Source organism: Kitasatospora sp. NPDC001664 (genome assembly GCF_053596675.1).
Genome location: NZ_JBSFGS010000010.1, coordinates 57,672 through 264,866, shown reverse-complemented (window position 1 = coordinate 264,866; position 207,195 = coordinate 57,672). Strand labels below are relative to the sequence as shown.

Genomic DNA, 207,195 nt, shown 5'->3' with positions numbered 1-207,195 from the left:
TCGTTGTCGCAGAAGAACCGGCGGACCCGCAGGTGCAGCACCAGCTCCTGCCCGCAGACCGCGGTGTCGCCGATCCGCCGCTCGTAACCGCTGTGAACCCGCTCGGACCAGGCCCCGCAGCCCGGGCAGCTCGCGCCGGCCGTCCGGCCCCGGGCGTGAACACGGACCGACCGGCCAGCCGATCCGACGAACTCGACGTGCAACAACGCGAACTGAGGGAACAGGACGGCCAGAAGATCAGCAACAGACACCCGTCATGATCGCTAACTGGCAGCATCCCCGGGTGGCTTTCACGGAACGTGCGCCCCGGCCGTTTACAGGAGTCGCCTCCCAGGACGGTCCGCGCCCTGTGCGGGCTGGGTGGTGGTCCGGGATGGCGGGGTGCGAAAATTCGTGCAGGTCACCGCTCATATGCCGGGTTCCGAGCGGTTCCGGCCGAGGCCGACGGTGAGCGGACGGAAGGACAGAAGAGCGTGGGAACGTACGGAACCGGGCTGTACTCGGACGACACCGCGTGCGGTGTCCGTGATGCGTACCGCGAGGCTCTGGAAGCGGGAGCGGATGCGGAGGAAGCCCGGGCACGGGTGCTGAATGCCTTCGCCGAGGAACTCTCCGATCCGGACGAGTACGTCGTGGTGCGGCTGACACTGGCGGACACCCAGTTCAGGCTCGGTCGGCTGAGCGAGCCCGCCCGGCAGGAAGCCCTCACCATGCTGGACGCCGACGGCGACCTGGAACGCTGGGAGGAAGCCGGGGCCGCGGAGGTACGCCGACGTGCTGCCGTCCTGCAACGGCTCCGAGCCCGCCTGGAGAGCCCGCAACCCGAACCACGCCCGGTCCGTGTCCGCCTCCCGAAACCGGCGCGGACCGTCCCCGGCCGGGTGTACGCGTACCGGGCAAGGAGCGGGCAACCGTACCTGATCCGGGTGGTCGGCACTGCGGACGTGGGCTGCTCAACGGGCCCGGTCGTCCGGTTCCTCGACCATCCAGGGCCCGGCCTGCCGGACGCGGCCCACTTGGCGGAGATCCCCGAGCGGCGCTACCACCCAAGCTGGAAGCGGACCGAGGTGATCATCGCGGACGACGGCGTAGCCGCACGCGAGCACGCCGGGCTGATCCTGGTCGGCGAGCATGCCCACACGCCACCGCCCCCATCCCCCAACGGCCGGACGGTCTCCACCTGGACGCAACTCTGTGCGTACGTGGAGACCCGCGACAACCTGGCCCCGACCGGCAACTGACTCGGTGTAGCTCGCCGTGACTGCCAACTGGCAACACCTGTAGGCGACTTTCACGGAATCCGCGCCAGAGTCATCTCGGCGTGTCCGCTGACACCTACGCGACAATCCTCGTCGACATGACCACCCGTCACCCTGTCGACATCCTGGCAGACCGCGCCACCAGCACCTTCGCCACCTGGCTGCGAGACCATCCGGAGGTCCGGGTCGTCTGCCGCGACCGTGCCGGCTCGTTCCGCGAGTGGGCCCAGGCTGGAGCCCCGCGGGCCGTGCAGGTGGCGGATGCCTGGCATCTGCTGAACAACCTGGCCCAAGCGGTCGAGCGTGTCATCGGACGACACCGCGTCGACCTGCGAGAACCCCTCACCTCACACGGCGAAGGCCCGCACCGTCACGGACGGGCGATGTGGTGGGCGCGCCCCGATCCGCCGGAATCTATGACGGGGCAGTCCTTGGATTCCGCCAGCCGGGATGGGGCAGGGAGATCACTACCGGACTCCCCAACCATCCCTGCCCAGTAGGGCTCAGACGGGCTTGGGCGAAGGGAGCACGCTGTTGTTGATGTTGATGTAGCCGAGCTCCGCCGGAGAACCGGCCCGGCCGTCGGCCACTCCCAGCTGGACGGTGACGCCGACGGCGAGCGCGGTGAGCAGGGCAGCTGCGAGCAGGCGTGAGATGCGCATTGGTTCCCCCGTGTGGCTACGGCTCCGCCTGGTCGGCGGTGCTGCAGTCGCGATGCTCGCAAGCACAAGACCCGCACCGCAAGCACCAATTGGGCACGATCTCCGGGCCGACCGATCCCGTAGGACTCACCGGCCCGCTCGGCCGGCCGGCCGGCCGGGCGAAAGGCTCGTGGGGCGGACGCGGGGGCCTCACGCCGAGCTTGCCACCTGTACCCAGGTACAGGTTTACCGTCGTAGACGTCCCCGGCGCGCACCGCGTACGGGGAGACACGAGGAGCGGGGCCGATGACGGAGCTGAACTGGGTGCCGACCTCGTGCACCCTGCCGACGGTGGAGCAGCCGCTGCGGGTGGCCGAGTGGGACGCGCTGTTCGCCGACCGCCTGACCACAGTTTCCCGACCGGACCGGCTCCGGCTGAACCTGTTGCCCGCCGGGGGCGAAGGCGTCGAGGAGCAGGTGCGGGAGTTGGCGGGACGGGAGAGCGGGTGCTGCTCGTTCTTCACCTTCACCGTGACCCTGGTCGACGGCGAGGTGCAGCTCGGCGTCGCGGTCGACCGATCCCACGAGGCCGTGCTGACCGCCCTGCATGACCGGATCCGCACCGACGGCGGCCGGCCGTGAGCGCCGAAGGGCTGCGCAAAACGGCTCGGCTTCATCCTGGAGGAGATCGCCGAACGGCTGGAGACCGGCCGCCATCGCCACGGACTCCAGGAACGGGCCCGCGCCAAGCTCGCCGAGGATCGGCGGCCAGGCCAGGTGCAGGTCACGGACGCGACGAAGCTCCCCTTCGCCGACCGGGGTCGGTGAAGGGGAGCTTCGTGGTCTGCCGGTTCTGACCGTGGGTCAGATGCTGAGGACCTGGCCGGGCAGGATCATGTCGATGTCGCCGCCGATGACCTGGGCGTTGTTGCCGTACAGGGTGGTGAGGTCGACGCCGTGGGCGGCGGCGATGGCGCCGAGGGTGTCGCCGCTCTTGACGGTGTAGCTGCCGCCGGTGCTCTTCTGCACCGGTGCGGCCGTTGCGGTCTTCTCGACGGGCTTGGCGACGGGCTTGCGCTCGGTGCCGCGCGAGGCGGCCTGGGTGTCGTTCTTCGGCGCGGCCTTGGTGCTCTGGTCGGCCTGCTTGGCGGACTTCACCGGAGCGGAGGCCGCGGTGGTGTCGGTCTGGGCGGGAGTGCCGCCCTTGGTGAGGCCGGCCTTGACAGAGCACACCGGCCAGGCGCCGGGGCCCTGGGAGGCGAGGACCTTCTCGGCGACCGCGATCTGCTGGCCCTTGGTGGCCTGGGCGGCGGAGGAGGCGTACTGGGTGCCGCCGTAGGCGGCCCAGGTGCTCGGGGTGAACTGCAGGCCGCCGGAGAAGCCGTTGCCGGTGTTGATGTTCCAGTTGCCGGTGCTCTCGCACTGGGCGACCGAGTCCCAGGTGGAGGAGGACGCGGCGGAGGCCGAGGTGGCCGTGACGAGGCCCGCAACCGGAAGGGCGGCCACAGCGCCGCCCACCAGGACCATCCGCAGGCGGTTGCGCTTGACGGTGGCGGTGGTGGCAGCGGCAGTCTCGTGACGGAAGGTCATGCAGATCCTCTCGGAAAACCCCAGGCGGACGGCACGGAACGGCCCCGAACAGTGGGCGGTGCTCCGAGATGTCTCACGCGGCGGGCGGCCTCTGTCGCGTTGGACGCGGATGGCCGCCCCGGTCACCTTTCGCCGCGAGTGCCCGGCCGCCTGAAAGGGCGGGGGCCGCGGGTGGTGAACCCGGGAAGTGCGCTGTGCACTGGTTACGAAGCTACGAGCCACCACCGACCCCGGCAAGCATTTCAGCGAAACACCAGCTCAGAGCAGCGTTACCGAAGGTACGGCCGAGGCCGGACCCCCGATTCCAAGGGCCCGCCGGACCCACCGCAAGATCCATCCGGGCCCCGATGTGGCCCCCGTCACCCCGCCCGGATGGTGACGCCGGGCACATCGTCGACCCACCGCAAGGACACGACCACGGACCGTCGGCCCCGCCACCACCAACGGGTGGCCCCCCTCACAGCCGCACCCCGTGGACCCGGGGCGCAATCCGCCGGCGGGTCGGCGCCGAACACCCACCGAGGGCACCGGCCCGGCAGACGGACGCGAGCGGGAGGACCGATGATCAGCGTGGAGCGCAGCATGCGCGTCGAACGGTCGGCCGAGGAGGTGCTGCACTACCTCGCCGACTTCGCGAACACCGTGGAGTGGGACCCGGGAACCGAGGCCTGCGTCCGCCTTGACAGCGGGCCGGTCGTCCGTGGGGCGCAGTGGCGGAACACCTCACGGTTCCGGGGGCGGCTGACCGAGCTGACCTACCGTCTGGAGCGGTACGACCCGGGGCGCTTGGTGTTCGTCGGACGCAACCGCACCGTCACCGCCACCGACGACATCGCGGTCCGCCCGGCCGACGGGGGCGGCACGTTGGTGCACTACCGCGCCTCCCTGCGCTTCCACGGCTTCGCCCTGCTCGCCGCCCCCTTCCTGCGCGGCGAGTTCGAGGGCCTCGCCGACGCGGTGGCGGAACGGCTGCCCCGGGTGCTCACCGGCCCCTGACCCCGCCCCGGCCCCGGACCCGGCCCCGGGCCGCCGCGACGGTGACGGGGACGACCAGCAGGGCAAGAAGTGCTCCGCAGACCGCGAGCACCGGGTAGCCGCCGGCGGCGACGACCACCCCGGAGGCGAGTCCGCCGGTGCTGCCCGCGACGGCGAGGGCGCCGTCCGCCGATCCCTGGGCGCTCGCCCGCCGTTCGACCGGAACGGCCGCCGTGACGATGGCCGTCCCGCTGACCAGGCCGAGGTTCCAGCCGAGGCCGAGCAGCACCAGGGCTACGGCCAGGGCGCCTACGGAGTGACCCGGTGCGGCCGCCGCGAGGACGCCCGCCGCCGCCAGGGTCAGACCGCCCGCCGCCGCGACCGGCAGCGGCCCGAAGCGGTCCACCAGCCAGCCGCTGACCGGGGAGGGCAGGAACATCGCGCCCACGTGCAGGCCGATGACCAGTCCGGCGGCGCCGGTGCCGTGTCCGTGGTGGCCGAGGTGGACCGGGGTCATCGTCATCACGGCGATCATCACCGCCTGGCCGAGCAGCATGACCCACAGTCCGGTCGCCACCCCGGGCCCGCGGGACGCCGCAGCACCGGTGGTCGGCTCCGCGAGACGTTCCGCGGGACGTTCCGCGGGCGCCTCGGCCGAGTCCGCCGCACCGACGGCCAGCCGGCGGGCGAGCAGCAGCGGATCGGGCCTGAGCAGCACCCCGATCAGCACCGCCGCCGCCCCGTACGCGAGCGCAGCGAGCAGGAACGGCCCGGCCAGCGGCGGGATGCCCCATCCCTCGGCGGCCTCGCCGGAGACGGTGACGAGGTTCGGCCCGACCACCGCCCCGAGGGTGGTCGCGAGCAGCACCACGCCGGCCGCCCGGCCGCGCCGGTGCGGCGCGGCCAGGTCGGCACCGGCGTAGCGGGCCTGGAGGTTGGTGGCGGTGCCCGCCCCGTACACCAGCAGCGCGAACAGGAGCAGGGCGACGTGCTGGGCGGCCACGGCGGCGACCACGCCGAGGCTGCCGAGCGCTCCGGCCGCGTAGCCGGCGGCCAGTCCGGGGCGGCGGCCGTACCGTTGGCAGAGTCGGCCGATGGCGAGGGCGCCGAGGACGGCCCCGCCGGTGAACAGGGCGCTCGGCACACCGGCCAGGCCGGTCGAGCCGAGCAGGTCGTCGGCGAGCAGCGCGCCGACGGTGATGCCCGCGGCGAGCCCGGTGCCGCTGAGGGTCTGAGCCGCGATCAGGACGGCCAGGGTGCGGCGCTGTTCGGGCGGGTCGGCGGACGGGAGGGCCGCCGGGGTGGCGGCCGCGGCGGCGCTCACCCGGCGGCGAGCGGCTGGAGGGACGAGATCTCCGCCAGCGACATGTCGAGCTGCTGGTGGAGGTAGCGCACGATGGTCCAGTGCGCCGTCGCCTCCTCGTCGAAGGGGCCGAACTCCCGGCAGTAGAGCGGGATCCAGCGCAGTGCCTGCTCCGCTGCGACCTCCCGCCCGGGCTCCTGTTGGTAGGCCTCGTAGCCGATGCTGCGGTGGTGGACGAAGAAGCCGCCGGGCAGGCGCTCGCAGAGGGCGGCGTACTCGCGGGTCTGCAGGATCAGGAAGTGCCAGACCTCGTCGATGTGCTGCTCGACCGGGAGGAACAACCCCGCGAGGGCGTCCCGGTGACGGGAGATCAGGTAGAGGTAGCGCAGGCACTCCAGGACCTGACGCTCGGCGCCCTGCGGGCCGTCCCCGGTGATGGCGGCGGCCTGGGCGACGGCCTCGGCGTGCAGCTCCTCGCCGAGCAGCGACCGTAGTTCGGCGGCCGTGACGAAGGTGCCGGGGACACCTGGGGTGCCGGAGGGCTGACTGGTCATCGGGCTCCGTCCGCTGGTCGGCCGTCGGCCGCGAGCCAGGCGTACTTGCCGGACGCGCCGATCGGCAGGTGCTGGTGGTGGGCGATCCGGCCGGGCCGGCCGGTGAGGTCCCGGACGGCGCGGGCGAGCGCCCCGGTCTCGGCCGGGCCGGGCGGGAGGCCGTCGAAGGTGGTGCAGTGGAGCACGGCGCCACCGGCCTCGGTGACGGCCAGGTGCTGGAGGAAGACCTGCGGGGCGATGTCGCTGACCACGTCGTCCAGATCGCCCTGGGCGACGGGCCCGTGCGGACCGGCCAGCAGCTCCTTCTCCCGCCCGCAGAAGCGGGTGATCCGCTCCGGGTCGGCGGAGCCGTCCGCCGTGCGGACGCAGTCGCCGGAACGGTAACGGACCAGCGGCATCCAGGGGTTGCGCACGCTGGTGACGATCAGGCTGTGGATGTGACTGCCGGGGGCGACGGGGAGGAGTTCGACGCTCATGCCGTGCAGGTAGGGGTGGTAGTCGCCGCCACTGTCCGCGTAGTAGAGGTAGCCGAGTTCGGTGCTGCCGAAGATGTCGACGACCGGGCAGTGGAAGCGCTCGCGGAGGTACCGGGAGACGTTGCGCGGGGTGTACTCGTAGGCGTGCACGATGGCGGCCGGCCGGGGGAACCGATCCCACAGGTCCCAGCGGTCGGTCTTCCGCACCAGATGGGCGAGGTGGCTCGACGAGCAGTCCAGCAGGTAGCGCCCCTGGGGGTGCGCCGCGGCGGCCTCCCGCATCTCGCCGAGCATCCGCTCGACCTCACCACGGCTCCAACCCGCCGGGTCGAGGCGGAGGTTGAGGTAGACGGTGCGCCCGTCCAGCCGCCGGTCGTCCAGCTCCGGCTCGGCGACGGCGGTTCCCCCGCGCTTGCGGGCGTTGACCCGGGCGACGTGCTCGGTGGCGAGCACCGTGGTCAGCGAGACCCGTCGGCAGCCCTCCCGCCAGCTCGCGGCGAGGTCGGGGTGTTCGCTCCACAGCCGGTAGTAGGAGTGCAGCAGGAAGTACGGCGGGCGGATGATCTGCATCCGGGCGTGGTTGGTCCCGGTGGAGAGCACGTACTCGGCCTCGCCCGCCTCCAGGGCGGCGGCGAGGGCGGGCGTCATCCAGTTGCCGGGGAAGCCGCGGGCGATCTCGGGCTTCTCCAGCACGGGGAAGTGGCCCCGTTCGATCGAACTGCGGTAGATCGGGACGTCCTTGATCCGGTCGACCACGTCGGCGGTCGGCTGGCCGTTCACTGTCACCCCCGGGGTGGGTACGGGCGGCTGGGTGGTCCACGCACGGGTGGCCGGGCCGGGGCACCGGCCCGGCCACCCGGCTACCGGTGGTGCGTCAGGAGACGCAGCCGGACTTCGCGACGCTGATACAGCCCTCCTTGGCCACGCTGATGCAGCCGTCCTTGGCGGTGGACGCCGAGTTGACGGCGACCCAGCCCTTCCACTTGTCGTCCTGGGTCATCTTGGCGATGAGCTGTTCCACGGGCACCTCCGGGATGAGGAGTGGGCAAACGACCCCTTTGAGGTCGCCATGCCAAAGCTAAAGGGATGGTCAAGAACGTGTCAACGACGCGCAATGTGACGAACCTCGAACCGGATTCGCGTTTGCCCGGCCTGACGGCCGGTCAGGGCGGGTCGGGGCACCGGGTGGTGGTCCGGATCCGCAGCCCCGAACCCCTCCGCCAACTCCGCCGGTTGACGTCGTCCTCACTCCCCGAGGACGACCCCGAGGGTGCGGTTCAGCCCACGCGAGCCCGCCTCCGTGAGGTGGACGACCCGGGGGCTGAGCCCCCAGCGCACCCAGTCCAGGGCGAACAGGCGCGCGCTGAGTGCGGCACCCAGGCCGCCGGCCAGGTGGTGCTGCTGCTCGCTCCAGTCGACGCAGTACCGGACGGCGGGACGGCGCGACGCCAACTCCGCGCTGTCGATGCCGAGTTCGGCGAGCACCGGCCGACCGGCCGGAGCGAGGACGTAGGCGAGGTCGCGGCCGTAGGAGGCCGGTCGGTCGCGGACGGCCTCGCCGGGGCGGTGCACACCGTCGTGCCCGGTCAGCACGCCGCGCTCCAGCAGGCCGCGCATCAGGGCCACGCCGAGCCGCCCGGCCAGGTGGTCGTAGCAGGAGCGGGCCCGGTGCAGGGCGTTGGCGCGGTTGCCCTGCTTGAGCGAGGTGACCGGCAGCGGCGGAGCGATCACGGCGAGGGCCTCCAGCGCCGCACTCACCTCGGGTCCGGCGAGCCGGTGGAGGCGGTGCCTGCCCTGGCGTTCGACGGTGACCAGCCCGCCCTCGACCAGCTTGGCCAGGTGCACGCTGGCGGTCGCCGCACCGATGCCCGCCTCCTCCGCCAGTGCCCCGGCGGTGAGCGGGCGGCCGTCGCCGAGGCACTTGAGGATGGCGGCCCGCGACGGATCGGCGATGAGCGCGGCGGCGCGCGCGACGTCGGTCTGGTACTTGAAGGCAGGGGCGCGACGGTCACTGGCGTTGGGCACGACCCCAACCCTAGGCCCGGCACGTTTCGTCGGATGACGAAGCGTCCGGGGCCGATGCTCGTCACCATGACCACCGCAGCGACCCACCACCCACCCGGCCTCCGGGACCATCCGCGCCCGGACCGGCTCGCCCTGGCACCCCTGCTCACCCTCAGCCTCGGCTACTTCCTGGTGATGCTGGACGTCACCGCCGTCAACGTCGCGCTCCCCTCGGTCCGCTCCGACCTCGGCACCGGCGCCTCCGCGCTCCAGTGGATCGTCGACGGGTACAGCACCGTCTTCGCCGCGCTGCTCCTGCTCGGCGGCGGCCTGACCGACCGGCACGGCCCGCGCCGCACGTTCCTCGCCGGGCTCGGCCTCTTCACTACCGCCTCCGCCGCCTGTGCCCTGGCCGCCACCCCCGGTGCGCTGATCGCCGGACGGCTCGGCCAGGGCGCCGGGGCCGCGCTGCTCGTCCCGGCCTCGCTGGCCCTGCTCCAGGCCGTCTACCCCGACCGCGCGGTACGGGCCCGGGCCGTCGCCGTCTGGGGTGCCGTCGCGGCGGTCGCCTTCGGCGCCGGTCCGGCGGTCGGCGGGCTGCTCGTCGCGGCCGCCGACTGGCGGGCGGTGTTCTGGCTGAACCTGCCCGTCGGCGTCCTCGGCCTCCTCCTGACCCTGCGGCACTTCCCCGCCGCCCAGCCCCGCCTGACGCCCCGGTCGTCCGATCCGGCGGGCCAACTGCTCGCCGTCCTCGGCCTGGCAGGGGTGGCCGGCGGCCTCAACGAGGCGGGCCCGCGCGGCTGGACCTCCCCCGTCACGCTCTCCGCCCTCGGCCTCGGAGCGGCAGCCCTGTGGGCCTTCGCCCTCGTGGAGCGCGGCCTGGAGCGCGGGCGGGGCGCACGCACGCCGCTGCTCCCTCCGTCGCTGTTCCGTTCCCGGGCCTTCGCCGCGACCACCCTCATCGGACTGCTGATCAGCTTCGGCTACTACGGCATGCTCTTCCTGGTCACCCTCCAGTTCCAGCAGGAGCGCCACTACAGCGCGCTGCAGACAGGCCTGGCCCTGCTCCCCTCGGCCGCCATGGGCCTGCTCGCCGCCCCACTGTTCGGCCGGGTGACCGCCCGCACCGGCCCGTACCTCCCGATGCTCGCCGGCCTGCTGCTCGGCTTCGCCGGCTTCCTGGGCTGGACCTTCGCCGGGCCCGACACCCCCTACCCGGCCCTCCTCTTCGCCCTGATCGCCACCGGCCTCGGACAGACCACCACGGCCCTCGCCGCCGTCGCCGCCGTCGTCGAGACCGCCCCGCCCGCCGGTGCGGGCGTCGCCACGGCCGTGTTCAACGTCGCCCGGCAGATCGGCAGTGCGGTGGGCGTGGCCCTCTTCGGGACCTTGGCCGCGACCTCGCACGACTTCAGCGCCGGCCTCCGGCTGTCCGCCGGCCTCGCGGCAGCGGCCTTCGCCACCGGGGCGCTGCTCGCCCGCCCGGCGCGCCCCGCCACCTCCTCCACCCACCCCTCACGGCACGGAAGTTGTCAGCACACGGAGCACTGACGGAGACTCGGACCGCCTGCTCACGGGGGAACTTCCGGAGAAGACCCGAAGGAGAACCACATGCGCATCACACGATCGACCGCAGCCCGGACGACCGTCGCCGCTTCCGCTCTCGGGCTGGGCCTGGTGACCGCCGCCCCCGCGACGGCCGCGGACAGCGGCAGCTGGCGCGCGTACGGCAACACCAACCCGATCACCTCCAGCTCCGCCACCTGGCACTGCGCCGGGAGCAGGACGATCGCCGCCGACGTGCTCGCCCAGGTCTGCGCGATCAGGTCGGCGGGCGGCGGCTCCGTCCAGGGAGCCGTGATCGTGCGCAACAACCGGTCCGCCCTCTTCTCGGTCCACGCGGCGATGGACCTCTACAACTCCGCCGGTCCGCTAGGCACTTGGGCCTGCTCCTCCTCGGGCGTCGGGGCGAACTCCTGGTCGGTGTGCTTCGGGAAGACTCTCTCCCAGAGCGCCGCGGTGGACTCCGTGGGAGCGGCCAACAACGTGGACCTCGGCCTCTCCCCCAAGGTCTGATCGGATCCCGCTCCGCACTGCGGTCCCCCACCCGCGCATCCCGCCCACACCCTCGCGCCCGAACAGGGGACGGCGGACCCATGTGCCCGGGACCCCGGGCGGGTGATGGTGGTGCGACTCCGGGGCCACGGCCCGCAGACGCACCGACACCCGGGAGGGAGGTGTCCCATGGCGATCGTCGTCCGCCGGCTCGAGAAGATCGAGACCACCGCCGGCTGTGAGCTGACCAACGACTGCTGATCCACACCCGGCCGGGGAGTCGGCCGCGGCCCCGCCGCTCCGCCGACTCCCCTCCCGGTCCGCAGCGCGCGGAGAGGAACCACCGTGATACGGCCCAGAGTGAAGCCCGTCCTCCCCCCGATCCCCCTCGGCGACGGCCGCATCCGGCTCGGCACCGACCTCGGCATCGCCGCCGACCTGCAGGACGACGCCCGGGGGCACACCTGGCACCTGCTGAACCTCCTCGACGGCACCCTGACGACGGCCCAGGTCATCGAGTCGATGCTCCGCTTCGACCCGGCCGTCCGTCCGGAGGAGGTCGCGGCGGCCATCGTCGGCCTCGACGAGGCCGGCTTCCTGGAGGACGCCGCAGCCGCTCCCCCACCGGTGCTCAGCGAGGCCGAAGTGGTGCGCTACCGCCGCAACTTCGAGTTCTTCTCGCACTTCCACCAGCCCGGCACCACCCGCTTCGACCACCAGGAGCGCCTCAAGCTGGCCCGGGTCACCGTGGTCGGCCTCGGTGGCCTCGGCACCTTCACCGCCCTGTCGCTGGCCGCGCTCGGCGTCGGCGAGCTGACCCTGGTGGACCACGACGTGGTCGACCCCTCCAACCTCAACCGCCAGGTCCTGTACGGCGCTTCGGACATCGGCCGCCCGAAGGCGGAGGCCGCCGCCGAGCACCTGGCCGCGGTCAACCGGCACACCGCCGTCACCGCGCACGTCGCCCGGGTGGCGGGGGTCGCGGACGCCCGGCGCTGGACCACCGGCCGCGACCTGGTCGTCTGCGCGGCCGACCGGCCGCGGCTGCGGATCTACGAGTGGTTCAACGCGGCGGCCCTGGCGGAGGACGTCCCGTGGGTGCGCGCGGGCAACTCCGGCCTGACGGTCAGTGCGTTCCTGCACGTCCCGCGCGAGACGGCCTGCTTCGACTGCGTCCAGCGCACCGCGCGCGAACAGTCCGCGGACTACGCCGCGGCCGCCACCTACATCGTCGAGCAGCTCGGCGAGACCGGGGTCAACCCCTGCACCGCCCCGGTGGCCGGCCTGGTCGGCAACATCACCGCGTTGGAGGTCACCAAGCAGCTCACCGGCGCGGCCGTCCCGGCGATCCGGGGCCGCCGGCTGGTCCTCGACCTCCAGCGGATGGAGATCGAGTACGCGGACGGCATCCGGCGGCCCGACTGCCCGTCCTGCTCCGTCCCCGCCGACTCCACTCCGGGGCAGCGGACATGACCACCCCGCTGACCGACACCAGCACCGTCGAACTCCACCCGCTGCACATCGGACCGCCCGAGGACGGAGTGCACGAGGTGGGGCGCCCCGACACCGGCACCTTCATCGGCCTCCCGGGCGAGGGCGTGGCCGTCATCGAGTGGCTCTCCAGCGGCCTCACCCTCGCCGAGGCGGGCGAACGTTTCACCCAACGCTACGGATCGGCACCGGAGTTGACGGACTTCCTGGCCGCCCTGGAGGAGTGCGGCTTCGTCCGCGCGATCGACGGGCGGGCCGTCCAGGCCGAGGACACCACGGCCGAGGCCACCCGGCCGCGCGGATGGCGGCTGCTGTCGGGCCTCCCGCGGTCGGCCGTCGGCTGGCTCCTCGCACCACCTCTGCGCGTGCTGTACGCCCTGGTCTGGCTCGCCGTGCCCGCGCTCCTGCTGGCCCGCCCCGACCTCCTCCCGCGCTCCGGCGACGCCCTGGTCCACCCCCGCCCGATGACCAGCATGATCGTCCTCACCCTGATCGGCTGGGCCCTGATCTTCCTGCACGAGCTGGCCCACCTCCTCACCGCCCGCGCCAGGGGCTGCGTCGGCTCGCTGTCGGTCGGCCGCCGGATGTACTTCCTGGTCGCCCAGACCGACATGACCGGCGTGCGCGCCCTCCCCCGCAAGGAGCGCTACGCCCCCTACCTGGCCGGCATCACCTTCGACCTGTCCGTCCTGCTGGTCTGCTGGACGCTGCGCCTGTCCGGCCTCGACAGCGGCTACGCCCGGGCCGTGGCCTACCTCTGCGCCGTGCAGTTCGTCTTCCAGTGCGCGGTGTTCCTGCGCACCGACCTCTACTACGTGCTCACCAACTGGCTCCGCCTCGGCAACCTCAACGCCGACGCCCGCCTGATGCTGCACAACCTGACGAACCGTCTGCGCGGGCGCCCCCCGACCCCCCTCACCGGCATCCCGGAGCGCGAGCAGCGCATCATCCGCCGCTACCTCCCCCTCCACGTCCTCGGCATCCTGATCGCCCTCGCCAACCTGTGCTGGCTGGTCGTCCCGGCCACCGTCTCCCTGGTCCGCCGCTCCGTCGAGGCCCTCACCTCCGCCGACCTGCTCTCCCGCCTCGACGGCCTCGGCTTCCTCCTGATCCTCACCCTCAACCTCGGCACCCTCCTCACCGTCACCGTCCGCGAACGCCGCGCGGCCGCCCACCGCCAAGGCCCGCCCGCCTCGTGACGCGGCGTCAGCCGGTCGGCCTAGACTCGCCGGAATGAACACCGCGATCCCCGCCGATGCCGATCTCGCCCGCCTGGTCGACGTGCTGCCCGCCACCTCCCCGTCCGCCGGCCACGACCGCGCCGAACGGGAACGGCTCGCCCGCGCCGCCTTCGCCGCCGAACGCCCCGAGGAGCAGCCCGACCACTGGTGGCTGGCGGTGCCGGGCGAGACGCACGAGGCCGCCTTCGAGGTGCTGGGCCTGCACGAGCGGATCCCGGTGACGGCGCGCTACGGGCAGGAGGCGCAGCAGGAGGACACCAAGTACGCACCGGAGGCGGTGCACCGGGTGTACGTCACGCCCGAGTACGCGGGCTGGCGGCTGATCTACGCCAACGAGCCGCTGGGGACGACTGCTTGGGGCCTGCACGAGGTGATCGAGCGGCTCAGCAAGGCGTGCGGCCGGGCCCAGGTGTACTACCAGGACCCGTTCGCCGACGCAGTGATCTGGGCGGCGGCCGAGGACGGCGAGGTGGTCCGGGGCTACTGGCGCCACGAGGACTCCGAGTGGACCGGAACGCCGCTGCCCTGGGAGACCGTGCTGACCGAGGCGGACTTCTCGGAGGACCCGGACGAGTACGAGGCCTACGCCGACGACCCCGGCCGGGCGGAGACCACCGACGTCAACACCGCCGCCGCACACCTGTCGGTGGACCCGGCCACGATCGACGCCGACACCCCGGTCCGCGGCCACGGCTGGCTCGCCCTGACGGCACCCGGCGCCGGCCACGACGGCTTCGACGGGCAGCTGCGGCTCTGACCCGACCCGCCGGTGACCGGCGACGCGGAGCTCGGCAGCGGGATCGCGTCCCCGGGTCAGCCGGAGAGCCCGATGGCCTTCCGCAGGTCGCGGTTGGCGGGGCCGAAGGCCAGGTCCTGGAGGTCGGCGACGGCCCGTTCCACCGTCGCGGTGTTCTGGTCCGTGCGCACGGTCCGGGCGAGGACGGCCAGCTCGTCGAGTTCGAGGCGGTACTTGTCCACCAGCGGCTTCTTGGAGCTGCCCCAGTCGCGGCCGTCGATCGCCGCCCGGGTGCCCGTGACGGCGTCGGCCACCTGGCGGGCGTACTCACGGTGCTCCTCGGCCGCCTCGGCGACCGCCTTGTCCGGCCAGGTGGTCAGGAGCACCTCCAGGTCGCGGGTGGCGGCGAGGTAGGCCATCTGCTTGGTGGAGAGGAGGCCGGCGTCCTGCCGGAGCGAACCGCTGCGGGCCTGCTCCGTCTCGATCAGGCAGACGACCTTCATGTGATCGTCGACGATGATCATTCGGTTTCCCGCGTCCTCGGGCAGCCGCAGGGCGTCGGGGGCGTAGTCCCCTCGCATGCCCGCGCACTTCCGGTCGAGCACCGCGTCGTCGGGGAGTTCACGACCGGGCAGGCTGGCCACGGCAGTGACCTCCGCGTGGTGCGGCCGGTCGCACGGCACGGTGGCCAGCGCGTCCTCTAGCCTGCCGACCGCGACCACCTCCACGAGGCACTGACCCGTGGTCAGCTCCACCAGCAGGGTCTTCTCCTCAGGGGCCTTCCCCGCCACCTTCGGGGCCGGGCGGTCCAGCAGTCCCGGGACGACCAGCGCCAGCGCCACGAGCCAGGCCGCCGACAGGACCACACCCGTGACCGCGCGACCGCGCCGCCGGCGCGGACGGCCGCCCTGCGGGCGCAGCGCGGCCAGGCCGACGCCGATCCCGGCCAGCGCACCGATCCCGGTGAACCCCAGCGCCCCGAGGACGAGCGCCGCGGTCGCCCCGCGGTCGCTGCCGGCCGGTTCGGGCTCCGGCCCTCCGGCGCCCGGGCTGTCGGCGGGCCGGTCGGCAACGGCACCGTGCGGGTCGGGTATCGATGACACCTTGCGTGGCTCCCCTGTGAGTCGAAGATCGCCGAGGCGGCGGTCACGCGACCATAGCCGAGCGGGCCCCGTCCTCGCTCCGAGGTCCGAGGCCCCGGCTCTGGCTCTGGCTCTGGCTCCGGCCGGGAGCGGCGGCAGGCCCTGATCGAAAAGGCACCGTTCGGGCCGGGTTCGCCGGGAACCGCCCGGGTTGAACACCAGAATCGAACGACGCCATCATCGACTCCGTGAACGAGACCTGGCAGAGCATCAACGTCCATGCGGAGCACCTGAGTTCGGCGTCCAGCCTGCCGCTCGAACAGCAGTGGCTGGTGCAGACCGTCAAGCTCCAGGAGGAGTGCGGAGAGGTCGCCGAAGCCGTCATCGGCGCCCTCGGCGAGAATCCGCGCAAGGGCTTCTCCCACACCTGGGACGACGTCCGGGCGGAGGTGTGCGACGTGATCGTCACCGGCATGGTGATGCTGGCCCGGATGGGCGGCGACCCCGCCTGGTACTTCGAGGAGCACCTTCGCGGTGTCACCGACCGCGCCGGGCTGCGCGAGGACCGCACCTCCTGACCGACACGGCCGACCGGCGGCCGCCCGCCCTCACACCAGCGGGGGCCGCCCCAGCCTGGTCATCCGCAGGACGGTCCGCCACCTCATCGGCCGGCGCGGCCCGCAGGGGGTGCGGATCCCCTCGACGAACCCGCCGCACCACGCCCTCAGCCCCCGGGCGGACCGCATCCGCAGCAGCGTGAGCACGATCCACACGCCCAGGTACACCGGCACCAGGAGCCACGGCAGCCGACGCCGGGCGAGCCAGACCCGGTTCCGGGCGGTGTTGCGGTAGTAGACGGCGTGCCGGGCGGCGGAGGTGCGAGGGTGCTGGAGCACCAACTCCGGTTCGTAGAGGATGTCCCAGCCGTCGTCGAGGGCCCGCCAGGCCAGGTCCGTCTCCTCGTGGCCGAAGAAGAACTCCCCTGGCCAGTCGCCGATCCGTTCCAGCATCGGCACCGAGAAGGCGTGACCGCCGCCGAGGAAGGCGGTGACCAGCCCCCGCCGCATCGGATCCCCCGCTCGCAGCCGCGGCACCCAGCGCCGCAGTGTGTACCCCTGCTCGTCCGCGACGCGGAACCCCACGATCCCGAGCCGGGGTTCCGCCGCGAAGAGCTCCTGGATCCTGCCGAACACGTCGTCCGCGATGAGCAGCCCGTCGTCGTCCAACTCCACGACCACGTCGGCCTCCCCCGACTCGCGCAACAACCTCAACCCGACGTTGCGTCCCCCCGGACACCCCAGGTTCTCCGCCAGCGGCACCTTGGTGACCTCCGCCGTGACCTCGGTGAGCGGCGTCGCGTTCCCGACCACCACCACCCGTGCCGCCGGCACGTCCTGCTCCGCCACCGACGCCAGCAGGGCCGCCAACTCCTTCGGGCGGGTGCCCATCGTCACGATCACGACTCCGATGCGCGGCATCGACATGACAGTTGCTCCTGGCGCTCGACGATCCGCCGATGCTACCGAGCGGCGACGGGCATCCGCGCCGTCGGCAGCGGCGACGCCGTCCGCCACCCCGCGCCCGCTACTCCTCGGACGCCCGGGGCGCCGGGACGGCGCGGTCGCGTTGGAGGTCGAGGAGTTCGCGGAACAGGCCCGGCTCGGCGGCGAGTTCGGACCATGTGCCGCTCTGGACGATCCGGCCGGCGTCCATCACGATCACCCGGTCCGCGAGGGCGGCGTTGGTGACGTTGTGGGTGACCAGGAGGGTGATGCGGCCGGGGGCGAAGGCGCGCAGGGCGTGCAGGATCTTGTGCTCGGCGCGCGGGTCGAGGTCGCTGGTCGGTTCGTCCAGGACGAGCAGGCCGGGGTTGCGGGTGGTGCGGTACAGGGCCCGTGCCACGGCGGCCCGTTGCCAGCCTCCGCCGGACAACTCGGCTCCGCCGAGCCAGCCCTGGGCGAGCAGGGTGCGCCAGCCGGAGCGGAGCCGGTCCACCGTCTCGTCGAAGCCGGTCCGGGCGGCGGCCTCCCGGACGGCGGCCATCACGTCCGCCTCGCCGTGCCCGAGGTGGACGTTCTCGGCGGCGGAGAGCGGCCACCGGGCGAACTCCTGCGGGACCCGGGCGACCCGCGACCAGAGGGCCTCGGCGTCCATCGCCTCGACCGGCACGCCGTCCCAGGTGATGGTGCCGGTCTGCGGCAGCAGCAGGCCGGAGAGGAGTTTCAGCAGGGTGGTCTTGCCGCTGCCGTTCTGGCCGATGACGGCCACGATCTCGCCGGAGCGCAGGGTGAGGTCCACGTCCCGCAGCGCGGGCTCCTGCTGGTCGCCGGGATAACGGTGGGTCAGGCCCCGGACCTCGACGGCCTTCGGCGCACCCGGGACGGCGGTGCCGCGACGGATGCGGTAGCCGCCCGCCTCGTCCAGGAAGGTGAAGTAGTCGTCCAGGTAGAGCCCCATCCGGTAGAGCCGGGTGCCGTTGCCGACCATGCCCTGCACGCCCCCGGTCGCGGTGCGGATCGCGAAGACCGCGCCGCCCGCCGCGGCGAGGTCGATCCGGCCGGAGGCGACCAGGTAGAGCAGGGTGCCCCAGATCAGGGCGCTGCCTGCGCCGGTGCCCAGGGCGGCCCAGAGCGAGACCCGGGCGGCCTCCCGGGTGGCCCGGTCGGTCGCGGCGGCGATCCGCGCCTCGACCCGCCGGTACTTGCCCATCATGAACGGGGTGACCTGGTCCGAACGGACCTGGTCCGCACGGCCCTTGTCGATCAGGTACCAGCGGTAGACCCGCAGGGCCTGCCGCTCCTCGTTGGTGGAGCGGGAGGCGAGGTAGTGGATCCGGGCGGTGCGGACGGCGGCGACGCCGGTCGGCACCGAGCCCAGCAGCAGGAACGGGACGATCCGCCAGTCCAGGGTGACCAGCACGCCGGCGGCCGCGATCAGCGAGATGGTCGCGGCGATCACGTCCTGCGCGCTGGAGAGCAGGTCGGGGGTGGTGGCCGCGCCGCGGTCGGCGGCCTCCCAGCGGTCCGAGTAGGCCGGTTCGTCGTAGGCGCTCAACTCGGCGGAGCAGCCCGCCGCGAGCAGCGCCAGGTCGGCCTCCCGGTTGATCCTCGGCGAGACCCGGCCGGACAGCCCCACCACCGCGATGGCCAGCACGGCCCGCAGCCCGGCCGACACCACCAGCAGCGTCAACGAGGGCGCGGCGGCCCGCAGGTGCTCGCCGACCGGGCCGGGGGCCAGCAGCGCGGCCAGCGTCCCGGTGGTCGCGTACAGCGCGAGCGCCTCGAAGACGCCCGACAGCACCTGACACACCAGCAGCCACGCCGTCGCGGCCCGGTCGGCCTCCCAGGCCAGGCCCAGTGCCCGGCGCACCAGTTGGGGCAGCCGCCGGACCATCGCGACGGTGGACATCGACTCGACGAACTCCTGCGGCCCGTCACCGGGGAAGCGGGAGCGGACCTCCTCGTCCCCCTCTCCCGTCCCTCCCGTCTCCTCGGTGGCGGCGCCCTTCGAGGTCTGCATGCCGGACAAGCGGTGCTCCTCACTCCCCGGAGGGGGTCCTCTCGCTGGGAGTCCCACCGTAGGAGGCCGACGGGGGCCCTGTCGGCAGCTCGGCGGCAATCCCACACGATCCGGTGAAGCTTCCAACTGGCTTGATCTACAGCAGAGTTGACGAGCCTCCAGGATTGTCCCAGACCCCTCCGGCAGACCGCTCCGACAGACCCCGCGCACCGGCCTCCGCCGTCGGTGGGACCCCCTACCGTGAGGCCGTCGCACCGCACCGAGGAACGAGGACCACGATGATGACCGAGGACGCCGACGGAGCCCACCTCTCCCTGACCGTCGCCCGGCAACCCCCGCACCCGGACGGCACCTTGGTGCTCGACCTCACCATCGCCGCCGACCTCACCATCGACCGGCTGGAGACGCCGTCGGAGCGCGAGCCTGTCCTCACCCTGTACGGCCCAGGCTCCCTCGACCTGGGCGCCCCGGTCTACGTCGCCCCCGACACCGTCCCGGTGCACGCCGTCGCGGTGATCGTCGCGGAGCTGACCGGCGGCCCGGAGGGGAACCTCCGGGGCGTCCACAGCGTCCTGCTGACGCCGGATCACCTCACCTGACGCCACCGGCCGGGCCGCGCGCCTGACATCTCCGCCCGCGCCCGGTGCGAGCGCGCGGCCGCCGACCTGCGGTAGAAACGTCCCGCTCGACCACAGCCACAGGGGGAACCATGAACCACCGCACTGCAGTTGCCGTCCTCGGCACCGCCACCGCCGCGCTGCTGCTCACCGGCTGCTCCGACACCCAGGAGCTGTCCTACGGCAGCGGCGCCAAGAAGGACAACATCGAGGTCAGCGTGGAGCGGGTGGTCGCCGGGGCGACCGCCGACCTCTCCGTGCTCAAGGACGCGTCCAAGTACCAGGGCCGCACGCCCTACTACCTGCACTACAAGGTGACCAAGACCGCTGCCGGGGACGTGACCGGCCCCTCCTTCGACGTCACGGCCGACGGCGACCTGCTGACCCGGCTGAGCATCATGGCCGCCTTCCCGGAGCCGGTGGTCGGGGCGGACGGCAAGCTCAGCTACAAGGAGGCGCCGAAGTTCGACAAGTGCCTCGACTCGCACGACTCGGCCAAGTTCAAGGCGGCGGGAGCGGGCGAGAGTTACGAGGGCTGCATGGTCTACCTCTCCGCCACGGGCTCCACCGCCACCCCCTCGAAGGTCGAGTGGGTCAAGGGCGGCCTGCTGCGCCGCAAGGACGACGAGGCCTTCGCCGTCTGGAAGTGAGGAAGCGAAGAGGCCCGGTGGGCCTGACGCTCGGTCAGGCCCACCGGGCCGGAGCTCGGTAACCGGTCGGGTCACTTCTCCCAGGCGACCCCGCCACCGTCGCGTCGTGAAACCGTACGGACGACCGAGGGCCCGGCAGACGGGTCCGAAGTCCCCGCTCAGCCGCCGTAGACCTGGAACCCCGAGACCTGGCCCGCCGGCCAGCCGGTGTTGGCGGTGAAGGTGAGCCGGAGGTGGCGGGTGGCGACGGCGGCCGGGAGGGTCAGGGTGACGGTGTTGCCGGTGGCGGGGTCGAAGGTGCGGGCGGTGGCCGGCAGCAGCTGGGTGAAGGCGGCGCCGTCGGTGCTGCCGCTCACCGCGACCGTCTGGCTCCTGGTCGACCAGGCCGCGAACGGGGGCAGCGTCAGCACGATCCGGCGCACCCCGGCCACGGTGCCCAGGTCGACCTGGAGCCACTGCGGGAAGGCGTTGTTGGCGCTCTCCCAGTAACTGGCGGGGTTGCCGTCGACCGCGTTGCCCGAGCCGTAGACCTGGGTGTGGCTGCTCTCCGAGGTGGGCCGGTTCAGGGCCAGGTCGACCTCGGGGCCGCCACCCGTCGCGGTGGTCGCCGAGACCTGCCCCGAGGGCGCCGAGACCGCGCCCGCCGCGTCGAGCGCCTGCACGTCGAAGGTGTAACCGGTGGCGGGGGTGAGGCCGTTGACGGTGTACGAGGTCACGTTCCCGGCGACGGTGGCGACCGGCACCGCCGTGGTGCCGGTGATCCGCCGCACCCGGTAGCCGGTGACGCCGACGTTGTCGGTGGCGGCCGTCCAGGCCAGGGCGACCGAGCTGTCGGTGACGGCGGTGACCCGGAGGTTCCCGGGGGCGGTGGGCGGGACGGTGTCGCCGCCCCCGGCCACCGGCGGGGTCGGCCGGGTCGCGGTGACGGCGAGCTGCCCCTTGAGCATCCGGCCGCCGTCCCCGGTCAGCCGCAGGTAGTAGTCGGAGGAGCAGGCGGTGCCGTCCTCGTCCAGGGCGAGGAAGCCGGAGCCGGCCGGTACCCAGGCCTGGGATTCGGCGGTCTTGGCGATCTGGTTGCCCTCGTTGTACTCGTCGAACATCGAGACGTACGCGGAGGCCACGCCCGCCCGGGCCATGTTGTAGAACTGACGCCACATGAAGTCGCCGTGGGCGCGCTGGCGGTCACCCACGCCGCCGGGCAGCACGCAGGGCTGGTAGTCGACGCCGCGCGCGGTGCAGTCCGCCAGGTCGGGCACGGTCGCCACGTTGTAGAAGTTGTCGGCGTCGGCGGCGTTGCCGATCCGGCCGACCATCCACGGCGAGAGCATGTCGAAGGCGTGGTAGACCCCGGTGAACCCGGGCCGGGAGTCCCGGTCGCCGGTGCGCCACCAGGTCGGCACCCCGCCGATGACGTAACACCCCTGCGCCTTGAACCAGTTGACCACGTCCAGGCAGGCGTCCGGGCCGAACGGTCGCTGGCCGTCGTTGAAGCCGAAGCCCCAGATGCACACCACCGGCTTCCCGTTCTGCCGCGCGTACGCGGCCGAGCCGGTGTGGGCGCGCATCTTGCCCGTCCAGTCCGCCTTGATGTCGGTCTGCATGGTCGTCCAGTCGGAGACGTCGTACATCACGTAGAACTTCACGCCCTGCGCCTCGGCCGCCGACCGCACCTTGCCGGCCATCGCGTCGCGGGTCGGGCCCTCGCCGCCGGTCGGGTTGAAGCGCTGGAGCGCGGCGGTGTCGATGCCGTACTCCCGCATCCAGCGGAAGTGCACGTCCACCGTCGACTGGTCGTAGGAGGAGAACAGCGAAGCCGGCTGCCCGTTCCCCAGGTTGGCGAAGGCCGTGCCGTAGGTCCTCGGGTAGTCGCGGACGTCCGGCCACGCGACGATCGCCCGGTTGGCGGCGGACGGCACCTGCCCCCAGTTCTGCGCCCAGTGCCACCACCCGTTCACCGGCGCCCCGTCGCCCGCGCAGGCGAACCACCCCTGGTACCCGACGGTCACCTTCCCGACCACGTCCCCGGGGCCGCTCACCGCGGCGGCGGCCGGCCCGGCGAGTGCCCCCTCGCCGAGCCCGACCGCCCCGGCGACCCCGGCTGCTGTGGCCGCCTGCAGGAACGTGCGCCGCGTGAGACCCATTCGCTTCTCCTTCGACCGGTCGTCCTCGTCAACTCCGCACCCGTGGCGGGCGACTGAAGCGTAATCAGGGCGACATCAGTACGCAATACTCGTGCAGTTAGACGCAAATTTCATTCGTCGGGGCGCAAAAAGAGCCGGCCCGCTCCGGGAGGGAGCGGGCCGGTAGGACGGTCGGACGGGTTCAGCGCCCCTGCCGCCGGAGGCGGCCCGGGCCCTTGGTGCTCAGGCGGAGCAGCAGGCCGATCGCCGGAGCCAGGAGCAGGGTGCTCACGGTCGGGCGGTGGCGGTGGTCGTCAGCTGACCGGCGATCAGGTGGGCGACCAGGAAGGACGGCGCGAGCCAGGCGCCGTTGCGGGCGGCGACCCGGAGCGGATGCCCGCCCCGGCCGTCACCGAAGGGGGCGTGGACGGACCCGTCGTCGGCACCACCTCCGGCCGGGCATGGCGAGGGCGGTTCCGGGCATACGCGCGGACGCCGCACGGTGCGGCGGAGGTCGACGCGACGGAGGGCTCACGGTGGCTGACGGATCGCAGGACGGGAACCGGACGCGCCGGCGCGCCGACCGGTGGGTGCGCGCGTCCGGGCGGGCGGGCTTCGTCGCACGCGGCACCGTGTACCTGCTGGTCGGCTACCTGGCGCTGCGGATCGCCTTCGGTGGCGACGGCTCCGAGGAGGCCGACCGGCAAGGGGCGCTGCAGCACGTGTCGGAGCAGCCGTTCGGCCGGGCCGCGCTCTGGCTGTTGGCCGCCGGCTTCGCCTGCATGACGCTCTGGCGCGCCATGGAGGCCCTGGACGGCGGCCGGGGGAAGCACCGGACGGCCGGCCGGATCCTCAACGCCGGGCGGGCCGTCTTCTACGCCGCCGTCTGCTGGGCGACCGCCGCGTTCGCGGCCGGGGCGGGTGCCTCCGAGAGCAGCGACACCAAGTCCCGCGACTGGACGGCCACCCTGCTGGGCGAGCCGGGCGGCCGCTACCTGGTCGGCGCGGCCGGACTGGTGGTGATCGGCGTCGCCGTCGGTGCCGCCGTCCGCGGCCTGCTGCGGAAGTTCCTCGACAAGCTCGACACCACCGCGATGGCCTCCCGCACCCGCACCGCCGTCACGGCCGTCGGGGTCGCCGGCACCACGGCGCGGGGCGTCGTCTTCGCGGCGGTCGGGCTCTTCCTGCTGCTGGCCGCCATCCGCTTCGACCCCGGCCGTGCCAAGGGGGTCGACGACACCCTCCGCACCTTCGCCGCCACCCCCGCCGGCCCGTGGCTGCTGGCCCTGGTCGCCGCCGGTCTGCTGCTCTTCGGCCTCTTCTCCTACGCCACCGCCCGCTGGCGCCGCCTCTGACGCCACGTCACCGCACGGCCGGGCCGGTTCGCGGAGCCCCGGGACCGGAACCGGGCCGGACGAGGACGAGCACCGAGCCGGAGGAGCACACACTCGATCCCCGGGCCAGGCCACCCGAACGATCCCGGTCGGATCAGGGGGCGCCCGAAGCGGCCCGGTCCTGCTCCTCATCCTGGGAGCCTCCGGCGTCCGCACCCGCGCCCGCGCGGCGCGCCCGCCTCCCGGTGAACGCCAGCGCGCCCGCGACCACCAGCCCCGCCGTCCCGGCGAGGACGGTCTGGACCCGGTAGTCCAGGCCCGCCACCATCGCCCCGCCGAGCAGCAGGGCAAGGCCGGTCGGGGCGAACAGCAGCGTGTTGGCGGTGGCCGCCACCCGGCCCAACAGCTCGCCGGGGGTCTCGCGCTGAACGGCCGTCATGGCGACGACCAGCGCGCAGGGGAGCCCGAGCCCGATGGCCAGGCTGCCGCTGAGGACCACCGGCAGCCACGGGGTGGCCCGGGCCAGGACCCCGAGGGCGAAGAGGGCGAGCCCGGCGGCGGCGAAGGCGCGCTCGGGCAGCCGCCGCATCAGCGCCCCCGCCGCCAGCCCGGCCACCACCGATCCGGCTCCCTGGACCGGCATCAGCACGCCGGAGAACGCGGGACCTCGCCCCAGGCCGGAGTCGATCAGCGCGAAGGTGGCCGAACTGCTCAGCCCCGCCAGCAGCATGGCCGCCCCTCCGGTGAGGACCAGCGGGCGCAGCACGGGGTGCCGCCACAGGAACCGCGCACCCTCGGCGGTCTCGGCCCTCCAGTCCCGTCGCTCGCGCGCGGCGGGCCGCGCCTCGCTCACCTGCAGGAGGCGGTAGGCGGCCGCGGCCAGCAGGAAGGTGCAGGCGTCCAGGGCGGCCACGGCCGGGCCGCCGAAGGCGGTGAACAGCGCGGCCCCGACCGGTGGCGCGATCAGCTTCATGCCCTCCATCGCGGTGTACAGCAGGCCGTTGAAGTCGCCCCGGAGCTCCTCGGGCACCACCGTGGCGACCAAGGCGCTCTCGGCCGCGTCGGCGAGCACCACTCCCCCGCCGACCGCCACCAGCACCGCGAACAGCAGCCAGACGTCGTCCGCGGTGCGCACGGCCAGCGGCGCGGTCATCACCACCGCGAGGGCCAGGTGGACCGCGACCAGCAGCGGCCGGCGCCGGACCCGGTCGGCCAGGGGCCCGATCAGCGGGCCGAACAGGGTGGGCAGCCACAGTCCGAAGCCGACGAAGGCCGCGAGCGCGTCCGATCCGGTGAGCGTCTTGACCCAGACCCCGGCCGCCAGCGCCATGGCCGTGTCACCGAATCCGGAGACGACGACCCCTCCCAGGTAGAGCGCGGCCTCGCGGTCGCGCAGGACGGCCCTCAACTGTCGGCCCATCAGTTCCCCCTCGACGTACGGCGATCAGCGGCACACCCTACCTCCAATCATTTGCTTGGGGGTAGCGCCGATCGCGGCCCTGCCACCCCCACGCGGTTTACTGGCGTCCATGACCGAGACCGATCCCGTCCTGCGCGCACTCGCCCATCCGCTGCGGCTGCGGATGCTCAGCCTGATGTGGCCGGGGCCGATGTCGGCCGCCGAGCTGGCCCGCGAGCTGGCGGTCTCGCACGCCCTGGCCAGCCAGCACCTGCGCCGCCTGGACGGGGCCGGACTGGTCGAGCTGGCCGAGGAGCGCACCCGTCGCGGCGGCAAGGAGCGCCGCTACCGCACCGTCCGGGGCACCCCCCTCTCCGACCGCCAGGACGCCGATCCCCTGCTGGCCGAGACCATGGCGCTCACCCTCCGGGAGCGGGCCGCCCGGCGCGCCCCGGCGGCCGAGGGCGTGACCGTCGACGCCGAACTCTGGGTCGACCCCGAGACCTGGCGGGACGTCAGGAGCCGCCTGGCCGCCCTGGCGCTCGAACTGCACGCCGCCGCCCGCCCCGCCCGCACCCCGGGCACCGAACCGGTCGGCGTCAGCCTGATGGCCTTCCCCCTCCGCGCGGACCCCGACCCCGACCCCGCCCCCGACCCTGACCCCGACCCCAATCGTTGAACGTTCAACGCCACGTCGGATTACCGCCAGCTCCACCGGGCGCCCTGGCCGAGGATCGAGTCATGTCCGAGACCGGAACGGGAAGTTCGAAGGAGACCACGATGACCAACGGTGTGACGGCGCTCGACGGCAAGGTGGCGCTGGTGACCGGCGGCAGCCGCGGCATCGGGGCGGCGGTGGCGCTGCGGCTGGCCGAGGAGGGCGCCCACGTCGCGCTGACCCACCAGGGCTTGCCCGAGGCGGCCGAGGCGGTGGCCGCGAAGATCACCGCGATGGGCCGCAGCGCGCTGGCCGTCCGCGCCGACAGTGCCGACCCGGAGGCCGTGCGCGCCGCGGTGGCGGCGGTGGCCGGGCGGTTCGGGCGGCTGGACGTGCTGGTCAACAACGCCGGGGTCGGCGCCGTGGGCCCGATCGGGGAGATGACGGCGGACCAGGTCGACCGGGTGCTGGCGGTGAACGTCCGGGCGCCGTACCTCTACGCCCAGGCCGCCGCCGAGCACCTGGGCGAGGGCGGACGGATCGTCGGCATCGGCAGCTGCATGGCCCGGCGCACCGCCTTCCCCGGCGGCTCGCTCTACGCCACCAGCAAGGCCGCGCTGTCCGGACTCACCAAGGCCCTGGCCCGCGAGCTCGGCCCGCGCGGCATCACCGTCAACCTGGTCCACCCCGGCCCGGTCGACACCGACATGAACCCGGCCGACGGCGAGTCGGCCGCGTTCCAGCACGGCTTCACCGCCCTCGGCCGCTTCGGCACCCCCGCCGAGGTGGCGGACGCCGTCGCGTACCTGGCCGGCGAGGGCGCCCGCTACGTCACCGGCGCCGAGCTCGACGTCGACGGCGGCTTCGCGGTCTGATCCCGGAGGCCCGCCGCCCGGGGCCTGCCGCCCGCCTCCCGGGGCCCGACACCTGACGCGGGCTCAGCGCTCCGCCAGCACCACCACCGCGTCCTGCGCGCCGAGCAGCAGCGGTGCGCCCCGCGCCGGGTTGAGGAAGACCCCGTAGGAGGGCGGTTCGTGGCTGCGGTCCGCCCGCCAGTAGCCGATGGCGGTCTCGTTCCGCCGGCGCGCCGCCTCGACCAGGGTGGTGAAGTCGGCCGGGTGGCCGGGGCGGAGGTAGTCGGCGGCCGGCTTCAGGTAGATCTCCGAACTGTCGGGGTCGAACAGGTCGGTGAAGACCGCGTGCAGTTTGGGGTTCTCGGCCAGCTGGGTCAGCAGCAGGGTGATCACCTTGGTGGAGACGATGAAGTCGTCGGCCTTGGTGACCTGGGCCACCTCCCGGTTCGCGTCGTCGTTCATCTCGGTGACGATCGAGTACGGGTCACCGAGGCCGTCCTCGATGTCGCGCAGGTGGAGCAGGGTCACCAGGGTGCGGTCGTCCGCCGCGTCGGGCGCCACCGTCTCGTCGCTGAGAACCACCACGTGCTGGTAGTCGCCGAGGCCGAGCGCCTCCAGCGAGGAGCGCTTGGTCGGCTCGCAACGGCGGTGCCCCACGGTCAGGTTGGCGAGGTCGCGGACGGTCTCCCGCGGCTCCCAGGGAGCGGCCACGTCCAGCACCGAGCCAGGCTCGACGAAGCTGTCCAGCAGCCGGATCAGCTTCGTCGAGCGGGAGTTCTGGCCGACCACCAGGGTCCGGTCGGGCACCCGGCGTTGGCGCGGCGCGGAGGTGATCGCCGCCTCGGCCACGGGCGGCCTCCCGTGGCCGAGGCGGATCATCAGGTCGTCCTCGGCGACCACGATCAGCTCGTCCTCGGCGGTGATCACCGTCCCCATCGGCGGGTTGAGCAGCACCTCACCGGCACTCCGGCACAGCCCGGCCAGTGCGCCGACCTCGTAGGCGTGCAGCGCCTCGCCGTAGGTCGATCCGGCGAGCGAGGGCTCGGCCCGCAGGTAGAACTCGTTGCCGACGAAGCTCAGCAGCTCGTTCAGCACACTCGACAGGCCGCGCTGCCGGTGCGCCTGGGCGATCAGCCGCACCGCGATGTCGTCCCCGTCGATCACCAACGCGCCCTCCCCGGCGGCCAGTCGGGCCGCCGGCAGGTTCTCCGAGTCCTGCACCGCGGCGACCAGCCCGGGGCGGGCCGGCCCCCAGGCGCGGCCGCTGAGCAGCAGCAGGATCTTCACCACGTCGATGTCGCCGTCGTCGCCGACCGGCGGCAGCACCAGGATCGACCGGGCCGTGTCGGGGCTGACCAGCTCCAACTCACCGCGCACCAGCGGGTTTCCGGAACGGCAGATGACCCGGGTGCGCCCGGTGTCGGCGATCCGGGAGCGGATCGCCTCCTCCATCGCCACCTTGTCCTGGTCGGCCAGCACCACCACGCAGGAGCGCCGCTCGCTCTGGTTGGCCTCCACCAGCTCCCCGATCACCGTGAAGACCTGGTCCGACCAGCCGAGCACGATGGTGTGCCCGCTCTCGATCAGCGGGGAGCGGCCCTTGCGCAACTGCCGGATGCGCTGGTCGAGTCCGGTGGTGAGCACGCCGATCAGCGCGCTGACGATGAAGATGCCGCCGATGGTCACCACCAGCATCAGGAAGAGGAAGAGCGGCCCTCCGGTGTCGCCGCCCATGGTGCCCGGGTCCAGGGTGCGCAGCAGGCTCATCCAGGCCACGCCGGGCCAACCGCCGTTGCTCTCCGCGTCGGTGTCGGTGAGCAGCACCACCGAGGTGGAGACCAGGGCGATCAGCAGCACCGAGGCGAGCCCGAGCCAGCCGATCAGGGCCGGGGTGCCCCGGTCCATCGTGCCGTCGAACCAGTACCGGAGCCGACCGCGAAGCCGTCTGAACACCACCGAACCCCCTCACGCCGCCCTCGGCCCGAGCACGGTACCCCGCGCGGGCCAACCCCCTTCCGCCGACAGGCCGTTCGGACACCGAGGACCGACCGACCGTCACCCGGCCGAGTGGCGGGCCGCCTTCACCGGGTTGACCGCGCGGGCACCCGCCGAGGCCACCGTGAAGATCGTCTGCCGTATGCTGCGGTGACACCGAACGCACGTACCAGCCCGCACCGGCGGGCCGAGGGGGACACCAGCATGATGGGACCAGCGCACTCGCTGTCGGGCGCCGCCGCCTGGCTCGGAGTGGGCGCCGCCGCGGCCCTCCTGGACCAGCCGATGCCCTGGCCGGTCCTGCTCGCCGGAGCGCTGATCTGCGCCGGGGCGGCCCTCGCCCCGGACCTCGACCACAAGGCCGCGACGATATCCCGGGCCTTCGGGCCGGTCTCCCGCACGCTCTGCGAGATCATCGACAGGCTCTCGTACGCCACCTACAAGGCCACCCGGACGAAGGCCGACCCGCGCCGCTCCGGTGGCCACCGCACCCTCACCCACACCTGGCCCTGGGCGCTGCTGTGCGGCGCCGGAGCGGCCGCGGCCTGCGTCTACGGCGGCCGTTGGGGCGTGCTCGCGGTGCTCTTCGTGCACATGGTGCTGGCGATCGAGGGCCTGCTGTGGCGTCACGCGCGGGCCTCCAGCGACGTGCTGGTCTGGCTGCTCGGCGCGGCCGGCGCCTGGATGCTGGCCGAGGTGCTGGACCGGCCCGGCAACGGATCCGGCTGGCTGTTCGAGGGCGCCGGCCAGGAGTACATGTGGGTCGGACTCCCCGTCGCCCTGGGCGCGTTGGTGCACTGCATCGGTGACGCGCTGACCGTCTCCGGCTGCCCGGTGCTGTGGCCGATCCCGATCGGGCGCAAGCGCTGGTACCCGATCGGCCCGCCGAAGCCGATGCGCTTCCGGGCCGGCAGCTGGGTCGAACTCAAGGTCCTGATGCCGGTGTTCGCCGGTCTCGGCGGCATCGGCGCGCTGGCCGCCCTCCAGCTGATCGGCTGACCGGGCGCCGGAGAGCGCCGACGACCACACGGCCCCGGCCGCCCCGTCAGATCCCCGAAGCGGGGAGCAGCACGAGGCGGTCGGGGTCGAACGGCATCCAGCGCGGTTCCTCGCCGCGCCCCAACAGCCGTACGCGGCACCAGGACTGGCCGTGGGCCGGGCGCCACCAGGCGTTGATCCGCCCGACCGCCCAGTCGCCGTCGGCGAAGTCGACCTCGACCGGCTGGTAGGCGGGCTCGACCTCCTCCTCCGGAGGCTGCCAGGCACTCTTCTGCTGACCGTCCGTCATGGTTCGCCCTCCTCGGCCCGGATCCGAAAACTCTACAGAGCTGTAGATGCCCACGGGCGGACCTGACAAGCGGCGGGCCGGACACCTCCAGGTCCCGGCCCGCCCTCCCGCGCGTCAGCCGACGTTGACCCCGTAGTCCAGGGCGATGCCGCGCAGGCCGGAGGCGTACCCCTGGCCGATGGCGCGGAACTTCCACTCGGCGCCGTGCCGGTAGAGCTCGCCGAAGATCATGGCGGTCTCGGTGGAGGCGTCCTCCGTCAGGTCGTAGCGCGCGATCTCGCGGCCGTCCGCCTGGTTCACCACCCGGATGAAGGCGTTGCGGACCTGGCCGAAGCTCTGGTTGCGGCTGTCCGCGTCGTAGATGGAGACCGGGAAGACCACCTTCGCCACCGCCGCGGGCACCGTGGCGAGGTCGACCTTGATCTGCTCGTCGTCGCCGTCCCCGCCGCCGGTGAGGTTGTCGCCGCTGTGCTCGACCGAACCGTCCGGGCTGCGCAGGTTGTTGAAGAAGACGAAGTGCTGGTCCGTCAGGACCCGCCCCTGCGCGTCGCAGAGGATCGCGCTGGCGTCCAGGTCGTGGTCGGCACCCGTCGTGGTGCGCACGTCCCAGCCCAGTCCGACGATGACCGAGGTCAGGCCGGGCGCCTCCTTCGTCAGTGAGACGTTGCCGCCCTTGGCCAGCGTGACTCCCACGTCGCCCCTCCAGGTGTGTCCTGCCCGCAGGTCGACCCACGGGCACCGTACGTTCCTGCGAATCTACAACACTGTAGATCGAAACGCGGCGGCACCGCCCGGACGCCCGGAGCACCGCAACCGCCCCGTGCTAATTTACGTCGCTGTAAATGCCCGATACGCCCGCCCAACAGGACTGATCCCCGTGCCGCATGACCTCGAGGACCCCCGGACCACCGCGACCGCCCGGCGCGCACCGGCCGGTCTGCGCCCGCGCGGCCTGGTCGACCTGCGCGGCGGCGGCGCCGTCCCCCGTGCCCTCACCTACCCGCCCGGCGCGGTGGTCGTCGTCTCCGGCCTGCCGGGCAGCGGCAAGAGCACCGCGCTCCACCAGTGGGCGGCCGCCGCCCCGGTGATAGACCCGCGCACCACCCACCTGGCCTGCGAGGCCGTGATGCCCGCCTGGCTCCCCTACCCGGTCTACCGGCCCTGGGCCCGGCTGCGGCACTTCCACCGGCTGCACACCAGCGCGCGCGACGGCGCCGAACTCCTGGTCCACGACTGCGGCAGCCGCTCCTGGCTGCGCCGTCACCTGGCCCGGCTGCTCGCACCCCAGGGCCGCGAACTCCACCTGGTCATCCTCGACGTCGGCAGCGCCGAGGCCCTGACCGGCCAGCGAGCCCGGGGCCGCTCGGCCCCGCGCCGCACCTTCGCCCAGCACGACCGCGGTCTCGGCCGGCTGGTCCGCGCCCTGCGCGCGCACGGGGCGGCGGCCGCTCCGGAGACCGCCTCCGTCACCCTGCTCGACCGCTCGGCCCGCGAGCGGCTGCCCCGGGTCACCTTCGACGCGGCATGACGGAGCCCCTGCGGGCCGAGCCCGGAGGCTCGGCCCGCAGGGGCTGTCGGGGCCTCAGGGCCCTTCGGGTCAGCCGACGCTGACGGCGCTCCAGGCCGCGGCCACCGCGTTGTACTCGGCGCTGCCGGTGCCGTACAGGTCCTTCGCGGCGTTCAGGGACGCGGTGCGGGCGCCCTTGTAGTCCGTGGTGGAGGTCATGTAGACGGTCAGCGCGCGGTACCAGACCGCGGCCACCTTCTGGTTGCCGATGCCGGTCACGGTCGAGCCGTTGCAGGTCGGGCTGTTGTAGGTGACGCCGTTGACGGTCTTGCTGCCGCTGCCCTCGCTGGCCAGGTAGAACCAGTGGTTGCCCACGCCCGAGGAGTTGTGCACGTCGAGCTGGCCGACCTTGCGGGTCCAGCAGTCGGCCGAGCGGCCGTCGAGCGAGGGCTTGTCCATCCGGCGCAGCCACGGCGGGGTGGACTGGTCGCTGAACAGGTAGTCGCCCTTGTCGACCGCGTTGTTGGCGTACCACTCGACCATGGTGCCGAAGATGTCGCTGGTGGCCTCGTTGAGGCCACCGGACTCACCGCTGTAGCGCAGGTTGGCGGTGGCGCTGGTGACGCCGTGGGTCATCTCGTGGCCCATGGTGTCGAGGTCGACCTGCTCCGGGTCGGTGACGCCGTCGCCGTCGCCGGTCATCATGCAGAAGCAGCTGTCGGACCACTGGGCGTTGTCCCACTTGGTGCCGACGTGGACGAAGACGGTGGCGCCCTTGCCGTCGTTCTTGATGCCCCGGCGGTTGAAGGTGTTCTTGTAGTAGTCGTACGTCCAGGCCGTGTTGGCGTGGGCGTCGACGGCGGCGGTGGAGCGGTCGGTGGAGAACTTCCTCCCGTCGCCCCAGACGTTGTCCGCGTCGGTGAACAGCGTGCCGGAGCTCGCGTTGATCGAGGAGGACGAGACGTTCTTGGCGTCCTTGGTGACGTGGCCGCGGGTCGGGTCGATCAGCGCGTAGCCGCCGGAGGTCTGCGCGGTGGTGTCGATGGAGACGTCGCCGGTGTACTCCGAGTGCCCGGTGCCGACGGCCTGGTGCTCGGCGGCGTAGGCCTCGATCTGCTCGCCGCTGCCGGCGTCGGTGACCACGATCTTCCCGGCCGGCTGGCCGTGGTCGCCCACGCCCGCGACGGTGGTGCGCCAGGCCAGCCGCGGGGTGCCGTCGGCGGCCCAGATGATCAGCTCCGGGGTGGAGGTGGCGGCCGTGATGCCCTCGGCCTGGCCGAGGGCGTGGGCGGCGCTGGCCTGGGCGGGGACGGCCGGCTTGGTCGACTTGACCTTGGGGTCGTGGGCCTTGCCGGCCGACTTGTCGAGCAGCTTGCCGTGCGCGTTCTGATGCACCACCAGGTCGCCGCCGACGACCGGCAGGCCCTGGTAGGTGCGGTCGAAGCGGACGTGCTGGGTGCCGTCCGCGTCGACGATGACGTCCTTGACGACCAGGTCCTGGCCCGCGCCGAAGCCGAAGACTCCGGGGTTGTGGGCGACGTTGGCCTTGGCGTCGGCTATCGCCGCGTCACGGCCGGAGGCGGCGGTCGCCGCTCCGGTCTGGAAGGTGACGGCGACGAGCGCGGCGGTGACCGCGATGGCTCCGGCCGCGAGGTGGCGGCGCTGAGAGGAGGTGGGGCTCACTCTGACTCCAGTCGGGGTAGCTGTGAAGAGCTGCGACAGAGCTTGACGGTGAGCCGCCAAAGAAGGCCATCCTTACCCGGCCATCTTGATCAGACCGTGTCCAAGAACGACCGAAACCGTTCAATTACCCGACCGGTCGAAGTACTTGACCCCCTCACCGACCAGGCGGTATTGCGCCGGTGACGCGCTGCGGGACGCCGAGCGGATTGCCGTCCAGCAGCTCCGGCGGGAGCAGTTCGGGCGGGGTGTTCTGGTAGACCACCGGGCGCAGCCAGCGCTCGACCGCGGTGGCGCCGACGGAGGTGGAGCCGGAGGTGGTGGCCGGGTACGGGCCGCCGTGGTGCATCGCGGGGGCGACCGCGACGCCGGTCGGCCACTGGTCCACCACCAGACGGCCCGCCAAGGGGCGCAGGCGCTCCAGCAGGGCGGCCGCCTCCGGTCCGCGCTCGTCGGCCGCCAGCTGGACGGTCGCGGTCAGGTTCCCGGCCAACCGGCCCAGCACCGACTCCAGTTCGGCCCGGTCCCGGTAGCGGACCAGGACGGTCACCGGGCCGAAGCACTCCTCCCGGAGCTCCTCGGTCAGCTCCGCCGCGTCCACCGCCAGCACCCCGGCGCGGACCGCGAGGCCGGCCCCCTCGACCGGTGCCGGGCCGGCTGCCAGCAGCACCCTGACGCCCGGCACCGCGGCCCGGCGCCCGACACCCGTCAGGAACGCCTCCCGCATCCGGCGGTCCAGCAGCGGCCCCGCCCCGGTCGCGGCGGCCGCCGCGACCACCGCCTCCTCCAGTCGGTCCGCCCCGGCCGGGACCAGGACCAGGCCGGGCTTGACGCAGAACTGGCCGCTGCCGAGCGTGAAGGAGGCGGCGAGCCCGGCGCCGATCTCCTCCGCCCGGGTGGCGGCGGCCCGTTCGGTGACCACCACCGGGTTGAGCGAGCCGAGCTCGCCGTGGAAGGGGATCGGCACCGGCCGGGCGGCGGCGATGTCGTGGAGGGCCCGCCCGCCGCGCACCGAGCCGGTGAAGCCGACCGCCGCCACCAGCGGGTGCCGGACCAGCTCCGGCCCGGCCTCGAAGCCGTGCACCAGGCCCACCACCCCCTCCGGCAGGCCGAATCGGGCCGCCGCCCGGCGCAGCAGGCCCGCGCAGAGCTCGCTGGTGGCCGGGTGGTCCGGGTGGGCCTTGACCACCACCGGGCAGCCGGCCGCCAGGGCACTGGCGGTGTCGCCGCCGGGCACGCTGAAGGCGAGCGGGAAGTTGCTGGCCGAGAAGACCGCGACCACGCCCAGCGGGACCTTCATCCGACGCAGGTCGGGGCGGTTCAGGGCGGGATCGGCGTGGTCGATCGCCACGTCCAGGAACGCGGCCTTCTCCACCTGCCCGGCAAACTCCCTCAACTGGTAGGTGGTGCGGGCGAGTTCACCGGCCAGCCGGGCCGGGCCGAGCGCGGTCTCGGCGTCGGCGGCGGCGACCACCTGCGCGGCCGCCGCCTCCAGCCCGTCGGCGGCGGCGCGCAGCAGCGCGGACCGCACCGCGCGGTCGGCCAGCGCGGGGAGGGCCGCGGCGGCGGCCCGGACGGCCCGGTCGACCTCGGCCGGGCCCGCCTCGGCGGCCACCACCGCCCCGGGCTCGCCGGTCCTCGGGTCGGAGGTGCGGACCGGCTGCGGATCAACTGCCTTGGTTTCCATGGGACTCCCTCGGGTCGTCGGGCGCGGGTCAGGCGCGCGGGGGTTCCAGCTCGGTGAAGTGACCGCCGATCAGCCGGGCGTCCACGTGGCCGGGGTCGAGCGGGCCGTGCACGGCCAGCACCTTCTCGGCGTACTCCTCGGCGTCGTCCTGCGGCCGGTAGCCGAGCGCGCGGGCCGTGCTCAGGTCCCACCAGGCGCGGGTGTTGGCGCTGATGCCGTTGACGACGGTGTGCCGGGCGAGCGGGGGTGCGAGGGGGGCGGTGAGCGCGGCGTGCACCAGGCGGGCGCAGTCGCCCGGGCTCAGCCAGGTGGAGAGCATCCTGACCGAGCGCGGCTCCTCGAAGCAGGACCCGATCCGGATGGTCACCGTCTCGATGCCGTGGCGGTCGGCGTAGAGCGAGGCGAGGTTCTCGGCGAAGGCCTTGGAGAGGCCGTAGTTGGTGTCGGGCCGCTGCGGCGCGTCCGCGCCGATCAGGTCGCCGCTCCCCGGGGCGGGCAGCGGGGTGAACCCGACCGCGTGGTTGCTGCCGGCCACCACCACCCGGCGGACACCCTCGGCCCGGACGGCCTCGTAGAGGTGGTACGTGCCCTGGACGTTGGCGCCCAGGATGTTCTCGAAGGTGTCCTCCAGGGAGATTCCCCCGAGGTGCACCACGGCGTCCACCCCGCGCACGGCCTCGCGGACGGCGTCCGGGTCGCGCAGGTCGAAGGCGAGGGAGGCGGGTGCGTCGGCGAGGGGCCGGACGTCCGCCAGGCGCAGCCGGTGGCCCAGGGCGGGCAGCCGGGCCCGCAGGTGGGCGGCGACTCCACCGGCGGCGCCGGTGAGCAGGACGGTGCGGGGCTCGGTCATCGCGGTGGGCCCTCCGGTCGGGCGGGAGTCGATCGGAACTCCTGGGCCAGCTCGGCCAGGAGGTGCTGACGGTGCCCCGGCAGCAGGCCGAGGTGGTAGAGGCTGAGCCGGCTCGCGCCCGCCTCGCGCAGGCCCCGGACGTGCGCGGCCAGGGCGTCGGGGTCGGCGGGCGGGAGCGCGGTGACGTAGGCGTCGACGGCGGTGCCCGTGGCGGCCGCCGCGCGGACCAGGTCCGCGCTGGCCTCCCCGGTCGGCCAGCACGGCACCAGCAGGGCGTCGACCTGGCCGGCCGCGCTCGCGGTCAGGCCCGGGGAGGGGCCGGTGGCCCACGGGTCCGGGTGGGCGTGCAGGGTGATCGACGCCCCGGGCGCCGCAGCACGGACGGCGGCCGTCACCCGTCCGAGCAGTCCGTCGGTGGCCGCCTGACGGACCGCCAGCAGGGCGGCCGCGGTCTCCTCCGGCAGCGGGCCGCCGCCGCGGGCGGTGCCGCGCAGCAGCTCCACCGTCTTCTCCTCGTCCAGGCCGTGCCGGCGCCAGCCGTGACGGCAGGCCCCGCAGCAGCAGACGGAGAGCGCCCGCAGGGCCTCCGGCGGGTAGGCGCCGTCGCTCTTCTCGTGGCATCCCAGGTGAACGGCGCCGAGCTGGCCCGCCGACTCCAGCGACACCGTCCGGACCGCCTCGCCCGGCAGCCCGTGCAGGGCCTCCGCGGCCAGGGTCGCGCAGTGCTGCCGGACCGGTTCGTGGGAGGGGCAGAGCGCGTACGGGTAGTGCTCGCCGTGGCAGTTGACCACGGACACGGCCGGGTTCAGGTACCCGAGGCGGGAGTTGTGGGCGAGGACGATCCAGGCGTTGACCGGGATCCCCTCGGCCGCGAGGACCTCCACCGCCTCGCCGGCCGGGTCGGGCTGCGCCATCCAGTCCGCGGCGAGCGGGGTGAGCCGGTGGCCGGCCCAGGCCTCGGGCCGCAGCGGCCGGTAGAGCGCGGCGTACCGGGCGTCGACGAAGGAGCGCTCCGGGTGGAGCGGGGTGGCCGCCCGGGTGGAGTGGTAGCTGAGGGCCAGCGTGACCGCGTCGGCACCGCAGGCGCGGAAGCGGTCGGCGAAGGCCGGATCGCCGAGGACGTCCCACGGGTAGGCGTGCACGGAGACGGTCGGGTGGTTCACCAACGGGGCCTCCGCTTGCGGAAGTCGGGCTCGAACTGCTGCCGGTAACCGGTGTCGTCGCGTTCCCGGATCCCGCAGCGCAGGTAGTTCTCGTGCAGCCGGGCCAGCGCGTCCGGGTCGAGCTCGACGCCGAGCCCGGGCCCCGCGGGCACCCGCACCGCGCCGTCGACGATCGGCAGTGGATCCGCCACCACGTCGGTGCCGAGTTGCCAGGGGGTGTGGGTGTCGGCGGCGTAGCTCAGTTCGGGGAGCGCCGCGCCGAGGTGGGTCATGGCGGCCAGGCTGATGCCCAGGTGGCTGTTGGAGTGCATGGAGACGCCGACGCCCCAGGTGCGACAGATCGCGGCGAGCTCGGCCGAGCGGCGCAGCCCGCCCCAGTAGTGGTGGTCGGCGAGCACCACCCCGACCGCCCCCGCGGCGAAGCCCGGGGCGAGGTCGTCGGGGGCGACCACGCACATGTTGGTGGCCAGCGGCATCGGCGCCTCCCGAGCCACCTCGGCCATCCCGGGGATGCCGGGGGTCGGGTCCTCCAGGTACTCCAGCAGGCCCGCCGTGTCGGCCGCGACCTTGCGCGAAGTCTCCACCGTCCAGGCCGCGTTGGGGTCCAGTCGGAGCGGGTGGGCGGGGAAGGCCTCGCGCAGCGCCCGGACCGCCTCGATCTCCTGCTCCGGCGGGAGGACGCCGCCCTTGAGCTTGAGCGAGCCGAAGCCGTACCGCTCGACCATCAGGCGGGCCTGAGCGACGATCCCGTCCGGGTCGAGCGCCGGGCCCCACTCGTCCTCCGGCTCGCCCGGGTGGCCCGCCCACTTGTAGAACAGGTAGCCGGAGTACGGGACTTGGTCGCGGACCGGGCCGCCCAGCAGGTCGGCCACCGGCCGGCCGGTGATCCGGCCCTGGAGGTCCAGGCAGGCGACCTCGAACGGGCTCACCACCTTGAGCGCGGTCTTCTGCGGGCTGGAGCCACCGGTCAGGCCGTGCCGGTCGGGTGCGTCGGTGCCGCCGAGCGCCCGGGTGGTCCGGCGCAGCAGGTCGTTGGTGTGGAAGGGGTCGAGGCCGACCAGGGCGGGTGCGACGGTGCGCAGGAGCTCCAGGTGGGAGGCGTCGCCGTAGGTCTCGCCGAGGCCGGTGAGGCCGTCGCCGCAGTCCAGCTGGACGATCGCGCGCAGCGCCCAGGGCTGGTGCACACCGGCCGAGTTGAGCAGCGCCGGGTCGGCGAAGGCGACCGGGGTGACGGTCACCGCGCGGACCCGCATCAGGCGGCCGTGGCGGTGAGGGCGGCGCGGCCGCGGGCCAGGATGCCGGCCAGCTGCTCCAGGTGCTCGGGCGTGGGGTCCACCAGCGGGGGACGGACGGTGCCGAGGTCGAGGCCGGAGAGCCGGGCCGCGGCCTTCACCAGCGCGACCGCGTAGCCGGGCACCTTGTCGCGCAGGGCGACGAACGGCAGGTAGAACTCGGCGAGCAGCAGCTGGACGGTGGCCTGGTCGCCGCTGCGCACGGCCCGGTTGAAGGCGGTGGCGATCTCCGGGGCGAAGCACAGGACGGCGGAGGAGTAGCTGCCCACGCCGATCGCCTCGTAGGCCTGGACGGAGAGTTCGGCGGTGGGCAGGCCGTTGAGGAAGCCGAACGCGGCGGCCCGGGGGTGGCCGCTGGACCGGACGGCGGTGACCAGGCGCAGCATGTGGTCGACGTCGCCGCGGCCGTCCTTGATGCCGGCCACGGTGGGGATGTCCAGCAGGGCGACGGCCGCCGCCTCGTCGAGCACGGCGGTGGCGCGCTGGTACACGGTGACCGGCAGGTCGGTGGCACCGGCGACGTAGCGGACGTGGTCGACCAGGCCGCTGGGGGGCGCGGAGACCAGGTAGGGCGGGAGCAGCAGCAGGCCGTCGGCACCGGCCTCGGCGGCGGTGCGGGCGAACTCGTGGGCGGCGCGCGGCCCGCCGCCGCAGCCCGCCATCACCGGCAGGCGGCCGCCGGCCACCTTGACGGCGGTGCTCACCACGTCCCGGTACTCGGCGTGCGAGAGGGCGGTGAACTCGCCGGTGCCACAGGCGACGAAGAGCGCGTCCGGGCCGGCCGCGACCTGCCGCTCGACGTGCTCGGCGAAGGCCGGGAGGTCGACGGTGTCGTCCGCGGTGAACGGGGTCAGTGGGAAGGACAGCAGCCCGTTCGAGTACATGGGGTCTCCTTGGGTCGGTGGTGCCGGTTGGTGGGGTGAGGGTGCGTCAGCCCTTGACGTGCGTCAGCCCTTGACGGCGCCGGAGGTGAGGCCGCGCATGAACTGCCGCTGCATGGCGAGGAACACCAGCACGCTGGGCAGCAGGGCGAGCAGCGAGGAGGCGAGCAGCACGCCGATCCCGACCTCCTCGTCGGCGCGCAGCGTGCGCAGCGCGATGGGCAGGGTGAACTGCCGGGCGTCGGTGGCCACCAGCAGCGGGAGCAGGTACTGGTCCCAGATCATGGTGAAGCCGAAGATGCCGATCACGCCCAGGGCGGGGCGGCAGAGCGGGAGGATGACGGACCAGAAGATCCGCAGGTCGCCGGCGCCGTCCAGGCGGGCGGCCTCCTCCAGCTCGACCGGGATCTCCTTCATGAACTCGGCGGTGACCAGGATGGAGAAGGCCCAGGCCCCGACCGGGAGGATCATCCCGAACAGGCTGCCCACCAGGTCCAGGTCGGAGAGCACCAGGGAGAGCGGGATGGCCAGCACCTCCTCCGGCAGCATCATCGTGCTGAGGACCAGCAGCAGCACCAGGTGCATGCCGCGGAACCGCTTGCGGGCCAGGGCGTAGGCCGCGCTGACGCTGACCGCGATCTGCAGCAGCAGTCCGCCGCCCACCACCAGGAAGGAGTTGGTGAGGTAGAGCAGGACGTCGCGGTCGACGGCGGCCTGGAAGTTGGCCAGGGTCAGGTGGGTGGGGAGCAGGGTGAGCGAGGTCGGGTCGGTGACCTTGGAGAAGGCGCTGGAGACCAGGGCCAGCAGCGGCCCGGCGAAGACCAGCACCAGGGCCAGGTACAGGACGCCCCGCGCGGCCCAACTCACCGGCCCTCTACGGGAGTCCAGCCCTAGCGCGGTGTCGGTGACCCGGGCCCTGCGGCCGGTCCGTTCGGCGTTCACTGCGACTCCCTTCCCTTGCCGCCCCGGCGGGCGCGGACGGCCAGTGTGAGGACCACGGTCGCGGCCAGCAGCACCACGGATCCGGCAGCGGCGACGCCGAGTTCGTTGCGCTCCAGGCCGAGCCGGTAGATCAGCGTCATCACCACGTCGGTCGAGCCGTTGGGCCCGCCGTTGGTGAGCAGGAAGATCTCGGTGAAGACCCGCAGCCCCCGGATCGCCGCGAGGGTGACCAGGATGGCGAAGGCGGGGCGCAGCGCCGGCAGCGTCACGTGCCACACCCGGCGCCGGACGCCCGCGCCGTCCACGGCGGCCGCCTCGTACAGGGTCCGGTCGACCCCGGCCAGCGCCGCCAGGAAGATCATCATGTCGTAGGGGGCACCGCGCCAGATCCCGACCGCCATCACCGAACCGAGCGCGCTGTCCTCGCTGTTGAGGAACTGCGACGGCCCCGAGCCGAGCCAGCCGAGCAGGGTGTTCACCGCCCCGTCGGCCGCCGGGTAGTAGAGGATCCGCCAGACCTCGGCGACCACCGCCATCGCGGCGACGGTCGGCAGGAAGACGGCCGTGCGGACGAACCAGAGGTGCCGGGCCTGCCCCTCCAGCAGCAGCGCCAGCGCCAGGCCGACCAGCACCGAGCCGCCGGTCTGACCCACCGCCAGCAGCACGGTGTGCCAGACCGCCGTCAGGAAGGCGTCGTCGGTGAGCACCTGACGGTAGTTCTCCGCCCCCACCCAGCGGTCGCCCAGGTAGGGGCGCACCTCGTGGAAGCTCATCGCGACCGCCCGGCCGGCGGGGACGAACTTGAACAGCGCGAAGAGGAGCAGCGCGGGGGCCAGGAACAGCCAGGGGACCAGGGCGGGCCGGCCCCGCCGGTACCACCGGCGGGCCGGCCGGCCGGGCAGCGCCCCCGCCGGGCGGGGGCTCCGGCCGGCGGGGGCGGGCCTCGGAGCGCGGTCCACGCCGGTGGCCGCCATCAGGAGCCGGCCCCCTGCTTCTTGAGCTCCGCCGCGAAGGTCGAGGCGAGCTTGTCGAGGGCGGCCTTGGGGTCGGAGCCGCAGTCGGCGACCACGGCGTTGAGCGTCTCCGACGAGGCCTGCCGGAACGGTGTCCACTCGGGGACCGCCGGGGCGTAGCGTCCGGCCTCCCGGTACACCTTGTCGAACACCTGCCAGCGGGCGTCGGTGCGCTCGGCCGCCAGGTCGACGGTCCGGTTCACCGGGAGGCGGACCACGGTGCCGTCGGTGTCACCCGCCATGCCGGTCCGCTGCCCCTGCGGCCCGGCCAGGTACTCGGCGTACCTCTGCTGGCCGTTGGGGTTCTTCGAACCCGCCATCAGGTAGACGTTCTCGCCCTCCGCCAGCACCGCGCTCTTCCCGCCGGGCCCGGCGGGCAGCGGCACCACCTCGTACTTGTCCTTGCCGAGGCTCTTGTCGAACCGGGCCATGTTGTACGGCCCGGTCAGGTAGATCCCGCCCTTGCCGGTCTCGAACAGCGGGTGCGCCTGGGTGGTCTCGGCGGTGACGGCGCCGGGGACCACGCTCTTGTCGGTGCAGAACTGCTTCTTCAGCCGCTCGACGGCCGCCACCGAGCGCTCGCCCGCGATCGCGGGCTTGAGGCTGCCGGGTTCACCGGTGAAGTAGTCGCCGCCCGCGGACCACAGGAAGCTGGAGGCGTACCAGTCCAGGTAGCCGCGCTTGGTGCTGCCGGGGACGACGTAGCCGTAGGTGTCGGCCTTGCCGTTGCCGTCCGGGTCTCCGCTGGTGAACGCGCTGGCCAGGGCGTCGAGTTGGTCCCAGCTGGTGGGCTGCGCCAGGCCGAGCTTCTCCCGCCAGTCCTTGCGGACCAGCAGGGCGAAGGTCTGTGCGGAGAACGGCACGCCGTAGTACTTGCCGTCGGCGGCCCGGGCGGCGTCCCAGGCCTGCGGGATCAGCTGGTCCCCGCCGGCCACCCTGCCCTTGTCGACCTGGCGGACCAGACCCTGCTTGACCAGGGTGCCCAGCTGCGCGGTGTCGTTGACGATCAGGTCCGGCAGCTTCTTCTGCGCGGCGGCCTGCTGCAGCTTGGTCTCGAAGTCGTCGAACAGCGCGGTGACGTGGGCCGGGACACCGGTGGCGGCGGTGAAGTCGGCGGCCAGCTTCTGGTGGGTCTTCTCGGTGTTGGAGCCCGGGGGCTTGCGCACCCAGATCTCCAGGGGGGCCTTGTCGTCACCGGACGCGGTGGACCCGCTGCCGTCGCTGCCGCAGGCGGCCACGGAACTCAGGGCGAAGGTGACGGCGAGGGAGACGGCGAAGGCTCGTGCGGCTCTGCTGAGCATCGGCGTTCCTGTCTACATATGTGGACGATATCTCTGTGCGTGGAACCTTGCCAGGTGAAAGTAGGGCAGCTGTACGATGCGAGTCAACAGTCCCGGTACACGGATGTGGATGGAGAACCGATGGCCACTGGCCAGCCCGAGGCCGCGACGGTGAAGTCCGCGGAACGCACCGTGCGCATCCTGGAGACCCTCGCCGCCTCGCCCACCCGACTCACCGTCAACGACCTGCAGGAGCGCCTCGGTTACCCGCGCAGCAGCCTGCACGCGCTGGTCAGGACCCTGCGGGAGCTCAAGTGGGTGGAGGCCGACGAAACCGGCTCCGCCTTCGGCGTCGGCCCGCACGCGCTGCTCTCCGGCACCGCCTACCTCGACCGCGACCCGGCCCTGCCGTACGCCCAGGAGGCACTGGAGGCGCTGCGCGACGCGATCGGCTACACCGTGCACTTCGCCCGCCGCGACGACGCCTACGTGCTCTACCTCGCCACCCGCGACTCGCGCGAGAACGTCCGCGCCGTCTCACGGGTCGGCCGCCGGCTGCCCGTCCACCTCACCGCCCTCGGTCAGGCACTGCTCGCCGACCTCACCGAGCAGGAGGTGGACGCCCTGCTCCCCGGCGAGCTGCCCGCCTACACCCCGCAGACCATCACCGACCGGGCCGCGCTCGACGCGACGCTGGCCGAAGTCCGGGACCGGGGCTGGGCCTTGGAGCGCGAGCAGGGCACCGTCGGCGTCACCTGCGTCTCGGCCGCGGTGCCCTACCGCATCCCGGCCACCGACGCGCTGAGCTGCTCCATGCCGGCCGCCGCGGCGACCGACAAGGAGGTCGCACGGGTGGCCAGGGCGGTGACGTCGCACGCCACCGCCCTGGCCACCACCCTGCGCCGTCACGGCATCCGCTGACGGCGCAGGGCCCGGGTCACCGTGCGGTCAGCGCGGTGGGCAGACCCGTCCCGGCGGCGTTGAACCCGAAGCCCTGCTCGGCTCCGGGGGCGATGGTGCCGTTCCAGCCCACGTTGGTGAACGTGTAGTGCTGCCCGCTCTGCGTCCTGACGGCGGACCAGCTGGAGGACACGGTGGTGCCCGCCGGCAGGTCGAACTCCACCGTCCAACCCTGGCGGGCGGCGGCGCAGTTGTTCTTCACGAACACGTCCATGCCGTAACCCGAGCTCCAGGTCGAGGACTTCACCGTCCGGGCCGTCAGACAGCCGGCGGTCGGCGACGTCGACGGGGACGGGGACGGCGAGCTCGACGGCGACGTGCTCGGGCTCGGGCTCGGGCTCGGCGACACCGTCGGGCTCGGGCTCGGGCTCGGGGTGGAGGTGCCCACCGTCTTCAGGAAGAGCGAGGGCCCGCCGTCCGTCCTCGTCGCGTCGACGCCGTGCCCACCCGTGTAGTCGAGCTGCTCACGACCGGCCCAGTCCGGGATCGCCGTCCCGCCCGTGTCCAGGTGCTTCCAGGCGGTCCCGCTCCAGCCGAACTGGTAGATCCGCTGCCGGTCCGCGTAGTACGGGGTGTACGCCGCACCGGCGGCCGTCTGCTTGGTCATGGTGTTGCCGAAGAAGACGTTGCGCGGCCCGCTGGAGCCCGACCACTTCACGGCCTTCTTCCCGGCGGCCCACCAGATCGGGTACCAGGTGGAGGCGTCGGTGCCTCCCCCGCCCTCCTCGCCGCAGTTGGCACGGCAGTTGGCCGAGCGGTGGTCGTACGGCACCGCCACCGTGTTCAGCTCGAAGAGGTTGTTGCGCTCCCAACCCCCGTGCAGGTTCAGGTCGGAGTCGAAGTCGTTGCCGATCGCGACGTTGCCCGAGGCGGACCACTGGAAGGTGAAGTGCCGCAGGTTCCGGGAGGTGTTGCCGGCGTAGAGGGAGTCCCAGACCCGGGAGCCGCGGAAGTAGCCGTTGCCGCCCTTGCCCTTGTTCCACGACCCGTCGAGCTGGTTGTTCACGATCTGGACGTGGTACGCCTCCTCCGTGACGATCGGGTGCGAGCCGGTCATCTCGGTCCGCACCCCGCGCACCCAGGAGTCGGCCGCCCACTTGAGGACGATGCCGTGGATGGCCTCGGCGGGCGACATGTTGCCGTAGTTGTGCACGGCGTCGGCGGCGCTCAGCCCGGGCTCGTCCTGGGTCAGCGCGAAGTCCTCCAGGCCCACGCCGAGCACCGGGTCGACGATCGGGGAGGCCTTCGAGGCGTACGCCGCGCCGTCGATCGGCGCGGAGCCGTCCGAGACGGAGTCGACCGGGACGTCGTACTCCAGCGGCTTGTTCAGCGTGATGGTCCGGTTGGCGGAGTCGATCGCGGTCACGGTGAAGATCTGCTGCCGCATGTGGATGTTCTGGAGCGTGCCGTCGCCCGGCTGGATGTCCTGTTCGGCGTAGAACTTCAGCGAGTTGGCCGCCCGGATGTTCACCAGCCCGCCGACCTGGAGCCCGGTGAGCGCACTGCCGGTGGCCAGCGGGACCACGGTGTCCCCGGTCCGGGCCGCGAAGCCCGCCCCGCCCGCCTTCTCGCGGAGCTTCAGGCCGGCCTTCCAGTGGACGTTGACCGTCCCCTCGAACAGGTCCTTGCGGTTGGCGGCGGCGGCCGCGTACTCGGACGCGTAACTCGAGTGCACCGCCCGGGACTGGACCCGGAAGACCCCGCGGCCCGGCCACGTCCAGCCGCCCTTGGCCGAACCCGAGGTCATGCCGTCCTCGTCCCAGTCCGAACCGTCCTCGGTCAGGGTGTCGTAGCGGGTGTCGGCGTCCGGCCGGAAGACGATCCGGGTGCCGCCCGCACCGCTGCCCGCTCCACGGATCGTCAGGAAGTCGGCGTCCACACCGATCTGGTGGGACACGTTGAGCACCCCGGCGGGCAGCGTGATCAGTGACAACCGGTCGTACCCGGCGGCCGGGGAGCAGCCGGTGCGGATCTGGTCGATCGCCCGCTGCAGGCCGGCGGTGTCGTCGGCCCCGTCGTCCGGCTTCACGCCGAACTGGCCGGCCAGCTCGGCGGTGGTGATCTGACAGGCCGCGTCCGGGGTGGTCTGGGCGGGCCCGGGCAGGTCGGCGCCGCCCCGGTACCCGGCCTTCGACCAGTCGTACAGGCCGGGGATCGGGGCACGGCGGTTGGCTGCGGACAGGTCCAGGCCGCCGGCAGCGGCAGTGGCGCCGGCCTGGGCGGCCGGCCCGAAGGAGAGCAGCAGGGCGGCCGTGGTGGCGAGCGCCGCTGCGGACATGAGGGCCCCAAGGGGCTTGCTGGGCAAGGTAGTTCCTCCCTGATGTGGGGGAAAGGGATGGCCCTCATGGTGTAGACCAGTCCTCCACAGGTCAAGACAGGAGGCGGAAATAAATTCACCGTCCATGTATGTGGACAGCGAGGGCGCCTCAGGGAGTGAGGACGATCTTGCCGGTGACGGTGCTCGACTCGGCGAGGCGCAGCGCCTCGGCGGCCTGGGCGAGCGGCAGGGTCGCGGCGACGGGGGCGGCGACCTCACCCCGGAGCACGGCGGCGAAGACCTCGGTGAGGTCGGCCCGCAGCCGGGCGCGGAAGCGGGCCGCGCTCAGGGCCCGGCCGGCCCAGACGTTGTAGAAGTACGCGCGGCGCCGGTTGGGCAGGGCGTTCCACAGCCAGACGCGGCCGAGGATCTTCAGGACGGGCCACTGCTTGGAGCCGGTGTCGTCACGGGTGGAGGCGCTTCCGTAGGCGACCAGGGCCCCGCCGGGGGCGAGCAGGTGCCAGGAGTCGATGACGCTCCGGCCGCCGAGGTGGTCGAAGACGGCGTCCACGCCACCGGGCGCCAGCTCCCGGACCCGGGCGGGCACGTCGCCGTCGCGGTAGTCGACCGGGACCACCCCGCGCTCGCGCAGGCTGTCGTGGTGCCGGACGGAGGCGGTACCTATCACCTTCACGCCTGCCGCACGGGCGAGTTGGACCAGGACGGAGCCCACGCCGCCGCTCGCGCCGTGCACCAGCACGGTCTGCCCGGCGCGCACCCGGGCCTTGCGGTGCAGCATCTGCCAGGCGGTGATCCCGTTGAGCACCGCGGTCTCGGCCTCCGCCGCCGTGAGGCCGTCCGGGACCTCGACCGCGTCCCTGGCGTCGACCACCACGTGGCTGGCCCACCCGCCCACCTTCATCAGCACGGCGACCCGGCGGCCCATCAGGGCCGGATCCACACCCTGACCGGCTGTCAGGACCCGGCCCACCAGGTCGTACCCCGGCACGAACGGGAACGGCGGCTGGTCGTAGTACCGCCCACGGCGCATCTGCTGCTCGGCGAACGACACGCCCGTCGCCTCCATGGCGATCACGACCTGCCCCGGACCGGCCGCCGGAACGGCCCCCTGACGGATCTGCAGGCCCTCCGGAGCCACGACGCCGGGCAGGACGACCTCGACGAGCTGTGCGTTTCCCATGATCCTCACGACCTTCTCGGTAGATGCTTTCGCGTTCGTTATAAGTTCTAACGTACCGGCCGAGTGAGAGTCAAGAGCTCCAGTGATAACCTCTAACTGAACTGACGGCCCGCAACCCGGGGAGCAACGACGTGGACACCAGGACGCCGCGGGAGCGCTACCGCGCCCAGGTGCAGGAAGAGATCAAGCAGCACGCCTGGACGCAGGTAGCCGCCGCCGGGGCCTCCGCCCTGTCCCTCAACGCCATCGCCAAGCAGATGGGCATGAGCGGACCGGCCCTCTACCGCTACTTCGCCAACCGCGACGAGCTGATCAGCGAACTCGTCAAGGACGCCTACCGCGGCATGGCGGACGCCGTCCAGGAGGCCGCCGCGGCCGGCGCCGACCTCGTCGGCCTCGCCCACGCCCTGCGCCGCTGGGCCCTGGCCGACCCCCAGCGCTACTTCCTGATCTACGGCACGCCCGTACCCGGCTACCACGCCCCCGAGGCCACCACGCGGATCGCCGCCGAGGTCATGACGGTGCTCCTCGACGCCCACACCGCCGCGCAGCCCCCCGCCACCCCGCCCACCCCGCCCACCCCGCTCGACCGGCACCTGGCCGAGCACCGGGCCTGGGCCGGAGAGCACCCGGCCCCGCCCTCGGCCCTCCGCCGCGCCCTCACCTTCTGGACCCGCCTGCACGGCGTGATCTCCCTCGAACTGGCGGGCCACTTCACCGGCATGGGCTTCGACCCCGCCGAGCTCTACACCGCCGAAGCGGAGGCCCTCGCGGCCGGCTGACCGCTGCGGAGGCCGCCGGATGAAGCCTCGTCAGAACACGTCCCACGCGCGCGGTGCGCGCTCCGCTCGATTGTCAGTGCTGGTCAGGATGATGGTTCCCATGACGGACACCACCTCGCCGCTGCTCTCCCCTGCCGACTACGCCGACGCGGTCGCCACCGCGGTCGCGGCTTCGGCCGCGTACTACACCGACGGCACCACGCCGCTCGGCGACGACGAGTACGACGCCCTCCTGCGCGCCATCACCGCCTACGAGGACGAGCACCCCACCGAGGTCCTGCCCGACTCCCCCACCGGCAAGGTGGCCGGCGGCGCCGTCCAGGGCGACGTGCCGCACTCGGTGCCGATGCTCTCCCTCGACAACGTCTTCGACGCCCAGGAGCTCACCGACTGGGCCGCCGGCCTGGAGCGCCGCCTCGGCCGCCCGGTGGCCGCCTGGTGCGTGGAGCCCAAGCTCGACGGCCTCGCGATGGCCGCCCGCTACCAGGGCGGCAAGCTGGTCCAGATGCTCACCCGCGGCGACGGCCTGGCCGGCGAGGACATCACCCACGCCGCCGACGCCATCCTCGGCCTGCCCGCCGTCCTCAGCGAGCCGATCGACGTCGAGCTGCGCGGCGAAGTCCTGCTCACCACCGCCCAGTTCGAGGAGGCGAACCGGATCCGCCTCGCCCACGAGGCCCCCGCCTTCGCCCACCCGCGCAGCGGCGCCGCCGGGACGCTCCGCGCCAAGGACCGCCCCTACCGGATCGAGCTCACCTTCTTCGCGTACGACGCCATCGGCCTCGACCTCGACCTCTCCCACAGCGAGCTGCTCGCCTCCCTGGCCGTGCTCGGCGCCAACACCGCCGCGACCACCGCCGCCGCCCCGCTCCGCTGCGAGACCCTGGACGCCGCCCAGCAGCGCATCGACGAGATCGCCGCCCTGCGCAGCGCCCTCCCCTTCGGCATCGACGGCGTCGTGGTCAAGGCCGACACCGCCGCCGACCGCCACCAGGCCGGCTCCGGCTCCCGCGCCCCGCGCTGGGCGGTGGCCCGCAAGCTCGCCGCCGAGCACAAGGTCACCCGCCTGCTGGAGGTGGAGTGGAACGTCGGCCGCACCGGCATCATCGCCCCGCGCGCCGTCCTGGAGCCGGTGGTCATCGACGGCGTCACCGTCACCTACGCCACCCTCCACAACCCCGCCGACATCACCCGCCGCGGCCTGATGATCGGTGACCAGGTCTTCGTCTACCGCGCCGGCGACGTCATCCCCCGCGTCGAGGCCCCGCTCGCCGACCAGCGCACCGGCGCCGAGACCGCGATCGTCTTCCCCACCGCCTGCCCCCGCTGCGGCGACGAGATCGACGCCTCCGAGCAGCGCTGGCGCTGCGTCCGCGGCCGCAACTGCCAGGCCGTCGCCTCGGTCATCTACGCCGCCGGCCGCGACCAGCTCGACATCGAGGGCCTCGGCCACACCCGCGCCGTCCAGCTCGTCGAGTCCGGCCTGGTCACCGACATCGCCGACCTCTTCACGCTGACCCGGGATCAGCTCCTCACGCTGGAGCGGATGGGCGACACCTCCGCCGACAACCTCCTCGCCGCCATCGAGACCGCCCGCAGCCAGCCGCTGAACCGCGTCTTCTGCGCCCTCGGCGTCCGCGGCACCGGCCGCACCATGTCCCGCCGCCTGGCCGCCCACTTCGGCTCGCTCGCCGCCATCCGCGCGGCCGACGCCGACACCCTCGCCCAGGTCCCCGGCATCGGCACCGAGAAGGCCCGCGTCGTCGCCGCCGAACTCCTCGAACTCGCCCCCCTCCTCGACAAGCTGACGGCCCAGAACGTCGGCACCCAGATCACCGAGCCCGTCCTCCCCGCCACCCCCTCCCCGGACTCCCCCACCGCCCCCTCCGGCCCCCTCTCCGGCGAAGCCGTCGTCGTCACCGGCTCCATGACCGGCGCCCTCGCCGCCCTCTCCCGCAACGAGATGAACGAACTCATCGAGCGCGCCGGCGGCAAGGCCTCCTCCTCCGTCTCCAAGCGCACCACCCTGCTGGTGGCGGGCGAGAAGGCCGGCTCCAAGCGCACCAAGGCCGAGGAGCTCAACATCCGCATCCTCACCCCCGAGGACTTCGCCACCCTCGTCGCCGCCCACCTCCCCGAAGCCTGACGCACCGAACGGCCTTCACCCGACATCGAGACCCGCGTCGAGAGGTCGGCCACCAGGCACACGGACGTCACCGTCACCAACGGAGAAAGCCGAAACGGCCTGCCAGGCGAGCTGACAGGCCGTCGCGAAGACTCGAGGTCAGATGCGGGACTTCCGCACCGAGTGCCAGGCCGCACCGGCCAGCGCCCGCGTCGACCGCATCAGCGACAGGTGCTCGAACTCCCGGTACAGCCGCCAGTTGTGCCCGACCAGGTTCAGCTTGTTGGACGACAGCGACCCCGCCCGCCCGGCCCGGTAGACCGCCAGCGGCTCCCGCAGGCCCCGGGCGGGGCGCCCGTCCCGCATGATCGCCAGCCAGAGCGCGTAGTCCTGCCGCTTCGGCATGTCCGGCATCAGCCGCGTCCCGAGCGCCGCCCGGTCGTACATCGCGGTCAGCGCCCCGATGTGGTCCTGCTGCAGCATCTCCCGGTACGTCACGCGCTCCCGCGCCTCGACGACGCGCCCGTTCGGCACGAAGTCGGCGGCCTCGCCGACGTAGTCCCCGTCCACCTTGTAGTACGAGGTGAAGGTCAGCGGCGCGTCCCCCTCCGCCGCGAACGCCAGCTGCTTCTCCAGCTTCTCCGGCAGCCACATGTCATCGCTGTCGAGGAACGCCACGTAGTCGCCCTGCGCCCGCGCCAGCGCCAGGTTCCGCGCCTTGGCCGCACCGCCCTGCCCGGGCGCCGCCTCCGGCTTGACCCGCTCGTCCTGGCGCGCCAGCTCCCGCAGCATCTCCATCGACTCGTCCGTGGACGCGTCGTCGGTGACCAGCAGCTCCACGTCGGCGTGGGTCTGCGCCAGCACGGAGCGCACCGACGCCCCCAGCGTGGCCGCCGAGTTGTGAACCGGCATCACCACAGAAACCAGCACCGCAGTCCTCATTACTCAGATCGGAGTCGTCATGGTTGCCCCCGCCACCGCCCGAGACCACGCAGGACTCCCACCGGCCAGGACGTGCACCAGAACCGTACCAAGCCCCTGACCACCACCGACCCACCCCGGGATCCGGTTCACGTCCACCCGGCCGGCCGGGCCTCCGCAGGCCAACCGCCACGACCGAACGGGCTCCCCGCCGGACCGGACCTGGCCGACGCCGCAGAGGTCCGCCGGGGAGCGCCGCCCACCCCTACTTCGCGGCAGCCTTCAGCTGGGCCTTGGCCTCGGCCTCGCTCGCCTGCGGCACACCGATCCGCGCCTGCACCGACCCCTGCTGCCGCTCCGGGCAGACCCTCAGGTCCTTCACCGGCGCGGCCAGCACCATGGCCTCCTCCGCGTACGAGAACGCCAGCATCGTGCCGGTGGTGCACGCGGCGTTCGGGGTGTCGGCGGCCGGCGGGGAGGCCCACCAGGCGAGCGGCTGGAAGAGCGCCCCACCCTTGTGCAGGACCACGCCGTGGGCCTTGTCGCCGGCGAAGGTGCCGCTCCCGAGCTGAGCGGAGTTCAGCTTCGAGAACACGGGCGCACCGTTCTCGATCCGGACGTCCGGACCGCCGTACACCACGCAGTCCTGGGCAGCAGTGCTGGTGATCTTCAGCACCGCCGTGATCCGCGGGCTCGCACTCGTGTCCAGGGCGATCACCTCCGCCTTGGCGTCGCTCTGCTTCTCCGCGCTGTAGCAGGGCTGCAGATCCGCGGCCGCCTTCCCGCCGTTCGCCGGAGCGCTCTTCGACGCACCCGCCGAGGCACCCGCCGACGCACCCGCCGACGCCGCCGGAGCGGACGCCTGAGCACCGCCACCCGCCGTCGGCGACACCGGGGCAACGGGCGTGGACGCGGCCGGAGCGGCTGCGGGCTTGCTGCCGGAACCGCAGGCCGACAACGCGAGGACGGCACACACCAGAGCAGCCGCAGCAGCCGGCTTACGAACGTTCAACGAAAACTCCAAATCACCTGGGTCGACAATCCGATCGGGATACGGAGGCGGAACTGTAGCAGCGGCATTCGGCGGAACTCGTCGGCCACAGCTGGAAATTGGGCCGCCAACGTCCCTTCAGGGCACAATCCGCAGCCAATTCCTGCCCATTCGGGAAAACACCACAGACCGCAGGGGCAGGAACTTTCTCTCCATCGACCTCGGCTTGCCGGAGGCCTACCGATTCGGCGTGGACGAACCCTCGGGCAGGCCTCCCGTCCAGCCGGTCGTCGGTTCCACGAAGGCGCAGACCACCGTGCGCCGCGTCCGTAGCGTCACGGTGTTGCCCAACGGCAGGAGGTATTCGATCCCGGCCGAGGCGGGAACCGCCCCGTCCCGTCGCAGCTGGCCGGCCGCCAGCACCGCGCAGGCCTTGCCCGCCCCGCCCGGCAGGCCACCGCACAGTTGATCACACCCCGGCAGTACAGTCGACGGACTTTCGGCCCGCCGACCCGCGGATCATGGTGGCCTACTGGTTCGAGCGGGCCGCCCTTCGAGCCGACCCCGACGACGTCGAGCAGCGGATCGTGGCCGCCGTGTGCCGTGGGCTGGAGGGAGTGGCACCGAAAGCCGGTGCCGAAGACGCCGTCGCGGCGTGCGCGCGTGCATCGAGGGCCATGGCCGTCGTGTCGTCGTCGCCGGAGTCGGTGATCCGGGCCGCGCTCGCGAGCACCGGTCTCGACCGATTCTTCGATGCCGTGTTCTCGGCCGAGGACGACGAACACGGCAAGCCGCACCCGGGCGCCTATCTCCGCGCAGCCGCCGCCCTCGGTGCGTCACCCGACGAATGCCTCGTGTTCGAGGATTCGCTCAACGGCGTCATCGCCGGGGTGTCGGCCCGGATGACGGTCGTCGCCGTTCCGGAGGCCGCTGATCGCCGCGATCCGCGCTTCGCGATCGCCACGCTGGTACTGGAGTCCCTCGAGGATTTCGAGACCTCTGTCTTCGGCGCGCACGGTCACCCCACGCCGATCGTGACACCGGACAGCCTGGACCGTCGACCCTACTCCGGGCAGTCGCAGGGCAGTTGAAGCCCAAGCGCCCCACCCCCGGTCGGGGGTGGGGCGGAGGATCTGCGGGGGCGGCGGTCAGCCGAGGCCGCGGGCGTCCTGCTTGAGGGCGGTGTCCACCGTGAGGGCGGTCGCCACGACCAGGCTGATCAGCGGGTCGGGGAGCGGGCGGTGGACCTGGAGGACGTAGTTGTCGGCCGTGGTGAACATGGTCTTGGCCAGGCCCTCCCAGGTCTTGGTGATCCGGGCGATCTCGGTGTCGGTCTCGTCGACGATCGCGAAGTTCCAGGCGCGCCAGTTCTCGGCCTTGACGGCGCCGATCTTCCGGCCGCCGACCTCCAGCGCGAAGTTGATCTTCCCGATCGCGTTCTGCTGGACGATCTGGCCGATCTCGGTGCCGTCCGGACGCGCCACGATGACACGGGACTTGATGAACTTCGCCGGGCGGGTGAGCAGCAGCACGGGGGTGCCCTGCGCGTCCCGGATCTCCAGCTTGTGGGTCAGGTACTGGTCGATCGAGAAGAGCAGGCGGATGACCTTCCGCAGACCGCTCTGGCCGACCTGGACCACGGAGCCGAGGGTGGCGCCCTGCTGGTCGAAGACCGAGTACTCATTGGTCAGCTCGATGAGCTTGGCCTTCTGGTTCACCACCAGGACCGGCTCGGAGAAGAGGGTGCCGCCGCCCCCGCCGATCGGGCCGACGCCGGCCTGCTGCTGCACCTGACGCTGGATCTTGGCGGAGTCACCGGCCGCCGCGGCCGGCTGCCCGGGGATGCCCGGGGTGTTCGTGTTCTGAGACATGGCGGGCAGGTTAGGGCCCCGCGCTTCGCGCACGCCAAGCCGTTTCGAACACCGCCGCCTGGTCCAGACCTCCGAGAACGGCCTCGACCTGGGCTTTCACTTGTCCTGCACGGCAGTTGAACAAGCCTCACACAGGGCCACTGTGGCGGAAGTCACAGCCCGTCAGACGTTTTGCCGCAGGTCCGGCGCCCGTCTCCGTGACCTCCGGCCCTGCGCGGAGTCCCGCCTGATCCCGCGTCACCCCTCGCTCGCGCCGACCAGGGATCGGAACGTTCCGAACCAGTATGTGAGACGGTGTTGCCAGCGCCCGACCGGTCCGCCCAGGATCGCCGCATGGCCCCCTACCTCATCACCCGTCGCCACGTGGACCTCCTGCGTGTCACGACCATGATGTGTCGGGCCGTCAGCGTTCGCCGCGCCTGCTGTTGACCCCTGCGCAGGCAGTGAACTGACCCACCGGAACCGCCGCACGGCCGTCGTGGCCCCGCCCGTTCCCGCGTCCCCCTCCGCACGCCCCCGCCGTCGCCTCCGGCGCCGTCGTCCTGGTCACGCCCGTCCGCCCGTCCGCCCGCCCGCCGCCGCAAGCGGCACGGTCGGCGCATCCGGTGCACTCCCGTACCTCTCCGCCCGAGGACCCGCCATGCCCGCGCACGCCCCAGCCACCCGCCCCGACCCCCTGCTGCACTGGTTCCTGCCCACCGGAGGCGACGGCCGCGACCCCGGCGGGGTCACCGCCGTCCAGGGCCGGACCGGAGCGGCCGTCAGCCGGGCCGCCGACATCGGCTACCTGGCCCAGGTGGCGAAGGCGGCCGAACAGGCCGGGTTCACCTCGCTGCTCGCGCCGGTCGGCCTGGGCTGCGTGGATCCCTGGATCCTCGGCGCCGCGCTGACCCAGCACACCAGCACGATCGGCTTCCTGATCGCCTTCCGGGCCGGTTTCACCAGCCCCACCCTGCTGGCCCAACAGGCCGACGCCTTCCGGAGGTTCGCCGGCGGCAGGCTCCGCCTGAACGTGGTCACCGGCGGCGACCCGGCCGAACAGCGAGCCTACGGCGACCAGTTGGCCCACGACGACCGCTACGCCCGCACCGACGAGGTGATGGCGGTGCTGCGCGACCTGCTCGACGGCCGGACGGTCGACCACGACGGGGCCCACCTCCGGCTGGAGAACGCCGCCCTCGTGGCGCCCTCCCTCGACCACCCCGTCCCGCTGTACTTCGGCGGCGCCAGCCCGGCGGCCGAGCAGGTCGCCGCCCGCCGCGCGGACGTCCAACTCCTCTGGGGCGAACCACCGTCGGCGCTGCGCGAGCGGATCGAACGCCTGCGGCCGCTGACCGCCGCGCACGGCCGGCACCTGCGCTACGGCCTGCGACTGCACGTCATCGCCCGCGACACCTCGGCCTGGGCCTGGAGCGAGGCCGGACGGATCCTCTCGGGGCTCGACCCGGACGCCGTGGCGGCCAGTCAGCGCCGCTTCGCCGGCATGGACTCCACCGGCCAGGCCCGGATGACCGCCCTGCACGGCGGCCGGGCCGAGGGCGGGACAGCGGCTCTGGAGGTGTCGCCCAACCTCTGGGCCGGAATCGGCCTGGTCCGCGAGGGCGCCGGCACCGCCCTGGTCGGCTCCCACCGCGAGGTGGCCGAACGCCTCGCCGAGTACTGGGAGTTGGGCATCGACGAGTTCATCCTCTCCGGGTACCCGCACCTGGAGGAGGCCTACCGGGTCGGCGAACAGGTCGCGCCCATCTTCCGCGACCTGGTCCGGACCCGGGTGGCCCGACCGTGACGCCGAAGCCGACGCCGAAGCGGGAACCGGGACCCACCGCCCTGCGCTGGCTGGCGCTCCGTGCGCTGGCCCTGGCCACCCTGCTCGCCACCTGGCAGGCGGTGGTCACGCTCGAGGTCTGGCCCCCGGTCCTGGTCCCCTCTCCCGGGGCGGTCTGGCACCAGTTCGTGGTCACCTCCACCGTGCACGACGGCGCCCGCGGCTACGGCGGCCACCTGCTGATCGAGCACCTGGCCGTGAGCCTGCGCCGGATCGGCCTGGGCACCGGCTACGCCGTGCTGTTCGGGATTCCGCTCGGCCTGGCCATCGGTCTGGTCCGCCCGCTCGGCGTGGTGCTCGAACCGGCGGTCACCTTCCTGCGCACCCTGCCACCGCTGGCCTACCTGAGCCTGCTGGTGATCTGGTTCGGCATCGACGAGCAGCCCAAGGTCTGGCTGCTGCTGATCGCCGCCCTCCCCCCGGTCGCGGCCGCCACCGCCGCCGCCGTCCGCGGCGTCCCGCGCGATCTGGTCGAGGCGGCACGGGCGTTGGGATCGGGGCGCGCCTCGCTGCTCAGCGGTGTGATGCTGCCGGCCGCGCTGCCGGAGATCCTCACCGGCGTGCGGATCGCGGTCGGCATCGCCTACACCTCGGTGGTCGCGGCCGAGACCATCAACGGCGTCCCGGGCATCGGCGGCATGATCCGCGACGCCCAGCGCTACAACGCCACCGCCGTCGTCATCGTCGGGATCATCACCATCGGCCTGTCCGGCCTGGCGCTGGACGGCCTGCTGAAGGCCGCCGAGCGCGCCCTGGTGCCATGGCGCGGCCGGGCCTGAGAACAGCCGACTCCGTTACCGACCTTCACCGTTCAAGGAGAACAACCATGCCCTCCCGCCGCCTCGTCCTGCTCGCCGCCACCACCGCCGTCACCCTGCTGGCCACCTCCGCCTGCGGGCTCGGCGGTGACGACTCCGGCAGCAGCGGCGGGAAGGGCAGAACGGTGGTCCGGATCGCCTACCAGGACATCCCCAACGCCGACCTCGTGGTGAAGGACAGGCTCCTGCTGGAGCAGGCGCTGCCCGACGCCGAGGTCAAGTGGGTCAAGTTCAGCTCCGGCGGGGACGTCAACACGGCCGTCATCGCCGGCGCGGTCGACCTGGGCCTGGCCGGGTCCAGCCCGGTCACCAAGGGCCTGTCCGCTCCGCTGAACATCCCCTACAAGGTGCTCTGGATCCACGACCTGATCGGCGCCAACGAGGCCCTGGTCGCCCGTGGCGGGATCACCGAGGTCCGGCAGCTGGCCGGGAAGAAGGTGGCCACCCCGTTCGGCTCCACCGCGCACTACTCCCTGCTGGCCGCGCTCAAGGCGGCGGGAGTGGACCCGGCCCAGGTGCAGACCGTCGACCTCCAGCCGCAGGACGTCCAGGCCGCCTGGACCCGGGGCGACATCGACGCCGCGTACGTCTGGACCCCGGTGCTCACCGAGCTGGAGAAGACCGGCAAGGTCCTGATCACCAGTCAGCAGCTGGCCGAGCAGGGCAAGCCCACCGCCGACCTCGGGGTGGTGACCAACTCCTTCGCGGCCGCGCACCCCGAGGTGGTCACCGCCTGGGTCAAGGCGCAGGACCAGGCCGTGAAGCTGGCGAAGGGCGACCCGGCGGCCGCCGCCGAGTCGATCGGACGGCAGCTCAGCATCCCCGCCGCGCAGGCCGAGGCCGAACTCGGGCAGCTGGTCCTGCTCACCGCCGCCGAGCAGGCCGGCCCGGAGTACCTCGGCAAGCCCGGCGCGCCGGGCAGGCTGGCGGCCAACCTGCGCGACGCCGCAGAGTTCCTGAAGACCCAGCAGAAGATCGACGCCGTCCCGGACGCCTCGGTCTTCGCCAAGGGCCTGGCCGTGGAGGAGCTGGCCCGTGCCAACGGCTGAACTCCCCTCGCCGCACGCCGCACCGGCCACGGACGTGCCCGCGATCGATCTGCACGCGGTCGGCGTCCGTTACGGGCCCGCACGCTCGCCGGTCACCGCCGTCCAGGATGTCTCGCTCACGGTGGCGGAGGGCGAGTTCGTGGTGCTGGTCGGCCCGTCCGGCTGCGGGAAGACCACCCTGCTGCGGGTGGTCGCCGGATTCGAACGGGCGACCACCGGAACGGCCCTGGTCCGGGGCACGGACCCCGCACCCGGCCGGGGCACCGGGCTGGTCTTCCAGCAGCCGCGGCTCTTCCCCTGGCGCACCGTCGGCGGCAACCTCTCCTTCGCCCTGGCCCGCCACGGGCTGCCGCGGGGCCTGCGGGCCTCCCGTACCGAGGAGTTGCTCGATCTGGTCGGCCTGCCCGGGTTCGAGGGCCGCCGCACCTGGGAGCTCTCCGGCGGCCAGCAGCAGCGGGTGGCGATCGCCCGCGCGCTGGCCGGGGAGCCCCGGCTCCTGCTGCTGGACGAGCCGTTCGCCGCGCTGGACGCGATCACCAGGGAGCGGCTCCAGGAGGAGCTGCGCACCCTGGCCGACCGCACCGGCACCACCGTGCTCTTCGTGACCCACTCGGCGGAGGAGGCGGTGCTGCTCGGCTCCCGGGTCCTGGTGATGGCCGCCGACCCGGGCCGGGTGGCGGCCCAGGTGTCGATCTGCCTGGAACGCGGCGAGCACACGGACGTGGCGGCCCTGCGCGGCACCGCCGAGTTCGCCCGCCTGCGAGCCGAGCTCACCCGCGCCCTGCTCACCGCCTCCGGCGGGGGCGGCGGCTCCGAGGGGGAAGCGGTGTCCTGAGAGCGGCAGACCTCCGTCTGCCCGGTGCCGTCGTCAACGGCCCCGCTGCCCGGGCAGGCCCGCCGAACCGCCGGCCCGGAAGCCGTCCGTGCTCAGCCCGTCGACTCCTCCAGCACGGCCTTGGCCGCGTTGTGCCCGGGGATGCCGCTGACACCGCCGCCGCGGACCGCGCCCGCCCCGCAGAGCAGCACGTTGGCGTGCGCGGTCGCCACGCCCCAGCGGGCGGCGGCGCCAGCGGAGTTCTCCTCCCCGTCGGCCGCGAAGGGGAAGGCGAGGTCGCGGTGGAAGATGTGGCCGCCCGGGAGGCCGATCTCTCGCTCCAGGTCGAGCGGGGTCTTCGCCTCCACGCACGGGCGCCCGTCCGCGTCCAGGGCCAGGCAGTCGGCGATCGGTTCGGCCAGCACCGCGTCGAGCTCCGCCAGGCCGGCCGCCAGGGCGCGCTCCTTCGCCGCCGGGTCGGTGAACAGCCGTGCGGGCATGTGGAGTCCGAACAGGGTGAGGGTCTGGAGGCCCTGCCCGAGCGCCTCGGGCCCGAGGATCGACGGGTCGGTGAGGGTGTGGCAGTAGATCTCGGAGGGCGGCGCGGAGGGGATCCGTCCCGCGGCCGCCTCGGTGTAGGCGGTGGCCAACTGCCGGTAGCCCTCGGCGGTGTGGAAGGTGCCCGCGAAGGCGTCGCGCGGGTCGGCGGCGGCGTCGCGCAGTCGCGGCAGGCGGCGCAGCACCATGTTGACCTTGAGCTGGGCGCCCTCCGGCCCCGGCCCGGGGCCCGGTTCCTGCCCGAGCAGGCGCTCCAGCACGGCGGGGGCAGCGTTCACCAGCACCCGCCGGCCCACCGCCAGCCCCTCGCCGTCCCGGTGACGGTACGTCACCTCGGCCTCGCCGACGCCGTCGGTGGCCACGGCGGTGACCTCGCAGCCGGTCCGGATCTCCGCTCCGGCCGCCAGCGCCGCCTCGGCCAGCGCGGACGTCACCGCCCCCATGCCGCCGGCCGGGACGTCCCAGTCGCCGGTGCCGTTGCCGATCACGTGGTAGAGGAAGCAGGTGTTCTGCCGCAGGGAGGGGTCGTGGGCGTGGGTGAAGGTGCCGATCAGCGCGTCCGTGAGGACGACCCCGCGCACCGTGTCGTCGGCGAAGGTCCGCTCGACCACCTCGCCCAACGGCCGCTCGACGAACGCCTCCCAGACGGCGTCGTCACCGACCAGCCCGCGCAGCGCCGCCTTCGACGGCAGCGGCTCGGTGAGCGTCGGGAACACCCGCTGCGCGAGGCGCGCCGTGGTGCCGTAGAACTCCTGCCAGGCCCGCCACTCCCGTTCGTCACCGGTCAGGGAGCGGAACGACTCCCGGGTGCGCTCGGCGTCGGCGGCGTCCACCAGCAGCCCGGTCGGCTTGCCGTCCCGGACGACGGGCGTGTACGAGGAGATCCGGCGGCGGCGCAGGTCCAGCTTCAGCCCGAGCTCGCGCACCACGCGGTGCGGCAGCAGGCTCACCAGGTACGAGTACCGCGACAGCCGCGCGTCCACCCCTGCGAAGGCCCGGGCCGACACGGCGGCCCCGCCCACGTGCGGCAGGCGTTCCAGCACCAGCACCCGCTGCCCGGCCCGCGCCAGGTACGCCGCCGCGACCAACCCGTTGTGCCCGCCACCGACGATCACGACGTCGTGCCGGGAGGACGATTCCGTGTTCACGGGGCCACGCTACGCCGACGGGCCGCCCCGGGGAACCACGCGACACCCCGGACGGGTCGGTCGCCACGGCGGCCGCGGGGTGGCACCCTGGGTGCCATGCCCGGATACTTCGCCGACGTACCGATCCGCCAACTCCCCACCGAGGACGGTCACCTGAGCTACCGTGAGGCCGGTTCCGGCCCGCCGCTGGTCTTCCTGCACGGCGGGTTCCTCGACCACCGCCTGTGGGAGGAGCAGTTCCGGCACTTCGCGCCGACCCACCGGGTGATCGCCTTCGACGCCCGGGGACACGGCACCTCCTCCAACGCCACCCGCCCCTACCGCCCGGTGGACGACCTCGCCGCGCTGGTGAACGGACTGGACACCGGCCCCGCCGTGCTGGTCGGGCTCTCGATGGGTGCGGCGACGGCGGTCGACTGCGCGCTGGAGTACCCGGAGCTGACCCGCGCGCTCGTGGTCAGCGGCGCGGGCACCAGCGAGCCGGAGTTCGAACACCCGTGGAACCTGGCCGTGTTCGCCGATCTGGCGGAGGCCATGGCGGCCGCCGACCCGGACGCCACCGCCGACGTGCTGCTGCGCTTCGCCGCCGGCCCGGAACGCGAGCCGTCCGAGGTCGACCCCACCGCCATGGCCCTGCTGCGGACCATGACCCTGGACACCATCGCCAAGCACACCCTCGACGAGCCCGACCACCGCCTCCCCGTCACCGACACCTGGCAGCGCGCCACCGGCCTCGCCCTCCCCTCCCTGGCGATCAACGGCGCCGTCGACGGCCCGGACAACCTCGCCATGGCGGCCCGGCTGATGGCGGGCATCCCCGGCGGACGCACCGTCAGCATCCCGAACGCCGCCCACTACCCGAACCTGGAGCAGCCCGCCCGCTTCAACGCCGAACTGGCCGCCTTCCTGGGTTAGGGGTCTCCGACTCGACGGCGCTCGCCGGGACGGCCCGGGACGGACCTCGCCGGAGGGCCGTCCCCACCCGTCGGCTGGCATCCCCTTCTCCCGACCCGGCCTCGTCAGCCATCACCCACCAGCCGTCAGCCGTCTCCCGTCAGCCGGGTGAGGCGGCCGGCCGCCTGGGAGGCCATGGTGCGGGCCAGTTCGAGCGCCTCGGCGGCCGAGAGCACGCCGGAGTCCGCGGCGAAGGAGGCGGCGTAGTGGTGGGTGACGGTCGCGACCGCCGCGCTGACCAGGTCACGGGCGGCGGCCAGGGCCTCGATGTCCGGGGCCCGTTCGTCCGGCCCGGCGGCCCGGCTGAGGTCGGCGACCAGCAGCCCGAGCCGCAGCACCAGCAGCAGCCGCTCCGCGTCCGGCGCCTGCGGCAGCGCGTCGGCGACCACCTCGCCCCGGACCGGCCCGTACGCGCCGCGCAGCGCCGCCGTGTCGGCGCCCGAGCGCCGCGCGTCCAGCTCGGCACGGACCAGGTGCGCCTCCGCCGCGCCGAGCAGCGCGGTGGCGAGCATCACCGCCCGCGTCACCTCGTCGGTGACCCGGTCCGGCTGCCAGCCGACTCCCAGCACCGTGAGGGCCTCACTCAACTGCTCGGCGTGGTCCGCCTCGCGCTCTCCCACCCCTCACTCCCTTCCCTCGGCTCACCACCAGCCTGCCCCGTACGGTCGCCCGCATGCGGCCGGTTCACCTGACCGGGCCATTCGGCCTCGTGGGGCGGCCGTGCACTACGGTGTTGATCATCAAGCTGTGTGCGTCACACGACGATGGGGGCTCCTGTGAACATGTCTGACGATTCGTCATCCTCGGCGGTCCGTCCCGAGGACCTCGTGCGGCTGCTGGCCGCAGCGGCGGACCTGGCCCCGGCGGGCCTGGGGGACTTCACCGAGATGGCCGCCGCGTCGTCCGACGAGGACCCGCCGCCGATGACCGGCCCGACGCCGGAGCTCACGGCCGTGCTGAACCGGGCGTTCGGCGACAAGGCGGCACGGGAGGTCAGGACCTCGTTCGTCAACGCCGACGCGTCGGTCGTCGTGGACGTGGGCGTCTCGGAGCGGGTGGCGGGAGCCGCCGTCTCCTGGATGGCGGACATGCGGCGGGTGTACACCGAGTGCACCGGCTGGACGATGAGCTTCGGTGACCAGGAGTTCGCCGTGCGGCTGGTGGCCCCCGAGGCGGACCCCTGCGAGCCGCTCTCGGTGGAGCAGCGCTTCGGCGACGAGGCGCTGATGCGCACGATGCTCGCCGGTGACGCCCCGCAGGCCCGGATCACCACCCTGCTGGTGCGCGACGGCGACCGGGCGCTGGAACTGACCTTCCGCAGCCTGGTGACGGAGACCGGGGACCCGACGGAGGCCCTGCTGGGCACGGCGGTGGAGCGGTTCCTCGCCCTGGCCCCGGCCAAGTTCCTCGGCTCGCCCACCAGCTGAGCCGCACGCGCGCCCGGTCCGCACGCCCGGCTCGCGGGGAGGCTTCCGGGCCGGGCTAGGCTTCGCCCCTGACTGACTGTTGATCAAGGGGGAGTGCATGTCGGACCGGCTTGCGGTGGTGTCGGGTGGCGGGACGGGGATCGGGAAGGCGATCGCCCGGGAGCTGGCGGAGGCCGGGCACCGGGTGGTGGTGATCGGCCGCCGGGCCGAGGTGCTGGCGGCGGCGGCCGAGGAGATCGGCGGCGACCGCGTCGTCCCGGTCGCCGCCGACCTGACCGACCCCGTCCAGGTGGGCCGGGCGGCCGAGCGGATCGCCGAACTCGGGCCCGTGGACGTGCTGGTGAACAACGCCGGCGCCATCATCACCCGCCCCGCGGACGACTCGCTCGCCGCGCTCGCCGCGTCCTGGCGGCACGATCTCGACACCAACCTGCTGACCACCGTGCTGCTCACCACCGCGCTGACGGCACAGTTCCGCCGTCCCGGGGCCCGCCTGGTGATGATCAGTTCGGCGGCCGCCCAGCGCGGCGGCGCGGGCCCGCACTCGGCGGGCTCCTACGCCGCCGCCAAGGCGGCCGTGCACGGCTGGGCGCTCGGCCTGGCCCGCCAACTCGGCCCCGAGGGCATCACGGTGAACGTCCTGGCGCCCGGCTACATCGCCGACACCGAGATCTTCGGCGAGCAGTGGAGCCCGGAGTTCCACGCCGCCAAAGTCGCCGACACCCTGGTCGGCCGGGCCGGTACCCCGGAGGACGTGGCGGCCGCCGTCGCCTACCTCGCCTCCCCCGCCGCCGGCTACCTCACCGGCCAGATCATCGGCCTCAACGGTGGCGCGGTGCTGGGCCGTTGACCGCCCGCCGCCCGGACCGCGACCGCAGCCCGTACCTCACGGACCTCGGGATCGCGCTGCTCGTCCAGGCCCTGGTCGCGATCCCGTTCCTGGCTCCGGGCACCGCGGACCTCAGCCTGCTCGGCTTCCTGCTCACCAGCGGCGCCGTCTGGGCCCTGGTGTGGCGGCGCCGCTGGCCGTTCGCGGTGCTGCTGTTCGTCGCCCTGGTCGGGACGGCGGCGGTGCTGTACAAGCGGCCGGGGCAGCCGTTCCCGTACGCGGCGTTCGTCGCGATGTACAGCGCCTTCGCGTACGGCTCGCGCCACCGCCGCCTGGCGCTCACCGGGATCGCGGTGGTGGCCGTGCCGGTGGTGCTCCTGGTGGAGGCCCTGAAGCACCATCAGGTCCAGGACGCCGCCTTCTACCTGATGTCCTTCGCCGCTGCCGCCGCCTCCGGCACCGCCGCCCGGGTCCGGCGGGACCACCTGCGCCGCGTCGAGGCCGAACGCGACCTGGAGGCGGCCCGCGCCGAGGCCGAGGCCCGGCGGGCGACCGCCGAGGCGCAGCGGGCGACGGCAGAGGCCCGGCGGGCGACCGCCGAGGCCGAGCGGGCAGCGGCGGAGGAGCGGGCCAGGATCGCCCGCGAGATGCACGACGTGCTGGCCCACGCCGTCGTCCTGATGACCGTTCAAGCGGAGGCGGGCCCGTTGATGGTCGAGCACGCCCCGCACCGGGCCCTCGCCGCCTTCGAGGCGATCGCCGACGCGGGCCGCGACGCCACCGTCCAGCTGCAGCGCATCCTCACCGCGCTCGGCACCGGGGAGGACGACCCCGCTCCGCGCGCCCCGCAGCCCACCCTCGCGGAGCTGCCCGCCCTGGTGGACGGCGTGCGCCGGACCGGCCTGGCCGTGTCCCAGGAGGTGTCCGGTGAACCCCGGCGTCTGCCGCCCGACGTCCAGCTGGCGGTCTACCGCGCCGTCCAGGAAGGCCTGACCAATGCCGTCCGCCACGCCCGGGCCGCCTCCGTGGCCGTCCGACTCCACTGGCAGGAGGGCGAGTTGACCGTCACCGTGACCGACGACGGACCCGGCCCGGCCGCCACTCCCACCACCGCCCCGACCACCGGCGGCGGCCGGGGCCTGGCCGGGCTGCGCCGACGCGCCGCCGGTTGCGGCGGCACCGCCACCGCGGGCCCCCGCGCCGACGGCCGGCCCGGCTTCGAGCTCGTCCTCCGTCTCCCCCTGCCCACCGGAGGTCCGCGGTGACGATCCGGGTGGTGGTCGCGGACGACCAGGAGCTGGTGCGCAGCGGCTTCGTGATGATGCTCGACGTGCAGCCCGACATCGAGGTGGTGGGCGAGGCGGCCGACGGCGCCGAGGCGCTCGCGCTGGTGCGGTCGCTGCGGCCGGACGTGCTGGTGCTGGACATCCGCATGCCCGGAACGGACGGCATCGAGGTGGCGAGGGCGCTGGCCGCCGAGGGTTCTCCGTGCCGGGTGCTGGTGCTCACCACCTTCGACGCGGACGAGTACGTCTACGACGCGCTCTACGCCGGGGCCGGCGGCTTCCTGCTGAAGACGGTGCGGCGGGACGACTTCGTCCACGCCGTCCGGGTGGTCGCGGCGGGCGAGGCGCTGCTGTCGCCCTCGGTCACCCGCCGCCTGATCGCCGACTACACCCGCCGGGTCCCCCGCGCGCCCCTCCCCCGCACCGCCCCGTCCGACGGCGGCGCGCGGCTCGGCGCCCTCACCGCCCGCGAGCGCGAGACCCTGCGCTGCCTGGCGCAGGGCCTCTCCAACGCGGAGATCGCGGCGCTCCTGGTGGTCACCGAACACACCGTCAAGACCCACGTCAGCCGCATCCTGACCAAGCTCGGGCTGCGCGACCGCGCCCAGGCCGCGATCCTCGCCTACGAGTGCGGCCTGGTGGTCCCCGGGACGGACACCTGAGCCCTCGTCACTCGTGGGAGTGACACTGCGGACCACTCCGCAGCGCGATTCGCCCGGCCTCCTCCGCGAAGGACCATGGCGGAGCAGACGGCCGCTCCCGGCCGCCCGACCCGCTGGAGACCTCCGTGCGAACCGCCGTACTCACCACCGCAGTCGCCCTCGCCCTGGCCCTCACCCCGGCCCTCACCTCGACGGCCGTCGCCGCCGCCCCGCACGACACCCGGGGGAGCCTGGTCTCCGCCGAGGCGCTGACCTCCCTCTCCCGGGAGGCCACCGCCGACTACCTCGTCCGCCACGGCTACCCGTCCGCCGCTCCCACCACGGGCACCGACACCTACCGGCTCGTCTACCGCACCGTCACCCCGGACGGGCGGCCGACCACCGCTTCGGGTCTGCTCGCGCTCCCGCAGGACGGACGCCGCCGCCTGCAACCGGTGGTCTTCGAGCACGGCACCATGACCGGCCGCGCCGACGCTCCCTCCACCGGTCCGGACGCGCGCGGCGAGAGCCTGCTCTTCGCGGGCGCCGGCTACGCGGCCGCCGCCCCGGACTACCTGGGCCTGGGCACCGGCCCCGGTCTCCACCCGTACGCCGACACCGCCTCGGAGACCACCGCCTCGCTCGATCTCCTGCGCGCCGCCCGCGCGTTCACCGCCGGGCGCGGCCACCGTCTCGACCCCCGCGTCCTGGTGACCGGCTTCTCGCAGGGCGGCCCGGCCGCGATGGCCCTCGGCCGCGCCCTCCAGGACGGGGCCGACCGGCACTTCCGGCTCGGCGCGCTCGCGCCGATCAGCGGTCCCTACGACGCCGAGCACGCCGAGATGCCCGCCGGCTTCGACGGCACCCTCGACCCGAGGAGCGCCACCTACTACTTCGCCTACTGGCTGGTGGCGATGAACCGGCTCCACCCGATCTACGCGGATCCGGCCGAGGTCTTCCGCCCGCCCTACGCGGCCACCGTGGAAGGCCTGTTCGACGGCACCCACGGCAGCGCCGAGGTGGCCGGGGCGCTGCCCGCCACCCCGGCCGAGCTGCTCACCCCGGAGTTCACCGCGCGAGCCGCCCACCCCACCGGCGCCCTGCTCGACGCCCTGCGCGCCCAGGACTCCACCTGCGACTGGGCGCCCGCCGTCCCGGTCCGCCTCTACGCGGCGAGCGGCGACCGGGACGTGACGATCCTGAACGCCCGTCACTGCGCGGAGCGGTTGGCCGCCCACGGGACGGAGGCCCCGCTGCTGGACCTCGGCCCGATCGGCCACTCGCCGTCCAAGAAGGCGGCCCTCCCGCAGATCCTCAGCTGGTTCGGGCAGGTGCTCCCCGCCTGACCTCCGGCGCCGCCGCCGCGTCTTCCGGCACCGCCGCGCCTTCCGCGCCCGCCGCGCCCGGCCGCAGGGCACGGCGGGCGGCCCTGCGGTCGAGCAACCGGTTCACACCGAGGACGACCACCGCGGCGTAGGTCCAGCCGACCAGGATGTCGATCACGAAGTGCTCGCCGCCGTACACCAGCGTGAAGGCCATCGCCGCGGGGTACGCGGCGAGCAGCACCCGTACCCGCCGGCTCGCGACCGGCCAGAAGAACAGCGCGATCATCATCGGGTACGCGGCGTGCAGAGAGGGCATCGCCGCCACGTCGTTGGCGAACCGGCTGCCGCCCTCGAACACCGAGGCGGCGCGCGGCAGTCCGCTCTGGTTGAGCACGTCGGCCACGATCCTGGTCACCTCGGGCAGGGCGCCCTGCTCCCCGGCCATCCACGGCGGCACGGCCGGGTAGAGCACGTAGGTGAGGAAGGCCGCGTAGGTCAGGGCGAGGTAGCAGGCGAGCAGCCGCCGGAAGCGGGGGTGGTCGCGCCGCCAGAGCACGGCCAGCAGGACGAAGACCACGAAGAAGTGCGACATGTAGACGGTGACGGCGGCGTAGTCGTACACGTGGGCGGTGCCGGGGGTGTAGAGGGCGTGCTGCAGACGCACCGTCAGGGTCTGGCCGAGGCCGAGGGCGGTGTCGAAGTCCAGCTGCGGCCGGAGGTGGGGTGCCCAGGGGGTGTGCGCGCCGAAGCCGCGCAGCAGCGAGTACGTCAGCACGGCGGCCATCACCGGCACCCAGTCGCGCAGCACCAGCAGCGCCCGGCGCCATCCGTGGCCGCTGTGCACGGCGGCGGCCAGCAGCGCGCCGATCAGCCAGAGGAAGACCAGATCCTCGGTGTAGGGCAGGCCGTTCACCCACGTCCAGCGCGCGAGCGCGACCAGGTAGACCGGCCAGGCGGCCCGGCGGACGACCGGCCACCAGCCGGCCGAGCGAGCGGAGAGCTGCTGTTGGGCCACGGGCGTGTCCCTTCGTGTAGGTACGGGGTCACCGAGCCTGGCACGCGATCATGAGGGGTACCTGAACGGGGCCCTCCACCCTCCTCGGGAACGTACAGGAACCATTCCGCTCCGCTCCTGACGATCAGTCAATTCACCTTCGCCACACGGGAATCCACTTGCTCTGCCCCCTCCGTTGCGGTTGGGTCGGGGCATGATTGCCGAATACATCCGGTACCGGGTCACCGAAGGCCGCCGCGCCGCCTTCGAGGAGGCGTACGCCCGCGCCGCGGGCTCGCTGCGAGCGGCGGAGCAGTGCGTGGACTACGAGCTCTCCCGCTGCGTCGAGGAGCCCGACGCCTACGTCCTGCGGATCCGTTGGACCTCCGCCGAGGACCACCTCCGGGGCTTCCGCGCCGGCCCGGAGTTCGCCGCCTTCCCGGCCGAGATCGGGCCCTACGTGCGGGACATCGAGGAGATGCGGCACTACGAGGTCACCGAAGTGGCCGGCCGGGGCGGGTCGGCCCCGACCCTGTACGCGTGGGCGGGCGGGGCGGGCGCCTTCGAGCGGCTGTTCACCCGCTTCTACGAGCACGTCGGCAAGGACGAGGTGCTCGCGCCGGTGTTCGCCGGGATGGACCCGCACCACGCCGAGCACGTCGCGGCCTGGCTGGGCGAGGTGTTCGGCGGCCCGGCCCGGTACAGCACGGAGCACGGCGGCCACCGGCACATGGCCTCCCGCCACCTGGGCCGGGGCGTGACCGAGCAGCAGCGCCGCCGCTGGGTGGCCCTGCTGCTGGAGACCGCCGACGAGGTCGGGCTGCCCGCCGACCCGGAGTTCCGCGGAGTGCTCGCGTACTACCTGGAGTGGGGCACCCGGATGGCCGTGATCTACTCCGGCCCCAACCCGCCGCCGCTGCCCGAGACCCCGATGCCGCGCTGGGACTGGGGCATCACCCCGCCGTACCTGCCGTGACACGAGCCGCGGCCGAGGGGTGAGACGCCCCGTTCCGCACCAGGCGCTCTCTGTGTAATGTCACATGCCATGAAACCCTCCTTCGGTGCCGCCCTCCTGGTGGCGGGCGCTCTGCTGTCCACCCTCTCCGCCTCCCCGGCCCAGGCCCTGGACGTCGGCTGCACCGTCACCGCACCAGCCCAACGAGGCGTGGAGGAACGGCGGTTGACCGATCCGCGCAGCGCCGACCTGGTGACCCGGGGCGGCCTCGGCAGCTTCACCGCACGGTTCCCCGCCGCGCTGTGCTCCACCCGGAACGCCCACGAGGCCGAGGAGTTGGCCGACTCCTGGGGCGTAGCCCTCTGGCAGTCGGCGGTCAACCGCGCCCAGGGGCGGCGCCCCGGTGGCGACCTGGCGCCCGGGGACGACCGGCCGCTGTACTGGGCGCGGCTCGCCATGGTGGACCAACTGAACGGCTGGCAGCCGCAGTTCGCGGTGGACGCCGCCGCACTCCGGGCCCGCTTCGAGGACGCCTCGCGCGGCCTGAAGGAGAACGACTTCAGCCCCGCCCCCGGCCTGAAGCGCATCTTCGTCAGCGGCTTCGACCCCTTCGGCCTGGACGGCGACCTGCGCACCGCCAACCCCTCCGGCTCGGCCGCGCTCACCCTCAACGGACGCCGCGTCACCCTGGACGACGGCTCCGCCGCCGAGATCCGCGCCGTGGTGCTGCCGGTCCGCTACGGCGACTTCGACCGCGGCATCGTCGAGCGGGCCTACGGCCCCCGGCTGGCGGCGGGTCCGCGCTCGGCCGACCGCATCACCTCGATCAGCCAGGGCTACCCGGGCCTGTTCACCGTGGAGGAGTGGGCCGGCCGGGCCCGCTCCGCCGACCCGTACCCCGACAACACCGGCGCGCTCTCCGGCGGGACGTACCAGAACCCGGTGGTGGCACCGGGCATGGGCCCGGGCCCGGAGTTCATCCGCACCACCCTCCCCGGCGCCGCCCTGGAGCAGGCCGCCCAGACCCCGTACCCCGTGCTGGTCAACCCCGAGGTCACCGAGATCCCGGCCGGCGGGACCCAGCCGGTGGACCGCGAGGACGGCCCCACCCCGGGCTCGCGCGCCGTGGCCGGCGGGGGCGGCGGCTACCTCTCCAACGAGGTCGCCTACCGCAGCAACCGCCTGCGCCAGGAGCTCCGCCCCACCCTGCCCGGCGGCCACCTGCACACCCCCGTGCTGACCGGCCTGCCCGCCGACCGCACCCAGCTCACCGACCCGGCCTTCGAGCAGAACGAGGCCGCGATCACCGCCGAGGTCCTGGTCCTGCTCAAGGCGGGCTGGCGGCAGGACGCCTGACGGGCCGTTCGGCCGACATCCGCTGTCGGCCGGGTGTCGGCCGGGGAGGTGAAAAAGTACTACGAGGAGGGCGAGGCGCCCCGGCCCCGGCCGGAGGGCGGGTCAACCTGAGGAATCCTGCGGCCCCCGCGCCGTGTCCCCAGGTCTGGAGCCCGCCATGCGACGAAGCCTCGCCCTCCCAGCCGTCCTGCTCACCGCCGCCCTCGGCCTCGCCACCGCGCCCGCCGCCCACGCGGCGCCGGGCGACAACGGCGACGTGAAGATCCACAAGACCACCACGCCGACCCTCGACCAGAACTCCGAGCCGAAGGTCTGCAAGTTCTACATCGCCGCCCTCAACTTCGACGTCGTGCAGATGGTCAGCTACACCCTCACCCAGCAGCCGCCGACCGGGAACGCCGAGGTGGCGGCCGGCCAGGTCGTGCTGGCCGGCGGCAACGGGCGCTCACAGGACTACACCCTGCCCGAGGGCCACTACAAGCTCGAGTGGACCTTCGCCGGGGAGAACGGCAAGGCCAAGCAGAAGGTCTTCACGGTGGACTGCTCGCCGGTGGACACCGACCTGCCCATCAGCGGCGTCCCGGGCGGTGGCAAGCCCAGCGCGACGCCGACCGGCGCCGGCGGCTCGGGCACCGGCTCCGACGGGCTCCCCGTCGGCGGCGTGGACGCGGGCGGCGGCGGCAGCTCCGGCGGGCCCAACCCGGCCGAGATCGCCGGAGGTTCGGCCCTGCTGATCGGTGCCGCCGCCGTCAGCGTGCGGTACCTGCGACGCCGCGCCGCCCGCCATGCGGAGCACTGAGCTGCCGAGCACCGAGTTGCCCAACGCTGAGTTTCCCAACGCTGAGCGCACCTCCGTCCGCTGCGGCCCCGGCGTCCTCACTGCCGGGGCCGTGGCGGTGGCCGTGCTGATCGGCGGCTGGCTGGTGCACGACGGCTCGGCCACCGCCGGACCGCCGCAGCCCGCCGCCGTCGCGGCCGACGCCGCGCCGTCCCCCTCCGTCTCCCTCCCCGCCTACGCGCCCGCGCTGGCGCCCTCCCCGCCGAGCCGGATCCGGATCCCCTCGATCAAGGTGGACGCCCCCGTCTCCGGCGTCGGCCTGGACGCCGCCGGCCATCTGACGTCCCCTCCGATGGCCGAGCGAAACCTGGCCGGCTGGTACCGCGACGCCGCCGCCCCGGGCGCGAACGGCACCGCCGTGGTCCTCGGCCACGTCGACAACCGCACCGGCCCCACCGTCTTCCACCGCCTGGGCCTGCTCCGCCGCGGCGACACCGTCGAGATCACCCGCCAGGACCACCGCACCGCCGTCTTCACCGTCACCGACGTCCGCACCCACCCCAAGTCCGCCTTCCCGACCGAGGCCGTCTACGCCTCCACCGGCCGTCCCGAACTCCGGGTCCTCACCTGCGGCGGCCACTTCGACCGCAAGAACGGCGGCTACGACTCCAACGTCGTGGTCTCCGCCCGCCTCACCTCCACGCGCTGACCCCCACCCGCCGACCGCCAACTCCCCGATCCCGCACGGGTGATCCGCCGGGAAGGGGGTAGGCGCGGACCGGAGCGCCGGGCCGACGGGGTGCGGCGCCGTCCGGAAGGAGAGCAAGGGTGGGCATCGGTGGCTGCATCCTCCTGTTCGCGGCAGGAGCAATCCTGACGTTCGGTGTGGACTGGGAACTCTCGGGGGTCAACCTCGACGTGATCGGCGTCATCATGATGATCGCCGGCCTGCTCGGCCTGGTGGTCTACGCCCGGGTCTACCGACGGCGCCGCCTGCTCGGCACGGTCGAGGCCCCCGTCGTCCGGGAGCGCTACCGCGAGGAGCTCTGACCGACCCGGCGGCCGGACGTCCCGTCAGCCCTCCTGCCGCATCCGGAGGGCGGGGAGGTCCGCCGAGGGCACCACGGTCACCGGCGCCTCCGCACGGAGCGCCCAGCGGCGGATCCCCGCCACGTCGATCCCGAACGGCGGCCGCGCCTCGAACGACGCCAGCCCCTCCGCGGCCCTGGCCAGCAGCGCGACCGCCCCCTTCGGGTTGCCGCGCGCGGCGTGCGTCAGCCCGACCGCGTACTGCGCCAGCGCCCGCCACAGTGCCCGCTCCTCCTCCGGAGCGCTCTTCCAGCGGTCCTCCAACACCTCGTGGGCGTGGAACGGCCGCCCGGCGTCCAGCAGTTGCTGCGCCTCCTCCAGCGTCCGCCCCGCCGACCGCACCACCCCCTCCGGCTGCCGCGGCGCGCCCTGACTCCCGTACGCCAACGGCCGCCCCAAGCCGTCCCTGGGCCGCCCGTTCCGCGCCCGCCCCTCCGCGTCCCGGTCCCGCCCGGGCACACCGCCGACCCGGGCCCGGACCTCCCCCGGGTGCCCGCACTCCGCCCGCAGCCGCCCGCACTCCGGGCAGACCTCCCCGACCCAGCACGCCGCCTCGCCGCCCTCGGGCTCCATCTCGCTCATGAACCCATTCTCCCCCGCGGCCCGCGTGAGGGCGGGGCCCCGGAGGATCCCCGCCCTCACGTCACCTAGGCCGAGCGCCGCAGAGGTGGCGCCGGCACGTCGCCGGGAGCAGCCGCCGGCAGACGGGCGGAGTCGACCGCTCCCGGGCCGTGGAGGGTGAAGGTGAACTCCCGGTGGGCCTTGGCGTCCAGCGGGAGGGGGAGGTGAATGCGGCCCTCCTCCACCAGGCGGCGGACCTCGCCCCGGCTGAGGCCGAGCCCGAGGCAGAGCAGCCGCTCCGCCCGGATCGGGGCCGGGAGGTCGAAGCGGACCTCGACCTCGAAGGCGCGCGGGTCGTCCAGGGCGTAGAGCGGCATCCGGGTGTCGAGCTCCCAGGTGCCCGCCCAGTCCAGGCGGTAGCCGTTCTTGGTCGCGAGCGACGCGCTCATCGTCAACTCCCGCACCACGCCCGGGTCGTTGTTCTCGTACGCGACCAGCCGAGCCGGGTCGAGGGAGGAGACGTGGGCCCGCTCGTGGACGGGCACCTTCGACGTGCGGTCGCAGCCCGCGCAGCTGAGCAGCAGCCAGACGTCGAGCAGCTTGCCGCTGGCGTTGACCCGGATCTTGCCGGAGGCCCGGTGCCGGGTCGAGGGACAGTCCGGGCAGGGCCGGACGACGGTGGGAAGGCCGAACCGGCGCACGGCCCAACGGGCCTTGCGATTCGTATGCATGTGGGTGATCGCTCTCTGGACGTGACGGAAGCGCGCGTCATCGCCTCGGGGGCGGTTCGCCGACACCGAGGGCGGGATCGTGGTCCTGCGCGCTGGGGTGGATGCTCGAAGCAGCCGTCACTTGTCCATGGGCGGGATGATGCTGAACCCGGGGCGGCCGTGGCAATCGATTAATCTCCGCCCCCCGACGGCGCCCCGCCGACGGGCCTCAGGCGTAGTGTCCGCCCGTGATGCCCGCCAGGGGGTCGGCCACCTCGGTCAGCAGGACGGCTCCGTCGGAGCGGACGCTGTTGACGGCGGTGCTCACCGGTCGGATGGCCAGGTCGGCGGCGGGGACGGTGAGGAGGGAGCGGACCTCCTCGACCTCGGAGAGCTCCGGGTCGAGCCAGGCGTCCAGGTGGTCGGGGTGGAGGGTGACGGGCATCCGGTCGTGGACGCGGCCGGCCGCGTCGACCGCCTCGGTGGTGAGGAGGGTGCAGGTGACCAGCCAGGCGGCCGGGTCCTCGTCCTCGGGGACCGACCGGTCGCGCCAGTACTCGTACAGGCCGGCCATCAACAGGGGGGCGCCGTCCGGGCGGTGGAGGTAGTAGGGCTGCTTGAAGGCCTTGCGCCCCTCCGCGGCCCCGACCAGCTTCCACTCGTAGTAGCCGTCGCCCGGCACCACGCAGCGCCGGGCCGCGAAGGCCTTGCGGAAGGAGGGCTTCTCGTGGGCGGTCTCCACCCGGGCGTTGATCATCCGGGCGCCGGCCTTGGGGTCCTTGGACCAGGACGGCACCAGCCCCCACCGCAGCGCCTCCACCCGCCGCACCAACTCGCCCGTCTCCCGGTCGACGCGCTCCAGGACGGCGGCCACCGGGTCGGTCGGCGCGACGTTCCAGGAGGGCAGCAGGGTCTCGGCCGAGGGCCAGACCACCGCCCGCAGCAGCGAGGCGATGTCGGACGGGGAGGAGGTGGAGACGAAGCGACCGCACATGGTCCCCATCCTCCACTCCCACCCCGTCAGGCGTCCGCCGAACCACCGAGGAGTCAGCCGGCGAGTTGCCGCTCCAGCTCCGCCAGGGTGCGGTAGCAGGAGAGCACCTGCGCCAGCGAGGCGTTCGGCTCCCGGCCCTCCCGGATGGCGGCCACGAACTCGCGGTCCTGCAGCTCGATGCCGTCCAGCGAGACGTCGACCCCGCTGACGTCGATCTTCTCCTCCGCCCCCGTGAACAGGTCGTCGTAGCGGGCCAGGTAGGTCCCGGTGTCGCCGATGTAGCGGAAGAAGGTGCCGAGCGGGCCGTCGTTGTTGAAGGAGAGCGAGAGGGTGCAGATGGCTCCGCTCTCGGCCTGGAGCTGGATGGACATGTCCATCGCGATGCCGAGCTCGGGGTGGACCGGGCCCTGGAGGGCGTTGGCCCGCACGATCGGGGAACCGGTCTGGTACGCGAACAGGTCGACGGTGTGGGCGGCGTGGTGCCAGAGCAGGTGGTCGGTCCAACTCCTGGCCTGGCCCAGGGCGTTGAGGTTGCTTCGGCGGAAGAAGTAGGTCTGCACGTCCAGTTGCTGGATGGCGAACTCCCCGGCCGCCACCCGCCGGTGGATCCACTGGTGGCTGGGGTTGAAGCGGCGTGTGTGGCCGGCCATCGCGACCAGGCCGGTGCGCCGCTGGGCGGCCAGGCAGGCCTCGGCGTCCGCCAGCGAGGCGGCGACGGGGATCTCCACCTGGACGTGCTTGCCGGCCTCCAGGCAGGCCAGGGTCTGTGCGGCGTGCATCGGCGTCGGGGTGGCCAGGACGACGGCGTCGACGTCGTCCATAGCCAGCACCTCGTCGAGGTCGGCCGCGGCCCGCCCGATGCCCTGCTCGGCGGCGAACCGGCGGGCGCTCTCCAGGCCGGAGCTGACCACGGCGGCCACCTCCACGCCCTCGATCCGGCGCAGGGCCGCGGCGTGCTTGGCGCCGAAGGCGCCGCCGCCGGCCAGGGCGATCCGCAGGGGCTGCTGCTCGGTCATGTCACTCCTCGTCCGCGGGCCCGGCGGGCACCTGCGGGTGGTTGGTCAGGATCAGGTGGCCGACGGCGGTGTTCGACGCCGGCACGTGGTAGAAGCGGTGGTCGGCCGAGACGGCGCCGCCGCCGTCGACGTCGCTCAGCGCGCCGCGCGCGATCAGCCACATCACCAGCTCGATGCCCTCCGAGCCGGCCTGCTCGACGTACTCCAGGTGGGGCACCCGGGACAGGCCCTCCGGGTCGGCGACCAGCCGGTCCAGGAAGGCGTTGTCCCATTCCCGGTTGATCAACCCGGCACGCGGGCCCTGGAGTTGGTGGCTCATCCCGCCCGTGCCCCAGACCTGGACGTTCAGCGGCCGGTGGTAGGACTCGACGGCCCGGCGCAGCGCCCGGCCCAGGGCGAAGCAGCGCGCTCCGGAGGGCACCGGGTACTGCACCACGTTGACGTGCAGCGGGATCACCCTGCACGGCCAGCGCTCCACCTCGCCGAAGACCAGCGACAGCGGCACGGTCAACCCGTGGTCCACCGGCATCTCCTGGGCCAGCGTCAGGTCGAAGTCCTCCCGGATCAGGGAGTGCGCGAGGTGCGCGGCGAACTCCGGATCGCCCTCGACGTCCGGCACCGGACGGGGGCCGTAGCCCTCGTCGGCGACGGGGAAGGCGGCGCCGGTGCCGAGCACGAAGGTGGGGACAAGGGAGAGGTCGAAGGCGGTGGCGTGGTCGTTGTAGACCAGCACGACCACGTCGGGGACGTTGTCCCGGGCCCACTGCCGGGTGTGCTCGTAACCCTCGAACACCGGCTGCCAGTAAGGCTCCCGGGTCTTGCCGTGGTCCATCGCGGCACCGATGGCGGGCACGTGCGAGGTGAAGACGGCGGCCGTGATCCCGGCCCGCCCAGTCTGGTCAGCATGCGCGGCCTCCAGTACGGCGTGGTCGAGGCGCTGCCCCGCCGGCCGGCCGCCGCCGACCATCATCGCGCGGTACTCCTCCTCGGTCATGCCGGTCATCGAGCCCGCCATCTGCTGGAACGAGAGCCCCAGCGTGGCGCCCCACTTGGCGAGGAAGTAGATGTTCCCGCCCTCGGCGATGGCCCCGTTGAGGTCACGCTCCAGCAGCGCCCGCTTCTGCTCCTCGCGCAGCGGCCAGGCGTCCAGGTACCCGCGCTCGTCGGCCAGGTAGGCGGCGCGGTTCTCGGCCGTGGTGAGCGACATGCAGAACTGGTTGAGGTGGTAGCCCTTGGCCGACTGCTCGGCGTCGAAGATCGTGGTCCCCGGCACCAGCCGGTAACTGCGGTCCACTGGTCTCAACTCCCCTCTTCCTCGGGCCAGTACAGGCGCATCGGATTGTCGACGAGCAGTCTGCGCAGCGGTTCGCCCGCCGGGGCCACGTGCCTCAGGTGGTCGACCAGCAGGCCGTCGTCGGGCATGTGGCCCTTCAGGTTGGGGTGCGGCCAGTCGGTGCCCCAGAGCACCCGGCCGGGGAACTCCTCGACCACCCGGCGGGCGAACGGCACCACGTCCCGGTAGGCGTCCCGCTCGCCGTCCAGCGCCGGCGGGCCGGTCAGCGAGAGCCGCTCCGGGCAGCTGACCTTGCACCAGATGTCCTCCCGGGCCCGGAGGAAGTCGAGGAAGGCGCCGAACTCCGGGCCGTCCACGTCCTTGGAGACGTCCGGCCGGCCGAGGTGGTCGACCACCAGCGGCACCGGTATCGAGAGGAAGAACTCGGCCAGCTCCGCCAGGTCGTCGGCCTCGAAGTAGAGGACCACGTGCCAGCCCAGCGGCGCGATCCGCTCCACCACCGCCCGCAGGTCCTCGGCCGGGGTGACGTCCACCAGCCGCCGGACGAAGTTGAACCGGACCCCGCGCACCCCCGCCTCGTGCAGCTCCCGCAGCTCCGCCTCCGACACCCCGGGGCGGACGGTGGCCACGCCCCGGGCGCGCCCGGCGGAGCGGCGCAGGGCGTCGAGCAGGGCCCGGTTGTCGGAACCGTGGCAGGTCGCCTGGACGATCACGTTGCGGGCCAGGCCGAGGTGGTCGCGCAGGGCGAAGAGCTGGTCGGCGGAGGCGTCGCACGGGGTGTACTTGCGCTCGGGGGCGTAGGGGAAGACCTCCCCCGGGCCGAAGACGTGGCAGTGCGCGTCCACCGCCCCTTCCGGCAGGGCGAGCCGGGGCCGGGACGGGGCCGGGTGCCAGTCCAACCAGCCCGGGGTCTTCTCGACGGTCTCGGTGTCCACTCTCAGTCCTCGTAGCGCAGTCCGAGCGCGGCCAGCGGGCCCCGCATGCCGTACATGTCCAGGCCGAGCTCGCCGGCCCGCAGCCGCTCGCGCTTTCCGGCCTCGTTGGCCTCGCGCGCCGCCGCGGCCTCGGCCACTTCACCGGCCCGCTCGCGCGGCACCACCACCACGCCGTCGGCGTCGGCCAGCACCACGTCGCCGGGCCGCACCAGCGCGTTGGCGCACACCACCGGCACGTTGACCGATCCCAGGGTGGCCTTCACCGTGCCCCGGGCGTGGACGGCGCGGGCAAAGACCGGGAAGTCCATCGCGGCCAGGTCCGCCACGTCCCGCACACCACCGTCGATGACCAGACCGGCGCAGCCGCGGGCCCGGAAGGAGGTGGCGAGCAGTTCGCCGAAGAAGCCGTCCTCGCTCTCGGTGGTGCAGGCGGCCACCACCACGTCGCCGGGCCGCAGTTGCTCGGCCGCGACGTGCAGCATCCAGTTGTCGCCGGGCTGGAGGAGTACGGTGACGGCGGTGCCGCAGAGGCGGGCACCGGGGTAGGCGGGGCGCAGGTACGGGCGGGTCAGGCCGGTGCGGCCCATCGCCTCGTGGACGGTGGCCACGCCGAAGGCGGAGAGCGCGGCGACGGCGGCCGGGTCGGCGCGGGTGATCGAGGTCCGGACCAGACCGAGTTCGGTGGGTTCCACGGTGTTCTCCTGAAGGATGGTCAGCCGTCGAGGCCGGCGAGGCCGGCGGGGCGTTCAGCGGGGCGAGGGGCGAGGCGGGCGGCCAGGCGGGGGTGGACGCGCAGCGCGTTGCCGCCGAGGACGGCGGCCCGCTGCTCCGCGCTGAGGTGCGGCGTCGCGTCGAGGTAGCGCCGGGTGTCGTCGTAGTGGTGGCCGGTGCGCGGGTCGGTGCCGCGGACGGCGCCGATCATCTCGTTGGCGAAGAGCAGGGCCTCGGCGGGGACCACCCGGGTGAGCAGGTCGATGCCGGGCTGGTGGTAGACGCAGGTGTCGAAGTACACGTTGCGGCCGAGGAGTTCCTCGGGTTCGGGGCGCCCGAGCGCCTGTGCCAGGCCGCGGAAGCGTCCCCAGTGGTAGGGGACGGCGCCGCCGCCGTGCGGGATGACGAAGCGAAGGGTGGGGAAGTCGGCGAACAGGTCGCCTTGGAGAAGCTGCATGAAGGCGGTGGTGTCGGCGTTCAGGTAGTGCGCGCCGGTGGTGTGGAAGGCCGGGTTGCAGGAGGTGGAGACGTGGACCATCGCGGGGACCTCGTACTCCACCAGCGCCTCGTAGAGCGGGTACCAGCTCCGGTCGGTCAGCGGCGGAGCGGTCCAACTGCCGCCGGAGGGATCCGGGTTGAGGTTCACCGCGACCGCGCCGAGCTCCTCCACCGCGCGCCGCAGCTCCGGCAGGCAGCTCGCCGGGTCGACGCCCGGCGACTGCGGGAGCATCGCGCCCATCGCGAAGCGGTCGGGCCGCAGGGTGGCGACGCGGTGCACCAGGTCGTTGCAGATCCTGGCCCAGGCGGCGGAGACCGCGAAGTCCCCGATGTGGTGGGCCATGAAGCTGGCGCGCGGGGAGAAGATCATCAGGTCGGTGCCGCGCTCGTCCATCATGCGGAGCTGGTTCTCACCGACGGCCTTGAGCAACTCCTCGTCGGAGATCGAGAGTTCGCCGGGATCGGGGGCCTCTGCCCCGGACCCGGCGGCCGCGATCTGACGCTCGCGCCAGGCGGCGAGCTGGGGCGGGGCGGTGGTGAAGTGGCCGTGGCTGTCGATGATCACGGGGGGCGCTCCTGAGGGGTCGGAGGGTGGGTCAGCGGTCGGCGGAGGGCCAGCCGGTGTACTGCTCGGCCAGGTAGGCGCGGCCCGCCCGGGTGCCCACCACGCAGTCCAGCTCGCCGAGTTGGCGGCGCAGCTCGAACGGGGTGGCGCCGGGCGGGGTGTGCAGCAGCCGCGTCATCCAGGAGGAGAAGTGCTGGGCCCGCCAGACCCGGCGCAGCGCGGTCGGCTGGTAGTCGTCCAACGCGGGCTCGCCCTCCGGTCCGAGGGCGCGCACCAGCACGCCTGCCAGCACCTTGACGTCGTGCAGCGCCAGGTTCAGCCCGCGCGCACCGGTCGGCGGGACGGTGTGCGCGGCGTCCCCCGCGAGCAGCAGCGAGCCCCAGCGCATCGGCTCCTGGACGAAGGAGCGGAAGCGGAGCACCGTCCGCTCCAGGATCGGGCCCTCGGTCAGCTGGAAGCCGTCCTCGCCCGCCACCCGGCCCTGGAGGGTGGCCCAGATCCGCTCGTCCGGCCAGTCCTCGACGCGCTCGTCCGGGGCGCACTGGAAGTACATCCGCTGGACCGCCTCGGTCCGTTGGCTGATCAGCGCGAAGCCGTGGGCGGAGTGCGCGTAGACCAACTCCGCTGCACTGGACGGCGCCTGGGCCATCACACCGAACCAGGCGAACGGGTACTCGGCACCGTGCCGGGTCCGGTGCCGCTCCGGCACCAGGTCGCGGCAGGTCGAGCGGGAGCCGTCGGCGCCCACCACGTAGCGGGCCCGCAGCTCGTGCCGCGTCCCGTCGGCGGCGGTGAACCGCACCCGGGGCGCGGTGGTGCCGACGTCCAGGACCTCGGTGTCGCGGACGCCGAAGTGGACCGTCCCGCCGTCGCGCTCGCGGGCGTCGGCCAGGTCCTTGAAGACCTCGGTCTGCGGGTACAGCCAGACCGAGGCACCGGCCAGCTCCCGGAAGTCGATCCGGTGCGGGCGGCCGGCGACCCGCAGTTCGGTGCCGGTGTGCTCGTGGCCCTCGCGCAGGATCCGGTCGCCCACTCCGGTCTCCACCAGGTCCCGGGCCACGTCGGCCTCCAGGATGCCGGCCCGGTGGGTGGTCTCGATCTCGCGGCGGGTGCGCAGGTCGACGGCCACGCTGGGCACGCCCGCCCGGCCCAGCAGGTGGGCCAGCATCAGGCCCGCCGGACCGGCCCCGACCACGGCGACGGGCACCTCGGTCACGGTGTCGACGGGCGTCTCGTCGACGGGCGTTGCGGGCACGGCGGCTCCCGGGAGGGTGGGGGTCTGGGAACGCCCCGGGCGGGTCGCACCGGGGACGCCCCGAACGCTGACACCCCGCACCCCGCCGCGTCGCCACCCTTTCCGTCAGACGGAAAGCCCTGCCCGCAACCGGCCCCGCGCGGGCAGGATCGGCACCCTCAGGACGTCCTCAGAGCGCCGTCCGGGCCCGCCGTCCCAACTCCTCGGAGATCCCGTGCACCGCCCGCAGCAGGGGCTCGCGCAGCCCGCGCGCCCGGTCCGCGCCCCGCGCGGCGATCACGATCCCCAGCACCGCGCCGACCGGCCCGGTCCGGCCGATCCGCACCGGGGCCGCCACCGCGACGGTCGCGTCCTGGAGCTGACGGTCGCTCACGAAGACCTGCTCGCGCCGGATCAGGTCCAGCTGCGCGCGCAGCTCCTTCGGGTCCGTCACCGTGTGCTCCGTCCAGGCCCGCAGCGGCGCGGCGAGCACCTCCTCCTGCAGCTCCCGCGGCGCGTACGCCAGCAGCACCCGGCCCATCCCGGTCGAGCCGACCGGGAAGCGGGTCCCCACCATGGTCAGCAGGTCCACCGACCGGTGCCCGGCGATCCGCTCCACGAAGACCAGCTCGGTGCCCTCCCGGACCGCCAACTGGACGTTCTCGTGCGTGACTTCGTACAGGTCCTGCATGAACGGCAGCGCGGCGTCGCGCAGGATCTGGGTCCGCGGACAGCCCGAGGCGATCTCCCACAGACGCAGCCCCACGTGCCAGGAGCCGTCCTCGGCCCGCTCCAGCGCGCCCCAGGCCGCCAGCTCGGCCACCACCCGGTGCGTGGTGCTGACTGCCTGGCCGGTGCGGCGGGCGATCTCGGACAGCGTCAGCGCGGGGTGCTCGCGGTCGAACAGCGCCAGCACCTGGAGGACCTTGCCGGCCGCCGTGACCCGGGTCGTACTCATCCCGCCAGTCTTCCAGACCTCCTCCCACCAGCAGCGAAGGCATCCCCTTGAACGAGCCCAGCCTCCTCCCGACCCCGCCCGCCCTCCTCGGCCTCTCCTCGATGGCCGTCCGCCCCCTGCTCACCGAACTCGCCGCCCGCCTCGGCAGCACGCCCGGCCTGCCCGTCCGCTTCGAGGCCGCCGGGGGCGTCGAGACCGCCCGCCGGATCCGGGCCGGCGCCCGGGCGGACGTGGCCGTGCTCGGCGCCGACGCCCTCGCCGCCCTCCACCGGGAGGGCCACCTCGCCGCCGCACCGCTCCCCCTCTGGGACTCCGAGACCGTCGCCGCCGTCCCCGACACCACCGCGGCCCGTCCCCTCACCACCCCCGAGGACCTGTACGACCTCCTCCTCTCCGCCCGCACCGTCGCCCACTCCACCGGCCCCAGCGGCACCGCCCTGCTCGCCCTCCTCGACCGCCTCGGCCTCACCGGCCGCCTCACCCTCCGTCAGGCCCCGCCCGGCGTCCCCGTCGCCGCCCTCCTCCGCGACGGCACCGCCGACCTCGCCTTCCAACAACGCAGCGAACTCACCGGCCACCCCGGCATCCACCTCCTCGGCCCCCTCCCCGGCCCCACCGCCATCACCACCACCTTCTCCGCCGCCGTCCTCGCCACCTCCCCCCACCCCACCGAGGCGCACCACCTCCTCCGCCTCCTCGCCGCCGACGAGGCGTCACCCCGCACCCACGGCCTGAGCCCCCACCGCCCCCGGTGACGTTCGCGTGCCCGTCAACGGAGGTGCGAGGTCACCGCTCACCCACCGCCTCTGCCGATCCCGCCGCCTCCACCAGCCGGCAGCAACGACGGCACGACCCCGGGAAGGCGGGGTCGAAGTGGGTCAGGTAGACGGTGATACACCGCGCCGCGACCCCGCACAGGGTGCCCCCTCGCGGCCCGAGGGCATGCATCACCCCGGGCACGCCGTTCACCCCGCAAGCCGCGACAGGGGCGGGCTCCCGCACCGCTGCCGACGAGTTCTCACCATCAGGTCCACCGATCATCCGGCCGAGCCTGCCACAGCGGACGGGCAGGTCACCGAGGGGGTGCCCCGGCAACCCCCGTGTCACGGGCTGCGCCCGATCCGCGTTTAATCGGGGCATGAACGAGCGTGCGTTGCGGGTGGTGCTGGCCGAGGACTCCGTCATCCTCCGCGAGGGGATGGTGGAGCTGCTCCGGGCCCGGGGGTGCGAAGTGCTCGCGGCGGTGGGCACGGTGGCGGAGCTGACGGCCGCCGTCAGCACGCACGACCCGGACGTCTGCGTGCTGGACATCCGGATGCCGCCCACCCACACCGACGAGGGCATCCGGGCGGCCGTGGAGCTGCGGGCGGCCCGGCCCGGGCGGCCGGTGCTGGTGTTCTCGCAGCACCTCGAAGCCGCCTGGGCCGCACGCCTGCTGGAGGACGGGGCCACCGGGGTCGGCTACCTGCTCAAGGAACGCGTGGCCCGCACCTCCGAGTTCGTCGAGGCGCTGCACCGGATCGCGGACGGCGGCACCGCGCTGGACCCCGAGATCCTCACCGCCGTCCTGCGGAACGGCCGCCGCCGCAGTGTGGTGGAGGAGCTCACCGCGCGCGAGCACGAGGTGCTGGAGCTGATGGCGCAGGGCCGGTCCAACCGGGCGATCGCCGAGGCACTGGTGGTCTCGGAGCGGGCGGTGGAGAAGCACGTCGCGGCGGTGTTCGCCAAGTTCGGCCTGCCGGCCACCGGTTCGGACAACCGCCGGGTCAAGGCCGTCCTCACCTACCTCGCCGAGTCCGCCTGACGCGCGCTCAGAGCGCGGTCGGCAGTTCGGCCGTGACGGTGGTGGGCCCACCCGGCGGGCTGTCCACCCGCAGGGTGCCGTCCACGGCCGCCAAGCGCTCCCGCAACCCCGCCAGCCCGCCACCCGGTGCGGCCACCGCCCCGCCCCGCCCGTTGTCGCTGACACTGAGCCGCACCCTCCCCGCCCGCGACCGCAGGGCCACCTCGGCCCGGTCGGCGCCGCTGTGCTTGGCGAGGTTGGTGAGGAGCTCGGCGGCGCAGAAGTACACGGCCCGTTCGATCGCCGGGTCCGGCCGCTCCCGCAGGTCCACCGTCGTGGTGACCGGGACGGGGGCGGCCCCGGTCAGGGTGGGCAACGCCGCCGCCAACCCCTCGTCCAGGGCGACGGGGTGAATACCCCGGGTGAGGCGGCGCAGGCCGGTGATGGCCGAGTCGGTCTGCTGTCTGGCCCGGTCGAGCAGGACGCGCATCCGCTCCGGGTCGACCGCGTCCGGAGCCCCGGCACCGAGCGCGTCGTCGGTCAGGGAGAGCGTGATGGCGATGGCCACCAGCTCCGCCTGGGTGCCGTCGTGCAGGTCCCGCTCCAGACGGCGCAGGTCGTCGGTCGCCCCCGCCAGCAGGGCGGAACGCGCCCGCTCCAGCTGCCGCACCCGCTGCTGCGTCCCGGCCGGTCCGAGCAACTGCCGCGCCAGGTAACGGTTCAGACGGTCCATCGCCCGGAGCGCCGCCGGCACGGCGACCAGCACCCCGACACCCAGCACGACGCCGGCGGCGGTGAACCACCACTGCGGCCGTTCCGCCTCCGGCATCGCCAGCGCGACCAACGGGAAGGCGACCAACCAGGCTCCGCCGAGCGGCAACGGGACGGCCACGGCGAAGGTCAGCACGCCGACCGGCAGCCGCAGGCCCAGGTACAGCAGACTGCGCCAGCCCACCGGATCGGTGAGCCCCGCCCTGATCCGGGCGAGCACCCCGCCGCCGCGCGGAAGCGGCGCGGGCGGCTCCACCACCTCCCCCAACAGCGTCCCCACCAGCCGCCGTTGCAGCCCGGCGATCCCGCGCGCACCGTACAGTCCGGCGGCCACCAGGGGCAGCCCGAGCAGGGTGAGCGAGAGCAGCGTCCCCGCGTACAGCACCGCCAGCGCGTACACCCCGCCGAGCACCGCCACCGGCAGCCCCAGGACGGCGAACACGAACCGGCCCGTTCCCCTCCCCGCCCTCCCCGCCCTCGCCACCTCAGCCACGCCGACCGCCCGCCGCGGTCACCGCCGGGCCGGCCGAGACCAGCAGGCCCGTCCCCAGGACGCTCGGCAGCGTCAGTGCGGCCGCCCCGGCCACGATCCACCCGAAGGTCCCCCACGGCACCGCCGGCAGCACCGACCCGGTGAGCGCGCGGCTGAACGCCCCGGCCGCGGTGAACGCCACCGCCGACCCGAGCAGCACCCCGGCGACGGCCGTCAGCAATGCCTCCGCACCGAGCATCCGGGCCAGTTGACGGCGGGTCGCCCCGACCAGGGTGAGCAGGGCGAACTCACGGCGCCGGTCGGCGGTGAGGGCCACCAGGGTGTTGACGGTCGCCACCGCCGCGAAGCCGGCGAGCATCCCGAACTCGGACTGCCGCAGCCAGGTGTCGGTCTCCGAGGTGACGGTCTCTAGCCCGCTGCCAGGCGGAAGGACGGCGGCGGTCAGCCGCTCGACGGTGGTGGTCATGAGGACCATGGTGCCCGCGAGGCCCGTGAGCAGTGCGATCGGGACCACCGCCGAGGACAGGCGGTGCGCGTAGCCGCGCAGGTTGGCGTCGGCGAGCCAGCCCGTCCGGCGGGAGGACAGCCGCACCACCAGGCCGGGGAGGGCCGTCACCGCCCGGGCCGCCGGCGGCCCCAGCAGCCCGACGGCCGCCAGCAGGACCAGGGCCGCCAACAGCGCGGCCTGGCCCGACTTGTCGGGCGTCGAGGTGGCGGCGAGCCGCACCAGCGCCGCGCCTCCCGCCAGGCCCGCCAGCCCGGCCACCACGCGCAGCAGACCGGTCCCGGCCGCCTCGTCCCCGCTCTCCGCCAGGGCCGCGGCCGGGGCGATCCGGGAGATCCGGCGCACCGCGAGCTCGGTGGCCGCCAGGGCGACCAGCAGGGCCGCCACCAGCGCCACCGCCGACGGCACGGGCGTCCCGGGCACGCTCAGACCGGCCGGGGCCATCCCCCGCACCGTCAACTCCCGCAGGAACCACCGCGCCCCCGCCGTCCCGAGCACCCACCCGGCCGGACCGACGGCGAGCACCACGGCCACCACCTGCCGCCGCACCAGCCGCCTGGCCTGCCGGGGCGTGGCGGCCACGGTGCGCAACAGGGCGAGGTCCCGGTACTGCTGACGGACCGTGAAGCCGAGGGCGTTGACCACGGTGAAGAGCGAGACCAGCACGGCGATCTCGCCGAACGCTCCGGCGATCAGCACCAGCCCCGGCCCGGCCTCCGCCGCCCGCGTGCCGGGCGGCGCCGAGACCTGGGCCGCGACCAGGGAGCCGAACAGGGTGACGGTCGCCTGGGCGAGCAGCAGCGCCGCCCCGAGGCCCAGGAAGGAGGCGGGGCTCAGGCGCAGCTGCCCGAGGGCGAGGCGCAGCACGGCAGTGGTGTCGGCCATCTCAGGCTCCCGTCCGGGCCAGGCGGTCGGCGACCAGCTGCGCCGAGGGGCGGTCGAGGTCGTCGACGAGCAGACCGTCGGCCAGCACCACCACCCGGTCCGCGTACCCCGCCGCGACGGGGTCGTGGGTGACCATCACACAGGTCTGCCCGTCCCGGTCGACGCCCTCGCGCAGCAGCCCGAGCACCTCGTGTCCGGTGGTCCGGTCCAGGGCCCCGGTCGGCTCGTCCGCGAAGAGCACCGACGGACGGGCCAGCAGCGCCCGGGCGATCGCCACCCGCTGCTGCTGCCCACCCGACAACTGCCCCGGCCGGTCACCCTCCCGCCCGGCCAGTCCGACCCGCGCCAGCACCTCCCGCACGGCCGCTCGTTCCACCCGCCGCCCCGCGAGCCGCCCCGGCAGCTCCACGTTCTGCGCCGCCGTCATGGCGGGCATCAGGTTGAACGCCTGGAAGACGAACCCGACCTGACTGCGCCGCAGCTCCGCCAACCGCCGCTCCGGCAGCCGCGAGACCTCCGTCCCGCCCCACCACACCGACCCACTGCTCGGCCGGTCCATCCCGGCCAGACAGTGCAGCAGCGTGGTCTTCCCCGACCCGGAGGGCCCCATGACCGCGGTGAAGCTCCCCCGGCGCAGCTCCAGGCTCACCCCGCGCAGGGCATGGACGGTCCGACCGCCGCGCCCGTACGACCGGTGCAACTCCCGCACGGAGGCGGTGACGAGGGATTCGTTGGTTTCCATGCCCCCATCCTCGACACCCCGCCCACCACGATCGACCGTGCTCACACCCGACCCGGGGGTTCGGTTTTCCGTACCCCGACCCCGGCCCGCCGCGCGGAACCTCCCGTCAGCCGGGATGGACCTCGAGCGGCTTCTCCCGTTCCTGCACTGGTTCCTGCTGCGGCGGGCACGCCAGCGGGCCGCTGGCGCGATCACTCTGTTGTTCGGCCCGTCCACCGAACACCTCTGCCATCTGACGCCTGAGCACCTCAAGGTCGGCGACGGGCGCACCCACCTGGTCCTGGGTCGCCACCCTGTCCTGCTGCCCCCACTGCTCGCCGGGCTCCTTCAGCACCTTGCCGAGCAGCCCCAGTTGCGGCCACAGCTCTCGCGAGCCCGCCCGGGTCGCCAGTGGCAATTCCCCGGGATGGTTCCGGGCAAGCCGATCTCGACGCACGGCATGCCCCAGAAGCTGGGCCGCTCGTTCCTCTTCGGTTGAAACAACCCCAACTGCCCCAAGACGCTGGCCTATACGACCGACCGGCGTGAGGACACCAGGCTCTGCTTCCACCTCTGGAACAGTTTCGCCCTGGATCCAAGCTCGTCGTCGGCCTCCGTTCATACCGAACCCGTCCTCTGGGAATTCCGAGACGGCGGCACCCTGTTCACCGACGGTTTCACCATCACACCGACCGCTCCCGCCCCGTACGGTCCTGATCGCCGCCGATGGCTAGACTACTCACGGCAAATGGGTGCGGTGGAGTGGTCGGGGAGATACATCGCCTTCTCCTCAGGGGTGAGGTCGCGGGACACGGCCTCACAGATCTTGCTTATCGCCGCTGAGAGGGGGGTGTAAGGCCGCGCTTGTACGGCACCGTCGCTACCGGCGCTGACCAGGGTTCGCCCGTCAAGCGTGAAGGCCACCGTTTCGACGGACCACCTGTAGTTGGCATGGGTAGCGATGGTTCTGCCAGTAGCCGCGTCCCACAATCGCATCGAGTCATCGCCGCTTGTGGTGACCACGGTTCGGCCGTCAGGGCTGAACACCACCGATCTGGCCAACTCGGTGTGGCCCATGAGGGTCGCGGTGATCCTGCCGGTAGCTGTCTCTCTCAGCCGCACCGTGCCATCGTCACCAGTAACAGCGAGGATGTGCCCGTTGGGGCTGAACGTCACCGCCTCCGACCCGCTGGGGTCAGCGAGCCTGGCGATGGTCTTGCCGGTGGCCACATCCCACAGCACGGCCTCGTGGGCTCCGGCGGTTGCCAGGCTTCGGCCGTCAGGACTGAACGCCACCGACTCGACGGATGCGCTGGGGTTCTTGAAGGTGGCGATCGTCTTCCCGCTTGTCGCCTCCGACAGCACTGCCTTGTCGGAGCCAGCAGTGGCCAGAACGTGCCCATCGGGGCTGAACGCCAACGAGTGCGCGGACCTGGTATGGCTGGTGAAGGTCGCAATCGCACGTCCGGTGGCGACCTCCCACAACGAGGTCTTGTCCCGCTCTGCGGTGGCAAGAATCTTCCCGTCCGGGCTGAACGCGAGTGCCGAGATGGTTGCGCTGTGTCCGGTCAGGCTGGCGATGGTCTTGCCGGTGGGCAGGTCGCGCAGTCGCACGGTCTTGTCGAGGTCCGCAGTAGCCAGGGTGCGCTGGTCCGGACTGAAGGCCGCCGCCGAGACAGGATGGTCGTTCGTGGTGAAGAACGGAACTGGCGCACCCACATCCCACAGCCGCACGGTGCGGTCGCCGCCGGCAGTGGCCACGGTGCGCCCGTCCGGGCTGAACGCCACCGCGGAGACGTCCTTGGTGTGTCCGGTCAGGGTGGCGATGGCCTGACCGGTCCCCACGTCCCACAGGCGCACCGTCTTGTCGTCGCTTCCGGTGGCCAGGATGCGTCTGTCGGGGCTGAACGCCAACGAGTTCAGGGGAGCGCTGTGGCCGCTGAGGGTGGCGGTGGCCGTATTGGTGGCCAGGTCCCACAACTTCACCGTGTGGTCGCCGCTGGCCGTGGCGAGGAGTTTTCCATCGGGGCTGAACGTCAACGCCTCGACAGACCAGTTGTGGCCGGTGAGTGTCGTGGTGGTCTTGCCGGTGCTCACGTCCCACAACCGCACGCCTTCGTCGTAGCCTGCGGTAGCCAGGGCGCGACCGTCGGGGCTGAAGGCCAGCGCGGCTACGCCGACCTCCTGGCCAGTGAGAGTCAAGACAGCTTTTCCTGTCGCCACGTCCCACAACCGCACCGTGCGCTCGCCGCCGGCCCTGACCCTCTGCTCGATCTGCGGTGCGCGATCGCCACTGGCAGTCGCGATGGTGTGCCCGTCGGGACTGAACACGACGGAGTTCACTGGGCCGGGGCCGATGTTGAGGATCCGGGCGTACTCGCCGGTGGCCACGTCCCACAACCGCACCGTGTCGTCGCTGCCGCCGGTAGCCAGGGTGCGCCCGTCAGGACTGAACGCCACGGAGTTCACCGTACCGAATGGGTCCGTGAGGGTGGCGGTGGTCGTGCCGGTGGCCACGTCCCACAACCGCACGGTTCTGTCGCTGCTGCCTGTGGCCAGAACACGGCCGTCGGGGCTGAACACGACTGCGGTGATGTCGTCTGTGTGGCCGGTGAGGCGGCGACGGAGCGGGAGGTTCGCGGCGGCCGTAAGGCTGGCTGCGGCTTCCGCGGTTTGGCTGATCCGGTAGGCGCCGATCGCCAGAAGAGCGGCGAGATCAGGGTCGGCGCTGATCAGGGAAGCGGACTGGTTCGCGAGCTGCTGGGACTGGGTACTCTGCCGCTGAGCCTCTGCTCTCCGTTCGGCGGTGATCACTGACTGCCGCTGCCAGAAGGCTGCCCCCGCGGCAATCAGGGCGAGGGCAAGGAGGGAAGCCAGGACGGCTACAGCGCGTCGGCTACGGCGAAAGGCGTCGTGCTGGCGCCGGTGGCCGGCGTGGAGGAAGGCTTCGACGTCGCCCGGCAGGCGGCGATACCGCGACCATTCGCCGCCTTCGGCCAGAACACTGCCAGCGGGAAGGTCCTGAGGGTCGTGCCGTTCCTCCCACCGAGCGCGCTGGAGGCGGACGCGGTGGAGCCACTCGTGGAACCTGGCGTCCTGCTCAACCCATGCACGCAGCGTGTCCCAGTCACGGATCAGCGCATCGTGGATCAGCTCGGCAACTGCCACTCCCGACGTGCCGTCCAAATCTTCTGGGCGGCGCACCCGGGCAGTAGTGACGATGCGGTGGTCGGTGAGCACAGCCAAGACATTGTCAACGCCCCGCACCGCCTCAGTCGTACCGTCGGCGGCGGCCAGTTCGCGCAGGTCGTCGAGTGCGACCTGCTGGCGTACCGCCGGGATGTGCAGGGCATCATCAGCTGGGCGTACCAGGGCTGTCAGGATTCGGCGTGCGGTGTCGCGCTCGTAGGGGTCGAGTTCACGCAAGGCGGTGTCGCACCAGTCGGCGAGAGCGCCCGTGACCGCGCCGATGCGGCGGTAGGCATCGTGGGTGAGCCGGCCGTCGTGCTCTTGGCGACGCTCCCATAGCCGAGTGAGGGCAACTTCGAGCAGCGGCAGGACGGTGACCGGGGATTCGGAGGCGCCCGCAGTGCGGGGGTTGAGTGCCAGGACGTCGGCGATGATCCGCTCGGCGAGCCCCGGTTCGAGGTCGGTGCCCAGGTCATGGGCTGGCCCGGTGACGATCTCACCAAGTTCCACAGCTGTCAGGGTGGCGGGCACATTGAGGACGCCTTGGGCGCGCAGGGCGGCTTCCAGGAGATCGGGGGCCAGGGCGGACAGGCGGGGATAGAAGTCGTCACGCATCACCAGGACCACACTGAGCGTGGCATCCGAGCGGACCACCTTGGTGACCAGTTCGAGTGCCTGGACAGCCGACGGTCCGGCGGAGGGTGCGAGGAGTTCCTCGAACTGGTCGATCACGAGCACGACGCGATCGTGGGCCGGGTTTGCGGAGATCAGGCCCCTGACGGCCTCCTGGATCCCCGCACTTGCGACTCCGGGCAAGCCCGCCTGTTCGATGGCCGCGGCCAAATCCGGGCCGGGCCGAACGACGACCTGGTGCCAGCGGTCGCTTCCTGGTAGCCGACCCTCGGCGAGCGCGGGCAACAGTCCCGCCTGAACCAGGGATGACTTGCCTGACCCTGAGGGCCCGAGCAGCAGGGCCACCCGGCGATGGCCCGCCAGGCCCTCCAGTACCTGGCGCACCGCATTCTCACGCCCCCTGTACCAACGGGCGTGCTCGGCGGTGAACGACTCCAGTGCCCGGTACGGCGAGACATCGTGCTCCCCCAGGGAAGGCCACACCTCACGCAGGACGGACGAGGGTGTGGCGTAGGCGATGCCCAGCCCTCGGTCGTAGGTATCTGGTGCTGCGATTGCCGTCAGCATGCCGACGACCAGGCCGGTCATCTCGTCCAGCACCGGACCACCGCTGAACCCGGTCGTCAGGTCGTTGGCGCTGGTCAGTTGCAGCAGATCACCAACCCCGCCGCCGGACGGAAGTAGTCCTCCGGCTGTGGCAAACCCGAAGTGCCCGTGTGATGGAGCCTGCGAGGGAAAACCGAACGACCGCACCCGGTGCCCGCGGGACGCCGCAGGCGAGCCTAGGCGCAGGGGGGCCACCCCGACCGCACCCACCAGCTTCACCAGTGCGATGTCCAGCCCCTGTGGGTCGCGCCACCCTTCCTCAAGAACCCAGCCCTCCACCAGGGGAGCCCCGGTCGCATGCGGGAAGACCAACCTCGCCACGTCGCCGGGGCCGTAGCCGCCATCCGCCAAAACGTGAGCGCAGCTGAACAGCAGGTCATCGGCTACCAGAAAGCCGGCGCCCACCACCACGCCAGCCTCATTGAGGACCTGGGCGACCGCTGTAGGAATGGCCCCGGCCCCGAAAACTTCACGCCCAGCGTCCACAGGGTTCAGGCCACGGGCCCGCTGACCGAATCCGGGATGGTGTCGTCCTTGCGCCATGCCACTCTCACCGTCAGGTGGCAGTTGGCAGACGTCTTCGTGATCACGACCCCAGCCTCCGTGGCAAGGTCCACTCCGAACTCAACCTCTACCTCGGAAGGTCCCGCATCGCGCAGACGGCTCAGCACTGTGCGCGCCAGGTCGGTGACCGGCTCAAGTCCCGCGCTCAGCCCGGTGGGCAGGTCACGGATCGCGTCTCCGATCCGGCTCGCCTTCACCGGTCCGGTCATCCCGTCGGCCGTCTCGATAAGAATCGAGCCGCCGCCGTCCAACGGCAGCCGAGCCAACTGCTGGCCCATCTGGTCCTCCCCCGTGGCCGCCGTGTGGCGGACCAGGCTGGACTGTACCCGTACAGACATTCGTGGGGCGGCCGATTCGTCAAACTGGTAGCACACTTGGCGCCCCGTATATCGCCTCTCCACCGACGGGGGAATCTACCGTCAGCATCCACGTCACCCCATCATCCGGTTGGACAGACCCTGCCCTACGGACTGGCTATGTAGGCCAGGAAGTGATCGGCTTCTCTCAACAAGCTGACTTGACAGGGAAGAAGGCGGCCAGCAACACACCCGTGTCGGCCCCAGCGGCCCTACCGGCGCGTCAGCGGTCACCGGCCGAATCCCTCGGCCAACTGCTGATCCACAGTGCTGGCCAGGTCCTCGGGACCGTCGAACAGGGCCCAGTCCGCGAACTCGCTCTCACCGATGGTGGTGGTCGGCAGCTTCACAGTGCCGGTCGTGTACTCCAGCGCGAGTACCTCGGCCGGCCGGCCGAGAACGGCGGCGAGCTCCCGGAGCACGGCCGCATCCGGCCCGGTGACCGTCACCTGAGCGGTGATCGGCCGCAGCTGCTCCTCCGTCGGCCGCCCGTACCCGTCCATCCCGGCCTCCTCGTCTCCGCCTGCCAGTCCTGGCCTTCGGCCGGTCCTTGCAGTGATGTGTCCCGTATCCGGAGCACTTCCAGGGGCTGCTCCGTCCGTCTTCACCCTGTCGTGCCCGTCGACCGACAGTTCGAGACGCGATGCGCGCCCGGCTCAGGGCTCAGGCCGCCACGGCCTCTGGCTCGGCGGCCGGCTCGGTGCGGTCGGTGAGGTGGCGGACGGCCGGGACGGCCAGGAGGAGGAGGGCGGAGGCCACGCCGATGGCGCTCATGGTGTAGAGGGTGGGGCGCAGGCCGACGGCCGTGGCGATGGGGCCGGCCAGGACCAGGCCGAGGGGCATCAGGCCGGAGGAGAGCAGGAAGTCGTAGGAGCTGACCCGGGAGAGGGCGTGCTCGGGGATGTGGGTCTGGAGGCTGGTCTCCCAGAGGACGAAGAAGAGGGAGACCGCGACCCCCGTGACGGCCTCCAGGATGGCCACCACCCAGACCGACGGACCGGCGCCGATGATGACGGCCTGACAGGAGGCCACCGCCAGCGCGGCGGCGCCGAGGGCCAACGGCTTCGCCGGGCGCAGCCGGTAGGCCAGCAGGTCGCCCGCCACCGCGCCGATGCCGAAGGCCACCGTCACGATCGACCAGCCCTCGGCCCCGCCCCACTCCCGCTCGGCGAGGACCGGCCCGAGGACGAAGATCGAGGGCAGCACCACCACGTGGTAGACGCCCATCGCCGCCATGCCGGACCAGACCCAACTCCGGGACCGCACCTGGCTCCAGCCCTCCCGCAGCTCCGCCAGGAAACTCGCCCCGGCCGGGGCGTCCGGGGCCGGTGCGGTGCGCGGGCGCAGCCGCGCCAGGAAGGCCGCGCTCACCGCGAAGCTGACCGCGTCGACGGCCAGCGCGCCCCCGGGCCCGGCCAGCGCGACCAACCCGCCCGCCAGCGCCGGGCCGAGCACCAGACTGGCCGACTGCACCAGGCCCCGCAGGGCGTTCGCCTCGCGCAGCCGCTCCGTGGGGACCAGCAGCGGCAGCAGCCCGGTGGCGGCCGGCATGAAGAACGCGTCGGCCGTGCCGAAGAGCATCATCAACACGACCAGGTAGGGGACTTGGGCCTGACCGGTGAGCAGCAGCAGCGCCACCGCCCCCTGGGTGAGGCACCGCACCAGGTCGGAGACCAGCATGATCCGGTGCCGGGGGAAGCGGTCCGCCCACACCCCTCCCGCGAGCGTGAACAGCAGCATCGGGACCAGCCCGGCCGCCGCCACCAGCCCGACGTCGGCCATGGATCCGCCGATGCCCAGCACCGCGAACGGCAGCGCCACCATGGTGATCCGGTCCCCCAGGACCGAGAGCGCCTGCCCGGCGAACAGCCGGGCGAACTGCGGCTCCTCGCGGAGCACCGGGGGCAGCAGGGGTTTCACGGCGGGACCAATCGGCAGGAGCGGGCATGAGCAGCCCGATGCTAGGGAGCGCCCTCCCTCCCTGTCTCCTGAGTTTCCCCGCACGGCCCGCGCCGGAGGCCACCGGCCGGGGCGCCCGCCGGGTAGCCTCGCGGGCGTGATCACCGGAGCGTCCGTCCTCGCCCGTCTGCACGCCTTGGCCGCCCGGGTGCCCTACGACCCGCGCGTCCTCCCGGGCGCCCGGCTGCCCGTCCCGGCACCCGCCGAGGTGGCCGAACTGGTCGGCCGGATCGGCGGGTTCACCGTCCCGCCGGTGGAGTTCACCCTCACCGGCCATCCGCGCCAGGGCTCCGACCACGGTCTGCCCGAGCCGCACTGGGTGGTCTCGGACGGCGGCGGCGGCGGTCTCACCTGGGTCGACCTCGCCCACCGCGTACCGGAGTCGGCCCTGATCGCCGACCTCCGCGCCGCCGCCCCCGGCAGCCGGGCCCGCTTCGACCGCCACCTCCCCTGGTACCGCCTGGTCCGTGCCACCGACGCCCCGGTGTTCGCCGCCGTCCCCCGCGATCCGTCCTGACCGGCCACCACCTCGGCGCCCCTGCAACCACCGTGCCCCGCAACCGAACTCGTCCTGTCGCGGTCGAGCGGTCGCGGGGCGGCGGGAGCGCGGGCCGAGTTGTACCTACGCCCGATTCCGGGTCCGGTGGCGGCGAACGGCCAGCAGCGTGAGCGTGCCGAGACCGATGGAGGACAGCGCGAGGGCCGCAGCGGTCAGATCACCGGAGCCGAGCCCCGTGTCGGCGAGCTGGCCCTTGGCCTCCTGTCGGCATCGGGCATCGCGTGTGCCCGGCGCGCAGGTGGGCGCGGGCTTGACGGTTGCCTGCGTCGGCACGGCTGTCGCCGTCCGGGCGGGGCTGGGAGCCACGCTCGTCGGGGTCTGCGTGGGCACCGGCTTGGGTGTCGGTGTGGAGGTCGGAGTCGGCGTGGGCGTCGGGGTCGGGGTCGGCGTGGGCGTCGGGGTCGGGACCGGCGCCCCGACACAGTTGATGGTCGCTTCGGGCTTGTTGTCGGTGGTGATCCGACACGTGTTCCCGAGGCTCGAACCAGCGTTGACGGAGCCGTTGTTGGTGGTGACGGTGATCGTGTTGCTCCCGCCGTCGCCGGCGTCGATACGACCGCCGTTCACATCGGTGGTGATCTGGTTGCCGGTACCGGCGACGATGATGGTGCCCGCGTTGCCCTGGCCGGGGCCACCTGCCTTCCCGGGGCTGCCCGGAGTGAAGGGCTGGCTCGAATCGCTGCCTCCGCGCCCGCCCCCGGCACCGCCCGGACCCGGCTTGCCGCCGGTGGCCTTGACCGAGCCGGCGCCTTGGGCCGGGCCGCGCAGGGTGGTGCCGGTACTGCCGGCGCCGCCGTCTCCGCCACGACCGCCCTGGCCCGGTCCGGCCCCCTGGTAACCACTGGGCCCGCCGGGCCCACCCCAGCCGCCCTCGCCGCCGATCACGCGGATCTCGTAGTCCTCGCCGGGGCTTCCGGTGGTGGTGAGGGTACTGCCGGAGATTCCGGCCCCGCCCTGCCCTCCCACCCCGCCGGGCATGGTGGGCGCCCAGTTACCCCGCCCCTCGTAGCCGTTCCCGCCGGCCCCACCGGTGAGAAGCGCGGTCTTCGTGACGGTGACGGTGGCGTCGAGGACTCCGGCCCCTCCGGGGCCGCCGTCGCTGCGGTTGCGGCCCGTACTCGGGTCCGTGTCGTACGCGGGGCTTCCGCCGCGGCCACCGTCGGCAAGGAGGACGCGAGCGGTGACCGTTCCGCCGACGACCCCGGGGGCCCCGGCGCCACCGGGAAGGGTGTTGCTGCCGCTGCCTCCCGTGAAGTCAGCCCATCCCCCCGTCGTGATCGTGCAGTGGTCACTTCCGGGTGCGGCGCCGCGGCCGGTGTCGCCGCCGCCGTGCAGACCGATCCAGCCTCGCTTGCCCGGAGCGGTGATCGTGCAGCCTCGGCCGCCGGCGCCGGCGGTACCGGTCTCGAGGAGGCCGGTCTCTCCTCCGCCGAAGCCGTCCACCCTGTAGTAGCTGGCCGAGGTGGCGATGTCGACGGTGCCGTTGATGGCGTCGCCTCGCATGCCCGAAGGGGAAACCTCGTTGCGACGCGGGACGGTGACGGCGATGACCCCGTTGCCGGTGTACTTCAGCGTGGCGCCTGCGGCGATGCCGGGGGCACCGGGCACGTTGGTGATGATGATCTGGGTGTTCCCGCCGCCGACCGTCCAGTCCTGCGACAGGCCCTGGGTGCACGTGTAGATGATGCCCTCGCGGGAGACGTCCTCGGGAAGGGGAACCTCCGAGATCTCTCCGGCGGACTCGGTGCAGCCTGGTGGCAGGGCAGCCGCGAAGGCGGGTGGCGCAGACACTCCGAGCCCCATGAGCACCGCCGCCAGCGGAGGCACTGTGCGTGGGAAGAGCAATCGCATGGACATGGCGGACTCGTCTCCTGATCCGGGCAGGGGCAGGCGCGGCCGCGCACAGGCGGCCCGCTACCGTCGGTGATGGGCCATCACGCTGAGCGGCAACGTACCGTCCGACCTGGTCGGATCACCGCAACCATGCCGACCTGAGGCCGTGCCTCCCACCCCTTGCCCAACAGGCAGCCGACCGCCCGCCCCAAGCGGGAAGGGGAGGTCACGCCGTCCCCGGCCACGGGATGCCTACAATCGGCGAATGATCTTCATTGTGGTGAAATTCCCCGTCAAGCCCGAGTACGTCGACGCCTGGCCCGAGCTGGTCGCGGAGTTCACCCGCGCCACCCGCGCCGAGGAGGGCAACCTCTGGTTCGAGTGGTCCCGCAGCCTCGAGGAGCCCGACACCTACGTCCTGGTCGAGGCCTTCGCCGACGGTGCCGCCGAGGCCCACGTGACGTCCCCGCACTTCGCCGCCGGCCTGGAGACCATGCGCCCCCTGGTCACCCGTACTCCCGAGATCGTCAGCACCACCATCGAGGGCGCCCACGGCTGGAGCCGCATGGGCGAGCTCCAGATCGACTGACCCCGCCCCGGCGACCACCGCCCACCGGTTACGCCCGGCACCGACACGGAACCCCCGCATCCCACATCAGATGCGCAACTACCCTGCGCCGCCCGGCCGTTACCGTCTGCGGCCGGGCGGCGTCCGGCAGATTTTCTTCGAAGAACCGGGCGACATTTCCGTTATCCCCGCTCCGCCACGGGTCTCCTACGCGTCGGCACGCATTACTTCCCCGTCTGCCGACGAGGAGACCCATGTCACGCAAGAGGCAGTCACACCGCCGCCGGAGCCGTCGCGGAGTGGCCTTCGCCGCCGCGGCGGTCGCGGCAGGACTGATCGCGGGCACCTTCGCCCTCACCACCGGCTACGACAAGGCCCCGCACGTCTCGGCGGACGCGCCGGTGGTGCAGGAGCTGGTGGAACCGACCGCCGCCAGTGCACCGCAGCACAAGGACAAGCCCGTCCCGGTCAGCTCGGTGCCCAAGAACGACCCGGCCAAGGGCCTCGTCTACACCGGCCTCGTCCCGGCCGAGGCCGGTGACCGCTGCGCGGGCGTCTACAAGGCCGGCGAGGGCGAGCACCAGTGCACCCACGGCCCGGACGCCCCGCCGCCCGGCAAGGACGTGCAGAAGGACACCGCGCCGGCCGTCACCGGCGGGCAGAAGGCCGCGGACCCGACCGCCTCCGGCGGCGAACTCCCTTCTCCCGCCGACCTGCTGACCGCCGCCGCACCCGTCATCGACCTGCGCAGCGGACGCCAGCTCACGGCCGCGGCCGCCGCGCCCGCCGCCGACGCCCCCGGCGCCGCACCGGCCGCTGCCGCGGCCGAGGGCTCCAAGGTGGTCTGCGACGGCGACGGCACGACCGGCAACCGCGTCCAGGTGCTGTACGTGCACGGGCCCGGCAAGGACCGCTTCGGGCAGTACCTGGCCTCGTTCAAGAAGTGGGCCGCGGACACCGACGTCATCTACAACGCCAGCGCCCAGGAGACCGGCGGCACCCGGCACGTCCGCTACGTCACCGAGTCCGACTGCTCGGCCTCGGTGCTGAACGTCGAGCTGTCCGACGCGGCGCTCCAGGAGTTCGGCGCGAGCAACAAGGCGCTGGCCGCCCAGGGCTTCAACCGCAAGGACCGCAAGTACATGATCTTCGCCGAGGCGAACGTGTACTGCGGCATAGGCACCTTCAACGGCGACGAGCGCCCGGGCCAGGACAACCTCTCCAACTTCGGCCCCTCCTACGGCCGCACCGACAACGGCTGCTGGGGCGGCTCGACCGCCGCGCACGAGCTCGGCCACAACCTCGGCGCCGTCAACAACAGCGCCCCGCACACCAGCAGGGGCGCGCACTGCGTCGACGAGTGGGACATCATGTGCTACTCGGACTCGCCGTACTACCCCAAGATGCAGACCGTCTGCCCGAACCGGGCCTCGGACGACCGCCTCGACTGCAACCACGACGACTACTACAACACCGCGCCGCAGCCCGGTAGTTACCTGGCCACGCACTGGAACGTCGCCGACAACCGCTTCCTGCTCCGCGACGGCGGCACCACCCCGAACCCGACGCCGAGCCCGAGCCCGACCACCGCGAGCCCGAGCCCGAGCCCGACCAAGTCGGCTTCGCCCAGCCCGAGTTCGAGCGCGACGCCCAGCCCGAGCCCCAGCCGCTCGGCGACCGCCTCCCCGACGCCGACCCCCACCACCGCGAGCCCCACCGCCTCGCCCTCCCCGACCGGTCCCACCACCGGCCCCCGGGTGACGGTCGGCCAGACCACCGCCGTCTCGGCCGTGCTCAGCTGGTCCGCGGTCGCCGGTGCGCGCGGCTACGACGTCCAGGTCGACGGGCGCTCGCTCGCGATCGTCGGCTCCACCGTGGTCCGCCTGGTCGGCCTGCAGCCGGACACCCAGTACAAGGTCGCCGTCGCCGTCCAGGACGCCTCCGGCAAGGTCGGCCGCCCGGGCCAGGCCACCGCGTTCCGCAGCCTCAAGGCCGCCGGCCCCGCGCCCACCACCCCGGGCACCCGCTACCTGGTGACCAACGACCTCACCGGCCAGGCGGCCGACATGTGGGGCGGCTCCACCCGTGACGGCGCCGTGCTGATCGGCTACCAGCGCACCGGGTACAGCAACCAGCAGTGGCTCTTCGACGACGCCGGTGACGGCTACCTGCGGATCCGTTCGGCCAAGTCGGACAAGTGCCTCCAGCTCGGCGGCTCCGCGGTCGCCGGGCAGTACGTGGCGCAGCAGCCGTGCTCCGCCTCCGACGCCCAGAAGTGGCGGATCGGCGCGGCCGACCACAGCTTCGTCCTCACCGCCAAGGGCTCCACGCTGGTCCTCGGCACCAGCAAGCGCTGGTACTACGGCGGTTGGCTGCTGGAGCTCCAGCAGCCCAACGGGCAGTCGTACCAGAACTGGAGCATCCAGGCCGCGGCCTGACGCACCGTCCCTCGGCCGGTGGTGGTGCGGGGTACCTCCCCGCACCACCACCGGCCTTCCCCACCCTCGCCCCAGGAGCCCCCGTGCGCCGCCGCCCCCTCGCCGCCGCCCTCGCCGCCATCGCCCTCCTCTCCCTCGGCACCGCCCACCCCGCCGCCGCCCACGGCGACACCATCGCCTTCACCGTCACCGCCCTGGTCGACGGCCACCTCACCGTGACGGCCACCTGGCAGAACGACCACGACCCGGTCGACGAGAAGGTCGCCGCCACCGTCAACGCCACCAGCACCGACGGCCGCACCGTCGGCCCCTGGCCCCTCGTCCCCGTCCAGGGCCCACCCGGCACCTACACCACCGCCCGCCAACTCCCGCCCGGCCACTGGTCGGTGGCCGTCGACTCGGGCTTCCCGGCCCTCGGCCACGGCGAGGCCGAACTCGACGTCACCGCCGTCCCCGGCACCGCCCCAAGCCCGACCGCCGCCCCCTCCACCTCGGGCCCCGCTACCGTCTCCCCCAGCGCCGCAGCTACCGTCTCAGCCACCCCGACCACCACCACGACCGCCGGAACACCCCCCACCACCGGCCACGGGACCCTCATCGCCACGCTCATCGTCGCCGGAGCCGGCACCGCCGCCGTGGCCATCGGCGCCCCCCTGGTGGCCCGCCGCCGCCGACGCTCCCGTTGACCCACGACGTCAACTGCCGCAGCGCACACCGCACCAACCGATCAGCGGCCCGGCACAGCAGCCACCGAGCACGGTGCGGGCCACCCGCTCGCGCGGGGCCGGCCCGGGCACGGGTCGGGCACGGGTCGGGGCAGGCTCAGCCGTTGTTGCCCAGTTGGAGCAGCTTGCCCACCGCAGGCGCGGCGGCGTCCGAGCCGTGGCCGGCGCCCTCGACCTCGGCGGCCACCGCCAGGTTCCCCCGGTACCCGGTGAACCAGCTGTTCGCCGTCCGGCCGCTGACCTCGGCGGTGCCGGTCTTTCCGGCCGCGCCGGGGATGCCGCCCAGGGCCTCGGCGGCGGTGCCGCTCTGGACTGCGCGCCGCATCATCGACTGCAGCTGGCCGAGGACCGTGCCGTCGAGGCGGCGGGCGGCCTTGGACTGGGGCAGGCCGGGGACGAGGATCGGCTGGCGGAAGACACCGCTCTGCACCGTCGCCGAGACCGAGGCCATCGCCAGCGCGTTGGTCTGGATCCGGCCCTGCCCGATGTACGCCATCGCGATCTGCTCGGCGTTGGTCTCGGCCGGGATCTTGGTGTCGAAGTTGCTGAGGCCCGTCCGCCAGACCTGGCCGAGCCCGAAGACTTCCTTGGCGATGGCCGGCAGGCTGCCGGCGGAGAGTCTGGTCCGCCCGGCCTCGATGAAGGCGGTGTTGCAGGACTGCGCGAAGTCGTCCTTGAAGGTGTAGCCGAGCCGGGCGTCCGGGAAGTCGTTGGGCACCAGGCGGCCACCGGCGTCGGTGTTCTTCGGGCAGGCCAGCGGGGTGTCAGGGGTCAGGCCCGACTCCAGCAGTGCGGCGGCGGTGACCACCTTCATGGTCGAGCCGGGGGCGATGACGGCGGTGAACGCCCGGTTCTGGCTGGACGCCGGATTGTTGGCCAGCGCGAGCACGTGGCCGGTGCTGGGCTCGATCGCGACGATCGAGGCGGGCCCGGACCGCTCCTTGACGGCCGCCTCGGCGGCGCGCTGGAGGTCGGCGTCGATGGTGAGCTTCCGCTGCTCCCCGTTCTTGGGCTCGGTGATGGTGAACAGGGGCTCAGGCGCCGTCGCGCCGCCCGACTGGGTGACCACCACTCCCTGGCCGGCCTCCGTCGGGGCATCCGTCGTGCCGAAGTCCACCTGCCCCAACAGGGCCGCGATGGACGGGAATTCGGCCACCGGCCGGCCCTTCCGGTCGACCACCTTGGACAGCGACGCGGTGACCGGCCGCACCGCGAGGGCCTTACCGGCGTTGGTGAGCTTCGGGTGCACCACGCTCGGGTCCCAGTGCACCACGGCCCGGCCGTCGCTCAGCTTCACCATGGCGACCCTGCCGTCGTACTCCCAGGGGCGGGCCGCTCCGGCGAACTCCACCCGGGCCTTGAAGCTCACCGTCAAGCCGTCCGGCCCGATGGTCGTACCCGTCGCGGCGGCCGGGACGAGCGCCACCGCCGTCGGCTTGAGGTCGTCCCGGAACCGGGCCAGGGCGAGGTTCGCGGCTCCCGGCTGGTCGGTGTGCTGCCCGGCCTCCTCGTAGTCGCCCGCCGCCCAGGCGGCGAGGAACGCCTTCGCCTCCTTGGCGGCCGTCTCGGCCGACGGGGCCTCGGCCACCGGCGTCGCCGCCGACGCCACGGCGGACGTCCCGTCCGAGCCCTTCGAACCGCCGGTGATCCCGTTCCACAGGTTGTAGGCGGCCAGGCCACCCCCTGTGAACATCGACGCCGTCACGACGGCGATTCCGACCTTGGCAGCCTTGTGCATCTGGTTCCCCCCAGGGATGACGTACGTTCGAAAGACATCTGCATCTGCCCGCCCGTCGGCGGGGACCGCTCAGCCCGGGAGCTTCCACGCGGGAGCGGTGGCGACGGCCTTCAGCTGATCCATGGTCAGCGCCGGGCTGTGGCGCGTGAGGGGCCGCATCAGGTCGGCGCTCCGGTGCGCCGCCACGATGACGATCAGCCCGTCCGGCCGCAGTGCGCGGACCGTCCACCAGCCCTCGTCCTTGCTCTCCAGCAGCCGGGTGCCGTCCGGCAGGGTCTGCGCGTCGGCGTACTCGGCCGGCGGGTTCAGCAGGTAGAAGCGCCCGTCCCGAACGTCGACCTCCACCAGACCCGGGCCCTCGGCGTCCTTCACGGTGAAGCTGACGTACCCGTCCTTGCCCGTGGCGTCGGCCGGAACGAGCCCGCTCGGCAGGAGGCCGGTCGCGACAGCGAGCACCTCCTCGCTCGGGAACCAGTCCGCAGCGCCGGACGGCTCGACGGCGGGGAGGTCCGCCACCACGGCGTCCCAGGCGGGTGAGGTCATGGCAGCGGTCGCCTGATCGGCCGTCAGCGGCAGCGCGGCCCCGCCCGGCGAGGCCGACTTGTTCGACGTGGTGATCTCGATCAGTCGCCCGTCCGGGGCGGCCAGCCTGGCCGACAGGCCTCGCTCCACCCCGTCGGCGGAGGCCACCCCCTGAACCAGTATCAGCTTCGACCCGTTGGCGAGGGTCTCGGTGCGACAGTCGTCCTGCGGGCCGATCCTCGCGTTCGCGCAGCGCAGTTCGGGCGCCTGCATCGCCGCCTCAGGGGTCCTCCGCTCCACCGACAGGGACAGCGGGCCGACCGTCGCGCTACCGCCGAAGCCCACGTTGACCCGGGCACCGTCGACCGTGACCTCCAGGCCCTCGGCGCCCTTCGCCTCCGCGAGGAACCCCGCCGGCAGCGCTGCCCGCAGCACCGTCCGCAGCCGCTCGGCCGTGACCGGCGCCGCCGGCCCGGTCGAGACGGTCGGAGCCCCCGGGCCCATCACGTACACGGCCCCGCCGGCCAGGGCCAGCACCGTCGCACCGCTCACCACGGCCGCCGCCGCCCTGCGCCGCCGCCAGGCCCGCCGACCGCGCTCCAGCCCGGCCAGGTCCAGCCGCATCGTCTCGGTGCGGAACGCCTCACCGGCGCGCGACATGGCGTACGTCAGCTCGTCCTCGAACTTCTGGTCACTCGACACGCGGAAGCCTCGTCACTGTCGTCGTGGTCGTCATCGGCCCCATCACCTCGGGAAAGAAGCGCCTCAGCTGGACGCGAGCGTGCTGAGCGAATCCCCGAGCAGGCCCCGCAGCCGGGCCAGCGCCCTGGTCGTCCTGGTCCGGACCGCGCCCGGGCTGGACCGCATCACCTCGGCGGTCTCCTCGATGCTGCGGTCCTCCCAGTGCCGCAGCACCACCACCGCCCGGTCCTTCGGCGGCAGCTGCGCGAGCGCCTGGAGCAGCGTCAGCCGCAACGCACTGTCACCCTCCTCGCCGCTCACCTCCGGCAGCTCACCGATCGGCAGCTCGCTGCTGGACCGCCGCTTGCGGTGCGCCAGGAAAGTACGGACCAGCACCCGGTACGCGTACGCCCCCGGATCCTCGATCCGCGAACGACCCGTCAGCCAGGAGTTCTGCCGCCGCCAGATCACGTACATCCGGGCCAGCGTCTCCTGCACCAGATCCTCGGCCAGATACCTGTCCCCACCCGTCAGCAGGCACGCCGAGCGGTACAGCTGGGCCGTCCGCCCAGCCGTCAGCTCAAGGAACCCGGCGTCCCTCGACTCTGCGGCGACGTGATTGCCAGCCATGCCCACCCCCTAACGGTCCGTACATATGAGCAGAGCAACCGACCAGGTCCGAACGTTACACACGAGTTTTTCGAGGCCCGTGTGGCGTGCAGCACACGCCAGTAACACGGGCAACGCCGCAGACGCCAACCGCCAAAGGCGCAGGAGGTGGTGCTCCAGTTGCAGCCTGACCAGCGGCACGCCGTCAGGCGCGATGCCCTGACCCCGCCGACGGCGATCCCCGGTCTGCCCTCGCCACGCACCGCACCACGAAGCCGCCCGCCCCGGCCCCGATCCTGAGCGCCCCTCAGTCCCGCACCCTCGGCCCCATGTCCATCCGCGTCCTGCGCTCCGTCTCACCCGCGGCAACCCCGCACTCAGCCGGGCGGAACTCGCCAACCTCACACAGCCAGTCGCCCGACTCCGCTGGCCGACCCGCGAACCGCCACCTTGGCAAGGATGGGAAATCAACGACCATTCGAGAGGCCATCACCGCAGGTCAAGGCACCTAGACGAGGTGCGCGAGGGTCGGAAATTGGAAAGAGTGAGAATGTGAAACTACTCTCGCTCAAATTTGACCCCGTAAGTGCAGGTCAGGCCCCGTTTTGCAGCCCATTGAACCTGCCTTGACGGAGGGCCCGCCAAGCATGCCCACCTCCTGCCCTTAGGCCGGCTTCCATGGCGGGATCTTGCGACATGGGGAGATTTGGCCATCTCGACATACATCGCAAATCGGACCTTCTGGGGCTGGCCTGTCGGGTCGGCGGTCCGATGCCGTCCCGCTCTCCCGGAGGGGAGCGGAGCAGTCCTCACGCCAGGGCTTGTTGACGCCGGATCAGGTGGAGGCGTACGGGGCCGTGATCCGCTGACGCCCGCGGCCGGTCGCCTGTGATCAGGTGGGGCAGCGCGCCGCACCCGATCAGTCCTATCGTTCCTCCCAGAGATCGCGATCCGCGCCGAACTGGAGGAACCGTGCCCGAGGAGCCGCTGCACACCCGGATCGCCCGCGAGCTCCGAGAGCGCATCCACAACGGCGACCTCCAGCCCGGCGACCTGGTCCCCGGCGAGAACACGCTCATGGCCGACTACGGCGTCGCCCAAGGCACCGCCCGGAAGGCCCTCGCGACGCTCGCCGCCGAAGGGCTGACCGAGACCCGGCGCGGATCTCGCACCCGGGTCCGCGCCTTCCGGCCGATCCTCCGCCAGGGCGCCAAGCGCCTCGACCGCTCCGTCTGGGGCCAGGGCCGGTCGGTGTGGGACCTCGACCTCGACGGCCGGCCGCTGGAGGTGGACGGGCTGTCCGTTCGGGAGGAGGCGTGCCCGGAGCGTCTCGCGGGCGCATTGGGCGTTGCCGCGGGTGATCCGGTGTGGGTGCGGGAGCGCCGGTACATGGTGGATGGCGAGCCGGTGATGCTCGCGACCTCGTACCACCCCGGGGTTCTCGTGGCCGGGTCGGCGATCACCCGCGAGGACACCGGGCCCGGGGGCGCGCCCGCGCGCCTCGCGGAGCTGGGGTGCGCGCCGGTGCACGCCCGCGAGCAGGTCCGTACCCGTATGCCCCTGCCGGAGGAGGCGGCGGCCCTGGAGCTCGGCCCGGGTACGCCGGTGGCGCTGATCACGCGGGTGAGCTGGGCGGATGGCGGCCTGCCGGTGGAGGTTACGGAGATGACGGCGGACGGGTCGCGGTACGTGCTGGAGTGGGAGTTTCCCGTGTGACGCAGGGGGCTTGACGGACAGTCACCACGCCGTTGACTTCTATACAGAACCAGCCGGATAGTTCTGTACAGAACCCCGGGAGTCGAGGGGTTCCCCGCCCCGGCCGCCCTGCTGGCGAGCCGCACGACCGGGGCGGGTTCCGCAACACAGCACAGCCCCGCCGGGCCAACCGGCCCACGGGCACCGCACGTTGTGAGGAGAACCCAGTATGACCACCGCCCCCGAACGCCCGCCAGGCCCCATGGCCCCGGACGCCCTCCTCTGCCAGGCCACCCTGGCCAGCGTCACCAGCACCGTCCTCGACGCCAACTCCGGCATGACCACCACCATGGCCAGACGCATCGTCGACCAGGCCTTGGCGTTCGTCGCCACCGCCGCCACCGCCCCGCACCACCGGGGCATGGCGCCCAGCCGCATCGTCGACGAGGGCTGGCACGCCCTGATCGTCCACACCGAGGCCTATGCCGAACTGTGCGGCCGCCTCGGCCGGTTCATCCACCACACCCCCGGCTGGAGCCCGGACCTGTACGACCCGAACATCCTGGAGTACACCCAGGGCCTGATCCGGGCGGCCGGGTACGAGGTCGACGCCGAGCTGTGGCGGGCCCCGGACGACACCGGTCTGGTGTCGGTCGCGGCCCAGTGCCAGCACGCCCCGGAGTGCACGATCAGGCCGATGCCCACCCCGCAGAAGCCGTAGCGCGGTTCGCGCCCCCGCCTGGCCCGAGGGTTGGGCGGGAGCGCGTACGCTTCTGCCACCGACCCGAGGAGGTTCCGATGGAGTGGACCAGCCCCCAGTACGCCGAGTTGGTGGAGCAGTGGCGGCAACCCGCCGACTCGGGCACCGAGATCCTGAGCGGCCCGAACGCCGGCCGCGCGGACACCGACGCGCCGACGGCCGGACGCGGCTTCATCATGGGACCGCCGAGCGCCTGAGCCCAGGCAGCACGAAACCGCCCCCGCCCTCCCGAAGGAGAGCGGGGGCGACATCCCGCGTGAGCGGGGGGACTTGAAGACTGCCTTATTGCCGTCCTGACACCCAGGTCGTCCTCCCCACGCACGTGGGGGTCAGCCGCCCGGGTTGGCCTTCGCCCACGTCGCTGGGTCGTCCTCCCCGCGTGAGCGGGGGTCAGCCGATGCTCGAGCCCAACCCACAGCCAGAAGCTACGAGGTGCTGTCCGCTCCTCCGCAACTGGGGGCCGAGCGGTCCCAGCTTTCCCAGTTGGTCCGTCAGTTCAGGTGGCCGTAGGTCGATAAGCTGACGGAATGGCAGGAGTGGCGGGGTTCGGCGTGCTGCTGGCACGCCTGTTGGAACGGCGATCGCTCGATGCCCTCGAGATCTCGGCGACGGAGGACGTCAGTGCGGAGGATCTGCGGGCCGCGCTCGACGGGAGGCCGCCGGCCGAATCGCTGGTGCGGAGCCTCGGGCCGGTGCTCGGCCTGCACGCTGCCGACCTGTTCGTCATGGCCGGGCAGCCGGTGCCGAACGACCTGACACCGGTCACCCGCAATCCGCGCTGGTCGGTCAGCCGCGTCCTCTACAACACGATGACCATGCCGACCGAGAACCGGAGCGTCCTGCTGGATGCGATCCGGGCACAGCCCGTCGTGTCGCGGGAAGGCCGGGGCGGGGTCGACCGGCCGTCCCACCGCTACGAGCCGGGGTTCGGTGCGGTGCTCCTGGAGCTGACGCACAGCCGGAACCTCACCTGGCCCTGCACGGCCAAGGCACTGCACGCGGTGACCGGCGGGCAGGTCTACCTGGCGGCGTCGACCATCGGCGGTGTCGGCCGCGGCACCGTCGAGGTGAGCCCCGAGCTGCTGGTCGGCTTCGCGGGGGTGCTCGGCATTCCCGCCCGTGACCTGGCGGCCCTCGGCGGCGTACGCCTGCCGGAGGGTCTGCCGCCGCTGCACCCCCGCGCCGCTGACGTGGCCGCCGTCATCTGGGAGGGCCGGCGCCTCACCACCGCCCAGCTCGACGACGTCCTGGCAACGTCCCAACGACTGGCCAGCCACTGACTACCGGCGCACCGACTCCGACCCGAGTGGCCACGCCGCCCAGGTGTCGGCCCCGCCCGTACCCGGCGGGCAGCTGATCAACGGTCAGACGGTGCCGGAGCGCGGCTGCGTCGGGGAGTCGGTACGGAAGCTGACGGGTCCGTGGACGGCCGGGTCGGTGACGCCCAGCTCGCCGAGGACCTCAACTTCCGTACGCTGGTGGACTCGCAGAAGGACGCCCGGGCGGCGGCGCGGCTGAGCCGGAGCCGAGCCGCTGACAAGCAGCCGCCTCCGTCGGCCACGGATCAGGTTACGGCCGGAAGGCCGGGGCCGGGCCGGGGCCGGCGGCGGGCAGGTCACGCTCGTAGTGGACGAAGTGGTCGGCCGGGACGAAGGTGTCGTAGAGGCTGCGGGCGGGGTTGTCGTGCGCGGTGAGCCAGTGGACGCGTGCCCAGCCGCGGACGGCGGCCAGGTCGAAGAGGTCCTGGACGAGCAGGCGGCCCGCCCCCAGCCCGCGGTGGGCGGGGTCGACGAAGAGGTCCTCCAGGTAGCAGACCTGGCCGGTGAGCCAGGTGCTGTGGTGCAGCACGCTGTTGGTGATGCCGATGACCCTGCCGTCGTGCTCGGCGACGCGGCCCAGCAGTGGCTGGTGCGGGTCGAGGAGCCGCCCCCAGGTGGAGTCCGTGACCGCTGCGGGCACGGTGGACTCGTAGAACTCGAGGTACCCGGCCCACAGTCGACGCCAGTCCTTCTCGTCGGACGGGGCGAGGTCGCGGATGGTGATCGCGGGGGCTTGGGACATCTCGGCTCCGGTTCGGGGTGAGCAGGGCGCTTGCAGGTGAGCGCGCCGTGACGACGGCGAGCACAACCAGAGTCTCGCCCAGGTCATCCGGCCCGCGTCACCCGGGGCGTCGATGTCGTGATCAAGGTGCCGAAGATGCCGCCGAACAGCCGCTGCGGTCTCCATCGCCACCGTCGACCGACAAGCCGTCAACTCCACTGCCCGGAACGGAGCGGGGGAGCCCACTCCTCCATTTCGAGGCGCGGGCACGGACCACGCTCCCTTTGCGGCTGGCATCTACCCGGGCCCGGCCGTGTCTGGCATGCTGGGCAACTGCTTACAGGGACATGCCAAAGAGATGCACCCACGCACATCCCGACGAGGGGGATTCTTCATGAGGCGGATTCTCGGTGCCGTTGCCGCAGTGGGGCTGGCGCTGGTGGGAGTGGCCGGCACGACGGTGCCCGCCGAGGCCGCAGGGGGCGGTTGCAACAGCTACGGCCGGACCTGGAGGATCGCGGTCTGCAGCTCCGACAACGGTGTGCGGGTCTCCGCGGACGTCTACCTCAACTCCCAGGGGACCTCCGGCTCGTGCTACCTGTCCTACAAGATCTGGGACGAGACCGACCTTAGCTGGCTGCAGTCGAGCGGCTCCCAGCCGTGCTACCTGGGCAGGCACCCGGAGATCCACACACCGAAGGAACCGAAGCACAAATACCACACCTACGCGGAGGTCGTGGTCGACGGCACCCCCGTCTCGCTCGGCGTCAGCCCGACCACCAGCTGATCCCCCGCCGCTGCCCGCCTACGACTTCGCCAGGCGGGCAGCGGCCCGGGCGCGGACACCCCGGACGCCCCAAGCGCCCCGCCCGTCAGGGCCGCGGCGGTGGCGGGCAGGTGCTCTCCCGCACGATCAACTCCGGCCGCAGCAGGTGCAGCGAGTTGACCACCGGCCCGGACTTGGCGACGGCCCGCAGCAGGAGCTCGACCGCCTGACGGGCCATCTCCCGCAGGGGCAGCGCCACGCTGGTGAGCGGCGGCCGGGTGAGCCGGACCTCCAGGTTGTCGTCGTGGCCGATCACCGAGAGGTCCTCGGGGACGCGCCGCCCCGTGGCCTTGGCCGCGTCGAGGGCGCCGAGCGCGAGCACGTCGTGGGTGGCGAAGACGGCGGTCAGGCCGGGGTCGGCGGCGAAGGCGGCCCGGGCCGCCTCGACGCCGCCGGCCACGGTCGGTTCGGCGGCCCGGTGGACGGCGGCGTCGGGGACGGTCAGCCCGTCGGCGGCGAAGGCGCGGCGGAAGCCGGCCAGCCGGGAGCCGTGGTCGGGGCTCTCCAGGACGGCGACCCGTTCGTGGCCGAGTTCGCGCAGGTGGCGTCCGGCGAGGTAGCCGGCGTGCTCGTAGTCGACGGTGACCACCGGGAAGTCGTCGGGCACCGCCGTCTCCCAGGCGCAGAGCGCGACCGGGAAGCGGGCCGCGGCGAGCAGCGGCAGATGGGCCATCAGATCGCGGTCCCCGGCGATCAGCAGGGCGTCCACGGAGCGGCTGGTGAGGCTGGCCAGGTGGCGGCGGGCCCGTTCGCCGTCGAGGCGGGTGGTGGCGAGCAGCAGGTGGTAACCGTGCTCCTCGACCACGTCCTCGACGGCCTCGACCATCTCGGCGTAGAAGGCGCCGGCCACGGTCGGGACGAGCAGTCCGACGGTCCTGGTGCTGCCGGTGGCGAGGGAGCGGGCCACCAGGTTGGGGGTGTAGCCGAGCACCTCGATGGCGGAGCGCACCCGGGCGGCGGTCTCGGGGCGTACGGGGACGCGTCCGCTGATGACGTTCGAGACCGTCTGCTTGGTGACACCCGCGCGGTCGGCCACGTCCTGCATCGTCACCACGTCGGATGCTCCACCATGTCGGATGCCCCCTGAATTTTACCGGTCAAGCGTGTGGCGTCGACGTTACGACCACCGCAACTCCCGGTCAAGGCCCGGCGCACACCGCTCGGACTTGCCCCCTCTGCCCGGTTTCGGCAATTTCTGCCAGGGCTCTTGTTTTACCGGTCAAAATGGTCTTACGGTCCTCGCAATCTCCTCGCCGTGCGTCGTGCCCCGAGAGGACGGACCCCCGCCGTGCCCACCGACTCCCCGCCCGCCACCGCCCCTGCCGCGACCTCCCTGCGCACCGCGCCCCTGCTGATCGAGGGGGCCGCCGACCCGGTCGCCACCCTGCCGATCCTGCACGGCATTCCCGCCGTCACCGCGCACGGCGAGGGGCTGGACGAGGAGCTGCGGCGGGGCCTGCGCTACGGCAGGCCGGCCTCCCTGCTGCCCTACACCCGGCAGGACCGCTACGACCGCCGCCGCTCCCCGCGCCGACTGCCCTCCGTGGTACTGGAGAACGAGCTCCTCACCGCCACCTTCCTCCCCGACCAGGGCGGTCGCCTGTGGTCCCTGGTCCACCGCCCCACCGGCCGCGAGCTGCTGCACCGCAACCCCGTCCTCCAGCCCGCCAACCTCGCGCTGCGCGACGCCTGGCTGGCCGGCGGCGTGGAGTGGAACCTCGGCACCACCGGCCACTGGCCGCTGACCTGCGAGCCACTGCACGCCGCCCGGGTCACCGCCCCCGACGGCACCCCGGTGCTGCGGATGTTCGCCTTCGAGCGGCTGCGCCGCCTGGTGCTGCGGATCGACGCCTGGCTGCCTGCGGGCTCCCCCGCGCTCTACGTCCACGTGGAGGTGCACAACCCCTCCGGGCAGGAGGCGGCCGTCTACTGGTGGTCCAACACCGCCGTGCCGCAGACCCCGGACACCCGGGTGCTCGCCCCGGCCGACCACGCCTTCCACTACGACTACCGCAGCGACCTGCGCCGCCTCCCGTTCCCCGACCGCGCCGGGAGCGACCACAGCTACCCGGGCCGGGCCGTCCACGCCGCCGACCACTTCCTCGACCTCCCGCCCGGGGAGCGCCGTTGGATCGCGGCGCTGGACGCCGACGGCGCGGGCCTGGTCCAGACGTCCACCGCCCGGCTCCGCGGACGCAAGGTCTTCTGCTGGGGCACCTCCCCCGGTGGCCGCCACTGGCAGGAGTGGCTCTCCGGCCCGGATCACCCGTACCTGGAGATCCAGGCGGGCCTGGCCCGCACCCAGTTGGAGCACCTGCCGATGCCGGCCGGCGGGACGTGGTCGTGGACCGAGGCCTACGGTCTGCTCCAGGTCGACCCGGCTGCCGTGCACGGCAGTTGGAAGGAGTCCCGGACGGCCGCCGGCGAGGCACTGGACCGTCTGCTGCCGCCCGCCGAGCTGGACCGCGCGCACGCCGCGGCCACGGCCTTCGGCGAGCCCGAGGAGATGCTGAGCGAGGGTCAGGGCTGGGCCGCCCTGGAGATCGAGGCCGGCCGCCTGCCCGCCTCCGCGCTGCTGCCCTTCGGCCACCCCGGCCCCGAACAGCGGCCCTGGCAGCGGCTGTTGGCCACCGGAACCCTACCGGTGAGCGACCCGCCGGCCGAGCCGGTCACCGGCGAGCGCTGGCGAGCCCTGCTGGAGGAGAGTGCCAAGGAGAGCGCGGAGGCGGGCGCCGGGGACTGGCACACCCTCTACCACCTGGGTCTGGTCCGCCTGGCCGACGGCGAACCGGCGGCGGCCCACGAGGCCTGGCTCCGCTCGCTCGCCGACCGGCGCACCCCGTGGGTGCTGCGCGCCCTGGCCCACCTCGCCGAGGACCCCCAGCAGGCCGCCGACCTGATGGCCGAGGCCCGCCAACTCCGGCCGGACATGCTGGAGTTGGCTATCGAGGCCCTGGACGCCCTGCTCCGTGCCGACCGTCCGGCCGCCGCCCTCGCCCTGATCGGGGCGCTCCCCCACCCCGCCCGCGGACACGGCCGGGTCCGGCTGGCCGAGGCCACCGCCGCGTACGCCCTCGGCGACCACGAACTGGTCCGGCGGCTGCTGGCCGAAGGCATCCGGGTGGACAACATGCGCGAGGGCGAGGTCTCGCTCGACGCCCTCTGGCTCGCCGTCCACCCGGACCTTCCGGTGCCGCCGCACTACGACTTCCGCATGTCGGAGAACTGAACTTCCCTACCGAGGAGGCCACTTCGGCCTCCGTGCGACACCTGCGACACCTGCGACACCCTCATCACCCCACCCCCGGAGGAGTACCCCCATGCCTACTCCCGCCAGAAGGACCGGCGGCGCCCTGCTCGCCACCGTCCTGGCCATCGCCGCCCCCGTGCTGGCGAGCCCGACCCCCGCCTCGGCCGAGGACCTCGCCCCCACCTACAGCGTCACCGTCGGCGCCACCGGCTCGTGGACCCACCCCACGGACACCCCCGCGGCGCCGTACATCGACAAGGACGGCTCCTTCTGGTACCAGCAGTCGGCGGCGCTCTACGGCAGCAACGACCCGCGCTACTGGGACTTCTTCACCGGGACGGACCTGGACACCGCCACCCGGAACGCGACGGTCAGCAACTACGTCAACCCGGCCAACGCCAACGACAAGAACAACGACACCACCTGGCGCTGCAACAACAGCCCGACCGGCCTGGAGGCCACCGCCGCCACCGGCAGCGCCAGTTACGCGCACCGCAACTACTGCGACCTGGCGGGGGTCTGGGTCGACCCGGACACCGGCGACTGGTACGGCCTGGTGCACAACGAGTTCACCCCGCAGCCCTTCGGCGACGGCCTGCACTACGACGCCATCGACTACGCGGTCTCCAGCGACCAGGGCAAGACCTGGAAGATCAAGGACCACGTCATCACCTCGCCGTTCAGCACCACCCGCGGCGACACCACCGGCTTCCCCAACCAGACCTACTCCTACGGCGACGGCGACCAGCGCCTGCTGGTGGACACCGTCTCCGGCTACTTCTACGTCTTCTACGGCTCCCGGATCGTCGACAAGTCCGGTGGCTGGAAGGCCTTCTACGAGCACGTGGCGCGCGCCCCGATCTCCGCGAAGATGGCGCCGAACTCCTGGCAGAAGTGGTACGACGGCTCCTGGTCGCAGCCCGGCAAGGGCGGCAAGGAGAGCAACATGGTGCCCGTCGGTGCCTCCAGCACCACCGGGTACACCCCGGTCGCGGGCGAGTACGACCCGGCGAACACCGGCACCTCCGCCCAGCAGATCGCGGCCGGCAAGATGCCCGCCACCTCGCCGCTGTTCGTCATGGACGTCACCTGGAACGCCTACCTCGGCCTCTACCTCGGCCAGCCGCAGGCGGTCGACCAGAGCGGCAACGCGCCGCAGGAGATCTACGCCACCGCCGACCTGGCGACCCAGAAGTGGTTCAAGCTCGGTGACACCGGCAGCTACCACACCGCCTCCTGGTACCGCTGGTTCCTGGACAGCGCCAACCGCACCAGCTCGGCCATCGTCGGCAAGAACTTCCGCACCTACTGCTCCTTCGGGTGCTCGGGCGGGAAGTCCGGCGAGTACGTGAACCTCGGCGTCGGCTCCTCGGCCCCGGCCGCCGCGCCGGTGGACCTGAGCAAGTCCTACAAGATCGCCAACGGCAACGGCCGCGTCCTGGCCCAGGTCTCCGGGAGCTCCGCCACCACCTCGGTGGCCACCGGCACCGGCGCCGCGCTGGAGTCCTGGACCTTCCAGGCGGTCGGCGACGGCTCCTACCGGATCGCCAACTCCGCCACCAACCAGCTGCTCGGCGTGGACGCCACCGCCAACGCCGGCCGCGCCTGGGGCAACGCCCCGACCGCGACCGCCGCCGCGGGCGGCAACGCGGCCGTCGGCCAGCAGTGGTGGGTGCTCTCCAACACCTCCGCCCCCGGGACCTTCCGGATCGTCAACCGCTACAGCGGCCTGGTCATCGGCCTCTCCGCCACCACCGGCCGCCTGGCCGAGACCACCCCCGGCCGCACCTGGACCGACAGCAGCGGCAGCGCCGTCGGCAGTGGCCGCACCGCCGCCGAGCAGACCCTGACCCTCACCGCGGCGGGCACCGCCCCCGAGTCCGTGGTGGTCAACTCCCCCGGGAACCAGACCACTTCCGTCAACACCGCGGTCTCGCTGCAGCTCTCGGCCACCGACAGCCTGCAGAAGCCGCTCACCTTCTCGGCCACCGGCCTGCCCGCCGGACTGGCCATCAGTTCCAGCGGTCTGATCTCCGGCACCCCGACCACCGCCGCGGTCTCGACCGTCACCGTCACCGCGTCCTCCGGCACCGCGAGCTCGCAGACCACCTTCAGCTGGACGGTCAACCCGGCCCTGGCCGGCGTGCACACCCTCGCCACCGGTGGCAAGGCGCTGGACGACCCCAACCACAGCACCACCGCCGGCACCCAGATGATCACCTGGACGCTCGGCACCGGCCTCAACCAGAAGTGGACCTTCACCGCCCAGGCGGACGGCTCCTACACCCTCACCAACGGCGAGTCGGGCATGTGCCTGGACGTCAGCGACTCCTCCACCGCGGCCGGCGGCAAGATCATCCAGTGGCCCTGCACGGCCGGCTCCGCCAACCAGCGCTGGAACGTCAACCGCCTGGCCAACGGCGCCTACACCGTCGCCTCGGTCCACAGCGGCCTGCTGCTGAGCACCGCCTCCACCGCCAACGGCGCCCTGGTCACCCAGCAGCCGAACACCAACTCCGCGCTCCAGCAGTGGACCATCGCCTGATCCGCTCCTGAGCCCTCCCCGATCCACCCCTGACGGACGGTCAGGCCGGCATGTGGGTGCCGGCCTGACCGTCCTGCGCTCGGCCGCAGGGCGGCATCAGCCGCTCGACCCGGTGGAGCGGCGTCAGCCGACCGGCCCGGTGGAGCGGCTTCAGCCGCTCGACCCGGTGGCCCAGATCGGGGTGCGGGCGGCGTCCGCGACGACGATGTTGCCGTCGCCCTGGAGCCGCAGCCACCAACCGCCGGAGGCGGGCCCGGCCGACCAGACCCCGGTGCCCGCACCGTCCCGGATGGCCAGCGTGCCCCGGGGCGCGAACTCGAAGCGGTAGCCCTTCCCCGCGTTGCCCCAGGTGTTGCTGGCCCAGAGCGGACGGAAGGCACCGTCGTACCAGACCAGGTTGCCGTCCGTCTGCATCACGAGCTGGTGGTTGGCGGCGCCGACCGAGACCGCGTCGCCCGGGGTCAGCGACAGGCCGGCGAACTCGCCCGTCAGGGAGGCGAACCAGCGCGAGACGCCGTACCGGTCGAGGATCTGCAGCGCGCCGCCGGCGTTGACGACGAAGGTCGAGCCGGTGCCCGCGGTGACGGCGGAGCGCCACAGGACGGCGCCCGTCGCGCTCACCACCTGGAGTGCGCCGTCGGCGGTGAACCGGGCGCTCGCGCCCGGGTTGCCCGAGGTGCTGCTGGCCCACGGGACCCCGGGGGCGTCCGGCGAGCTGACCACCAGGTTCCCGTCGTTCTGCATGGTGAGCAGGTAGGCGCCGTTCTGACTGCCGGCGCCGGGGCCGCTGCTGACGCTCTGTCCGGGCGCCAGGGTCCAGGTGCCCGCCGCCGCCCGGTGACCACCGGCGCTGTAGCCGGGCAGTGCGTAGGCGATCCGGACCCGCCCGTTGCCGTTGGCCCCCTCCGGCGCGGCGAAGGTACCCCCCGTCGCCGTTGCCGGGTCCGTCACCGCGACGCCGTTCCGCGGGCCGGTGTGGCTGCTGCCGGCCCCTCCCGCGACGGCGCCCTGTCCGGCACCGGTACCGAATCCGCCCCCGTACCAGCCGCCGCCACCGCCACCGCCCTGGGCGAAGGTCCCGCCGAGCAGGTCGGACTGGAGCAGGCAGCCGCCGCCGGAGCCGAAGCCGCCGTCGTGGCAGTCGACCTTCCTGCCGAAGACCTCGGCGCTCGCGCCGCCCTGCGCGTTGGAGCCGCCGGCCGTCTGGGTCCCGCCGGAGGTCACCTGCCCGGGATCGAGCGAGGACCCGCCGACGGTGCCGCCGCCCGCACCACCACCGGAGGCGCCACCGGCGCCGCCACCGCCGCCGGCCACCACCAGCCGGTCCTGCAGGGTGTACTCACCGGTGGCCCCGGCCACCCGCACGTCGGAGGCCCCGCCCCCGCCCGCGTAGCCCCGGCCGCCGCCGTTCCATCCACCGGCGGCCGGCGTCCCGACCGGCCCGCCGGGTCGGGCCGGGGCGCCCGACCCGCCGACGTTGACCTGCAGGACCTGACCCGGCGTCAACCCCGCCAGGGTCACGACCGCCTGCCCGCCCGGGCCGCCCGCAGCCGGGTCCAGGCCGTCACCTCGGCCGCCGGCCGCGCCGAACGCGGTGACCGTCGCGCTGGTCACCCCGCTCGGGACGGTCCACTGCTGGGGGCCGCCGGTCCAGTCGAAGCCGCAGGTCACCACCGGCCCCGCGACGGCGCAGCCGGTACCGGAGCCGCCGGCCGGATCGGCGTGCGCGGCGGTGGCCCCGGGGCCGAGCGGCGCGGCCACCGCCAGCGCGCTGAGTGCCGTCACGGTCGCGGCGAACCGCCGAGCCCCGCCCGGCCGTCTCTTCGTGTGCATCAACGTCCAACCCCCACCAGGTAGTTCTGGGCGCCCCGGACGAGGCGCCCGCCCGGAAACATACCCGTGGGCCGGAGCGCGAAGCGGAGCCGGGCGGTCCGCCCCCTCGGCGGACCGCCCGGCTCCTCCCCTCACCCGGTCAGGACGTGGGCGGGGTGGCGAAGGGCGCGCTCCAGGTCTGGTTGGGCTGGTGGGTGCCGCAGCTGTAGGTGGCGACGGCCTTGGTCTTGTCACCCACCGAGCCGCCGGCGATGTCGGCGCACAGGCCGTTCGCCTTGAGCTGTCCGGCCAGGCCGTAGCTCCAGATCTGCTTGGCGTCGGCGCCGTTGCAGCCGCGCAGCTTGAGGCCGGTGGTCTCGCCGGAGAGGCAGAGGGAGGGCGAGGCGAGGGAGGTGATCCGGCCGTCGGTCTGGCGCTGCCACTGCTGGTTGGCGCCGGAGTGGCAGTCCCACAGGCCGACGGTGGTGCCGTTGGTGGCGCCGTTGTAGGCGTCCAGGCAGAGGGCGTAGGCCTGGAAGCCGGACTGGGCGGCCTGGATCTGGCCGGTCGGCAGGGCGGTGCCGCAGCTGCCGGGCGCGATGGTGTACATCACGTTGTCGTGGGCGCCGACGGTGGCGGTGAAGGAGCCGCTGACCTGCGAACTGGTGTGGTTCCACAGGTCCTTGACGGTGCGGGCGCAGCCGGTGTTGGCGAAGCCGATCCGGGCCGGGTCGATGGTGACGGTGGTGGCGGCGTTGTTCTTGTTGACCACCACCACGGCGCGGGAGCCGTCGGCGAGCGGCTTGACCACGGTCTCGGTGCCGGCGGTGGTGGAGGCGCCGTCACGGGCGGCGAGGTAGCCGCCGGCCGTGGTGTCCTGGTCGACGGCGATGATGTCGGCGTTCTTCAGGATGGCCAGCTGCGGGGCGTAGGCCACCGGGTCGGCCGCCATCTTGCGCACGTCGCTGGAGATCATCAGCGGCGAGCCCATCGCGGACCAGAGCGCGAACTGGCTGCGCTGCTCGGCGAGGGTGAGCTGGTTGTTGTCGCCGATCAGCAGCATGTCGGCGTCGTTGTGGTTGCCGGGGCCGTTGTAGCGGGCCAGCGCGACGGTGTCCTCGAAGTTCTGCAGGACACCGCCCTCGTAGTAGTCGCCGCCGTGCTGCCAGTCCCACGCGGAGCTGGTGTTGGTGTGCCAGACGGCGATGTCGGGGCTGACCCGCCACATCTGGCCGAGGCCGCGCACCCACTCCTGGGAGTTGTACTTCTCCGCGCTGGTCGGGCCGTAGCCGGCCGGGGCCGACTCGTTGAAGAGGATCTTGCGGCTGGTGTTCGCGGTGGCGGTCTTCAGCGCGTTGGCGAAGGTGGTGAACACCTGCTGGCGGTTGGTGATGCTGGTGCCGCAGTTGTCCAGCTTGATCGAGTCGACGCCCCAGTAGGCGAGCGAGTTGGCGTCCACCTGCTCGTGGCCGAGCACGCCGCCGGGCACGCCCTGACAGGTGTTCACCCCGGAGGTGCTGTAGAGCCCGGCCTCCATGCCCTGGGAGTGCACGTAGTCCGCGTAGCCGGTCAGCTCCCAGTCGTAGCCCGGCTGGCTGCTGCTCCCCCAGGTCGCGGCGCCGTGCAGGTAGCCGGCACTGGTGCGCTGCATCCAGCAGTCGTCCACCGTGAGGTTGGTGTAGCCGGCCGCGACCAGGCCGGTGTCCTTCATGGCCTTGGCCTGGTCCTGCATGAACTGCTGGAACGAGTAGCCGTCGCGGGTGCCGTCCAGGCGGGCCTGCGCGGCGCAGGTGAACCTGGCCCAGTTGTTGAAGCCCATCATCGGCTTCACGCCGATCGGGGCGGAGGTGTTGGCCGCCGTGCTGTCGGCGACGGCCGGGGTACCGGCGGACACGGCGAGGCCGGCCGTGACGACGGCTGCGGTACAGAGACCGAGCACGCGGTGGTGCCATCCCATGGATGCTCTCCAGTGGCAGATAGTGAGCAAAGTTGAGCAATAGTTGCGCGAACTGCGCATGTTTGAGCAAAGACTGGAGAGTGAACGCAGTGCGCGTCAAGACCCGCGCACCACCGGGCGGCCGGAATTCCGACCGTTTCCGAGCGCGTTGCGGCACGTTGGAGGCGGTGTACCGTACCGACGAACGCAGGGAGAGATCGTGGACGACATCGACTGGGACAACCCCCAGGACCCCCGCGAGGGCAGCTGGCAGCTCAACCACGTCCGGCAGTACGTGGGCAGCGGCGGCACCGAGGGCCAGTACTGGCAGGGCACCCAGACCCTGCTGCTGACCACCGTCGGCCGCGTCTCGGGCGCGCCCGTGCGCACCCCGCTCATCTACGGCGAGGCCGACGGCCGCTACCTGCTGGTGGCCTCCAAGGGCGGCGCCGACCAGGCGCCCCTCTGGTACCGCAACCTCGCCGCCGACCCGCGCGTGCGGATCCAGGTCGGCCCGGAGGTGCTCCAGGGAACCGCCCGCACCGCGACGCCCGAGGAGCGCACCGCCTACTGGCCCCTGATGGTCGGTCACTGGCCCGCCTACGACGACTACCAGGCGAAGACCGAGCGCGAGATCCCGGTCGTGGTGATCGATCCCGCCTGACGGGACGTCCGGCGGGCGGTCGACGACCGCCGGCCGGCCGCAGTTGGCGCGGGCCGCGGGGCGGATGGAAGTCTGGGGCCGTGGACCAGACGATCATCGCCGCCCTGCGGCGCGCCGCCGAGCACCGGCAGCGCTTCGACACCAGCTTCGCCGCGTACTTCGCCGCGCTGACCGACCCGGCGGGCGGCGGCGCCCTCGACGGCCTGCAGCACGGCACCTTCCCCGCACGCGCCCTCGAACTGCTCCGGGACATGTCGCTGCGCGGCGGCAAACGGCTCCGGGTGGCGGTGTTGTACGAGGCGGCGACCCTGATCACCGATCAGCCCGCGCCGGGCCTGACCGAGGCCGCGATCGGCATCGAGCTGCTCCAGACCCACGGCCTGGTCCACGACGACGTCATCGACGGCTCGGCCGTCCGGCGCGGGGCGCCCTCCGTGCCGCAGCGCTACCTCGACGAGCACCCCGAGCAGCCCCGCACCGCCACCGGCCTGGCCGTGCTCGCGGGCGACCTGGCCGCCTTCCTCTCGCTGCGCGCGCTGGCCGGCGCCGACCTGCCGCCGGAGCGGGCCGCCGCCATGACGGCCGAGCTGGCCGGGGTCGGGGCCACCACCGTGCTCGGCCAGTTCCTGGACCTGGAACGGGACTTCGGCCCCGTTCCCGGGCTCGGCTTCCTGCACGCGGTCACCGAGTACAAGACCACCCGCTACTCCATCCTCGCCCCGCTCCGGCTCGGCCTGCTGGCCGCCGGGGCCGACCCCGCCCCGCACGACGCCGAACTGCGGCGCTACGCGACCGCGTTGGGGATCGCCAACATGCTCCGCGACGACTGGCTCGACCTGTTCGGCGATCCGGCCGCGGTCGGCAAGTCGGTCGGCTCCGACCTGCGCTCCGGCCGGCGCAGCTACGCCGTCCGGGCACTGCTGACCGCCGACCTCGACCCGGCCGAACGCGCGCTGCTGACCGCCGCCCTGGGCGACCCGGACGGCGACGAGGAGACCCTCGACCGGGTCCGCGCGATCGGACGGCGGCACGGCGTCGACCGCGCGCTGCAGGCCGACGCCGAACGCCACGCCGGGGACGCCTCGGCCATCGCCGGTACCTGGTACGACCGTTGGCGGCCGGACCCGGTCGCCTTCTTCCACCACCTCCCGGCCTGGACCGTGACCCGCGACCACTGAGTCCGGCCCCGCCGGCCGGGCGGCCGCGGACCGGACGGCCGTGCAGAGCCCGCCAGGCGGAGGCGATCAGGCGGAGGCGATCAGGGTGGGCTCGACCACGTCCAGCGCGCGCCGCAGGGCGCCGACCGCGACGGCGCGCTCGCCGAGGGCCGAGGCCGTCACCTCCGCACCGGTCAGGGTCCGGTCGCGCAGGTGGCGGCGGACCGGGCCGAGCAGGGTCTCCCCGGCTCGGGAGAGGCCGCCGCCGATCACCACCCGGCCGGGGTCGACCAGCAGCAGCAGGGTGGCCAGGCCACGGGCGAACCGGTCCGCGGCCCGGTCCACCACCGCGACGGCGGCCGGGTCGCCCGCGGCGGCGGCGGCGAAGAGCGGGCCGATCTCGCCGTCCGGCCCCAGGGCGACCCCCGCCTCCTCGGCCAGCCGCCGGATCGCGCCGGCGCCCGCGAAGCGCTCGAAGGGGCCGAGCGCGCTGGTCAGCGGACCGGCCGACGCGGCGTCACCGACCCTGTCGGACGGTACGTCACCGGACGGCACGTCGATGAACCCCAGCTCACCGGCCGCCCCACCCGCGCCCCGGAACGGCCGGCCGTCGAGCAGCATGCCCGCGCCGATCCGCTCGCCCCACTGGACGAAGACCAGGCTGTCCGCGTCGCCGGAGCCGCCGCGCCAGCGCTCGCCGAGCACGGCGAGGTCCACGTCGTTGTCGATCAGGACGGGGCAGTGCAGCCACTCCCGCAGCCGCGGCACGACCGGCAGGCCCGCCCAGCCCGGGATGCTCGGGGCGACCAGGATCTCGCCGCGCTCGCGGTCCACGATGCCGGGGGTGCCGACGCTGACCGCCCGCAGGTCGGCCGGGGCCAGCCCGGCCTCGGCGACGGCGGCGGTCAGGGCGGTGCGGACGGTCTCGAACAGCCCGGGGCCGTCGATGTCCTGACCCACCGTCACCCGCCGCTCGGCCCGGGCCCCGCCCGCCAGGTCGGCGATCACCACCAGCACCTTGTGCGGCCCGATGTCGACGCCCGCGACGTGGCCGGCCTCGGCCCGGAAGCGCACGTGCTGGGCCGGCCGGCCGGGGGCCGCCGCCTCGGGCGCCGCGGTGACGGTCTCCACCAGACCGTCCTCGGCCAGTGCGGCCAGGGCCCGGGTGACGGCGGGCCGGGAGAGCCCGGTGGCCGCCGCGAGGGCGCTGACGCTCGCGGCGGGCGCGTCGGTGGCCCGCAGCGCGGCGAGCACCGCGCCCGCGTTCATCGCGCGCAGCACGTGCGGCCCGGTGGCCGCTCGCTGGGTGGGCACCCGGTTCCCTCCTGACTCTCCTGGCCGGCCGCGCTCGTGCGGGCCGGTCTCGCACTGTACTGGGCGCCCGGACCGGCGGTCCGAACGGGTTTCCGCGCCCGGGTCCTTGACACTCCGGCACGCCGCCGAGATATTTACGGACGCTCCGTTAATAATGCCATCCCCCACAGCGCATTCCCCAGGAGACGACCATGAAGCCGAGATTCCGCCGGCGCCTGTCCGGCGTGCTGATCTCCCTGGCCGCGGTGAGCGCCGGGCTCACCTCCGCACCCGCCGCCCGGGCGGCCGCCTTCGACACCTCCCCCGCCGCCGCGAGCCTGCAGCGCCTGCTCCCGGCCCAGGCCTCGCAGTTCGTCCTGCGGCCCGTCGACCGGACCGCCCCCGGCGTCGACTCCTTCTCGGTCTCCGGCGGCCCCGGCGCGATCCAGGTCTCCGGCACCAGCCCCGCCACCCTGCTGACCGGCGTCGGCTGGTACCTGCGCAACGTCGCGCACGTGGACATCGGCCTGCCCGGCACCAGCACCTCCGCGCTGCCCGCGACCCTCCCGGCGGTCGCCGCCCCGTACACCAACTCCTCGGTGGTGCCGCACCGTTACGCTCTCAACGACGTCGACAACGGCTACACCGGCGCCTACCGGAGCTTCGCCGACTACCAGCGCGAGATCGACGTGCTCGCCCTGCACGGCATCAACGAGGTGCTGGTCACCGCCGGCGCCGAGCAGCCCTACTACCGGACGCTGCAGCAGTTCGGCTACGGCGAGGCGGAGTTGCGGTCCTGGGTGCCGGGCCCCGCGCACCAGCCCTGGTGGCTGATGCAGAACATGTCCGGCTCGGCCTCCACCGCGGTCTCGGCCCAGCTGATCGCCGCCCGGGCCGCCGTCGGGCGGCAGATCTGCGACCGGCTCCGGGCGCTGGGCATGACCCCGGTGCTGCCCGGCTACTTCGGCACCGTCCCGGCCGACTTCGCCGCCCGCAACCCCGGTGCCCACGTGGTCGCCCCCGGCTCCTGGGTCGGCTTCACCCGCCCGTCCTGGCTCGACCCGAACGACCGTCGCTTCCCCGAGGTCGCCGCCGCCTACTACGCCAACCAGGCCGCCGCCTTCGGCAGTTCGAGCATGTTCAAGATGGACCCGCTCCAGGAGGGCGGCAGCGCCGGGGACATCGACGTCACGGCCGCGGCCGGCGCGATCCAGCGCGCCATGCTCGCCGCCCACCCGGACGCCACCTGGGCCATCCTCGGCTGGCAGGACAACCCTTCGGACGCGGTGCTGGCCGGTGTCGACAAGTCGAGGATGCTGATCGTCGACGGCCTCTCCGACCGCTACCAGAACCTCGACCGGGAAGCCTCCTGGCACGGCACCCCGTACGCCTTCGGCACCATCGCCAACATGGGCGGCAAGACCACCTTCGGCGCCAACTCCGCGGTGTGGACGGCCCGTTTCCAGCAGTGGCTGACCAGGCCCGGCAGCGCGGTGAAGGGCATCGCCTACATGCCGGAGGGCACCGGCACCGACCCGGCCGCCTTCGCGCTCTTCGCCGACCTCGCCTGGTCGGCCGGCCCGATCGACCAGCCCGCCTGGTTCCGCGGCTACGCCACCGCGCGCTACGGCGCCGCCGACGCCGACGCGGCCGCCGCCTGGGAGAAGCTGCGCTCCGGCCCGTACTCGATGCCCTCCGGCAGTTGGGCCGAGCCGCAGGACAGCCTGTTCACCGCCCGGCCGTCGCTCACCGCGAGCACCTCGGCCAGCTGGTCCCCCGGCTCGCTGCGCTACGACCCGGCCACCGTGCAGGATTCGCTGACCAGCCTGCTCCGGGTCGCCCCCGCCCTGCGCACCAGCGACGCCTACCGCTTCGACCTGCTGCACACCGCCCGCCAGGCCCTGGACAACCGCGGCCGCGCGCTGCTGCCGCAGATCGCCGCCGCCCACACCGCCAAGGACCTGACCGCCTTCCGCGCGCTGACCGCCGAGTGGAACCGCGACCTGGCCGCCCTCGACGAGCTGATGGCCACCGACAGCCGCTTCCTGGTGGGCAGTTGGCTCGCCCAGGTCGACGGCTGGGGCGCGTCCGCCGCCGAGACCGACCGGCTGCGGTACGACGCCCGCTCGCTCGTCACCACCTGGGGCAACCGCTCCCAGGCCGACGGCAACGGCCTGCGCGACTACGCCGCCCGCGAGTACTCCGGCCTGGTCAAGGACCTCTACGCCAAGCGCTGGGCCGCCTACTTCCAGTCCCTGGAAACGGCCCTGGCCACCGGCACCGCCCCCGCCGCCGTGGACTTCTTCGCGATGGACGACGCCTGGGCGCGCGGCACCACCGCCTACCCGACCACGCCCACCGGAGACGTCTTCACCGTCGCCTCCGCGATCGCCGCCGCCCTGCCCCCGGTCACCCCCGCCGGGCCGGTCACCGGCAGCAGCGGCAAGTGCGTGGACGTCACCGGGGGCAACTCCGCCGACGGCACCGCCCTGCAGCTCTACACCTGCAACGGCACCGCCGCCCAGACCTGGGCCGTCCCCGGTGACGGCACCCTGCGCGCCAAGGGCAAGTGCATGGACGTCCGCAACGGCGCCGTCACCCCGGGCACCGTGGTCCAGCTGTACGGCTGCAACGGCACCCCCGCCCAGTCCTGGACCTACCGCGCCGCCGACCGGACCCTGCGCAACCTCAAGTCCGGTCTCTGCCTGGACGCCTCCGGCGGAGGCACCGCCGACGGCACCGCGTTGATCGTCTGGACCTGCACCGCCAACGCCAACCAGCGCTGGACGGTGTCGTCCTGACGCACCGTCACTGACGTGCTTCGCCCGCGAAGCCCGTCCCGGTCAGCCGCTCGGACTCCGTCCAGAGCCGAGCGGCACTGACCGGGTCGCTGGCGGCGGCGGTGCGGCCGACCAGGGTGGGGTGGCCTCGGTTCTCGGCGAAGCCGTCCGGGCCGACGTAGGCGGCGCCGGGCAGGTCCATCGTGGCGGCGAAGAGCGAGGGCAGGGCGCCGGCCCGGCTGTCCTGGGCGATGATCCGGTTCCCGACCGCCATCAGGGCGCGGCGCACCGCGCTGCCGTCGTGGCTCTGCAGGTTGGTGGCCGCGTACCCGGGGTGGGCCGCGAAGGCGCGGACCTGCGAGCCGGAGGCCGTCAGGCGCCGCTGGAGCTCCAGCGTGAAGAGCAGGTTGGCCAGCTTGGACTGGGCGTAGGCCCGGATCGCGTGGTACTCGCCCTTGAGGTTCAGGTTCTCGAAGTGGATCCGGTTGCCCGGGTACTTGTGCATCCCAGAGGCCACCGTGACCACGCGGTCGGTGAGGTGCGGCAGCAGCAGGTTGGTCAGGGCGAAGTGCCCGAGGTGGTTGGTGCCGAACTGCGTCTCGAAGCCGTCCTTGGTCGCGCCCTCGGGGACGTTCATCACGCCCGCGTTGTTGACCAGGACGTCCAGCCCGCCCTCCCAGCCCTCGGCGAACTCCCGCACCGAGGCCAGGTCGGCCAGGTCCAGCCGCCGGACCTCCACGCTGCCGCGCGCGCCCTTGACGCCCGCGGCGGCGGCCTCGCCGCGCCGGACGTCCCGCACCGCGAGGACGACGTGCGCCCCGGCCCGGGCGAGCGCGTCGACGGTGGCGATGCCGAGGCCGCTGTTGGCGCCGGTCACCACCACCCGACGGCCGGACTGGTCGGGGATGTCGGCGGTGTTCCACTTCGCTGTGTTGGCCATGGTCCGAATGTAGGCATCGACAACAATGCTGTCAATGACAACAATGTAGCCAGTGATCACATAGCGGGTAGAGTGCGCTCATGCACCCCCGCCGCTACCACCACGGAGACCTCCGAGCCGCCCTGCTGGAGCGCGCCGAGCAGGTCCTGCGGGAGAAGGGCCCGGCCGCCCTCTCGCTGCGCGAGCTGGCCCGCGACCTCGGGGTCAGCCACGCCGCTCCGAGCCGCCACTTCAAGGACAAGCAGGCCCTGCTGGACGCCCTCGCGCTGGCCGGCTTCGAACGCCTCGACACCGCCCTGGCCACCGCCGACCCCGCACCCGGCTCCGAGCCCGGCTCCTTCGCCGCCCGCCTCGGCGCCCTGGTCCGCGCCTACGTCGGCTTCGCCACCGCCCACCCCCAGCTGCTCGACCTGATGTACGCGGTGAAGCACGACCCGCAGGCCACCGAGGCCCTGACCTCCGCCGCCCACCGGGGCCTGCTCCGGGCGGCCGAGCTGCTGACGGACGGTCAGCGCACCGGCGAGGTCCGCCCCGGCCCCGCCGAACAGCTCTGCCTCCCGACCCTGGCCGCCGTCCACGGCTTCGCCGACCTCGCCGCCAGCGGCCTCCTGCCGCCCGAGGAGGCGGCCGCCGCTCTGGACGACGTGATCGCCTTCGTCCTCCGCGGCTGCGCACCGGACCGCACCGCCGGCGCCTGACCGCCGCGCGCGCCGGACTCCCGGCGTCGCGGCCGACGGGGCATCAGGCCCCTGCGCCACCCGGCCCGGGCCAAGCGTCCGTCCACGTCCGTCCTGCGTGCGGCGGGGCGCGGCCGGAGACTGGTGGGGATGATCCTCGGGCTCTCCACCGCACTGGCCGCGACCGTCTGCTTCGGCTTCGCGTCCGTCCTCCAGGCGCGCGGCGCCCGGGCCGTGCCACGCGAGTCCGTCCTACGGGCCGGGCTGGCGGCCCGGCTGGCGCGCAACGGCCCGTTCGTGCTCGGCACCGCGCTCGACGTCGGCGGCTTCGCGCTCAGCATCGTCGCGCTGCGCACCCTGCCGCTCTTCCTGGTCCAGGCACTGACCAACGCCAGCCTCGCCGTCACGGCTGCGGCCGCCGTCCGCTACCTCGGCGTCCGGCTCCGGCCGCACGACCTGGCGGCCATCGGTGCCGTGGTGGCCGGGCTTGTCCTGCTCGCCGCCGGCTCCGGCGCCACCGGCCGCGACCGGGCCGGGCCCGCGTTCCACCTGGCCCTGCTGCTGGCCACCTTCGCGATGCTGCTGCTCACCGCGTTGCTGGCCCGGTGGGAGGGCGACGGGGTGGCCGTGGGCCTCGGGCTGCTGGCGGGGGTCGGCTTCGGCGTGACCAGCCTGGCCGTCCGGGTCCTGGAGGTCTCCGGGCCGCTCTCGGTGCTCACCGACCCCGCGGCCTACGCACTCGCCCTCGGCGGCCTCGGCGGCTACCTGGCGTACGCCCTCGCACTGCAACGCGGTTCGGTGACCGCGGCCACCGCCGCCTCCGGGGTCTCGGAGACCGTCGGCCCCGGGGTGGTGGGCGTCCTCGCCCTCGGCGACCACGCCCGCCCCGGCCTCGGTTGGCTCGCGGCCGTGGGATTCCTGGTCTCCGTCGGCGGAGTCCTGGCCCTGGCCCGCTTCGGCGAGGTCGGCACCGACGCCCCGCCCACCGACCCCAGCACCACGTCAGCCCCCACTGCGGGCCCTGCCGTCACCCCGCCCTTCGTCCCCACCACGCCAGGCACCACGTCCGACTCGACGTCCGCCCCGGCTCCGAACCTCACCTCCGCCTCCCCCGGCACCACGTCCGACACGGCCGCCGCCTCCAACCCCACCCCGCCGGAGGCGAGCGCGCGCCGCCCCCGCGGAAGGGCGCGCCCGCCGGTCCGGTGAGACGGTGGGAGTTCCGGCACGGCGGCCACCGCCGCCGCACCGCCGACACGGTGGACGGTGATCCATGGCTGACACCCCGCACCCCGCTCCGGCCGTCGCGCTGGTGACCGGCGCCTCCAGCGGCCTCGGCGCCGCCACGGCCACCCGCCTCGCGGCGGCCGGCTGGCGCCTGCTGCTCTCCGGCCGCGACCGCCCCCGCCTCGGCGCCGTCGCCGACGCCACCGGCGGTCTGGCGATCCCCGCCGACCTCACCGCTCCGGGCGGGCCCGAGCAGCTGGCCGCGCGTGCCCTCGCGGTGGACGGCCGGGTGGACGTCCTGGTCGCCAACGCCGGCATCGGCTGGCGCGGCCCCTTCTCCCGGATGCCGATGGACGTGCTGGCCGACATGGTCGAGCTCAACCTGCTGGCCCCGCTCCGCCTCTCCCGCCTGCTGCTGCCCGGCATGCTGGAGCGCGGACGGGGCCGGATCGTGCTGGTCGGTTCGATCGCGGGCGCGGTCGGGGTCCGCGACGAGGCGGTCTACTCCGCCACCAAGGCCGCCCTCGGCCTGTTCGCGGAGAGCCTGCGGTACGAGCTGCGCGGCAGCGGGGTGGCCGTGCGGGTGGTGGTGCCCGGGCCGGTGGACACGCCGTTCTTCGCCCGCCGGGGCACCCCGTACCAGCGCGAGCACCCGAAGCCGAGCCCGCCCGAGCGGGTGGCGGAGACCGTCTACCGCGCGGTGGTCGGACGGCGCGACGAGCTGTTCGTCCCCGGCTGGTTCCGGGTGCCGGGGCGGGTGCACGGGACGGCGCCGCACCTGTTCCAGCGGCTGAACTCGCGGTTCGGCTGATGGGCGCCGGCCGGGCCGCCCTGCTGGCCGCCACCTCCGCCGAGGCCGTGCACCTGGCACCGGCGGCCGTCCGGCTCGCCCCGGTGCGCGGGCTGCTCTTCCGCCGCCTGGCCGGGCACGGGGCCGCCGGGCACGTGGCGCTCACTTTCGACGACGGCCCCGACCCGGCCTCCACCCCGCTCTTCCTGGACCGTCTGGACGCGCTCGGGGTCTCCGCCACCTTCTTCCTCCTCGGCACCATGCTGGAGCAGTACCCGTACCTGGGACGGGAGTTGACCGACCGAGGCCACGAGGTCGCCGTGCACGGCTGGACCCACCGCCCGCAGTGGGGGCCCTCCCCCGCCCGGGACGCGCGCGAACTGCGGCGCACCGTCGAGGCGGTGACCGAGCTCTGCGGCCACCGCCCGCTCTGGTACCGGCCGCCCTACGGCGTGCTCACCACCGGACTGCTGCTCGCCGCACGGCAGTTGAAGCTCCACCCGGTGCTCTGGACGGCCTGGGGCCGGGACTGGAGCGCCGGGGCGACCCCCGCCTCGGTCTACCGCACGCTCCACCCCGGCCTGCACGGCGGGGCCACCATGCTGCTGCACGACTCCGACTGCACCTCCGCGCCGGGCTCCTGGCGCTCGGCCCTGGACGCCCTCCCGCTGGTGGCGGAGCACTGCTCGCGGCTCGGACTGGAGATCGGCCCGCTGCGCGACCACGAACTGACGAGGCGTCACTACCCGTACGACTGAGCGGAGTCGGCGAGTCCGACCCGCGCGAGGGCCTCGGCGAACCCCTTCTCCCACACCCCGGGATCGGCCCCGGTGGAGGGCGGGGGCAGCGGGCGGCCGAGCGCCGCGAGGGCGTTGCGGACCACCTCCTCGGACCCGGCCGAGGTGACGTCGGCGTGGCCCAGCTCCAGTTCGTGCTGGAGGTTGTCGCGGCCGTGCCCCTGCACCACGTCGAGCAGCAGCAGGCGGCGGCCGATCGCCCGGGCCTCGCTGCAGGTATCGCCGGAGCTGGTGACCACCAGGTCGGCGGCGGCCATCAGCGCCGGGATCCGGTCGGTGTGCCCGAAGGCGTGCAGCCGGGGCTGCCGCCGGGCCAGCGAGCGCAGCCGGGCCTCCAGCTCCCGGTTGCGGCCGGCCACCGCGAGCACGTGCGGCCCGGCCTCGGCGAGCGCCCGGGCGGTGCGCGCGATCGGGCCGAGCCCCCAGGCCCCGGACATCAGCAGCACGCACCGCGCCCCGGCCGGCACGCCCAGCTCGGCCCGGGCCTCCTCCCGCCCGGGCGGGGCGTAGAAGCCCGGGCGCAGCGGCGCGGCCACCACCGCGACGGCGGCCTGCGGCCGGTAGCGGCGGACGGCGCAGGCGGCCACCTCCGAGGTGACCAGGAACAGGTCGGTGCCCTCCTGCACCCAGAGGCGGTGCGGCGTCACGTCGGTGCAGAGCACCAGGTGGACGGTGTCGGGCAGGCTCGGGCGCAGCTCGTTGACGGCCGCGGTGGCGGTCGCGAAGACCGAGACCACCAGCTCGGCGGGCTGCTCGGCCAGCAGCTCGCGCAGCCGCGGCACCAGCCGGGCGCGGGCCGCCGACTCGGCGAGCAGGGCGATCCGGGCGCCCGGGCGCAGGGCCGCGAAGTGGAAGGCGTCGTAGGCGCCGGGCAGGTCCAGCAACCGGCGGAAGACCCGCTCGCCGACGGCCGAGCCGTGGCGGCCGAGCAGGGCCATCGCGTCGACCGTGCGGGTGGTCCAGCCGCGTCGGTGCAGCGAGTCGGCGCAGGCCTGGGCCATCACGTCGTGGCCCTGGCCGAGCGAGCCGGAGATCAGCAAGGCGTGCGGCAACGGTGAACTCCCTTGCGGAATAAGGTCATTCGGTCCGGGCAGGAGCGTTGTCGCGGTACCAGTCCACGTAGCGGCGCACTCCCTCGGCGAAGGGCGTGCCGGGCTTCCAGCCCAGCAGGCGCGCGGCCTTGGCGTTGGAGATCCGGCGCGAGGCGTAGTCGGCGGCCCGGGCCGGGACGTGCTCGACGGTGACCGGGCCGAGCAGGCGGTCCACGGTGTCGGCGATCTCCCGGATCGAGATCGGGGTGCTGCCCTCCAGGGCGATGGTCTGGTCCTGGGCGGCGGGGTCGAGGGCCCGGACGTGGGCGTCGGCGAGGTCCTCGACGTAGACGAAGTTGCGCGTCTGGGCACCCGTCCCGGCGATGGTGATCGGTCGGCCGGCCAGCGCCTCCTGGACGAAGCGGGCGATCACCAGCTCGTCGCGCATCCGCGGGCCGTAGGGGATGCCGTAGCGCAGCACGGTGAAGTGCTGTCCGTAGAGTTCGCGGTAGCTGTGGGCGACCAGCTCGGCGGCCAGCTTGCCGGCCACGTAGAGGTGCCCGCTGCGGCCCAGGTCGAAGGCGGTGTCCTCGTCCAACTCCGGTGCCGAGGAGCCCCGTTCACCGGCCGCCGCGCCGTAGACCCAGACCGTGCTGGCCAGCACGGTGCGGGCCAGGCCGCTACGGCGGGCGGCCTCCAGGACGCAGGTGGTGCCCTCGACGTTGAGCCGCACCGAGCGCACCGGATCGGCCTCGACCTGCCCGACGTCGGCCATCGCGGCGAGGTGGAAGACCACCTCGCTGCCCTCGAAGGCCGCCGCCAGGCCGTCCGGGTCCAGGATGTCGACCCGGGCGTGGTCGGCGGCGGGGTGCAGGCCCCGGGTCACCGTGTCCACCACCAGGACCTGGTGACCGGCCGCCAGCAGCCGCTCCACCACGTGCGAGCCGATGAAGCCGCAGCCCCCGGTGACCGCTACCCGCATGACGCTCCCTCACCCCACCAGCTCGGCGTGGACCGCCGTGACGGCGGTGATCACCTGGTCGACCTCGTCGTCGGTCATGTCGGAGTGCACCGGCAGGCAGACGTGCCGCGCGCAGACGTCCTCGGCGACCGGCAGCGGTCCGTGCGCCAGGCCGGCGAAGACTGGCTGGCGGTGCAGCGGCAGCTCGTAGACCTCGCCGGCCGCCCGGACGTCGAAGCGCTCGCGCAGCGCGGTCTTGAAGCGGGCCCGGTCGACCCCGGGCGGCAGCAGGAGGACGTACTTGTAGAAGTTGCTCCGGCAGCCGGGCGGTTCGGCCAGCGGCTCCAGCCCGTCGAGCGGGGCGAGCGCGTCGGTGTAGCGCCGCGCCACCGAGCGGCGGACCTCGATGAACTCCTTGAGCCGGCGCAGGTGCACCTCGCCGATGGCGGCGTTCGGCTCGCTCAGCCGCCAGGAGGCGCCGTTGCGGACGTGCAGGTTGGCACCGAAGGTGCCCTTGCCCTGGTCGCGGTGGATCCGCGCCTCGTCGCGCAGCTCCTCCGACTCGGTGAGGATCATTCCGCCCTCGCCGCTGGTGACCACCTTGGTCGGGTAGAAGGAGAACGCGCCGGCCACCCCGAAGGACCCGGCGGGCCGGCCCCGGTAGCTGCAGCCGTGCGCGTGCGCCGCGTCCTCCACCAGCGGGATGCCGCGCTCGTCGCAGAGCCGCCGCAGCTCGTCCACCCGAGGGGTGATCAGACCGCCGATGTGCACCAGCACCACGGCGGCGGTGTCCGGGGAGAGGGCCGCTTCGACGCTCTCGGGGTCCAGCGCGAAGGTGGCGGCCTCGACGTCGGCGAAGACGGGCGTGCCCCCGGCGTGGACCACGGCGGCGGCGGTCGCGTAGAAGGTGTTGGCCGGGACCACCACCTCCCGGTCCGCCACGCCGACGCAGCGCAGCACGATCTCCAGCGCGGCGGTGCCGCTGGCCACCGCGACCGCGTGCGAGGCCTCGTGGGCGGCGGCGAAGGCGGACTCGAAGCGCGCGGTGTGCGGGCCGAGGGTGAGCGCCCCGGTGGTGAGGCTCTCGGTCACCGCCGCCGCGACGGCCGCGCGGTCGCTCTCGCCGAACACCACGCGGGCGGGGAACACGGCCATGCGGCACCTCCGACACCCAGGACCAAAACGGTACGAATCCGCCAGAAGACCTCAGGCTACGGCCGGCCCGCCCGGATCCGCGCGACCGCTACGCCGATTCGCCCACACCTGGCGGCGTCCCGGCCCGCGGAGATCCCGGCCTGCGGAAATCCCGGCCCCCGTTCCGCCCGGCGGGGTGCGGACAGTAGGGTCTGCTGGTCTTCTGCAAGTTGCTGCAAGACTTTTCATCACCGAGAGGACCCTGCCATGTCGGGCATCGCCCCACCCGTAGCCGACGAGCGCACGGCACTGATGACCTATCTGGCCCACCAGCGGCGCCTGCTGCGCGTCACCGCCCACGGTCTGACCGAGGATCAGGCCCGCACGGCGGCCACCGCCAGCGAGCTGACGATCGGTGGGCTGATCAAGCACGCCGCCCGGTGCGAGGAGGGCTGGATGCGCCTGGTCCTGCGGGAGCCGGAGCCGGACCGGACCGCGGACGAGTCGGAGGAGTTCCGGCTCGCCCCCGAGGAGACGCTGGCCGGGGTGCTGGCCGAGCACGCGCGGGCGGCCGCGCGGACCGACGCCGTGATCGCCGCGGTCCCCGACCTCGGGCAGACCGTCCCGGCGCCGCGCGGCACCCGGTGGATCCCCGCCGAGGTCGAGGAGTGGTCCGTGCGCTGGGTCCTGTTGCACCTGATCGAGGAGATCGCCCGGCACGGCGGCCACGCCGACATCATCCGCGAGAGCATCGACGGCGCCACCCAGTACCCGCTCCTGGCGGCGGCCGAGCGGTGGCCCGCCCCCTGGTTCCAGCCGTGGGAGCCGGCGCCGGCCGGCCGCGGCTGACTCCGCCCCCGCGCTCCGCTGCCGCCCGCCCGCTCCGCCCGGCCCGCCTTCCGTGGTAGTACTGCAGGTCGTGAGTCATCTCGGCCGCCCCGTCCACGGCGGCCCCGGCCCGGAAGGGGCACCACCCATGAAGGTCGGGATCACCGAGATCGCCGAGCGCGCGGGCGTCAGCGAGGCGACGGTCAGCCGGGTGATCAACCGTCGCCAGGGGGTGGCGGAGAAGACCCGCGACGCCGTCGAGCGGGCGATGGCCGAGCTGGGCTACGAGCGGCCCGTCCAGGGGCAGTTGGTGGCGGTGTTCACCGAGCACGTGTCCAACCCGTTCTTCACCGACGTCGCCGAGCGGATCGAGTCGGCGCTCGCCCCGCACGGGCTGAAGACCGTGCTCTGCCCCGTCTTCCCCGGTGGGGTCCAGGAGCGCGACTACATCTCGGCGATCATCGACAAGGGCATCGCCGCCGTGGTCTTCCTCTCCGCCTCCAACACGCTCGACGACGCGGACACCGAGGTCTACGAGATCCTCCGCACCCGGCGCATCCCGTACGTCGGGGTGAACGGCGAGTTCGCCGACGCGGTGCCGGCGCCGGTCTTCTCCACCGACGACCGCCAGGCGGCCGCGCTGGCCGTCGAGCACCTGCACCGCCTCGGCCACCGCGCCATCGGCATGGTCTCGGGCCCGAACGGCAACCGCCCGGCCGACCAGCGGGTGCGCGGCTTCGTGGACGCGATGGCCCGTCACGGCCTGCCGGACGCCGAACGGCTGGTGGTCCGTCAGTCCTACACCGTCGAGGGCGGGCAGGCCGCGGCCGGCGTGCTGCTGGGCCTGGGGGCCACCGCGATCGTGGCGGCCAGCGACTTCATGGCGCTCGGCGTGATCCGCGGCCTGCGGCGGCTCGGGCGCTCCGTCCCCGACGACGTCTCGGTGGTCGGCTACGACGGCACCCTGATCACCGAGTTCACCGACCCCCCGCTCACCACCGTCCGCCAGCCGACCGAGCGCCTGGCCCACGGCGTCTCCCGCAGCCTCCTCGACCTGGTCGGCGGCCGCGAGGTCCCGACCGGCGAGCTCCTCTTCGACCCCGAGCTGGTCATCCGCTCCACCACCGGCCCGGCCCCGACCGCCTGACGGCTGGTCAGGCCGCGGCCGGCCGGCGCCGCGGCCGGGTCACCATTCGGCGACGAGCGGTGCGTCCGGGGAGTGCTGCTGCCAGGCCTCGGTGAGACGGGTGAGGCGGGCGGGGGCGCCGATGCCGCGCACGGTGGCGATTCCTCGGTCGGTGACGTCGAAGGTCACGGCGCCGATGATCCGGCCGTCGACCACGAAGAGGACGGCGGGAGCGCCGTTGACGGGTGCGTAGTGGACGGCGGGAGTGCCGCCTGCCAGCCGCCGCTTCGCGGGGGTGGGCCGCCAAGCGGCCCGCACCATCGCGGCGACGCGCTCCGGAGTGTCGTAGCGCAGCAGTGTCGTAGCCAGGCCGGCGGCGTTGGAGTCGGAGACCGCGGTCGCGTCGCCGGTGAGCAGCGCCACCAGGCGGTCGGTGCGGCCGGAGGAGGCCGCGGCGAGGAACTCCTCGACGATCCTGCGGGCGGTCGCCGGGTCGACCTCGCCACCGGCGCGGCGGGCGGTGGTGAGGTGCTGCCTGGCCCGGTGGAGGTGCTGCTGGCTCGCGGACTCGGTGATGTCGAGGATCTCGGCCATCTCGGCGTGGCCGTAGGAGAACGCCTCGCGCAGGACGTAGACCGCCCGCTCGAGGGGCGAGAGGCGTTCCATGAGGGTGAGTACGGCCAGGGAGACCGATTCGCGCTGCTCGAAGGTGTCGGCCGGGCCGAGCATCGGGTCGCCGTCGAGGAGCGGCTCGGGCAGCCAGGCCCCGACGGCGCGCTCGCGGCGCACCCGGGCCGAGCGGAGCCGGTCCAGGCACAGGTTGGTGACGACCTTGGTCAGCCAGGCCTCCGGCACCTCGATCCGCCGGCGGTCGGCGGCCTGCCAGTGCAAGTACGCGTCCTGCACGGTGTCCTGGGCGTCGGCGGCGGAGCCCAGCATCCGGTACGCCAGCGAGGCCAGCCGGTTCCGGCTGGCCTCGAACCGGCTGGTGTCGAAGGCGTCGGTGACGGTGCTGTCCACGATGGTCACCCTAGCGAGGCGGCTACGCGACGGTCTTCGCCGGGTGGACGGTCTTCGTCCGGGTGGACGGGTGCGGCACGGCGGCCAGGCGGTGCCTGCGCCGGGGCAGGCCGAAGGTGGGGTGCGAGGTGGTCCACAGCGACATCCCGAGGATGGCCGACTTGATCCGGGCCGCCTTGCGGCCGCCCAGGAACTTCGGCTTGGCCCGCGCCTCGTCGTCGACCAGCTGCAGGATCCCGTCCCGCCGCCCGAGGCTGATGTGGTTGCCCAGGTACTCCAGCTTGGTGTTCGCGATCTCGCGGCCGGTCAGGCACCCCACGATCGCGTTCGTGGCCTGCATGCCGGTGTAGCCGGCCGAGGCGCAGGACATCGGCAGCGGCCGGCCGTTGTCGCCGGTGGCGTGGGCGCTGTCGCCGACCGCGTAGACCTCGGGGTGCGAACGTGAGCGCATGGTGCGGTCGACGACGATCCGGCCGTCCTCGTCGACCTCCAACCCGGCTGCGGCGGCAAGGGAACTGACGGCGAATCCGGCCGTCCACACCGTCGCGTCGCAGGCCAGTGCGGTGCCGTCGGCGCACAGCACCCGCGTCGCTTCGACGGCTTCGACGCCGGTGTGCTCCAGGACGGTGACGCCCAGCCGCTCGCAGGCCCGGCGCAGGTGGACGCGGGCTCCGTCGGAGAGCGGGGCGCCCAACTCGCCGCGGGCGAGCAGCGTCACCGACAGGCCGGGCCGGGACTCGGCGATCTCGGTGGCGGTCTCGATGCCGGTCAACCCGTCGCCGACCACCAGCACGCTCCCTCCTCCGCGCCGCTCCTCCAGGCGGTCCAGGTGCTCGCGCAGACGCAGCGCCGCCGGGCGGCTGGTGACGTGGAAGGCGTGCTCGGCCACCCCGGGGACGCCGCGGTCGGCGGCGTGGCTGCCCAGTGCGTAGACGAGCGTGTCGTAGCCGAGCTCGCCGCCGTCGGTGCCGGTGTCGGAGTCGGAGTCGGCGGCCGCCAGCGCGACGGCCCGGCGCTCGGGGTGGACGGCGGTGACGCGGGCCAGGCGGAGTAGTACCCCGGTGTCCGCGAAGACCTCGGCCAGCTCCGGGGCCTCGATCTCCTGGCCGGCCGCGAGCTGGTGGAGCCGCAGCCGCTGGACGAAGTCCGGTTCGGCGTTGACCACGGTGATCTCGGCGTCCACCGGGGACAGGCGGCGGGCCAGGCTCCCGGCCACATAGGCCCCGGCATACCCGGCGCCGAGAACGACGATGCGGTGCTTCATGTCCTGCTCCTGTCGGTTCGCTTGGCTCTCGCGGACTTGAGCGGAGCAGCGGCCCGATTGCTGACAGGAATCGCATGTGACCCGCACCACACCCCGGACGACGCTTGACGGCGGCTCGACACCTCCGCCATCTTTGCTCACACGTGCGACGAACAACCCTGTTCCGAGCAACATCAATCACCGAGGACTGCAGCGGCGGCCCCGTTCCGGGTGACGACCCGGCACGCCCTCGTCGAACCGGCCGACCTTGGAGCCCCCGTGAGCGCCTCCGCCCGCCGCCCTCAGAGCCCTCCCCCGCGACGCCGACGCTCCGCGCGGTTCGGCTCCGTCCTCCTCAGCCTCGCGCTGCTGCCGTCCGCCCTCTCCCTCGCCCTCGCTCCGCAGACCGCCGCCGCGGCCACCCTCCCCCCGGTGGTGCCGCAGCCCGTCAGCGAGACGGCCGTGGCCGGCGGCGGCTTCACCCTCACCGCGCAGACCCCGATCGCGGTCGTCTCCACCGCCCCGGACGCCCTCGGCGTCGGCAGCTACCTCTCCGCCCTGCTGGCCCCCGCCACCGGCTACGCCCTCCCGGTCTCCAGCGCCGCCAGTGCCCCGGCCTCCGGAGCGCTGGTCCTCGACCCCACGGGCCCTGCCGCGCTCGGCCAGGAGGGCTACACGCTCTCCTCCTCCGCCACCGGCGCCACCGTGACGGCGCACTCCGCCGAGGGCCTGTTCCGCGGCGTCCAGACGCTGCGTCAACTCCTGCCCGCCGCCGTGGAGTCCACCACCGTCCGCCCCGGCCCGTGGACCGTCTCGCCGGTGCAGATATCCGACGCGCCGCGCTACGCCTACCGGGGCGTGATGCTCGACGTGGCGCGCCGCTTCTTCTCCGTCGAGGACGTCAAGCGCTCCATCGACCAGTCCGCCGCGTACAAGATCAACACGCTCCACCTGCACCTGACGGACGACCAGGGCTGGCGCATCGCCGTCGGCGCGCTCCCCGCCCTGACCACCACCGGCGCCTCCACCCAGAGCGGATTCACCGGCGGCACCTCCTGGTACTACACCACCGCCCAGTACCAGGACATCGTGGCGTACGCGAAGTCCCGCTTCATGACGGTCGTCCCCGAGATCGACGGGCCCGGCCACACCACCGCCGCGCTCGCCTCCGTGCCCGGCCTCAACTGCAACAACCAGGCCAAGGCGCCCTATGCGGGCTTCGAGGTCGGCATCAGCCTGTACTGCCTCAAGGACACCCAGCACATCGCCAACGTCTCCGCCTTCCTCACCACCGTCATCGACGCCGTCGCCCAGCTCACCCCCGGCCCCTACGTCCACCTCGGCGGGGACGAGACCCCGCAGGCCACCACCGCCGAGTACGACGCCTACGCCAACGCCGCCACCCAGGCGGCCAGTTCACGCGGCAAGACCGTGATGGGCTGGCACCAGCTCGGGCAGTCCGCCCTCCCCGCCGGCAGCGTCCTGCAGTTCTGGGGCGACGCGAGCGACCGGGCGAGCGTCGGCACGGCCGCCGAGTCCACCGGCATCAAGCAGCTGCGCCACGCCGTCGCCCAGGGCGCCAAGTTCGTGATGTCGCCCAGCGACCACGCGTACCTCGACATGAAGTACGACAGCACCGTTCCGTACGGCCTGAGTTGGTCCGGCTACGTGAACGCCCAGAAGGCCTACGACTGGGACCCGTCCACCGTCACCGCCAAGACCGACGGCACCTCCCCCGTCGTCGCGGCCGCCGACGTGCTCGGCGTCGAGGCCGCCCTCTGGGCCGACCGCGCCTACCGCGGCTCCACCAGCCTGCCGACCTCCACCAGCCAGTTCCCGGCGCCCTCGGTCTACGCCGAGTACATGACCTTCCCCCGCCTGCCCGCCATCGCCGAGATCGGCTGGTCCCCGAAGTCCACCCACGACTGGGCGTCCTTCCGCGACCGCCTCACCGCCCAGGGCCCGCGCTGGACCGCCGCCGGGATCGGCTACTACGCCGCCCCCGACCTCACCTGGCCCACCACGCCCGGCACCCTGGACGGCGTCCACACCCTCACCATCGGCGGCAAGTCCCTGGACGTGCCCGGCAGTTCGACCAGCACCGGCACCCAGCTGGTCACCTGGACCACCCACGGCGGCACCAACCAGCAGTGGAAGTTCACCCGCCAGTCCGACGGCACCTACACCCTGGTCAACCAAGCCTCCGGCCTCTGCGCCGACGTCAACGCCGGCTCCACCTCCCCCGGCGCCGCGATCATCCAGTGGACCTGCTCCGGCACCACCAACCAACGCTGGACCGTCACTTCGGTGACCGGCGGCCACACCGTCGCCTCCGCCAAGAGCGGCCTCCTGCTCACCACCGCCTCCACGGCCGACGGCGCCCTCGTCACCCAGCAGACCAACTCCTCTTCTCCTCTGCAGGTCTGGACCCTGAACTGACGACCCGCCCCCAACACGCGACCGCCCGGGGCACGCACCCCCGCCCCGGGCGGACCACCACCGGCGACAGGCCCACGCTCAGGCGGCTACGTCAGGGAGGGCAAGGACACGATCCATCAGTTCCCGCAGCTCCTGATCCCGCAACACCACCTGGTAGCCGCCCTCCTCCAAGCGCTCACCCCACAGCCTGCGGTCCGACCGACGGATCGTCACCAGCGCCTCCCGGACCGCCGGACTGATCCCTCCGAGCCGGACCAGGTTGCCGAGAGCGTCCCGGAACCGCCAGAACCCGTCACCGCCGCCCGCGATCGCCAGCACGCACTGCTCCAGGGCAGCGCGGTCGTCACCGTGGCCGGACCGCCCGACCGGGCCGGGGTCCGCTCCGCTGAGGCGGGCAGCCAGTGCGGCGACCGCGCGGTGGTTCCCCTCGCAGTCCATGACCTCGCACGCCAGCAGGCTGGGGACGGCAGAGGCCGCCGCCGGCCCAATCGCGTCCAGGACTCCCATCGCGTGGGCCGACGTGAAGCTGTCGGCCAAGAAGGGGACGACCTCGGGAAGCGCCGGCAGGGCGTCCTCGCCCCAGAGTGCCAACCCGTCCAGGAAGGGACGTGTCACGCGATCCCTCGGCTCCGCGTGCCGGAGGACCTCACGGACCTCCGGCAGCAACAGGCTCGCCTGCGCCCGCAACGGCCCCAGGACGTCCACCAGATCCGGCCGTCGCGGGTCCCCGATCACATGGCTCTCCCAATCCTCCTCCCGGAACCGGAGTTGCTCCACCAGACCGGGCAGGGCCCGCGCGTCACCGATGCGCATCAGTGCCCACCGAGCGAAGTCGCCCACCCGCCCGTCGAACTCCTCGTCGGTCGACCGATCCTCCAGCAGCTCAGCCAGCCCGTCCGTGTACGGCGCCGCCCGCCGTCCCAGCACGGCGAGGATGTTCGCCGCACGCAACCTCACGCTCGCGTCCGGGAAGTCGAGCAACTCACCCGCCAGGGGCAGCAGTTCGGCATCGAACGACCGCCGGTCGGTGAGGATCCGCCACCCCAGGTCGAGAACTGCCCGCCACAGCAGCGCTTCCGGCCGCTGACGTGCCGACTGCGCCAGACGTCGAACGAACTCCGACTGCGCCACCCGGTCGGTCTTGAGCGACCAGAAGAACCACGAGATCACCTCCTCCCGCTCCAGCGAACCGTCGCAGTCGACCCGGCACCAGACCGTTCCGAACCGCGGCCGGACCTCGGGATCGGAGAGCGCGTCCACCAGGCGGGACATCCGACGCTCCGGCAGCTCACCGTCCACCCGCAGCGCTGCGTAGACCCCCGCCACCCAGAACACCGGGTCGCTCCCCGCCAGCACCTCCTCGATCACCTCACGTGCGCGATCGGCCATCGAGCCGCCTTCGGAAGCCGCCTCGTCACCGATGGCCAGCAGAAGCGCCATCCGCACCGTCGGATCCGTCTCGACACGCCACCGCTCCACCATGCGGGTGATCCCACCCGCCAACGCGATGGCCTCCCGCCGGACCGCCGGCACCGGGTCCGCCATCAACTCCCGGGCCCGGTCCCACTTCTCCGTCGGCAGGTCGGGCCCTCCCACGTGCGCGAGTACCCGGATCAGCTCCGTCCGGGGGCCGAACTCCTGATGCGCGGTCAGCTGGACGAGTAGCGGCAGGACCGCTTCGGCCAGGGGCGACAGGCCGCCGTCCAGGGTCACCAGGCGGTAGAGCGGTACGCAGTCCGCCTTGGTGGCCAGCGAACCCGCCGACACCAGGCGCTGCACGGCCTGCCGGAACTCCGCGACGGTGATGGAGTGGTCCCCCTGATCCAGCGCGTCCCAGGCCACCTCGTCCAACCTGCCCCGAAGTTCCGCAGCCACCGTCATCCCCACGCGCACAGCCCCTTCGTCACGTCCACGAACGGCGCTCATCCTCCGCCACGGACCGCCCCGCTGTCGCCGGATATACGGGTACCCCCGGCCCGGGGCCCAGGCTCACCGGTCAGGCCGTCGCGGCCGCCGGGGAGTTGGTGGCCACCTGGCGGAGGAAGTCGTCGTTGGTGGGGGTGCGCTTGAGGCGCTCGAGGAGGAGTTCGGTGGCCTGCTGGGTGTCCTGGGCGTTGAGGACGCGGCGCAGGGTCCAGGCGGCGGAGGTGCGGGCCGGGCCGAGGAGGAGTTCCTCGCGGCGGGTGCCGGAGGCGCGGACGTCGAGGGCGGGGAAGACGCGCTTGTCGGCGAGGCGGCGGTCGAGGCGGAGCTCCATGTTGCCGGTGCTCTTGAACTCCTCGAAGACCTGGTCGTCCAGCCGGGAGCCGGTGTCGACCAGGGCGGTGGCGAGGATGGTGAGCGAGCCGCCGTTCTCGGTGTTGCGGGCCGCGCCGAAGAGCCGCTTGGGCTCCTGGAGGGCGCCGGCGTCCAGGCCGCCGCTGAGGGTGCGGCCGTTGGAGGGCGCGGCGGTGTTGTGGGCGCGGGCGAGCCGGGTGATGGAGTCGAGCAGGACGACCACGTCGTGGCCGAGTTCGACCAGCCGCTTGGCGCGCTCGATCGCGAGGTCGGCGAGGGCGATGTGCTCGCGGGCGGGACGGTCGAAGGTGGAGGCGATGACCTCGCCGCGGACGGTACGCCGCATCTCGGTGACCTCCTCCGGGCGTTCGTCCACCAGGACGACCATCAGGTGCGCCTCGGGGTGGTTGCGGGCGATGGCGTCCGCGACGGACTGGACGACCATGGTCTTGCCGGCCTTCGGCGGCGCGACGATCAGACCGCGCTGGCCCTTGCCGATCGGGGCCACCAAGTCGACGACCCGGCCGGTGAGTTCGCGCGGGCCGGTCTCCAGGCGCAGCTGCTCCTGCGGGTACAGCGGCGTCAAGTCGTGGAAGGCGGGCCGGTGCTGGGGTCCGTCCTCGGTGCGGCGGCCGTTGACCGTGTCGATCCGCGCCAGCAGCGGACGGCGCTCGCCGCCGGCCGGGTGACGGTTGGAGCCGTTGCGAGGCTGGGCCGGGCCGGCGGGCTGCTGGGTGGCCCCGGTCAGGACGTCGCCGCGGCGCAGACCGAGGGCCCGGACCTGGCCGGGCGAGACGTGCAGGTCGGTGGGACCGGGCAGGTAGCCGGAGGTGCGCAGGAACGCCTTGCCGTCGCGGAGGTCCAGCACGCCGGCGGCCGGGAGCAGACCGTCGCGGTCGGGCTCGGGCGGCTGTGCGGGGACCTGGGCCGGCGGCCGGACCGTGGCGGGCGCGGCGGGCGCAGTGGCGGCGGCGCGCTTGGCGGTGATCGCCTCGACGAGTTCGCCCTTGCGCAGCCGGGAGTTGCCCGGGATGCCGAGGGCGGAGGCGAGGTGGTGGAGGTCGGCCTTCAGCAGGCCGTCCAGGGCTTCGGTGGTGCTCGGGTCGATGGTGCCCGGGTCGATGGTGGCGGCGGTGGTCATGGGTGCTCCTCTGGGAAGAATGCTGTGGTGACGGCACGTCCCGGCGGACCCGACGGCCAGGGGCGGGTCGGGAGCGCGGCGGGTGCCGGATGACCGCAGGAGCCGACGGCCCGGCCGCGAGGGATCGCGGAGCTTCGGGCGGGTTCGGCGGCGGTGCGGTGTGCTGCGGCTCCGTTGGAGGAGCCGGATGGCGTCGCGGCCGATCGGGCCCGCAGACGCTGTGAATGGTGGATCCGGTACCCGCGCTCAGGAGCAGCGGCGTCGGATGTCCACCTGTCGGCACTGTAACTCCTCCCGGCCGCGATTGCCAAGGATTACCCGGGAAGGCCGCGCACCGGCCCGCTCCCGGCCGCCTCCCCGCTCCACCCGTGGCCGCCCGTGGCAGCTCGGACCCGCGCGGACCCGGTCGGACCTGACAGGAGGTCAGGGCCGTAGCATCGGCGGATGCGGAAGATCGAAGCCCTGCTGCCGGGCATGGGCCGTGCCGACCAGGCCGGACTGCGGGCGCTGGCCCCGGAGGAGCTGGTCCGGTACGTCTGCGGGCAGCGCCACGCGTGGTGGCGGCGGAGGGACTGCGTCCTGGCCCTGGACGGCCGGGTGCCGGAGCGCCGGGTGCCGGAGCTGGTGGCCCGGATCCGGGATCCGCAGGAGGTGACCGAGGTGCGGATCGCGCTGCTCGACCTGCTGGGCGACCGACCGGAGCTGCTGCCCTGGCTGCGGGACGAGGAGCGGCAGGAGGACGGCGCGTACGGCCTGCGGGAGGCGGTGCTCAAGGCACGCGGGCGGCTCGGCGACCTCACGGCGGCACGGGAGTTGGCGACCCTGGCGTTCTCTCCCTGGCAGCACCACGAGGCCGTCGGGGAGGCGGGGCTGACCGGGCTGGTCGAGCGGGTGGGGGCCGCGGCGGTACTGGCCGAGCTCGGCGACGGACGGCCGGAGGACCGGTACTTCGCGATCCTCACCCGCTACCGGGCCGACCAGGACGTGACCGACGCGCTGGCGGACCCGGACCGTTCGGTGGCCTTCCGCTCGCACCGGCTGCAGTCCGACCCGGAACGGCTGCGCGCGTTCGCGGCCGCGGCTCCGACCGTGGAGGCCGCGCTCTGGGCGGCGTACACGCTGCACGAACTGACCGACGACATGATCGAACTCCGCCGCCTCTACAGCGAGTTGGGGAGCCCGCGGGTGGAGGTGCAGGGGCTGGACGAGGAGCTGCGGCGGGCCGTCCTGCACGAGTACGCGCCGTGGTGCCAGGTGGCCACCGATCCGCGGTGGCGGGTGGAGGCCCTGTGCTCCCCGCCACCCGAACCGGTGGACCAGGAAGGCCAGTTGGCCCGGGCGGTGGCCGCCCTCGACGCGGCCGGACTGTCGCCGCGGCCGCCGGTGCACTGCGGCGAGGACAACCAGCAGGGCGACGGCACCTACCACGTGATCCGGTACGGCGAGGAGCAGTCGGAGGAGCGGGTCCTGGTCAGCACGCTCGGCCCGTTCGCCACCGGCGAGGACGACGACTGCGCGGCCCGCCCACCGCTGGAGGCGGCGGGTCTTCGCTGGATCGACGGCGAGACCGGCTCGGTCATGGTGACCGGACTCCACGTCTACTACTTCGGCGCGCGCGGGCCGCTCGCCCTGGACACCCTGCTGTTCTACTGGCAGGACTGACGGCCCGGGCGGCCATCGGGCAGCCAGTCCGGCGGCCGGGTGATGGAAGATCGAGGGTGTGACCGAGAACCCTCCGGCCCCGGGCCCCGTCCACGTCGTGCGCGTGGGCTCCCGGACCGTCCCCGTGACCGACCGCGCCATCGCCGACGAGATCACCGCCCTCTGGAACAGCCAGGTCGGCGAGGACGCCCCCGCCCGGGCGTACGCCCGCGTCGTCCAGCGGGTCGACCGGTGGACGGATCCCGGCCCGGTCTGGGACCGCGTTCCGGACTGCCGGACGGTCTACTCCCGGCGTGCCACCGTCGAGCCGGACGGGTCGCTCGGTGGCGAGTGGACGGCCGAGGCGCTGCGCTGGGAGTTCGAGCCGGGCGCCTACACCACCCAGCCCTGCCGCTACCGGGTCGAGCAGCGGCCCGGCGGCCACTTCGAGGTCGAGGCCCAGGGCACCGACGTCCTCGAGGTCGCCGCCGGCTTCGAGGCGGCCCTCGCCGAGGCCCGCGCCCGGCTCTCCTGACGGACCGACAGCGGACGGCGGGCAGCGGTGCGGCGGGCAGCGGACGGCGGACGGCGGACGGCGGACGGCGGACGGCCGACGGCCGACGCGGCCTCAGGAAGCGCCCCGCGCCCGGCGGTCCAGGGTCGCGAGGGCCGTGTTGACGACCACCATCACCGCGAAGGCGGTGGCGCACGATGCCGCTCCCACCGCGTAGTACGCCGCCGCGGCTGCCCCGAACACCACGGCCTTCACGGCCAGGACCCCCGCCACCGGCAGGGCTATCCGGGCCTTCGGGGCTGCGAACATCCCCCACAGCACCGCCGCCGCGCCGGGCAGCAGCACAGCCAGCAGCACCCCGGCCACCGGACCCGGCGCCACGTGCCACCCCCACCACCCGAGCAACGCGAGGGCGGCCAGCTCCAGCAGGAAGGCCACGGTCTCGTTCACCAGGCGGAGCGGAACGGGAAGCTTCATCGGGGGGCGCCCTTCGGATCGCGTGCGGGTGCGTGCGGATGCGTGCGTGCGTGCGTGCGTGCGTGCGGGATGCGTGCGCGGGTGTGCGGCCCCATGCAAGCACCTCGGCGCCCGGCTGCCCACGGCTTTCCGGCCCGGCCTCACTTCCCGGTGATGCTCCACCCGCCTTCGCCCTGCTCAGCACCGCCACCGCCACCGTCACCGCCACCGCCACCGAGCGCGGCCCACTCGGCATCGCCGAGGCCGAAGGTGGCGCGGAGGTAGGCGGCGACCGCGTCGGCCAGGAGCGCGACGCGCTCGGGGTCCTCGTCGGTGGTCTCGGCGACCCGCTCGCCCGCGATGCCGCCCATGGTGTGCTCGGCCTCGGCGATGGTGAGCAGGCTCTTGGGGGACGGGCTGAGGTGGTAGGCGTCGGTGAACCACTCCGGCCCCCGGGTGGAGAGCTGCGACTGGTCCTTGCCGCCCGCGACGACCAGGGCCGGGGCTGTCATGGTGGAGAAGTCCGGCCTCATGAACGGGAGGTGCTCGGCGGCGAACGGGGTGAGGGTGTCGCCCGCCCCGGCGGCGGCGATCAGCGCTCCGGCCGACACCTTCGGGTGGGAGAAGTCCTCGCCGGGGGCCCCCTCGGCGTCGAGGACCCGGGCACCGAGGAGCGCCCCCGCGGTCTGGGCGCCCCAGGAGTGGCCGACCACCGCGATCCGCCCGGAATCGGCGCGGGTCTCCAGGCCGGCCAGGGAGAGGACCTCGCCGATCTGGTCGACGACCGCGTGCAGGTCGGCTATCCGTACGCGCCAGACGGTGGCGAAGCGCGGGTCCTCCCAGCCGATCGCGTTGCGGCGGGAGTCCAGGTGGGTGGGCTGCACGACGACGAATCCGGTGGCGGCCCACCGGTCGACGAGGGGCTGGTACCCGTCCAGCGACCAGGCGTTGCCATGCGAGAAGACGATCACGGGCAGGCTCGTGCCCGACCTGGGCGCGGTGACCCTGACCTGGAGGTCGACGCCCCGGCCGGGCGAGGACACGGGGATGGGCTTGACGGAGACGATCTGCTCGCCGAGGGCGTGGAAGGGCATGGCGGACCTGCGCTTTCTCCTTGGAGGGGCTCTGCCATAATTTGGCGGAGCAGCGTTCCGCCAACTTAACGGAACATTGTTCCGCGAGTAAAGCGAGCAGAGGGAGACAGCAGTGCCGGAGTCGGTCGGGGTGCGCCAGGCGCAGGCGCAGCGCACCCGCAACGGGGTGCTGGAGGCCGCGGCCGCGGTCTTCGTCGAGCAGGGCGTCCAGGCGCCCGTCCGCGACATCGCCGACCGCGCCGGAGTCGGCGTCGGCACGCTCTACCGGCACTTCCCGACCCGCGCGGACCTGGTCACGGCCGTCTACCGGCACCAGATCGACGCCTGCGCCGCCCTCGCGCCCCGGCTGCTGGCGGAGTCCGCCGCGCCGTTCACCGCGCTGACCGGGTGGGCGGACGCGTTCGCGGACTTCCTGGTGACCAAGCACGGTCTCGGCGCCGCGCTGGGGTCCGGCGACCCGGGGCTCGAGAACCTCCACGCCCTGATGCTCGACACCCTGGTCCCGGCCTGCGCGACCCTGCTGGACGCCTGCGCCGCCTCCGGTGCCCTCGCCCCCGGGATCACCGCCTACCCGCTCATGCGCGCGATCGGGAACCTCTGCATCACCGGCCCGGACTACGGCCAGGCCGACGCCAAGCGCATGATCGCCCTCCTCCTCGCCGGCTGCCGAGCCACGGCCTGACGCCGCGCCACCGACCCCCTCCGAGGGGGTCGGTGGCCGTGGATCGAGGGGCTCGGCGGGGTCGAGACCTCCGTCCGTCCGGAACCCCCCGAGGCGGGTGGGTTCCGGGGACGCAGGTCTCGACCGTGTCCGCTCGGCCAGGTGTGACGGAGGGTCAGCTCAGCGGACGGCAGAGCAGGACGTCGGGAACGCCGCCGTGGCTCCAGCGCCAGGTGTAGCCGACCCCGGCCAGGTACTCGCCGTCGCCGCACTGGCCCTTGTAGTAGCCGGGTGCCCAGTCGCTGCCGGTGGAGCCGCCGGTGGCGGGCCGGTTGTCGCCGTGGTCGAACCACGCGGTGCGGCCGGTGAGCGGTAGCGACCGCGCGGCGGGGGCGCAGAGCAGGGCGGCCATGGCGTTGCCGTTCACCGCGTAGCCGGCGGCGAAGGTGTTGTCGGGGCACTGGAGCTTGTTGTAACCGGAGGCCCAGTCACCGTGGTTGACGAACCGTTCGTCGGTGACCACGGTCCACCCCGTCCCGGAGGCGGTGCCGGGCTGTCCGGCGTCCGTGCACAGGCCCCGCGAGTCGCTGCGGCCCAGGCCGGTGAGGCGGCGGCCGTCGGGGCAGGTGCCCTTGCGGTTGCCGCTGCTCCAGTCGGCGCGGGCGAGCATGGTGCGGGAACGGTTCTGGTCGCCGAAGTCCAGGTTCAGCATGTTCCAGTGGTCGACCTGGGCGACGGGGCCGGTCCGGCCCGGGGCGTTGACCAGCTTGTTCCAGTCGACGGCGCGCCAGTCGGCGGGGTCGTTGACGGTGGTGGTGCGGCGGCCGGTGGCGTCGTAGTCGACCAGCGCCCAGTCGTCGTTGACCTCGCCGTTCGGCCTGGTCCAGCCGACCAGCGGCCACTGGGCGAAGTCGGTGTCGTTGCGGACCAGGATGTCGGTGAAGTTGCGCCACCAGGCCCGGTCCTTGGGGTCGGTGGAGCGGCTGCCGGAGCCGAACTCGCTGATCCAGACCGGTGCGGTGAAGTGCTGGCCGGCCGTTGTGACGAACAGCGCCTGGTCGTTGACCACCTGGATCAGCTGCTCGGGCGTCAGGTCGCGGTACCGGGGGTCGTTGGTCTCACCGTTCTGCCAACCCCCGCTCGCACCCGTGTGGTTGGGGCCGGTGTAGGCGTAGAAGTGCGCCGAGTAGACCAGCTTGCCGGAGTCGATCAGGGTGTTGGAGAGGGTGCGGACCGGGGTGAGGGTCGGGCGGCCGTGGCTGAACATCCCCTGCGGGATGCCCTGCCAGTTGATGCCCTCCATCACGATCAGCATGTCGGGGTCGGCCTGGAGGATCCGGTTGCCGGCCTCCTCCAGGACCTTGTAGAGGTCGTGGTCGTCACCCCAGCCCCAGTTGGGGTCGTCCCAGGTGTCACGGCGGACCTCGTTGCGCAGGTCCGCGCCGACCACCCGCTTGTCGTTCTTGTACCGGTTCACCAGGAACAGCCAGTCGTCGATCCACTGCTGGGTCGACTGGCCGCTGTTCCAGCGCTCGTTGCCGTCCAGGCCGCAGCAGAAGCGGTAACTGGTGGTGTGGTTGTTGAGGACGACCGCGAAGCCGTCGGCGGTGAGCGCGGCGACCACCGCGTCGTACACCTGGAGCGGGGTACGGCCCCGGAGATCGGGGTTGGCGGCGACGGCCGCGTCCGGGACGGGCGCGGTGTCACGGACCATCGCGTTGGCGAAGGGGAGCCGGACGCTGTTGATGCCGAGCTCGTGGAAGTCGGCCAGGATCCGGCTGATCGGGGTGCGGTCCAGGCCGAGCGGGATGTTGTTCGACTTCTGGTCGGCCTGGTGGTTGGTCACGTCGTTGACGTCGCCGCTGCCCTCGTAAGTCCCCTGGGCCCCGGCCCAGTTGCCCGACTTGAGTTTGAAGCGGTTGCCCGTGGCGTCGACCACGTACCGGCCCCGGGTGCTCAGCGGGCCGGTCCAGGAGGCGGCGAGCTGAGGTCCCGTCAACACGGTGGCCGACGCCGCGGCCGGGACGGCCGCAGGAGCTGCCGAGGCCGCGCCCGGGACGGCGACCAGCAGCAGTGAGGCGGTGGCGAGCACGGCCGGGAGGCCGCGTCCGCCGCGGAGGGTTCTGGTGGATCGCATGGCGAATCTCCAGGAGGGTGGGGTGGGTTGGGGTGGTGCGGCCCCGCGGCTGCCGCCCACGCGCGGCCCGGGGGGAACGGGGAGGGCGTCAGCCCTGGAGACCGTCGGCGGCGCTGCCCTCGACGATGCCCCGTCGGCCGCGCTGTGCTCCGTCTGCACTCATCTGGCGTCCTTCGGGGTGGAGGTGTGGGTGGGCTCCGGGCCGGCCGCACGGGGTGTGAGGGTGCGTCGGCTGCGCTGCGCCGGCGGAAAGGGCTGGTTCGGCGGCGCGGGTTGCGGGTCACGGGTCACGGGTCACGGGTCACGGGTCACGGGTCACGGGTCACGCTGGACGCCTAGGGGAACAGCGCCTGGATGCCCAGGACGGCGGCTCCGCGCGCCCAGTCCTCCCAGGGGAGCGGACGCAGGGTCAGGGGGCAGTTCGCCGCGGCCTTGAAGGTGTGCGCGGCGTAGGCGTCCTTGATGGGCGTGCCGAGCAGGTCGTAGGCGTCGAGCCCCTCGCCGGTGACCACGACGCGCTCGGGGCCGAACAGGTTGACCAGGGTGGCGATGCCGGTGCCGATCGCCCGTCCGGCGCGGGCGAAGGACTCGCGGGCGGCGGGGTCACCGCTGCGGGCGAGGTCGACGGCGCCGTCGAAGTCCAGCTCGGCGAGGCCGGTGGCGTTGCGGACCCGGGCCAGGATCGCGCTGCTGGAGGCCGCCGCCTCGACGCAGCCGGTCTGACCGCAGTGGCAGCGGGGCCCGTTCGGGTCGATGCTGATGTGCCCCAGCTCGCCGGCCACGCCGTAGGCCCCGGCGACCAGACGGCCGTTGACGACCAGTCCGGAGCCGATTCCCGCGCCGATGGTGACCAGCGCGAAGTGCTCGGTGCCGATGCCCTCGCCGAACCAGTGCTCGGCGGAGGTGATCGCCTTGACGTCGTTCTCCACGATGACGTTGAAGCCGGTCCGCTCCGCCACCAGTTCGGCGAGCGGGACGTCCTGCCAGCCCGGCAGCACGGAGTAGCGGACCCGGCCGGCGGGGCGGTCCACGTCGCCGGAGACCGCGATGCCGAGGTGGCGGATGCGCTTGCGGAAGCCGGGGTCGCGGCTGAGCAGCAGCTCGACGGAGTCGTGGACCAGCGCGCAGACGGCGGCCGGGCTGCGGTCCGCGCCGAGTAGCCGACCGGTGGTGGCCCGGACCCCGGCCCGCAGATCGCAGACCACGGCGTAGAGCGCGTCGGCACTGACCTTGACCCCGAGGAAGAACTCCCGGTCGACGGTGACGGCAAGGGGGTTGACCGGGCGGCCGGCACCCGGGGCGGTGCGCTCCGGGGGGAGTTCGTGCAGGTAGCCGTCGTCGATCAGGGGCCGGGCCGCCTTGGTGATCGCGGTTCCCGAGAGCCCGACGCGACGGGCCAGCTCGACGCGGCTGAGCGGCCCTTCGGCCAACAGCAGTGCGAGCAGGGCGGTTTCGGCCGGTGCGGTGACCAACGGCTGGCTGTGGGTGGGAAACACGGGGGCAATGTAGCGACGAATAAATAACTTCGTCCAGTATTGATTTCAGGCCATCTCACCCCCGCCCTCACGGGCTCCCGTACCCACCACCGCTCCCGCGAGGAGGCCGACCAGGCCTGCGCCATCGTCCCGCGCCGCAAGTGCAGCCGCCCCGTGGCGTGACGCCACAGCTGACCGCGGGCCCGGGACGACCTGCTCGACGCTGGCGTTCGGTCACAGGTCCGTCGCGCCTTCGTCGGGTCCCAGGGTTCGTCCGGGATGGCTGACCGAAGAGTCCTCCTCGAGCCGTCCGTTCTCCCGCCGGCGCGGGCCACCGGACTCGGCCGGGTCCCAGGTGAGAAGCGCGTTGCCACCCGTTGGCACCGCCCGTTGCATGCTGCCGCAACGCCGTGGCGACGGCACAGGATTCGAGCCGACCGGCCGGCCGCACCCACACCGGGAGCACGTCCTCGGCCGGCGCACCGTGCTCGACTTCCGTTCGGAGGACCTACGTGAACAGCAACACCCCCGGCCCCCTGGTGACCCAGCGGACCGCGCTCGTCCTGCTCCTGGGGGCCGTGTCCGCAACCGCCGCAGCCACGCTGACGCACCTGGCCGAGACCTCGTGGCCGCTGTCGGTGCTGGCAGGCCTGGGCGCGTTCACCTCGAGCGTCGCAACTGCCCACCGGCTGATCGGCTGAACCCGTGAACGGATACCACTCGCCGCCACCCGAGCCCGCACCGCGAACGCCGCTGCCGGCTGAACTGCCCGCAGCCGGCCGCCTCTTCGGGGGCGGGCGGCCGTGGCGGCGGGCGGCCGTGGTTGGGCCCTCGTGCAGATCCTCGCGTCCACCTGTGAGATCGGGGCCCTGCCCGGCGGTGGCAGACGCATCCGCGCTACCTTCAGCTACTGACCCCGCTCGTCCACGGTCCGGCCGACACCGGCTCAGGTCCCGTGCAGGATGCGGCCGTTCGACCGTCCAGCCGCCGACCGCCACGGGTGGCCGGGCCGGGAGTCCGTGACGAGGCGCACCGCCGAAGGAGAGGACACTCGATGGAGAACCCGCAGCCGACGATCCGCCCGTACCGCCCCGCCGACCGCGAAGCCGTGTACGACATCTGCATCCGCACCGCCGAGGCCGGCGGCGACGCCACCGGCCTCTACCGGAACGAGCAGGTACTACCGGACAACTTCGCCGGGCCCTACCTGGAGCTCGAACCCGGCCTCGCGTACGTCCTGGACGACGGCCGGGGCACCGCTGTCGGATACGTCCTGGGAACCAGCGACACCACCCGCTTCGTCACCGAGCTCCGCAGGCACTGGCTCCCCCGGGTCGGCCACCTCTACCCGGCGCCGGCCGGAGACCCGGCCGACGGCGACGAGCTGATGGCCATGCTGCTGCACACGCCCGAGCGGATGATCCTGCCCGAACTGGCCGACTACCCAGCCCACCTGCACATCGACCTGCTCCCGGCCTACCAGGGCCGCGGCTTCGGACGCCAACTGATCGAGCGTCTGCTCGACGCCCTGCACCGGGCGGGCGCACAGCAGGTGCATCTCGGGATGGTGAGCGCCAACACCGGCGCCCGGGCCTTCTACGACCGCACCGGCTTCCACCTCGTCCCGGTGCCCGACCCCGGCCCGCTGACCTACCTGGGCCGCTCGACCACGCGCTGAGCTCCCCCACGGTGGCGCTGTTCACGACTCGTGGCCCTGACTCCGGCTCAACTTCGACTTCGGCCAACGGCATCCGACGCAACCACGCAACCGTCCGGGCCGCCCTCACCACGACCCACACCTCCGGAGCGGTCGAAGGCAACGTGACCAGGATCATTCTGTGGAACCCGCGGTGTCAGGTTCCCGCGCATGACGGCGGCTCAGGGCACCGTGCTCTGCTCAACGGGGGAACATGTCGGCGTAGGGATCCGGTTCGTTGGTGAAGGGATCTCGTCCGGCCTTCCATCGGATCTGCTGCTCGCGCCAGTGAACGAATCCTGGAGAGGTCTCGCCCCAGAGGGAGGTATCGCTCAGGGGACACGTGGCGAGGTCAGCGGTGAAGATCCGCAGGAGGAAGCGGGCCATGCCGCAGTCGAACAGGGTCCAGCGTTCGTCGGTGTGCCGGCCGCAGACCAGGACCGGCCAGTTGTCCGGGTCGGGGTCAGTGGTGAGCCAGCACAGGAGATCAGGTCCGGATGTCTGGCCCCAGGGGAGGATGTGAGCCGGGTCGATATCGGGGCGCCACTGCGCGGGAGTGCGTTCCCATGTCGAGCGGGCACCCGAGATCTCGTCCTCGATGGCACCGGGATCCCACTGGATACCGTCCTTGTGCAGAGGGAGGAGGACACTCAGCAGGTCATCGATGCCCCCACCGCCGTAGAGCGACATGAACGCCTTGTAGTCGCCGGGCAGCCGGCAGTCCAGTCGTTCTTCGACCGAGGGCCAGTCCAGGGCCTCGTCAACGCCGAAGGTCGGGGCCATGACCTGGGCGAGTGCTGCGATATCCGGGTGCTCAGTCATGTGCCTCCCCTTCACTCCAGTTGGTCGGCTCAACCTAGCGGCTCGGGCGGACAGCACGGCCGACGGGTGCTACCTCGGGCCGGCGCATCGGTCTCAACAATCGGCAGTGCCACGGCGCCGGGAGGCAGGCTGAGCTCTCGTGGACCGTGCCCGGCCGGCGTCGGGACGTCGGCGAGCCGCTCAAGCAGACGATCGTCGAGGTAGGGCTTGAAGTCGTCGAGAACGGACGGGCGGTTCTGCCACTGGCCTCGGAAGAGATCGTCCGGATTCGTGGCGTCGGCAAGAGCCTTGACCGTGCGGTGATCCATGCCGAGCTGCCGTTGGACGGCGCGCTGCTGTGGCCCGCGGCCAGCAGGGCGTGCACCTCGGCGTGTCGGGCCCGGGTCCGGTCGGCGAACCGGAAGCCCGTTGGCCAGGGTGATCAGACGACGGAGGCCCGCCTAGGATCGACCGGGTCGATCGCGTGCTCGTCGAAGAGGCTCTCAAGAGCCTCCAGACCACCCTCCCCCCGGAAGTCCTTCTCTGCCCTTGTGATCGGCAAGAGCCACAGGATCCGAGCGTGGGCCCCACCCTCCCAGGAGCAGACCTCGAAGTCCGGGCCAAACGGATACGGCAGGCTCACCAGATAGTGATCACAGTCCGATTCGTCCAGCCACGGTCGACCGATGGGGACGGTGTGCCCGACATCAAGCCGCTGGTGAACGGGCCCGCAGTGGTAGTACGCGTTCACGGTGACGCTCTCCAGATTGACCCACTCGTCACGCGGCGCCGCGAGGAAGAACTCCAGCCCGTGACCGTCGACCTGCGTCGACTCCCAGCACCCCGACGTCACGTACAGCCACCAGTCACCCGGATGGGCGGGATGGATACGGAAGATCCGGAACCCGCGCACGCGGTCCTCGATCGGCCCCTCCGCACCAGCGAGCTCATCGATGACACGGCCCGGAAACGTGCTGCGAAGGTGGTCGAGCAGAGCAGTGCGTGCTGCGGCGTTCGGCATCCGATCATGATGCCCCAGAGCATCAGAGCTCGTCGGCCGGAGTGCGGGCCCGGGCCCGATCACACTGATTGCGACAGACCCCCTTCATCTGTACCCGACTGAGCACTTTGACGAGTCCGCAGACAGCTGTTGTCGAGCTGCCGCGCATGCCAACGGTGGCGATGGGCTCAGACACGCACATCACCCCCAGGGCGGCTTGCCGGTGCCCTCCGCCCAGAGGGCGAGGGCGCGGCGGTCGAGGGTGCGGATCCCGACCTGCTCGCAGAAGGCGGCGGCGGCCTTGGTGTAGGTGCTGGTGGTGACGACGACGGCGAGGTCGCAGTGGTGGACGTCGCGGTAGGTGCCGTTGACCTTCTGCACGTCCTGCGAGCCGACCAGGGTCCTCGGTCCGTAGCGCTTGGCCTGGATCAGGATGCGCCTGCCGGTGGGCGTGGTGGCCAGGATGTCGGCGGCCAGATCGCCGGCGCCGCCGACCACGGTGACCTTCGTGCAGCCGTCGCGCCTGCACAGCACCGCGAGGGCGTGCTCGAACTCCTTCGGGCTCATCGCCAGGAACGGGCCGATGTGCCGCAACTGGGCCGCCTGGGCCTCGAACGCGCGGCGGCCCGCCAGTACCCGGCGGCGCACCAGCACGACCGCCGTGGCGAGCACGGCGCCCGCCACGGTGAGCAGGATCAGCAGGTGCTGAAGGAGCCAGCCCACCACGGAGACGGCGAGGACGACGGCGACCAGGGCGCCGATGCCGAGCAGCATGGCGCTGTCGCGGGCGGCCCGGGTCCGGCGGCGGGCGGCCGCCCGGCTCCGCCCCCGGCCGCGGGGTCGTCGTGCTGGTGCCCTGCCTGCCACGGTGCTCCCCTCCGACGCACGGTGTGAAGGGCGATCGTAAGAACGCCAGGCTTCCGGGCGCGGCCGGTTCGTGGCAGGACGGCCGGTCAACGACACAGGAATGACCGGAACACGACCTGCCCCGGCCGAGCTCCCCCACCCGGGCGACGCCGACTTCCGAAACCCTGCCCGACCGCCCGCGCCTTCTGGCATGCTCACTCGGAGTTTCCGGACTGTCACCAGGGGTGGGGCATGGAGTACACCGTCAGCGCGACCTTCGTCGTGGGCGTCATCATCGTCCTGCGCCTGATGCGCAGGACGGAGTCGCGCTCCCGCGTCGACGAGAAGGTGACCGCCCTGAGCTGCATCACCTTCGGCATCCTGATCGCCGCGACCCCGCTCGGCCAGGGCATCCTCAACCTCGTCGCCGGCGCCGCCCAGGCCACCCGGTGAACCGTCACGGCACTGCTCGGTAGAGGTGGGGACACTCCGCATCCATCGTGGGCCGCACGGTCGACCGGCAGACCGGAAGCCCGGCGTCGGCGCCTTCGCGCCGAGGCAGTGCAGGCACTCGGTCGCAGGGCGACGTCCACGGCGGAGAGGTCTCAGCATTCCTGGTCGAGAGCTGGTCAGGCACGCCGGTGCGGCGTGCCTGACCAGCTGGGCGCAGGGCCCTGAGCGCATGAAGACCATCAAGCGCGGCGCCAGTAGCCGGATCCGTGCTCTATGAATTCCAGAACACCGGATAGAATTTCTGATTGATGGCCATGTTCTTGCCGTCGCACGGCCAGAAGCTCTCGTAGCCAGGATTGTCACCCATGGCATCGAGGCACATCGACGGATTCCACACGCTCCTGAGCTGCCAGGCGCCGGGATCGAAGGTGCTCCAATACAGATGGAACATCTGCGTGGTCAGATTGTCCTGACACGTGTACTGATCCATCACGGTTCCCGGCGTGGAATAGATTCCGTTGTACATGTCCAGACAGAGGCCGGTGTCGACATTCTGGAGGCGGAATTCCCACTCGACGGCTCCCGCCTTCAGAAGCCTCCACCGCGTGCGGGAGTCAGTGTCCTTGGTCCCGGTCGCCGTGATTTTTGCCCCGCGAGCACCGCTCTCGGCCCGCATGAAGGCGTCGTGCTTCTGGTCGGTCAGGCTGACCACGTCGCCGGCCGCGGCGAGGTGCTGGCGGAAGAAGACCGGCGCATGATCCGCGTTGTTGATGACCCACGGGGGGAGCTCACCCCGGAAGTTCGGCATGATGCGACTCGATACCATGTAGTCCAGCTCATGACCCGCGTCATGGGTCATGACGTTGTCACCCACACGATAGATTCGCCCGGTTCCGGCCATGGCGTCCGACGCTATCTGATGGACCGCTGGCGTTGGTTCCAGATTGAAGTCCCCCAGAACAGTGACTCCCCAGTTGTTCTGGTGACCCCAGGCGTAGGCGCTGTTGAGCATCTGCTGGAACGGGACGAGGTTGTTCCCGCCCGAAGGCAGGTGGACATTGAAATAGACGTCGTCCTGGAAGCGGAGCCCGAGAGCGGCGCGACCGGTGGCCCCGCCCGGAGCGGCGACCAGGACCTGGTCCGCCGCCGTCGCCGAGACGAAGGCGAAATTCACCCGCCCACCGTGTGCGTCGTTGTCGACGCCGGACATCCAGTAGACATGGTAAACCGATCCCCCGCCGGCATTCCAGTGATAGTACTCCACGGTCCTGTAATTGGCCGTTATCGTCCCCACGTGCTGCATGTTCGCCATTCCGGCCGGGTCCGCCCCGGCCTCCTGGACTGCGAGCAGGCGGTTCTGGTTCATGAGGGTGCGATATTGGGGCCACCGTGCCCCCTGCGAATTCCAGGTCGCGACCCCCCGACCAAAGGCGTTGAGCTCATTGGGCGCGAAGGCGTGCGCCACAGGGGCGGGCACCACGACCAAGGTCACGATCATTCCGAGCAGCGCCAACAGCAGGGCCGTAGCCCTGGGTAGGCCGGGGAACAGTTTCATGCGGGACATTTCCATCCTGCTTTCATGGGCGATTGCCTGGACGGAGCACGGGAACCGGGCAGAAAGTCGTGCCGCGAACGCGGAGCCTCGGGAGGCTCCGGAACTGCCCTCGATCACTCACAAGGGCCGCCGCAAGCCATGGCGGATTCGGCCTCGGCCCCCGGCTCTGGCTTCGCGTGCCATGACGCAGCGTCACTTCTCGTAGTGCATGTGCAACTCTGTGACCGGCATCCGCCGCTGTCAACGGGCCGTCAGTATGCGGCCCGTACTTCCCGGCACGACTGCCCGATCGGGCAACGGCCTCCCCCCGTCCGGGGCTATTCCCACCTTCCCTCCGTGAGGAGTCCTGCTTGGCGAACGACGCCCACGGGGTCCGATTCGCCCCGAACGGGTCCATCGGACGGTCACGGCCGCTCGGACCGGAGCGGCCCGGGCTGCCGGGTGCACCGGCGGAGCCGGCGACCAGTGCGCAGGCTCTGCTGGATCAAGTGCCCGACGGCGCACGGTCGTTCGTGGCGTGCAGCCTGGACAGCACCTCGCTACGCCGCGAACGTCGCCGGGTCGCGAGCGACCTGCATCCGAGTGCCGGGCGGCGGGTTCGCATGATGGGGCGTCAGGTGCAGCCAGGCGCAAGCTGGAGAGGCGCCACCCGGGCGCGAGGCAGCAGGTGCCCGTCCCCGGGGCCGCGCCTGTTCCGCCCGGACGCACGGTGCCGCTCTTCCGGTGCTCGCTCCCCGTCCTGTTCGCCACCGCCGTCGGCTTCACCGGCCCGGGCCCGTGGCGAGGCCCCCGTGGCGGGCGGTGGCCCGGCCGCCACGGGGGCCGTTGTCGGACGGTCAGGCGGCGGTGCAGGTGAGGGTCGGGGCCGGGTTGCTGCCCGCCCAGGTGCCCTGGAGGCCGAAGGTGGTCGAACTGCCGGGTGACAGCGCGCCGTTGTAGGAGAGGTTGGTCGCGGTGACGGTGGCCGCCGACTGCTGGGCGGTCGCGTTCCAGGCGCTGGTGAGCTGCTGGCCGTTCGGCCAGGTCCACCTCACCGACCAGGACTTCGTGGCCGCGGTGGTGGCGGTCACCGTGACGGTGGCGTTGAAGCCCGGGGTCCACTGGTCGTTGAGGCGCCAGGCCGCCGTGCAGCCCGCGCTGCCGCCGCCGGTGCCGCTCGTGGTGGCGCTCACGGGGGCGGAGGCCGCCGAGACGTTTCCGGCCGCGTCCCTGGCTCGGACGGTGTAGGAGTACGCGGTGGCGGCGGTCAGCCCGGAATCGGTGTAGGTGGTGCCGGAGGCCGTACCGGCCAGGGTGGTGCCGCGGTAGACGTCGTAGCCGGTGACGCCGAGGTTGTCGGTGGAGGCCGTCCAGGAGAGGGCGACGGTGCTCGCGGTGCTGCCGGTCACGGTGAGCCCGGTGGGCGCGGAGGGCGCCTGGACGTCGCCTCCACCGCCCGGGGAGCCGAAGCCGGGTGCCTTGACGTCCGTCAGGTAGGCGTCCTTGGTGGTGTTGACGGTGGTCCAGTCGTCGTTCAGGATGCCGCCGGTGTCACCGGAGTTGGGGTTCCAGGACCAGAACGTCCAGCTGATGCTGTCCGCGCCGTGCTGGGCCGTCGGCCGCATGTACTGGACCAGTGCCTTCAGCCACTTCTGGTCGACGGCGGCCTGCAGGGTCGTGCCGAACTCGCCGACCCACACCGGCGCGACGTTCTGCTGGAACAGGTAGCCCCAGTTGCGGTCCCAGACGCCCGGCATGTTGGCCGGGAAGGACGGGTCGTCGAACCAGCTCTGCTGCGCCACGCTGGTGGCGTAGTCGTGCACCGAGTAGACCAGGCGGTTCGGGACGTCCAGCCGGACGGGGTACTGCGCGGCGCCCTGCAGGTTGCCGCCCCACCAGTACGAACTGCCGTTGAAGGTCTGGTTCCCCTCGACGAAGACCAGCAGCTGCGGATTGGCGGCGAGCACCGCGTTGCCGGCCCGCTCGGCCGCCAGGCGCCAGTCCAGGGCCGGGTCGCCGCAGCCCCAACAGGCCGGGTCGTGCGGCTCGTTGTGCAGGTCGATGCCGATCACGGTGGGCTTCCCCGCGTACCGGGTGGCCAGCGCGCTGAGGTGGGCGATCCAGGTGGACTCGGGGACCGCGGCGGTGTACCAGAGGGCCGACTGCCCGTTGGCGTCCGGACGGTGACGGTCCAGGATCACCTTCAGGCCGGCCGCTCCGGCCTGGTCGACGATCTTGTCCATCACCTGGAGCGAGTTCAGCCCTTGAAGATCGGCGTTGAGACCGCCCGAGGTGTTGAGGCCGGCCGGCGAGGTGCCCTTGAAGAGGTCGTCGCTGTAGGGGAGCCGGATGGCGTTGTAGCCGAGGGACTTGATCTGGTCGATCATGCTCTTGTAGTCCCGGGTCCAGAGCCCGTGCGGGACGTAGTTGGCGGTCTCGAAGCCGAACCAGTTGACGCCCGCGATCCGGACCGGGCGGTTGGCCTCGTCGAGCAACTGGCGGCCGTTGGTGTGCCAGTAGCCGGACCCGACCGCGCTGCTCACGGCGGGTGCGGACACCGGCGCGGCGGCTTGGGCGGTTCCGGTGGCCCGGGCCGTGGCGGTGGTGGGGGCGATCGCGGCGGGGGCGATCACGGTGGTCGTGGCGAGGGCGAGGCCCAACAGGGCGTCGCGCAGGCGGCGTACGGGGTGGGGCACGTCGCTGGTCCTCTCTGGGACGGGCCCGGCGGAATCAGGAGTGGGAGCGCTCCCACTCAGGTGGGGATGATCCTGCCGAGGTGGGGGATGGAGCCGGGGGTGGGCATGCCGATGCGGCGGGGTCCAGTGAATCCATGGAGCCTCGAAGCGTCAAGAGGCCGTTCGGTATTCGCTAGTTGAACCCCGCCGCGTCGGCCGAGGCGGTCGGCCCGTCAGCGCCGTGGGCCGGCCACCGCGTACAGCAGGGTGCCGACACCTGCCAGGACCCAGGCCGTCCAGGCGGAGGCGGCGGGTGCCGGGTCGAGCACCGTCCAGTTCAGGATCTCGCCCGCCCGCCCGGGCACGGTCGGCGCGCAGAGGGTGACGGCCAGCCAGGCGGTGGGCAGGGTCCAGGCGTAGGCCGCGCCGCCGAGGACCGCCCCGAGGGCGGCGAGGCCGGTCAGGCCCGCGCTGTCGCGGACCAGCAGGGAGGTCGGGGCGAGGTCGGCGCCCGCCGCGCGGGCGGCCAGCAGGGCGGCGGCGGTCGCGGCGCCGAGCAGCAGGACATGGGCCGCCCGGCGCGGGGCCCAGCGGATGGCGGCGGTACGGTCCAAGTCGCTGTCCTGGCCCGCCAGTCCGATGCTGCCGGCCGCCACGGCGGCCGTGATCACCAGGGCGGCGAGCGGCGGGTTGGACGATCCGTCGCCTCCGCGCGCGAGGGCCGCCACGGCCGTCCCGAGGACGAGGACCGCCGCCGCCGACAGCGGCACCTGGCGTGAACGGGCGTAGAGCGTCGTCCAGTTCATCGGGCGACCTCCCGGGCGGACGACGGCACGCGGCGTGAACGGGAGGACGGCGTACGGCGGTTCACCGTTGGACCTCCCCGGTCAGCAGCGGCAGCTGCGCGCCGCGGTCGCAGGAGAGGGCGCTCGCCCGGACCTCCGCGACCAGGGTCCGCTGCTCCTGCGGACCCAGTGCCGTCAGCTTCGCCCGCGCCGTCTCGGCCTGGGCCCAGAGCCGGCGCGCGTACTCGTCGGTGCCGGGCTGCTCCAGCGGGACGAGGCGTGCGTCCCCGAGCGCCCAGGAGGCGAGGACGCTCTGCACGGCCACGCCCTCCTCCCCGCCGCCCTCGCGGTCGTTGTGGCCGTGGCAGTTCGGCGCCAGGCCCTGGCCGACCAGGGCCCGGGTCAGGGCCGGGCCGGTGGCGTCGGTGAAGACGCGTTCGTCGAAGTCGACCAGCACCGCACCGTCCGTGAGGAGGCGGTCCTCGCCGAGCCCGCGCAGCCGCGTGTCCTCCGTGATCGCTCCGGGGGCCTTCTCCCCCAGCGTGCGGCGCAGCACCTCCAGCGCCTCCTGTCCGCGCCCGGCCAGCTCGGGCAGCCGTGCGGCGTTGGCCCTGGTGACACAGACCGGGCCGTCGCAGACCGGGGCGGCGGCCGCCCGGTCGACCACGTAGGTGTCACGTGCTTCGGCCGGGAGCACGGCGAGCGCCAGCGCGGCACCGGCCAACACCGGTACCAGGGCGAGCAGTCGGGCCCGGCCGGTGGTCGCGGCCAGCAGGGCGAAGCCGGTGGCGAGCAGGCCGAGCAGCCAGAGGGTCTGACCGAGGTGGACCGGGCCGGAGAGGGTGAGCAGCATCTCCCTGGGCTCCACCACCGTCGGGGAGAGCAGCGAGAGGCGGTTCGGCGCGAGGCCCGCCGGGAGCGCTTGGTCGCCGTTCTGTCGCAGCAGGCTGACGGCCAGCAGGGCGAGCACCGTCAGGGCGGGCGGGGTGAGCACCGACGGGAGCGCCCGTGCGACGCCCATCCCGAACACCGCACCGGCTGCCAGGGCCAGCGCCGCCACCAGCGAGAGCGGCACCCACCCGAGGGTCGGGTACTCGCTCGCACCGGCCGCCACCCGGACGGCGCCGACCAGGACCAGCAGCCCGAAACCGACGACGAGGGCGAGGGCCGCTGCCCCGGCCGGAACGGCCGCTCGCTGCCAGGGAGTTCGCGGCGTCGTGGCCAGCAGTTCGGTCATCCGGGAGCGCGCGTCGAGCAGGCCGTGGAGCGCGCCGAGGCCCACCACCAGCGGCCACCAGAAGCCCAGCAGGTACCTGGTCCACATCGCCATCGAGGTCCACTGCGCCGTCCATCCGGCCGTGCCCCGCCACCACACCCCGTCGATCAGGAAGAGGACGGCCAGGCTTCCGGCCAGGACCAGCAGACCGGCCCAGGGGGCGGCCGAGCGCCGCAGTTCGGTGCGCAGCATCCGTGTCATCCCGGTCACCAAGTGCCCCCGATCTGACCGGAGTTGCTCAGCATCGCCGAGTATCCGCGCTCCAACGGGCTGTCGCCCGGATGCTCCGGCCCACCGGCCGCCGCCAGCTGCTCCGGCGTCCCCTGGAACACCAGCCGGCCGGCCGCGAACAGCACCACGTCCGTGCAGGCCGCCGCGACGTCCTCCACCAGGTGGGTGGAGACCACCACACAGGACTCCCGCCCCAACTCCTGGAGCAGCTCGCGGAATCGCAGCCGCTGCGCCGGGTCCAGCCCGGCCGTCGGCTCGTCCAGCAGCAACACGTCCGGGTCGTTGACGATCGCCTGGGCGATGCCGGCCCGGCGCACCATGCCGCCGGAGAGGGTCTTCATCCGGTGGTCGGCGCGGTCCGCCAGGCCCACCCGTTCCACCGCCCGCTGGGCGGCGCCTGAGATCTCGGCTGCCGGCACCTCCTTCAACCAGGCCATGTACTCGACGAACTCACGCACCGTGAAGCGCTTGTAGTAGCCGAACTCCTGCGGGAGGTAGCCGATCCGGCGGCGCAGCGACCGGTGGTCCGTGCGCCCGCCGACGGGGCTGCCGAGCAGTTCCAGTTCGCCCCCGGCGGGGCGCAGCGCGGTGGCGAGGGCGCGGATCAGGGTGGTCTTGCCGGCGCCGTTGGGGCCGAGCAGGCCGTGGGCGCCGGTGCCGAGGGAGAGGTCGAGGCCGTCGACGGCCATCTTGGTGCGCCCGGCCCGCACCTTGAGGCCGGTGGCCCGGATCTCCCAGGCGTAGGTCCTGGGCGCGATGTCGGCCGCGCTGGTGGCGGGTGTCATGTGCTGGGGGCCTTTCGGGGTCGGGTAGGAGTGGTCGTCACCGTGGGTCGGGTTCGAGCGGGTCGGGTTCGAGCGGGTCGGGTTCGAGCGGGTCGGGTTCGAGCGGGTCGGGTTCGAGCGGGTCGGGTTCGAGCGGGTCTTCACCGTGTCGAGTACGCGTTCCTGCGCAGTGCCACGGCGACGGCGCCGATGGCCAGCAGTGCGGCCCAGAGCGGGAGTTGGTCAGGGGCGGGCACCAGGGGGGCGCGACCGGCGACCACGGCGGGGGTCAGGACGGCGACCGCCCAGCCGCCCGTGAGCGCGGCGGCGGCGCGGGTGACGCCGACGAAGCTGCCCAGGGCCAGGGCGGTGGAGGTGAAGGCCAGTGAGGGAAGCAGCCACTGAGCGGCCGTCATGGCGCCGGTCAGCCACCCCTCCAGCAGGAGCAGCGGCAGCACGAGGGCCAGCACCGCGGTGGTGCGGCGCAGCAGCAGGGGCAGGCCGGCCCGGGCGGTGGTGGCGGTGAGCTCGTGCGCAGGGTCGAGGGCGCTCGACCAGGAGGCGGCGACCGCGCCGAGCGGCAGCACGGGCGCGAGCAGCAGCAGGGGCGACACCCCGCCGAACGGACCCGGTAGCCCGGCCCGGTCCAGCAACAGCGCCGGCGCGGTGACGGCGAAGGTCATCGCCAGCCAAGGGCCCATCACCGGCGTCAGCCAGGCGGAGAACCACGGCGGGCGGCACCGCTGCGGCGTCGGCGCGGTCACCAACTGCGCCTCCAGGCCGACCCGTACGGTCTCCAGCAGCACGCTGAGGTCCGGCGCCCCGGTGGCCACGGACGCCGCCAACAGCCCCCGGCAGGGTGCGCAGCCCTCCAGGTGCGCCTCCAGCGCCCAGACCGTGTCGGCGGGCAGTTCCACGGCGCCGCCCGCGTAGTCGTCGATCAGCTGCCTCGACGCGTGCTCCAGGTCCGCGCCCTTGCGATCCGCCCTCACGTCAGTGCCTTCCGCATCGCGATCCGGGCCCGGCGCGCACGGGTCTTGACCGTGCCTTCGGGCAGTCTGAGCAGCACCGCGGTCTCCCGGACCGTCAGCCCGTCGAGCACCGTGGCCTGCAGCACCTCGCGCAGCTCGGGTGCCAGGCGCCGCAGGGCGTCACCGACGTCGCCGCCGACCGTCCCGGCCAGCGCCTCCTCCTCGGCGCCGGGCGCCACCGCCCGTTCGACGGCCGCCGCCGGCGGTTCCGCGTGGTGCGCACGGCGGCGGAAGGCGTCGACCAGCCGCCGTGCGGCGATGGTCCACAGCCAGCCCACCGCCGAGCCGCCGACCACGCTCCCGGCGAAGGCCCCGGCCGCGCGCCACACCGCGAGGTAGGTCTCCTGCATCACCTCGGCGACGATCTGCTCGTCGGCGCAGCGCCGCCGCAGCCGGACCGCCAGCCACGGCGCCGTCCGCCGGTACAGCTCGTCGAAGGCCGCCCGCTCACCGCGCGCGACCAGCCGGACGAGCTGTTCCTCGTCGAGTGTCTCCAGCGCCCCTGGCGCCCTCCTGCGTGTTCTCACACCTGCCAGACGGCGCAGACCGCCCGCAGGTTCTCGGAATCAGGTGACCTGCCTCACACTCTGCTGACGGAACGCCAGGTCAGGCCCCCTCGCCCGCCCCGGCCCGTCGCGTCCTGCGCGCCGCCTCCCGGATCGCCTCCGCGTACGGGGTGTCGTGGGCACGCGTCTCGGCGGGGAGGTCGTGGAACGGCACCAGGGCGCGGTGGCCGCCGTCGACCGATCGCATCCAGGCGGACCAGGCGTCGTGCACGTCCTCGTCGGTGACCTGCTCCCCCTTGGCGCGCAGCAGGACCGCGTAGATGCGGAAGAGGCCGTCGGAGTCGGGCGGCGGCACCGCGGACGGCGGCAGGCAGGACCGGATGAGGTCGGCGAGGCGGTCGATGTAGGTCACCTGAGCAGCGTTCCCACGAGCAGGAGGGGATAGACCCCGGCGAACACCAGGGGCACGAGGCGTTCGGAGAGCCCGAGTTCGGCGTACCGGCCGCGTCGCCCGTTCGGCGACGGGGCCGCCTTGAGGTGGTCCCACTCCTCGGTGAAGATCTGCGCGGGGAGGCGCTGCTCCAGCGCGTTGATGACCCGGAACTTCGCGGCGTTGAGGTCCCGGTAGGTGCGCAGCTGGAGCCACCAGGCCGCCGAGAGCGTCATGCCGGCGACGGTGACGGCGGCCACGACCCACCAGGCCGAGTCCTCCAGCCGGGGGATGCCGAGGCCGAGGACGGTGACCAGGGCGGTCTGGACCGAGAGGAAGAAGGCGTTGGCGCTGCCCCGGCGGGCCGAGACCCGGTCGGCCATCTCCACCGCGAGGCCGTAGAGCGCGAGCAGGTCGGACGAATCGGCCGGCCCGGGGCCGGGCCTGGGCGAGGGAAGGGGGACGGTGGTCACCGGACGCTCCCGGTGAGCTCCTGGGCGCTGTCCTGCCACGCGGTGATCCGCCTGATCAGGACGACGGCCAGCACACCGGCCGCCAGACTCAGCAGCGCCAGCACCGTGCTCACCTGTGCGGAGGAGAGCACCTCGGCCTCGCTCGTCCACTCCTCGGCCATGCCTCGCTGGATCGGGGTGAGGAAACCGAGGATCACGAAGAACGCCCACCAGGCCTTCACCGGACCGTCGGAGGCCGACCGCCCGGGCGAACTGGCGCGCCACACGTCCGAGACGAGCTGGTAGGGATACCAGAGGTTGACCAGCACCGTGCTCCACGACCACACGATCCAGAGCCGGGAGCGGCGGTGCGCGTCCCGGCCGCTGATCGCCTCCGCGTTCGCCCGAGCCCGCCACAGCCAGACGATGAACGCCAGGCCGGCCGCGAACCCGGGAACCAGCAGGTACGCCAACTCCGTGGAGACCGTCGTGAGGAAGCTGGAGTCCAACGCCAGCGCGTCCGCCTCGGTGGCCGTCCCGGCGAGGGCGTCGCGGACGAGCGCGTAGTACCGCCACGCCGTCACCGCGACCACCAGCTCGCGGACCACGAGCAACCCGATCAGCAGCGAGGCGGCGACGGCCCGGCCCGCCAGCGGCCTGTGCGGCGCGGGGCCGGCACTGCCGAGGTCGGTCCGGACCTTCTGCCCTGAATCCCCCATGGTTCCCCTCCGAATGAGTCCAGATCACCGGCTCCGCCCCTGACGGTGCGGCCCCGGTGTGAAGTTCGGTCGAGCGCTAACGGACACCGAGCAGGTCGAGCACCCGAAAGGGCAGGGCCAGCGCGGCGAGCACCAGCACGCCCCTCCACCACACGACGAACATCGTGCTGTCGCTCCGCCACACGACCAGCCGGCCCCGGACCCCGACGGAGGCCAGCGCGGCCTTCATCGCGCGGCCCGTGAGCCGCGCGGGTGAGGGTTCCCAGACCAGCGGTGCGGCGGCCTTGAGGGCTCGGCGGAGGAAGCCGGGACGCGGGAGGGTGCCGGGTGCGGGCTCCACCGCCCGCACCTGTGGCACCCACTCCGGGTCGAACGCGACCGCCGCCGACACCCAGGTGGTGTCCGACGCCACCTCGGCGAGCCGCATCGGCACCGGCATCAGGCCGTCCAGGCTCCGCTCCGCGTCCGCGGTCCGCCCCGGCGTCAACAGGACGATCCGGTGCGGTGGTTGAGTGGCGAACGCCCGCTCGATCTCCCAGCGCAGCCCCTCCCCCGCTCCCACCCGCAGCACGATGAGCCGGGACAGGTCCATCAGCCTGAGGACCGTCGGCTTCCAGTCGTCCAACGGCAGGTAGAACCGTGCGGCCCCCAGGTGCGGCAACGGCTCCCCGGGCCGGCCCACCGCGATCACCGGTCCGAAAGCCTTCAAGGAGGCGGCGAGTTGCTCCTCCCGCGAGTGGATGGTGAATCCCATCGCGTCGTCGACGGCCATCGCGCTCCGGTCGTCGGCGAAGCTGCGCAGGTACAGCACCGGCTTACGGCCGTCCGCCCGCAGGGCGCGGGCCGCGCCCCGCGCCGAACGGGGACGGGAGTACCTGAGGATCAGCAGACCTGCTCCGACGGCGACCAGCCCGATCGGCAGCAGAAGGAGCTGAACCCCCAACGAGTGCTCCTCTCCGCGCTGTTGCGCGTTGGCGACCGACCCGGCCCCGGCGAGGAACAGGGCGTATCCGGTCCAGGTCACGGACAGGAACACCGGCCTGCGCCACCGCGGCTGACGCGCGGCGAACCGGTTCACCACGCGCACCAGTTCCTCGCCGGCCGTGATGCGCCGACGCCGGAGCCGCACCATCGGTGCGACCAGGGCTCCCGCGACCACGGCCGACCACAGCGCGGCCTGCTCGAAGGAGTCGAGGTGGCGCTCGAGCGCCGCCCCGTCCCGGGCGACGTCCGCGCCGAGCGGAACCACCCGCTCGCGAGCGGCGGACAGCTCGCCCGCCGCCAGCAGCTCGGCGGTGGCGCGCACCGTCTCCCGACTCCGGCCCGCAGGGGCGTGCGCCTCGAACCAGTCCCTCAAGGCGGTGACCTCGGCCCGCGCCGACGCGTCCGCGTACCGGTCCGTGACGAGGGTGAGAGCGGCGGCGCGCCCGGGGCCGTCGCGGAAACGATCGCGGGCCTGTACGTCCTGGCACACCGTGATCGCGAAGTGCAGCGAGAGGTAGGCGGCGACGACGGCCACCGCGGTGACCCATCGGGCCAGCAGCCTCAGTCCAGGTGACATCCCATCACGCCCCCCGCGCCGGAACATCGATACCCATACGAATTGACCGCATACCACCGGCCTCAAACGCGGACGAGGGCTCGGCGGCAGCCGTTGGCAGAAGCGGCACGAGGTCGTTCCGGTACGCACGCACCAGGATTCACACAGGTCCGTCGCGCACCCGCCCTGCGTACCCTCCTTCGAGTGGTCCCATCGACGGCCCCGGCGTTGCGCTCCGGCCGTCCGCCGGGCGCAACCTACGCTCCGCAGATGGACGACGCATGGACCGCAGAGCAAGCAGGGTGGTACCGGATCGGGCCCGGGGGCCAGGAGTTCCTCGGTCTCGAACGACCGGACGCCGCACCGCACTTGGAGGGTGAGGGCCTGGTCCTGGAGCTGAACCCCGGGGACACGGCCAGCTGGCACCCGGGTGCCCTCGGGGCGGCACGGGCGGATGACGCGCCGGCGCGCACGATCCCCTGGGACCACTCCTACGACAACGACTGACCGACCGTCCGGACGCCGCCGCACGCCCGAGGGCGGCGGGGCTCCGCGCGTCCGCCCGGCCGGCCCGGTCCACACCCTCCCAAGGGCCGGCGGACTCCTGCGGAGCGGCGGTCGGCCGTCGGCAACACGCGGCAGCGGGCGGCGGGCGGCGGGCCGTCAGCGACCCGGGGCGGTGGTCGGCAGGGCGTCCAGGACGCGGAAGATGATGCCGGTCTTGAGCAGGCGGTCGATCAGGGGGCGGCCCATGGCGACAGCCGTTGTCAACTGACCCGACAGCGCCGGGAGTTCGTCGTAGGCGAGGCAGAGGGCGGATTCGGCGAGCATCTTGGCCGTCTCCTGGTAGCCGGGGTCGCCGCCGGAGACCTCGGTCAGGACGGCGCGGCCGTCGTCCGCCCGGGCGGCGAAACGGACGGTGAACCAGTTCCGGGCCCGCTGCTCGGCGCTCGGGCCCTCGCCGGGCTTGCGCAGGTTCCCCAGCAGGCGGCGCAGGGGCGGTAGTTGGGCGGCGAGGGCGAGGCCCGCCACCGTCGCGATGCCGCCGAGGGCGACCGGCAGGTGCTTGACGGCGGCGTAGTGGGTGTAGCCGAACTCCTCGCCGTACTCCTCCAGGCCCGCCGCCGACCGGGCGACCACCTGGGGGTCGATCGCGGGCATCGGGACCACCCATGCCCGGGCCGGCACCGAGCGCCGCACTCCGCCCATCGGGGTGTGGATCCGGCGCCCCTTCGGCCACGGCTCCGCCGCGCGGCGCTCCTTCGCCGCCCCGGCCATCGCGCGGGGCCGGGAGAAGGCGAGCAGCGCCGAGGCGAAGGTGCCGCCGGAGACGGTACCGCCGACCCGGACGAAGCCCTCCACCGTCAGCTGCTTCAACGGGCCGCCGCGGCGCAGCAGTTCCTCCACCGTGAAGAGGACGCCGAGGTCGTGCGGGACGGAGTCGAATCCGCAGGCGTGCACGATGCGGGCGCCGCTGGCCACCGCCCGTTCGTGGTGGCGCAGGTACATCCGGTCGACGAACTCGGGTTCGCCGGTGAGGTCCACGTAGTCGGTGCCGCTCTCCGCGCAGGCGGCCACCAAGGGCTCGCCGTGGCGCAGGTACGGGCCGACCGTGGAGATCACCACCCGGGCGGAGGCCGCGACCTTGCGCAGCGCCTCGCGGTCCGCCGCGTCGGCCACCAGCAGGGGGAGGTCCGCGCAGCGCGGGTCGATCTCGGCCAGCCGGGAGCGGACGGCGGCGAGCCGGCCCCGGTCGCGCCCGGCGAGCGCCCAACGGCAGCCCTCGGGGGCGGCGGCGGCCAGGTACTCGGCGGTGAGACCGCCGGTGAACCCGGTGGCGCCGAACAGGACGAGGTCGTACGGGCGCGGCTCTGCCATCAACTGTCCCTGCCTACCTACTCGCGGGTAATCGACTGCGCCACGCTAGGAGCCCGCCGGGGCGCTGTCAACGACCCCGCCCGCACGGTGGTCCGACCGGGGAGGACCGGAGCCATCGGCGGAGGACCGGAACCGCCTGCTGCCCCGCTCAGCGGAGCAGCCGACGGATGCATCCGTCCCAGTCGACCAGTTCGCCCTCCGCTCCCGGCGGCACCAGCCGGTGGGTGCGGGCGAGGAAGGCGGCCAGGTCCCGGGTCGGGGCCCGGAGCGCGGCGATGCCGTCGCCGGTCGGGCCGCAGAGGGCGAGCAGAGTGGTGCGGCCGTCCACCGGCCGGATGTGCACGTCGCCGTCGCCGCTCGGGCCCACCAGGCCCTCCGCCAACAGGTCGCGGCCGAAGGCCCAGAAGACCGGGACCGGTTCCTTGGGGAAGTAGCAGCGGACCGCCCACGGGTCGCCCGTGCTGTAGTACAGCTCCACCGGCACGTCCGCGCGCGGCCCGACGTGGTGGCGCATCGCCGTCCGCGCCGTGATCAAGTCCGCCATCCGCCGCTCTCCCCTCGTCCCCGGCCCACAGCCCACAGCCCGCAACCCGCAACCGACTGCCGACTGCCGACTGCCGACTGCCGACTGCCGACTGCCGGGAGGCGCCTGCCCCGTAATCGGCGGAGCATGCATCCGGCGGCGGACCACCGGATGCCGTCGGCCCGCTGACGCCGCGTCGGCGAACGGTCCACCCTCACGACCGGCCGCGGTGGCGGCCTGTCAGGACCAGTGCCGGATCACCGCCGCGGTCACCCTCGGGTGCGCCAGGCCCGCCGGGGAACCGCTCAGGCTGACCGCGTTCCAGACGCTGACGGCGACCCGGTCGTCGGCGGCCGCGGCCCGCATCGTCGCCCCGAAGGCCCTCCCCAGCAGCCGCGCCAGCGCGGGGTGGGTCCCCGGGACCTGCGGCATGGCCCGGTCGGCCATCGTCGAGAAGAGCCAGGGCAGCCGCACCGCCCGCGCGGCCTCCCGGTAGAAGCGCCGCGGCAGGCCCTCCGGCCCGTCGGCCAGACACCGTGCCAGGGCCCGCGCCTCCAGTGCGGCCACCGTCATGCCCGCGCCGTAGATCGGGTTCAGGCTGCACACCGCGTCCCCGACGGAGACCAGGCCCTCGGGCACCCGGCGCAGCCGGTGGTACTCCCGGCGCACGCAGTCCGGGTACTTGAAGGCGGAGATCCCGGTGAGCGGCTCGGCCACCGCGAGCGCCTTCCTGGTGGCGGCGGGGAGCATCGCCCCGGCGAAGGCCAGGAACTCCTCCGGTGTCTGCGGCGGGTGGTTCTCCCGGCCGAACCCGTAGAGGGAGAGCACCCAGGCGTCGTTCTCCTGCTGGGTGAGGACCAGGCCGCGCGGGCGCGCCGGTGTCGCCCCGACCAGCACGCCCTTCGCCGCGCCCAGCACGCCCGGGGGCACCTGGAAGCGGCGGCTGGCGTAGCCGACGTCGACGCGCAGCCGCCTCTCGGCGGGGGCCGGGTAGCCGAGCGAGCGGAGCCAGGCCGCGCCCCGCCCGGCCCGGCCCATCGCGTCCAGCACGAGGTCGGCCGCGAGGTCCTCGGAGGAGCCGGCCACCCCGGCCCGGGACAGCCGCACGCCGCTCACCCGTACGCCGCTCGATCCGGCACCGCCCGCCCGGGCAGGGCCCGCCGCGATCGGCGCGGTGGCCTCGAACCCTTGCCGCAGGCTGACGTTGGGCAGCGCGGCGACCCGCTCGCGCAGCCGGCCCTCCAGGAACGGCCGACTCGTCTGGAGCACCCGGCCGATGGGCACCTGCCGCAGGCGCGAGCCGAAGAAGACGATGTCGAGCTCGTCCAGCGCACCGGCGAACGTGCCGCCCGCGCGGACCAGTTCGGCGACGAGTCCGGGGAAGAAGCCGTCCAGCACCTCCGCGCCGGCGGCCGTCAGCGAGTGCACGTGTGCTCCCTGCGGGACGCCGCGCCGGACGGCGGGGGCGCTCTCGAAGGCGTCCCGCTCGACGAGGGTGACGCGGTCGAAGTGCCCGGAGAGGGCTCGGGCCGAGCACAGCCCCGCGATGCCCGCTCCGAGCACCACCGCGTGCCCGGATCCGGACCGGCCGCCACTTCGCGCTGGATTCACCATCGCCTCCGATCGCCCGCCGCCTTCGGGAAGTCGGGCCGACCGTACCGCCGGGCCGGGCGGCGGAACAGCGTCGGCGTCGGGCCGCCCGAGGCACTCGACGCACGGGGCGCGAACCCGCCCGCGCCTCGCGCCGCCGACGCCCCTCGGAGAACGCCCGCCCGCGAACCGTCACCGGAGCCGCCGGCAAACCCTCCAGCGGACCCTCGACGGACTCTCAGCGGACCTTCAACGGACCGGCGAAGGACTTCCGCAGCGCCGACGGCGCGACCACGGGCAGGAGCGCGGCCAGCAGCTTCCCCTTCAGGGTGTCCGGTGTCCGGGTCAGCCGGACGTCGACCCGGGTGCCGGCGCCCTCCGGCGTCATCCGGAAGTGCCAACCCCCGCCCGGGCCGAAGAGCTTGGAGTCGAGGGTGGTGACGGTGACCTCGTCCCCGCCGGGCTGCCAGTCGTAGCGGGCCCGCTCCCAGGCGGCGGCGGTGCCCTCGGTGACCTCGGCCCAGCCCTCGCCCAGGCCGTGCACCGCGAAGTGCGCCGCGTCGATGGAGGGCCAGGCCTGCGCCCGCGCCGGCCCGAAATCGGTGAGCACGTCCAGGACTTCGGCCGGGCCGAGCGAGGAGAGGAGGTGGAAGCTGACGACGGTCACGGGGTCCTCCGGTGAAGGGGTGCACCGGACGGTCTGCCCGGCTGCGGCTCCACCCTGTCCGGACCGCCGTCGGCGCCGCATCGGTCAGTTGACGTCGGCCCTCGCCGGTGACCGAGGTCATGACGGTGTCGAGGGTCCGACCGTCAACTGACGGATCTGCGGCCGGTGGTGGTCGGGCGAGGGTGTGGTCATCAGAAGCCCCGGTCACCCCGGGTGCCCCAGAGAGGAACAGTCCCATGGCAGCAGAGAAGAGGGCCAAGGCCGTGCTGGTGGCCGCCGCGAGTGCGGCCCTGGCCACGGCCGTGGTCGGCGGCACCGCCACCGCCAGCGCCAGTGCCCCCGCACCCGAAACCGCCCTGGCCACGGCCACGGCCGGCGCCAAGCCCACCATCGTGCTGGTGCACGGGGCGTTCGCCGACGCGTCCAGCTGGTCCGGCGTCATCAAGCGCCTCCAGGCGGACGGTTACCCGGTGGTGGCGCCCGCCGTGCCGCTGCGCGGGCCGGCCTCGGACGCGGCCGCGCTCCGCGGGGTCATCCGGCACATCCCCGGCCCCAAGGTCCTGGTGGGCCACTCCTACGGCGGCTCGGTGATCAGCGCGGCCGGCGCGGGGGACCCCGACGTCAAGGCGCTGGTGTACGTGGCCGCGTTCCTGCCGGAGGCCGGGGAGACGGCGCTCGGGCTCTCCGGGAAGTACCCGGGCTCCACGCTCGGGCCGACCCTGGACCCGGTCACCTACACGCTCCCGGACGGCTCCACCACCACCGACCTCTCCATCCGCCCCGATGCCTTCCACCACCAGTTCGCGGCCGACGTCCCGGCCGGCCAGGCCGCGTTGATGGCCGCGACCCAGCGGCCGATCGCCGAGGCGGCCCTGAAGGAGCCGGCCACCGTGGCCGCCTGGAAGGAGAAGCCGAGCTGGGACGTGGTCACCACCGAGGACCTGAACATCCCGCGCGCCGCCCAGCTGTTCATGGCGGGCCGGGCCCACGCCCGGGTCACCGAGGTGGCCGCCTCGCACTCCGTCGCCGTCTCCCACCCGGGCACCGTGGCGCGGGTGGTCGCCGAGGCCGCCCGTACCACCCGCTCCGCCAACTGACCGGCCGGAGCAGGAGGATGAACGAGAACGACGACCTCTCCCCCGGCCCGCACCTGCTCCGGGTGGACGGCCTGGAGCAGCGCTACCACGTGTACGGCTCCGGACCGGTCTGCCTGGCCGTGCCCGGCGGGCCGGGTGTCGACTGGGAGTACCTCCGGGCACCCGCCCTGGAGGAGTTCCTGACCGTGGTCTACGTGGAGCCGCTGGGCACCGGCGGCTCGCAGCGCCTGCCCACCCACCCCGACGGCTACACCCGGGCCCGGATCACCCGCAGCCTGGCCGCCCTGCTCGACCGCCTGTCGCTGGAGCGGGTGTTCCTGCTCGGCCACTCCCACGGCGGCTTCGTGGCCCAGCACTTCGCCCTGCACCACCCCGGGCGGCTGCACGGGCTGGTGCTCTACGAGAGCGCACCGGTGACCGGCCCGGAGCACCAGGCCGAGGCCGCCACCCGGGTGGGCGAGTTCGTCGCGCGGAACGCGGCGCACCCTGAGCTCCCGGCGGCGCTGGCCGGTCTGCACGCGGCCGGCACCGTCACCGACGACGAGGAGATCACCTCGGCGCTGCGCGCGCTCATGCCCGTCTACTTCGCCCATTTCTGGTCCCGGGAAAGCGAGTTCGGGCCGCTGCGCGAGCGGGTTCGGTGCACCTACATCTCGCCGCTCGACGAGCACGGCGTCCCCGACCGGATCGACGACCGTGAGGCGCTCGCCTTCCTCACCGTGCCGGCCCTGGTCGTGGTCGGCCGCTACGACGTGGTCTGCGGGCCGCGGTGGGCGCGCGAGCTGCACGCCCTGATCCCGGGGTCCCGGCTGGCGGTCCTGGCGGAGAGCGGCCACTTCGGCCACTTGGAGGAGCCCACCGTGTTCGCCGACGCGGTGCGCGCGTTCGTCCGTTCGGTGCCCGTGCGGGTGCCGGACGGATCCATCGAAGGGAACGGACGATGACCGGAACCTGGCTCATCACGGGAGCCTCCAGGGGCTTCGGACGGAGCCTCACCGAGGCGGTGCTCACGGCCGGCGGACAGGTGGTCGCCACCGCCCGGCGCCCGGAGCGGCTGGCCGACCTGGCGGACCGTCACGGCGGGCGGCTCAGGGCCGTGGCCCTGGACGTCACGGACCCGGCCGCCGCCCGCGAGGCGGTCCGGACCGGCGTCGAGGCCTTCGGGGTGCTGGACGTGGTGGTGAACAACGCCGGGTACGCCAACAGCGCCCCCATCGAGGAGATGACGGACCAGGACTTCCGGGCCCAGGTCGAGGCGAACTTCTTCGGCGTGGTGAACGTGACCCGGGCCGCGCTGCCCGTGCTGCGCGCCCAACGCGCGGGCACCTTCGTGCAGTTCTCCTCCGTCGGCGGCCGGGTCGGCGGCACACCCGGCATGGGGGCCTACCAGAGCGCCAAGTTCGCCGTCGAGGGCTTCTCGGAGGTGCTGGCCGCCGAGGTCGCACCGTTCGGGCTCGCCGTGGTCATCGTCGAGCCCGGCGCGTTCCGCACCGACTGGCAGGGCTCCTCGATGGAGCTGCACGCCGTGGGCGAGGACTACCGGGAGACGGTCGGCGCGATGAACGCCTACCGGGCCGCCAACGACGGCACCCAGCCCGGTGATCCGGACCGGGCGGCCCGGGTGATCCTCGACGTGGTCGGACGCCCGGACCCGCCGCGCCGCCTGCTGCTCGGCGCCCAGGCCGTGACGGCCGCCCTGGCGGCGGGCCGGGCCCGCGAGGCCGAGACCGAGCACTGGGCCGAGATCAGCCGCTCGGCGGACTTCCCCGCCTGAGCACCGAACTGAGCACCGAACAACTCACCGACAGGAGAAGGAACATGACAGTCAGCTACACCGGAACGGTGACCGTGACGGGTGAGGGCCGCAACGGCGGTCAGGTCGCCTCCGACGACGGTCTTCTCACCACCGCGCTCGCCATACCCGCCGAGCTCGGCGGCGCCGGCGGCGCCACCAACCCCGAGCAGCTCTTCGCCGCCGGCTGGGGCGCGTGCTTCCTCGGCGCGGTGCGACGGGCCGCCGCCGGCCGCCAGGTCCGGCTCACCAGCACCCGCGTCACGGTGGAGGCGACGCTGACCCACGGGGCGGACGACGCCTTCGGCCTGAGCGCCGTGCTCAACCTCGAACTCGGCGGCGTGGAGCAGGAGATGGCCGAGGAGCTCGGCGCCGCCGCGCACCAGCTCTGCCCGTACTCGAAGGCCACCCGGGGCAACATCCCGGTCACCGTCAAGGCCGTCGCGGTCTGACCCCCCGCCCCTCCCGCTCCGGGCCGGTCCTCGACGGGCCGGCCCGGAGCCCCGCCCCGAAAGGCTCCTCATGATCACCAGGCGTACCTTCACCAAGGCCCTCGGCACCGGCGCGGCCGCCGCCTCGCTGACCGTCACCGGTCTTCCGGCCGCCCTCGCCTCGTCCCGCTCCTCCGCCACGCAGAACACCCCCGTCGTCCCGGTCATCACCCCGGGCGCCCACACCGCCTTTCAGGCTCTCCGGCAGGTCCGGGCCGGGCTGCTCGACGTCGGATACGCCGAACTCGGCCCCGCTGACGGGCCGGTGGTGATCTGTCTGCACGGCTGGCCCTACGACATCCACAGCTTCGTGGACGTCGCCCCGCTCCTCGCGGACCTCGGCTACCGGGTGATCGTCCCCTACCTCCGGGGCCACGGCACCACCCGTTTCCTCTCCCCGCGCACCTTCCGCAACGGCCAGCAGTCCGCCGTGGCCCTGGACGTGCTGGCCCTGATGGACGCGCTCGGGATCCACCGCGCAGTGCTGGCCGGCTTCGACTGGGGCTCGCGGACCGCCGACATCCTGGCGGCACTGTGGCCCGAGCGGGTCAAGGCCCTGGTCTCGGTGAGCGGCTACCTGATCACCGACCGGGCGGCGCAGCGGAGCCCGATCGCGGCGGCGGCCGAGCACACCTGGTGGTACCAGTACTACTTCGCCACCGAGCGCGGCGCGCGGGCGATGCAGGACGCGGACCGCCGCCGTGAGCTGACCCGCTTCGTCTGGCAACAGGTCTCCCCCACCTGGCAGTTCGACGAGGCCACCTTCGCCCGTACCGCCGCCGCCTTCGAGAACCCGGACTACGCCGCCGTGGTGGTCCACAACTACCGCTGGCGCCTGGGCATCGCCGAGGGCGAGCACCGCTACGACCAGTACGAGGCCCGGCTCGCCCGGCGTCCCGTCATCACCGTGCCCGCCGTCACGCTCGACGCCGGGCGCGACCCCTTCACCGCCCCGGGCGACGGCGCGTCCTACCGCTCCATGTTCACCGGCCCGTACGAGCACCGCGCCCTGCCGGCCATCGGTCACAACCTCCCCCAGGAGGCCCCGACCGCCTTCGCCCAGGCCGTGGTCGACGCCGACCACCTCTGACCCGCGCCCCGCACGACGAGGGGGACCGTCACCCGACGGTCCCCCTCGTCCGCGTCCGCTCCGTCACCTGGCACTGCCCAGGTTCCGGTCGCCCTCGGCCCCTTCGAGCAGCAGGGTGGTCTCCTCGATCCGGCGGAAGCGGCCGTCGGGGGCGAACTCGGCGAACAGGTAGACCTCCATCCGGACGGTGGAGCCGTCGGTCTTGACCACCTCCATGGTGTGGCGGTCGGCGTAGCGGTCGCCGCAGGAGAGCTCGTCGTGGACCTCGACCGAGCCGCCCGCCACCACCGTGCGCAGGTGGGCGATGTGGGCGAGGAACTCGGTGCGGTCGTCCCAGCGGCCGTCGGTGCGCTGGCGGTAGTCGGGGGCGAAGTGCCGGTCCGCGGCCTCCTCCAGGGCGAGGCCCGGGGTCAGCAGCAGGTCGGTCAGGGCAGTGCGGATGTCGGTGCGGGACATGGGAGTTCCTCCACGGCAGGGGCTGGCACACGAGAGTGGATGCGTGCTTCGAGCACGCATCTGACCCTAGCCGAAAAGCGTGCGCAGCGCACGCTATTCTTCGAGGGTGACCAACTCCACCGGCGAGGACATCGCCCACGCCCTCGGCCAGCTCCTCCGTCGCGGGACCCGCGCCCGCCTCTACGCCCACCTGACCGACGGCCTCGGGGCGGCGGTCGACGACCTCACCTACCCCGTCCTCAGCGGCCTGGCCCGCACCGGACCGTGCAGCGCCGCCGACCTCGGCCGCGAGGTGGAGCTCGACCGCACCACCGTCACCCGCCGCGCCGACCGCCTCGAACAGGCCGGACTGCTGCGCCGAGAACCCGATCCCGCGGACGGCCGGGCCACCCTCCTCGCCCTCACCCCCGCCGGCCGGGAGGTCATCGCGACCACCCGCCGCCGCCTGGCCGCCGCCATCGAGTCGGCCCTCGCCGACTGGCCGGAGGAGGAGGCCAGGACCTTCGCCCGCCTCCTCCACCGCTTCGTCGCCGAGGGCCCCTTCGCCGCGTAGGACACCGTCTCCCGAAACACCGTCGCCCGGGACAGCGCCACCCGAGGCACCGTCCCTGCCCGACCTCAGCCGGGCGTGATCCCACGCTCCGTCAGCCAGCCCAGCACGTGGTCGGCGACGGGGCGCCAGCCGCCGTCCACGGTGAGGGAGTGGCCACGGTCGGCCCACTGCTTCAGATCGGTCGGGGCGGTGGAGTCGCCGTACTGCTTGTAGACGGCGCGCGTGACGTGGTCGGGGACCAGGCGGTCCTCCTGCCCCGAGACCAGCAGCAACGGGCCGCGGGCCGGGTTGGCGGTGTCCACGGCAGTGCCGCGGTGCCGCAGCACGTCCTCGACCAGGCGCCGCGGCGCGGGCACTGCGTAGCGCTCGTGGAGGAGCTCGGCCTCCTCCCGGCCGACGGTGTTCGCGAGCAGCTCGTGGAAGCGCTCGACGGAGAGCTCGACGGAACTCCCCGTGCACTCGGGCGCGCACTCCCGCTCCAGCAGCTCCACCCCGTTGATCGGCGCCGGCGCGAGCGCCACCGCCGCGCGCCCGACACCGTCCCCGAGCAGGTGCTGCACGACCAGCCCGCCGACCGAGTGGCCGATCAGCACCGGCGGCACCTCGAAGGCGCGGGCGATCCCGGCGTAGTGCCCCGTCAGCTCGTCCAACCCCGGATCGGGCGGCGTCCCCGGCCAACCCGGGGCGTGCGCCGGGTAACCGTGGTTCGCGAAGTGCTCGACCCAGCACTCCCAGGAGCTCGCGCGCAGCCAGGCACCGGGGACGAACAGGACGGGAGTGCGGATCACAACGGACCCTCCGGAGGGGAGAAGAGGATGAGAACGGGGAGCCGTCCCAGCCTCCGGCATGTCACCCGCCTTCGGGATCAGTCGAATGACTGAATGATCGCCCACCGACGACGGACGGACGGCGGACGGACAGACGGCCGGACAGACGCACGGCCGGACGGACGGACGAACGCGTCCGGCCCGAACCCCGGGAGCGGGGTGCGGGGTGCGGGCCGGACGGTGCGTCAGGCGGCGCAGCGGAAGCTGGACGCCTGCGCCGGATCGCCGTGGCCGCGGTAGCGCGGCAGCTGCGGGTAGGGGCACAGCTCCCGGTTGACGGTCCGTCCGTCGGCGGTGGCCAGGGCCGCCGGCAGGGTCTTCGGGGCCTTGCCCTGCTCGACCCAGGCCGTCAGCGCGCCGAGGGCGTCGGTGCCCCCGACCGCGGTGTTCAGGGCGCAGTGCGCCGTGCCGGGCGCCAGGAAGACGCGGTAGAACTCGTCGGTCCGCTTCGCACCGCCCATCCGCCGCTCCACCGCCTCCCGGTAGCGGACCGTGCCGTCCGCCGGGATGAACTCGTCGGCCAGGCCGTGCCAGGTGAGCAGCTTGCCCCCGGCCCTGCGGAAGCCCGAGAGGTCCGGGTCGTCCGTCCCGATCACCCGGTCGTACTCGGCCTGCGAGCGGCGGAACAGGCGGGCGAGCTCGCCGGAGGTGACCGTCGAGAGGTCCGCCGTGGGCTGCTTGCGCACCCACGAGTTCACCCAGGCCGCCGGCACCGGGAACGGCGCGCCGACCCGTGCGCCCGTGGCCTCGTCCACCCGGGTGCCGGCCAGGCCGCCGCCCAGCTCGGCGCCGACCGGCACCCCGGGCCACAGCCGCTCGCCCGAGGCCGAGCGCGGCCCGTCCCAGATCCGGCGCACCACCTCCGCGTCGGCGGCGGTGACCGTCACCGCCTTGCCCTCGCACTCCACCACGGTGCCGACCAGCCGACGCGGGTCGTAGCCGCAGCGGCCCGGATCGGTCACCAACCCGTCCCGTACGCCGTCGAGTTGGTCACACTCCCGGACGGCGGCCGCGGTGAAGGCCTTGAACTCGCAGGCGCTCGGGTAGGTCTTCGCCTCGTTCATCACCACCTGCGGCCAGAGCGTGGCCACCTCGAACTCGTCCCAGTGGACGGCCGGAGCGTTGGCGAGGATGCCGTCGTAGTCCTCGGGGTACTTCTGGGCCTCCGCGTAGCCCTGCCGCCCGCCGGTGGAGCAGCCGTTGAAGTAGGCGTAGGAGGCGCCGCGGCCGTAGTGCCCGGCGATCACCGCCTTGGCCACCACGGCCGCCTCGTGCTCGGAGCGCGAGGCGAAGTTCTCCAGGAGCGGCCGGTTGACCGAACCCCCGGCCGTCAGGGCCCATCCGGCGTCGATGTAACTGGAGACGCCGGCATCGGTGGTCGCGGCGGCGTACCCGCTCTTCAGCGCGGCGGCCAGACCGCTGCCGTAGTCCCCGGCGGCGTACGCGCTGCCGCCGACCGTCTGGAGCCGGCCGTTCCAGTTCTGCTGCGGCAGCCAGACCCGGACGGTGGCGTGGTCGCCCTGGCCGGGGTGGGCGAGCACCACCGTGACGTCGCAGAACGCCGGGACGTCAGGGATCCGCTGGGACGGCAGCGGGAAGACGGCCGGCACCTCGAAGTCCCCGGCGGCACGGGCGACGGCGTCCGCCCGCTCGACCACCGTCCCGGGCGGGGCCTTCACCGCCGGTGCCGCACAGGCGGGCGGTGCCGCGGCGGCCCCGGGGGCGTACACCACGGCGGCCAGTGGCACGGCCGCCGCGAGGGCGGCGAGGAGTCGTCGGTTCACGTGAGGTTCCCGTCGTCAGGCGCCCCGGCGCAGGCTCCGGGGCTGATGGGGACGACGCTCCCGCGCACCGTCGCCGCTGAGGATCCGTCAAATGACGGCGGGCGACGGCTGCTTCGACACACCGAAGAAAACCGGTCGACGGACCTGCGGACCGTCCTGTTACGCTGGCGAACGAACGACCCATCGGCAACACGAGCAGAGGCAGACATGGCGGGTGACGACGACATCTCCGGGTGAGACCCGGTCCTGAGGCCGTCGACGGGTGGTGGACACCCGGCGGAGCGGCCCGGTTCGTCGTACCTCCTTCCCCCAGTCTCCCGTCCTCCCGGCGGAGTCCGCTCCGCCCTGCCCACTCCGGGGTCCTTCCATGTCCGATGCCTCCATCGTCTGCTCCCACCTGTCCTTCTCCTGGCCCGACGACACCCCCGTCCTCCAGGACCTCTCCTTCGCCCTCGGCACCGGCCGCACCGGCCTGGTCGCGCCCAACGGCTCCGGCAAGTCCACCCTGCTGCGCCTGCTGGCCGGCCGACTCACGCCCACGGCGGGGACGGTGACGGTCAACGGCACCGCCGGCTACCTCCCGCAGGACCTGCCGCTCTCGGCCGGCCTGACGGTGGCCGAGGTGCTCGGCGTCGCCGACGTGATCCGCGCCATCGACGCCGTCGAGTCCGGCGACGTCTCGGAGCAGCACTTCACCACCATCGGCGACGACTGGGACGTGGAGGAGCGCTGCACCGCCCAGCTCGAACGGCTCGGCCTCGACGGCATCGGCCTCGACCGGCGCCTGGAGACCCTCAGCGGCGGCCAGACCGTCCAACTCGGCCTCGCCGCCCAACTCCTGGCCCGGCCGGACGTGCTGCTGCTGGACGAGCCCACCAACAACCTCGACCTCGCCGCCCGTCACCGGCTCTACGACGCCCTGGACGGCTTCTCCGGCTGCCTGCTCCTGGTCAGCCACGACCGGGCACTGCTGGACCGGATGGAGCGGATCGCCGAACTCGGCGGCGACGAACTACGCCTGTACGGGGGCGACTTCACCGCCTACGAGCAGGCCGTCCACTCCGCGCAGGAGGTCGCGGAGCGGAACGTCCGCAACGCGGAGCAGGAACTCAAGCGCGAGAAGCGGGAGTTGCAGCAGGCCAGGGAGCGCGCCGACCGGCGGGCCAGCAACGCGGCGCGCAACCTGAAGAGCGCCGGGCTGCCCAAGATCTTCGCCGGGACCATGAAGCGCGGCGCCCAGGAGTCGGCGGGCCGGGCCGGCCAGGTCCACGCGGGCCGGGTCGGGGAGGCGAGGGCACGGCTGGACGAGGCCGAGCGCGCCCTGCGCGACGACCAGCGGCTGGTCCTGGAACTCCCCGACACCAAGGTCCCCGCCGGGCGCGACCTCTTCGTCGGCGAGGGCCTCCAACTCCTGCGCGACGGCGCCCCGTTCTTCGCGCCCGGCGGCATCGACCTGACCGTCCGGGGCCCGGAGCGGATCGCCCTGACCGGCCCCAACGGCGCCGGCAAGACCACCCTGCTCCGCCTGCTGCTCGGTGACCTCACCCCCTCCGGCGGCCGGCTGCGCCGGGCCGAGGGCCGCAGCGCCTACCTCTCCCAGCGCCTCGACCTGCTCGACCCCGAGCTCACCGTGGCCGAGAACTTCGCGCTGGCCGCCCCCGAACTCCCCTCCGCCGACCGGATGAACCTGCTGGCCCGCTTCCTCTTCCGCGGCGCCAAGGCCCACCTCCCCAGCCGCGCCCTCTCCGGCGGCGAGCGCCTGCGCGCCACCCTCGCCTGCGTGCTCTGCGCCTCCCCCGCGCCCCACCTGCTCCTGCTGGACGAGCCCACCAACAACCTCGACCTGGTCAGCCTCGCCCAACTGGAGAGCGCCCTCGCCTCCTACCAGGGCGCCCTCCTGGTCGTCAGCCACGACGAACGCTTCCTCACCGCCATCGGCACCACCCGCCGCCTCCACCTCGCCGACGGCACCCTCACCGAGGCGGCGGCCCCCACCGCCTGAGGGCTTCCTCCGCGGTGGTGCCGGCTGCGACACCACCGCGGGCCCCGGCCCGAGCCGCCTACTCGCCGACCTCTCCGTCGATCGCCTCGCGGAGCAGGTCGGCGTGGCCGTCGTGGCGCGCGTGGTCCTCGATCGTGTCGGTGCGGACGGAGCGGAGCGGGACGGCCCGGTGGTCCTCCTCCCGTCGCCCGCGAAGTCCGTCGACCGGGTCCCCCACTACTCCCGGGGGCCGTTCACGGAAGGTCGGCGGGCAGGGCGGCGAGGGCGTCGCGCAGGGCGGCGCGGGAGGTGATGCCGAGCTTGGGGAAGACGCGGTAGAGGTGGGAGCTGACGGTGCGTGGGGAGAGGTGGGTGCGTTCGCCGATCTCCTTGTTGGTCAGGCCGGTGGCGGCCAGGTCGGCGATCCGGCGTTCCTGCCAGGTGAGCGCGGAGGGGTCAGGGGTTCCGGGCACGCCCGCGGAGGCGGCGGCCGGGGCGCCGCAGGTGCGGAGTTCGGCGCGGGCGCGTTCGGCCCAGGCGCGGGCGCCGAGGCGTCCGAGGGTCTCGGCGGCTGCGGTGAGGACGGGGCGCGCCGCCCGGGGGCCGGCGTGCTGGCGCAGGTGGATGCCGTGGGCCAGCCGGATGCGGGCCAGCTCGAAGGGGAAGTCACCGGCGGCCGGGTGGGCCTCCGCCCGCCGGTACATCGCGGTGGCCTCGTCGAGGTCCGCGGCGGTCATGGCCAGCGCGCCGTAGGTGGTGACCGCGAGCCGGGGCGAGACCTGCGGGAGTCCGGCCTCCCGGGCGGCCACCGCGTGGCGGCTGGCCTCCTCGTCCCGCCCGGTGTGCAGGGCGGCCTCGACCAGGTCCAGCAGAGTGCGCGGGGCCTGGTGGGAGCAGGGCTCGAACGCGCCGGGCGCGGTGATCCCGATCGCGCACCGGTAGGCGGCCTCGTAGTCCCCCTCGCTCAGCGCCGCCGTGGTGGCGGCCGCCTCGGTGATCTGGACCAGGAAGCCGACCCGGCGCGGCCGCGCCCAGCGGTCGACCTCCGCCTGGAGTTCCCTGGCCCGCTCCGTCTCCCCTCGCAGCGCGGCGAGTTGGGCCAGGTAGGCGCGGCTCTGCTGGGCGAAGAGCACGTTCCCGTGAGCCAGCGTCAGTTCCAGGACCTGCTGCCCGGTGCGCTCGGCCGCCTCCCACTCGCCGGAGGCCATCCGGTCGAGCATGATCAGGTGGAGCATGGTCATGCCGTTGGCCACCGCGCCCGTCCGCAGCTCGCGCTCCACGCTGCGCAGCAGGTAGGTGCGGTAGTGGCTGAGGTGGTCGACGTGGTAGGCGGCGACGCCGAGCCGGGTGATGTCCCACGGGTCGAGGTCCGGGTAGTCCGCGTACGCCTCGGCGACCCGCTCGGCGACCCCGGTGCCGCGCCGCACCACGTCGCTCCAGGCGTCCCGGTAGATCCGCGAGCTCACGGGCACCAACTCGCCCAGCCCGTCCAGGAGTCGGTGCGTCCGCTCCCAGTACCCGGCGTCGCCGACGTACTGGCTGACCCCGAGCAGCAGGTTCACCACCCGGGTGAGCTCCGCCGACGGGCCGGCCGCACCGGCCCGCTCCGCGGCGGCGAGCAGCTGCCGGTGCGCCGAGCGCACGTCCCCGTCCTCGTACAGGACCGCGTAGGCGAAGGCCAGCGCCGAAGCCGTCGTCCCGGCGGCCCCGGACACCCGCTCCGCGCCCGCCAGCAGCTGGGCCTGGTGGAGCAGCCCGGCGTGCCCGGCCACGAAGGCGGCGTCACCGAGACGGCGGGCCCGGTCGGCCGCCACCGGGCTCAGCTCGGCCGCCCGGGTCAGCCAGGTCACCGCGGCGGCGGCGCCACCGCGCCGGGTGGCGGAGGCGGCGGCCTCCTCCAGGGCGACGGCGACCTCCTCGTCCGGGTCGACCGCCGCGGCCGCCAGGTGGGTGGCCCGGCGTTCGACCTCGTCGCGGTGCACCCGGGCGAGCTCCGCGTGCGCGGCCCGCCGCTCGTTCGGGGTGGCCAGCCGGACGACCGTCGAGCGCACCAGCGGGTGCCGGAAGGCGAACTCCCCGCTCACCGGGTCCTGGTCCAACAGCCCGGCGGCGGCCGCCTCCTCGACGTCCCGCATCCGGTACCGCACGGCCGGGCCGACCCGGCCGGCCGGCACCGCTCCGCGCGACGCCCCGCCGACCGGTGCCTCGCCGGCCGGCGCTTCACTGCTCGACGTCCCTCCGAACACCCCGCCGCCCGAGACCGCGACGGCGTTGACGCCGTCCAGCGCACCGCGCAGCAGCTCCGCCCGCACCGCCGCCCCGAGCCCGGCGATCCGCGCGCCGTACACCTGGCGGAACCGGTCCGGCAGCGGCACCGCCACCGGCCCGGCCCCGGGCTCGCCCTCCGTCAGGCCGCCCAGGTAGGCGGGGAGTTCGAGCAGGGCCAGCGGATTGCCCCGCGCCTGCTCCAACACCTGCCGTCGTACCCGCGGGTCCACCGCCGGATGCCGCCCGTCGAGCAGCCGCTCCGCGGCGGCCCCGTCCAGGGGCGGCACCGGCAGCACCGGGAGGGCGGCCGCGTCGAAGCCCGCCGAGCTCTCCGGGCGCAGCGCGGCGAGCAGCTTCGCGGCGGTACCGGCCAGCCGCCTGCCGACGAAGCCGCAGACCTCCGTGCTGGCCGCGTCCAGCCACTGGCCGTCGTCCAGCACCAGCAGCAGCCGCTCCCGCTCGGCCGCGACGGCCACCAGGTCCAGCACCGCGATGCCCAGGGTCATCACGGACGGCGGGGTCTCCCGGCTGCGGCCGAAGACCACGTCGATGGCGGTCCGGTGCGCGACGTCCAGCGCTCCGGCCTGCGGGAGCAGCGGGTGGAGCAGCTGGTGCAGGCCCGAGTAGGGCAGCTGCGACTCCGCCTCCACCCCCACGGCGCGGACCACCCGGTGTCCGGAGGCGGCCGCCTGCCGTGCGGTGTCCTCCAGCAGGGCGCTCTTCCCGACCCCGGTCTCGCCCTTGAGCACCAGCGCCTGGCCGTGAGGGTCCGTCAGGAAGGCGGAGAGCACCGCCCGTTCGTTCTCGCGACCGACCATGGGCGTGGTGAGGTGTTCCACCGCTGCTGCTCCTTCCCTCGGCTGTGCCGCCTCCAGCCTTCCCCCCTGCTCGACCGACGGCCAGGCAGTCGGCAGGCGGTTCCCGGGCAGTTCGGTGAGATGATCTCCGTTCGGGGGCAGGTCGAGGGGGTACGAAGATGGAACGGACGGCGTTCGGCACGCTGCTGCGGGGGGCACGCGAACGGGCCCGGCTCACGTTGGAGGGGCTGGCGTCGGCGTCGGGCGTCAGCGTGCGGGCGATCGGGGACATGGAGCGCGGCCGCAGCGTTCCCCGGCTCAGCACCCTGGCCGAGCTGCTGGACGCCCTCCCGCTGGACGAGCACGAGCGCCGCGCCCTCACCGAGGCCGCGCGCCCCGGCACGTCCGCCACGGGCCCGGGCGCAAGCACAGGCTCAGGCATAGGCGCGAGCGCGGGAGCGGGAACCGCCGGGCCGACGGACCGCCCGATTCCCCGTCAACTCCCGCCCGATCTCCGGACGTTCCGCGGCCGCGAGGCGCTGCTCGACCGCCTCACCACCGCCACCGCCCCCGACGGCCACCCGCCGGTGGTGGCGGTGAGCGGCCTGGGCGGCGTGGGCAAGACCAGCCTGGCCGTGCACTGGGCCCACCGCCACGCCGACCGCTTCCCGGACGGCCTGCTCCACCTCGACCTGCGCGGCTTCGACCCCTCCGGCCACCACCTGGAGGCCGGCGAGGCGCTCTCCGGCCTGCTCACCGCCCTCGGCGTTCCCGCCGCCTCGATCCCCGACGGGGCGGAGCAGCGCGCCGCCGCGTTCCGGGAGCGGATCGCGGGCCGCCGGATGCTCCTGCTGCTGGACAACGCCCGCGACTCCCGGCAGGTCCGCCCGCTGCTCCCCAGGTCCGCCGACTGCCCGACCGTCATCACCTCCCGCCACCACCTCACCGGCTTGGCCGCCACCGACGAGGCCGTGCTGCTCGACCTGGGCCCCTGGAGCGCCGCCGAGGGCCTGGCCGCACTGGCCGCCCGGATCGGCGCGGACCGGGCGGCGGCCGAACCCGCCCACGCCGCCGGACTGGTGGAGCTGTGCGGGCGGCTACCGCTCGCCGTGGCCGTCCTGGCGGCCCGCCTCAGCGCCGAACCCGCCCTCCGCCTGCGGACCGTGGCGGACGAGCTGGCCCGGACCCGCACCCTGCTCGACGAGTTCACCACCGACGACCCGCACACCGACGTCCGGGCCGTCTTCTCCTGGTCGTACCGTGCCCTCGACGCCGAGACCGCCCGGTTCTTCCGCCACCTGGCCGTGCTCCCCGGCCCGTCGTTCTCCACCGAGGCGGCGGCCTCGGCCGCCGCCGAACCGCCGTCCCGGGCCCGGAAGTTGCTCCGCTCCCTGGTCGCGAAGAGCCTGCTCGGGCGGGACGCGGCCGGACAGTTCGCACTGCACGACCTGGTGCGCGCGCACGCCGCCGAGCTGCTGGACCGCGAGGGGGACGACCGGTACGCCGCCGAGCTGCGCCTGCTGGACTACCTGCGGCACAACGCGCGCTCCGCCGTCCGTGCCTGGGAGACCCGCACCATCCACGAGTTGGACCACGCGCCCGCTCCCGGCGTCGCCCTGCTGCCCTTCGACGACCCTGAGGGGGCGCTCGCCTGGTTCCGGCAGGAGGAGCGCACCATCCTGGCCGCGTTGCGCCAGGGCGAGGACCCCCGGCTGCTGCACTTCCGGACGGGCCTGGCGCAGGACTGCGTGCCCTACTTCTCCGCGCTGGGCCAGTGGGCCGACCAGATCGAGCTGCAGCGACTGGCCCTGGACGCCGGCCTCCTGCTGGACGACCCCGCAGCGATCAGCCAGGCCGCCGCGGCACTGGGCCGGGCCCTCGCCGAGGCGGGGCGGGGCGAGGAGGCCGACGAGGCGGTCGGCCACGTGGAGCGTCGGCTGGACCACCTGACCCCGCACGAACGGGCCGACGCCCTGCGCAGCCTGGGCTGGGTCCGGGGCCGGCAGCAACGGCTCCCGGAGGCCCTCGACCACGCCCGGGCCGCGCTGGCGATCTACCGGACCCTGGACGACCCCAACCCCGTCGCCCGCGAACTCAACGCCGTGGGCTGGTACTCGACCCTCCTCGGCCGGCACCGCGAGGCCATCGCCAGCTGCCGCGAGGCGCTGCCGCTGCTCCAGCGGACCGGCAACACCTTCAGCGAGGCCGCGACCTGGGACAGCATCGGCTACGCCCTCCACCGCCTGGGTGAACTCCCGGAGGCCGTCCGGCACTTCGAGGTCTCCCTGCGGCTGTACGGGGAGGTCCTCAACCACTACAACCAGGCCGAGGTCCTGGACCACCTGGCCCAGGCCCACCAGGAACTCGGCGACACCGCCGCCGCCCGCGCCGCCTGGCTCCGCGCGGCCGAGCTCCTCACCGCGCTCGGCAACCAGCGCGCCGAGACGATGCGTGCCCGGGCCGACCGGATTGCGGGTCAGCCGACCGGGGCATGACACGTTCCGTGACCGGAACATGATCGTGCGTGCCCGTCATCGCGCCATCCTTCCACCGTGAGCCAGATCACCGCAGGTCACAGACCCGGGCCCGGCGCCGGAAGATCTCCACCCCATCGACTACACAGAGTGAAGATCCCTCCTCTTCTGATGATCATTCAGTGAAGGGAGTGAAGATCTTACGGTCCATCCCAAGGGGTGGTTCGCGCCCGGCTGGCTCGATCCGGCCATCGCCAACCGACCCCCGCCGATCGGCAGTTCCCTAGGCCATTGCGGCTTGAAAGCATCGAAACAGCGAGGGTGATCTTGAGATTCCTTCGCATTAACGTTTCTGCACTGCTTGATGAACGGCGCCCCAACACCACCGGTGCGCCCAAGGGGGTACTTCTGATGTCCGAAACCACCCACACCTCGGATCTGACCCGCCGTCGGATGCTGCAGGGCTCGGCCGTCGCGCTGACCGCCGCTGCCGGCGCCTTCGGCCTCGGCCTGGTCGGCCCGACCGGCGACTCCGCGACCGCCGCCGACCCGGGCGCGTCCGACACCTTCGACGAGGTCTTCCACGGCCGCCGCATCCAGGGCCGTCCGGTCGCCCACACCGCCGGCCACCACCACGGCACCACCGGCGGCGAGGGCGGCGGCACCGGCTACGAGGTGCGCATCGACGGCGAGGAGCTGCACATGATGCGCAACGCCGACGGCAGCTGGATCAGCGTGGTCAACCACTACCAGACCTTCCCGACGCCCCGCGCGCTCGCCCGCGCCGCCGTCAACGACCTCCAGGGCGCCACGCTCGTCCCGGTCGCCGTCGCCTGATCCGCACACCTCCGCCACCACCATCACCACCACTCGTACAAGGGGGGACTCATGGCAGTCCGCAAGAACCAGGCGACCCTGACGGCCCAGGAGAAGCGCGCCTTCGTCAACGCCGTGCTCGCGCTCAAGCGCAACGGCGGCTACGACTCCTTCGTCAGCACCCACAACCAGTTCATCGTCAGCGACACCGACAACGGCGAGCGGGTCGGCCACCGTTCGCCGTCCTTCCTGCCCTGGCACCGCCGCTTCCTGCTCCAGTTCGAGCAGGCCCTCCAGGCGATCGACCCGAGCGTCACCCTCCCCTACTGGGACTGGACCGCCGACCGCACCACCTCCGCCACCATCTGGGGCGCCGACTTCATGGGCGGCAACGGCCGCAGCAGCGACGGCCAGGTCACCACCGGCCCGTTCGCCTACTCCACCGGCAACTGGACCCTCACCGTCCGCCCCGACAGCCGCAACTACCTCCGCCGCTCCCTCGCCACCTCGGTCGCCCAACTCCCCACCCGCACCGAGGCCGACGGCGTCCTCGCCATCGCCGAGTACGACGCCGCCCCCTGGAACAGCACCTCGGCCGGCTTCCGCAACAACCTCGAAGGCTGGCGCGGCGTCAACCTCCACAACCGCGTGCACGTCTGGGTCGGCGGCATGATGAGCACCGGCATGTCCCCCAACGACCCGGTCTTCTGGCTCCACCACTGCTTCATCGACAAGCTCTGGTCCGAGTGGCAGAAGCGCCACCCCTCCTCCCCCTACCTCCCCGCCGCCGGCACCACCAACGTCGTCGACCTCAACGACACCATGAAGCCCTGGAACAACGTCACCCCGGCCGACATGCTCGACCACACCGCCCTCTACACCTACGACACCGGCTTCTGATCCCACCCCGCGTCACCTGCTTCGCGGCCCCGCAACGGGGGTCCCGGCCTCCGGTCCGGCATGACTGCTCCCCCTGTGGTTCGCATGATTCAGGGGGCGACGTCGCCGGGCCGGAGGCATCGGTAGAGCGCCGACAGAGGCAGGACCACCATCCTGCCGGTTCGACGGCGGTGCACATAGGTGCGACCGTCGGGGTTCCCCGGCGATGAGGCACGAACCCGCCGGGCAGCCCCCTCGTCGGTGCGAGGGGGCTGCCCGGATCCTCGCCAGGCTTCGTACGGCTCATCCGCCGACGTCCTTGCCGCAGGTTCAGGTACCGAGCAGGAAGTCGTAGTAGTCAGCGGTTCCCGTGAGGACGGCCTGGAAGTAGAGGGGGTCGCCGTTGCTGTCGAGCGGCACCTCATGGCCGGCGGTCCGGGTGAAGCCGAGCGAGAGGCTGGGGATCACCCAGTGGTTGGGTTCGATCTGACGGACGGCCAGACCCAGGTCCCCGAGCTGCTGGAGGAGCTGCAGGGCGGGGGTGGTGAACACATCGATGCCGCGGAATCGGACAGTGATCGCCTCGGGGCCGGAGCGCGGGATCCAGATCTCGGCCGCGCGGAGGGTCTTGCCCTCCTGGAAGTCGAAGAGGATCTCGAACTGCGGGTGCACAGCGAGGACCTGCATCGGGTTGAAGACCGATGCCGAGCCTTCGTTGGTGACGTCGACCCTGCCCAGCGTGGCGGCAGCTGACTTGAGCTCCTCGAGCGACAGGCCGAGAGGGAAGCCGGTGATGCCGTGCGGGGGATCGAGTTCGATGTCCATGGCGGTCATTTTAGGAGGCACGTCCTGATCTTCCAGTTGTTGGCCGCCAGATAGTCCTGGAAGCCCTTGTTGTGGGGCAGGTGGTCGACCATCTCCTTGATCGCGGCGTCGTACTTGGTGCCGTGGATCTTGCGGATCTTGCCGATGTCCATCTTCATCGCCACGTCGAACTTGCCTTGGGCGATGAGGAGCCGCTGCTTGGCGCGCCAGGCGATGGAGGCGGCTCCCGAGCCGGTGCTGATGAACTTGCGGTGGTCGTCGTAGTCCATGCGGATGGCCGGGCCCGCGCCGTATCCGAGCTTGCTGCTGCCGATGCCCAGGTAGGCGTCGCGGGCCGGGACGTGGTTGCGCTCGTAGGCGTTGTTGTCGCTGCCGTCGGTCCAGTTGCTCGGCCGGAGGCTGTAGTGGGACCCGCCCCAGCCCACGGGCTGGCGCTTTGCGGCCAGGCCGAGGGGATCGCTCCAGAAGAGCGGGTTGGGAACGTAGCCGTGCGGGTTGGGGCCGCCGTCGAGACCGATCGGGTCGCTGCTGAGATAGCAGGCGGTGCTGGGGTCGTAGTAGCGGAAGTAGTTGTACTCAAGGCCCGACTCCCGGTCGTGGTACTGCCCGGGGCGGCCCAGCAGGCACGTGGGTGCGCTGTCGTCATCCTGGTGGTGGCGCCGGCCCCAGAGGTCGCTGTCACCGGTCCATGCGATGTGGCCGTCGCTGGTGACCAGTTCGCTCGGTGTGTCGGCCAGGTCGGTGACGATGGCGTAGAACCGCTCCTCGAGGACGGCTCCTTGGAGGTCCCAGTGGCGTTCGGTCTGGGACACCGGCGTCCAACTGCCCGGTGCCCAGTCCCAGGTGATGCTGCGTCGGCTGCCGTCCGGCAATGCCGTGTACTGCTCGACGAGGTGGGTTCCGTCCCACACGAAGTGGACGGCCTCGACGGCCTGCCCTTGCTCGTCCAGGCGCCACTTGACGGACCGCCGGCCCAAGGCGTCGTAGGCATAGGCCCAGGTCCCCCGCCGGGGGCTGTCGACTCGGATCAGCTGGTCCTCGGCGTTCCAGGTGTAGCGCCACTCGCGTCGCTGCCCTGACAGGGTGCGCGAGATCCGGCGGGTGCGTCGACCCCGTTCGTCGTACTCGTAGGTGCTGCGGCCCGCGGCCCGCAGGAGGGAGCCGTGGTAGGTGCGCTCGCCGGCGGTGGTGCTGTCCTGGTGCCGGCTGTCATCGGCGCGCGTGATGTTGCCGAGGGTGTCGTAGGCGTACGTCTCCCGCCAGGTTTCCGCTCGTACCTGGGTGACACGTCCGGCCGGGGTCAGTTCGAAGGCGCGGCTGCCCCGGGTGCGGTCGGTGAGCGTCGTCGGGGTGCCGTCAGGGCGGTAGGCATAGGTGCGTTCCTGCAGGCTGACGGGGCCGGCGCTGCCTGCCGGGGTGGTGGCCCAGATGGCTTGGGCGCTGAGCCGGTCGGCGGTGTCCCAGGTCTGGGTCAGGGCCGCGTGAGCACCGAGGTAGCGGGTGGTCTCGCGGCCCGCGGCGTCGTGAACGAACGTCAGGGTGCCCAGGGGCTGGTGGAGGGAGTCCGGCTGGCTGTTGGCGTTGTAGGTCCAGGTGGAGACGATGCCGCTGGGGGTGGTACGGCTCGTGCGACGGCCGAGCACGTCGTAGGCCCAGGTGGTGGTGTGCCCCGCGGTGGTCTCGGTGAGGACCCGGCCGGCGGCATCGTGGGTGTACTCGATGCTTCCCCAGGTGTCCTGAAGGGCTGTCAGACGCCCGCGCTCGTCGTAGGCGAGGGTGGTCGTGGTGCCGTCGTGGTGACGGCGCTGGGTGATCCGGCCCTGCAGGTCGTAGGAGAAGGTGGTGTTCTGCCCTGCCGGGTCGGTGATCTCCAGCAGTTGGTCGGCGCCGTCCAGACGGTACCCGAAGGCCCGACCGTTGAAGTCGGTCTCCCCGACGAGGTGGCCGGCCGGGTCGTAGCGGTAGCTCCAGCTGGCACCGTTCATGGAGACGGACATGAGCTGCAGTTCGGTGTCGTACTCGAACCGGTGGACCTCGCCATCCGCGAGGGTGCGGCCCGTGAGCTTGCCGAACGGCCCGGTCTCGAACGTGGTGATCGCGCCGTCGAGCTCGTGCCGGGTGAGATTGCCTTCCGGGTCGTACTCCCACCTCTCCTGTGTTCCGTCCGGGTGCAGTCGTGCGGTGACGCGCCCTTCCGTGGTGAACGTCAGAGCGGTCGTGGCGCCCAGTGCGTCGGTGAACGCCACCACCCGGCCGAAGGCGTCGTACCCGGCCCGGGTGGTGTTGCCCATCGGGTCGGTGGTCACGGTGACCAGCCCGGCCGCGTTGTTCTCGAACCTCCGGACCTGCCCGAGCGCATCCGTGATCTGGACGAGGCGGCCCTGCTCGTCGTACTGACGGCTCGTCATCGCCCCGGCGGCGTCCGTGCTCTCCACCAGGTTGCCGCGCGGGTCGTAGGAGAACGAGGCCACTACCGCCCCGCCCTGAGTCACCGACGCCAGCTGCCGCAGTGGCGTGTAGGCAAGGTCGATGACGGATCCGCCCGGCTCGGTGATCCGTACCGGACTCCCGTGCTCGTCCAGGGCAAGGCGGGTGACCCGCCCGATCTCGTCGACGCGCCCGATGACCCGCCCGGCCTCGTCGTAGTGCGTCACCGACGCGTTCCCCAACGGGTCCACCACACGAACCACCCGAAGGCGATCGTCGTAGTGGTACTCCGTCGGGTGCCCCAGGCTGTCCACCGCTACGGTCACCCGCTGCGCGGTGTCGTAGCGGAACTCGGCGGACAGGACACTGTTGTGGCCCCTGCCGGCGACGACGCGGCCGCCGGTGTCGTACTCGTACTCGTAGCTCTGCCCGTTGCGGTCGATCCAGGCGGTCATCCGGCCGTCGTCGTCGTACTCGTAGCTGTACGGGAGACCGGACGAGTTGACCACCCCCGCCAGCTGCCCGTGCGGGTAGTACAGGTACTCCACGACCGGGAGGTGACCGCCCGCCTCGTCCAGGAGCCGGAGCCCACTCACCCGCGGACCGTCCTCGGTGACCGCGGTGTCCACCGCCACCCGGTAGCCGCCGCTGTGCCGCACCTCCAGCGGAAGACCGTCCTGCCCGCGTATGTACGAGATCAGGTGACCGTTACGGTCGTGCACCGAGGTGACGGGCCGTATCTCGCCGATCCGGTACCGGCCGCCACCGCCCTCAGCAGCCGGCACAGCGAAGGTCAGGGTCGTACCACTGTCCGGATCTTCGATCGTCAAGGCGCCGCTGCCCTGCTCCCACACCAGCGGCCACTGCGCACCGCCGGAGGGAAGGACGGGCTGCCCTGAGGCCTCTGGTAGCGGATAGTGCAGGATCTGGGCGTCGTCACCGGCGTAGTGGACGCCGTCCGCGTCGATCTCGATCCGCTGGTCCAGCGTGGAGGACCAGCCCTGGCCGAACAGGCGACCTCCGACGTAGTCCGACGCGTATCCGCGCCGCAGCACAACCGGCAGCAGGCCGGGCAGGACCAGGTCGGTCTCGGAGGTGATCATCTGGCCGGTGACCACGTCCACCGGGTCACCGGCCGTGCTGCAGCCCTTGTTGCCGTCGACCGCCTGGCCGTTGCGACCCCCACGCCCCAGCGGACGCTCGCCCTTGCGCCGGCCGCTGCCACCGGGCCTCGACCCGCCGCCGGACCCGGAACCGCCCGGGGCCTTCGGCCCGGCGTCATGACCCTTGCCCTTCGTGAGCGAGTCGGCGATCCGCCGGTCGTTCTCCTTGTGGTTGCGGCTGGTCATCTCCAGACCCCGCCCGACGTCCTTCAGGTGCTTCTGCAGCGCCTTCTGGCCCTGCTCCATCGCGTCCATCAGCTTGGAGATACCCTGCTCGGCCGCGGCCGCGAGACCGCCCTTGCCCCTCGTACGGCCGAACGCCGACCGGGCACGGCTGTGGTGGCGCCGGCTGGTTTCCCCCAGTTCGTCGGAGTAGCGGTCGAACCGCTTACTGAGGTTGTCCATCGAGTCGGGGTCGAACTTGAAACCGTCGCTCATGCCGCGCTCCCCGTGGCGTGCGGGCCGGATTCCGCCGCGTCCTCGAGCAGGTTGATGACCAGGTCGCCGGCCATGCTGCCGATGGCTTCGATGACCGGGCCGGTCGCCATGGCCATCAGCTCGCTGATGATCTGCTGCTCGGCTTCCTTCAGCAGCCGCTTCACGATCAGCCTGGTCACCTGGGTGGCGCCGAGTGCGCCAACTTCCGACAGGCCGAAGGTGAACGGGGCTGCCGCCTGGGCGGCGATGACCTCTGCGGCCATGATGCACAGCTGGGCGATCGCGGCGATCTTCGCACCCTCGATCACGAGGGCCGTGCCGTCCAGGGCGACGGCCGCGATGCGGCCGCCCTCGGCCAGCTGGTGGAGATGCGTACCGGAGAGTTTGCCCCAGTGCGCTTCGAACGCCTGGACCGCGAGGCCCGCGTTCGCTCCCACCATGTCCTGGACCGCGGAGTGTGCGTCGGTGACACCGCTGTCGATCTCCTCCGCGAAGGAGCGCAGCGCGTCCGCCATCTCGCGGTAGTCGTCCTCGTCGACGTTCGGCCAGTTCACCCCGATCAGATCGAGCACCCACGCCAGCTCGTCCGGCAGCACTACACCCATACCCGCCCACCCCCATGGCAGCGACAACCTAGGCACCCTACGTGATAGCCCGTACACCGTCAGGAGGACCGGCTCGGACCGCGCGGCATCGGGCCGCACTGTGAGCGCGGGGAGAGAGGGATCTGCCGCGCCGTCGGGGCGCTCCGTGGGCATGCCGGCCGTTCGGACGGCGTCCCAGGATGCATGGCGGTGGCAGGCCCCTCCACTGCCATACCGTCATCATCCCTGTGGCCGGGTGAGCTTGACCCGCTCTGACGGACACCTCTGATCAGGGGCCTCGGGCCCCGGCCACTGATCAGCCGCTCCAGCGGCCGACCGCCGCCTCGACCTCGGCCGCGCTCGGGGGCTGCGCACGCGCCCCGTACCAGTGCGGCACGGCCCGGCCGAGCTTGGCCGCCAACTCCTCGACCAGCCGCCCGCGTTCACCCCCGTCCGGAGAGCCCGCGATGAGGCGGCCCCACCGCACGGTGTCCACCACCGCCGACTTCACCGCCTCCAGGTCCAGGTAGAACCGGAGGCCCGCACGCCAGTCCACCGCGCACTCCGGCGGGGCCACCCGGGCCCACCCCTCCGCCACGCGCCGCCGCTCCTCCGGGCGGTAACCCATCTTGTGCAGGTGGTCCGCGAGGTCGAAGACCGGGTCACCCCACAGGGCCAACTCCCAGTCGAGGAAGACCGGTTCCCCGCGCTCGGTGAGGATCACGTTCTCCCGGTGCACGTCCGCGTGCAGCAGCCGGAACGACCGCGGCACCAGCTCCAGGGCCCGCTCGCCCAGACCCGCACACGGATCGACCGGGACGCCCAACTCCCGGTACAGGGGCTCGAACTCCTCGCCCTCCCGGGCCCGGATCTCCCGGACCAGCTCCACCAGCCGCCCGGCGAAGCCGGCGCTGTCCCCGTCCTCCGGCCAGTCGCCCGGCAGCTTCGGCAGGGCTGCGGCCGGCACCCTCAGCAGCTCGCCGAAGAAATCGACGACCAGGTCGAGGAGCCGCTCCGGAACCGCCGTCCCGGCCGGGTACCGGTCGGCCAGCACCTGGCCCGGTACGAACTCGTGGATCTGGAAGTCCGGTTCGGTACCGACGTGCAGGAGCCGGGGCACCGACCGCAGGTAGCGCCCCACCACCGACAGCAGTTCGGCCTCGGGCCAGAGGACCAGGTCCATCCGGCCGCCGGCCCCGGCCTTGGTCCGCACCAGGACCGGCCCGTCGTCCCCCATCACCCGCACGTTGCGGTTGTAGTGGCCCGCCAGGGCACCGTCCGCGACCTGGGCGGCACGGTAGAGCGCTTCGACGTCCATCACACTCCCTCCGGCCAGGCGGCGAGCACGGCGGCGACCCGCTCCGGCAGCAGATTGGGGGCTACGCCCCAGAGTGGCCTGGCCGCGTTCAGCTTCCGCGTCAGCCGCGCCACCAGGGACTCCCGCCCCTCGGGCCCGGTGTCGGCGTACTGCTTGGCATAGCGGATGGCGTCCACCACCGCCGACTTGACCCGTTCGTGCGCCAGGTACTGCTCGAGCTCGGCCGGCCCGCCCGCCGTCGACTCCTCGGGCAGGCGCCGCTGCCAGCGACGGATCAGCTCGGCACGCTGGTCCTCCGGATAGTCCATCTTGTGCAGGTGGACGGCGCACTCGTAGAGCGGATCGCCCCAGAGCGCCAACTCCCAGTCCAGGAACCAGGTGGAGCCGTCCCGCACGATCATGTTCTTCCGGTGCAGATCGGCGTGGACCACCGCGAACCGACGGGGCGTCAGCCCGTCCCACCGCCCGTCGACCGGTGCGAGCGGGTCGGCGGGGATCCCGAACGCGGCGAACGGCTCCCGGTACTCCTCCGCGTTCAGCGCGTGGATCCGCCGGGTGAGACCGGCCAGCAACCGTCCGAACCCGGCGCTGTCCCCGTCCTCCGGCCAACCGCCCGGCAGCGCCAGGGATTCGGGCAGGGCCGTTCTGGCCAGCCGGTCCATCAGGGAGACCAGATCCGTCAGCACGTGGCCCGGCACAGCGCTGCCCCGGGGCGAGAATCCGTCCAGCACCCGCCCCTCGACGAAGCCGTGCACCTGGAACCGCGGATGCCCGCAGACGTGCCACAGCTCCGGCACCCGGTCCACCGTCCTGCCGACGGCCGCGAGCACGTCCTCCTCCTGCCAGATCCGCAGGTCCATCGCGTCGGCCGCCGCGAGCGGGATGCGGACGTTGACCAGGCCCCGCTCCGTCGGCACACCGACGTTGCGGTTGTAGTAGCCGGCCGCCGCCTCGCCGTCGAGCGCCCGCAGGTACAGCTCCTGCCAGTTCACCCCGCCACCTCCACGAAGAGCTCCAGCAACTCCTCGGTCCGTGCGTCCAGTTCGGCCAACGGGCCGAGCGGCCTGATGAGCAGGCGGGCCCGGACCGCCGCCTCGGCGAGTTCCGGGGCAGTCAACCCGGCGCGCTCGCCGGCCCGGTGGACCGCGAGCACCAGGTTCGGATAGACCTGGCACTCCTCGAACTCCCGGACCGTGTGGAGCAGCAGGGCCCGGGCCGACTCCCGATCCCCCACCCTCAGCAGCAGGAACGCCCGGTACATGTCGGCCCTGGCCCGGCCGGAGCGGTACCCGGCCCGGTCGAGCGCCTCCTGGGCGTTGCGGAAGGAGAGTTCGGCCCGTTCCCACTGGCCCAGACGGATCTGTGCGATGGCCATCGCGGTGTGCGCCTTGCCGATCTCGTGCTGCGCCCCCAGGTCACGCTGCACCTCCAGGGCGGCCGCCGCCTCCTCCACCGCGCGCGCCGGATCGGTGAAGGCCCACAGCTCGGCCCGGTTGGTCCGGACATTGGCCAGGCCCACCAGCGCTCCCGCCGCCCGGTACTCCTCCTCCGCCTCCGCGAGCAGTGCCGCCGCCGCCCCGAAGTCCATCAGGAACCGGTGGCCGAGGTGCATCAGGCGCTTCAGGTCGCCGCGCGCCATCCGCTCCTGCGGACCGCAGGTCTCGTACACGCCGCGCGCCAGCTCGAAGGCGCCGGCGAAATCGCCCTGCCACATCCGGAGGTCGGCGAGCCAGAGCCCGGCCGCGGTGCGGGCCGGCCCGCGGTGCCCGTTCCAGACCCGTTCGAAGATCCCGGCGGCCTGGCTGCTCCGTCCGTTGATGCGACGGGCGTTGGCCGCGGCCAGGGCCAGCCGGGCACCGACCGCCGACTCGACCGGTAGGTCGGTCCGGGGCGTCAGGGCGATGGCTCCCGTGCTGTCGCCGAGTTCCAGCCTGGCCTCCGCCTCCAGGCAGTCTGCGGCGTCCGCCAGCTCCTCCAGCCGTACCCGCGCGCGGTCCGTGGACTCCGCACCCGGTCCGTCCGGGTGGGAGCCGGCCGCCGCCAGGTAGTCCCGCAGGTCCAGCACCATGCCGTCGACCGCCTGACGCCCGCTCATGACCACCGCTCGGTCGGCCAGTTGCTGGATCCGCTCCGCCGTGAGCGATCCGGCGTGGAGTCCGTGGTGCACCGCTTCGCGCAGCGGCGAGGAGCGCAGCACCCCGCGCTGCTCGCCACCGGCCTCCAGGCGGTCCGCCACCACCTCCCAGTACGCCCCGAGGACGGCGTGCACCTCGCGCCGGACGGCGGGCGAGAGGTGCTCCTGCAGCGATCCGACCATCAGCTGGTGCAGCCGGTACCAGCCGCCCGGGAGCGGGTAGGCGAAGGAGTACGAGGTGAGCGACTCCCAGACCAGCAGGCTGCTCGGCAGGTCGAAGGCGCGGCCGACCGCCCGGAACGCCCCGAGGTCGAAGGTCCGTGCCACGCTGAGGAGTTCCAACACGCGTACCTCGGCCGACGGCACGTGCTGGAGGAAGCGCTGGACGATCTCCTCCGCCGTCACCGCCTCAACCGGGCGGGCCGCCGGCTGCACCTGGGTGTCCACCGCCAGGTGCAGGTAGAACGGCACTCCGGCGCTGGCCCTGGCGATCGCCCGCTGACGCGGGATCTCCACGATCCCGGCCTGCGCCAGCAGGTCGAGCCGCGCGGCCATCGGCAGGCCCCGCACCGCGGCCGTCCGGATCACCGGGCCCCAGTCGCCGTCCTGGGCCGCCCACGGCAGGGCCTCTCGGCTGGCCAGCACCACCAGCCCTCCGCCGAGCTGGCCGAGCAGGTCCCTGAGCCAGCCGTCCGCCCGGTGATCCCGGCCGCCCGCGGGCGCGGTCGGGACGAGCGCCTCGTAGGCGTCGACGAACAGGACGTACGGACGCTCGGCGGCAGCACGACGCAGCTCCTCCGCGAACAGGAAGGTGACCGCGTGGCCCAGCTCCGCGTTGGAGAGGCCGTCGAGCTCCTGGAGGGTCGGGTCGGACTCGATCCGTTGCCTGCGCTGCCGGTTGGCCATCGCCCTGCCGGTGAGCCGGACCAGGCCGGCGGCGGTGCCGAAGACCGGGAGGCCCATCGCATCGTCCAGGATCTTGGAGAGCACCTCGCTCTCCTCCGCGAACGGCGTGTTCTTCCGGCTGAGCTGGACCTGGGGGTGCACGCGCTGCCACAGCACCGCGTAGGCGATGTCGAAGCGGTCGAACTTGACGCCCTGGGCGCCGAGTTCGATCCGGAGCACGGCGAGCGCGTCCTCCTGCTGCCGCATCGTCGGCAGCTGGAGGTCCAGCCGTGCGGTGCGGAACCGCTCCGGCGTCCGGGTCCGCAGTTCCTGGAGCAGGCGGGACTTGCCGATGCCACCGACCCCCACGACGTTGAGCAGCCGCGGCTCCGGGGAGAGGCCTTCCAGCTCCTCCTCGTAGGCGGCGATGATCTCCTCCCGGTTGAAGAACTGCCGCTGCAGGGCCGACACCCGTCGGTACCGCGGCCTGATGGGCACGATGACTCCCCCTCCGAACCAACTGCTCGACCGTCCTCCACGCTCCGCCACGGAGGCTACCCACCGGAGGGGTGCGGGAACGGCGGAATCGGGCGTGTCACCACCCGTCCGTGCGCCCCGGTACGACCTGCCGGTGAGGCGGGTCAGCTGACGGAGCGTTCGAGGAGGTCGAGGGCGGCGGGGAGGGAGCGGGGGCTCGTGGTGCCTTCGGGGTGGTCGCCGCGGTGCCAGCCGGGGCCGGCGGCGAGGACGCGGGCGTGGGTGCGGGCGCCGCGGGGGCCCCAGGTGGTGGTGAGGACGCGGCGGACGAGGTGGGCGTCGGCGGTGGTCGGGTGCTGGGACCAGAGCATGACGGCGCCCGGGCCGGTCCGTTCGAGGGCGTCCAGCAGGGCGCGGGGCGGGACGGCGGCGCCGAGGATGCGGAACGGGATCCGACGGGCCGTCAGGCCTGCGGCGACCGCCTCCAGGGGGAGGGTGTGCTGTTCGTCGGGCATGGCGGCGAGCAGGACGGGCGGGACGGGGCGGGAGGCGCCGGGGCGGACGGCCTCGGCGCGCAGGACGGTGGAGACGTGCCAGGAGAGCAGGTGCTCCACCTCCACGTACTGTTCACCCGAACGGGCCCACTTGCGGCCGGCCGCCCGGAGGGCGGGCATCATCACCTCGCCCCAGGCCTCCACCACCCCCAGGTCGTCCACGGTCTCGCGCAGGAGGGCCGCGACCTCGGCCGAGTCGAGCCGTACGGCGGCCCGGACCAGCCCTCGGCACTCCGGCCGGACCGCGCCCACGCGCGGGGCGCGGTCGTCGACCGGCGGAGGCGGGTCGCTGCGGACGGGGCTCATCGGCGTGCCGGGGCCCGTCGGGGTGGTGCGCTCGGCCAGGACCGTCCGGGCCGCCTCGGCGGGCGGGACGCCCCGGGCGGTGAGGGCGCACATCGCCGCCAGGGTCTCGATGTCCGCCGGGCTCCAGCGGCGGTGGTGGCCGGCGGCGCGTTCGGCCGGGCCGAGTCCGTAACGGCGTTCCCAGGAACGGACGGTGGTCGGGGAGACCCCGAGCTGCCGCGCCACCGCGCCGGTGGGCAGACCTGCCTCGGCGCCGTCCGGCGGCCCGGCTGTCGCATGCTCCGGCGCACCGGCCTGACGATCCCTCATGACACGCCACCATTCCACGTCCGGAGGAGGGGAGGAGGACGGCTCGCAGGCCGACGCGGCCGACGACGGTCGAAGGCCGCGCGGGCGTCGGCGAGGCCCGTCAGGGGCCGACGATCGGCCGGAGCCGGCGCAAGCCGTCCCGCATGCGGGTCTTCACGGTGCCCAGCGGCACCCCTAGCAGGGCGGCGATCTCGCGCTGCGAATAGCCGCCGTAGTAGGCGAGGACCAGCGATTCGCGCTGCGGGGCGGTCAGTTCGGCCAGTGCGGACCGGACGCGGTCCGCGTCCAGCAGGTGCTCGACCTGGTCGGTCTCGGGGCCGTGCAGCGGCTGGTCCTGGCGGCTGAAGCGGAGCTCGCGGTCGGAGGAGGCCCGGACGGAGCGGACCCGGTCCACCGCCCGGTGGTGGGCGATGGTCAGGGCCCAGGTCAGCACCGTCCCGCGTTCGGGGCGGTAGGCGGGGGCGGTCCGCCAGACCTCCAGCAACACTTCCTGGGTGACCTCCTCCGCGTGGGCGGCACTGCGCAGCAGTCGCAGCGCGAGTCCGTACACCGGTCCGGCGAGGGAGCGGTAGAGCGCGGCGAAGGCGGTCTCGTCGCCTCGTGCCACCGCCGCGACGAGGGCCGTCTGGCCCTCGGGGAGGGAGGACGGCTGCCGCTCGGCGATCACTGTTCCGGTCACACCGCCACAGTGCGCCGAATCGATGCGACGGGGCCAAGCGCAGCGTTGGTGCAGCGTTTCGTATCCGGTGGGCGCGCGCTCAGGCGCCGCGCGGGGTGCGGGCCAGACCGAGGACGGAGAGCGCGGCCCAGCCGACCGAGACCGTGAGGGCCATGGTCCGGTGGCGGCGTTCCGGGAGGGCGGTGGTGAGGGTGAGGGCGTCGGAGAGGTCGGAGGCGATCCGCAGGGCGGTCGCGGTCCGCAGGCTGCGGTCGTCCGGTGCGAGGGCCATGGCCAGGCCGCAGGCCGCGTCGCGCAGGGCCAGCGGCCGCAGACAGGTGGCCACGTCCCGGGGCACCGTGCCGCCGGGGGCCAGGCCCGACGGGGCGGCCAGGAGCAGCGGCCGCGCGGCCACCGCCACGCCGTAGGCCGCGGTCGCGGCTCCGACCACCCTGAGCAGTCGACGGTCCATCGCGGTGACCTCCGTGGTCGGTGGGGCGGCCCGCGGCACTGGCGCGCGCGGGTGGCGTACCCATCCTTCGGGACCGGTGCCCCGAACGGATGGTCCGACACGGGGCGGGCTGCGGCCGCCAACTCCGCAAACGCTGCGCGAGCGCTGCGAGTGCCTCTCCGCCGCCCCCCGGAGGACCGTCTCCGGTGGAGGGCCGGAACGTCTCCGGGCCCCGTGAGGAGGGATCGGGCCATGAAACTCCAGGACGAACTGCCGGTCGACCACCGACTCAACCAGGTCTACCGGATCGGCGCCGGACTGTGCGGCGCGGTGCTGTTGGTGTTCGGCTGCCTCGGGCTGGCCGACGGCCTGTCGTTCTTCAGCACGGACGGCGAGGACGTCGCGGGGCTGTCCTCCAACGGGCTGCTCAGCGTCGTCTCCCTGGTGGTCGCCGCCGTGCTGATCACCGGTGCGGTCATCGGCGGCAACACCGCCTCCACCGTCAACATCGTGGTCGGCACGCTGTTCGTCGTCAGCGGCTTCGTGAACCTCGCGCTGCTGGAGCGCTCCGCCAACCTGCTGGCGTTCCGGATGCCCAACGTGATCTTCAGCTTCGTGATGGGCCTGCTCATCGCGACCTTCGGCATGTACGGCCGGGTCAGCGCGGGCCTGCCCCGGAACAACCCGTACTGGCGCCACCGCCACCCGACCGCGACCGCGACCACGACCGCGACCGCGACCACCTCGACCGCGACCGTGCTCCGATCCTGAACTCCACTGCGGACAGCAGTGGTTGATGCCCCGTCGGGACGACCGGCGGGGCATCGACCGTGCAGCGGGCCGGGGCCGTGGTCAACGCAGCCGCAGGCCCGCCAGGCGGCGGAAGGCGGCCAGCACCGCGACGCCCGCGCACACGGCGGGCACGGCCGCCCACGGGGTCCGCAGGACGGCGAGGACCGTGCAGGCCTCGGCGAGCAGGGAGAGCAGCAGGACGGTGAGGACGAGCGGGAGCGGCCGGCGGGCGAGGCGCCGCAGCAGGCCCGGCCGGCGGCGCAGGAGGCGGTCGAGGGAGGGGTCGGTGAGGCGCAGGGACTCCTCGATGCCGTGGAGGAGGCGGAGTTCCGCTGCGGTGAGGTGAACTGCCATGGCCCATCTGCTCCTTGGACGGATCGGATGTAGTACGGCCTTCGGGAGTGTCCCCCTTCACCGTCCTGCGGAAGCGCCCGGCGGAGCAGTCGCAGCGTTCGCGCAACGGATCGTCACGGTGTCGGGGCGAAGGCCAGGGCGGTGTTGTGGCCGCCGAAGCCGGCCGAGGTGGAGAGGGCGAGGCGGACGGACTGGGGACGGGGCGCGGTGTGGACCAGGTCGATCGGCGCGGTGTCGGGGTCGGGGGTGGTGAACCCTGCGGTGGGGGGCACGAGTTGGTGGGCGACGGTGAGGACGGTGAGGGCCGCCTCGATGGCGCCGGCGGCGCCCATGGTGTGGCCGATGGTGCCCTTGGCGGAGGTGACGGAAGGTGGGCGGCGGGCGAACAGGGCGGCGATCATCCGGGCCTCGGTGGCGTCGTTGAGCGGGGTGCCGGTGCCGTGGGCATTGAGGTGGTCGACGTCCTCCGGGGTGGCCCCGGCCTCCGCCAGGGCCAGCCGGACGGCCGAGGCGAGGCCGCGCGCCTCGGGGTGCGGGGCCGTGGCGTGGTGGGCGTCGGCGGCGCTCCCGGCGCCGACCAGCAGGGCCTTCGGTCGGACTCCCCGCGCGGCGGCGTCGGTCTGACGTTCCAGCACCAGGAAGCCGGCGCCCTCGCCGATCACGAATCCGTCCCGGTCGGCGTCGAACGGCCGTGCGGCAGAGGTGGGTTCGGGGTTGCGGGAGAGCGCCCGCATCCGGGCGAAACCGCTCACGCAGACCGGGGTGACCATGGCGTCGGCGCCGCCCGCGACGGCGATGTCGCAGGCGTCGGAACGCAGCAGCAGGGCGGCCGTCTGGACGGCGGTGGCGCCCGAGGCGCAGGCGGTGGCGGTGTGCAGGACGGGGCCGGTGACGGCGAGGTCGATGGCCAGTTCGCCGGCGGCCATGTTGGGGAGGAAGGCGGGGAGGGTGAGGGGCGAGACCGCGCCCGGGCCCTGGGTGCGCAGGCGGTCGGCCGCCTGCTCGTAGCTGCCGATGCCCCCGGCGGCGGAGCCGAGGACGATCGCGACGCGGGCGCCGTCCCAGTCGGCCGGGTCCAGGCCGGCGTCGGTGACGGCCTGCCGGGCGGCGGCCAGGGCGAAGTGGGTGGCCCGGTCCAGCCGCCAGGGCTGCCGACGGCCCGTCAGGGCCAGGTAGTCGCCGGCCACCCGACAGGAGAGACCGACGGGCAGCCCCGCCAGCAGCGGGTCGGGGGCGGCGGCGGGACGGCCTTCGAGGACGCCCCGCCAGGTCTGCTCGGCCCCGACCCCGGACGGCGTGACCAGCCCGATCCCGGTGACGGCCAGTGGTGCCCGGACTCGCGCACCCGGAGCCCGGACCGTGGCGGAAACCGGAGCCGAACCCGGGACCCGACCGTGAGCCGCAGGCACGCTCGCGGTCGGGGATGGGGTCCGGAACGGGGACGAGGCCGGGGCCGGGGACGAGGCCCGGCCCGGGGGCTGAGTCGGAGCGGAAGCCACCCGCGGAGCCGGGCTCGGGCCCTTCCGGAGCGTGCTCACGCCGAGGGCCCGGCCAGGCGGGTGGACTGGGCGAGCAGGGCGCTGACCCGGCCGACCAGGTCGGCCACGGTGACGTCGGCGGCGGAGTCGGCGTCGTCGTCCAGGGTGACGCCCCAGTGCTCCTGCAGGCTGACGACCAGCTCGACCCGGGCCAGCGAGTCGAGGTCGAGGTCCTGGAGGGCGGCGGCGTCGGCGACGGCGTCGGCGGGCGCGTCGAACTTCTCGGTGAGCAGGGTGACCAGGTGGGCGCGGACGGGGTTGGCGGCGGTGTTCACGGTGTACTGACCTCCTGGGGAGCGCGGGGCGGTGCGAGGCGATCGGACGGGGCAGGGTCGGGCGGTTCGACGGCGCGGACCGGGGCGTCCGGCCAGCGCAGGGTGACGGAGGCCCAGGTCAGGCCGCCGCCGAAGGCGGTGAGCAGGGTCGGTGCGCCGGGCGCGCAGCGACCTCGGGCGAGGGCGTCGGCGAGGGCCAGCGGGATGGAGGCACCGGCGGTGTTGCCGAGTTCGCCGATGTTGCCGAAGCGGTGCGGCGGGGCGATGCCGACCCGGTCGGCGACGGCGTCCAGGATCCGCTGGTTGGCCTGGTGGCCGATGAACGCCCGGACGTCGGAGGCCCGCCACCCCGTGGCGGTCAGTGCGGCCGCGGACGAGGAGGCCATCCGGCGGACGGCGTGGGCGTAGACCTGACGGCCGCTCATCCGGAAGTGCCGCTGCTCGCGCGGGAGTCGGTCGGCGGCGGGCAACCGGGTGCCGCCGGCCTCGACCGTGATCAGGCCGCTCCCGCCGCCGTCACTGCCCCAGTCGCTCGCCAGCACGGCGCCGGGCTCGTCCGGGGTCCCGGGGCGGAGCAGGACGGCGGCGGCGCCGTCGCCGAAGAGGGGTGCGGTGTCGCGGTCGAAGGGGTCGACGATCGCCGAGTACTTCTCGGCCGCCACCACCAGAGGGGTACGGCAACCACCACTGCTGACGAGGGCGTTGGCGACGGTGAGGGCGTAGAGGAAGCCGGAGCAGACGGCGGCGAGGTCGAAGGCGGGAACGGGGCCGAGGCCGAGCCGGTGGGCGACCTCGGGCGCGGTGGCGGGGCAGGGGCGGTCGGGGGTGGTGGTGGCGAGCAGCAGCAGGTCGGGGCCGGGGGCGGTGCTCGGGACGGGGCCCGCTCCGAGGGTGGCGCGGCCCGAGGCCGTGCCGACGGGAGCGCGGTCCGCCGCCGCGTCGAGGGCGGCACGGGCGGCGGCCGTGGCGAGGTCGCCGGTGCTGGTGCCCGGTCCGGCCAGTCGCCGGCGGTGGATGCCCGTCCGGCTGGTGATCCACGCGTCGGTGCTGTCCAACCCGCCCCGGGCGATGACCTGACCGTTGGTCACCACCCGGGGTGGCAGTGCGGTGCCGACCGCGGCGATCACCGCGGTGCGGCGGTCGTACGGGGAGGCGGTCATACGGCAGCGGGGACGAACGGGGAGGGCGGCTTGGGGAAGCCGGCCAGGCCGCCGTCGGGGACGGAGAGGCCGCCGTCCAGCACCACCGCCTGGCCGCTCAGGAAGGAGGCGGCGGGTGAGGCGAGGAAGAGCGCGGCGCCGGCCACCTCCTCCGGGTCGGCCCAGCGCCCGGCCGGAACGTGCGCCAACAGCCAGGCGGAGAGCGCCGGATCGGCCTGCACGGCCGCGGTCATGTCGGTGCGCACCCAGCCGGGGCAGAGCGCGTTCACCCGGATGCCGCTGCGGGCCCAGCCGACCGCGAGGCTGCGGGCGAGCGACACCTGGGCGGCCTTGGTGGCCGCGTAGGCCTCCATCAGCGGGGTGCCGACCACCCCGGCCACGGAGGACATCAGCACCAGACTGGCCCCGTCCGAACGGGCCAGGTGGGGGTGGGCGTGGCGGCAGATCGCGGCGGTGGCGTTCAGGTTGACCGCGACCACCTGGTCCCAGGCGGGCTGCGGCAGGTACTGGAGCGGGGCCATGACGGGGCTGCCGTCCGGCTGGACGGGCAGCGTCCCGGCGTTGTGGACCAGCACGTCCAGCCCGCCCAGCGCCTCGGCGGCCTGGTCGACCAACGCCGCCTGCGCGGTGTCGGCGAGGTCGCCGGGCACCAGCACGGGCGTGCGGCCGTACGCGGCGACCAGGTCGGCGGTCTCCTTGAGGGCGGCCTCGGTACGGGCGGAGAGCGCGAGCTGCGCACCGGCCTGGGCGAAGGCCACGGCGACGGCGCGGCCGATGCCGCGGGAGGCGCCGGTCACCAGGGCGCGGCGGCCGTCGAGGCGGAAGCGGTCGAGGATGGTCACGGGGACACCTCCGGGGTTGAGGTCCGGTCAGACCTGAACGGTGCTGCGCGGAAGAGGAGTTCGCTGCGTGGTGCGGGCTTCGGTGCGGGTGGCCGTGTGGGTGTGGTGGCTGGGTGCGCCGGTCCAGGTGAGGTGGGCGGTGCCCCAGGTGAGGCCGGCGCCGAAGACGCAGAGCAGCACCCGGGCGCCGTCCGCCAGCCGGCCGAGGGCGGCCGCGTCGGCGAGGGCGTAGGGAGCGGAGGCCGCGCCGATGTTTCCGGTCAGGTCGCCGGTGATGTGCAGCCGGTCGGCGGGGATGCCGATCCGGTCGGCGACGGTGCGCAGCAGCAGCGGGTTGGGCTGGTGGGTGATGACGGCGTCGATGTCCTTGAGGTCCACGTCGTGCTCGGCCAGGGCCCGTTCGACGATCAACGGGAAGATCTCCGCGATGAATCCGCCGACCGCCCGGCCGTCCATGTGGATGTGGTGGCGGCCCTCGGCGAGGCTCCGCGCGCTGGCCGGGATGCGGCTGCCGCCGCCGGGGATCAGCACGTGGTGGGCGCCCCGGCCGTCCGAGCCGAGCCGGAAGCCCCGGAAGCCGCCGTGCGGCACCGGGCCGAGGATGCCGGCGGCCGCACCGTCGGCGAACAGCACGGCGGTGCCCCGGTGGGCGGGGTCCACGAACTTGGAGTACGCCTCGACGCCGACCACCGCCGCGTACCGGGCACCGGGGGTGGTGGCGAGCCAGGCGTGGGCGACCTTCGCGGCGAACAGCCAGCCGGAGCAGGCCGCGCTGACGTCCAGTGCCACCGCGTTGACCGCACCGGTCAGGGCCTGGACCCGGCAGGCGGTGGCCGGTCCGAGCTCGTCGGGAGTGGAGGTGGCCAGGAGCAACAGGTCCAGCTGCCCGGGGTCGAGGCCGGCGGCCCGGCAGGCGGCCTCGACGGCCGCGGCCGCCAGGTCGGAGGCGGCCTGGTCGGGGCGGGCGGAGCGGCGTTCGAGCACGCCGGTCCGTTCGGTGATCCAGTCGGCCGGGACTCCGGCCTCGCGGGCGACGTCGTGGTTGGTGCGGACGGCGGACGGCAGGTGGGTGCCCATGCCGAGGATGCCGATGTGCGGGGCGTGGTTCACGGTGTCCTTCCGGTGCTGGTGCGCGGGGCCGGGCCGCCGCGCGGGGACGGCGACCTCCCTGGACGCGAAGGCTCATGGGATGCGCCGCTCACGGGATGCGCGGCGCACGGGGTACGCGACTCACGGGGTACGCGGCTCGCGGGTCCTGCCGATCCGGGCGGTGAGACGGCTGACGGGGGCGGGGGCATGACGCTCGATCACCGCGGCGGCGTACTCCGGGGCGTCGAGGGCGGCGCCGCCGGGTGCCGGGTCGAGGGCCGCGACGACCTCGGGGAGCTGCGGCAGAAGCCGGTCGCAGACCGTGTCCATGGCGGCCGGGAGGGCGCGGACGGTGGCGGGGGCGAGGACGCCGTGGGCCAGCAGCGGACCGGCCAGGCGGTGGGCCCGGCGCAGTCCGTCGAGGGTGGCGAGCTCAGCGGCACCCGGAACGTCGCCGCCGCCCTCGCCGGCTGACGCGGCGTCGGCCGCGAGGCGGGCGGCGTGGACCTCGCCCAGCAGCAGGACGTCGGCCAGCAGGGGGTTCCAGAGGTCGAGCCCCTCGTGGGAGGCGCCGCGTCGCTCGGCCAGGGACCGGGCGAGTTCGGCGGCGAGGCGGTCCTGCAGGGCGGCGAGCACGGCGGGCCACCAGCCGGGCCCGGTCGGCGCGGGCAGGTCCTCCCCCAACTCCGTGGGGAGCGCGGTCCCCTCGGCGAGGGCGCGTCCGGCGTCCATCAGGGTCAGGGTGTTGTCCCCGCCGGCGTTCTCGAAGGCCCGGGCCAGTCCGAGGTACTCGGAGAGCCGGTTCTCGCCGAAGAACCCCGAGAGGCCGCAGCGGTGCCGGAG

General features: G+C 73.4%; 189 protein-coding genes (1 of these 189 cut by a window edge). 78 read left to right on the top strand and 111 right to left on the bottom strand.

The window, feature by feature from the left end:
• On the bottom strand, positions 1–203 hold a 203-nt coding region (locus tag ACWCYY_RS16855; protein ID WP_449796462.1), incomplete at its 3' end, for a transposase family protein.
• Between the two features lie 381 nt (positions 204–584).
• Between ACWCYY_RS16855 and ACWCYY_RS16850 the strand changes: the two genes are divergently transcribed.
• Complete coding sequence (locus tag ACWCYY_RS16850) at positions 585–1,241, top strand: hypothetical protein (protein WP_449796461.1); 657 nt, start codon at positions 585–587, stop codon at positions 1,239–1,241.
• A gap of 80 nt (positions 1,242–1,321) precedes the next feature.
• Entirely contained in the window at positions 1,322–1,759 is a 438-nt protein-coding gene (locus ACWCYY_RS16845; protein ID WP_449796460.1) for a transposase, read from the top strand.
• Positions 1,760–1,762: 3 nt separating this feature from the next.
• Here ACWCYY_RS16845 and ACWCYY_RS16840 read toward each other — a convergent pair whose 3' ends face one another.
• A complete protein-coding gene (locus ACWCYY_RS16840) occupies positions 1,763–1,921 on the bottom strand; it encodes a hypothetical protein (protein ID WP_345281599.1) in 159 nt (52 codons plus the stop codon).
• A gap of 285 nt (positions 1,922–2,206) precedes the next feature.
• On the opposite strand from ACWCYY_RS16840, the gene ACWCYY_RS16835 reads away from it, so the two are divergent.
• Complete coding sequence (locus tag ACWCYY_RS16835; protein ID WP_449796459.1) at positions 2,207–2,542, top strand: hypothetical protein; 336 nt, start codon at positions 2,207–2,209, stop codon at positions 2,540–2,542.
• Between the two features lie 222 nt (positions 2,543–2,764).
• On the opposite strand, the gene ACWCYY_RS16830 is transcribed toward ACWCYY_RS16835, so the two are convergent.
• Positions 2,765–3,490, bottom strand: coding sequence for a transglycosylase family protein (locus tag ACWCYY_RS16830; protein ID WP_449796458.1), 726 nt, complete (start codon positions 3,488–3,490; stop codon positions 2,765–2,767).
• Between the two features lie 582 nt (positions 3,491–4,072).
• Here ACWCYY_RS16830 and ACWCYY_RS16825 point away from each other — a divergent pair.
• The gene (locus tag ACWCYY_RS16825) at positions 4,073–4,486 is read left to right on the top strand and encodes an SRPBCC family protein (RefSeq protein ID WP_449796457.1); all 414 of its coding nucleotides are present in this window, start codon (positions 4,073–4,075) and stop codon (positions 4,484–4,486) included.
• Here the strand turns inward: ACWCYY_RS16825 and ACWCYY_RS16820 are convergent.
• The 5 genes from ACWCYY_RS16820 to ACWCYY_RS16800 form a co-directional block, all read right to left on the bottom strand.
• A complete protein-coding gene (locus ACWCYY_RS16820) occupies positions 4,473–5,789 on the bottom strand; it encodes an MFS transporter (protein WP_449796456.1) in 1,317 nt (438 codons plus the stop codon). The two genes, ACWCYY_RS16825 and ACWCYY_RS16820, sit on opposite strands and share 14 nt — an antisense overlap.
• Entirely contained in the window at positions 5,786–6,322 is a 537-nt protein-coding gene (locus tag ACWCYY_RS16815; RefSeq protein WP_345281589.1) for a glycine-rich domain-containing protein, read from the bottom strand. Before ACWCYY_RS16815 ends, ACWCYY_RS16820 begins: the two co-directional genes overlap by 4 nt.
• On the bottom strand, positions 6,319–7,578 hold the full coding sequence (locus tag ACWCYY_RS16810; RefSeq protein WP_449796467.1) for a hypothetical protein: 1,260 nt from the start codon (positions 7,576–7,578) through the stop codon (positions 6,319–6,321). Before ACWCYY_RS16810 ends, ACWCYY_RS16815 begins: the two co-directional genes overlap by 4 nt.
• A 94-nt stretch (positions 7,579–7,672) precedes the next feature.
• A complete protein-coding gene (locus tag ACWCYY_RS16805) occupies positions 7,673–7,819 on the bottom strand; it encodes a hypothetical protein (protein WP_345281588.1) in 147 nt (48 codons plus the stop codon).
• A 224-nt stretch (positions 7,820–8,043) separates the two neighbouring features.
• A complete protein-coding gene (locus tag ACWCYY_RS16800) occupies positions 8,044–8,823 on the bottom strand; it encodes an ArsR/SmtB family transcription factor (protein WP_449796455.1) in 780 nt (259 codons plus the stop codon).
• Between the two features lie 33 nt (positions 8,824–8,856).
• On the opposite strand from ACWCYY_RS16800, the gene ACWCYY_RS16795 reads away from it, so the two are divergent.
• The 5 genes from ACWCYY_RS16795 to ACWCYY_RS16775 all read left to right on the top strand — a co-directional run bounded on the left by ACWCYY_RS16795 (position 8,857) and on the right by ACWCYY_RS16775 (position 14,346).
• A complete protein-coding gene (locus tag ACWCYY_RS16795) occupies positions 8,857–10,353 on the top strand; it encodes an MFS transporter (protein WP_449796454.1) in 1,497 nt (498 codons plus the stop codon).
• A 60-nt stretch (positions 10,354–10,413) separates the two neighbouring features.
• The gene (locus tag ACWCYY_RS16790; protein WP_345281582.1) at positions 10,414–10,878 is read left to right on the top strand and encodes a hypothetical protein; all 465 of its coding nucleotides are present in this window, start codon (positions 10,414–10,416) and stop codon (positions 10,876–10,878) included.
• Positions 10,879–11,217: 339 nt separating this feature from the next.
• The gene (locus ACWCYY_RS16785; protein ID WP_449796453.1) at positions 11,218–12,330 is read left to right on the top strand and encodes a HesA/MoeB/ThiF family protein; all 1,113 of its coding nucleotides are present in this window, start codon (positions 11,218–11,220) and stop codon (positions 12,328–12,330) included.
• Positions 12,327–13,547, top strand: a complete 1,221-nt coding sequence (locus ACWCYY_RS16780) for a hypothetical protein (RefSeq protein WP_449796452.1) — start codon at positions 12,327–12,329, stop codon at positions 13,545–13,547. The genes ACWCYY_RS16785 and ACWCYY_RS16780 overlap by 4 nt, the downstream gene beginning before the upstream one ends.
• A 34-nt stretch (positions 13,548–13,581) precedes the next feature.
• On the top strand, positions 13,582–14,346 hold the full coding sequence (locus ACWCYY_RS16775; RefSeq protein WP_449796451.1) for a hypothetical protein: 765 nt from the start codon (positions 13,582–13,584) through the stop codon (positions 14,344–14,346).
• 56 nt (positions 14,347–14,402) lie between these two features.
• Here ACWCYY_RS16775 and ACWCYY_RS16770 read toward each other — a convergent pair whose 3' ends face one another.
• The gene (locus ACWCYY_RS16770) at positions 14,403–15,428 is read right to left on the bottom strand and encodes a hypothetical protein (RefSeq protein ID WP_449796450.1); all 1,026 of its coding nucleotides are present in this window, start codon (positions 15,426–15,428) and stop codon (positions 14,403–14,405) included.
• Positions 15,429–15,655: 227 nt separating this feature from the next.
• Here ACWCYY_RS16770 and ACWCYY_RS16765 point away from each other — a divergent pair, with 227 nt between their 5' ends.
• Complete coding sequence (locus tag ACWCYY_RS16765) at positions 15,656–15,985, top strand: MazG-like family protein (RefSeq protein WP_345281573.1); 330 nt, start codon at positions 15,656–15,658, stop codon at positions 15,983–15,985.
• Positions 15,986–16,015: 30 nt separating this feature from the next.
• Here ACWCYY_RS16765 and ACWCYY_RS16760 read toward each other — a convergent pair whose 3' ends face one another.
• A complete protein-coding gene (locus ACWCYY_RS16760; RefSeq protein ID WP_345281571.1) occupies positions 16,016–16,891 on the bottom strand; it encodes a glycosyltransferase family 2 protein in 876 nt (291 codons plus the stop codon).
• Between the two features lie 100 nt (positions 16,892–16,991).
• The gene (locus tag ACWCYY_RS16755) at positions 16,992–18,926 is read right to left on the bottom strand and encodes an ATP-binding cassette domain-containing protein (protein WP_449796466.1); all 1,935 of its coding nucleotides are present in this window, start codon (positions 18,924–18,926) and stop codon (positions 16,992–16,994) included.
• A 278-nt stretch (positions 18,927–19,204) separates the two neighbouring features.
• Between ACWCYY_RS16755 and ACWCYY_RS16750 the strand changes: the two genes are divergently transcribed.
• Positions 19,205–19,525 (top strand): hypothetical protein, encoded by a 321-nt coding sequence (locus ACWCYY_RS16750; protein WP_449796449.1) that lies wholly within the window; start codon positions 19,205–19,207, stop codon positions 19,523–19,525.
• A 110-nt stretch (positions 19,526–19,635) separates the two neighbouring features.
• Positions 19,636–20,193: a hypothetical protein gene (locus tag ACWCYY_RS16745; protein ID WP_345281567.1), complete on the top strand. Its 558-nt coding sequence runs from the start codon at positions 19,636–19,638 to the stop codon at positions 20,191–20,193.
• Positions 20,194–20,351: 158 nt separating this feature from the next.
• Here the strand turns inward: ACWCYY_RS16745 and ACWCYY_RS16740 are convergent, their stop codons facing one another.
• Entirely contained in the window at positions 20,352–22,334 is a 1,983-nt protein-coding gene (locus ACWCYY_RS16740; RefSeq protein WP_449796448.1) for a discoidin domain-containing protein, read from the bottom strand.
• Between the two features lie 515 nt (positions 22,335–22,849).
• On the opposite strand from ACWCYY_RS16740, the gene ACWCYY_RS16735 reads away from it, so the two are divergent.
• On the top strand, positions 22,850–23,668 hold the full coding sequence (locus ACWCYY_RS16735) for a DUF1206 domain-containing protein (RefSeq protein WP_449796447.1): 819 nt from the start codon (positions 22,850–22,852) through the stop codon (positions 23,666–23,668).
• A gap of 133 nt (positions 23,669–23,801) precedes the next feature.
• On the opposite strand, the gene ACWCYY_RS16730 is transcribed toward ACWCYY_RS16735, so the two are convergent.
• Positions 23,802–25,067, bottom strand: coding sequence for an MFS transporter (locus tag ACWCYY_RS16730; protein WP_449796446.1), 1,266 nt, complete (start codon positions 25,065–25,067; stop codon positions 23,802–23,804).
• Between the two features lie 109 nt (positions 25,068–25,176).
• Between ACWCYY_RS16730 and ACWCYY_RS16725 the strand changes: the two genes are divergently transcribed.
• Positions 25,177–25,725 carry an ArsR/SmtB family transcription factor gene (locus ACWCYY_RS16725; protein ID WP_345281558.1) on the top strand — a complete coding sequence of 183 codons (549 nt, stop codon included), beginning with the start codon at positions 25,177–25,179 and terminating at the stop codon, positions 25,723–25,725.
• 62 nt (positions 25,726–25,787) lie between these two features.
• Complete coding sequence (locus ACWCYY_RS16720; RefSeq protein WP_449796445.1) at positions 25,788–26,579, top strand: SDR family NAD(P)-dependent oxidoreductase; 792 nt, start codon at positions 25,788–25,790, stop codon at positions 26,577–26,579.
• 63 nt (positions 26,580–26,642) lie between these two features.
• Here ACWCYY_RS16720 and ACWCYY_RS16715 read toward each other — a convergent pair whose 3' ends face one another.
• Positions 26,643–28,511 (bottom strand): CASTOR/POLLUX-related putative ion channel, encoded by a 1,869-nt coding sequence (locus ACWCYY_RS16715; RefSeq protein WP_345281554.1) that lies wholly within the window; start codon positions 28,509–28,511, stop codon positions 26,643–26,645.
• Positions 28,512–28,757: 246 nt separating this feature from the next.
• On the opposite strand from ACWCYY_RS16715, the gene ACWCYY_RS16710 reads away from it, so the two are divergent.
• Positions 28,758–29,552 carry a metal-dependent hydrolase gene (locus ACWCYY_RS16710; RefSeq protein WP_345281552.1) on the top strand — a complete coding sequence of 265 codons (795 nt, stop codon included), beginning with the start codon at positions 28,758–28,760 and terminating at the stop codon, positions 29,550–29,552.
• Between the two features lie 46 nt (positions 29,553–29,598).
• On the opposite strand, the gene ACWCYY_RS16705 is transcribed toward ACWCYY_RS16710, so the two are convergent.
• Both ACWCYY_RS16705 and ACWCYY_RS16700 read right to left on the bottom strand, forming a co-directional pair.
• Positions 29,599–29,841: a hypothetical protein gene (locus ACWCYY_RS16705; RefSeq protein WP_345281551.1), complete on the bottom strand. Its 243-nt coding sequence runs from the start codon at positions 29,839–29,841 to the stop codon at positions 29,599–29,601.
• Positions 29,842–29,955: 114 nt separating this feature from the next.
• Positions 29,956–30,534, bottom strand: a complete 579-nt coding sequence (locus ACWCYY_RS16700) for a TerD family protein (RefSeq protein ID WP_345281550.1) — start codon at positions 30,532–30,534, stop codon at positions 29,956–29,958.
• Between the two features lie 184 nt (positions 30,535–30,718).
• Between ACWCYY_RS16700 and ACWCYY_RS16695 the strand changes: the two genes are divergently transcribed.
• Positions 30,719–31,369, top strand: a complete 651-nt coding sequence (locus ACWCYY_RS16695; protein ID WP_449796444.1) for an AAA family ATPase — start codon at positions 30,719–30,721, stop codon at positions 31,367–31,369.
• Between the two features lie 69 nt (positions 31,370–31,438).
• Here the strand turns inward: ACWCYY_RS16695 and ACWCYY_RS16690 are convergent, their stop codons facing one another.
• The 9 genes from ACWCYY_RS16690 to ACWCYY_RS16650 all read right to left on the bottom strand — a co-directional run bounded on the left by ACWCYY_RS16690 (position 31,439) and on the right by ACWCYY_RS16650 (position 42,157).
• Positions 31,439–33,031, bottom strand: a complete 1,593-nt coding sequence (locus tag ACWCYY_RS16690; protein WP_345281546.1) for a M4 family metallopeptidase — start codon at positions 33,029–33,031, stop codon at positions 31,439–31,441.
• A 154-nt stretch (positions 33,032–33,185) separates the two neighbouring features.
• Complete coding sequence (locus ACWCYY_RS16685) at positions 33,186–34,715, bottom strand: aldehyde dehydrogenase (NADP(+)) (protein ID WP_449796443.1); 1,530 nt, start codon at positions 34,713–34,715, stop codon at positions 33,186–33,188.
• A 28-nt stretch (positions 34,716–34,743) separates the two neighbouring features.
• On the bottom strand, positions 34,744–35,565 hold the full coding sequence (locus ACWCYY_RS16680; protein WP_449796442.1) for an NAD-dependent epimerase/dehydratase family protein: 822 nt from the start codon (positions 35,563–35,565) through the stop codon (positions 34,744–34,746).
• Positions 35,562–36,728 carry a hypothetical protein gene (locus ACWCYY_RS16675; protein ID WP_449796441.1) on the bottom strand — a complete coding sequence of 389 codons (1,167 nt, stop codon included), beginning with the start codon at positions 36,726–36,728 and terminating at the stop codon, positions 35,562–35,564. Before ACWCYY_RS16675 ends, ACWCYY_RS16680 begins: the two co-directional genes overlap by 4 nt.
• Positions 36,725–37,981, bottom strand: coding sequence for a glucarate dehydratase family protein (locus ACWCYY_RS16670; RefSeq protein ID WP_449796440.1), 1,257 nt, complete (start codon positions 37,979–37,981; stop codon positions 36,725–36,727). The genes ACWCYY_RS16675 and ACWCYY_RS16670 overlap by 4 nt, the downstream gene beginning before the upstream one ends.
• On the bottom strand, positions 37,981–38,904 hold the full coding sequence (locus ACWCYY_RS16665; protein WP_449796439.1) for a 5-dehydro-4-deoxyglucarate dehydratase: 924 nt from the start codon (positions 38,902–38,904) through the stop codon (positions 37,981–37,983). Before ACWCYY_RS16665 ends, ACWCYY_RS16670 begins: the two co-directional genes overlap by 1 nt.
• Before the next feature lie 63 nt (positions 38,905–38,967).
• Positions 38,968–39,843 carry a carbohydrate ABC transporter permease gene (locus ACWCYY_RS16660; RefSeq protein ID WP_345281535.1) on the bottom strand — a complete coding sequence of 292 codons (876 nt, stop codon included), beginning with the start codon at positions 39,841–39,843 and terminating at the stop codon, positions 38,968–38,970.
• Complete coding sequence (locus ACWCYY_RS16655; RefSeq protein ID WP_449796438.1) at positions 39,840–40,817, bottom strand: carbohydrate ABC transporter permease; 978 nt, start codon at positions 40,815–40,817, stop codon at positions 39,840–39,842. The genes ACWCYY_RS16660 and ACWCYY_RS16655 overlap by 4 nt, the downstream gene beginning before the upstream one ends.
• Positions 40,817–42,157 carry a sugar ABC transporter substrate-binding protein gene (locus ACWCYY_RS16650; RefSeq protein WP_449796437.1) on the bottom strand — a complete coding sequence of 447 codons (1,341 nt, stop codon included), beginning with the start codon at positions 42,155–42,157 and terminating at the stop codon, positions 40,817–40,819. Before ACWCYY_RS16650 ends, ACWCYY_RS16655 begins: the two co-directional genes overlap by 1 nt.
• Positions 42,158–42,277: 120 nt before the next feature.
• On the opposite strand from ACWCYY_RS16650, the gene ACWCYY_RS16645 reads away from it, so the two are divergent.
• Positions 42,278–43,057 carry an IclR family transcriptional regulator gene (locus tag ACWCYY_RS16645; RefSeq protein ID WP_345281529.1) on the top strand — a complete coding sequence of 260 codons (780 nt, stop codon included), beginning with the start codon at positions 42,278–42,280 and terminating at the stop codon, positions 43,055–43,057.
• Positions 43,058–43,073: 16 nt separating this feature from the next.
• Here the strand turns inward: ACWCYY_RS16645 and ACWCYY_RS16640 are convergent, their stop codons facing one another.
• Both ACWCYY_RS16640 and ACWCYY_RS16635 read right to left on the bottom strand, forming a co-directional pair.
• Complete coding sequence (locus tag ACWCYY_RS16640) at positions 43,074–45,374, bottom strand: cellulose binding domain-containing protein (protein ID WP_449796436.1); 2,301 nt, start codon at positions 45,372–45,374, stop codon at positions 43,074–43,076.
• Between the two features lie 148 nt (positions 45,375–45,522).
• The gene (locus ACWCYY_RS16635; RefSeq protein ID WP_449796435.1) at positions 45,523–46,554 is read right to left on the bottom strand and encodes a medium chain dehydrogenase/reductase family protein; all 1,032 of its coding nucleotides are present in this window, start codon (positions 46,552–46,554) and stop codon (positions 45,523–45,525) included.
• Between the two features lie 131 nt (positions 46,555–46,685).
• Here ACWCYY_RS16635 and ACWCYY_RS16630 point away from each other — a divergent pair, with 131 nt between their 5' ends.
• A complete protein-coding gene (locus tag ACWCYY_RS16630; protein ID WP_345281523.1) occupies positions 46,686–47,336 on the top strand; it encodes a TetR/AcrR family transcriptional regulator in 651 nt (216 codons plus the stop codon).
• Positions 47,337–47,427: 91 nt separating this feature from the next.
• Positions 47,428–49,482, top strand: coding sequence for an NAD-dependent DNA ligase LigA (gene ligA, locus ACWCYY_RS16625; protein WP_449796465.1), 2,055 nt, complete (start codon positions 47,428–47,430; stop codon positions 49,480–49,482).
• A 138-nt stretch (positions 49,483–49,620) separates the two neighbouring features.
• Here ligA (ACWCYY_RS16625) and ACWCYY_RS16620 read toward each other — a convergent pair whose 3' ends face one another.
• Positions 49,621–50,373 carry a glycosyltransferase family 2 protein gene (locus ACWCYY_RS16620; protein ID WP_345281645.1) on the bottom strand — a complete coding sequence of 251 codons (753 nt, stop codon included), beginning with the start codon at positions 50,371–50,373 and terminating at the stop codon, positions 49,621–49,623.
• A 274-nt stretch (positions 50,374–50,647) separates the two neighbouring features.
• Positions 50,648–51,274 (bottom strand): hypothetical protein, encoded by a 627-nt coding sequence (locus tag ACWCYY_RS16615; protein ID WP_449796434.1) that lies wholly within the window; start codon positions 51,272–51,274, stop codon positions 50,648–50,650.
• 620 nt (positions 51,275–51,894) lie between these two features.
• Here ACWCYY_RS16615 and ACWCYY_RS16610 point away from each other — a divergent pair.
• On the top strand, positions 51,895–52,464 hold the full coding sequence (locus tag ACWCYY_RS16610; RefSeq protein ID WP_449796433.1) for an HAD family hydrolase: 570 nt from the start codon (positions 51,895–51,897) through the stop codon (positions 52,462–52,464).
• A 57-nt stretch (positions 52,465–52,521) separates the two neighbouring features.
• Here the strand turns inward: ACWCYY_RS16610 and ACWCYY_RS16605 are convergent, their stop codons facing one another.
• The gene (locus ACWCYY_RS16605; RefSeq protein WP_380149964.1) at positions 52,522–53,244 is read right to left on the bottom strand and encodes an LURP-one-related/scramblase family protein; all 723 of its coding nucleotides are present in this window, start codon (positions 53,242–53,244) and stop codon (positions 52,522–52,524) included.
• Positions 53,245–53,884: 640 nt separating this feature from the next.
• Between ACWCYY_RS16605 and ACWCYY_RS16600 the strand changes: the two genes are divergently transcribed.
• From ACWCYY_RS16600 to ACWCYY_RS16585, 4 genes are read left to right on the top strand one after another with little or no spacing between them, the layout of a single operon-like run.
• On the top strand, positions 53,885–55,030 hold the full coding sequence (locus ACWCYY_RS16600) for an LLM class flavin-dependent oxidoreductase (RefSeq protein WP_449796432.1): 1,146 nt from the start codon (positions 53,885–53,887) through the stop codon (positions 55,028–55,030).
• The gene (locus ACWCYY_RS16595) at positions 55,027–55,848 is read left to right on the top strand and encodes an ABC transporter permease (RefSeq protein WP_449796431.1); all 822 of its coding nucleotides are present in this window, start codon (positions 55,027–55,029) and stop codon (positions 55,846–55,848) included. Before ACWCYY_RS16600 ends, ACWCYY_RS16595 begins: the two co-directional genes overlap by 4 nt.
• 47 nt (positions 55,849–55,895) lie before the next feature.
• Positions 55,896–56,936, top strand: a complete 1,041-nt coding sequence (locus ACWCYY_RS16590; RefSeq protein WP_449796430.1) for a taurine ABC transporter substrate-binding protein — start codon at positions 55,896–55,898, stop codon at positions 56,934–56,936.
• Positions 56,923–57,771, top strand: a complete 849-nt coding sequence (locus tag ACWCYY_RS16585; RefSeq protein WP_449796429.1) for an ABC transporter ATP-binding protein — start codon at positions 56,923–56,925, stop codon at positions 57,769–57,771. The genes ACWCYY_RS16590 and ACWCYY_RS16585 overlap by 14 nt, the downstream gene beginning before the upstream one ends.
• A gap of 92 nt (positions 57,772–57,863) precedes the next feature.
• Here ACWCYY_RS16585 and ACWCYY_RS16580 read toward each other — a convergent pair whose 3' ends face one another.
• Positions 57,864–59,456 (bottom strand): phytoene desaturase family protein, encoded by a 1,593-nt coding sequence (locus tag ACWCYY_RS16580; RefSeq protein WP_449796428.1) that lies wholly within the window; start codon positions 59,454–59,456, stop codon positions 57,864–57,866.
• Between the two features lie 96 nt (positions 59,457–59,552).
• Here ACWCYY_RS16580 and ACWCYY_RS16575 point away from each other — a divergent pair, with 96 nt between their 5' ends.
• Complete coding sequence (locus tag ACWCYY_RS16575; RefSeq protein WP_449796427.1) at positions 59,553–60,371, top strand: alpha/beta fold hydrolase; 819 nt, start codon at positions 59,553–59,555, stop codon at positions 60,369–60,371.
• Positions 60,372–60,496: 125 nt separating this feature from the next.
• Here ACWCYY_RS16575 and ACWCYY_RS16570 read toward each other — a convergent pair whose 3' ends face one another.
• Complete coding sequence (locus ACWCYY_RS16570) at positions 60,497–61,030, bottom strand: hypothetical protein (RefSeq protein WP_449796426.1); 534 nt, start codon at positions 61,028–61,030, stop codon at positions 60,497–60,499.
• Positions 61,031–61,192: 162 nt separating this feature from the next.
• On the opposite strand from ACWCYY_RS16570, the gene ACWCYY_RS16565 reads away from it, so the two are divergent.
• From ACWCYY_RS16565 to ACWCYY_RS16545, 5 genes are all read left to right on the top strand, one after another.
• Positions 61,193–61,837 carry a hypothetical protein gene (locus tag ACWCYY_RS16565; protein ID WP_449796425.1) on the top strand — a complete coding sequence of 215 codons (645 nt, stop codon included), beginning with the start codon at positions 61,193–61,195 and terminating at the stop codon, positions 61,835–61,837.
• A 97-nt stretch (positions 61,838–61,934) separates the two neighbouring features.
• Positions 61,935–62,687 carry an SDR family NAD(P)-dependent oxidoreductase gene (locus tag ACWCYY_RS16560; RefSeq protein WP_345281500.1) on the top strand — a complete coding sequence of 251 codons (753 nt, stop codon included), beginning with the start codon at positions 61,935–61,937 and terminating at the stop codon, positions 62,685–62,687.
• Positions 62,684–63,931: a sensor histidine kinase gene (locus ACWCYY_RS16555; RefSeq protein WP_449796424.1), complete on the top strand. Its 1,248-nt coding sequence runs from the start codon at positions 62,684–62,686 to the stop codon at positions 63,929–63,931. The genes ACWCYY_RS16560 and ACWCYY_RS16555 overlap by 4 nt, the downstream gene beginning before the upstream one ends.
• A complete protein-coding gene (locus tag ACWCYY_RS16550; RefSeq protein WP_345281496.1) occupies positions 63,928–64,614 on the top strand; it encodes a response regulator transcription factor in 687 nt (228 codons plus the stop codon). The genes ACWCYY_RS16555 and ACWCYY_RS16550 overlap by 4 nt, the downstream gene beginning before the upstream one ends.
• Positions 64,615–64,739: 125 nt before the next feature.
• The gene (locus tag ACWCYY_RS16545) at positions 64,740–65,939 is read left to right on the top strand and encodes an alpha/beta hydrolase (protein ID WP_380149959.1); all 1,200 of its coding nucleotides are present in this window, start codon (positions 64,740–64,742) and stop codon (positions 65,937–65,939) included.
• Here the strand turns inward: ACWCYY_RS16545 and ACWCYY_RS16540 are convergent.
• Positions 65,908–66,933, bottom strand: coding sequence for a phosphatase PAP2 family protein (locus tag ACWCYY_RS16540; RefSeq protein WP_449796423.1), 1,026 nt, complete (start codon positions 66,931–66,933; stop codon positions 65,908–65,910). The two genes, ACWCYY_RS16545 and ACWCYY_RS16540, sit on opposite strands and share 32 nt — an antisense overlap.
• Positions 66,934–67,126: 193 nt before the next feature.
• Between ACWCYY_RS16540 and ACWCYY_RS16535 the strand changes: the two genes are divergently transcribed.
• The 5 genes from ACWCYY_RS16535 (at position 67,127) to ACWCYY_RS16515 (ending at position 71,051) form a co-directional block, all read left to right on the top strand.
• Positions 67,127–67,888, top strand: a complete 762-nt coding sequence (locus ACWCYY_RS16535) for a globin domain-containing protein (RefSeq protein WP_449796422.1) — start codon at positions 67,127–67,129, stop codon at positions 67,886–67,888.
• 69 nt (positions 67,889–67,957) lie between these two features.
• A complete protein-coding gene (locus tag ACWCYY_RS16530; RefSeq protein ID WP_449796421.1) occupies positions 67,958–69,223 on the top strand; it encodes a pyroglutamyl peptidase in 1,266 nt (421 codons plus the stop codon).
• A gap of 157 nt (positions 69,224–69,380) precedes the next feature.
• The gene (locus tag ACWCYY_RS16525; protein ID WP_345282236.1) at positions 69,381–70,022 is read left to right on the top strand and encodes a hypothetical protein; all 642 of its coding nucleotides are present in this window, start codon (positions 69,381–69,383) and stop codon (positions 70,020–70,022) included.
• Between the two features lie 91 nt (positions 70,023–70,113).
• The gene (locus ACWCYY_RS16520; RefSeq protein ID WP_449796420.1) at positions 70,114–70,710 is read left to right on the top strand and encodes a class F sortase; all 597 of its coding nucleotides are present in this window, start codon (positions 70,114–70,116) and stop codon (positions 70,708–70,710) included.
• 119 nt (positions 70,711–70,829) lie between these two features.
• A complete protein-coding gene (locus ACWCYY_RS16515) occupies positions 70,830–71,051 on the top strand; it encodes a DUF6458 family protein (RefSeq protein WP_380149958.1) in 222 nt (73 codons plus the stop codon).
• A 24-nt stretch (positions 71,052–71,075) separates the two neighbouring features.
• Here ACWCYY_RS16515 and ACWCYY_RS16510 read toward each other — a convergent pair whose 3' ends face one another.
• From ACWCYY_RS16510 to ACWCYY_RS16465, 10 genes are all read right to left on the bottom strand, one after another.
• Positions 71,076–71,672, bottom strand: a complete 597-nt coding sequence (locus ACWCYY_RS16510; RefSeq protein ID WP_380149957.1) for a DUF309 domain-containing protein — start codon at positions 71,670–71,672, stop codon at positions 71,076–71,078.
• Between the two features lie 65 nt (positions 71,673–71,737).
• Positions 71,738–72,382, bottom strand: coding sequence for a DUF1062 domain-containing protein (locus tag ACWCYY_RS16505; RefSeq protein ID WP_449796419.1), 645 nt, complete (start codon positions 72,380–72,382; stop codon positions 71,738–71,740).
• Between the two features lie 208 nt (positions 72,383–72,590).
• The gene (locus ACWCYY_RS16500; protein WP_449796418.1) at positions 72,591–73,355 is read right to left on the bottom strand and encodes an SOS response-associated peptidase; all 765 of its coding nucleotides are present in this window, start codon (positions 73,353–73,355) and stop codon (positions 72,591–72,593) included.
• 53 nt (positions 73,356–73,408) lie between these two features.
• Complete coding sequence (locus ACWCYY_RS16495; protein WP_449796417.1) at positions 73,409–74,371, bottom strand: Gfo/Idh/MocA family oxidoreductase; 963 nt, start codon at positions 74,369–74,371, stop codon at positions 73,409–73,411.
• A 1-nt stretch (position 74,372) separates the two neighbouring features.
• Positions 74,373–75,665, bottom strand: a complete 1,293-nt coding sequence (gene ligA / locus ACWCYY_RS16490; RefSeq protein WP_380149968.1) for a protocatechuate 4,5-dioxygenase subunit alpha — start codon at positions 75,663–75,665, stop codon at positions 74,373–74,375.
• Positions 75,666–75,670: 5 nt separating this feature from the next.
• Entirely contained in the window at positions 75,671–76,600 is a 930-nt protein-coding gene (locus tag ACWCYY_RS16485) for an amidohydrolase family protein (RefSeq protein ID WP_449796416.1), read from the bottom strand.
• A 2-nt stretch (positions 76,601–76,602) separates the two neighbouring features.
• The gene (gene ligK / locus ACWCYY_RS16480) at positions 76,603–77,292 is read right to left on the bottom strand and encodes a 4-carboxy-4-hydroxy-2-oxoadipate aldolase/oxaloacetate decarboxylase (protein WP_345282249.1); all 690 of its coding nucleotides are present in this window, start codon (positions 77,290–77,292) and stop codon (positions 76,603–76,605) included.
• 20 nt (positions 77,293–77,312) lie between these two features.
• A complete protein-coding gene (locus ACWCYY_RS16475) occupies positions 77,313–78,374 on the bottom strand; it encodes an amidohydrolase family protein (protein WP_449796415.1) in 1,062 nt (353 codons plus the stop codon).
• A 31-nt stretch (positions 78,375–78,405) separates the two neighbouring features.
• Positions 78,406–79,629 (bottom strand): 4-hydroxybenzoate 3-monooxygenase, encoded by a 1,224-nt coding sequence (locus ACWCYY_RS16470; RefSeq protein WP_449796414.1) that lies wholly within the window; start codon positions 79,627–79,629, stop codon positions 78,406–78,408.
• Positions 79,630–79,798: 169 nt separating this feature from the next.
• Positions 79,799–80,566 carry an IclR family transcriptional regulator gene (locus ACWCYY_RS16465; RefSeq protein ID WP_345282255.1) on the bottom strand — a complete coding sequence of 256 codons (768 nt, stop codon included), beginning with the start codon at positions 80,564–80,566 and terminating at the stop codon, positions 79,799–79,801.
• 47 nt (positions 80,567–80,613) lie between these two features.
• Here ACWCYY_RS16465 and ACWCYY_RS16460 point away from each other — a divergent pair, with 47 nt between their 5' ends.
• Together ACWCYY_RS16460 and ACWCYY_RS16455 are read left to right on the top strand one after the other, a co-directional pair.
• Complete coding sequence (locus ACWCYY_RS16460) at positions 80,614–81,321, top strand: substrate-binding domain-containing protein (protein WP_345282257.1); 708 nt, start codon at positions 80,614–80,616, stop codon at positions 81,319–81,321.
• Between the two features lie 383 nt (positions 81,322–81,704).
• Positions 81,705–82,370 (top strand): response regulator, encoded by a 666-nt coding sequence (locus ACWCYY_RS16455; RefSeq protein WP_449796413.1) that lies wholly within the window; start codon positions 81,705–81,707, stop codon positions 82,368–82,370.
• 7 nt (positions 82,371–82,377) lie between these two features.
• Here ACWCYY_RS16455 and ACWCYY_RS16450 read toward each other — a convergent pair whose 3' ends face one another.
• From ACWCYY_RS16450 to ACWCYY_RS16440, 3 genes are read right to left on the bottom strand one after another with little or no spacing between them, the layout of a single operon-like run.
• Positions 82,378–83,562, bottom strand: a complete 1,185-nt coding sequence (locus tag ACWCYY_RS16450) for a sensor histidine kinase (protein ID WP_345282261.1) — start codon at positions 83,560–83,562, stop codon at positions 82,378–82,380.
• 43 nt (positions 83,563–83,605) lie between these two features.
• Positions 83,606–85,003 carry an FtsX-like permease family protein gene (locus tag ACWCYY_RS16445; RefSeq protein WP_449796412.1) on the bottom strand — a complete coding sequence of 466 codons (1,398 nt, stop codon included), beginning with the start codon at positions 85,001–85,003 and terminating at the stop codon, positions 83,606–83,608.
• Between the two features lies 1 nt (position 85,004).
• Positions 85,005–85,745 (bottom strand): ABC transporter ATP-binding protein, encoded by a 741-nt coding sequence (locus tag ACWCYY_RS16440; protein ID WP_380149954.1) that lies wholly within the window; start codon positions 85,743–85,745, stop codon positions 85,005–85,007.
• 115 nt (positions 85,746–85,860) lie between these two features.
• Between ACWCYY_RS16440 and ACWCYY_RS16435 the strand changes: the two genes are divergently transcribed.
• Entirely contained in the window at positions 85,861–86,223 is a 363-nt protein-coding gene (locus ACWCYY_RS16435; RefSeq protein ID WP_449796411.1) for a hypothetical protein, read from the top strand.
• Positions 86,224–86,459: 236 nt separating this feature from the next.
• Here ACWCYY_RS16435 and ACWCYY_RS16430 read toward each other — a convergent pair whose 3' ends face one another.
• The 4 genes from ACWCYY_RS16430 to ACWCYY_RS16415 all read right to left on the bottom strand — a co-directional run bounded on the left by ACWCYY_RS16430 (position 86,460) and on the right by ACWCYY_RS16415 (position 92,992).
• Positions 86,460–90,563, bottom strand: coding sequence for an nSTAND1 domain-containing NTPase (locus ACWCYY_RS16430; RefSeq protein WP_449796410.1), 4,104 nt, complete (start codon positions 90,561–90,563; stop codon positions 86,460–86,462).
• A gap of 80 nt (positions 90,564–90,643) precedes the next feature.
• Positions 90,644–90,994 (bottom strand): CU044_2847 family protein, encoded by a 351-nt coding sequence (locus tag ACWCYY_RS16425; RefSeq protein WP_449796409.1) that lies wholly within the window; start codon positions 90,992–90,994, stop codon positions 90,644–90,646.
• Positions 90,995–91,302: 308 nt separating this feature from the next.
• A complete protein-coding gene (locus ACWCYY_RS16420; protein WP_449796408.1) occupies positions 91,303–91,575 on the bottom strand; it encodes a hypothetical protein in 273 nt (90 codons plus the stop codon).
• Positions 91,576–91,735: 160 nt separating this feature from the next.
• Positions 91,736–92,992, bottom strand: coding sequence for an MFS transporter (locus ACWCYY_RS16415; protein ID WP_449796407.1), 1,257 nt, complete (start codon positions 92,990–92,992; stop codon positions 91,736–91,738).
• Positions 92,993–93,128: 136 nt separating this feature from the next.
• On the opposite strand from ACWCYY_RS16415, the gene ACWCYY_RS16410 reads away from it, so the two are divergent.
• Entirely contained in the window at positions 93,129–93,548 is a 420-nt protein-coding gene (locus ACWCYY_RS16410; RefSeq protein ID WP_449796406.1) for a hypothetical protein, read from the top strand.
• Positions 93,549–93,653: 105 nt separating this feature from the next.
• Here ACWCYY_RS16410 and ACWCYY_RS16405 read toward each other — a convergent pair whose 3' ends face one another.
• Positions 93,654–95,381 carry a hypothetical protein gene (locus tag ACWCYY_RS16405; RefSeq protein ID WP_449796405.1) on the bottom strand — a complete coding sequence of 576 codons (1,728 nt, stop codon included), beginning with the start codon at positions 95,379–95,381 and terminating at the stop codon, positions 93,654–93,656.
• A 307-nt stretch (positions 95,382–95,688) separates the two neighbouring features.
• Between ACWCYY_RS16405 and ACWCYY_RS16400 the strand changes: the two genes are divergently transcribed.
• The 3 genes from ACWCYY_RS16400 to ACWCYY_RS16390 all read left to right on the top strand — a co-directional run bounded on the left by ACWCYY_RS16400 (position 95,689) and on the right by ACWCYY_RS16390 (position 99,115).
• Positions 95,689–96,012 (top strand): putative quinol monooxygenase, encoded by a 324-nt coding sequence (locus ACWCYY_RS16400; protein WP_345282270.1) that lies wholly within the window; start codon positions 95,689–95,691, stop codon positions 96,010–96,012.
• 233 nt (positions 96,013–96,245) lie between these two features.
• On the top strand, positions 96,246–98,429 hold the full coding sequence (locus ACWCYY_RS16395; RefSeq protein WP_449796404.1) for an RICIN domain-containing protein: 2,184 nt from the start codon (positions 96,246–96,248) through the stop codon (positions 98,427–98,429).
• A gap of 83 nt (positions 98,430–98,512) precedes the next feature.
• Positions 98,513–99,115: a hypothetical protein gene (locus tag ACWCYY_RS16390; protein WP_449796403.1), complete on the top strand. Its 603-nt coding sequence runs from the start codon at positions 98,513–98,515 to the stop codon at positions 99,113–99,115.
• Positions 99,116–99,251: 136 nt separating this feature from the next.
• Here the strand turns inward: ACWCYY_RS16390 and ACWCYY_RS16385 are convergent, their stop codons facing one another.
• The 3 genes from ACWCYY_RS16385 to ACWCYY_RS16375 all read right to left on the bottom strand — a co-directional run bounded on the left by ACWCYY_RS16385 (position 99,252) and on the right by ACWCYY_RS16375 (position 102,725).
• Positions 99,252–100,892 (bottom strand): penicillin-binding transpeptidase domain-containing protein, encoded by a 1,641-nt coding sequence (locus ACWCYY_RS16385; protein WP_380149952.1) that lies wholly within the window; start codon positions 100,890–100,892, stop codon positions 99,252–99,254.
• Positions 100,893–100,961: 69 nt separating this feature from the next.
• Positions 100,962–102,116, bottom strand: a complete 1,155-nt coding sequence (locus ACWCYY_RS16380) for a hypothetical protein (RefSeq protein WP_449796402.1) — start codon at positions 102,114–102,116, stop codon at positions 100,962–100,964.
• A 63-nt stretch (positions 102,117–102,179) separates the two neighbouring features.
• A complete protein-coding gene (locus ACWCYY_RS16375; RefSeq protein WP_380149950.1) occupies positions 102,180–102,725 on the bottom strand; it encodes a SigE family RNA polymerase sigma factor in 546 nt (181 codons plus the stop codon).
• Positions 102,726–103,676: 951 nt separating this feature from the next.
• Between ACWCYY_RS16375 and ACWCYY_RS16370 the strand changes: the two genes are divergently transcribed.
• From ACWCYY_RS16370 to ACWCYY_RS16355, 4 genes are all read left to right on the top strand, one after another.
• The gene (locus ACWCYY_RS16370) at positions 103,677–104,420 is read left to right on the top strand and encodes a GntR family transcriptional regulator (protein ID WP_449796401.1); all 744 of its coding nucleotides are present in this window, start codon (positions 103,677–103,679) and stop codon (positions 104,418–104,420) included.
• 208 nt (positions 104,421–104,628) lie between these two features.
• Positions 104,629–105,120, top strand: a complete 492-nt coding sequence (locus ACWCYY_RS16365) for a glycine-rich domain-containing protein (RefSeq protein WP_449796400.1) — start codon at positions 104,629–104,631, stop codon at positions 105,118–105,120.
• 77 nt (positions 105,121–105,197) lie between these two features.
• Complete coding sequence (locus tag ACWCYY_RS16360) at positions 105,198–105,356, top strand: hypothetical protein (RefSeq protein WP_449796399.1); 159 nt, start codon at positions 105,198–105,200, stop codon at positions 105,354–105,356.
• A gap of 330 nt (positions 105,357–105,686) precedes the next feature.
• Entirely contained in the window at positions 105,687–106,439 is a 753-nt protein-coding gene (locus tag ACWCYY_RS16355) for a hypothetical protein (protein ID WP_449796398.1), read from the top strand.
• 289 nt (positions 106,440–106,728) lie between these two features.
• Here the strand turns inward: ACWCYY_RS16355 and ACWCYY_RS16350 are convergent, their stop codons facing one another.
• Complete coding sequence (locus ACWCYY_RS16350; RefSeq protein WP_449796397.1) at positions 106,729–107,220, bottom strand: N-acetyltransferase family protein; 492 nt, start codon at positions 107,218–107,220, stop codon at positions 106,729–106,731.
• A gap of 373 nt (positions 107,221–107,593) precedes the next feature.
• On the opposite strand from ACWCYY_RS16350, the gene ACWCYY_RS16345 reads away from it, so the two are divergent.
• Positions 107,594–107,986, top strand: a complete 393-nt coding sequence (locus tag ACWCYY_RS16345; protein ID WP_449796396.1) for a hypothetical protein — start codon at positions 107,594–107,596, stop codon at positions 107,984–107,986.
• Positions 107,987–108,071: 85 nt separating this feature from the next.
• On the opposite strand, the gene ACWCYY_RS16340 is transcribed toward ACWCYY_RS16345, so the two are convergent.
• Positions 108,072–109,070, bottom strand: a complete 999-nt coding sequence (locus ACWCYY_RS16340; protein WP_449796464.1) for a LacI family DNA-binding transcriptional regulator — start codon at positions 109,068–109,070, stop codon at positions 108,072–108,074.
• A 243-nt stretch (positions 109,071–109,313) separates the two neighbouring features.
• Between ACWCYY_RS16340 and ACWCYY_RS16335 the strand changes: the two genes are divergently transcribed.
• Both ACWCYY_RS16335 and ACWCYY_RS16330 read left to right on the top strand, forming a co-directional pair.
• Positions 109,314–111,254: a DUF5107 domain-containing protein gene (locus tag ACWCYY_RS16335; protein ID WP_449796395.1), complete on the top strand. Its 1,941-nt coding sequence runs from the start codon at positions 109,314–109,316 to the stop codon at positions 111,252–111,254.
• Positions 111,255–111,345: 91 nt separating this feature from the next.
• Complete coding sequence (locus ACWCYY_RS16330) at positions 111,346–113,820, top strand: RICIN domain-containing protein (RefSeq protein ID WP_449796394.1); 2,475 nt, start codon at positions 111,346–111,348, stop codon at positions 113,818–113,820.
• A 150-nt stretch (positions 113,821–113,970) separates the two neighbouring features.
• On the opposite strand, the gene ACWCYY_RS16325 is transcribed toward ACWCYY_RS16330, so the two are convergent.
• Positions 113,971–115,605 carry a glycine-rich protein gene (locus ACWCYY_RS16325; protein ID WP_449796393.1) on the bottom strand — a complete coding sequence of 545 codons (1,635 nt, stop codon included), beginning with the start codon at positions 115,603–115,605 and terminating at the stop codon, positions 113,971–113,973.
• Positions 115,606–115,792: 187 nt separating this feature from the next.
• Positions 115,793–117,589 carry a ricin-type beta-trefoil lectin domain protein gene (locus ACWCYY_RS16320; RefSeq protein ID WP_449796392.1) on the bottom strand — a complete coding sequence of 599 codons (1,797 nt, stop codon included), beginning with the start codon at positions 117,587–117,589 and terminating at the stop codon, positions 115,793–115,795.
• A gap of 199 nt (positions 117,590–117,788) precedes the next feature.
• Between ACWCYY_RS16320 and ACWCYY_RS16315 the strand changes: the two genes are divergently transcribed.
• Positions 117,789–118,232, top strand: a complete 444-nt coding sequence (locus tag ACWCYY_RS16315; RefSeq protein WP_449796391.1) for a nitroreductase family deazaflavin-dependent oxidoreductase — start codon at positions 117,789–117,791, stop codon at positions 118,230–118,232.
• A gap of 80 nt (positions 118,233–118,312) precedes the next feature.
• Positions 118,313–119,410 carry a polyprenyl synthetase family protein gene (locus ACWCYY_RS16310; protein WP_449796390.1) on the top strand — a complete coding sequence of 366 codons (1,098 nt, stop codon included), beginning with the start codon at positions 118,313–118,315 and terminating at the stop codon, positions 119,408–119,410.
• A gap of 66 nt (positions 119,411–119,476) precedes the next feature.
• On the opposite strand, the gene ACWCYY_RS16305 is transcribed toward ACWCYY_RS16310, so the two are convergent.
• The gene (locus tag ACWCYY_RS16305) at positions 119,477–120,703 is read right to left on the bottom strand and encodes an ROK family protein (RefSeq protein ID WP_449796389.1); all 1,227 of its coding nucleotides are present in this window, start codon (positions 120,701–120,703) and stop codon (positions 119,477–119,479) included.
• Positions 120,704–120,894: 191 nt separating this feature from the next.
• On the opposite strand from ACWCYY_RS16305, the gene ACWCYY_RS16300 reads away from it, so the two are divergent.
• Positions 120,895–123,483 (top strand): alpha-N-acetylglucosaminidase, encoded by a 2,589-nt coding sequence (locus ACWCYY_RS16300; protein WP_449796388.1) that lies wholly within the window; start codon positions 120,895–120,897, stop codon positions 123,481–123,483.
• Between the two features lie 7 nt (positions 123,484–123,490).
• Here the strand turns inward: ACWCYY_RS16300 and ACWCYY_RS16295 are convergent, their stop codons facing one another.
• Positions 123,491–124,402 carry an oxidoreductase gene (locus tag ACWCYY_RS16295; protein ID WP_345282870.1) on the bottom strand — a complete coding sequence of 304 codons (912 nt, stop codon included), beginning with the start codon at positions 124,400–124,402 and terminating at the stop codon, positions 123,491–123,493.
• A gap of 80 nt (positions 124,403–124,482) precedes the next feature.
• Here ACWCYY_RS16295 and ACWCYY_RS16290 point away from each other — a divergent pair, with 80 nt between their 5' ends.
• From ACWCYY_RS16290 to ACWCYY_RS16275, 4 genes are all read left to right on the top strand, one after another.
• Positions 124,483–125,100 (top strand): TetR/AcrR family transcriptional regulator, encoded by a 618-nt coding sequence (locus tag ACWCYY_RS16290; RefSeq protein WP_449796387.1) that lies wholly within the window; start codon positions 124,483–124,485, stop codon positions 125,098–125,100.
• A gap of 129 nt (positions 125,101–125,229) precedes the next feature.
• Positions 125,230–126,288, top strand: coding sequence for a hypothetical protein (locus tag ACWCYY_RS16285; RefSeq protein WP_449796386.1), 1,059 nt, complete (start codon positions 125,230–125,232; stop codon positions 126,286–126,288).
• A gap of 64 nt (positions 126,289–126,352) precedes the next feature.
• Positions 126,353–127,117 carry an SDR family NAD(P)-dependent oxidoreductase gene (locus ACWCYY_RS16280; protein ID WP_345282876.1) on the top strand — a complete coding sequence of 255 codons (765 nt, stop codon included), beginning with the start codon at positions 126,353–126,355 and terminating at the stop codon, positions 127,115–127,117.
• A complete protein-coding gene (locus tag ACWCYY_RS16275; protein ID WP_449796385.1) occupies positions 127,117–127,854 on the top strand; it encodes a polysaccharide deacetylase family protein in 738 nt (245 codons plus the stop codon). Before ACWCYY_RS16280 ends, ACWCYY_RS16275 begins: the two co-directional genes overlap by 1 nt.
• On the opposite strand, the gene ACWCYY_RS16270 is transcribed toward ACWCYY_RS16275, so the two are convergent.
• From ACWCYY_RS16270 to ACWCYY_RS16260, 3 genes are read right to left on the bottom strand one after another with little or no spacing between them, the layout of a single operon-like run.
• Positions 127,839–128,945 carry an MGDG synthase family glycosyltransferase gene (locus tag ACWCYY_RS16270; RefSeq protein ID WP_449796384.1) on the bottom strand — a complete coding sequence of 369 codons (1,107 nt, stop codon included), beginning with the start codon at positions 128,943–128,945 and terminating at the stop codon, positions 127,839–127,841. The genes ACWCYY_RS16275 and ACWCYY_RS16270 overlap by 16 nt on opposite strands.
• A gap of 25 nt (positions 128,946–128,970) precedes the next feature.
• The gene (locus ACWCYY_RS16265) at positions 128,971–129,906 is read right to left on the bottom strand and encodes an NAD-dependent epimerase/dehydratase family protein (protein ID WP_449796383.1); all 936 of its coding nucleotides are present in this window, start codon (positions 129,904–129,906) and stop codon (positions 128,971–128,973) included.
• 9 nt (positions 129,907–129,915) lie between these two features.
• Positions 129,916–131,040 carry a DegT/DnrJ/EryC1/StrS family aminotransferase gene (locus ACWCYY_RS16260; RefSeq protein WP_449796382.1) on the bottom strand — a complete coding sequence of 375 codons (1,125 nt, stop codon included), beginning with the start codon at positions 131,038–131,040 and terminating at the stop codon, positions 129,916–129,918.
• A gap of 246 nt (positions 131,041–131,286) precedes the next feature.
• On the opposite strand from ACWCYY_RS16260, the gene ACWCYY_RS16255 reads away from it, so the two are divergent.
• Both ACWCYY_RS16255 and ACWCYY_RS16250 read left to right on the top strand, forming a co-directional pair.
• On the top strand, positions 131,287–131,868 hold the full coding sequence (locus ACWCYY_RS16255; protein WP_449796381.1) for a DinB family protein: 582 nt from the start codon (positions 131,287–131,289) through the stop codon (positions 131,866–131,868).
• A gap of 127 nt (positions 131,869–131,995) precedes the next feature.
• Positions 131,996–132,994: a LacI family DNA-binding transcriptional regulator gene (locus ACWCYY_RS16250; RefSeq protein ID WP_345282889.1), complete on the top strand. Its 999-nt coding sequence runs from the start codon at positions 131,996–131,998 to the stop codon at positions 132,992–132,994.
• Between the two features lie 39 nt (positions 132,995–133,033).
• Here ACWCYY_RS16250 and ACWCYY_RS16245 read toward each other — a convergent pair whose 3' ends face one another.
• Together ACWCYY_RS16245 and ACWCYY_RS16240 are read right to left on the bottom strand one after the other, a co-directional pair.
• Positions 133,034–133,993, bottom strand: a complete 960-nt coding sequence (locus tag ACWCYY_RS16245) for a sigma-70 family RNA polymerase sigma factor (RefSeq protein WP_345282891.1) — start codon at positions 133,991–133,993, stop codon at positions 133,034–133,036.
• 22 nt (positions 133,994–134,015) lie between these two features.
• Positions 134,016–135,257: an NAD(P)/FAD-dependent oxidoreductase gene (locus ACWCYY_RS16240; RefSeq protein ID WP_449796380.1), complete on the bottom strand. Its 1,242-nt coding sequence runs from the start codon at positions 135,255–135,257 to the stop codon at positions 134,016–134,018.
• Positions 135,258–135,515: 258 nt separating this feature from the next.
• Between ACWCYY_RS16240 and ACWCYY_RS16235 the strand changes: the two genes are divergently transcribed.
• Positions 135,516–137,675 carry a family 20 glycosylhydrolase gene (locus ACWCYY_RS16235; RefSeq protein ID WP_449796379.1) on the top strand — a complete coding sequence of 720 codons (2,160 nt, stop codon included), beginning with the start codon at positions 135,516–135,518 and terminating at the stop codon, positions 137,673–137,675.
• Between the two features lie 78 nt (positions 137,676–137,753).
• Here the strand turns inward: ACWCYY_RS16235 and ACWCYY_RS16230 are convergent, their stop codons facing one another.
• Both ACWCYY_RS16230 and rho read right to left on the bottom strand, forming a co-directional pair.
• Positions 137,754–139,601, bottom strand: coding sequence for a hypothetical protein (locus ACWCYY_RS16230; protein WP_449796378.1), 1,848 nt, complete (start codon positions 139,599–139,601; stop codon positions 137,754–137,756).
• A 70-nt stretch (positions 139,602–139,671) separates the two neighbouring features.
• Positions 139,672–141,093: a transcription termination factor Rho gene (gene rho, locus ACWCYY_RS16225; protein ID WP_449796377.1), complete on the bottom strand. Its 1,422-nt coding sequence runs from the start codon at positions 141,091–141,093 to the stop codon at positions 139,672–139,674.
• Positions 141,094–141,537: 444 nt separating this feature from the next.
• On the opposite strand from rho, the gene ACWCYY_RS16220 reads away from it, so the two are divergent.
• Both ACWCYY_RS16220 and ACWCYY_RS16215 read left to right on the top strand, forming a co-directional pair.
• Positions 141,538–142,755: a hypothetical protein gene (locus ACWCYY_RS16220; protein ID WP_449796376.1), complete on the top strand. Its 1,218-nt coding sequence runs from the start codon at positions 141,538–141,540 to the stop codon at positions 142,753–142,755.
• 58 nt (positions 142,756–142,813) lie between these two features.
• Entirely contained in the window at positions 142,814–143,269 is a 456-nt protein-coding gene (locus ACWCYY_RS16215) for a hypothetical protein (protein ID WP_380149941.1), read from the top strand.
• 93 nt (positions 143,270–143,362) lie between these two features.
• On the opposite strand, the gene ACWCYY_RS16210 is transcribed toward ACWCYY_RS16215, so the two are convergent.
• Both ACWCYY_RS16210 and ACWCYY_RS16205 read right to left on the bottom strand, forming a co-directional pair.
• Positions 143,363–143,725, bottom strand: a complete 363-nt coding sequence (locus ACWCYY_RS16210) for a YrdB family protein (protein ID WP_380149940.1) — start codon at positions 143,723–143,725, stop codon at positions 143,363–143,365.
• Positions 143,726–143,865: 140 nt separating this feature from the next.
• Entirely contained in the window at positions 143,866–144,798 is a 933-nt protein-coding gene (locus ACWCYY_RS16205; protein WP_449796375.1) for an alpha/beta hydrolase family protein, read from the bottom strand.
• A 112-nt stretch (positions 144,799–144,910) separates the two neighbouring features.
• On the opposite strand from ACWCYY_RS16205, the gene ACWCYY_RS16200 reads away from it, so the two are divergent.
• Positions 144,911–145,480, top strand: coding sequence for a TetR/AcrR family transcriptional regulator (locus ACWCYY_RS16200; protein WP_380149938.1), 570 nt, complete (start codon positions 144,911–144,913; stop codon positions 145,478–145,480).
• A gap of 154 nt (positions 145,481–145,634) precedes the next feature.
• On the opposite strand, the gene ACWCYY_RS16195 is transcribed toward ACWCYY_RS16200, so the two are convergent.
• Positions 145,635–147,596 (bottom strand): glycoside hydrolase family 5 protein, encoded by a 1,962-nt coding sequence (locus tag ACWCYY_RS16195; protein WP_449796374.1) that lies wholly within the window; start codon positions 147,594–147,596, stop codon positions 145,635–145,637.
• 335 nt (positions 147,597–147,931) lie between these two features.
• Positions 147,932–149,092 carry an ROK family protein gene (locus tag ACWCYY_RS16190; protein WP_449796373.1) on the bottom strand — a complete coding sequence of 387 codons (1,161 nt, stop codon included), beginning with the start codon at positions 149,090–149,092 and terminating at the stop codon, positions 147,932–147,934.
• Between the two features lie 491 nt (positions 149,093–149,583).
• Between ACWCYY_RS16190 and ACWCYY_RS16185 the strand changes: the two genes are divergently transcribed.
• Positions 149,584–149,772, top strand: a complete 189-nt coding sequence (locus ACWCYY_RS16185; RefSeq protein WP_449796372.1) for a hypothetical protein — start codon at positions 149,584–149,586, stop codon at positions 149,770–149,772.
• Positions 149,773–150,125: 353 nt separating this feature from the next.
• Complete coding sequence (locus tag ACWCYY_RS16180; RefSeq protein ID WP_449796371.1) at positions 150,126–150,749, top strand: GNAT family N-acetyltransferase; 624 nt, start codon at positions 150,126–150,128, stop codon at positions 150,747–150,749.
• Between the two features lie 219 nt (positions 150,750–150,968).
• Here ACWCYY_RS16180 and ACWCYY_RS16175 read toward each other — a convergent pair whose 3' ends face one another.
• The 4 genes from ACWCYY_RS16175 to ACWCYY_RS16160 all read right to left on the bottom strand — a co-directional run bounded on the left by ACWCYY_RS16175 (position 150,969) and on the right by ACWCYY_RS16160 (position 153,435).
• The gene (locus ACWCYY_RS16175) at positions 150,969–151,589 is read right to left on the bottom strand and encodes an SMI1/KNR4 family protein (RefSeq protein ID WP_380149933.1); all 621 of its coding nucleotides are present in this window, start codon (positions 151,587–151,589) and stop codon (positions 150,969–150,971) included.
• Between the two features lie 29 nt (positions 151,590–151,618).
• A complete protein-coding gene (locus ACWCYY_RS16170) occupies positions 151,619–151,897 on the bottom strand; it encodes a hypothetical protein (RefSeq protein WP_449796370.1) in 279 nt (92 codons plus the stop codon).
• Positions 151,898–152,010: 113 nt separating this feature from the next.
• Complete coding sequence (locus ACWCYY_RS16165; RefSeq protein ID WP_449796369.1) at positions 152,011–152,589, bottom strand: suppressor of fused domain protein; 579 nt, start codon at positions 152,587–152,589, stop codon at positions 152,011–152,013.
• 180 nt (positions 152,590–152,769) lie between these two features.
• Positions 152,770–153,435, bottom strand: coding sequence for a restriction endonuclease (locus ACWCYY_RS16160; RefSeq protein WP_449796368.1), 666 nt, complete (start codon positions 153,433–153,435; stop codon positions 152,770–152,772).
• Positions 153,436–153,666: 231 nt separating this feature from the next.
• Between ACWCYY_RS16160 and ACWCYY_RS16155 the strand changes: the two genes are divergently transcribed.
• The gene (locus tag ACWCYY_RS16155) at positions 153,667–153,867 is read left to right on the top strand and encodes a hypothetical protein (protein WP_449796367.1); all 201 of its coding nucleotides are present in this window, start codon (positions 153,667–153,669) and stop codon (positions 153,865–153,867) included.
• 271 nt (positions 153,868–154,138) lie between these two features.
• On the opposite strand, the gene ACWCYY_RS16150 is transcribed toward ACWCYY_RS16155, so the two are convergent.
• The 11 genes from ACWCYY_RS16150 to ACWCYY_RS16100 all read right to left on the bottom strand — a co-directional run bounded on the left by ACWCYY_RS16150 (position 154,139) and on the right by ACWCYY_RS16100 (position 165,831).
• Entirely contained in the window at positions 154,139–155,422 is a 1,284-nt protein-coding gene (locus ACWCYY_RS16150; RefSeq protein ID WP_449796366.1) for an RICIN domain-containing protein, read from the bottom strand.
• 836 nt (positions 155,423–156,258) lie between these two features.
• Positions 156,259–158,097: a cellulase family glycosylhydrolase gene (locus ACWCYY_RS16145; protein WP_449796365.1), complete on the bottom strand. Its 1,839-nt coding sequence runs from the start codon at positions 158,095–158,097 to the stop codon at positions 156,259–156,261.
• A 212-nt stretch (positions 158,098–158,309) separates the two neighbouring features.
• Positions 158,310–158,882, bottom strand: a complete 573-nt coding sequence (locus ACWCYY_RS16140; protein WP_449796364.1) for a hypothetical protein — start codon at positions 158,880–158,882, stop codon at positions 158,310–158,312.
• Positions 158,883–158,943: 61 nt separating this feature from the next.
• Positions 158,944–160,338: a hypothetical protein gene (locus tag ACWCYY_RS16135; protein WP_449796363.1), complete on the bottom strand. Its 1,395-nt coding sequence runs from the start codon at positions 160,336–160,338 to the stop codon at positions 158,944–158,946.
• A 5-nt stretch (positions 160,339–160,343) separates the two neighbouring features.
• Positions 160,344–161,153, bottom strand: a complete 810-nt coding sequence (locus ACWCYY_RS16130; protein ID WP_449796362.1) for an ABC transporter ATP-binding protein — start codon at positions 161,151–161,153, stop codon at positions 160,344–160,346.
• A gap of 140 nt (positions 161,154–161,293) precedes the next feature.
• The gene (locus ACWCYY_RS16125; protein ID WP_449796361.1) at positions 161,294–162,124 is read right to left on the bottom strand and encodes a zf-HC2 domain-containing protein; all 831 of its coding nucleotides are present in this window, start codon (positions 162,122–162,124) and stop codon (positions 161,294–161,296) included.
• The gene (locus ACWCYY_RS16120; RefSeq protein WP_449796360.1) at positions 162,121–162,690 is read right to left on the bottom strand and encodes an RNA polymerase sigma factor; all 570 of its coding nucleotides are present in this window, start codon (positions 162,688–162,690) and stop codon (positions 162,121–162,123) included. Before ACWCYY_RS16120 ends, ACWCYY_RS16125 begins: the two co-directional genes overlap by 4 nt.
• Before the next feature lie 79 nt (positions 162,691–162,769).
• Positions 162,770–163,081, bottom strand: a complete 312-nt coding sequence (locus ACWCYY_RS16115) for a DUF7701 domain-containing protein (RefSeq protein WP_345289046.1) — start codon at positions 163,079–163,081, stop codon at positions 162,770–162,772.
• Positions 163,078–163,572: a RipA family octameric membrane protein gene (locus ACWCYY_RS16110; protein WP_449796359.1), complete on the bottom strand. Its 495-nt coding sequence runs from the start codon at positions 163,570–163,572 to the stop codon at positions 163,078–163,080. Before ACWCYY_RS16110 ends, ACWCYY_RS16115 begins: the two co-directional genes overlap by 4 nt.
• Entirely contained in the window at positions 163,569–164,270 is a 702-nt protein-coding gene (locus ACWCYY_RS16105) for a DUF4328 domain-containing protein (RefSeq protein WP_449796358.1), read from the bottom strand. The genes ACWCYY_RS16110 and ACWCYY_RS16105 overlap by 4 nt, the downstream gene beginning before the upstream one ends.
• A 76-nt stretch (positions 164,271–164,346) precedes the next feature.
• Positions 164,347–165,831: a transferase gene (locus tag ACWCYY_RS16100; RefSeq protein WP_449796357.1), complete on the bottom strand. Its 1,485-nt coding sequence runs from the start codon at positions 165,829–165,831 to the stop codon at positions 164,347–164,349.
• A 249-nt stretch (positions 165,832–166,080) separates the two neighbouring features.
• On the opposite strand from ACWCYY_RS16100, the gene ACWCYY_RS16095 reads away from it, so the two are divergent.
• On the top strand, positions 166,081–166,317 hold the full coding sequence (locus ACWCYY_RS16095; protein ID WP_449796356.1) for a hypothetical protein: 237 nt from the start codon (positions 166,081–166,083) through the stop codon (positions 166,315–166,317).
• A gap of 156 nt (positions 166,318–166,473) precedes the next feature.
• On the opposite strand, the gene ACWCYY_RS16090 is transcribed toward ACWCYY_RS16095, so the two are convergent.
• The 4 genes from ACWCYY_RS16090 to ACWCYY_RS16075 form a co-directional block, all read right to left on the bottom strand.
• On the bottom strand, positions 166,474–167,688 hold the full coding sequence (locus ACWCYY_RS16090; protein ID WP_449796355.1) for a saccharopine dehydrogenase family protein: 1,215 nt from the start codon (positions 167,686–167,688) through the stop codon (positions 166,474–166,476).
• Positions 167,689–167,836: 148 nt separating this feature from the next.
• On the bottom strand, positions 167,837–168,232 hold the full coding sequence (locus ACWCYY_RS16085) for an SsgA family sporulation/cell division regulator (RefSeq protein WP_449796354.1): 396 nt from the start codon (positions 168,230–168,232) through the stop codon (positions 167,837–167,839).
• Between the two features lie 219 nt (positions 168,233–168,451).
• Complete coding sequence (locus ACWCYY_RS16080; RefSeq protein ID WP_449796353.1) at positions 168,452–169,777, bottom strand: hypothetical protein; 1,326 nt, start codon at positions 169,775–169,777, stop codon at positions 168,452–168,454.
• 262 nt (positions 169,778–170,039) lie between these two features.
• Entirely contained in the window at positions 170,040–170,468 is a 429-nt protein-coding gene (locus tag ACWCYY_RS16075) for a hypothetical protein (RefSeq protein WP_449796352.1), read from the bottom strand.
• A 236-nt stretch (positions 170,469–170,704) separates the two neighbouring features.
• Between ACWCYY_RS16075 and ACWCYY_RS16070 the strand changes: the two genes are divergently transcribed.
• From ACWCYY_RS16070 to ACWCYY_RS16050, 5 genes are all read left to right on the top strand, one after another.
• Positions 170,705–171,565: an alpha/beta fold hydrolase gene (locus tag ACWCYY_RS16070; RefSeq protein WP_380149930.1), complete on the top strand. Its 861-nt coding sequence runs from the start codon at positions 170,705–170,707 to the stop codon at positions 171,563–171,565.
• Positions 171,566–171,582: 17 nt separating this feature from the next.
• Positions 171,583–172,509, top strand: a complete 927-nt coding sequence (locus tag ACWCYY_RS16065; protein ID WP_449796351.1) for an alpha/beta fold hydrolase — start codon at positions 171,583–171,585, stop codon at positions 172,507–172,509.
• Positions 172,506–173,339, top strand: coding sequence for an oxidoreductase (locus ACWCYY_RS16060; protein ID WP_345289034.1), 834 nt, complete (start codon positions 172,506–172,508; stop codon positions 173,337–173,339). The genes ACWCYY_RS16065 and ACWCYY_RS16060 overlap by 4 nt, the downstream gene beginning before the upstream one ends.
• Before the next feature lie 44 nt (positions 173,340–173,383).
• A complete protein-coding gene (locus ACWCYY_RS16055) occupies positions 173,384–173,809 on the top strand; it encodes an Ohr family peroxiredoxin (protein WP_449796350.1) in 426 nt (141 codons plus the stop codon).
• 70 nt (positions 173,810–173,879) lie between these two features.
• Positions 173,880–174,938, top strand: coding sequence for an alpha/beta fold hydrolase (locus tag ACWCYY_RS16050; RefSeq protein ID WP_449796349.1), 1,059 nt, complete (start codon positions 173,880–173,882; stop codon positions 174,936–174,938).
• 63 nt (positions 174,939–175,001) lie between these two features.
• Here the strand turns inward: ACWCYY_RS16050 and ACWCYY_RS16045 are convergent, their stop codons facing one another.
• Positions 175,002–175,394, bottom strand: coding sequence for a nuclear transport factor 2 family protein (locus tag ACWCYY_RS16045; protein WP_345289031.1), 393 nt, complete (start codon positions 175,392–175,394; stop codon positions 175,002–175,004).
• A gap of 106 nt (positions 175,395–175,500) precedes the next feature.
• On the opposite strand from ACWCYY_RS16045, the gene ACWCYY_RS16040 reads away from it, so the two are divergent.
• Entirely contained in the window at positions 175,501–175,947 is a 447-nt protein-coding gene (locus tag ACWCYY_RS16040) for a MarR family winged helix-turn-helix transcriptional regulator (RefSeq protein ID WP_345289030.1), read from the top strand.
• Positions 175,948–176,012: 65 nt separating this feature from the next.
• Here the strand turns inward: ACWCYY_RS16040 and ACWCYY_RS16035 are convergent, their stop codons facing one another.
• Positions 176,013–176,735: an alpha/beta hydrolase gene (locus ACWCYY_RS16035; protein ID WP_449796348.1), complete on the bottom strand. Its 723-nt coding sequence runs from the start codon at positions 176,733–176,735 to the stop codon at positions 176,013–176,015.
• 224 nt (positions 176,736–176,959) lie between these two features.
• On the bottom strand, positions 176,960–178,558 hold the full coding sequence (locus ACWCYY_RS16030; RefSeq protein ID WP_345289028.1) for a DUF6351 family protein: 1,599 nt from the start codon (positions 178,556–178,558) through the stop codon (positions 176,960–176,962).
• 367 nt (positions 178,559–178,925) lie between these two features.
• Here ACWCYY_RS16030 and ACWCYY_RS16025 point away from each other — a divergent pair, with 367 nt between their 5' ends.
• On the top strand, positions 178,926–180,560 hold the full coding sequence (locus tag ACWCYY_RS16025; protein WP_449796347.1) for an ABC-F family ATP-binding cassette domain-containing protein: 1,635 nt from the start codon (positions 178,926–178,928) through the stop codon (positions 180,558–180,560).
• Between the two features lie 58 nt (positions 180,561–180,618).
• Here the strand turns inward: ACWCYY_RS16025 and ACWCYY_RS16020 are convergent, their stop codons facing one another.
• Together ACWCYY_RS16020 and ACWCYY_RS16015 are read right to left on the bottom strand one after the other, a co-directional pair.
• Entirely contained in the window at positions 180,619–180,777 is a 159-nt protein-coding gene (locus tag ACWCYY_RS16020) for a mycothiol transferase (RefSeq protein WP_449796346.1), read from the bottom strand.
• 16 nt (positions 180,778–180,793) lie between these two features.
• Positions 180,794–183,646: an AAA family ATPase gene (locus ACWCYY_RS16015; protein ID WP_449796345.1), complete on the bottom strand. Its 2,853-nt coding sequence runs from the start codon at positions 183,644–183,646 to the stop codon at positions 180,794–180,796.
• 137 nt (positions 183,647–183,783) lie between these two features.
• Between ACWCYY_RS16015 and ACWCYY_RS16010 the strand changes: the two genes are divergently transcribed.
• From ACWCYY_RS16010 to melC2, 3 genes are all read left to right on the top strand, one after another.
• Positions 183,784–186,099, top strand: coding sequence for an ATP-binding protein (locus ACWCYY_RS16010; RefSeq protein WP_449796344.1), 2,316 nt, complete (start codon positions 183,784–183,786; stop codon positions 186,097–186,099).
• 390 nt (positions 186,100–186,489) lie between these two features.
• Complete coding sequence (melC1, locus tag ACWCYY_RS16005) at positions 186,490–186,915, top strand: apotyrosinase chaperone MelC1 (protein ID WP_345281402.1); 426 nt, start codon at positions 186,490–186,492, stop codon at positions 186,913–186,915.
• A 51-nt stretch (positions 186,916–186,966) separates the two neighbouring features.
• Complete coding sequence (gene melC2 / locus ACWCYY_RS16000) at positions 186,967–187,794, top strand: tyrosinase MelC2 (RefSeq protein WP_380149927.1); 828 nt, start codon at positions 186,967–186,969, stop codon at positions 187,792–187,794.
• 309 nt (positions 187,795–188,103) lie between these two features.
• Here melC2 and ACWCYY_RS15995 read toward each other — a convergent pair whose 3' ends face one another.
• The 9 genes from ACWCYY_RS15995 to ACWCYY_RS15955 all read right to left on the bottom strand — a co-directional run bounded on the left by ACWCYY_RS15995 (position 188,104) and on the right by ACWCYY_RS15955 (position 200,323).
• The gene (locus ACWCYY_RS15995; protein ID WP_345281401.1) at positions 188,104–188,598 is read right to left on the bottom strand and encodes a hypothetical protein; all 495 of its coding nucleotides are present in this window, start codon (positions 188,596–188,598) and stop codon (positions 188,104–188,106) included.
• A 5-nt stretch (positions 188,599–188,603) separates the two neighbouring features.
• Positions 188,604–192,626 (bottom strand): DUF6531 domain-containing protein, encoded by a 4,023-nt coding sequence (locus ACWCYY_RS15990; protein WP_449796343.1) that lies wholly within the window; start codon positions 192,624–192,626, stop codon positions 188,604–188,606.
• Complete coding sequence (locus tag ACWCYY_RS15985) at positions 192,623–193,231, bottom strand: WXG100-like domain-containing protein (protein ID WP_345281397.1); 609 nt, start codon at positions 193,229–193,231, stop codon at positions 192,623–192,625. Before ACWCYY_RS15985 ends, ACWCYY_RS15990 begins: the two co-directional genes overlap by 4 nt.
• Positions 193,232–193,526: 295 nt before the next feature.
• The gene (locus ACWCYY_RS15980) at positions 193,527–194,528 is read right to left on the bottom strand and encodes a phosphotransferase (protein ID WP_449796342.1); all 1,002 of its coding nucleotides are present in this window, start codon (positions 194,526–194,528) and stop codon (positions 193,527–193,529) included.
• Positions 194,528–195,520 (bottom strand): phosphotransferase family protein, encoded by a 993-nt coding sequence (locus tag ACWCYY_RS15975; protein ID WP_449796341.1) that lies wholly within the window; start codon positions 195,518–195,520, stop codon positions 194,528–194,530. Before ACWCYY_RS15975 ends, ACWCYY_RS15980 begins: the two co-directional genes overlap by 1 nt.
• Entirely contained in the window at positions 195,517–198,045 is a 2,529-nt protein-coding gene (locus ACWCYY_RS15970; protein WP_449796340.1) for a hypothetical protein, read from the bottom strand. Before ACWCYY_RS15970 ends, ACWCYY_RS15975 begins: the two co-directional genes overlap by 4 nt.
• A 143-nt stretch (positions 198,046–198,188) precedes the next feature.
• The gene (locus ACWCYY_RS15965) at positions 198,189–199,193 is read right to left on the bottom strand and encodes a MerR family transcriptional regulator (RefSeq protein WP_449796339.1); all 1,005 of its coding nucleotides are present in this window, start codon (positions 199,191–199,193) and stop codon (positions 198,189–198,191) included.
• Between the two features lie 100 nt (positions 199,194–199,293).
• The gene (locus tag ACWCYY_RS15960) at positions 199,294–199,872 is read right to left on the bottom strand and encodes a sigma-70 family RNA polymerase sigma factor (protein WP_345281391.1); all 579 of its coding nucleotides are present in this window, start codon (positions 199,870–199,872) and stop codon (positions 199,294–199,296) included.
• A 79-nt stretch (positions 199,873–199,951) separates the two neighbouring features.
• Positions 199,952–200,323, bottom strand: a complete 372-nt coding sequence (locus tag ACWCYY_RS15955; RefSeq protein ID WP_449796338.1) for a hypothetical protein — start codon at positions 200,321–200,323, stop codon at positions 199,952–199,954.
• Between the two features lie 231 nt (positions 200,324–200,554).
• Here ACWCYY_RS15955 and ACWCYY_RS15950 point away from each other — a divergent pair, with 231 nt between their 5' ends.
• The gene (locus tag ACWCYY_RS15950; RefSeq protein WP_449796337.1) at positions 200,555–201,073 is read left to right on the top strand and encodes a DUF4383 domain-containing protein; all 519 of its coding nucleotides are present in this window, start codon (positions 200,555–200,557) and stop codon (positions 201,071–201,073) included.
• Positions 201,074–201,154: 81 nt separating this feature from the next.
• On the opposite strand, the gene ACWCYY_RS15945 is transcribed toward ACWCYY_RS15950, so the two are convergent.
• The 7 genes from ACWCYY_RS15945 to ACWCYY_RS15915 all read right to left on the bottom strand — a co-directional run.
• The gene (locus ACWCYY_RS15945; protein ID WP_449796336.1) at positions 201,155–201,448 is read right to left on the bottom strand and encodes a DUF3040 domain-containing protein; all 294 of its coding nucleotides are present in this window, start codon (positions 201,446–201,448) and stop codon (positions 201,155–201,157) included.
• A 113-nt stretch (positions 201,449–201,561) separates the two neighbouring features.
• On the bottom strand, positions 201,562–202,773 hold the full coding sequence (locus ACWCYY_RS15940; protein ID WP_449796463.1) for a beta-ketoacyl-[acyl-carrier-protein] synthase family protein: 1,212 nt from the start codon (positions 202,771–202,773) through the stop codon (positions 201,562–201,564).
• A 209-nt stretch (positions 202,774–202,982) separates the two neighbouring features.
• Entirely contained in the window at positions 202,983–203,261 is a 279-nt protein-coding gene (locus tag ACWCYY_RS15935) for an acyl carrier protein (protein ID WP_345281383.1), read from the bottom strand.
• Positions 203,258–204,421 carry a beta-ketoacyl-ACP synthase 3 gene (locus ACWCYY_RS15930; RefSeq protein WP_449796335.1) on the bottom strand — a complete coding sequence of 388 codons (1,164 nt, stop codon included), beginning with the start codon at positions 204,419–204,421 and terminating at the stop codon, positions 203,258–203,260. The genes ACWCYY_RS15935 and ACWCYY_RS15930 overlap by 4 nt, the downstream gene beginning before the upstream one ends.
• Entirely contained in the window at positions 204,418–205,263 is an 846-nt protein-coding gene (locus ACWCYY_RS15925; RefSeq protein WP_345281379.1) for an SDR family NAD(P)-dependent oxidoreductase, read from the bottom strand. The genes ACWCYY_RS15930 and ACWCYY_RS15925 overlap by 4 nt, the downstream gene beginning before the upstream one ends.
• Before the next feature lie 27 nt (positions 205,264–205,290).
• Positions 205,291–206,373, bottom strand: a complete 1,083-nt coding sequence (locus tag ACWCYY_RS15920; protein WP_449796334.1) for a 3-oxoacyl-ACP synthase III family protein — start codon at positions 206,371–206,373, stop codon at positions 205,291–205,293.
• A 120-nt stretch (positions 206,374–206,493) separates the two neighbouring features.
• On the bottom strand, positions 206,494–207,195 hold the 3' portion of the coding sequence (locus ACWCYY_RS15915; RefSeq protein WP_449796333.1) for an acyl-CoA dehydrogenase family protein. 1,158 nt of this gene lie beyond the right edge of the window; the window shows 702 of its 1,860 coding nt (coding positions 1,159–1,860); its start codon lies beyond the right edge, outside the window; its stop codon occupies positions 206,494–206,496.

Excerpts from the sequence above, each read along its gene's own strand:
- ACWCYY_RS16840 (WP_345281599.1), bottom strand. The coding sequence starts at position 1,921 with ATGCGCATCTCACGCCTGCTCGCAGCTGCCCTGCTCACCGCGCTCGCC.
- ACWCYY_RS16835 (WP_449796459.1), top strand. The coding sequence starts at position 2,207 with ATGACGGAGCTGAACTGGGTGCCGACCTCGTGCACCCTGCCGACGGTG.
- ACWCYY_RS16830 (WP_449796458.1), bottom strand. The coding sequence starts at position 3,490 with ATGACCTTCCGTCACGAGACTGCCGCTGCCACCACCGCCACCGTCAAG.
- ACWCYY_RS16825 (WP_449796457.1), top strand. The coding sequence starts at position 4,073 with ATGCGCGTCGAACGGTCGGCCGAGGAGGTGCTGCACTACCTCGCCGAC.
- ACWCYY_RS16815 (WP_345281589.1), bottom strand. The coding sequence starts at position 6,322 with ATGACCAGTCAGCCCTCCGGCACCCCAGGTGTCCCCGGCACCTTCGTC.
- ACWCYY_RS16795 (WP_449796454.1), top strand. The coding sequence starts at position 8,857 with ATGACGAAGCGTCCGGGGCCGATGCTCGTCACCATGACCACCGCAGCG.
- ACWCYY_RS16790 (WP_345281582.1), top strand. The coding sequence starts at position 10,414 with ATGCGCATCACACGATCGACCGCAGCCCGGACGACCGTCGCCGCTTCC.
- ACWCYY_RS16780 (WP_449796452.1), top strand. The coding sequence starts at position 12,327 with ATGACCACCCCGCTGACCGACACCAGCACCGTCGAACTCCACCCGCTG.
- ACWCYY_RS16775 (WP_449796451.1), top strand. The coding sequence starts at position 13,582 with ATGAACACCGCGATCCCCGCCGATGCCGATCTCGCCCGCCTGGTCGAC.
- ACWCYY_RS16760 (WP_345281571.1), bottom strand. The coding sequence starts at position 16,891 with ATGTCGATGCCGCGCATCGGAGTCGTGATCGTGACGATGGGCACCCGC.
- ACWCYY_RS16755 (WP_449796466.1), bottom strand. The coding sequence starts at position 18,926 with ATGCAGACCTCGAAGGGCGCCGCCACCGAGGAGACGGGAGGGACGGGA.
- ACWCYY_RS16750 (WP_449796449.1), top strand. The coding sequence starts at position 19,205 with ATGATGACCGAGGACGCCGACGGAGCCCACCTCTCCCTGACCGTCGCC.
- ACWCYY_RS16745 (WP_345281567.1), top strand. The coding sequence starts at position 19,636 with ATGAACCACCGCACTGCAGTTGCCGTCCTCGGCACCGCCACCGCCGCG.
- ACWCYY_RS16740 (WP_449796448.1), bottom strand. The coding sequence starts at position 22,334 with ATGGGTCTCACGCGGCGCACGTTCCTGCAGGCGGCCACAGCAGCCGGG.
- ACWCYY_RS16730 (WP_449796446.1), bottom strand. The coding sequence starts at position 25,067 with ATGGGCCGACAGTTGAGGGCCGTCCTGCGCGACCGCGAGGCCGCGCTC.
- ACWCYY_RS16725 (WP_345281558.1), top strand. The coding sequence starts at position 25,177 with ATGACCGAGACCGATCCCGTCCTGCGCGCACTCGCCCATCCGCTGCGG.
- ACWCYY_RS16720 (WP_449796445.1), top strand. The coding sequence starts at position 25,788 with ATGTCCGAGACCGGAACGGGAAGTTCGAAGGAGACCACGATGACCAAC.
- ACWCYY_RS16710 (WP_345281552.1), top strand. The coding sequence starts at position 28,758 with ATGATGGGACCAGCGCACTCGCTGTCGGGCGCCGCCGCCTGGCTCGGA.
- ACWCYY_RS16705 (WP_345281551.1), bottom strand. The coding sequence starts at position 29,841 with ATGACGGACGGTCAGCAGAAGAGTGCCTGGCAGCCTCCGGAGGAGGAG.
- ACWCYY_RS16685 (WP_449796443.1), bottom strand. The coding sequence starts at position 34,715 with ATGGAAACCAAGGCAGTTGATCCGCAGCCGGTCCGCACCTCCGACCCG.
- ACWCYY_RS16680 (WP_449796442.1), bottom strand. The coding sequence starts at position 35,565 with ATGACCGAGCCCCGCACCGTCCTGCTCACCGGCGCCGCCGGTGGAGTC.
- ACWCYY_RS16670 (WP_449796440.1), bottom strand. The coding sequence starts at position 37,981 with ATGCGGGTCCGCGCGGTGACCGTCACCCCGGTCGCCTTCGCCGACCCG.
- ACWCYY_RS16665 (WP_449796439.1), bottom strand. The coding sequence starts at position 38,904 with ATGTACTCGAACGGGCTGCTGTCCTTCCCACTGACCCCGTTCACCGCG.
- ACWCYY_RS16655 (WP_449796438.1), bottom strand. The coding sequence starts at position 40,817 with ATGGCGGCCACCGGCGTGGACCGCGCTCCGAGGCCCGCCCCCGCCGGC.
- ACWCYY_RS16650 (WP_449796437.1), bottom strand. The coding sequence starts at position 42,157 with ATGCTCAGCAGAGCCGCACGAGCCTTCGCCGTCTCCCTCGCCGTCACC.
- ACWCYY_RS16645 (WP_345281529.1), top strand. The coding sequence starts at position 42,278 with ATGGCCACTGGCCAGCCCGAGGCCGCGACGGTGAAGTCCGCGGAACGC.
- ACWCYY_RS16640 (WP_449796436.1), bottom strand. The coding sequence starts at position 45,374 with ATGTCCGCAGCGGCGCTCGCCACCACGGCCGCCCTGCTGCTCTCCTTC.
- ACWCYY_RS16635 (WP_449796435.1), bottom strand. The coding sequence starts at position 46,554 with ATGGGAAACGCACAGCTCGTCGAGGTCGTCCTGCCCGGCGTCGTGGCT.
- ligA (WP_449796465.1), top strand. The coding sequence starts at position 47,428 with ATGGTTCCCATGACGGACACCACCTCGCCGCTGCTCTCCCCTGCCGAC.
- ACWCYY_RS16620 (WP_345281645.1), bottom strand. The coding sequence starts at position 50,373 with ATGCCGGTTCACAACTCGGCGGCCACGCTGGGGGCGTCGGTGCGCTCC.
- ACWCYY_RS16610 (WP_449796433.1), top strand. The coding sequence starts at position 51,895 with ATGGTGGCCTACTGGTTCGAGCGGGCCGCCCTTCGAGCCGACCCCGAC.
- ACWCYY_RS16605 (WP_380149964.1), bottom strand. The coding sequence starts at position 53,244 with ATGTCTCAGAACACGAACACCCCGGGCATCCCCGGGCAGCCGGCCGCG.
- ACWCYY_RS16600 (WP_449796432.1), top strand. The coding sequence starts at position 53,885 with ATGCCCGCGCACGCCCCAGCCACCCGCCCCGACCCCCTGCTGCACTGG.
- ACWCYY_RS16590 (WP_449796430.1), top strand. The coding sequence starts at position 55,896 with ATGCCCTCCCGCCGCCTCGTCCTGCTCGCCGCCACCACCGCCGTCACC.
- ACWCYY_RS16575 (WP_449796427.1), top strand. The coding sequence starts at position 59,553 with ATGCCCGGATACTTCGCCGACGTACCGATCCGCCAACTCCCCACCGAG.
- ACWCYY_RS16565 (WP_449796425.1), top strand. The coding sequence starts at position 61,193 with ATGTCTGACGATTCGTCATCCTCGGCGGTCCGTCCCGAGGACCTCGTG.
- ACWCYY_RS16560 (WP_345281500.1), top strand. The coding sequence starts at position 61,935 with ATGTCGGACCGGCTTGCGGTGGTGTCGGGTGGCGGGACGGGGATCGGG.
- ACWCYY_RS16535 (WP_449796422.1), top strand. The coding sequence starts at position 67,127 with ATGATTGCCGAATACATCCGGTACCGGGTCACCGAAGGCCGCCGCGCC.
- ACWCYY_RS16530 (WP_449796421.1), top strand. The coding sequence starts at position 67,958 with ATGAAACCCTCCTTCGGTGCCGCCCTCCTGGTGGCGGGCGCTCTGCTG.
- ACWCYY_RS16525 (WP_345282236.1), top strand. The coding sequence starts at position 69,381 with ATGCGACGAAGCCTCGCCCTCCCAGCCGTCCTGCTCACCGCCGCCCTC.
- ACWCYY_RS16510 (WP_380149957.1), bottom strand. The coding sequence starts at position 71,672 with ATGAGCGAGATGGAGCCCGAGGGCGGCGAGGCGGCGTGCTGGGTCGGG.
- ACWCYY_RS16505 (WP_449796419.1), bottom strand. The coding sequence starts at position 72,382 with ATGCATACGAATCGCAAGGCCCGTTGGGCCGTGCGCCGGTTCGGCCTT.
- ACWCYY_RS16500 (WP_449796418.1), bottom strand. The coding sequence starts at position 73,355 with ATGTGCGGTCGCTTCGTCTCCACCTCCTCCCCGTCCGACATCGCCTCG.
- ACWCYY_RS16495 (WP_449796417.1), bottom strand. The coding sequence starts at position 74,371 with ATGACCGAGCAGCAGCCCCTGCGGATCGCCCTGGCCGGCGGCGGCGCC.
- ACWCYY_RS16465 (WP_345282255.1), bottom strand. The coding sequence starts at position 80,566 with ATGAGTACGACCCGGGTCACGGCGGCCGGCAAGGTCCTCCAGGTGCTG.
- ACWCYY_RS16455 (WP_449796413.1), top strand. The coding sequence starts at position 81,705 with ATGAACGAGCGTGCGTTGCGGGTGGTGCTGGCCGAGGACTCCGTCATC.
- ACWCYY_RS16445 (WP_449796412.1), bottom strand. The coding sequence starts at position 85,003 with ATGGCCGACACCACTGCCGTGCTGCGCCTCGCCCTCGGGCAGCTGCGC.
- ACWCYY_RS16440 (WP_380149954.1), bottom strand. The coding sequence starts at position 85,745 with ATGGAAACCAACGAATCCCTCGTCACCGCCTCCGTGCGGGAGTTGCAC.
- ACWCYY_RS16435 (WP_449796411.1), top strand. The coding sequence starts at position 85,861 with ATGGACCTCGAGCGGCTTCTCCCGTTCCTGCACTGGTTCCTGCTGCGG.
- ACWCYY_RS16425 (WP_449796409.1), bottom strand. The coding sequence starts at position 90,994 with ATGGGCCAGCAGTTGGCTCGGCTGCCGTTGGACGGCGGCGGCTCGATT.
- ACWCYY_RS16420 (WP_449796408.1), bottom strand. The coding sequence starts at position 91,575 with ATGGACGGGTACGGGCGGCCGACGGAGGAGCAGCTGCGGCCGATCACC.
- ACWCYY_RS16400 (WP_345282270.1), top strand. The coding sequence starts at position 95,689 with ATGATCTTCATTGTGGTGAAATTCCCCGTCAAGCCCGAGTACGTCGAC.
- ACWCYY_RS16395 (WP_449796404.1), top strand. The coding sequence starts at position 96,246 with ATGTCACGCAAGAGGCAGTCACACCGCCGCCGGAGCCGTCGCGGAGTG.
- ACWCYY_RS16385 (WP_380149952.1), bottom strand. The coding sequence starts at position 100,892 with ATGCACAAGGCTGCCAAGGTCGGAATCGCCGTCGTGACGGCGTCGATG.
- ACWCYY_RS16375 (WP_380149950.1), bottom strand. The coding sequence starts at position 102,725 with ATGGCTGGCAATCACGTCGCCGCAGAGTCGAGGGACGCCGGGTTCCTT.
- ACWCYY_RS16365 (WP_449796400.1), top strand. The coding sequence starts at position 104,629 with ATGACCACCGCCCCCGAACGCCCGCCAGGCCCCATGGCCCCGGACGCC.
- ACWCYY_RS16360 (WP_449796399.1), top strand. The coding sequence starts at position 105,198 with ATGGAGTGGACCAGCCCCCAGTACGCCGAGTTGGTGGAGCAGTGGCGG.
- ACWCYY_RS16355 (WP_449796398.1), top strand. The coding sequence starts at position 105,687 with ATGGCAGGAGTGGCGGGGTTCGGCGTGCTGCTGGCACGCCTGTTGGAA.
- ACWCYY_RS16350 (WP_449796397.1), bottom strand. The coding sequence starts at position 107,220 with ATGTCCCAAGCCCCCGCGATCACCATCCGCGACCTCGCCCCGTCCGAC.
- ACWCYY_RS16345 (WP_449796396.1), top strand. The coding sequence starts at position 107,594 with ATGAGGCGGATTCTCGGTGCCGTTGCCGCAGTGGGGCTGGCGCTGGTG.
- ACWCYY_RS16340 (WP_449796464.1), bottom strand. The coding sequence starts at position 109,070 with ATGCAGGACGTGGCCGACCGCGCGGGTGTCACCAAGCAGACGGTCTCG.
- ACWCYY_RS16330 (WP_449796394.1), top strand. The coding sequence starts at position 111,346 with ATGCCTACTCCCGCCAGAAGGACCGGCGGCGCCCTGCTCGCCACCGTC.
- ACWCYY_RS16320 (WP_449796392.1), bottom strand. The coding sequence starts at position 117,589 with ATGGGATGGCACCACCGCGTGCTCGGTCTCTGTACCGCAGCCGTCGTC.
- ACWCYY_RS16300 (WP_449796388.1), top strand. The coding sequence starts at position 120,895 with ATGAAGCCGAGATTCCGCCGGCGCCTGTCCGGCGTGCTGATCTCCCTG.
- ACWCYY_RS16295 (WP_345282870.1), bottom strand. The coding sequence starts at position 124,402 with ATGGCCAACACAGCGAAGTGGAACACCGCCGACATCCCCGACCAGTCC.
- ACWCYY_RS16290 (WP_449796387.1), top strand. The coding sequence starts at position 124,483 with ATGCACCCCCGCCGCTACCACCACGGAGACCTCCGAGCCGCCCTGCTG.
- ACWCYY_RS16285 (WP_449796386.1), top strand. The coding sequence starts at position 125,230 with ATGATCCTCGGGCTCTCCACCGCACTGGCCGCGACCGTCTGCTTCGGC.
- ACWCYY_RS16280 (WP_345282876.1), top strand. The coding sequence starts at position 126,353 with ATGGCTGACACCCCGCACCCCGCTCCGGCCGTCGCGCTGGTGACCGGC.
- ACWCYY_RS16275 (WP_449796385.1), top strand. The coding sequence starts at position 127,117 with ATGGGCGCCGGCCGGGCCGCCCTGCTGGCCGCCACCTCCGCCGAGGCC.
- ACWCYY_RS16265 (WP_449796383.1), bottom strand. The coding sequence starts at position 129,906 with ATGCGGGTAGCGGTCACCGGGGGCTGCGGCTTCATCGGCTCGCACGTG.
- ACWCYY_RS16260 (WP_449796382.1), bottom strand. The coding sequence starts at position 131,040 with ATGGCCGTGTTCCCCGCCCGCGTGGTGTTCGGCGAGAGCGACCGCGCG.
- ACWCYY_RS16255 (WP_449796381.1), top strand. The coding sequence starts at position 131,287 with ATGTCGGGCATCGCCCCACCCGTAGCCGACGAGCGCACGGCACTGATG.
- ACWCYY_RS16250 (WP_345282889.1), top strand. The coding sequence starts at position 131,996 with ATGAAGGTCGGGATCACCGAGATCGCCGAGCGCGCGGGCGTCAGCGAG.
- ACWCYY_RS16240 (WP_449796380.1), bottom strand. The coding sequence starts at position 135,257 with ATGAAGCACCGCATCGTCGTTCTCGGCGCCGGGTATGCCGGGGCCTAT.
- ACWCYY_RS16230 (WP_449796378.1), bottom strand. The coding sequence starts at position 139,601 with ATGAGCGCCGTTCGTGGACGTGACGAAGGGGCTGTGCGCGTGGGGATG.
- rho (WP_449796377.1), bottom strand. The coding sequence starts at position 141,093 with ATGACCACCGCCGCCACCATCGACCCGGGCACCATCGACCCGAGCACC.
- ACWCYY_RS16220 (WP_449796376.1), top strand. The coding sequence starts at position 141,538 with ATGCGGAAGATCGAAGCCCTGCTGCCGGGCATGGGCCGTGCCGACCAG.
- ACWCYY_RS16210 (WP_380149940.1), bottom strand. The coding sequence starts at position 143,725 with ATGAAGCTTCCCGTTCCGCTCCGCCTGGTGAACGAGACCGTGGCCTTC.
- ACWCYY_RS16205 (WP_449796375.1), bottom strand. The coding sequence starts at position 144,798 with ATGCCCTTCCACGCCCTCGGCGAGCAGATCGTCTCCGTCAAGCCCATC.
- ACWCYY_RS16195 (WP_449796374.1), bottom strand. The coding sequence starts at position 147,596 with ATGCGATCCACCAGAACCCTCCGCGGCGGACGCGGCCTCCCGGCCGTG.
- ACWCYY_RS16180 (WP_449796371.1), top strand. The coding sequence starts at position 150,126 with ATGGAGAACCCGCAGCCGACGATCCGCCCGTACCGCCCCGCCGACCGC.
- ACWCYY_RS16175 (WP_380149933.1), bottom strand. The coding sequence starts at position 151,589 with ATGACTGAGCACCCGGATATCGCAGCACTCGCCCAGGTCATGGCCCCG.
- ACWCYY_RS16170 (WP_449796370.1), bottom strand. The coding sequence starts at position 151,897 with ATGGATCACCGCACGGTCAAGGCTCTTGCCGACGCCACGAATCCGGAC.
- ACWCYY_RS16165 (WP_449796369.1), bottom strand. The coding sequence starts at position 152,589 with ATGCCGAACGCCGCAGCACGCACTGCTCTGCTCGACCACCTTCGCAGC.
- ACWCYY_RS16155 (WP_449796367.1), top strand. The coding sequence starts at position 153,667 with ATGGAGTACACCGTCAGCGCGACCTTCGTCGTGGGCGTCATCATCGTC.
- ACWCYY_RS16150 (WP_449796366.1), bottom strand. The coding sequence starts at position 155,422 with ATGAAACTGTTCCCCGGCCTACCCAGGGCTACGGCCCTGCTGTTGGCG.
- ACWCYY_RS16140 (WP_449796364.1), bottom strand. The coding sequence starts at position 158,882 with ATGAACTGGACGACGCTCTACGCCCGTTCACGCCAGGTGCCGCTGTCG.
- ACWCYY_RS16135 (WP_449796363.1), bottom strand. The coding sequence starts at position 160,338 with ATGACACGGATGCTGCGCACCGAACTGCGGCGCTCGGCCGCCCCCTGG.
- ACWCYY_RS16130 (WP_449796362.1), bottom strand. The coding sequence starts at position 161,153 with ATGACACCCGCCACCAGCGCGGCCGACATCGCGCCCAGGACCTACGCC.
- ACWCYY_RS16105 (WP_449796358.1), bottom strand. The coding sequence starts at position 164,270 with ATGGGGGATTCAGGGCAGAAGGTCCGGACCGACCTCGGCAGTGCCGGC.
- ACWCYY_RS16100 (WP_449796357.1), bottom strand. The coding sequence starts at position 165,831 with ATGTCACCTGGACTGAGGCTGCTGGCCCGATGGGTCACCGCGGTGGCC.
- ACWCYY_RS16095 (WP_449796356.1), top strand. The coding sequence starts at position 166,081 with ATGGACGACGCATGGACCGCAGAGCAAGCAGGGTGGTACCGGATCGGG.
- ACWCYY_RS16090 (WP_449796355.1), bottom strand. The coding sequence starts at position 167,688 with ATGGCAGAGCCGCGCCCGTACGACCTCGTCCTGTTCGGCGCCACCGGG.
- ACWCYY_RS16085 (WP_449796354.1), bottom strand. The coding sequence starts at position 168,232 with ATGGCGGACTTGATCACGGCGCGGACGGCGATGCGCCACCACGTCGGG.
- ACWCYY_RS16070 (WP_380149930.1), top strand. The coding sequence starts at position 170,705 with ATGGCAGCAGAGAAGAGGGCCAAGGCCGTGCTGGTGGCCGCCGCGAGT.
- ACWCYY_RS16065 (WP_449796351.1), top strand. The coding sequence starts at position 171,583 with ATGAACGAGAACGACGACCTCTCCCCCGGCCCGCACCTGCTCCGGGTG.
- ACWCYY_RS16060 (WP_345289034.1), top strand. The coding sequence starts at position 172,506 with ATGACCGGAACCTGGCTCATCACGGGAGCCTCCAGGGGCTTCGGACGG.
- ACWCYY_RS16055 (WP_449796350.1), top strand. The coding sequence starts at position 173,384 with ATGACAGTCAGCTACACCGGAACGGTGACCGTGACGGGTGAGGGCCGC.
- ACWCYY_RS16050 (WP_449796349.1), top strand. The coding sequence starts at position 173,880 with ATGATCACCAGGCGTACCTTCACCAAGGCCCTCGGCACCGGCGCGGCC.
- ACWCYY_RS16045 (WP_345289031.1), bottom strand. The coding sequence starts at position 175,394 with ATGTCCCGCACCGACATCCGCACTGCCCTGACCGACCTGCTGCTGACC.
- ACWCYY_RS16025 (WP_449796347.1), top strand. The coding sequence starts at position 178,926 with ATGTCCGATGCCTCCATCGTCTGCTCCCACCTGTCCTTCTCCTGGCCC.
- ACWCYY_RS16010 (WP_449796344.1), top strand. The coding sequence starts at position 183,784 with ATGGAACGGACGGCGTTCGGCACGCTGCTGCGGGGGGCACGCGAACGG.
- melC1 (WP_345281402.1), top strand. The coding sequence starts at position 186,490 with ATGTCCGAAACCACCCACACCTCGGATCTGACCCGCCGTCGGATGCTG.
- melC2 (WP_380149927.1), top strand. The coding sequence starts at position 186,967 with ATGGCAGTCCGCAAGAACCAGGCGACCCTGACGGCCCAGGAGAAGCGC.
- ACWCYY_RS15995 (WP_345281401.1), bottom strand. The coding sequence starts at position 188,598 with ATGGACATCGAACTCGATCCCCCGCACGGCATCACCGGCTTCCCTCTC.
- ACWCYY_RS15990 (WP_449796343.1), bottom strand. The coding sequence starts at position 192,626 with ATGAGCGACGGTTTCAAGTTCGACCCCGACTCGATGGACAACCTCAGT.
- ACWCYY_RS15985 (WP_345281397.1), bottom strand. The coding sequence starts at position 193,231 with ATGGGTGTAGTGCTGCCGGACGAGCTGGCGTGGGTGCTCGATCTGATC.
- ACWCYY_RS15980 (WP_449796342.1), bottom strand. The coding sequence starts at position 194,528 with ATGGACGTCGAAGCGCTCTACCGTGCCGCCCAGGTCGCGGACGGTGCC.
- ACWCYY_RS15965 (WP_449796339.1), bottom strand. The coding sequence starts at position 199,193 with ATGAGGGATCGTCAGGCCGGTGCGCCGGAGCATGCGACAGCCGGGCCG.
- ACWCYY_RS15955 (WP_449796338.1), bottom strand. The coding sequence starts at position 200,323 with ATGGACCGTCGACTGCTCAGGGTGGTCGGAGCCGCGACCGCGGCCTAC.
- ACWCYY_RS15950 (WP_449796337.1), top strand. The coding sequence starts at position 200,555 with ATGAAACTCCAGGACGAACTGCCGGTCGACCACCGACTCAACCAGGTC.
- ACWCYY_RS15945 (WP_449796336.1), bottom strand. The coding sequence starts at position 201,448 with ATGGCAGTTCACCTCACCGCAGCGGAACTCCGCCTCCTCCACGGCATC.
- ACWCYY_RS15930 (WP_449796335.1), bottom strand. The coding sequence starts at position 204,421 with ATGACCGCCTCCCCGTACGACCGCCGCACCGCGGTGATCGCCGCGGTC.